The sequence below is a fragment of the Sphingomonas astaxanthinifaciens DSM 22298 genome, from assembly GCF_000711715.1.
Lineage (GTDB): Bacteria > Pseudomonadota > Alphaproteobacteria > Sphingomonadales > Sphingomonadaceae > Sphingomicrobium > Sphingomicrobium astaxanthinifaciens_A.
Window position 1 is genome coordinate 1,922,501 of record NZ_JONN01000001.1, and the last position, 221,984, is coordinate 2,144,484.

The window sequence follows — 221,984 nt, forward strand, 5'->3', positions numbered from 1 at the left end:
GGTTCTCCGCGAAAACTATTGAGGTAGTGCCTCGGATGTTTTCCTCAGGGGGTAGAGCACTGGATGGATGCGGGGGTCGCGAGATCTACCAACTCTAACCAAACTCCGAATACCTGAGAGTATAGTCCGGGAGACAGACGGCGGGTGCTAAGGTCCGTCGTCAAAAGGGAAACAGCCCTAACCTACAGCTAAGGTCCCCAAGTCACGTCTAAGTGGGAAAGCATGTGGGACTTCCAAAACAACCAGGAGGTTGGCTTAGAAGCAGCCATCCTTTAAAGAAAGCGTAACAGCTCACTGGTCTAAATAAGAGGTCCTGCGGCGAAGATGTAACGGGGCTCAAGACGTGCACCGAAGCTTAGGGTTCAGTCTTTGACTGAGCGGTAGCGGAGCGTTCCGTAGGCCGATGAAGCGGAAGGGTAACCGACCGTGGAGGTATCGGAAGTGCGAATGCAGACATGAGTAGCGATAAAGAGGGTGAGATGCCCTCTCGCCGAAAGCCCAAGGGTTCCTGCGCAAGGCTAATCCGCGCAGGGTGAGTCGGCCCCTAAGACGAGCCCGAAGGGGGTAGTCGATGGGAACACGGTTAATATTCCGTGACCTGGTGGTGTGTGACGGATCACGTAAGTTGTCTGGCCTTATCGGATTGGTCCAGGCTTCGAAGTGGTTCCAGGAAATAGCCCCACCGTATAGACCGTACCCGAAACCAACACAGGTGGGCAGGTAGAGTATACCAAGGCGCTTGAGAGAAGTCTCCTGAAGGAACTCGGCAAATTGCCTCCGTACCTTCGGAAGAAGGAGGCCCTCATCGCGGGCAACCGCTTTGAGGGGGCACAGGCCAGGGGGTAGCGACTGTTTAACAAAAACACAGGGCTCTGCTAAGTCGGCTTCAAGACGACGTATAGGGTCTGACGCCTGCCCGGTGCCTGAAGGTTAAGAGGAGGTGTGCAAGCACCGAATTGAAGCCCAGGTAAACGGCGGCCGTAACTATAACGGTCCTAAGGTAGCGAAATTCCTTGTCGGGTAAGTTCCGACCTGCACGAATGGCGTAACGACTTCCCCACTGTCTCCAGGAGATGCTCAGCGAAATTGAATTCTCCGTGAAGATGCGGAGTACCCGCGGTTAGACGGAAAGACCCCGTGCACCTTTACTGCAGCTTCAGAGTGGCTGTGGGAAACAATTGTGTAGAATAGGTGGGAGGCTTTGAGGCATGGGCGCCAGCTCGTGTGGAGCCACAATGTGAAATACCACCCTGTTGTTTTCTACAGTCTAACCTCGCACCGTTATCCGGTGCAGGGACCCTCTGTGGCGGGTAGTTTGACTGGGGCGGTCGCCTCCTAAAGAGTAACGGAGGCGCGCGATGGTAGGCTCAGGACGGTTGGAAACCGTCTGTTAGAGTGCAATGGCATAAGCCTGCCTGACTGCGAGACTGACAAGTCGAGCAGAGACGAAAGTCGGTCATAGTGATCCGGTGGTCCCTCGTGGAAGGGCCATCGCTCAACGGATAAAAGGTACGCCGGGGATAACAGGCTGATAACCCCCAAGAGCTCATATCGACGGGGTTGTTTGGCACCTCGATGTCGGCTCATCACATCCTGGGGCTGGAGCAGGTCCCAAGGGTTTGGCTGTTCGCCAATTAAAGTGGTACGTGAGCTGGGTTCAGAACGTCGCGAGACAGTTTGGTCCCTATCTGCCGTGGGCGTCGATACTTGAGAGGAGTTGCCCCTAGTACGAGAGGACCGGGGTGAACATGCCTCTGGTGCACCAGTCGTCGTGCCAACGGCGCAGCTGGGTAGCTATGCATGGACGGGATAACCGCTGAAAGCATCTAAGCGGGAAGCCTCCCTCAAGATAAGGTATCATCGAGCCGTGGAAGACCACCACGTTGATAGGCCGGGTGTGGAAGTGCAGTAATGCATGGAGCTAACCGGTCCTAATTGCTCTGTTCGCGCTTGAGAGTCCCACCATCATCGACAGTTCTGCTGATCGATGGGTGTGTCACTCAGCTAGATGACGCCAGAATTTGGTCCGCACCGATTTCTAGAACTCTCTCGTCCCGCCGGCTTCATAGCTTGGTGACCATAGCGTCTGTGACCCACCCGATCCCATCCCGAACTCGGCCGTGAAACCAGACAGCGCCGATGGTACTTCAGCTCAAGCTGCGGAAGAGTAGGTCGTCGCCAGGCTTTGCAGCCGGCGGGCACGAGAGAAACCCATTCACATGTCATGGATCGCCGCCACTTGCCCTCGGGCAGTGGCGGCGTTTCTGTCTTTCGGGCAAGGCCTTGAAGCGCTCGCGCTTCGCAAGGCCAAGCGGCCGCCCGGACCGCTCGCCAGAGCGGGAGGAAGCCAAGTCAGCGGATGCTGGCGCCGGCGCCTGAGGCCCAACCATAGCGTCGCGGGGTGGAGCAGCCCGGTAGCTCGTCAGGCTCATAACCTGAAGGTCGTAGGTTCAAATCCTACCCCCGCAACCAACACAAAGGCCGTCCTTCGGGGCGGCCTTTTGTCGTTTGGGAGCCTAATGCTGGTCCGCGTTGTTCAGTCCGCGTGCGGATCGCGACCTACAACGTTAACGGCGTCAACGGACGCTTGCCCGTGCTGCTCGAGTGGCTCGCCACCGCCAGGCCTGACGTGGTCTGCCTCCAGGAGCTGAAGGCGCCGGACGAGAAGTTTCCCGCCGCAGCCATCGCCGACGCCGGCTACGGCGCGATCTGGCACGGCCAGAAGAGCTGGAACGGGGTCGCCATCCTGGCGCGCGGCTCGGATCCGGTCGAGACCCGTCGGGGGCTCCCGAACGATCCGGATCCTTCCCAGAGCCGCTACCTCGAGGCGGCGGTGGGCGGCGTGCTCGTCGGCTGCCTCTATCTCCCCAACGGCAATCCGCGGCCGGGCCCCAAGTTCGACTACAAATTGCGCTGGATTGCCGCCTTCGAAGCCCTCGCGGCCGAACTTCGGCCCCTGACCGAGCCCGTGGTCATCGCCGGCGACTACAACATCATCCCGACCGAGGCCGACGTGTACAAGCCCGAGCGCTGGGTCGACGACGCGCTCTTCGCACCCGAAGTCCGCGACGCCTTTGCGCGCCTGACCGCCGCTGGCTGGACCGATGCGCTCCGTGCGCTTCATCCCGACGAGCGCATCTTCACCTTCTGGGACTATTTCCGGAATGCCTTCGCGCGCGACGCCGGGCTTCGCATCGACCATCAACTGCTCAACGCGGCCGCCGCCGCCCGGCTCGCCAGCGCGGGGGTCGACCGCTCCGTCCGGGCCCTGCCCAGGACCAGCGATCACGCGCCCATGTGGATCGAGCTCGGCTAGGCGTTGCTCGGTTTCCGGCGACTGCTGGGCAAAGTCCTTGCCACCCACCGGCAGTGGCCCCGCCAATGTTGCACAGCTTTTGTTAGCCACCCGACAATCAACCGCTTAAGAATGAAGGCTGAGGCCGTGTCGGAAGTCTCAGGGAAGATGCGCCATGCCCGAATTCGTGAGTGATTTCTTCAGCGGCAATTTCCAGCCGCATGGCTATTGCCTGTTGTGGCGACCCGAACTCGTCTGGACCCACGTCATTTCCGACGCGCTGATCGCCGGTGCCTATTTTTCGATCCCGATCGCCCTCGTCACCTTCCTGCGTCGCCGACCCGACGTCGAGTTCGGTGGCATGTTCTGGCTGTTCGCGCTCTTCATCCTGTCCTGCGGCCTCACCCACGTCATGGGCATCTGGAACCTGTGGCACGGCGATTATGCGCTCGAGGCGACGATCAAGGCGATCACCGCCGCCGCCAGTGTTCCGACCGCCATCCTGCTCTGGCCCCTCATCCCCCGGGCGCTCGCCATCCCGAGCCCGTCGATGCTCCAGCGCAAGAACGACGAGCTCGCCGCCGCCCTGGCCGAGCGCGATGCGGCGCTCGATCGGCTGCAGGCCGAAATCGCGCAGCGCGAGCGCGCCGAAGCGGCGCTGGTCCATGCCAACAAGATGGAAGCGGTCGGCCAGCTGACCGGCGGCATCGCCCATGACTTCAACAATCTCCTCCAGGCCATCTCCGGGAATCTCGAGCTCATCCAGATGGTGCCTGGCGACGAGGCCAAGGTCACCCGCTGGGCCGGCAATGCCGCGCAGGCGGCCGAGCGCGGCACCAAGCTGACGGGTCAGCTCCTGACCTTCTCGCGCCAGCAACGGCTCGAGGCGCGACCGGTGAACGTGGCGCCCCTGCTGACGGGGATGGAGGACCTGCTGCGCAATTCGGTCGGCCCGACGGTGGGGCTGAGGATCGAGGTCGACGGCGATGTCGGGGCAGTGAGCTCGGATCCGACCCAACTCGAGCTTGCGATCCTCAATTGCGCGATCAACGGCCGCGACGCCATGCCGTCGGGCGGCACGCTGATCATCCGGGCCGAGCATGAGGGCGAGCGCGTGGCCATTCGCGTCATCGACCACGGGGTCGGCATGTCCGCCGATGTTGCCCAGCGCGCGCTCGAACCCTTCTTCACGACCAAGGGGCCTGGCCAGGGAACCGGGCTTGGCCTGTCCATGGCCTATGGCGTCGCCTTGGCGGCGGGCGGCGAACTGTCGATCGACAGCCGCATCGGGGAGGGGACGGTGGTCACCTTCCTGCTCCCCAAGGTCGCCGAATCCGAGGACCGGAAGGATGAGACGTCAGGCCAATCAGGGGCGACGCAGCAGCGGACGGCGGAGATCCTGCTGGTCGACGACGACGCATCGGTTCGCTCGACCGTGGCCGACATGCTCCGGTCGCGGGGCCATTCGGTGATCGAGGTCAGCGACGGCCCGCAGGCGCTGCTCCAGCTCGAGCGGTCGGCGGTGGACGTCATGTTGCTCGACTTTGCCATGCCGGGGATGAACGGGGCGGAAGTGGCCTCGCACGCCCTCGGGCTCCGGCCCGGACTGCGCCTCCTGTTCCTCAGCGGCTTTTCCGACAGCGAAGCGATCGATCGTGCGGTGAAGGGCCGGGCGCGGGTCCTGCGCAAGCCGATCACCGCCGACGAGCTCGCCCGCGCGGTCAACGAACTGATCGACTAGCGGCGGCGCTCGACGCCAGCGATCGCCTCGGCCAGCCAGCGCCCGGCGGTCAGGGCGCTGAGGTCGGTGGGATCGAGCGGCGGATCCCATTCTGTCAGGTCGATCACTCGGACCCGGTCAAGCGCGGTAAGCCGCCGCGTCGCGGTGAAGAAGTCGTGCGCTCGGATGCCATCGGGGCGGGCCCCGGGCGCGGCCGGGAACTGGCTCCGGTCGATGACGTCGATGTCGCAGTCGACGAGGATCGCCTCCATCGCCTCGAGCCGGTCGAGGGCGCGGTCGATCGCCTCGTTCATGCCCTGCTCGCGCACCTGTCGCGCGGTGATGACCAGATGCCCGCCGGCCAGCGCGTCGTCGTGCATCGCCTTGCTGTTGGCAAAGGGAGCGAGGCCGATCTGGACGATGTTGGCGCCGGGCAGGCCGTCCGCCCGCAGTGCGCGCACCGGATTGCCGTTCGACAACCCGTCGTCCAGCCCGCGCAGGTCGAAATGCGCGTCGAGCGTGATCAGCCCGCAGCGCTCCAGCGGCAGGCCTAGTGCGTCGGCCATGCCCAGCAGTCCGGGCCGGGTAACCGCATTGTTGCCCCCGACGAGGACGGTCAGCGCATGCCGCCCGACGCTCGCCGCGACGGCCTCGCGAATGGGACCGGTCGCATTCTCGATCTCGTGATCGGCGATGTCGAGGTCGCCGATGTCGGCAATCTCCGCCGCCAGTTCGCGCCCGCTGTCGATGTCGTAGCGGCCGATCCGCCGCAGGACCGCTCGCAACGCCGCCGGCGCAAGGTCGCAGCGGCCGGGCGTGACGGAACCCTTGCCGAGCGGGGCCCCGACGAGGCCGATCGGCGCCTCGACACCGGCGGGAAGGAGGAGATCGGTGAGGTTGGGCCACGCGCTGGTCATTGCCAGTGAGCCTAGCAGCCGCTTACAGCCCTGTCCCATGTGGGATCGCCTGATCACCGACTGCCATGTGCTGACCATGGAGCCGATCGGCGACGATCCGCTCGGCCTCATCCGCAATGCCGCGATCGGCATCCACGAAGGCAGGGTCGTGCGGGTCGGTCGCCGGACCGACCTCGCCGGCACCCGCGCGGCCGAGGTCGTCCCGCTGGGCGGCGCCTTTGTCACGCCCGGCCTGGTCGACTGCCACACCCATCTCGTCTTCGGCGGCACGCGCGCGACCGAGCATGCGATGCGCCGGGCCGGAGCCAGCTACGAGGACATCGCGTCGGCCGGCGGGGGCATCGCCTCGACGGTCGCTGCCACCGCCGCGGCAAGTGTCACCGAGCTTCTCGAGCAGTCGCGCGCCCGCCTGCATGCGCTGATGCGCGGCGGCGTCACCACGGTCGAGATCAAGTCGGGCTACGGCATCGATCCCGCCTCCGAGCTTCGCCTGCTCAACGTGATCCGGACGCTCGCCCGGTCCGAGCCGGTGCGGGTCGCGCCGACCCTGCTCGCGCTCCATGCCCTGCCCAAGGGTGCCGATCGCGCGGCTTATGTCGAGCGGATGGTCGAGGACCTGCTGCCGACCGTCGCTCGGCTCGGGCTGGCGACCAGCGTCGACGCCTTCTGCGAAGGGATCGCCTTCACCCCGCAGGAGACCGAGCGACTGTTTGAAGCCGCGAGCGCGCACGGCCTGCCGGTCCGGCTGCACGCCGAGCAGCTTTCCAACAGCCACGGCGCCGCGCTCGCCGCCCGCCACCGCGCGCTCTCGGCCGATCATCTCGAGCATCTCGACGAGGCCGGGGCCGCCGCCATGGCCGCGTCAGGGACGGTCGCCGTCCTTCTCCCCGGCGCCTTCTACACGCTTGGCGAGACGAAGAGGCCGCCGGTCGATCTCCTGCGCAAGCATGGCGTCCCGATCGCCGTCGCGTCGGACTGCAATCCTGGCACCTCGCCGAGCCTCGTCCCCCAGTTGGCGATGAACATGGCCTGCAACCTGTTCGACCTGACGCCCGAGGAAGCGATTGCGGGCATGACGGTCAATGCCGCCGCCGCCCTCGGGCTCGCGCACGAGGTCGGGACCATCGCGCCCGGCAAGGCGGCCGACCTTGCTGTGTGGCGGATCGCGCAGCCTGCCGAACTCGGCTACTGGATGGGGCTCCAGCCCGAGCGCCGCATCTTTGGCGGGCAGGACAGTCCCACTCCCTGAAGCGACAAAGGCTGCCCGATGCCGACCGAATATGTGATGCTCGCCGTCCTGATCCTGCTGGCCCTGGTCAACATCCTCTGGGCGGGCGCGGCGCGGACCAGGCAATATGGGTCCGAATGGAACATGGGCGCGCGCGACGAGAAGATGCCGCCGCTCCATCCCTTTCCTGCGCGCCTGCTCCGCGCGCAGGCCAATCTGTTCGAGACGCTGCCGTTGTTCGTCGCGGCCCTGCTCGGCGCGGCCGCCGCCGGCCATTTCGGCCCGCTCACCCACTGGGGCTCGATCATCTATGTCGCCGCGCGGATCGTCTATCTGCCGCTCTATGCCGCGGGCGTGCCCAAGTTCCGCACGCTTATCTTCCTCGTGTCGCTGATCGGCCTGCTGATGGTCTGGGCGGCGTTGCTGTTCGGCTAGAAGCCGGCCGCGCGGCCCGCTAAGCCGCAGCCATGACCGACCTCAGCACCCGCCTCGACAACAGCCGCCGGATCAAGGCGCGCACCGGCTCCGAACGCGTCGCCAGAAGCTGGCAGACCGAGGCGGCGGTGCGGATGCTGATGAACAACCTCGACGACGAGGTGGCGGAAGATCCGCAGAGCCTCGTCGTCTATGGCGGGATCGGTCGCGCCGCGCGCAACTGGGAAGCGTTCGACCGCATCGTCGCGACGCTCGAGCGCCTCGAGGACGACCAGACTCTGCTCGTCCAGTCGGGCAAGCCGGTCGGTGTCTTCCGCACCCACGCCGACGCCCCGCGCGTGCTCCTCGCCAATTCGAACCTCGTCCCCAAATGGGCGACGTGGGAGCATTTCCACGCGCTCGATCGCGCCGGGCTCATGATGTACGGCCAGATGACCGCCGGCTCGTGGATCTACATCGGCACGCAGGGCATCGTTCAGGGCACCTACGAAACCTTCGCCGAAATGGGCCGCCAGCATTTCGGCGGCGACCTCAAGGGCAAGTGGATCCTGACCGCCGGTCTCGGGGGCATGGGCGGGGCGCAGCCGCTCGCCGCGGTCATGGCCGGCGCGCACTGCATCGCGATCGAATGCCAGGAGAGCCGGATCGAGAAGCGCCTCGAGACCCGCTACCTCGACCGCCGCGCATCGACCATCGACGAGGCGCTCGAGATCATCCGCGCGGCCACCGAGCCGACCTCGGTCGGCCTCCTCGGCAATGCCGCCGAGATCATCCCCGAGATGCTCGCTCGCGGCATCCGGCCCGACGCCATCACCGACCAGACCAGCGCCCACGATCCGGTCAACGGCTACCTGCCGATGGGCTGGACCGTCACCGAGTGGATCGCGCGCCGCGAGACCGACCCCGAGGGCACCGCGGCGGCGGCGCGCATCTCCATGGCCCGTCATGTCGAGGCGCTGCTGAGCTACAAGGCCCAAGGCATCCCCGTCTTCGACTACGGCAACAACATCCGCCAGGAAGCGCTCGACACCGGCGTGACGAACGCGTTCGATTTTCCCGGCTTCGTGCCCGCCTACATCCGCCCGCTCTTCTGCCGGGGTATCGGCCCGTTCCGCTGGGTCGCGCTGTCGGGCGATCCGGAGGACATCTACAAGACCGACCAGCGGGTGAAGGAACTGATCCCCGACGATCCCCATCTCCACCGCTGGCTCGACATGGCGCGCGAGCGGATCGCCTTTCAGGGCCTGCCCGCGCGCATCTGCTGGGTCGGCCTTGGCCAGCGTCACCGGCTTGGCCTCGCCTTCAACGAGATGGTCCGCAATGGCGAGGTCAGCGCGCCGATCGTGATCGGCCGCGACCATCTCGACAGCGGCAGCGTCGCCTCGCCCAATCGCGAGACCGAGGCGATGAAGGACGGCTCGGACGCGGTCAGCGACTGGCCGCTCCTCAACGCGCTCCTCAACACCGCTTCCGGCGCGACCTGGGTTTCGCTCCACCACGGCGGCGGGGTCGGCATGGGCTATTCGCAGCATGCCGGCATGGTGATCGTCGCCGACGGCACCGAGGACGCCGCCCGCCGGCTCGAGCGGGTGCTGTGGAACGACCCCGCGACCGGGGTCATGCGCCATGCCGACGCCGGCTATGACGAGGCGCTTCGCTGCGCCCGCGAGCAGGGGCTCGATCTCCCGGGCCTGTGATGGGCACCGACGGTCACACTCCTGCCACGGACCGCCGCTAGCGGGGCGCCCGAGACCGAGGGGGTCTCTGTCGAACGCCGCGTCCTTTCAACCGGGGGCGCGGGCATTTCCGGAGTAATGATGACTATCCACTATCTTCGCCGTGCGCTGCTCGGCGGTACGGCGCTGCTCGTCGCCAACAGCGGTGCCGCCTTTGCCCAGACCGCGCCCGCCCAGACCGGCGAGGCCGCGACGGCGGACGCGCCGGCCGACGACATCGTCGTCACCGCGCAGCGCCGCTCGGAGCGGCTTCAGGACGTTCCGATCTCGGTCACCGCGGTTCGCGGCGATGCGCTGCGCGACTTCCAGGTCGGCGGCGAGGACATTCTCGCGCTTTCGGGCCGCGTTCCCGGTCTCTACGCCGAGACCACCACTGGCCGCATCTTCCCGCGCTTCTACGTCCGCGGGCTCGGCAACATCGATTTCTATCTCGGTGCCTCGCAGCCCGTGTCGATCGTCCAGGACGAAGTCGTCATGGAGCATGTGGTGCTGAAGTCGAACCCCGTGTTCGACATCGGCCAGGTCGAGGTGCTGCGCGGTCCGCAGGGCTCGCTGTTCGGCCGCAACACCACCGCCGGGATCGTCAAGTTCGACACGCTGCGCCCGACCAGCAGCACCCAGGGCCGCTTCAACGCGAGCTATGGCAGCTTCAACACCGTCACCTTCGACGGCGGCCTCGGCGGCCCGATCGCCGGCGACGTGCTGACCGGCCGTGTCTCGGCTTTCTACCAGCACCGCGACGACTGGGTCTCGAATAGCTATCGCGGCCCGAGCGCCGACGGCACCGTCTCGCCCGCCAAGGACGTGATGGGCGGCTTCGACGACAAGGCCGCGCGGCTGCAGCTCCAGCTCAAGCCCGCCACCGGCCTGAGCTTCCTCCTCTCGGGCCATGTCCGCGACTACAAGGGCACGTCGACCCTGTTCCGCCGCGCCGCGCTCGTCCGCGGGTCCAACTCGGTCGAGCGGGTCGTTCGCGACGAGGTCGCCTATGACGAGGCGCGCAACAATCCGCAGGCTTATAAAATGCAGGGCGTGTCGCTGCGCTCGAGCGTCGATCTCGGCGGGATCAGCCTGACCTCGATCACCGCCTACGAGCATGCCTCGGGCAACAGCCGCGGCGACACTGACGGCGGCGCGGCGGCCGATTATCCGTTCAACGGCCTGCCCAACGGCTATGGCCAGAGCGAGGGCCGGCTGCGCGATCTCGACCAGCTGTCTCAGGAAGTTCGGCTGGCCGACGACAGCGGTCCGTTCAAGTGGCAGGTCGGCGGCATCTATTTCGATTCGCGCGACACGACCGAATTCTACCAGCGCGCCTTCTTCACCGGCACCAACCCCAACAACTGGGTGCGGCTGCGCAACGTCAACACCTCGTGGGGCGTGTTCGGCCAGCTGAGCTACGACCTCACCGACGCGCTCAGCCTCACCGTCGGCGCGCGCCAGAGCACCGACCGCAAGCACACCCGCCTGCTCAAGGCTTCGCTCAACGCCGCCGGGGTCGACACCTACACCGGCCGCCGCGACGTTCGCCTCAAGGACAATGAGCCGAGCTGGGACGTCAGTGCGCTCTACAAGGTCAATCCCGACTTCAGCCTCTACGCGCGGGTCGCCCGGGGCTTCCGCGGGCCGACCATCCAGGGCCGTTCGGCGGTGTTCAACGCCGACTTCACCACCGCCAATTCCGAGACCAACCTGTCGGGCGAGGGCGGCTTCAAGTCCAACCTGTTCGGGCGCACGCTGACCCTCAACGGCTCGCTGTTCGCCTATCGGGTGCGCGACATCCAGCTCAACGGCAATGACAGCAACGGCAACGGCGTGCTGTTCAACGCCGACAAGGCGACCGGCTATGGCGCCGAGCTCGAGGCCGACTGGCGCGCGACCCCGACCTTCCGCATCGGCGCGGGTCTCTCGCTGCTGCGGACCAAGATCCGGGACAAGCGCGTCTTCGCGCAGACCTGCAGCCTCAACGGCGTGCAGACCTGCACCGTGCTCGATCCCTTCTTCATCCGCGGGACGGGCACGGGGCGGACCTATTTCGCGTCGATCGACGGCAATCCGCTGCCGCAGGCGCCGAAGTACAACCTCGACTTCAACGCGCGCTACGACGTGCCGATGGAGGGCGGGCGGGCCTATGTCTCGACCGACTGGAACCTCCAGGGCAAGACCAGCTTCGTCCTTTACCGGACGGTCGAGTTCACGGTCAGCGACAATCTCGAGGGCGGGCTCAAGCTCGGTTACGAGAGCGACCGCGGCTATGACGTGGCGCTGTTCGCGCGCAACATCACCAACGAGAAGAACCTCAAGGGCGTGATCGAGAATTACAATGCGGCCGTGCTCAACGAGCCGCGGGTGATCGGCATCAGCCTCGGCGCGCGCTTCCGCTAGGAGCCGCCACGAGCAGGTCGGGAAGGGCGGGGGCGCAAGGCGTCTCCGCCCTTTCTTTTTGCGCTCGCGACCGCTGTCACCATGTGGTCACCGATCCTTCACGGCCGCGTCCATTTCGCGCAACGAAGCTGTCGCCTGCCCTCCCTAGAGCCTCGCGCCAGAAGCCGGCTCCAAACCAGGCCGGGGGGACAAGGAAAATCCATATGACCATCGTCGTTCGCGGCGGCCTCAGGGCCCTGACTGCCATCCTGCTCAGCACCGGCGCGGCCGTCCCGGCCTTCGCCCAGGCGGGCGCGACCGCCCCGGCTCCGGCCCAGGCGACCGACGCCCCGCGGGCCGATTCGGCGCTCGCCGACCAGACCCCGCGTGACGAGAGCCAGGCGGTCGCCGCCGACAACGGCAGCCAGGTCGCCGACATCGTCGTCACCGCGACCAAGCGCGAGACCAACCTCCAGAAGACCCCGATCTCGATCTCGGTCGTGGGCGCCGACACCATCCGCGAGCGCCGCGTCCAGAGCCTGCTCGACCTTGCCGACGGCGGCGTTCCCTCGCTCCGCATCGCGACCTTCGAGGCGCGCCAGTCGGCGCTGACCATCGGTATCCGCGGCATCGTTCCCCTCGACGCCAACCAGCCCGCGCGCGAGCAGGGCGTCGGCGTCTATGTCGACGGCGTCTATCTCGGTCGCCAGCACGGCCTCAACGCGGCGCTGTTCGACGTCGAGCGGATCGAAGTGCTCAAGGGCCCGCAGGGAACCCTGTTCGGCCGCAACACCGAAGGCGGCGCACTCTCGATCGTGACCAAGGCCCCGACCGGTCGGCTCGAAGGCAATGTCACGGCCGGGATCGGCAACCTCGGCGCCTACAACACCTACGCCCACCTCAACCTGCCCGAGTTCGCCGGCTTTAGCGTCAAGCTCGACGGCATCCTCCAGCACCAGGACGCGATCACCAAGAACCCGCTCCCGGGCCAGGCCGGCTGGGGTTATTTCGATCGCCAGGGTCTTCGCGCCACGGTCCGCTGGAAGCCGGTCGCCGGCCTCACCAACGATTTCTCCTATGACTATGGCATCGACAAGAACACGCCGTTCTACAGCCAGCTGCTGAACTACAATCCGAACGGCTGCCTGAGCGGCGGTTCGAACCTCTCGCCGCTGCCGCTTCCGGCGGGCAGCACCTGCGTCACCCCCGGCACCGCCTTCACCGGTACGCAGGGCACCGTCCGTCCGCTGCTTCCCGGCGTGGTCGTCAACGGCGACAGCCTGATGCGCACCGCCGACATCGGCGTCCCGCAGAAGAAGAGCCGCGACAAGACCTTCGGCTACACCAACACTTTGCGCTGGTCGGTCATGCCCGAGCTCGAGATCCGCTCGATCACCGCGTGGCGCGGGGTCGACGTCGAGCAGTGGGACAATAGCGGCGGCGCGCACCGCGTGCCGGTCGTCAACCTCACCGCCTCGTGCACCGCGGCCGCGCCCTGCGCGTTCAGCCGCTACAGCCTCGCCGACCTGACCCAGCGCCAGTTCAGCCAGGAGCTGCAGGCGGTCGGTACCGTCGGTTCGATCGACTATGTCGCCGGCCTCTTCTACTTCAACGAGCGCGTCAGCGACGACGCCGCGACCCCGAACTCGATGGGCGCGGTGGCCGTGCTCAACAGCTCGAATCAGGTGGTCGGCGCCAATTACGTGCAGATCCCCTTCTGCACCGCCAGCACCCCGCTGTTCCTCGGCAAGGCGGTCAACGGCTGCTCGATCGACCGCGCCTCGCGGGTCCGCTCGCGCAGCTATGCCGCCTACGGGCAGGTCACCTGGAATGCGACCGACGCGCTGCACCTGACGGTCGGCGGCCGCTACACCAAGGACAAGAAGGAAGGCGAGCTCCTCTTCTCGCGCAACATCAACTATCGCGCCGACCCGGTCCGCGCCGCGGCCAACGGCTACAAGCCGCTTGACGAGAGCTGGAGCCGCTTCAACCCGCTCGCGGTGGTCGCCTACGACTTCACCCCGCGCATCCACGGCTATCTGAAATATGCGACCGGCTACCGCGCCGGCGGCGCCAGCAGCCGCACCTCCGACTATCGCGCCTTCGATCCGGAGGACGTGAAGAGCTACGAGGCGGGCCTCAAGACCGAGCTGTTCGATCGCCGCGTGCGCTTCAACATCGCCGGCTATTTGATGGACCGCAAGGGCAGCCAGGTCGACCTCAGCACCATCCAGCCGACTGCGACCGGCAACTTCAACAACCTCGTCACCTTCAATGCCCCCGGCACGACCAAGATCCGCGGCATCGAGGCCGACATCACGGTCAATCCGATGGAAGGCCTGCAGCTCGGTGCGAGCTACGCCTACACCTACACCAAGATCCCGAAGGTGCCGGTGACCTACTCGGCCTTCTGCACCGGCGTCGGCACGCCCTCGACCGCCTGCACCGCGGCCGGCCAGGCGATCAACACCACCACCGTCCCGCAGCAGTTCTTCATCGTGTTCACGCCGCGCAACGCGGCCAGCGGGTCGATCGACTACAAGCTGCCGGTCGGCTTCCGTGACGCGTCGCTCAAGTTCCACTTCGACGCCAACTATGCGCAGGCCACTCAGGCCTTCGACCAGTTCGCGACCAAGGCGGACAGCTCGTTCATCGTCAACGGCCGGATCAGCCTCGCCGACATCGCGATCGCGCCGGGCAGCGACTTCACCCTCAGCGTCTGGGGCCGTAACCTGTTCAACGAACAATATGTCTATCGCCGCGACCCGTCGAACAGCATTCCGGCGGTTCAGACCACGCCCGTCACCGGCGTCCCGAACATCCTGCTGATCGGCAACAACGGCGGCATTCTCGGCGACTACGGCAACTTCAACACGCCGCGCACCTTCGGCCTTGAAGGCACGGTGAAGTTTTGAGCGCTCGGGCCGTGGTCGAGGAGGGGGGGCACCCGTTCGTTGACTGCGGCCCCCTCCGCCTCGATCTCCTCGCCTACCGCCTCCGTCGGGAATCCAGTTCGCAGGAGCTGACCCTGACGGAGGCACGCCTCCTCGAAACCCTGATGGGGCAGCCCGGGCGTGTCTTCACCCGCGCCGAGCTCGAGTCGTTGCTGCCCTGCGGCGGCACCGGCGAGCGCGCGCTGACCGCCGCCATCTCGCGGCTCCGCCGTCCGCTCCTCGCGCTTGGCTGCGAGGGCTGCCTCCAGGCCGTGCGGGGCCAGGGCTATACGTTCGTCTGCCCGACCGAAGACGATCCGGCGGACGACTGACGCGCAGGCTCCCGCTTTTGCGATTGTCGGGCTAGAGGGCGGGCTTATGCTCCTCCTCGACCCCACCTCGATCGATCTCGCCACTCTCCGCCAGCTGTGGACCGGAGCGCGAGCGCGCCTGTCCGACGCCGCGCTGGCCAGCGTCGCCACTGCGGCCGAGGCGGTGGCCCGGATCGTCGCCGGCGGCGAGACCGTCTACGGGATCAACACCGGCTTCGGGCTCCTCGCGCAGGAGCGCATTCCGCCCGAGCGCCTCGCCGAGCTGCAGCGCAACCTCATCCTGTCGCATAGCTGCGGCATCGGCGAGCCCGCCCCGCGCGAGGTCGTCCGGCTGATGATCCAGCTGAAGCTCCTCGGCCTCGGCCGCGGCCATTCGGGGGTCCGCCTGATCGTGATCGACGCCCTTCAGGCGCTGCTCGACCATGACGCCTTGCCGGTGATCCCGAGCCAGGGCAGCGTCGGCGCCTCGGGCGACCTCGCCCCGCTTGCCCACATGACCGCCGCGCTGATGGGCCACGGCCGGATCGACTATGGCGGCGAAGTCCTTCCCGCGTCCGAGGTGCTCGACCGCCTCAAGCTCGCCCCGCTCGAACTCGGTCCCAAGGAAGGCCTCGCGCTCATCAACGGGACGCAATATTCGACCGCCGCGACGCTCCATGCCCTGTTCCTCGCCGAGCGGATTTTCGGCGCCGCGCTCCGGGCCGGGGCGCTTGCGGTCGATGCCCTGAAGGGCAGCGCCAAGCCCTTCGATCCGCGCATCTCCGACCTGCGCGGCCAGCCCGGCCAGATCCGCGTCGCCAAGGTCCTGCGCGAGCTGCTCGCGGGCAGCGCGATCGTCGCCTCGCACCACCGCTGCGGCCGGGTCCAGGATCCCTACAGCTTCCGCTGCATGCCGCAGGTGCTCGGCGCCAGCCTCGACCTGCTCGAGACTGCCGCGCGCACCCTCGTCATCGAGGCCGGCGCCGTCACCGACAATCCCATCCTCTTCTTCGATACCGACGAGGCGATCTCGGGCGGCAATTTCCACGCCCAGCCGGTCGCCTTCGCCGCCGACCTCGTCACCATGGCGCTGTGCGAGGTGGGCTCGCTTGCCGAGCGTCGGATTTCGGTCCTCGTCGATCCCAAGATGAGCGGGCTACCCGCCTTCCTGATCGACGACGGCGGGGTCAATTCGGGGCTGATGATCCCGCAGGTCACCGCGGCCGCGCTGGTCGCCGAAAACCGGGCCCATGCCTTCCCCGCCTCGGTCGATTCGATCCCCACCTCGGCCGGGCAGGAGGATCATGTCTCCATGGCCCCGATCGCCGCGCACAAGGCGATCAGGGTGGCGCGCAATACCGCCGGGATTCTCGCGATCGAGCTGATCGCCGGGGCGCAGGGCATCGACTATCACGCCCCGCTCGCCACCTCCGAGGCGCTCGGCGAGGTCCATGCCGCCGTCCGTGAGATGAGCCCACACCTCGGCGCCGACCGGATGCTCGCCGACGAGATAGCCGCGCTCCAGTCGGCGGTGCTCGGCGGCAACTTCGCCGGCGACTTCCTTCTTCACTCCTGACCCCCTAGAGGCGGCCCCATGACCATCACCGTTCACAGCGCCTTCGATTCCGGCAACATCCGCCTCGTGAAGGCCGACGGCGCTACCCTCGACCTCGAGATCGTCGACGACGCCGGGGGCGAATTTCGCCAGTGGTTCCACTTCCGCCTCGCCGGGGTGCGCGGGCAGGAGCTGACCCTCCGCATCACCAATTGCGGCGACAGCGCCTATCCGATGGGCTGGCCGGGCTACCAGGCCCGCGTCTCGACCGACCGCGAGAATTGGCTGCTGGCCGACACCTCTTACGAGAACGGCGTCCTCACCATTCGCCATTCGGCCGACACCGACCTCCTGTGGGTCGCCTATTTCGCGCCTTATTCGATGGAGCGGCACCATGATCTGGTGGCTAGCCTCGCCGAGCTCGACGAGATCACCTACCGCAATCTCGGCGACAGCCTCGACGGCCAGCCGATCGACTGCCTGACCATCGGCGAGGGGCCGCTTACCGTCTGGCTCTACGCCCGCCAGCATCCCGGCGAGAGCATGGCCGAATGGTGGATGGAAGGCGCGCTCGAGAAGCTGGTCGACTATGACGATCCGGTCGCCCGCGCGCTCCGTAAGCGCTGCACCTTCCACGTCGTCCCCAACATGAACCCCGACGGCAGCCGCCGTGGCCACCTGCGCACCAACGCCGCCGGCGTGAACCTCAACCGCGAGTGGCACGCGCCCAGCGCGACCCGCAGCCCCGAGGTGCTCTGCGTCCGCAACGCGATGGACGAGGACAAGCCCGTCTTCGCGATGGACATCCACGGCGACGAGGCGATCGCCGCCAATTTCCTCGCCGGCTTCGAGGGCATCCCCAGCCTCAAGCCGCGGCAGGAGGAACTCTACCATCTGTTCGCCGCGACGCTCGAGCAGATCTGCCCCGACTTCCAGACCGAGCAGGGCTATGAACTGTCGCGCCCGGGCGAGGCCAATCTCTCGATGAGCACGACCCAGCTCGCCGAGCGCTACGGCTGCGTCTCGATGACGCTCGAAATGCCGTTCAAGGACCACGCCCCCATGGCCGACCCGGTCTACGGCTGGAGCCCCGAGCGATCGAAGGCGCTGGCCCGCTCGTGCCTCGACGCGCTCCACCAGATCCTGCCCGAACTCGAGAAGCGCTGACGAACGTGCCGACCCTCGTCCTCCTCCGCCACGGCCAGAGCCAGTGGAACCTCGAGAACCGCTTTACCGGCTGGTGGGACGTCGACCTGACCGCCCAGGGCGAGGCCGAGGCCAGTGCCGCCGGCCAGCTCCTCAAGGACAAGGGCCTCGACCTCGACCGGGTCTTCACCTCGGTCCAGAAGCGCGCGATCCGCACCGCCAACCTCGCGCTGGACGCGCTCGACCGCAGCTGGCTGCCCGTCACCAAGGACTGGCGGCTCAACGAGCGCCACTATGGCGGCCTCACCGGCCTCAACAAGGCCGAGACGGTGGCGAAGGTCGGCGAGGAGCAGGTCCGCATCTGGCGCCGCAGCTTCGACGTCCCCCCGCCGCCGCTCGACGCGTCCAGCCAGTATGCGAGCCTCCAGCAGGACCGCCGCTACGCCGGCATCCCCGTGCCCGCGACCGAGAGCCTCAAGGACACGATTGCCCGCGTCCTCCCCTATTTCGAGGCCGAGATCGCCCCCGCCCTGAAGCGCGGCGAACGCATCCTCGTCGCCGCCCACGGCAACAGCCTCCGCGCGCTCGAGAAGCACCTCAGCGGCATCTCCGACGCCGACATCATCGGCCTCGAGATCCCGACCGGCCAGCCGATCGTCTACGAACTCGACGACCAGCTCCGCAAGGTCGACCGCTACTACCTCGCAGAGCGCCAAGCCTGAGGCGAGCGAGCGAAGCGTAGCCGAATTGGGCGAGAGACGCGGCGCCGGTCGGCCAGCCTGCGCGAAGCGACAACTCTGACGTCACGGGATTCATTCGCGTGACGGCCGGTGCGAAAATCCGCTGTCCTACAGCTAACCAATAAGGTTAGCCTGAGGCCATGCAGAACCGCACGCCCGGCCGCCCCAACGGCGGCGAACCGCTCCCCGACTTCCAGCCGGTCGCCCGCCGCTTCCGCCACGACGGCTGGACCCCCGAGCGCCAGCGCGCCTTCATCGCCGCGCTCGCCGACACCGGCTCGGTCTCCCGCGCCGCGGCGCTGGTCAACATGAGTCCCGAGGGCGCCTATTATCTCCGCCGCCAGGCCGGCGCCGAAAGCTTCCGCCGCGCCTGGGAAGCCGCGCTCGACTTCGGCGTCCAGCGCCTCCGCGACATCGCGATGGAGCGCGCGCTCACCGGCGAGCTCGTCCCCGTCATGAGCTTCGGCAAGCTCGTCGGCTACCGCCGCAAGACCAACGACCGCCTCCTCATGTTCATCCTCCGCATGAACAGCGGCACGCTCCACCGCCCCGCCACCCCGCGCCCGCTTGGCCGAGAGGGAGGGAGCCGCCAGCGGCGACGGAAGGGTGAGGGCCTGTCGAAGCTCTCCCAGCCACTTCTCCCCACCCGGCTTGTCTCGGTTGGTTTGGATGGACAAGCCACCCAAACGGCGGCCGAGCGTCAGGACGACCAGGCCGCCCTCATCCGCCACTTCGACCCCGTCGATCTCAGCCTCGAGCAGATCGAGGCCCTCCAGCAGCTCCTGAGCGACGCCGCGGCCGAGCACCGCCACCGCGCCGCTCATCCCGAGACCGACCCCGCCATCCACTATCTCCCTGCCGACGACGTCACCCACGCCCTCGAAAGCGGCTTCACCGACGACGAGACCGGCGCCTACACGGCCGGCGGCGAGGCCGAGATCGACTGGCGCCGCCTCGACGAGGCCGGCCTCCACGACCAGGCCGCGATCGACGAGGCCGTCGCCCGCGCCGCTTGCCCCACCTTGGCTGAGCAGGCCGAGATCGACGCCCACCGCGCCGACTTCCTCGCCGACCTCCGCCGCACCGGCCAGCACGCCAACGCCGACCAGATGGAGCAGCGCTGGGCCCAGGAACGCGCCCGCCGAGAAGGGAAGGACGACCGATGAAGCAGCCGAGCGATTACGAAGAGAGCGGCCTGGGAATGCAGACGTTTTCGCTGAACAGCGACTACTGCCACTGGCTGACGCTCGCGGACCCGGAGCCCAGCATGCTGCCGCGGGTGGGGCGGATGGATAGCCTCAACGGGCGAATGTGGCGGCTGCCGCCGGGGTTGGAGGGAGAGGAAGGTTCAGAGTTGGGGCTTGGCGCTCCACGCAGGCCCCGCCGCAAACGCTGACCTCTTCGTCACCCCGGACTTGATCCGGGGTCCGCATTTCATCGGTCGCTTCTATAGCGAGGGTGAGGCCCTGCCAGGGAAGGCGGCGCTGCAGCGAAGCCTTATATTATTTCGGCGGCTTAAACTTTCGTAAGGTGGCCTCAGCCTCATCACTCCCTAGGCCATAAGTTGCATGCGCTAGGGCGCGGGCAGCTTCGCGCCGCTCGTTGGCCTCTTGGAAAAGGCGGTTCGCTTCTTCCAACTCGTGCGTGACTGCTTGGGCGATGTCCTCGCCAGGCACTGGAACAACGACATCTGCAATCGTCTCCCAATCAACGCGAGTCCGACCTACTCCACTAGCTCGCATAAGAAATTCAGCTCGAATTTCGGGCGAACGCAATATCGTCCAGAGAACCCAAGGGTCTACCCCATCAAGCGTGCGAAAGACCGAGTATTCCGAGGTGACAACGCAGCCATCAAGCTCAGGTGGTACAACGCAAGTTGAACCGTTAACCGCGTTGATATTGCTCATCGCGATGTCGCTTGCATGCACTCTACGTAACGTTCCACTGGTCATGATGTCACTTGTATTCACCGTGGCCCCGACCTTAGCAAACCCGTCGTAACCGACTACAAGGTAAGTCACCTCTTGTGCGACACCATCTAATTCTACGATGTCATCCTCGGCCGGGGCTACAGGCGCAATTAAGGCGCTAAGCACGTCTGTCCGCACGTTCTGACTTTGCCAAGTGGGCAGGAGTCGGTCGCGCACTCCGGTGCACGATTTAACATCGAGGCGATCTGTTATTTGGTCTGGTCTGACCAAGAACCCCTCTGGGATGGCTTGGCCAGCGGAGTACCTGCTATACAAGCCTACAACCTCATCTATCTCGGCGGTCGCACGTTCGCGATTGATCCGATCGATGGGAAGAGTGCGCTGTCGCGCCGGATCATCTATCCCAACATACTGGCAGGCGAACATGAAAACCGGACCTTGCGCGTCCGGGACGTTCTCCCTTTGTGTCCTCTTTTCCAGCACTATTAGGGATGTTTTCACTCGGGCCTGCGAACGCTGGAAAGCGTCGCCGGGCAACGAGATGATCGCTTTAATCAAAAAGTGCGAACGGAGGTAATCTCTAAAACCGCGATACTTGGAGCCTCCAAGCAAGCCGTCGTCAATCACCGAAACGAGGCGCCCGCCTGGCTTAAGCACATCGAAATAACGTTCGAAAAAAAGAAGGTTTGACTTAACCGCCTGTCGACCTCTTGAGAGTTCGTAATCGCTTAGTGTTCGACCTTGCGCGGGATTTGTGCGCTTATACTCTTTCGCGAAAGGGGGATTTGTAAGTACGACATCAAAAATACCGTTTTCGTCAGAAGCCAACATAGTACGGAACTGCTCCGCTTGGCGTCGGATTTCAGCACTGTCGGCCGGATTCGTTCGAACACGCTTGTCTAGAAAGTCAGCCTCGTAAATCGATGTGCCACCATCTCCGTGGAGGTACATGTTCATTCGAGCCAAACGAGCCTGATTAGGGTCTTTGCCAACGTCGACGCCGACTAGAGCATTGTTAGCTACGCTGTGGCGGAGCTGCCTTTTTTCTTGATCTGACAAGGTGGGATTATCGGCAATCGACTGCCACATGTACGCAAGCGCATCGATGAGGAAGCCGCCGGTACCGCAGCAACCATCAAGAACTTTCTCGACTCTATGAAGATCGACAGTGGGAGCTGCAATCCTCGTTCCCAGCTTAACAACGCTCCTCGGAGTAAAGAACTGCCCCAAATCTTTACCGCGCATGGTAGCGGATAGAAATGTCTCGAAAAGCCTTCCATTGAGATCAACATCAATGCCAAATAAGAAGGTACTCTCGAGACGGCGGACAACAGCTAAAATCGTCTCAGGAGTTAGCCGAATCTGTGAAGCGGGTTCAAAAATCCGCTTTCTAGTTCCGGCAGAAATCTGTTCTTCTAGCTGCTCTACGAGCTGCCTAAACTGCAAAGCATCGATAGGATTAGGCGCGTCCTCTTCACGAGCCTGTATCCACTGAGTCGAGAAGCGAACATCTTGAGCCGGAACATCAAAATGTTCCTGCCATATCAAATCGCCAAACTGATCTCGTATGTTTCGATCAGATATAAGTTTAAGAAATACAAGCTTTACAAATTCAGTAAAGCCTGCAGCCTGACTAATATTATCGGTTTTATATATGTGCTGATGGCACCAAGAGAAAACGGCATTCACCTCTGGGATGGAGCGTCTGTAGAATCGGTGCTGCTGAACTTGCTGGTCGGCCGCCTCCGCTGTCGCCGAAGGCCGAAGGAGCTCCTTGAGCCTGATGTACTTGGGGTGATCATCTCGCACCTCATCGAAGGACAGGTCCAGCAACGGCCTACCTTCATCCCACTCATAAAGAAGGGTGCGAATGCCGTTAGATAGAAGGAAGTATCTCGCCGGATTCTCGTTGCGGAACTGCCGGTTCAAGGTGATGCAATAAGAAGTTGCCTGGCCTACCCACTCAATAAGGTCTTCGTGAGCGGCCTTTGCGTCAACAACGACACGTGGTTTTGCGTCGTAGTTGAGAATGTAATCTGGACGATAGGGAGTGAGGCGTCGGCCGAGCGCTATCTCCACCCGCTCAATGGCATCTTTGAATCTAATCTGGTGGTCTGCATATCCTAGGTCTCGGATAAGCGGAGTCACAAACAAGTTTTCTACGGCGGCTTCATTCGTGAGGTTTGTACGATTGCAAAACTTAGTCACTCACATGCTCCCCGTGACCCGCGAACTTCGAGACTTCGTAGAGTTGGGAAAGAAAGCCGTCACGGAGTATTTCCGTGACGTCGGTCGTGTCGGGCAGCGCCGCTTCGGCCGCTCGCCCGCACACCGGCCGGGCCTCGCGCTCTCTTCGCCTAAGCTGCCGTCCGCCGCGCGGCGTGCTCACTTAGGCTCAGGCGCCTACCCCTCATCCCCCATCCGCAGCGCCGCAATGAACGCCTCCTGCGGGATGCTGACATTGCCATATTCCCGCATCCGCGCCTTGCCCTTCTTCTGCTTCTCCAAGAGCTTGCGCTTGCGCGTCGCGTCGCCGCCATAGCACTTGGCGGTCACGTCCTTGCGCAGTGCGCTGATCGTCTCGCGGGCGATGACCTTGCCGCCGATCGCGGCCTGGATCGGGATCTTGAACATGTGCCTCGGGATCAACTCCTTGAGGCGCTCGACCATCCCGCGGCCGCGCTGCTCGGCGGTGCCGCGGTGGACGATCATGCTCAGCGCATCGACCGGCTCCTCGTTGACGAGGATGCTCATCTTGACGAGGTCGCCCTCACGCGTCCCGATCTGGTGATAGTCGAAGCTCGCATAGCCCTTCGACATGCTCTTCAGGCGATCGTAGAAATCGAACACCACTTCGTTGAGCGGCAGCTCGTAGGTGAGCTGGGCGCGGCCGCCGACGTAGGTCAGGTTCTTCTGGATCCCCCTGCGGTCCTGGCAGAGCTTGAGGATCGGCCCCAGATATTCGTCGGGGACGTAGATGGTCGCCTCGATCCACGGCTCCTCGATGCTCTCGATCCGGTTGGGATCGGGCATGTCGGCCGGGTTGTGGAGATAGATGGTCTTGGCGTCCTCGTTCTTCGAATGCGTCAGGTGCATCGTGTAGACGACGCTCGGCGCGGTGGTGATGAGGTCGAGGTCATATTCCCGGCTCAGCCGCTCCTGGATGATCTCGAGGTGGAGGAGCCCGAGGAAGCCGCAGCGGAAGCCGAAGCCCAAAGCCGCGCTGCTCTCGGTCTCGAAGCTGAAGCTGGCGTCGTTGAGGCGGAGCTTGCTGATGCTTTCGCGCAGCTTCTCGAAGTCGGCGGCATCGACCGGGAAGAGGCCGCAGAAGACCACCGGCTGGACTTCCTTGAAGCCGGGGAGGGGGGCGTCGGCGCGGCGCTTGGCGTCGGTGATGGTGTCGCCGACGCGGGTCTGGGCGACTTCCTTGATCTGCGCGGTGATGATCCCGATTTCGCCCGGCCCCAGTTCGGGGAGCATCTCGAGCTTGGGACGCATGCAGCCGACGCGGTCGACGAGGTGGCGGGTGCCGGCCGCCATGAAGACGATTTCCTGCCCCTTGCGGATCGCGCCGTCGATCACGCGGATGAGGATGACGACGCCGAGATAGGGGTCGTACCAGCTGTCGACGAGCATCGCCTTGAGCGGCGCGTCACGGTCGCCCTTGGGCGGGGGGATGCGGGTGACGATGGCCTCGAGGACCTCGTCGATGCCGATCCCGCTCTTGGCGCTGGTGAGCACCGCGTCCGAGGCGTCGAGCCCGATCACTTCCTCGATCTCGGCCTTGACCTTGTCGGGCTCGGCGGCGGGGAGGTCGATCTTGTTGATGACCGGGACGATCTCGTGGTCGTGCTCGATCGACTGGTAGACGTTGGCCAGCGTCTGGGCCTCGACCCCCTGTGCGGCGTCGACCACGAGCAGCGCGCCCTCGCAGGCGGCGAGGCTGCGGCTGACCTCGTAGGCGAAGTCGACGTGGCCGGGCGTGTCCATCAGGTTGAGCGTGTAGCTCTCGCCGTCCTTGGCCTTGTATTCGAGGCGGACGGTCTGGGCCTTGATGGTGATCCCGCGCTCCTGCTCGATCTCCATGTTGTCGAGGACCTGGCCGTGGGTCATCTCGCGCTCGGTCAGGCCGCCCGTCTTGAGGATCAGCCGATCCGCCAGCGTCGACTTGCCATGGTCGATATGCGCGATGATGGAGAAATTGCGGATGTGGCTGAGGTCGGTCATGTCGCGCGCCCGCTAGCAGGCCGCGCGGCTGCTGTCAGCCGTCCCGAGGGTCCAGCCCTGCGCGAACGTCGGCCGGGCGACCTTCGCCAAGCGTTCCCGTCTTTCGTCGAAGCCGGGCCGCCGTTCGTCGACGCACCGCCGCAGGCGCGCGGGAAAGCCTTCAGGTCACCTCGCCATCCGTTTTTCCTTGGAGCTTCAGACTCATGCGCCATCCCGTCCGTCTGTCCCTGCTGCTCGGGAGCGCTTCGCTCGCCGCGCTCGCGCTTCCCTCGCTTGCCGCCGCGCAGTCGACCACGGCGCCGCTGCCCGCGCTGGTCAGCGAGGTCCGCATCCCGAACCAGATGTTCAAGCTCCAGAACGGCCTCACCGTCGTCGTCCACGAAGACCGCAAGGCGCCGGTCGTCGCTGTCAGCGTCTGGTACAATGTCGGCTCGAAGGACGAACCGCAGGGCAAGACCGGCTTCGCCCACCTGTTCGAGCATCTGATGTTCAACGGGTCGGAAAACCTTCCGGACGACTATTTCAAATACACCACCGAGATCGGCGCGACCGACCTCAACGGCACCACCAGCTTCGACCGCACCAACTATTTCCAGACGGTGCCCAAGGCGGCGCTCGAGCGGGCGCTGTTCATGGAATCGGACCGCATGGGATATCTGCTCGGCGCGGTCACCCAGCAGAAGCTCGATAACCAGCGCGGCGTCGTCCAGAACGAGAAGCGGCAGGGCGACAACCGTCCGGGCGGCCTGATCCAGTACGAGATCTTCGGCAACCTGTTCCCGGCCGGCCACCCCTATCACCACACCCCGATCGGCTCGATGGCCGACCTCGACGCCGCCAGCCTTGCCGACGTCCAGGCCTGGTTCCGCGACAATTACGGCCCGAACAATGCGGTGCTGGTGCTCGCCGGCGACATCAACGCCGCCGAGGCCCGCCCGCTGGTCCAGAAGTATTTCGGCGCGATCAAGCGTGGTCCGGTCAACGTCCCCGCGATGGCGGCGGTCCCGCCCGCGAACGGCAAGACCATCGTCATGAAGGACCGCGTGCCGGCAACCACGCTGACGCGCACCTGGGCGATCCCGGGCATGCTCGACAAGCAGACCCCGGCGCTCGAACTCGGCGGTTCGGTCCTTGGCGGCCTCGCCAGCTCGCGGCTCGACAATGCGCTGGTGCGCAACGAGAAGCTGGCGGTGTCGGTTTCGGCGAGCGCCTCGCCGCAGCACCGCGTCGGCCTCTTCTCGGTCCAGGCGACGGTCAAGCCCGGCGTCGATCCGGCGCAGGTCGAGAAGCGGCTCGACGAGCTGATGGCCGACTTCATCGCCAAGGGGCCGACCCGCGAGGAACTGAAGCGCGCCGCGACCCAGGAAGTCGCCGGCACGATCAAGGGTCTCGAGCAGGTCGGCGGCTTCGGCGGCAAGGCCGTGGCGCTGGCGCAGGGCCAGCTCTACGCGGGCGATTCCAACTGGTACAAGAAGCAGCTCGAGGAATATGCCCGGGTCACCCCGGCGCAGGTCCAGGCGGCGTTCCGCCAGTACCTCACCCGTCCGCCGCTCAAGATCCGGCTCGAGCCGGGTGAGCGACCGGCCTATCAGGAAGCCAAGGGCGGCACCGCGCCCAAGAATGTCGGCACCGTGCCGACCCCGACCAAGCGGGCGATCCCGCCGGTCGGCGAATTTGCGGCGCTCGACTTCCCGACGATCGAGCGGGCGACCCTCTCGAACGGCATCAAGGTGACCTACGCGCAGCGCAAGGCGGTGCCGGTGACCACGATGGCGCTGGCCTTCGACGCCGGCCAGGCAGCCGATGCGCCGAACCAGCGCGGCCTCCAGGGCATGACCCTCGGCCTGCTCGAAGAAGGTGCCGGCAACCTCACCAGCCAGCAGATCGCCGAGCGGCAGGAAGAGCTTGGGGCCGAGATCGGCACGGGCTCGAGCCTCGACCGCAGCACGGTCACCCTGTCGGCGCTGTCAGCCAACCTCGCCCCCAGCCTCGACCTCCTCGAGACGGTGGTCGAGCAGCCGGCCTTCGCCCCGGCCGAACTCGAGCGGGTGCGGACCCAGGCCCTGACCGGGATCGCCCAGCAGCAGCGCGACCCCAACGGCATCGTCACCCGCGTGGTCCCGTCGCTGATCTGGGGTGCCAACCACCCCTATGCGGTGGTCGGCTCGGGCGACGCCGCGGCGGTCAAGGGCTTCACCCGCGCCGACGTCGTCGGATTCCAGCAGAAGTGGCTGCGCCCCGACAACATGGAGATCTTCGTGGTCTCCAACCTGCCGCTGTCGCAGCTCACGCAGCAGCTCGAGCAGCGCTTCGGCAACTGGGCGGCGCCGGCCGGCATCGCCAAGGGCGTCAAGAACTTCACCGCCCCGCCGCCGCGTCCGGCCAGCCCGACGGTCTACCTCGTCAACGTTCCCAATGCCCCGCAGTCGGTGGTGGTGGCCGCGCAGGTGACCCCGCTCGATCCGCGTGGTGACGTGATCGCCACCCAGGCCGGTTCGGAAGTTCTCGGCGGCAACTTCCTGTCGCGCATCAACATGGACCTGCGCGAGGCCAAGGGCTGGTCGTACGGGGTTAACGGCAATTTCTCGCTCAACCGCAATGGCGTGCCCTACACCATCGCGGCCCCCGTCCAGGCCGATCGCACCGGCGATTCGCTGGTCGCGCTCAACGCCCAGGTCAGCGACATGCTGTCGGCCAAGGGCGTCACCGACGAGGAGCTGGCGCGGGTCATCAGCAACAACGTCAACACGCTGCCGGGTCGCTTCGAGACCTCGACCGCGGTGCTGAACGCGATGCTGTCGAACAGCCTGCTCGGCCGTCCCGACGATTACCAGAAGCAGCTTGCGGTCCGCTATCGCGCGCTGTCGAAGGCCGGCATCGACGGCTCGCTGCGCCAGGCGATCGATCCCAAGGGCTTCACCTGGGTGGTCGTCGGCGATGCGGCCAAGGTGAAGCCGCAGCTCGACAAGATCGGCTATCCGGTCCAGGTGATCGAGCCGAAGTAAGCTTTCTACCGACGCCAGAGGAAGGGCCCGGGGCAGCGATGCCTCGGGCCTTTTCGTGTCAGTCGCCGGCGAGCGTAAGAAGCTTGGGCGCGGTGTCGCTGGTGCGGAACAGCCCCGCGAAACTGGTGGCGCCGACGCGCGCGGTGCAGTCGAGCCGGCTGCGATCGACTGCGAACGGGGTGAGCAGGCACGAGCCCCTGGCCGGGCGGGTGTCGAACGTGCCGCCGCCGCGGGTGACGAGCGTGACCTGATCGACCTTGAGCCGGGTCTGGTCGCCGACCTGTTTGTCGACCCGGCCGCGGAAGCTGAGCAGGCGGCCGTCCCTGGTGGTGAAGACGAAGGAAACCGCGCCCGAGGCATAGACGAGATTGACGAGCTGCGGGCGGCACCCGCCCCTGCGCGCGCCGGGCATGGCGAGCCGGTCGCAGTCGCCTTTCATGAAGCGGAGCATGGCGCCGGGCGGGGGCGCGATCGGTGCCGCCGCGCCGGAAGCGGCGGACAGCGCCACGAGCGCGAACGGAAAGAGGCGGCGCACGAACGAAAGGCTCCTTGAGGCGGCGGCGATTGGCCGCTCGGCCAACGAGCGACGGGCGTTTGGTTTCCCGGCGGCTCAGGCGAGCCGGGTGACGTGACCCATCTTGCGGCCAGGACGGGGCGCCCCCTTGCCGTAGAGGTGGAGGTGGGCGGCCGGGTCGGCGACGAGTGCGGGCCAGCGCGCGACATCGTCGCCGATGAGATTGTCCATCGTGATCCGTGTCGCGCGGCGCTCGGGGTTGCCGAGGGGAAGGCCGCACACCGCGCGGACGTGCTGGGCGAATTGCGAGGTGACCGCGCCCTCGATCGTCCAGTGCCCGCTGTTGTGGACCCGCGGAGCGATCTCGTTGACCAGGGGGCCATCGGCGCAGGCGAAATATTCCACCGTCAGCACGCCGACATGGCCCAGCCGCTCGGCGATGGCGGCGGCCTGGGCGCGGGCGGCCGGGACCTGGCGCTCGATCAGGTCGCCGGCGGGAAGGACCGACTGGCGGAGGATCCCGTCGGCGTGGATGTTGCGGGTCGAATCGAAGAAGGCGACGGCGCCATCCAGGCCCCTTGCGAGCACGACCGAGAATTCGGCTTCGAACGAGATCGCCTGCTCGGCGACCAGCGGCTTGTGGCCGAGCGACGCGAGGACGTCGGCGGCATCGGCGGCGTCGCGGAGCCAGGCTTGCCCCTTGCCGTCATAGCCGTCGCGGCGGGTCTTGAGGACGAGCGGAAGGCCGAGCGCTTCGACCGCGGCGTCGAGGTCGGCGAGGCTGTCGACCGTGCGCCACGCCGCGGGCCGGCCGCCGGCGGCTTCGACGAAGGCCTTTTCGGCGGCGCGGTCCTGCGCGATCCGGAGGCTCTCGGTCCCGGGGCGGAGCTTGTGCGCGATGGTCGCGAGCGGGCCGACGGGGAGATTCTCGAACTCGTAGGTGACGATGTCGCAGGCGGCCGCGAAGGTTTCGAGCGCGGCGACGTCATCGAAGGAGGCACGAGTGAAGGCGGCGGCGACGTCGGCGGCGCAGGGGGCCTCGTGCGGGTCGAAGACGTGGCAGCGGATCCCGAGCGGCGCCGCGGCGAGGGCCACCATGCGGCCGAGCTGGCCGCCCCCGATGATCCCGATGGTTCCGCCCGGACCGATCACTCGGGGCTTTCGGCAACGTTGTCGGTCTGCGCCGCGCGCCACGCCTCCAGCCGGCCGGCGAGGGCGGGATCGCCGAGCGCGAGGATCGAGGCGGCGAGCAGGCCGGCATTGATCGCCCCGGCCTTGCCGATGGCGAGGGTGGCGACGGGCACGCCGCCCGGCATCTGGACGATGCTGAGCAGGCTATCGAGGCCCGACAGCGCCTTGCTTTCGACCGGCACGCCGAGGACGGGCAGGCTGGTCATCGAGGCGGCCATGCCGGGAAGATGCGCGGCGCCACCCGCGCCGGCGATGATCACCTTCAACCCGCGCTCCTTCGCGCCTGTCGCATAATCGTACAGTCGCTTCGGAGTGCGGTGCGCCGAGACGACCTTTGTTTCATGAGCGATGCCGAGTTCCGCGAGGATGAGCGAGGCATGCCGCATCGTCTCCCAGTCGGATTGGCTACCCATGATGATTCCGACGTCCATATGCACTCGTCGCCCCGCTGGAGAGGCCCTGCTGTCTAAAGGCAGCAGCAAGCGCTGTCACCCGCTCCCCAACGCTTCCATATTGGGTTATGAGGCGTCGCCCCGGCGGGAGTGGGGCGAGGCATGAACAGCGAGCGCGACATGGTGGACGACGATCCGCTTGTCCTTCGGGCCGAGATCGCCCGGCTGCGCGCCAAGGTCGCGAAGCTCGAAAGTCAGGTCGGCGAGCTCGACCGTCTGGCGCATCATGATGCGCTGGTGCCGCTGCCCAATCGGCGGGGCTTCGAGCGAAACCTCGCCGGGCTGATCGACCGCTGCGAGCGCTATGGCGATTCGGGTGCCTTGCTGTTCGTCGACGTCGACGGGCTGAAGATGGTCAACGACAGCTTCGGCCACGACGCGGGTGATGCCGCCCTCATCCATGTCGCCGAGCTGCTGACCGGCGGGGTCCGGCAGAGCGATTGCGTCGCGCGCTTCGGCGGCGACGAATTCGCGGTGCTGCTGGAACGCGTCGACCTTGCCCAGGCGATGGAGACGGCGGCGCGGTTGACCGACCGGATCGCGGACGCCGCCTTCACCTTTGCGGGCAAGGCCATCCCCCTGTCGGCGGCGATCGGGATCGCCGAGATCAAGCCCGGCGACCGGCCGAAGGACGTCCTCGCCCGGGCCGACGAGGCGATGTACGAGGTCAAGGCCGCGGCCTGATCAGGCCTTGGCGAGCGTCCGCTTGAACCAGCCCTTGCGGCCGGCCTTGCCGCTCAGCACCGACCGCCGGAACCAGGCCGCCGCGAGCTTGAGGATCAGCGCGACCCACAGCATCTGCCAGGCGAGCGCGGCGAGGTGGGGGAGGATCGCCGGGTCCATCGCCGCCCGCGCCATCATCGCGAAGGGCGAGGACAGGGGGAAAGCGGCGGCGGCGATTCCCGCCGGCCCGTGCGGCTCGCTGATCGCGAAATTGGCGAGTGCGAAAAGGGCGACCTGCGACATGGTGACCGGCATCGACAGCGTCTGCACTTCGCGGGCGCTATTGGCCTGCGCGCCGATGCCGAGGAAGGCAGCGCCGATCAGCAAATAGCTCATCGCGAAATAGGCGCAGCCGAGGAAGGCGTAAAAGCCCCATCCGACCGCGGGCGCGGGCAAGCTGGCGAGCTTGTCCGCCGGAACCTTTAGTAGGACGATCGACAGGCCCGTGGTGGTCCAGACGAGGATCCCGGTCAGGCTCACGGTGAGCATCGCGAAGAGCTTGCCGATGAAGACCGTCTCGACCGGGACGGCGGCGGCGAGCACCTCGATCACCTTGTTCGACTTCTCCTCGATGAACTGGCTGAGCAGCATGCCCGAGAGAAGCAGGGTGAGGAAGAAGAGCAGGGCCTGGCCGGCGCGGGCAGTGGTGGTTCGGGCGGATTCGACCGAGCCGCTGGTCGCGGCCACCCGGTCGACGCTGACGGCGGGCAAGGGCTGGCCGGTGCCGGAGGCGCGGGAGAGGAGCAGCTGGACCTGTCCGGTGAGGCCGTCCCGCTCGCCCACCGCGCCGGTCAGGCGGGGAGTCGTGAAAGGATCGGACAGGACGGCGACGACCGGGGCGTCCTTTCCGGCGAGGAGCGCGCGCGGATCGGCGCCGGGCGCGACTTCCACCAGGCGCGGGAAGTTGGCGATGCCCGGCAGGTTGTCGAGCTCGTCGCGGACCCGGCTCAGCCGGGCATAGTCGGCGGGCGAGGCGACCACCGCCAGCCGCGGCTGCTCGCGCTCGGAGACGTGCGCGCCGATCCCGGCGAACAGCCCGCCGATCAGCAGCGGGAAGAGGGGGCCGAGCAGGAAGAAGAGGAAGGTCCGGCTCAGCACGGTCGCGGTATAGTCGCGGCGGGCGATCACCAGCGCGGCCTGGAGCTTGTTCATGCGGCGGGTCATGCGGGTACTCCCTGGCCCATGGCCTCGGCGGCGGCGGCCCCGGCGATGGCGACGAAGGCATCGTGGAGTCCGGGCCGCTCGATCGACAAGGTCTCGATCCCCGCATCATGTTCGAGGAGCGCGCGCAGGAGGGGCTCGGGGCCTTCTGGCGGCAGTTCGAAGCGCCATTCGCGGCCGGTCCAGCGCGCTTCATGGGGAAGTGCCGAGCGCCACGGGCCTTCCTCGGCGCGGGTCTGGAGTCGGACGATCGGACGCAGCCGGTCGCGCGCGGCATCGACCGCGCCGGCGAAGGCGACCTTGCCCGCGGCGACGATCGCGATCCGCTCGCACAATCGCTCGGCGTGGGCGATGACGTGGGTCGAGAAGATGACGGTCGCGCCCGCCGCGGCTTCGGCGCGGATCAGCGCTTCGAGCTTTTCCTGATTGATCGCGTCGAGGCCCGAGAAGGGTTCGTCGAGCACGATCAGCCGGGGATGGTGGATGAGCGTTCCGAGCAATTGCACCGTCTGGGCCATGCCCTTGGACAGGGTGCGGATCGGCTTGTTCTCCCACTCCGACAGCCCGCGTTCGGCGAGCATCGCGACCGCGCGGCGGCGGCCCTCGCGGATGGGCAGTCCGCGCAGCGCGCCCATGAAGGCGATCGCCTCGCGCGCGACCATCGCGGGATAGAGGCCGCGCTCCTCGGGGAGGTAGCCGACCTCGCTTGCCGCATCGAGCGGATTGGTCCGTCCGAGCAGGCTGCGGGTCCCGCTGTCGGGGTCGATGATCCCGAGCAGCATGCGGAGCGTGGTGGTCTTGCCCGCGCCATTGGGGCCGAGCAGGCCGAAAATGCTTCCGGTCGGGACCGCCAGGCTGACCCCGTCGACGGCCAGCTTGTCGCCGAAGGTCTTGACGAGATCGCGGGCTTCGACCGCCGCGCCCTCCCCCGACACTTGCTGCAGCACTCGTCTGGCCTCCCCTGTCGCCGCTCTGTAGTGAGACCAAGTGCCTGAACCCGCAAGCCTTAAGGAAAGGATACGAGCCGAGGCCGAGCGCCTGGGATTCGTCGCCTGCGGCTTCGCCCGCGCCGACGCGGTGCCCGAGGCGGGCGAGCGCCTGCGCGCGTGGCTGGCCGAAGGGCGCCACGGAACCATGGGCTGGATGGAAGAACGCGCCGGACAGCGGGCGCATCCCCAGGCTTTGTGGCCCGAGGCGAAGAGCGTCATCGCGCTGGCGATGAGCTATGCCCCGGCGGGCGACCCGAGGGCGCTCGAAGCCGAGGCCGAACGGGGGCGGATCAGCGTCTATGCGCAGGGCGCCGACTATCACAAGACGGTCAAGAAGGCGCTGAAGGCGCTGGCCCGCTTCATCGTCGATGCCGTTCCATCCGAGCTCAAGGTCTTCGTCGACACCGCGCCAGTGATGGAGAAACCGCTCTCGGCCGCGGCGGGGATCGGCTGGCAGGGGAAGCACACCAATCTCCTCTCGCGGAGCCACGGCAACTGGCTGTTCCTGGGCGTCATCTTCACCGAGCTGGAATTGGAGCCCGACCCCCCGGGAAGTCAGCATTGCGGGAGCTGCACCGCCTGCATCGGGGCGTGTCCGACGGGAGCCATCGACGCGCCGGGCAAGCTCGATGCGCGGCGGTGCATCTCCTACCTGACGATCGAGCATGCCGGGCCGATCCCGCTCGAATTTCGCGAGGCGATGGGCAATCGCATCTACGGCTGCGACGACTGCCTCGCGGCCTGTCCGTGGAACCGGTTCGCCGCGCAGGCGCAGGCCAATCGCGCCTTCCTGCCGCGCGCCGAACTGGTCGCGCCGCGTCTCGCCGACCTGCTCGCCCTCGACGATGGCAGCTTCCGCGAGCTGTTCGCGGGGAGCCCGATCAAGCGGATCGGGGTCAAGCGCTTCCTCCGCAACTGCCTGGTCGCCGCGGGCAATAGCGGCGACGGCGCGCTCCTGCCGCGGGTCGAGGCACTAGCTGGTGATTCTGATCCCGTGGTGGCCGAAGCCGCCGACTGGGCGGCCGAGCGGCTCAGAGTCGCGGCGGCGCCAGGCTCGTGATGCAGCCCTCGACCGGCAGCGGGTCGCCCGAGCCGGGCCGGCGGGCATCGGCGTGGAGGACGGTCGCGACCCCGGATCCGCTCGTCGGCGGGTAGAGATAGGCGTCGAGCACGCAGGTCGCATTCTGCCACTGCAGCTTGAGGCCCGGCCCCTCGCGGACCTGGAAGGCCGGCACGCCGAAGCGCTGGACAAGCTCGGGCTGCGACAGGCCGCTGATTCCGCTCCGGACTTCGACGGGCTTTGGCGTGGGCTTGGGCGTCGGCGTGGGCGGCGGGGTCGAGGCGCAGGCCGCGAGCAGCAGCGCGGAAACGGGCAGGAGGCGACGCATCCGGGCCTGATGGCGGGGCGGGCTCCCGGTGGCAAGGTGCTGGACGCCCCGGCCCCGCACCGCTACCCGCCCCGGCCATTCTCCCAACCGACCCAGGACCGCAAATGACCCAGCCCCGCTACGACGTGCTCGCCATCGGCAATGCCATCGTCGACGTGATCGCCGATGCCGACGACGCCTTCCTCGCTGCCGAGGGGCTGGTGAAGGGCTCGATGCGGCTGGTCGACGAAGCGGAATCGGCCGGGCTCTACAGCCGGATGCGCCCGGGCCGCGAGATCAGCGGCGGTTCGGCGGGCAACACCGCGGCGGGGCTGGCGGCGCTCGGTTGCAAGGTCGCCTATGCCGGCCAGGTCGCGGACGACCAGCTTGGTGCCATCTACGCCCATGACATAAGCGCGCAGGGCATCGACTTCATCGTCGCGCCGCGCGGCGGGATCGGCGCGACCGCGACCAGCCTGATCCTCGTCACGCCCGACGCGCAGCGGACCATGAATACCTTCCTCGGCGCATGCCAGCGGCTCGAGCTCGGCCACTTCGAGCCGGAAATCGCCGCCGAGGCGGGCATCGTCTACCTCGAGGGCTATCTGTGGAGCGCCGACGCGCCCCGGGCGGCGATGCTGGAGGCGATCGCGATTGCGAAGGAGGCGGGCCGACGCGTCGCGCTGACCCTGTCGGACAGTTTCGTCGTCGATGCGCACCGGGCGGAGTTCCTGCAGCTGATCGAGGACGGCAAGCTCGACATCCTGTTCGGCAATGCCGCGGAGCTTGCGGCGATGGCCGGCGAGGAGGATTTCGATTCCGCCGTGGCCGCGCTGGCAGAACGCGTGCCGCTGCTCGTCGCCACGCATGGCGAGCATGGCGCGGTGGCGGTGCGCGGGGACGAGCGGGCGCGGGTCGCCGCCGAACCCATCAGCCAGCTGGTCGACACGACCGGGGCGGGCGACCTCTTCGCGGCGGGCTTTCTCGCCGGCGAAGTCCGCGGCCTGCCGCTCGAGCAGTCGCTTCGGCTGGGCGCGATCGCCGCGGCGGAGGTCATCCAGCATTATGGCGCGCGGCCCGAGGCCGACCTCAAGGTACTGGCCGGCGACCTCCTCGCCTGAGCGTTTCCACGGCACCAAAAAAAAGGGCCGGAGCATCGCTGCTCCGGCCCTTTCTGTTTGCGTGGTCGACGATCAGTCGCGGTGAACCGTGCCGCCGCCGGGATTGTCCTCGCGGTAGACGGGCATTTCGTCGTCGGCGAGAACGGTATGCCCCTTCGCCAGCTCCGAATTGCGCATCCCGTAGAGGAAGTAGAGCACGATCGCGCCGAGCATGAACCAGCCGAAGAAGATCAGCACCCGGGTCTCGACGGTGAAGATCAGCGCGAAGCAGCTGAGGATGCCCAGCGCCGGCAGCACCGGATAGAGCGGGACCTTGTAGCCGCGCGGCAGTTCCGGGTGGGTGGTGCGCAGCCAGATCACGGTCAGGCAGACGATCCCGAAGGCCGCCAGCGTTCCGACCGAGGTCATGTCGCCGAGCGTGTTGATGTCGAAGAAACCCGCCGCGCAGGCGACGATCACGCCGACCAGCAGCGTGTTGACCCACGGGGTCTGGTACTTCGGGTGCACCTTCGCGAAGACGCGCGGCAGCAGGCCGTCACGCGCCATGGTGTAGAAGATGCGGGTCTGGCCATACATCAGCACGAGGATGACGCTGGTCAGGCCGATGATCGCGCCGACCTTGATGGTCGAGGCGAGCCAGGCCCATTGCGGGCCGAAGGCATCGACCGCGACCGCGACCGGATCGGGCACGTTGAGCTGGTTGTAGGGCACGATCAGGGTCAGCACGATCGACACCAGGATGTAGATGACCGTGCAGGCGATGAGGCTGCCGATGATCCCGATCGGCATGTCCTTGGCCGGATCCTTGGCTTCCTGGCCGGCGGTCGAGACCGCTTCGAAGCCGATGTAGGCGAAGAAGACGATCGAGGCGGCGCGCAGGATGCCGTCCCAGCCGAACTTGCCGTCACCCTCGTTGGGCGGAATGAACGGGTGCCAGTTGGGGGTGAACTTGTCGAGGTTCGACAGGAGGATGAAGCCGCCAACGATGATGAAGGCGGCGAGCACCGTCACCTTGATCGCGACGATGATGTTGTTGACCTTGGCGCTCTCGCTGACGCCGAGCACGAGCAGCAGCGACAGGGTTATGCAGACGAGGAACGCCGGCAGGTTGAACAGGTAGTTGCCGCCGGTGGCGACCCCCGCTTCCATGATCGCATGCCCGGTCGGGCCGGTCAGCTCGCGCGGGATGACGAGGCCGATGTCGCCGAGCAGGCTGACGATATAGCCCGACCAGCCGACCGCAACGACCGAGGCGGCGAGGCCATATTCCAGCAGCAGCAGCGAGCCCATGATCCACGCCGCGAACTCGCCGAGCGTGGTGTAGCTGTAGGTATAGGCCGAGCCCGACACCGGCAGCGTCGAGGACAATTCGGCATAGCAAAGGCCGGCGAAGGCGCAGACGATGCCGGCGATGACGAAGCTGATCAGGACGGCGGGGCCGGCATGAAGCGCGGCGGCGTTGCCGGTCCGGACGAAGATGCCGGCGCCGATGATGCAGCCGATACCGAGAAGGACGAGGTTCCAGGCACCGAGCGAGCGCTTGAGCTCGCTGGTCTGGGTCTCGCGCTGAACCTGGGCGACGCTCTTGCGCATGGTCATGCGCCCGAGGAGGCCCGGCCGAGGAGCTGTGGAGGCCATGTTGATCTTGTTCCCCTTGTGGGTGTGCTTATCGCGGGCGGAGCCTAGCGGGTGATTCCCCTCGTGCAATCCTATTGTCACACGTGTCTTCGGGGTGTTGCGGCGCGGTCGCAGCGGGGCCCTCAGCGCGCGAGCATGCCCCCCAGTGGCTGGCCGCCGAAGATGTGGACGTGGAGATGCGCGACTTCCTGCCCGGCGCGCTTGCCGGTGTTGGCGAGGAGGCGATAGCCCTGCGGCTCGGCACCGACGATCCTTGCGGTCTCGCCTACCGCGCGGACAAAGTCGGCGATCTCGGCGTCGGAGGCATTGGCCGAGAAATCCTCCCAGCTGACGTAAGGGCCCTTGGGGATCACCAGCACGTGGATCGCCGCCAGCGGATTGATGTCGTGGAAGGCAAGGCTGTGCTCGGTCTCGAGCACCTTCTTGGAGGGGATTTCGCCCCGGACGATCCGCGCGAAGATGTTGTTCCCGTCGTACGTCTGCTTGTGATCAATTGGCATGGAGGCGTTTCCCGGTTGACGCTTATCGCCGCCTCGCTACCAGTTCGGCGCATGGCCGACGAGAGCGCAGAAAGCCTGATTCCCTACGACGAGATCGTGCAGGAGGCGCTGCGCGACGTGGTCGGGCGTGTGCTCACCACGGTCGAGAAGGGCGGCGGGCTCCCCGGCGGGCATCATTTCTACATCACTTTCCGCACCCGCATGGCGGGGGTCGAGATCCCCAAGCATCTCGCCCAGCGCTTCCCGGACGAGATGACGATCGTCATCCAGCACCGCTTCTGGGACCTCCATGTCGCGCCCGATTTCTTCACCGTGGGGCTGAGCTTCGGCGGGGTGCCCGCGACGCTCCGAGTGCCGTTCGCGGCAGTGACCGACTTCGTCGATCCGGCGGTCGACTTCAGCCTCAAGTTCCAGGCCAACGGTGCCGAGAATGACGGGCATGAAGATCATGACACGCCGGAGAACGACGCCCCCGCGGTCGTCCCGGTCGAGGACGGCTCGAACGTCGTCTCGGTCGATTTCACCCGCAAGAAATGACGCGAACGTCACCCCGGGCTTGACCCGGGGTCTGCCTTCCTTTTGACGCGCCTTGAAGAACAAGGCGGATCCCGGCTCGAGGCCGGGATGACGAAAAGGAAGACCATGAGCGAGACTACCCGCACCGAGACCGACAGCTTCGGGCCGATCGAGGTCCCGGCCGACAGCTACTGGGGCGCGCAGACCCAGCGCAGCCTCGGCAACTTCCCCTTCGGCGAGCGCGAGCGGATGCCGATCCGGCTGGTCCACGCCCAGGCGATCGTCAAGCAGGCGGCGGCGCGGGTCAATCGCAAGCACGGGCTCGGCGCCGAGCTCGCCGACGCGATGGAAAGCGCCGCCTCGGCGATCATCCGCGGCGATTTCGACGACCAGTTCCCGCTCACCATCTGGCAGACCGGCAGCGGCACCCAGACCAACATGAACGTCAACGAGGTGATCGCGGGCATCGCCAACGAGGCGCTGGCCGGCACCCGCGGCGGCAAGAGCCCGGTGCATCCCAACGATCACGTCAACAAGAGCCAGAGCTCGAACGACAGCTTCCCGACGGCGCTGCATGTCGCCGCGGTGCTGGCAGCGGAGCAGCAGCTCTACCCCGCGCTCGACCGGCTGACCCAGGCGCTCGAGGCCAAGGCCAGGGCGTGGGATCATATCGTCAAGATCGGCCGTACCCATACGCAGGACGCGACCCCGCTGACGCTGGGCCAGGAATTCAGCGGCTATGCGGCGCAGCTGGTCAGCTGCCGCAAGCGGATCGAGGGCGCGCTCGAGGGCAATCTCCGCAAGCTCGCGATCGGCGGGACCGCGGTCGGGACCGGGCTCAATGCGCCCGAGGGCTGGGCCGAGGACATGTGTGCGGCGATCAGCGACATTGCCGGCAGCCGGTTCGAGCCGGCGCCGAACAAGTTCGCCGAAATGGCGGCGCGCGACGGCCTCGTCTTCTTCCACGGCGCGCTGGCGACGCTGGCGGTGGCGCTCAACAAGATCGCCAACGACATCCGCTTCCTCGGAAGCGGGCCGCGCTCGGGGCTCGGCGAACTCAGCCTCCCCGAGAACGAGCCGGGCAGCTCGATCATGCCGGGCAAGGTCAATCCGACCCAGTGCGAGAGCCTGACGATGGTCTGCGCGCAGGTCATCGGCAACGGCCAGGCGCTGACTATCGGCGGGATGCAGGGCCATTTCGAGCTCAATGTCTTCATGCCGCTGATCGGATCGAACGTGCTGCGCTCGGTCGAACTGCTGTCGATCGGGATGGTCAGCTTCGCCGAGCGTTGCGTCGAGGGGATCGTCGCCAACGAGGATCATATCCGCGACCTCGTCGCGCGCAGCCTGATGCTGGTGACCGCGCTGGCGCCGGAGATCGGCTATGACAATGCCGCGGCGATCGCCAAGCATGCCCACAAGAAGGGGCAGAGCCTCAAGGAAGCCGGGCTCGAACTGGGCCTGGTCGATGCCGAGACCTTCGACCGGGTGGTCCGGCCCGAGGCGATGATCGGGCGGTGAGGTCCGCGCGCCTCCTCGCCCTCGTCGGCCTGGCCCTGCTCGCCGGCTGCGCGACCCGGCCTTCGGGTCCGGCGCCGGCGGAGCGGCCGGCCGGGGCGGGGACGGCGCTCCCCGCGCCCGAGGCAAGGGTGCCCGATGCGGCCACTTACGTCGCCCGGGCGGCTTCCTATGACCAGCTCGTGATCCGCGCGGGCGCGGTGGCCCTGACGGATGGCGATGCCGCGACCGAGGGCCTGCGCCGGACCCTGGCGGAAGAGCATCGCGGGCTTGCGGCGCAACTGTCATTCGCGGGGCGGCGGCTGAACCTGCTACCCTCGCCGGTGCTGCTGGCCAACCACCAGGCGTGGCTCGACGAATTCGCCGCGGCGCCCACGCGGGCGGCCTACCTCCGGCTGATGCGGCGGGTGCACCAGAACAGCTATTCGATGCACGCCGGCTTCGCCGACCGCGGTGCGAGCCCGACCCTGCGCCCGGTTGCGCGCAACGCCGCCGATACCGAACGCCGTCATTTCGCCGCGCTTCGCTAGGGGCTGAGTCGCCCGATTGACTCCGTTCGCGGACTCGCGCGAATAAGAACAAAAGCAGAACAAGAACGTTGCGAGTCGTGTGGATCGAGGTTTTCGCCTGGTCGCCGGCGGCGGGAGCCGTGCGGCTTCTTCAACCGCCCTGTCGCAAAGCGATCGGGAGGCGGACCGCTCGGCGCAGCCGGGTGGTGGAGGGGCCCTTGCGCCATCGGCCACTCCGTCCCCATTCCGCGTTGCGGAACAGGGAGGAAGCATCCTCTCCGAACTGTTCGCTTCCTCGCCGCGCGATGCCGGCTGGACGGGCTTCGTGCTCGGCCAGCTCGACCCCGTGCGGCCCTTGCTCTGGGTGCAGGAACGGATGGCGATCCGCGAGGGCGGGCGGGTCCATGCGGCCGGGCTCGGAGCGTTCGGCCATGGGCTCATCCATGTCGAGGCAAGGGATTCCAGGGCGGCGCTGTGGGCGATGGAGGAGGGCCTCCGATGTCCGGCTTTAGGCGGGGTGATCGGCGAATTGTGGGGCGATTCCCCCGCGCTCGACTTCACCGCGACGCGGCGGCTGGCGGTGGCGGCGGAGCGCCACGGGGTCGCCTGCTGGCTGGTCCGGTTGCAGGGGAACGCCAATCTGTCGGGCGCGCGCGAACGCTGGCGGCTGGGCAGCGCGCCGAGCCAAGCCCATCCGTTCGATCCGAAAGCGCCCGGAGCCGCGCGCTGGCAGGCCGAGCTGTTCCGCTCGCGCCGGCGGTTGCCGGGCACGTGGGTGGTCGGCGATGACGCGCCGGATCTGCTCGCTGTGGCTGCCGAACTTGGCGATCGAGCGCTGGGCCAATCTCACCGGCGCGCCTGACGAGGCGCTCGCCCGTCCGCTCGTCCTGACGATCGAGGGGCGGCACGGCCAGCTCATCCATGCGGCGACCCCGGCCGCGGCGGCGCGCGGCGCGCGGCCGGGCGGGCGGCTGGCCGATGCGCGCGCGCTCGATCCCGCGCTCGAGGCCGAGCCGGCGGATGTCGGCGGCGAAGCGGCTTGGCTGACGACCGCGGCGCGCTGGGCCCAACGCTGGTCGCCTTTGGTCGAGATCGACGGCGCGCATGGGCTTCGCCTCGACGTCGGCGGGGTCGCGCATCTGTTCGGCGGCGAGGAAGCCCTGCTCCGCGACATGGAGACGCGCTTCGCGGCGATGGGGATCGGCGCGCGGGCCGCGATCGCCCCGACGGCGGGCGCGTCCTGGGCACTGGCCCGCTACGGGCGGGACCGGCGGCTGGCGGCGGAGGCCGAGCTGGCGCGGGTGCTCGCGCCCTTGCCGGTCACGGCGCTGCGCCTGTCGCCGATTGCCAACCACATGCTGGTCCGCCTCGGCCTCAAGGAGATCGGCGACCTTGCCGGGGTCCCGCGCAAGGCGCTCGCGCGGCGTTTCGCCAAAGACGAGCATCCGCTCGACGCGCTCGACCGCGCGCTTGGCCGAAAACCCGAACCGCTTACCCCCTTGCCCGAGGATCCGCCGCCGCGCGCCTTGCTCCCGCTGAAGGAGCCGGTGGTCCATCCCGAGGCCGCGGCGCAGGCGCTCGGCCGGCTGGTCCCGCCGCTGGCGAAGGAGCTCGGGCGGCGCAAGCTTGGTGCCCGCCACCTCGTGCTCACCGCCTACCGGGTCGACGGCAGCCTCGGCGAAGTCCAGGTCGCGACCTCCATCCCCTCGCGCGATCCGGACCACCTCCACCGCCTGCTGTCGGGAATCCTCGAGCGGCAGGGGATCGACCCCGGCTTCGGGATCGACGCCTTCGCGCTCGAGGTGCGCTGGTGGGAGCGGCTCGACGCGGCGCAGGAGGCGCTGCTCGGCGAGCCCCCGGCGGAGCTGGCGGTGGCCGCGCTGATCGACCGGCTGAGCGTCCGGCTGGGACCCGCCAGGGTCCGCCGCCCGGTCGCGGTCGACAGCCACCTCCCCGAGCGGGCGGCGGGCTGGGTCGAGGGAGTGGACACCGCCGCGCACTCCCCGCTTTCGCTGTCGCGAGCGGAGGCGCTTCCCACCCGCCTCCTCGATACGCCCGAGGAAGTCGCGGTCATCTATGCCACGCCCGAAGGGCTGCCGCGCCGGTTCGTGTGGCGACGCAAGGTCCATGACATCGCCCGCGCGCAGGGGCCGCAGCGGATCTCGCCCGAATGGTGGCGCTCGCGTTCCACCGCCCGGCTGCGCGACTATTACAAGGTCGAGGATACGGCGGGGGTGCGCTTCTGGATCTTCCGAGAGGGCGTGGTCGGCGACGGCCGCGGCGGTCCGCCCCCGTGGTTCGTCCACGGGCTGTTCTCGTGAGTCGGGTGCATGCCTGAACAGGAAGGCCATGCCCGCAAGCGGCTCGAGCCCAGGGGTCCGCTCGCGCCCATTCCCCGTGCGCCGTTCGTCGAGCTCGGCATATCGACTCCCTTCTCGTTCCTGCGCGGGGTGTCCGACGCGCTGGAGCTGATCCCGGTCGCCCGCGAGCTCGGCATGGACGCAATCGGAGTCGCCGACCGCAACACGCTGGCCGGCGTGGTGCGGATCCATACCAACGCCAAGACGGCCGGGGTGAAGCCGCTGATCGGCTGCCGGCTGGTGGTGCGATGCACCCCCTCCCGCTTGCGAGAGGGGGCAGGGGGTGGGGACTCGCCACCCACGCTCAGGCTGGTGGAGACAAGCCCACCCCCGGCCCCTCCCGCGAGCGGGAGGGGAGAAGAGCAGGTCGAACTCCTCGCCTACCCCGTCGACCGCGAGGGCTATGCCCGCTTGTCCCGCCTGCTCAGCCTCGGCCAGGGACGCGCGATCAAGGGGGAGTGCGAGCTCAGCCTCGCCGATGTCGCCGACCATGCCGAGGGAATCGCCTTCATCGCCTGGCCGGGCGAGGACCTCGATTCGTTCGAGGCGCGGCTGCCGCACATTCTGGAGGCTTTGCCCGGTCTTCGCCACATCGCCGCCACCCATTGCTATCGCGGCGACGACCTCGCCCGGATCGAGCGGCTCGACCGGCTGGCCAAAAGCATCGGCGGCACCATCCTCGCCTCGAACGATGTCCATTATCACGCCCCCGAGAAGCGCCCGCTGCAGGACGTGGTGACCTGCATTCGCGAGAAGGTGACGCTGGCCGAGGCGGGCACTCGGCTCCACGCCAATGCCGAGCGGCATCTCAAGGGCCCCGAGGAGATGGCGCGGCTGTTTGCCCGCTGGCCCCATGCGATTTCCGCCACCCGCGAGTTCGCCGACGCGCTCGACTTCAGCCTCGACGAACTGCGCTACGAATATCCGCGCGAGAGCGTGCCCGCGGGGCGGACCCCGCAGGAGCAACTGATCCACCTGACGTGGGAGGGGGCGGCGTTCCGCTATCCGGACGGCGTGCCCGACAAGGTGGTCAAGCAGCTCAACCATGAGCTCGCCCTGATCGAGAAACTCGACTTCGCGCGCTACTTCCTGACGGTCCACTCGATCGTCGAATTCGCCCGCACCTGCGAACCCCCGATCCTTTGCCAGGGGCGCGGGTCGGCGGCCAACAGCGCGGTCTGCTACTGCCTCCAGGTCACCGCGGTCGACCCGGCCGACACCGACCTCCTGTTCGAGCGCTTCATCTCCGAGGAGCGCAAGGAGCCGCCCGACATCGACGTCGATTTCGAGCATGAGCGGCGCGAGGAGGTGATCCAGCACATCTACCAGAAGTATGGCCGCGACCGCGCCGGGCTGTGCGCCACCGTCATCCACTACCGCCCGCGCTCGGCGATCCGCGAGGTCGGCAAGGTGATGGGTCTCTCCGAGGACATTTGCGCCGCCATCGCCGGCAGCATCTGGGGCTGGGGCGAGGACGTGACCGAGACGCACGTCCAGGAAGCCGGGCTCGACCTTTCCGATCCCCACCTCGCGCGGACGATCAAGCTTGCCGAGCAGCTGATCGGCATGCCGCGCCACCTGTCGCAGCACGTCGGCGGCTTCATCCTCACCGAGCGGCCGCTGATCGAGACCGTCCCCGTCGGCAACGGTGCCATGCCCGACCGCACCTTCATTGAATGGGACAAGGACGACATCGAGGAATTGGGGATTCTCAAGATCGACGTGCTTGCGCTCGGCATGCTGACCTGCATCCGCAAATGCTTCGACCTCATCGCCGAGGTGCATGGGCAGCGCTTCGATCTCGCCACCGTCCCGCGCGAGGAGCCCCGCGTCTACGACATGCTGTGCAAGGGCGATTCGCTGGGCGTGTTCCAGATCGAAAGCCGGGCGCAGATGAACATGCTGCCGCGCCTGAAACCGCGCTGCTTCTACGACCTGGTGATCGAGGTCGCGATCGTCCGCCCGGGACCGATCCAGGGCGACATGGTCCATCCCTATCTCAAGCGCCGGCAGGGCAAGGAGCCGGTGATCTATCCGCGTCCGTCGATCGAACATGGCCCGCCCGACGAGCTGGAGCGGATCCTGAAGCGGACCCTGGGCGTGCCGGTGTTTCAGGAGCAGGCGATGAAGATCGCGCTCGATGCCGCCAGGTTCAGCTCGGCCGAAGCCAACCAGCTTCGAAAGGCGATGGCGACCTTCCGCAGCCGGGGCACGATCGACCTCCTCCAGGACAAGATGGTCGAGCGGATGGTGACCCGCGGCTACGAGCGCGAATTCGCCGAGCGCTGCTTCCACCAGATCCGCGGGTTCGGCGAATATGGCTTTCCCGAAAGCCACGCGGCGAGCTTCGCGCACCTCGTCTATGTCTCGAGCTGGCTCAGGTGGCGCTATCCCGCGGCCTTCGCGGCGGCGCTGCTCAATTCGCAGCCGATGGGCTTCTACGCACCCGCGCAGATCGTGAAGGACGCGCAGGCGCACGGGGTGACGGTGCTGCCGGTCGACGTCAACGAAAGCGGGTGGGACTGCAGTCTCGAGCAGCAGCGCCCTTCGACTGCGCTTCGCTCCGCTCAGGACCAACGAGGTTCGGAAAACAAGCCCGTTCGTCCTGAGCGAAGTCGAAGGACGTTGGACCAGCCTTCGCCGGTCGCCCTGCGGCTCGGCCTCCGCCAGGTCGAGGGGTTGCGGGCGATGGATGCGGCGAAGCTGGTGGCGTCCGTCCCCTATCGCACGGTCGAAGAGCTTCACCGCCGCGGCGGGGTGCCGCCGCATGCGATCGTCCGACTCGCCGAGGCCGACTGCTTCCGCTCGATCGGGCTCGACCGGCGCCAGGCCTTGTGGGACGCCCGCGCGCTCCGGCCGGTGCCCGAGCTTCCCCTGTTCGCCGCCGCCCGGGCGCGGGAGGAGGGCGAGGAGCGCGAGAAGGCGGTGCTGCCGCCCATGCCGCTGCCCGAGCATGTGGTGAGCGACTACCAGACCACCAGGCTCAGCCTGAAGGCGCATCCGATGCAGTTCCTGCGCGATCATTATGCAGGCCAGGGCTTCGTCCGTGCCGTCGACCTGCGCGACATCCGCTACGGCAAGCGCGTCAGCCTCGCGGGGCTGGTGCTGATCCGCCAGCGGCCGGGGAGCGCCAAGGGGGTCTGCTTCATCACGCTCGAGGACGAGACCGGCACCGCCAACCTCGTCGTCTGGCCCGATGCCTTCGCCGCCCAGCGCCGGGTGGTGATGGGCGCGCGGCTGATGGTGGTGCACGGGATCGTCCAGCATGACGAGGCGGTCTGCCACCTCATCGCCAGCCGGCTGGAGGATGAAAGCTGGCGGCTGCGCGGCCTCAGCGACAGCCAGTCCTTCGATCCGCAGGTCGGGCGCGGCGATGGTGCGGGCCCAAGCCGCCCGCCCATGGCGCGCCACCCGCGCGCGGTCGAGGTGATTCCCAAGGCGCGGGTCATCAACTGCCCAACACATTGAGGCCATGCCACAATCCTGCCACTCTTGAGCAAGCTTGGTGAAAGCCTGGCATGCTATGAGGACGCCATGAAAAGCCGAGCCTTCCTTGCCGTCCTGACCGCGCTCTTCGCCGCGACCCCGGCGCTGGCGCAGAGCCCGATCGAGGGTCTGTGGACCAATCCCAAGCGCTCGGTCGTGGTCCGAATCGCCCCCTGCGGCCCGGCCTGGTGCGGCCGCGTGGTCAAGGCCAGCGCGCACGAGGAGGAGAAGGCCGCCCGCCACGGGGTCGAGAATCTCGAGGGCGAGCAGATGCTGACCGGGCTCCGTCCCGCGGGGGCGGGCAAGTGGAAGGGGCAGGTCTATGTGCCCAAGATCCGCAGCAAGGTCGGCAGCACCGTCACCATGAAGTCGCCGGGCCGGATGAGTGTTTCGGGCTGCTTCGCCGGAATCATCTGCAAGACGCAGGTCTGGACCAAGGTCGGCTGACCCTTTCCTTCGCACCGGCGCATCGCTAGCGCCGGGGCATGAGCAAGCCTCCTGTCCTCGTCACCGGCGGCGCCGGCTATATCGGCAGCCACGCCGTCCTTGCCCTCCACGACGCGGGCTGGCCGGTGGTGGTGGTCGACAACCTTTCCAACGGAACCCGCGAGGCGGTCCCCGACGCGGTGCCGCTGATCGAGGCCGACATCGGCGATGCGGCGGCAATGGAGACGATCCTCCAGGAGCAGGGGGTCGCCGCGATCATGCATTTCGCGGGCTCGATCGTGGTCCCCGAAAGCGTCACCGACCCACATTTCTACTATCGCAACAACACGGTCGCGACCCATGCGCTGGTCGGCGCCGCCTTGAAGCAGGGGGTCAGGCACCTCCTCTTCTCCTCGACCGCCGCCACTTATGGCGCGCCCGAGACCGTGCCGATCGACGAGGACACGCCGACCCGGCCGATCAATCCCTACGGCTGGTCGAAGCTGATGAGCGAGCAGATGCTGCGCGACTGCGCGGCGGCCTATGACGTCAATTTCGGTGCGCTGCGCTATTTCAACGTCGCGGGCGCCGATCCCAAGGGCCGGTCGGGCCAGGTCGGCAAGGGCGCGACCCACTTGCTCAAGGTCGCCTGCGAGGCGGCGGTCGGCAAGCGCACCCATGTCGACGTCTTCGGGACCGACTATCCGACCCCCGACGGGACCTGCATCCGCGACTACATCCACGTCGCCGATCTGGCGAATGCCCACGTCCTCGCGCTCGAGGCGCTGATCGCCGAGCCGAAGGACAGCTTCACCCTCAATTGCGGCTACGGCCGCGGGACTTCGGTGCTCGAGATGCTCGATGCGCTCGACCGGGTGAACGGGACCCCGGTCAAGCGGGTGATGGGCCCGCGCCGCGCCGGCGATCCCCCGCAGTTGGTCGCCGCCAACCGACGCTTGGTCGAACGGCTGGGTTGGCAGCCGCGCTTCGCCGATACCGACGTGATCATCGAAAGCGCGCTCAGCTGGGAGCGCCGCCTTTATCAGAAAGAAGCCGCCACTTGCGCCTGACTCCGTTCGGTATCGCTCCGCTCGCCGCTGTCCTCATCGCCGCCGCGCCGGCCAAATCTCCCCCGCTCGCCCCGCTCTACCGCGCTCCGCAGGCGCAGGCCGACCGGGTCCATGCGACGGTGCAGTTCCTCGCCGACGACCTCCTCGAGGGCCGCGGCACCGGCAAGCGTGGCCATGAGGTCGCCGCCGCCTATGTCGCCAGCCGCTTCCGCGCCTTGGGTCTCCAGCCCGCGGGCGAGAATGGCAGCTGGTACCAGCGCGTGCCGTTCCGCCGCGCGACGATCGACGGCACCCCGAGTTTCACGCTGACCCTGAACGGCAAGAGCGAGGCGCTCACCGACAAGGAGATGGCGGTCCGCCCGAGCGTGACCGAGCAGGTCCGCAATCTCAGCGCGCCGCTGGTCTATGTCGGCTTCGGCCTGCGCGATCCCAAGCTCAAGCTCGACGATTATGCCGGGCTCGACGTTCGTGGGAAAATCGTGATCACGCTCGGCGGGACCCCGCCGGGGCTGCCGAGCGACATCGCCGCCCACCTCTCCTCGCGCAAGGCCGAGATGGCCGCCGCGGCCGGTGCGATCGGGATCCTCGACATCACCAACGGCAATGCCGGCACCCGGCCGGTGACCGACTGGATCGACAAGGAAGGCCGCGCCGGCTCGACCCCGCAGGGCCTGCGCGTCCGAGGGATCATCGCCCGTTCGCTCGCCGAGCGGCTGTTCGCCGCTTCGCCCCAGCCCCTTGCCGCCGTGATGGCGGCGCGCGCGGCGGGCAAGCCCTTGCCGGGCTTCGCGCTCGGCTCGTCGGTGGCGATGCAGGTCAAGTCGGCGTGGAGCGATTTCACCAGCCCCGAGGTCGTCGGCAAGATGGAAGGCAGCGACCCGCGCCTCAAGGCCGAGCATGTCGTCCTGATGGGCCATCTCGACCATCTCGGGATCAAGGAAGACGCCAAGCCCGGCGAGGACAATATCTACAACGGCGCGCTCGACAATGCGGCGGGCGTCGCGACCATGCTCGAGGCTGCCGAGCGGTTCGTCGCCTCGGGGCAGAAGCCCAAGCGCTCGCTCCTGTTCATCGCCAATACGGGCGAGGAACTGGGCCTGCTCGGCGCCTCCTACTGGGCGGCGCATCCGACCGTGCCCGTCGAGAGCGTCACCGCGGGCATCGATCTCGACATGCCGCTGCCGCTCTATGACTTCACCGACGTGACCGCCTTCGGCGCCGAGCACAGCACGATTGCCGACGCGGTCGCCAAGGCCGGCCGGACCATGGGCGTTTCGGTCGGGCCCGATCCCATGCCCGAGCAGGGCATCTTCGTCCGTTCCGACCATTATCCGCTGGTGCTGCGCGGGATCCCGGCGATCCTGATGTTCACCGGCCACGCCAATGGCGGCAAGCCCAAGTGGGACGCCTTCTTCGCGGGCGCCTATCACCGGCTCAACGACGACCTGAACCAGGACATCAACTGGGGGGCGCTCGCCCGCTATGGCGAGCTCAACTATCGGATCGCCCGCGAACTGGCCGATTCGCCCCAGCGGGCGACGTGGAAGAAGGGCGACTATTTCGCCAGGCCTTGAGCCACGACCGGTTGCGACCGTCGGGTCCGTTTCGGACCAACGGGTAAGGCGCCGGGCAGGCTCGCACCTTAGGGTCCGGCGGGCATGTCCCGTCAGGATCAACCGCGATCGATCGCACGGTCACGGCGTCGGCCGGCGCTCGGCGGCACGGTCACGCCCGGAAGGGGCGGCTTCGGCAGAGCGGGCGGCGGCGGGCGGCGAATGGGCGAGCGCCGGCCCGCGCCGCTCACCGTCGCGCTGTCGACGCTCAGCCGCAATCTCGTCGGCACCCTGCTCGACATTTCGCGCATGGGCGCCCGGGTGCGGCTCGCCGCGCCGCCGGCCGTCGGGCAGGAGGTTTACCTGACCCTGGGCGCGTTGCGGCTGTTTGGGAGCGTGTGCTGGGCGAGCGCGGATCAGTGCGGACTGGTCTTCGACGAGGCGATCAACGCGAACGAGCTTTCGCGGGTCATGATCGACGCGCTTCGGTCGCGCGACACCACCCCCGAAATCCTTGCCGCGCGCGAGGACTGGGAGCAGCGCCGCCTCTGACCTGCCCTGAGGGAAATGCGCTGCCGAAACTTGACTCGGGCGTCCGCCTCCCATAGTGGCACCGGCCGAAGCCCTCCGGGCGTCTACCGACAACCAGATACAAAAGAGACGGGCGTCCCGCCATGAAGATTCGCAATTCGCTGAAGAGCCTCAAGGACCGTCACCGGGACTGCCGCGTCATTCGCCGGCGTGGCCGCACTTACGTCATCAACAAGACGAACCGCCGGTTCAAGGCGCGCCAGGGCTAAACTGGCTGAACCGGCCCCGAACGGGCCGGCTCAATTCATCGCTGAAGCAGAGCGGCCTGCCGTCATCGACGGTTAAGGTCGCTTCGGCTATTTCAGGCTTCCATAAGGAGCCGATTCGATGAGCATGTTCGTCCGTACCACCATTGCCGCCGCCTTCGTTGCGGTCGGGCTTGGGTTTGCGGCCGTGCCGGATTCGGCTTCGGCTCAGGCCAATAGTCAGGGCTGCGTCTCGCCGCCGGGCCTCAACTACATGATCTGCAACGGCCAGCGCGTGCCGAAGCCGACCAACCGGATCACCAATCCGGACGGCAGCTGGCGCGAGGAAAGCAAGCAGGGCAATTGCATCGTCGTGCGCGAGAAGAGCGCTACCGGCGAATTCAAGGAAAGCCGTCGCTGCGACTGAGCGGGTCGGCCCGGTTGGTCCCGGGCCGGTTCGTCAGCTTTGCTTGGCGATTCCGCGCGCCGTCCGCCCGCTGGGATCGGCCGCGATCTTGCATTCGGGAAGCTTGAAGCGCGCCATGTCGGTGCACGGCCGGACCTGCGCGCTGCCGTCGCCGCCGACGAAGATCCCCCAGCTGCGCTTGTCGTCGCAGTCGGCCGCCCACATCGACAGGTTGTTATACTCGGCGACATAGCCCGAGCGCACCACCCGCTTGCAGCGCAATCCGCTGGCGAGAATCGCGCGTTTGAGGGCGATGTCGCGGTTCATGTCGCTCAGCTGATGGAGCGCGTCCTGTTCGGCGCTGCGGACCGCGATCGGCGCGTCCTTGGTCTTGGCGGCCTGGTCGCCGCCCGAACCGCAGGCGCTGATCGTGAGGGCGAGGGCGGGGAGCAGCAACAGACGCATCGTCATTCCTCTTCGTACTCGATGGCCACCGCGGCGGCGACCGCCTTGGCGAGATCGACCGCCTGGCCCATGCTGGCGGCGCGGGCGAGAGCGACCCCCATGCGGCGACCGGGCAGGGTCTCCGGCTTTCCAAACAGCCGAAGGTCGACCGGGGTTGCGGGCGATCCCTTCGCAAGCGCCTCGGCCACCCCGCGGAAGGCGAAGGCGCGGCTCGGCCGGTCGGCGAGGACGACCGCCGAGGCGCTGGGGCCGCGCTGGACGATCGGCGCGACCGGCAGGCCGAGGATCGCCCGCAGGTGGAGCTCGAACTCGTTGGGCTCCTGACTGACGAGCGTGACCATGCCCGTGTCATGCGGGCGCGGGCTCAGTTCGGAGAAGATCGCCCGATCGCCCGCAATGAAGAATTCGACCCCAAACAGCCCGCGACCCCCCAGTGCCGAGACGATGGTCGCGGCCTGCCGCTGTGCGCTCTCCAGCACAGGCGGGGCGAGGGCGGCGGGCTGCCAGCTCTCGCGATAGTCGCCCGCTTCCTGGCGGTGGCCGATGGGCGCGCAGAAATGCACACCGTCGGCCGCGGCGACCGTCAGCAGCGTGATCTCGCTGTCGAAGCGGATGAATTCCTCGACGATCACCCGCGGCCGGTCGCCACGCATCTTCTCGATCGCGTAGCGAAAGGCCGAGCGGACCTCGTCGGGAGTCGAGGCGGTACTCTGCCCCTTGCCCGAGGAGGACATGACCGGCTTGATGACGCAGGGCAGGCCGACATGCTCGGCGGCGGCGAGCGCTTCCTCCTCGCTTTCGGCGAAGCGATAGCGGCTGGTGGTGAGCCCAAGTTCCTCGGCAGCGAAACGGCGAATGCCGTCGCGGTTCATCGTCAGCTGCGCGGCTTTGGCCGAGGGGACGACATGCCATCCCTCGCTCTCGAGCGCGGCGAGGGTCGCGGTGTCAATCGCCTCGATCTCGGGCACGATGAAATCGGGGCGGTGCTTCTCGACCGCGGCCCGGAGCGATTCCCCGTCGAGCATCGAGAAGACTTCGGCCGCGTCGGCCACCTGCATTGCGGGGGCTCCCGCATAGCGGTCGCAGGCGACCACCGCGCAGCCGAGCCGCTTGGCGGCGATGGCAAATTCCCGTCCGAGCTCACCGGACCCGAGCAGCATCAGCTTCGCGAGGAACATGGGTGGGGTGCCTACCGCAACCGCGCGGGCCGCGATAGGGTGCGGTCATGATCCTGCTCCTCACCCTCGCCGCCGTTGCCGCTCCCGCGCCGGCCAAGCCTGTCACCCCCTCCGAGATCGTCGCCAAGGCGCCCGCCGCCGAGTGGGAGACGGTCAGGCCCGAGGACTTGCTGGTGATCGATTATGACGGCGGCGGGCGAACGATCATCGAGCTCGCCCCCGCCTTCGCGCCGGTCCATGTCGCCAACATCCGCGCGCTGGCGAACGGTGGCTATTGGACCGGCTCGAGCGTCTACCGGGTGCAGGACAATTATGTCGCGCAATGGGGGGTGAACGAGGGCGGCCCGGCGGTCCCCGCTTCGGTGGTGAAGCGGCCGCCCGCCGAATACAGCCGATCGGTGAAGGGGCTGGCGATCCGCCCGCTCGGCTTTTCCGATCCCTATGCGGCGCGCGTCGGCCATGCGCTCGGCTGGCCGGTCGCCTGGAACCCGAAGACGGGGCAGGCCAATCTCACGCATTGCTACGGCATGGTCGGGGTCGGCCGCGACATGGCGCCTGACACCGGGATGGGCGGCGAGCTCTATGCGGTGATCGGCCATGCGCCGCGCCACCTTGACCGCAACATCGCGCTGGTCGGCCGGGTGGTCGAGGGGATCGAAAATCTCTCGGCGCTGCCACGCGGCACCGAAGCCCTCGGCTTCTACAAGACGGGAACGGTCGCGCGGCTGATCCGGACGGTCCGCCTCGCCTCGGCGATGCCGGCGACCGAGCGGCCGAGCTTCCAGGTGATGAAGACGGGGAGCGCCAGTTTCGGTGCCTATGTCCGCGCGCGCGCCAACCGGCAGGACCAGTTCTTCAACGTGCCCGCGGGCGGGGTCGACCTATGCAATGCGCCGGTGCCCGTCAGACGGACACCGGCGCCATCGTCCTCGCGTTAGTCGTCCCCGTCCGACAGGCGAGCGATTACAACCGCTGCCCTTCCCTGACGCCGTGGGGACGTCTCGTTACGCCGCCCAGGCGTGTCCTTGATTCCGGTTTCGATGCTGGATGACCGCGGGCCCGTGATGATGCCGGGTGCTGGCCTCGGCCAACGGCAGGGCCGTGGCGCAGAAGGCGCATTCGGCGGACATCCGGCCGATCAGCCAATGCGTGCGGCCGCAGCCCGGGCAATGGTTGACCTCATGCTCGCGATACACTGCATGATAGCCGCGGCCCATGGGATCGTGCTTGAGGCCGAGTTCGCCGAGGGTCCGGAAATTCGTCATGACAGCGTTCATCCTTTCAGCCCCGCATAACGGCGTGGGCCGGATGAAGGTTCCGTGAAAGGCCAACGGCTTGGCGCATCGCCCTGGCCGCTCAGAGCGACCGGAATGCGGTCGCCGGGCGGGCACTGAGGGCGGGCCAGGCCGCGGCGAGGGCGGTGGCGACGGCGATCAGGACGCCCGCCGCGGGAAGCGCAAGCAGGCTCGGCCAGTCGGGGCGGAAGGGCAGTTCGAACAGGCGCGTCACGACCGCCCAGGCGGCGCTGGTCCCCGCCGCGAAGGCGAGCAGGACGATGCCCCCGCTCATGACCGAAAACTCGATCGCCTGCGCGCCCAGCACCTGTGCCCGGGTCGCGCCGACCAGCTTGAGGAGGACGCTTTCGCGCAGCCGCGTGCGGCGGGTGGCGGTGACCGACCCGGCCAGCACGGTGACCCCGATCAGGATCGCGATCGAGGTGGCGATCCGGATCGCGGCATCGAGCCCCTCGAGGATGGTGGTGACCCGCGCGACGACGTCGCTGACCCGGATCGTGCTGACCATCGGCAGTTCCCGGGCCAGCGCGCGCTCGAAGGCAATCGTCGAGCTTCCGGGGGTCGGGGCGGCGGTCGCCATCAACGTGTAGGGGGCCTGCTCGAGCGCGCCCGGCGCGAAGATGATCGCGAAGTTGAAGCCGAAGCTGCGCCAGTCGATCGTTCGGAAGCTGGCGATCCGCGCCTCGATCGGCACGCCGAGGACCGCGACGGTGATGGTGTCGCCGATCTTGAGGCCGAGCGCCTTTCCCGCCTCGACGTCGAGGCTGACCAGAGGCGGTCCCCGATAATTGGCGGGCCACCAGCGCCCGGCGACCACCTGGTTGCCCTCGGGGAGGTTCGCGGCGAAGGTCAGGCCGCGGTCGCCGCGCAGGATCCAGGCGCCTTCGGGGATCGCCGACATCGCGGACACCGGCCGGCCGTTGAGCGCCGTTACCGGTCCGCGCAGCGACGGCACGAGGCGGAGGTCGGCGTCCTTGAGTTCGCTCGCGGCGAGAGCACGGAAACGGGCTTCCTCGTTTGCCGGGATGTCGAGCATGAACAGGGCCGGAGCCTTGGCCGGGATCGACTGGCCGAGCTCGGCGCGGATGCTGCCGCCGATCCCCGCCAGCGCGACCAGCAGCGAGAGGCCGAGGCCAAGCGCGACGCTCAGCCGCACCGTCGCCGCGCCGGGCCGGTGGAGCGCGGCGAGTCCGAGCCGGGTCAGCGGACCGCCCCGGCCGCCGAGCGCGCGGGCGAGCCGGGCAAGGGCCCACCCGGCGGCGGCGAACAGCAGCGCAAGCACGAGACCACCCCCGATCGCCGAGGCGGTGACGACCGGCGCTGACGAAGTGGCGAGCGCCAGCGCGATCGCCGCCGCGGCCATGAGGAGGACGACGACGAGGTCGCGCGGCGCGCTCCTCTGTTCGCCGACATCGCCGCGAAGGACGGTTGCGGGCCGGGCCCGGGCGGCGCGCGCCAGCGGCGGCCAGGCGGCGGCGATCGTCACGAGCAGGCCGAACAGCGCCGACAGGCCGAGCGCTGCCCATTGCGGGGCGGGATCGGGCGCGACCGGCAGCAGGTCGCGAGCCGCCCAGCCCACCACCGCCGGCGTGAAGGCGCCCACCGCCAAGCCGAGAAGGATGGCGATGCCGGCGAGCATGGCAACGCTGGTTCCGAGCATGACGAGGAGGTCGCGCCCGCGCGCTCCGTGCACCTTGAGGATGGCGATGGTCGCGCGGCGCGAGGCGGCGAAGGCATTGGCGGCCGAGGCGATTCCGATGCTGCCGATGCCGAGCGCGCCGAGCGCGATCAGGAGGAGCATCTGGCCGGTACGCTCGGTAAAGCGGCGGGTCCCACCGGCCGCCTCGTTGCGGTCGGTCGCGCGCCAGCCGCCATCGGGGAAACGCTGCTGGAAGGCCTTGCCGACCGCGGCTTCCTCACTGCCCGAGGGAAGCGCGATCCGGTAGCTGCTGGTATAAAGGCTGCCGGGCTGGACCAGGCGGGTCGCCGCGAGGCCCGCGGGATCGACCAGTACCGGCGGCGACAAGGCGAAGCCCGAGGGGGAGGGCAGATCGGCGACGATCCCGCTGACGGTGAAATCGCCATAGCCGATCCGCAGTCGGCCGCCGACCGGAAGGTCGAACCGCTCGGCGAGCTCGCGCCCTACCGCCGCCTCGCCCGCGCCCGCCGGCATTCGACCCGACGCAAGGGTGACCTTGCCCGCCGCCGGCCAGCCGGGCTCGATCCCCGACAGGTCGACGAGGGCGGTCTGCGATCCGATCTGCGCGGTGCTTCGAAGGGTGGTACTGGCGCGCACGGTGCCGAGCTTCGCCAGCGCGGCCTGCTCGGCCGGGGTCGCGGCGCGCTGGGCGACGCTGAGGACCAGGTCGCCGCCGAGAAGCTCGCGGCTCTGCCCGTCGATCGCCGACTGGATCGCGCTCGACAGGCTGCTGACCCCGGCCAGGCCCGCGACGGCGATGGTCAGGCAGGCCAGCAGCAGCCACAGCCCGCCGATCCCCTGCTGGAGGTCGCGGCGGCCGAGCCGCAGCCCCGCGCTCATCCGGCGAGGCGCCCGTCGGCGATTCGGATCACCCGGCCCGCCCGCTCGGCGACCGCGGCATCGTGGGTGATGACGACGAGCCCCGCGCCCGCCGCCTCGACGCGGTCGAACAGGAGGTCGATGATCTTCGCGCCGGTCGCGGTGTCGAGATTGCCGGTCGGCTCGTCGGCGAGAAGCAGACGCGGCGCGGGCGCGGTCGCGCGGGCGATCGCCACCCGCTGCTGCTCGCCCCCCGACAGCTGCGCGGGATAATGGTCGGCGCGTTCGGCAAGCCCGACCGCGGCGAGCTCGGCCCGGGCCCGGGTCTCGGGATCGGCCGCGCCCGACAGCTCCATCGGAACCATGACGTTCTGGAGCGCGGTCATCGTCGGCAACAGGTGGAAGGCCTGGAGCACGACCCCGATGCTCTGCCCGCGCAATCGTGCCAGCGCGTCCTCGCCGAGCGCGCCCATGTCCTGTCCGAGCACTCGGGCGGTCCCCGAGGTCGCCTTCTCAAGCCCGGCGATGATCGCCATCAGCGAGCTTTTTCCCGAGCCCGAGGCGCCGAGCACCGCGACCGTCTCGCCCTCGCCCACCACCAGATCGATCCCGCGCAGGATCTCGGTCCGCGCGGCGCCGTCGCCGAGCGTCAGGCGGACATCGGCGAGCTGGATGAGGGGCGTGGTCATGACGGGGGGAGCTAGGAAGCTTGAAGGGTAACAGCAATGGCCTACATGGCCAGCTGTGCTCCGCTGGTTCCTGTTCCCCGCCCTCCTCGCCGCCACCCCCGTCGCCGCGCAGGCCCCGGCGCCCGCGGCCAAGGCCGACGGTCCGCTGATCCTCGCGTTCGGGGACAGCCTGACCGCGGGCTATGGGCTCGGAAGGGGACTTGGCTTCGCGCCGCAGCTCCAGGACACGCTTCGTCGCCACGGAGTGAAGGCGAGGGTTCATGATGCGGGGGTTTCGGGCGACACCACCGCGGGCGGGCGGGCGCGAATCGGCTGGACGCTCCAGCGCCTCGGCGAGAAGCCGACGCTCGCGATCGTCGAACTCGGCGCCAACGACATGCTGCGCGGGGTCGATCCGGCGGTGACCGAGGCCAATCTCGATGCGATTCTCGCCGAACTGAAGAAGCAGGGCATTCCGGTGCTGGTCGCGGGCATGCTCGCCGCGCCCAACCTCGGGCCCGACTATCGCCGCCGTTACGAGGCGATCTTCCCGTCGCTCGCGCGGAAATATGGCGCCGACCTCTACCCCTTCATGCTGCAGGGGGTGGTCGGCAATCGCGCGCTGCTCCTGAGCGATGGGGTGCACCCCAATTTCGAGGGGGTGAAGCGAATCGTGACAGGCATGCTGCCGACGGTGCAGCGCGCCCTCGCAAAAACCCGCGCCTAGCCCTCGATCTGGGCGAGCGCCTCGTTGCTGAGTGGCTCGGCGAATTGCGCGCCGAGTTTGCCGGCAGCGGTCCAGCGCACCACGGCGCTCGCCCGCTCACGGCCGGGGAGGATCAGCCAGATCCGCGCGCCGACCTCGTAATCGACATTGGTCTCGGCCATGAAACCGTCGGCCGAGATGTTGAGCACCCGCGCCTCGGTTCCGGTGGTGCCCATCTCGCGGACATGCGCCTCGAGGTCGACGGGCGCACGCGGCTGAAGACGGCGCTCACCGCTGGACGGGTCCTGGGCGATACGGGCGTCGATGACCAAGGCGAACGGACTCCTGCGAACTGCTGGGAACGCGCGGCCGTCTCGGACCTGCGCGAAGCGGCTGCCTATGGCGCAATCGGACAACAAAGGCCAGTGCAGGCTAAGCCGTGGTCCGCAAAGGCTTAAATCGCTTCCAACGCGGTAATGTGGCCTCGCGGACACTGGAGCGCGGCGTTCATCTCGGGTAACAATGATGGAAGGCAAGACGCTCGGACTGACTGGTTTGCGGGGAACGAAACATGCGTGGGTTGGCGGCAGGTGTTGTGGTTTTGGCGCTGGGCGCCGGGTCGGCGATGGCCCAGGTGAATGCGGCGAAGCCGGCGGCAACGCCCGTCCAGGCCGATCCGCTCGCGCCCAAGCCCGCGTCCCCGACCGAATCCGCGACCACCGCGGCCCCGGTGGCGCCGCCGGTCGTCCAGCTTCCGCCGCCGGTGTGGCAGCCCGCACAGGTGACCGAGCTGCTGACCTACATTCGCGGCGTCGGCAAGGACGGGCTCGATCCACGCGACTATGACCCCACGGTGCTCGAGGCGGGGCTGAGGGCCGGCGATCCGGTTGCCTTGTCGGCTGCGGCGACCGCGACCTTCGACAAGCTCGCGCGCGATCTCGCGCTCGGCCACGTCCGTGGCGCGGCGCGGGTCCAGTGGTTCGTGAAGGATCCGGACATGCCCGAGGGCCGGAGCCGCCAGCTGCTCGACCAGGCGCTGGCCGGGGCCGGCTTCGCAAGCGTGCTCGACGGGCTGCTTCCGACCCACCCGCAATATGGATCGCTCAAGGCGGCGCTGGTCAAGGCGTCGCCCAGCGACAGTGCGACGGTCGGCAAGATCCGCCTCAACATGGACCGCTGGCGCTGGCTGCCGCGCGACCTCGGCAACCGCTACATCATCGTCAACGTGCCCGGCGAGCATGCGACCCTGGTCGAGAATGGTGCGACCCGCTGGAAGAACAAGGCGATCGCCGGCGCGACCAAGACCCCGACCCCGCAGCTTGCGGTGCAGGCGACGGGCGTGATCCTCAATCCCTGGTGGGAAGTGCCGCCGAGCCTGTCGAGCGATGTCGCCGGCAAGAAGGGCTATGTCGCGGTCAAGGGCAAGGACGGCAAGGTCCAGCGCTGGCGCCAGCCGCCGGGTCCGGGCAACGCCTTGGGCAAGATGAAGTTCGTGATGTACAATCCGCAGAACATCTATCTGCACGACACGAACAATCGCGGGCTGTTCGACAGCCAGGCGCGCTTCTTCAGCCACGGCTGCATCCGCACCAAGGACATTCTCGACCTCGCCAGCCAGCTACTGGCCGACGATGGGGGCGAGTGGACGCCCGAGCGGGTCCAGTCGACGCTCGCGGCGAACAAGACCGTGCAGGCCAATTTCGTGAAGCCGGTGCCGGTCTACATCGTCTATTTCTCGATTGCGGCACTGACCGACGGCAGCATCGTCAAATATACCGACCTCTACAAGCGCGACGCCCCGGTGATGGCGGCGCTGATGGATCGCGACGGCGGGGCCAAGCCCGCGGTCAAGGCCGCCGCCAAATAAGGAAAGGGCCCCGGCGACAGCGCCGGGGCCCTTTTTCTTGACGGCTTCGCCTGCCTCGGTTCAGGCGATCTTGTCGGCGTAGATCAGGCGGCCGTCCGCCAGCTCGCGCATCACGTCGAAGTGGCTCCGCTGGCCGAAGGCGAAACAGCCTTCCGACCGGCCGAGCTTCCCGTGCAGCGGGATCATGTCGGCCTCGGCATACCAGGCCGAGTGGACCACGATCGCGCGGGCGAGCGCGTTGTTGTTGCTCCAGTCGAGGCCGTTGACCTTCATCGAGAGCCCGTACTTGCCCTGGTAAAAGTCCGCGGTCGAATAGGCACCGTTCGACGTCGCATTGCTGCCGAAGGCGTTGGAGAATTGCTCGAGGAACCCGGTGTGCCCGACGTCCGAGCCGCGGCCGTGCGCGACGAGGTGGCTGGTGACCTGGCCGCTGGCAAGGTCGACCACGTGGAAGCGCGGATCGTGACTGGCCTTGGAAAAGTCGACGATGCCGATCTTGTCGGTGTTGCGCAGCGACGCGCGATGCCGCTCGAGCGCCTGCTTGGCGCGAGCAAAGAGCGCGGGATCGACTCCAAGCGGCGCGGCCGGCACGACGGCCGGAGCTGCGGCGACGGGGGCCACCGGGCCAACCGGCACCAGGGGTTCGCCGGCGAATGGCTTGGGCACGCCGATCAGGCCGGGGAGGTCCGCCGCGAGCGCCGCGCCCGAGATGAGGGCAGCCGCGCCGCCAAGACCCACCTGACGAAGCATGTCACGACGATTGATGCTCACCCCCACTTGCCTCCCGAATCTGTTCGAATTGAGGAAACTCTATAGCTGGCAAAGAGTTAACCCTCGATAACCATGGTTGCGATTGCGGGTCCACCTGCCGCTCGGGCCGGTCGCTTCATCGCGTTAGAAGGGCGTGGGTTGTCGAATCGGGGCATCGCTGTTAGGGGCTGCCCCTTCCGGCGAGCGACACGCGCCCGCACGGACCGCTTTGGTCGCCCGTATCCCGGCTCCTGTCGAGGTCGGTGCGATGCCTAGCCATCCCCGTGGGGAAGGCGTGGGCGCAACCTTTAAGACATGGAGTGACGGACCTTTTATGCAAATCATCGTTCGCGACAATAATGTCGACCAGGCGCTGCGCGCGCTCAAGAAGAAGCTGCAGCGCGAGGGCGTCTACCGCGAGATGAAGCTGCGCCGTCACTACGAGAAGCCGTCGGAGAAGCGGGCGCGCGAGCGTGCCGCGGCGATCCGCCGGGCCCGCAAGCTCGAGCGCAAGCGCGCCGAGCGCGAGGGTGCGCGCTGAGGCGCCCGAGCGACTATCGCTTGACCCAGTGCAAGGCCGCCCCTTACCGGGCGGCCTTTCCTTTATAAGCTCTCCACGAGGAAGACCGTCCGATGAGCGTCACCCAGGTCCCCATCCAACCCGTGGCCCGCGCCACCAAGTTGCGGCTCGCCTTCGGGCTGGTGCTGCTGGTCCTCGCCGGGGCCGCGCTGGCCTGGGCCGGGGCCGGCCAGATGCGCGCGGTGGTCAAGCCGAGCGGCCTCGAGATCCGCACCATCAAGAAGGGCGAAGGGCCCGTGATCGGCGCGATGGACGGGGTGATCATCGACTATGTCGGAACGCTGCCCGACGGGACCAAGTTCGACGAGGCGCAGGACGCGCCGCTGCTGGTCGGGCAGGTCGTCCCGGGCTTCGCCGAGGCGCTCCAGAACATGCAGCCCAAGGGCCGCTACAAGGTCCGCATTCCGGGCGCGCTGGCCTATGGTGCCAATCCGCCCCCGGGCTCGCCGATCCCGCCGAACAGCCCGCTCGACTTCGACATCACGGTGAAGCGGGTGGTCCAGAATGCGGCGGCGCAGATGGGACCGCAGGGCGCCCAGGCGCTTCCCCCGGGCGCGGAACCGCAGGCGCTTCCGCCGGGTCAGTAAGCCCGGGTGACCGCTCCCTCGCCAGCTTCTCGAGCGTGACCTTGAGGGTCGCCATGATGGGGTCGGCGAGGAGCAGTCCGAGGAATCCGAACAGGGCGCCGAAGACGAGCTGCGCGGCGAGCACCATCGCCGGTGGCAGGTCGACCGTCTTGCGCGCGATGTAGGGCAGGATGAGATAGCCGTCGATGTTCTGGACGGCGAAGTAGGTGACGATCGCCCACACCCCCTCGTTGGTGCCGGCCGAGAAGCCGACCGCCACCATCAGCAGCCCCGAGACGATCGCGCCGATGTTGGGGATGAAGGCGAACAGGCCCGTCAGCAAGCCGAGCAGCGCCGCCATCGGCACCGGCTGGATCTCGGTCCCGATCATCCAGCCGACGAGCGGGCCGCCGAACGCCAGCATGAGGTAGGTGAAGAAGCCTTCGACGACCATTCCGACCAGCCGCCCGAAGAGCAGGCGGCGGAGCGTGAATCCGACGGCGGCGGCGGTATCGTAGTAACTGGCCCGGTGGCGGACCGGGAGCAGCCAGGCGACGCCGCGATCATAGACCTTGGGCTCGGTCGCGAAGAAGATGCCGATGATCAGGATCAGGAAGGCGCTGGTGAGCGCGCCGAAGATCCCGCCGATCGCGCTGGTGACCCGGCCGAAGCCGCTGGTTCCGGCCGAGACCGCGCCGTCGCCGAGCCCGCTCGCGAGGACCTTGAGGAGATCGGAAAGGTGCTCGACCCGGGCGGTCGGGAACAGGCCCATGCCCATGCCCCAGGCATAGAAGCGGATGAGCTGCGCCTCGACCGCGACCTGGAGCGCGGCGAACTGGGCCGCGAAGGTCGCGCCGGCAGTGTAGAAGACCCAGCCGATGAAGCCGAAGCCGGCGAGGGTGACGATGGCCAGCCGCCAGCCGCGCCCGATCGGGAGCCAGCGTCCGAGCAGCCGTGCGCCGCCGTCGAGAAGCACCGCGAAGACCAGCCCGCCGACGATCAGCAGCAGCGGCTGGGCGAGGAAGATGACGGCCGCGACCGCGAGGATCGAGCCGATCCAGACCCAGGCGCGCTTGAACTCCTGGCGCACGACCGGGTCCTGGAATTCGGCTGGCCCCGGCCGCTCCATGTGGTCGTGATTGCCCCCCGCGACCACGGCCTAGACCCCGGTTCGAAGACTGCTGCCGGCGCGTCCGCCGCGCAGGCTCTGGAACCAGCTGACGGGATTCCACCAGCTGGCCGAGCCGTCGAGGCTGAACGTAATGAATTCGGCGCGGCCGCCGATATTTTCCCACGGCACGGGGCCGCCGAGGCCGTTCTCGCCCGGCCCGAGGCCGAAGCGGCTGTCGGCGCTGCGGTCGCGATTGTCACCCATCAGGAAGACATGCTTGTCGGGAACGGTGACCGGACCGTAGTCGTCGCCGACCGACTGGCCGAGGTCGACCGTGTCGTAGGTTGCGCCATTGGGTAGGGTCTCGCGGACGATGGGCAGCGAGCAGGCGAAGCTGCCGTCCTTCTGCTGGACGAGGCGGCCGGCGAACTGCTCGACCCCGCAAGGGGCGTTGGCGTCGACCGGGACCATGCGCGGGGGAAGGATCTGGCGCTTCACCTCGACCCCGTTGAGGATGAGCCGACCGCCGCGAACCTCGACGGTATCGCCGGGCAGGCCGATGACGCGCTTGATATAGTCCTCGCGAAGATGCGGCGGGGTGACGATCACGATGTCGCCGCGCTCGGGCATCCGGCCGAACAGGCGGCCCTTCTGCTCGGGCCAGAGGTGGAAGCTCGGGGACACCCACGACCAGCCATAGGGATATTTGCTGACCACCAGCCGATCGCCCTTGAGCAGGGCGGGCATCATCGATTCGGACGGGATGTAGAAGGGCTTGGCGACGAGGCTGTGGAACACCAGCACCGCGACCAGGACCCAGAACAGGCCCTTGATCTCACGCCAGAGGGCCGATTCCTTCGGCTTGGTCTCGGTGGCGGCAGCCGGGGCCGGCGGCGGCGCCGCGGGCTCGACCTGGTTGACGAGGGTATCGCTCACTCAAGACTCCGGCAGGGGTACGGCTTCGAGGATGACGAAGGCCTGCGCCCACGGATGGTCGTCGGTCATCGTCAGATGCACACGCATGGCGTGGCCCGCAGGGGTGAGCGCGTCAAGCCGCTCGGCCGCCCCGCCGGTCAGTTGCAGAGTGGGCGCGCCACTTGGCAGATTGGCGACCCCGATGTCCTTCATGAAGACGCCGCGCTTGAAGCCGGTCCCGACCGCCTTGGAGAAGGCCTCCTTGGCGGCGAAGCGCTTGGCCAAGGTGCCGGCGGCGGTGAACGGGCGGCGGGCGGCCTTGGCGCGCTCGCGCTCGGTGAAGACGCGATGGAGGAAGCGGTCGCCGAAGCGGTCGAGCGACGCCTGGATCCGCTCGATGTTGCAGAGGTCGGAGCCGAGCCCGACGATCACCGCGCGCTGTCCATGAGGTCGCGCATCCGGCGGATGCTGGCTTCGAGGCCGACGAAGATCGCCTCGCCGATCAGGAAATGGCCGATGTTGAGCTCGGCGACCTGCGGGATGGCGGCGATCGGCACGACATTGGCGAAGGTCAGGCCGTGGCCGGCGTGGGGCTCGATCCCGTTCTTGGCGGCCAGCGCGGCGGCATCGGCAAGCCGCTTCAGCTCGGCTTCGCGGCCGCCCTCGGCGAGATGGGCGTAGCGGCCGGTGTGAAGCTCGACGACGGGCGCGCGCAGGGCGACCGCAGCCTCGATCTGCGCGGGCTCGGGCTCGATGAAGAGCGAGACGCGGATGCCCGCCGCGCCGAGCTCGTCGCAGAAGCGGGCGAGATGCTCGCGCTTGGCCGCCGCGTCGAGCCCGCCCTCGGTGGTCCGCTCCTCGCGCTTCTCGGGAACGATGCAGGCGGCGTGGGGCCGGGTCGCGAGCGCGATCCGCAGCATCTCGTCGGTCGCCGCCATCTCGAGGTTGAGGGGAAGCGCAATCTCGTTCTTGAGGCGGACGAGGTCGTCGTCGCGGATATGGCGACGATCTTCGCGAAGGTGCGCGGTGATCCCCTGCGCGCCCGCCGCCTCGGCCGCATGGGCGGCGCGGACAGGGTCAGGAAAGTCGCCCCCGCGCGCATTCCGGATGGTCGCGACATGGTCGATGTTGACGCCAAGGCGGAGCGGTGCGGCGGTGGCCATGAGCGGGGAGATGGCAGCGGGGAGCGGGTTGTTCAATCAGGCCGCGGCGCGGCTGCCGGGCTTGATCGCGGGAATCGCGGCAAGCTCGGGCGGAAGCGCGTCGGCGGCGTAGGTGGGTACGTCGAGACGGATCAGGGGCGTGAAGGGGACGCCGAGGTCGGCGGTGCCGTTCGAGCGGTCGACCAAAGCGGCGGCCGCGATCACCTCGCCGCCGGCCTCGGTGATGGCCCGGATCGCCTCGCGGCTGGAGAGGCCGGTGGTGACGACGTCCTCGACGAGCAGGACCTGCGTGCCGGGGTCGAGGCGGAAGCCGCGGCGAAGCTCGAAGGTGCCGGTCGGGCGCTCGACGAACATCGCGGGGAGGCCGAGGGCGCGGCCCATTTCATGGCCGATGATGACCCCGCCCATCGCTGGCGACACGACCGCCTGCAACCGCGCGCGGAGCGCGGGATCGATCTTGTCGGCCAGCGCACTGGCCAGCCGTCCGGCCCGGCGCGGGTCCATCAGCACCCTCGCACATTGGAGGTATCGCGGCGAGCGAAGCCCCGAGGAGAGGATGAAATGGCCTTCGAGAAGCGCTTCCGCGGCGCGAAACTCGTCGAGAATATCCTGTTCGGTCATTGCCTTGGCCCTCGCGCCCCACTATCCCGACGGGGCTTTTCTGAGGGCGCGTCTTACGCCGCGCCGACGGGCACAGACAAGCGCTTGAGACTGCGGGAACCCCTGCCTATAAGGCCGCCGATTTCAGGCGGCCCGGGAGGGGTCGTCCGATGGCTTGAACCTGTGACCGGGGTCGTGATGAACGTGAGAAATTGGCTGATCGCGCTTGCTGCAGCTGGCATGGTGCCGGCGGCGGCCCAAGGACAACAAGCGCCGACGGCCGCCCCGCAACAGGCGGCGGCGACGCCGGCCGGTCCGAACGCGGCGGCCGCCAACCCGTCGGCGACCCCGGCGGCGACCGATCCGACCCCGGGTGCCAGCGCGGTCGCGCCGGCCACGGGCGCCGCGCCGGCCTTCGATTATGCCAAGCCCACCCCCGGCATTGGCCAGCCCGACGGCCGCGCGGGTCTGCAGGACCAGTTCACCCCGGTCGGTCGCGAAGCCTCGGCCTTCCACAACAACTGGCTGCTGGTGCTGTGCGCCGCGATCAGCCTGCTCGTCCTCGCGCTCCTGGTGTGGACCATCCTGCGCTATCGCCGCGGGGCCAATCCGACCCCGAGCCGGACCAGCCACAACACTGCGGTCGAGGTCGCCTGGACCCTGCTTCCGGTGCTCGTCCTGGTCGCGATCGCGGTTCCCTCGATCCGCCTCATCCGCCACCAGTACAGCCCGCCGCCGGCGGACCTCACCATCAAGGTGGTCGGCAACCAGTGGTACTGGACCTACCAGTATCCGGACAATGGCGGCTTCGAGATCGTCTCGAACATGCTCAAGGAAAAGGGCGAGGCCGCGGCCGGCACCCGCTTCCGCACCGACGACGACGGCCCGCGCCTGCTCGCGGTCGACGAGCGGATGGTGATCCCGGCCGGCAAGGTCGTGAAGTTCATCGTCACCTCGAACGACGTCATCCACAGCTTCGCCATGCCCGCCTTCTGGACCAAGACCGACGCCAATCCGGGAATCCTCAACGAGACCTGGGTCAAGGTCGACCGTCCGGGCGTCTATTTCGGCCAGTGCAGCGAGCTGTGCGGCGCGCGCCACGGCTTCATGCCGATCGCGATCGAGGTGGTGTCGCCTGAGCGCTTCGCCCAGTGGGTCGCGCTGAAGGGTGGGACGATGCCGGGCGCTACCCCGGCCGCCGCTCCGGACAGCACCGCGGCGACCACCGTCAGCCCGGCCGCCGCGCCGACCGCCGCCGCCCCCGCCAATTCCTCGGCCCCCGCGGCCGGCGCTGCCAATTAAGACGAGAAGCGGAACATCATGGCCACCACCGCCGACACGCTGAAGCTGACCCCCACCGAGGGCGCCCACGCGCACGACCATGCCCATGACGCGGACCACAAGCCGGCGTTCTTCGCCCGCTGGTTCATGTCGACCAACCACAAGGACATCGGCACGCTCTACCTGATCTTCGCGATCATCGCGGGGATCGTCGGCGGCGCGCTGTCGGGCATCATGCGGGCCGAGCTCGCCGAGCCGGGCATCCAGATCCTGACCAAGGCCTGGCCGCTCGGTGCGGGCAGCGCCAATATCGACGAGGCCTATCACCACTGGAACGTGCTGATCACCGGCCACGGCCTGATCATGGTCTTCTTCATGGTCATGCCGGCGCTGATCGGCGGCTTCGCCAACTGGTTCGTGCCGATCATGATCGGTGCGCCCGACATGGCCTTCCCGCGGATGAACAACATCAGCTTCTGGCTGACCGTGGCGGGCTTCTGCAGCCTCATCCTCTCGACCTTCACCAGCGGCGGTACCGGCATCGGCGCGGGCACCGGCTGGACCGTCTACGCCCCGCTGTCGACCAGCGGCTCGGCCGGGCCGGCGGTCGACTTCGCCATCTTCGCGCTCCACCTCGCCGGTGCGGGCTCGATCCTCGGCGCGATCAACTTCATCACCACCATCTTCAACATGCGCGCGCCGGGCATGACCCTGCACAAGATGCCGCTGTTCGTGTGGTCGATCCTGGTCACCGCCTTCCTGCTGCTGCTGGCGCTGCCGGTGCTGGCGGGTGCGATCACCATGCTGCTGACCGACCGCAACTTCGGCACGGCCTTCTTCGACGCGTCGGGCGGCGGTGACCCGCTGCTCTACCAGCACCTGTTCTGGTTCTTCGGCCACCCCGAAGTCTACATCATGATCCTGCCGGCCTTCGGCATCGTCAGCCAGATCGTCGCGACCTTCAGCCGCAAGCCCGTCTTCGGCTATCTCGGCATGGCCTATGCCATGGTCGCGATCGGCGTGGTCGGGTTCGTCGTCTGGGCGCACCACATGTTCACCGTCGGCCTCGACGTGAACGTGAAGATGTACTTCACCGCCGCGACCATGATCATCGCGGTCCCGACCGGCGTGAAGATCTTCAGCTGGATCGCGACCATGTGGGGCGGGTCGATCACCTTCCCGACCCCGATGCTGTTCGCGATCGGCTTCATCTTCCTGTTCACCGTCGGCGGCGTAACCGGCGTCGTGCTCGCCAACGGCGGCGTCGACACCTACATGCACGACACCTATTACGTGGTGGCCCACTTCCACTACGTGCTGAGCCTCGGTGCCGTGTTCGGGATCTTCGCCGGCTTCTACTACTGGTTCCCGAAGATGAGCGGGAAGATGTACAACGAGCTGCTCGGCAAGGTGCACTTCTTCGTGATGTTCGCGGGCGTGAACCTGATCTTCTTCCCGCAGCACTTCCTCGGCCTCGACGGCATGCCGCGGCGCATTCCCGACTACACCGACCAGTTCGCTTACTGGAACTACGTCTCGACCGTCGGTTACATGGTGACCGTCGCGGCGATGGGCGTGTTCTTCGTGAACATCATCTGGTCGCTGATGGGCGGCAAGAAGGCGCCGGACAATCCGTGGGGCGAGGGCGCGACGACGCTCGAGTGGACCCTGCCGAGCCCGCCGCCCTTCCACCAGTTCGAGACCCTGCCCAAGATCGACTGATCCGCGGCAGCCTCTGACGAGACCAAGGCCCGTCCTGCAAAGCGCAGGGCGGGCCTTTCTCTTTTGAACCACGCGCAATCAGCGGGTTGCGCGCGCCGCTGCACCCGTCATCCTCGCGCGATGCGTAACCTCCTCCTCCCGCTCGCCGCCGTCGCCCTCGTCGCCGCCGGTCCGATCGACCCGGCGCGGATCAAGGCCGATGTGAAGATGCTCTCGTCCGATGCCTTCGACGGGCGCGGGCCGGGCGAAAAAGGTGAGGCGGCGACGATCGCCTATCTCGCCCGGCAGATGGCCGGGGCCGGGCTCGCGCCGGCGGGAGAGGACGGAGGCTGGTTTCAGAAGGTGCCGCTGGTGCGCCTCGACACACTCCCGGGCGGCACCGCGACAATTCGGTTGCGGGGCCAAGCCGCGGTGCTCCGCGACGGGCCCGACCTCGACATCAACCCGACCAACGCCGGCGTGACCGACGTGCGCGATGCGCCGCTGGTGTTCGCGGGCTGGGGGGCGCCGGATCCCAAGCGCGGGTGGGATGCCTTCGAGGGCGTCGATGTTCGCGGCAAGGTCGTGGTCATGCTGGCCGGCGACCCCGACCTCGAGGGCGGCAAGGATCTCGGCTTCGGGGGACGCGCGCTGGCCTTCGCCGGGCGGGGCGGGGTCAAGACCGCGGCGGCGCTCAAGGCCGGCGCGCTCGGCGTGCTCTTCATCCACGAGGAAGCGGCCTATTCTTGGCCCTATGCGCAGGTCGGGGGAAGCATCCGCGTGCCGTCGCTCACTTATGCGCCGCTCAAGCCCAATCCGCTGCAGTTCAGCGCGATCGTGCGGGGCGGGGCGGTCGTGCCGCTGCTGGCGCGGATGGGCTATGGCCTGCCGCGGCTGAAGACGCTGGCGCGGACCCCGGCCTTCCGCGCGTTCAAATTGCCCGGGTCGATCAGCGTTCGCGCGACCAACAGGGCCACGCCCGTCGTCAGCCACAATGTCGTCGGCATGCTCAAAGGCGCCGAACGGCCGAACGAATATGTGCTGTACGGCGCGCACTGGGATGCCAACGGCCACAACGGTCCCGACGCGCGCGGGGACAGCATCCGCAACGGCGCGGTCGACAATGCGACCGGCACGGCAGAGCTGCTCGAGGTGGCGCGCGCCTTCGCGGCAGGCAAGCGACCGGCCCGCTCGATCGTGTTCGCCGCCTGGACGAGCGAGGAAAAGGGCCTGCTCGGCGCCGAATGGTTCGCGCAGCATCCGCTGATTCCGCTCGCCCGGACCGCAGCGGTGATCAACCTCGATCCGCACGTGGTGCTGCCCGCCGCGCGCAACCTCGAGCTGATCGGTCCGGGCCAGTCGGGCCTTGAGGCGCTGCTCGGCCAGGCGGCGGCGGAGCAGGGACTTCGGGTCGATCCCGAGCCGAACCCCGAAGCAGGCTGGTACTTCCGCTCGGACCATTTGCCTTTCGCCCAGCGCGGGGTGCCGGCGCTGGCCTTTCGTGCGGGCCGCGACCTCAAGGTCGGAGGCCTCGCGGCGGGACAGCGGGTCGTCGGTGCGTATAACGCCCGCTGCTACCACCAGCCGTGCGACCAGTTCGATCCGCGCTGGACCTTCGCCGGCACCGCGCAGGAAGCGCTGGCCGCCTGGCGGGTTGGGCAGATGGTCGCCGACAGCCGGCAATGGCCGGGCTGGCTTCCGGGCGCACCCTGGGCGGCGGCGCAGGAGGCAAGCGCGGCCGAGCGCCGCTAGGCCAGGCTCGCCTTGAGGATCGCGAGGCAGTCGGGGTCGATCGCGGTGCCCGACGCCACCTCCATGGTCCGCAGCGCTTCCTCGACGGGCAGCGCGGGGCGGTAGGGCCGGTCGGACACCAGGGCGTCGTAGATGTCGCAGGTCGTGATGATACGCGTCTCGCGACCGATCGCGGCGGCGGGCAAGGCGAGCGGATAGCCGGTCCCGTCAAGGCGTTCGTGGTGTGCGGCGGCGACGTCGGCGAGGTCGGCCAGCGCGCCGATCCTGCCGAGAATGGCGCGGGTATGAGTGGTGTGGGTGCGCATCTCGGCCCATTCGCGCTCGTCGAGCTCGCCCGGCTTCTCGAGGATGGCGCTGGAAACGCCAAGCTTGCCGACGTCGTGAAGCACGGCCGCTCGCCGGAGCCAGCGGGCGCGTCCGGGCGACAGGCCGAGGCCCTGCGCCATGCGCGCGCTGAGGTCGCCGACGCGCCGTGAGTGGCCGGCGGTGAAGGGGCTCTTGGCGTCGATCACCTGCCCGAAGGCGTTGGCAATGGCGTCGAGATAGTCGTCGTCGAGCCGGTCGCCGTCCTCGGCGGGAGCCAGGCGGACGACGCGCGTCTCGATGGTGGGCGAGGCGAGCGCGGTCCAGAAACTGTGGTGGCGCGCTGCGCTCTCGAGCGCCCGGACGAGTTCGGGATCGAACCAGATGCCGCTCCGCCGCTGCGCTTCCTCGAGCGCCGCCGAGGCACCGGCGTGGCCGTGGAAGACGTCGACGACCTGGGCGAGGAGGGCGATGCGCGAGAAGAGCGGGATGGCGCCGGCCTCGAGGCGGCCCGGGCGGCCCGACCCGTTCCAGTGCTCGTCGAGATGGTAGATGCCGTCGCAGACCGCGTTCGAGAATCGCAGGGTGCGGGCGATGTCGGCGCCGCGGGTGCAGCGCGAGACGATCATTTCCTGTGCGATCGCGTCGCCGTTCCTGAGGATGTTTCCGATCGCCGAAACGCGGCGACCGAGCGGACGACCCCGCGCGGTCTTGCTGAAGACGAAGTGAAGCGTCGCGGCGAGGCTGGTGCCGACCGTCTTGTAGCCCTGCTTGAAGGCACGATCGTCGGCTTCGTAGAGTTCGCAGATCCGGGCCGCGTTGCTGCTGCAGCCGAGGTCCTTGAGGAGGAGGGTATAATAAAGGTCGCCGAGCTCGGCCGGGGACAGGCCGAGCTCGCGGCCCACCTGCATTCCGATCCAGCAGGCGCGGATGCAGTGGCCGGCGGGTTGTCCCTCGGTCAGGTCGAGCGCGTAGCTGAAGGCGGCGATCACGTCCGCGCGGGTGGCGGTGGGGATCGCGATATTCTGGTGCAGCATTGCCGCAGGTTAGTTTCCGCCGGTTAAGCGAAAGCTATGCGGACGTGGTTAAGGTCCTCAGGGCCCGACCCGGCGGACGGTGCGAATCGCCACCGGCGTGGCGAACATCTGGCCCTTCATCGCCCCCGCACCCTTGTTGGGATCGGTCGGCTCGGCGAAGATCGCCTTCACCACGTCCATGCCCTCGACGACATGGCCGAAGGGGGCAAAGTCGTCGCCGAAGGGGATCGGGCCAAGCGTGATGAAGAAGTCGGCGCGGGCGGTGCCGGGGCCGGCATTGGCCATGAGAATGGTGCCCGCTTCATGCGCGATTCCCGTTTTGCTCGACGGTTCGTGCGCGATCGGCGGGAAGAGCAGCTTCACGTCCTTGGTGATGCCGCCCTGGATGAGGCCGTTGTCGTCGCCATAGGGCATGGCCCGGTAGAAGCTGATCCCGTCGAAGCGCTTGGCGTCGATGTAGCGCAGGAAATTCCTGGTCGTCACCGGGGCCCGGCCGGCGTCGAGCGCGACCACGATCCGGCCCTTGGCGGTGTCGAGGACGACATTCACCTGGCCCTGGTGGACAACCATGTCGGCAACGGGTTTCTCGCCCGGCTTGGGCGGAACGGGCATCGCCGAGGCGGGCGCGGCGGCGAGGAACAAGCTGCTGATTGCAAGCGCGAATCGGATCGACATGGGGCTTTCTAACCGGTCCTTGGTGACCCGGATATGAAGACCCAAGACTCGGCTTTCGTTCCCGCGACTTAGCCCCTATATGCGCCCCATCCATGAGCACCGCTGTCCAGACCCACGAGCTTCCGGCCGACTGGCGCGACCTGTTCGCGCTGACCAAGCCGCGCGTGATGACGCTCGTCGTCTTCACCGGCCTGGCGGGTCTGCTCGCCGCGCCGACGACCATGCACCCGGTGCTGGCCTTCACTGCCGTCCTCTGCATCGCGCTCGGCGCGGGCGGGGCGGGGGCACTCAACATGTGGTACGAGGCCGACCTCGACGCCAAGATGAAGCGGACCGCCAAGCGCCCGCTTCCCGGTGGGCGGCTCGATCCGCAGACCGCCTTCCAGTTCGCGGTCGGCCTCTCGGCGGGCAGCGTGGTGCTGATGGACCTCGCGGCCAATCACCTCGCGGCGCTGATCCTCGCCTTCTCGATCTTCTTCTACGTCGGCATCTACACCGTCTGGCTGAAGCGCCGCACCCCGCAGAACATCGTCATCGGCGGGGCCGCCGGGGCCTTCCCGCCGCTGATCGGCTGGGTCGCGGCGACCGGCAAGGTCGAACTTCTGCCGGTGCTCCTGTTCCTCAACATCTTTCTGTGGACGCCGCCGCATTTCTGGGCGCTGTCGCTGTTCGTGAAGACCGATTACGCCAATGCCGGCGTGCCGATGCTGCCGGTGGTGGCGGGCTTCGAGAGCACCCGGCGGCAGATCGCGCTCTATAGCCTGCCGATGGCGGCGGTGGCGATCGCCCCCTGGCCGCTTGGCCTGACTGGGCCGATCTACGGCGTGGTGGCAAGCCTGCTCAGCGCCTATTTCGTCTTCCTCAGCCTGCGCGTCCTCGCCAACAAAGCGACCGAGCCGGCCGGCATGGGCCCCGAGAAGGCGCTGTTCAAATTCTCGATCCTCTACCAGTTCGCCATTTTCGGCGTGCTCGTCGTGGACCGCTTCCTGTGAGCCGGCCCGAGGACGAAGTGGTGCGCGCCCGGCAGCGCAAGGCGGCGCGGGTGACCGCGATGCTGCTGTTCGCCTTCATCGCGCTGACCTTCTTCGTCACTATCGCCAAGATGACGGTGAACCAGTGACCTCGGCGACGGCCGACCTCGCCCGGCGCAACCGCGTCGTCGCGGGGCGAGCCGTCCTGTTCGTGCTGTTCATGATCGGTCTCGCCTACGCGAGCGTGCCGCTCTACCGGATCTTCTGCCAGGCGACGGGTTTTGGCGGGACCCCGATGCGGGCGTCCGCCGCTCCGGGTGCGCAGGCGTCGCTGGCGCCGGTCGGGGTGCGCTTCGACGCCAATGTCAGCCCGGCGATGCCATGGGACTTCAAGCCCGAGACCCGGCTGACGCGGGTGGTCCCGGGGGCGCGGATCGTGACCTATTTCACCGCGCACAATCTCACCGCGCGCGAGACCACAGGCACGGCGAGCTTCAACGTCTCGCCCGCCCAGGCGGGCCAGTATTTCAGCAAGCTCGAATGCTTCTGCTTCACCGAGCAGACGCTGAAGCCCGGTCAGCGCGTGCAGATGCCGGTGGTGTTCTTCGTCGATCCGAAGATCCGCACCGACCCCGCCACGGCCTCGATCGACGAGATCACCTTGTCCTACACCTTTTATCCGGTGGAAAAGCGCGCCGAGGCTCGCTAGAGCGCGGGCCGCAAACTCACGAATTCTCAGTCCGAGGACCCATGGCCGCGACCCGCAACCATCCCTACCACATCCTTCCGCCGAGCCTGTGGCCGCTGATCGGTGCCTTTTCGGGCCTCGCGCTCACCGCCGGCGGCGTGCTCACCATGCACGACAATCCCTACGGCAAGTTCGTGCTTCTGGCGGGCGCGCTCGGTGTGCTGCTGACCATGTTCAGCTGGTGGCGCGACGTCGTCCACGAGAGCCACGCCGGTGATCACACCCCGATCGTGCAGCTTCACCTGCGCTACGGGATGATCCTGTTCATCGCCTCGGAAGTGATGTTCTTCCTCGCCTGGTTCTGGGCCTTCTTCGACAATGCCCTCTTCCCGAGCGCGGTCGATGCGATCGGCGGCGTGTGGCCGCCCAAGGACCAGCCGGTCATCAACCCGCTGGGCTTCCCGCTGCTCAACACGCTGATCCTGCTCTGCTCGGGCACAACCGTGACCTGGGCGCATCACAGCCTGATCAACAACGACCGCAAGGGCCTCGAGACCGGCCTCCTGCTGACGATCCTGCTCGGCATCCTGTTCAGCTCGATCCAGGCGTATGAATATGCCCATGCGCCGTTCGGTTTCACCACGACCAGCGGCGGCAACGTCTATGGCTCGACCTTCATGATGGCGACCGGCTTCCACGGCGCGCACGTGCTGATCGGGACCATCTTCCTGATCGTCTGCTACATCCGCGCCAAGCGCGGCGACTTCACCCCGCAGAAGCACTTCGGCTTCGAGGCGGCGGCCTGGTACTGGCACTTCGTCGACGTCGTCTGGCTGTTCCTGTTCGTCTCCATCTACCTGTGGGGCGGCTGGGGCGCCGAGTGGCACGGCTAAACGGGCTCGAGGGACCGGCGGGCGATGCGCTCGCCGGCCGCTGTCCTGCCTGTCACCAGGGCCGGCTGTTCGCCGGCCCTGTTCGTTTTGCCGCCCGCTGCGAGCGCTGCGGGACGGACTTCAGCCAGTATAATGTCGGTGACGGGCCGGCGGCCTTCCTGATCCTTGGGGTGGGCGCGATCCTGGTGGTGGCCGCACTGATGGTGGACATCGCCTTCGAGCCGCCCTGGTGGGTGCACCTCGTGTGGATCCCGCTCGGCCTCGCGCTGACCTTGGGCGGGCTCAGGGTCGCCAAGGCCTGGCTGCTGGGCGCCGAATATCGCCATGCCGCGCATGAAGGGCGGCTGGTCAAGTGAGGCGCGTCCCCCTCGTCGCGACGCTGGTCGTCCTCCTCGCGGTCGCCGCCATGGTCGGGCTCGGCCTGTGGCAGGTCGGACGGGCGAAGGAGAAGGAAGCCTTGCTGGCGCGATTCGAGCGCAATGTCGGGGCGCCGCGGACCGCGGTCACGCCCGGGCTCGACCTCTCCGGCAACCTGCTGCGCCCCGTTTCGCTCGACTGCGCTCGCGGGTCGGCGACGCGCCTCGCCGGGGCGGGCAAATATGGCTTTCGGGTGATCGCCGAGTGCACCAATGGGTCGCTCGGCCGCGCCATCGCCGTGCAATTGGGCACCACGGCGCGGCCGACCCCGACCCCGGCCTGGCCGGGCGGCAGGGTGGAAGGCTATCTTGGCCTCGCCCCCGACAGCCGCTCGCTGCTTCGCCTGCTGACCGATCATCGCCCGGCCGAGACGATGATCGTCGCCGATCCGCCGCTCGCGGGCCTTGCCGCCAATCCGGGCCCTGACCTGTCGTCCATCCCCAACAACCATCGCAGCTATGCGGTGCAGTGGTTCGCCTTCGCGGCCATCGCGCTCGTCATCTACGCGCTGGCGCTCCGGTCGCGGTGGCGGCGGGCATGAGCGCGGTCACCCACCTCGCCAACGGCCTGACGGTCATCACCCGGCCGATGCCCGGACTCGAGACCGCGAGCATCGCCCTGTTCGCCGACGTCGGCTCCCGCCACGAGGAGGCGCGGGTCAACGGCCTTGCGCATCTGTTCGAGCATATGGTGTTCAAGGGCGCCGGCGGGCGTTCGGCCCGGCAGATCAGCGAGGCGATCGAAGACGTCGGCGGCGAACTCAATGCCTGCACCGAGCGTGACCAGACGAGCTTCACCGCCGCGGTGCTGGGCGAGCACGTGCCCCTTGCCGTCGAATTGCTCGGCGACCTCGTCAGCCGTCCGCAGTTCGACGCCGCCGAGCTCGGGCGCGAGGCCGAGGTGGTGCTGCAGGAGCTGGCCGAGGCCGAGGACACGCCGTCGGACATCATCTTCGACCAGCTATGGAGCGCGGCCTTCGCCGATCAGCCGCTCGGCCGCTCGATCCTCGGCAGCCAGGAAAGCGTCCGCGCGATCACCGTCGAGGACCTCTTCGCCTGGCGCGACGCGCATTACCGGGGCGGCGCGATGGTCCTGTCGGCGGCCGGCGCGGTCCAGCATGAGCAAGTCGTCGCGCTCGCCGAGCGGCATCTCGGCGGGCTCGAGGCGGGCAGGGGTCCCGAGCCCGCAGCCGCGACTTTTACCGCGCGAGCGCGGCGCGGACGCGCCAAGGCCGACCAGGCGCAGCTCACGCTCGCGCACGAGGCGCCGGGGATCCGCTCGGAGGATTATCTGGCCGCGCGGCTGTTTGCCGATATCGCCGGAGGCGGCGCCTCGTCGCGCCTGTTCCAGGCGGTGCGCGAGGAACGCGGCCTGGCCTATACCGTCAGCGCCGGGCTTCATCCGCATGACGAAATCGGTCTGCTTCACGTCCATGCCGCGACGGCGCGCGACCGGGGCCATGCCGCAAGGGCACTCATCGCCGAGGTCCTCCGGGACACGGCAGCGACGCTCGACCAGCGCGAACTCGACCGCGCGCGGACGCAGGTCCGGGCGGGGCAGGCGATGAGCCTCGAGACGCCGTGGGGCCAGGCGGCGCAGGCCGCGCGGCAATGGCTGACCTATGGCCGGCTGATCCCGCGTTCGGAATTGCTTGCCCGCCTCGATGCGCTCGACGTCGCGCAGGTCCGCGCGGCCGGTGCGGCGATGCTGGCGAGCGCGCCGGCCGAGGCGACGCTGGGTCTCCCGGCGGCGAAGGCGGCATGACGGGTCTCGACGTCATCGTCGCCGAGCCGTGGGCGGACTGGGGCCTCGTCGACAGCGGCGGCGGCATGAAGCTCGAGCGCTTTGGCCGCTATACCGTCGCCCGGCCCGAGCCGCAGGCAATGTGGGACAAGGCGCAGGACGACTGGGACCCGGATGCGACCTTCGTTCCCGGCAGCGACGAGGATGGCGGCGGCCGCTGGGTCCTCCACCGCCAGATGCCGCGGGGCTGGAACCTGCAGCGCGACGGTGTGCGGTTCGAGGCGAGCCTGACCCCGTTCCGCCACCTCGCTTTCTTCCCTGACATGGCCCCGCAATGGGACTGGATGCGCGCGCGCGCCGACGGGGCCGAAGTGATGAACCTGTTCGGCTATACTGGGGTCGGGACCCTGCTGCTCAGCGAGGCGGGGGCGAAGCTGACCCATGTCGACGCCAGCAAGAAAAGCGTCGAGCAGGGCAAGGAGAATGCGATCCTGTCGGGACTCGCCGATCGCCCGATCCGCTGGCTGGTCGACGACGCCGCCAAATTCACCGCGCGCGAGGTAAGGCGCGGGCGGCGCTATGACGGCATCCTGCTCGATCCGCCCAAGTTCGGACGCGGGCCGACCGGGGAGACCTGGCGGCTGGAGGAGAATCTCGGGCCCCTGATCGAGGATTGCGGCCGGCTGCTGGACGAGAACAGCCGCTTCCTCGTGCTCACGGTCTATGCGGTCCGGATGAGCGCGCTCAGCCTCGGCGAACTGCTGCGGCAGAAGCTCGGCCATCTCGGCGGACGGGTTGAGGTCGGCGAGATGGCGATGCGCGAGGAACGGCGCGGACTGCTGCTGCCGACCGCTCTCTTCGCTCGCTGGGTCCGGGATTAGGTTCTCGCGGCGCGCATCGCCGCACCGGCGACGAAGGGTGCCCCCACCAGCAGGAACAGGCTGACCGCGGCCTCCAACTGGAGCGCGCCGGCCTTGGGATCGCCCGCGGCCGAGGCGGCGAAGATCAGCAGGGGAATGGCCAGTGGAAGCAGCAGCAGGCTGCCGAGCGCCGACGACTGGCGCAGGCCCGAGGTCAGGCTCGCCACCGCCACCGCCAGTGCGGCGAGGCCGGGAGTGCCGACCGCGAGGGTGACGAGGGTCCGCGTGATGGCTTCGGCGGGCAGGCCGAGCAGGACCGACCCGGGCACGGCCGCGACGAGCAGCGGCGGGCCGAAGCTCAGCCAGTGGGCGATGATCCGGGCGAGGGCGACTTCCTCCATCTTGAGGCCCGAGAGCGCGAGCTGGTCGAGGACACCGGCGGCGCGGTCGGGCTCGACCAGCCGCTCGACCGGGAGGAGCGCGGCGGTCAGCGCGGCAACCCACAGCAGGCCGGGGCCTACCCGCGCAAGAAGCTTCGCGTCGGGGCCGACGGCAAACGGCACGAGCGCGGCGACCAGCAGGAAGAAGAGCAAGGGCAGAAGCGCGCTCCCGCCGAGCGCGCGGCGAAGATCGCGGAGGATGAGGCGGCCCATCACGGCTGGAGCCCTCGCTCGGTCCAGGCGGCGCCCGGAAGGGGCTGGTGCGAGGCCGCCAAGACCCCCCCGCCGCCCTCGAGGTGCCGCGCGATCATGACTCCCAGCCGCTCCACGGCGGCGCTGTCGAGGCCGTTGGCCGGTTCGTCGAGCAGCCACAGGCGCGCCCCCGACACGGCCACGCGGGCCAGCGAGGCGCGGCGGAGTTGTCCGGTCGAGAGATAACGAACCGGGACCTCGCCCAGCTCTTCGAGCCCGACCTGCTCGAGGGCTTCGGCAACCACCGTCCCCGGAGCCGCCCAGAAGGCGAGCGCTTGGGCGAGGCTCCGCTCGGGATCGAGCGCGGGCCGCTCGTCGGCAAGGGCAAGCGGAGCCGCCGTCACCGTCCCGGCGAGCGGGGCGAGCAGGCCGGCCGCGACCCGAAGCAGGCTCGACTTGCCAGTCCCGTTGGGGCCGGTCACCAGCACCGCCTCGCCCGCCTCGATGGTCAGCGACAGGCCCTCGAACAGCAGCCGTCCGCCGCGCCAGCAGGCGATATCGTGGAGCGCGAGCAGGCTCATTCGTGCTCCGCGGCCTCCTCGAGCGCGTGCATGTCCTCGTCGCTGAGCCCGAAGTGGTGGCCGATCTCGTGGATCAGCACATGGGCAACGAGATGCTCGAGGCTGTCCTCGCCTTCCATCCACTCGAGCAGGATCGGCGCTCGGTAAAGGAAGACCTGGTCGGGGAAGCGGCCGCTCTCGTCGACGCTTCGCTCGGTCAGCGGGCGGCCCACGTAAAGGCCGGTGAGGTCGTAGGGATCCTCGATCCCCATCTCGGCCAGGATTTCCTCCTCGGCGAATTCCTCGATCCGCAGGACGATCTCGCGGGCGGTGGCGGCAAAGGGCTCGGGAAGACGATCGAGCGACTGGCGCGCGATCGCCTCGATCTCTTCGAAGGACGGGGCGGGACCGAAAGCGCGCATCGCGCAACGGTGTAGCGGCTGGCTCCAAGCTGCCAAGCGGGTTGTTCCCGCGCGCGCCAGCCCCTAAGAGCCCGCGCTTCCAGGCAATGGAAATTGCGGAGCGGTGGCCGAGTGGTCGAAGGCGCTCGCCTGGAAAGTGAGTATACGGCAAAACCGTATCGAGGGTTCGAATCCCTCCCGCTCCGCCACTTCCCTCCTTATCGGACGACCAGCTTGTCGAGCTCCTGCGTCACCAGCGGGTGATAGAGCGGACGTGCGCGCGGGTAGATGCGGAGCGCGATCGGCCGGCCCCAGGCTCTGTCGTCCATCAGCGTCTTGAACAGCGGACGCACGAACTTGCGACGGCCCTGCCCCTCGAGGAAGCGCTCGAGCGCCGGGACGGCGGGGTCGTAACGGTTGGCGACGGCGAGGGTCAGCCAGGCGAACAGCACTTCCTGGTTGCCGGTCTCGTCGAGGCGCCAGGCGCGCTCGAGCGCGTCGAGCCGCGGGCGCGCCTGCTGGCGGGGCAGCTTGTTGAGGAACCGCAGCCGCTCGTCGGTGGTCCAGCGCGACCAGGCCGCCGGCAAGGTCCCGGTGGCGGTGAAGGTGGCGACCGCGCCATCGACCTCGGCAAAGGCGCTGGGATCGGCCGGCACCGCATTGTCGGGAATGCCCGTGCCATAGACCCACCGGTCGAGCTCGAGCCGGCGCTCGAGGCGGGCGTCACCACGGACCAGTTCGCGGCGCAGGTCGGCGAGGAACATGGCGCTGGTCACCGGCTTGAAGGCATGGCGGTCGAACCAGCCGCGGAGGAAGGTGTCGAACCGTGCGCGGCCGAGGTTCGCCTCGAGCATCCGCAGGAACGCGGACCCCTTTTCATAAGCGATGTGGGTCAGGCCGTCGTCGGGGTGACGTCCCTTGAGGTCGATGTGGAGCCGCGTGTCGGGCCCCTGCGGACCGCCATTGTCGGTCACCGCGGCGTCGAGCGCGTCGATCCCGAGCGCGACCTGCTGGCGGGCGACCTTGGGGCCGTAAAGCTGCTCGACGATCCGCCGCTCGGCGTAAGTGGTGGTGCCCTCGTTGAGCCAGAAATCGGCCCAGGTGGCGTTGGTCGCGAGATTGCCCGACCAGCTGTGCGCAAGCTCGTGCGCGATCAGGCTGACCAGGCTCTTGTCCCCGGCGATAAAGGTCGGGGTGAGGAAGGTGAGGGTCGGATTCTCCATCCCGCCGAAGGGGAAGGAGGGCGGCAGCACGATCATGTCGTAGCGGCCCCAGCGATAGGGACCGAACAGGCGCTCGGCCGCGGTCACCATCTTTTCGGTGTCCTCGAGTTCGCGCGCCGCGGCCGGAAGGGTCGCGGGCTCGGCCCAGACCCCGGTGCGCGGGCCCAGCGGCTGGAACTTGAGGTCCCCGACCGCGATCGCGATGAGATAGGGCGCGACGGGCTTGTCCATCGCAAAGCGGAAGGTGCGCGTGCCATTGGCTGACGTCGCGGGCGAAGGGGCCGTGCGGACACCGCCGCCCGGTGCACTCATCACCGCGGTCAGGGGCGCCGGCACGCGGATCGTCGCCGACCAGCTCTGGCGGATGCCGGGCGAATCCTGGGTCGGGATCCAGCTGCGGTTGAGGATCGACTGGCCCTGGCTGAACAGGAACGGAGCCTTCTTGCCGGCGGTCTGCGCCGGGGTCAGCCACTGCAGTGCCTCGGCGTCGCGGGCGACATAGGCGATCCGCACCTTGCGGGTGCGGGGACCGAGCTGGATCGTCAGCGGACGGCCGAGCTCGGGCGTGCCTTGACCGAAAGCGAAGGCGAGCGGTCGGCCGGTCTCGGCATCGTTGACCTTGGTCACCCGATAGCCCTTGCTGTCGAGCACCAGCGCGCGCGCGCCGGGGCGGCGCTGGACGTCGAGCGTCGCGCTCCCCGCGACCGATCGGCGGGCGAAATCGACGTTGAGGTCGAGCGCGACATGGGTGACGCGCGCCTCGCGCGGGCGGGCGAAGCTGTGCGGATCGACGGCATCGGCGGTGGCGAGCACAGGCGCGACGGCCGGAGCGGCATGCGGCTGGGCCGAAGCCATGGCGGGAACGGTCATGGCGAGCGCCGAGGCGAGCAAAAGGGCGGTTCGGGTCATTCGGGCTCCTAGAAGGCAAGCCGCCCTAACTCCGAATGAACAAAGGGAAAAGCATGGTCGAGGCAGACACCAGACCGCGCGGGTCGGCGAACCGCTCGCATCGCGCGGCCTGCGGCCCTATATGTCGGGGGATGCGCAGCAATCGCACCGCCGATGGCAACCGATAGCGCCACGCTTGCCCCCGCCGAGCCGCGGGTCCGCCGACCGCGCGCGCTGACCCCGCGGCGAGGGCCGATCGCGCGCACGGTCGGGCTCGACGCGCCCTTTTTCGCCGACAAGAACCGCGCCTTCTGGATGCTCCAGTCGGCGGGCTGGACCGGCTATTTCGTGCTCCGGACGCTGTCGGGCATCGCCAATGCGGTGCCGGCGATGTTCGTCGTCCACACGCTGCTGCTGACCGCGACCGGCTATTCGCTGACCCTGCTGCTGGGCTCGCTCTACCGCCGGCTGATCGTGATGCGTGCGCTCTACACGGTGATCCTCAGCCTTGCGGCGGTGGTGGTCGCCTCGGCCGCCTTTTCGATCATCGAGACCTGGAGCCACGCGACCTTCGTCAAGCCCGGGGCGAGCCCGGTCGGGGTCCAGTGGTTCGGCGCGATCCTCCTCAATTTCGCGCTGCTCGCGGCCTGGTCGGCGCTCTATTACGGGATCAACTATTACCTGCTGCTGGAAGAGGAGATCGACCAGCGCGCCCGGCTCGAAAGCCAGGCCTCGATCGCCCAGCTGGCGATGCTGCGCTACCAGCTCAATCCGCATTTCCTGTTCAACACGCTGAACAGCATCTCGACCCTCGTCCTGCTGAAGCAGACCGAGCGGGCCAATGCGATGCTGGCGCGGTTGAGCAGCTTCCTGCGCTATACGCTCGCCAATGAGCCGACCGCGCAGGTCACGCTCGCGCAGGAGGTGGAGACACTGAAGCTCTATCTCGAGATCGAGAAGATGCGCTTCGAGGATCGCCTCCGGCCGCATTTCCGGATCGAGGCGCAGACCATCGGCGCGCGGCTGCCGAGCCTGCTGCTCCAGCCGCTGATCGAGAATGCGATCAAATATGCGGTGACCCCGAGCGAGACCGGGGCCGACATCTGGATCACCGCCATTCCGCACGGCGATTATGTGCGGATCGAAGTCGCCGACAACGGGGCCGGGGGGCAGGACGCGCTGGTCGCGACCCAGTCGACCGGAGTCGGTCTGGCGAACACCCGCGACCGTCTGGCGCAAGCCTATGGCGAGCGGCACCGCTTCGCGACAGGCAAGAACGAACATGGGGGGTTCAGCGTTACCGTGGAAATCCCGCTCGACGCCCGACCGCTGACGGGCTGAGGAGCGGCACGAAAATTGAAGGACCTGCATGACGATCCGAACCATCCTCGTCGATGACGAGCCCCTGGCGACCCAGGGCCTGCTGCTGCGCCTCGAGGCGCATGACGATGTCGAGGTGATCGCTACCGCCAACAATGGCCGCGAGGCGATCCGCGCGATCAAGACCCACAAGCCCGACCTCGTCTTCCTCGACATCCAGATGCCGGGCTTCGACGGCTTTTCGGTGATCCAGGGGCTGATGGACGTCGATCCGCCTCTCTTTGTCTTCGTGACGGCCTATTCGGAGCATGCCTTGCGCGCCTTCGAAGTGCAGGCGGTCGACTATCTCGAGAAGCCGGTGCTCGAAGACCGCCTCGCCAGCACCATGGAGCGGGTCCGCCAGCGACTCGCCGAGCGGCAGGCCGCGAGCCATGCCGAGCGGCTGGCCGAGGCCTTGGCCGAGCATGCCCCCGAAGCGGCCGAGGAACTAACCGACGGCGCACCCGCCGACCCGGCGCCGGGCCGCTTCGAGAAGATGATCAACATCAAGGACCAGGGGCAGATCTTCCGGGTCGATGTGGACACAATCGAGCGGATCGACGCCGCCGGCGACTACATGTGCATCCAGACCGGCGACAACACGCTGATCCTGCGCGAGACGATGAAGGACCTCGAGAAACGCCTCGACCCGCGCCGCTTCCAGCGGGTGCACCGCTCGACGATCGTCAACCTCGACCTCGTCCGGCAGGTGAAGCCGCACACCAATGGCGAATGCTTCCTGGTGTTGAACTCGGGCGCGCAGGTGAAGGTCAGCCGCTCCTACCGGGACGTGGTGGCGCGCTTCGTCCACTGATTCCGGCCCCGCCCGGGGTTTGGCGGGAACGGGGCTTGCGGTAGACTGCGCCCATGGACCGGGTCGATCAGCAGCGCGCGGCGGAGGGTTTCGACTTCAGCCGGGTGCTGTCGATCGCCGACGCGCTGCCGATGCCACTGGCGCTCGTCGACCACGACGAGCGCTATCTTTTCTGCAACCGGTCGCTCGCCGAATTCTTCGAGGTCTCGCGCAGCGCGATCCTCGGGAAGACGGTTCGCGAGCTCCTCGGCGAGGCGGCCTATCGGGTCCGCAAGGACCTGCTCAAGGCGGCGCTCGGCGGCGAGCGGCAATGGTTCGCGGCCTCCTTCGACCATCCCACGCGCGGCCCGATCGCGCTTCAGACCGAATATCTGCCGCAGTTCGTCGGTGGGGTGGTCACCGGCGTCGTCATCATCGTCCAGGACGTGACCGAGCAGCGGGTCGCCGAGCGCGCGATGCGCGAATCCGAGGCGCGCTTCCGGCGGATCGCCAATTCGGCGCCCGTGATCATGTGGGTGACCCGGCTCGACCGGCATCGCGAATTCGTCAACGACGCCTATCTCGACTTTACCGGGATTGGGCCTGACGAGGTCAACTCGCACCGGTGGGAGAGCTGGATCCATCCCGAGGATCTCGAGCGGATCGTCGCCGAGAGCCGGGCCGGCGAAGCGACCCGCAAGCCCTTCACGCTCGAGGCGCGCTATCGGCGGGCCGATGGCGAATATCGCTGGCTCCGCTCGGTCTCGAGCCCCCGTTTCGGTCCCGACGGGGAGCTGGTCGGTTTTATCGGTGCGGCCTTCGACGTCACGCCGGCCAAGCTCGGCGAGTTTCAGCTCAAGGCCGAGGTCGAGGCCCGGACCGCCGCGTTGTCGGCAAGCGAATCGCGCTTCCGTGCGGTCTTCGACACCGCGCTCGAGATGATCTCGCTGCTCACCGTCGAAGGCGACTATCTCGAGGTCAATCGCACCGCGCTCGAGGCGATGGGCTGCACCGCCGAGGAGATTGTCGGGCGCAAGGCCTGGGAGCTGCCGCCGGTCGCGGGCAATCCCGAGGCCGAGGCGACCATCCGCTCGCTGATCGCCGCGGGGGCGGCGGGGCTGACCAGCCAGGCCGAGGTCAATGTCACCATCGCCGGCACGACCCAGACCCATGTGACCTCGATCAAGCCGGTGCTCGGCGACGATGGAAAGCCCGTCTATCTCGTCGGCGAAGCGCGCGACGTGACCGAGCTGCGCGGCGCGCAGGAGCAGCTTCGCCAGAGCCAGAAGATGGAGGCGCTCGGCCAGCTGACCGGCGGGATCGCCCATGATTTCAACAATCTCCTGACGGTGGTGGTGGGCGGGCTCGACCTCATCACCAAGCGGACAACCGATCCCAAGCTCGAACGCTATGCCAGGAATGCGCTCGAAGCGGCCGAGCGGGGGGCCCGCCTGACCGCGCAACTGCTCGCCTTCAGCCGGGTCCAGCGGCTCGAGGTGCGGCCGACCTACGTCGCGCCGCTGATCGAGAACATGCGCCCGCTGCTGCGCAACGTGCTCGGCCCGGGGATTGAGAAGCGCTTCTCGCTCGACGAGGAGCGGATGCCGGTGCTGGCCGATCCGACCCAGCTCGAACTGGCGGTGCTCAACCTCGCGATCAATGCCCGCGACGCGATGCCTGGAGGGGGCCTGCTCACCTTCCGTACCCGTAAGGTCGTGATCGAGACCGACCCCGAACTCGAACCCGGCGACTATATCGAGCTCAGCATCGCCGACACCGGGACGGGAATGCCGCCAGAGGTCGTCGAACGCGCCTTCGAGCCCTTCTTCACAACCAAGGACGTCGGCCATGGGACCGGGCTCGGCCTGTCGATGGTCTATGGCGTCGCGCGGCAGTCGGGCGGCACCGCGCGGATCGAGAGCCGCCCCGGCGAAGGCACCACGGTACTGCTATATTTCCGCCGGTCCGAGGCCGGCACCGAGACCGCCGAGCCGGTGGCGCAGCGAACCGACGATCAGGGGCCCGCCGCGGCGAAAGGGCGGGTCCTCGTGGTCGACGACGATCCCGATGTGCGCGGTTTCATCGTCGCCAGCCTCGAGGACCAGGGTTATTCGGTGCGCGAAGCCGCAGATGGAGCCGCCGGGCTCGCCGAATACCGTGCCGGGGCCCCTGATCTCGTCATCCTCGATTATCTGATGCCGGGGATGTCGGGGGCGGACGTCGCGCTCAATATTCGCGCCAGCCGACCTGACCAGCCCATCCTGTTCGTCTCGGGCTACAGCGAGACCGACGCGATTCGCGCGGCCGCGCCCGATGCCCCCCTGCTCGCCAAACCGTTCCGCTCCGACGCGCTGGGCGCGGCGGTGCGCAAGCTCCTGGTCGGGGCCTAGCTCGCCATCTTGCGGGCGCCCAGGCCGACCACGAGCTGGTTGGCGCGCTCGTAGGAGAGCGGCTTGCCGAAGAGATAGCCCTGGATGGTGTCGCAGCCGAGTTCGCGCATGCGCTCGAAATCCTCGGCGGTCTCGACGCCCTCGGCGGTGACCGACATGCGGAAGTCCTTGGCGAGCTGCACGATCGACTTGATGATCGCGACATTGCCCGGACGGGTGCCGGCGTCGCGGACGAAGCTGCCGTCGATCTTCAGTTTGTGGAAGACCGCCTTGTTCAAGTATCCGATCGAGGAATAGCCGGTCCCGAAGTCGTCGAGCGCGATCCCGACGCCGAGCGCGCGCAGCCGCCCGAGGATGTCGAGGCTGCGGCTCGAGCTGTCGAGGAACACCCCTTCGGTCACCTCGAGCTCGATCCGGTTGCCGGGCAGCCGGTGGCGGGCCAGCGCCTGGCTGACCACGTTGGGCAGGTTGGGCAGGATGATCTGCTTGGGACTGACGTTCAGCGCGACCGTGATCGGCTCGGGCCAGCTGGCGGCGGCGCGGCAGGCCTCCTCGATGATGAATTCGCCAAGCGGGCCCATCAGGCCGCATTCCTCGGCCACGGGGATGAAGACGTTGGGCGGCACGAAACCGCGCCGCGGGTGATTCCACCGGACCAGCGCCTCGAAACCGATCAGCTTCTGGTTCTTGGCGCTGACCAGCGGCTGGAAAGCGAGGTGGAACTGGCGCGATTCGAGCGCGGCGCGCAGGTCGGCCTCGAGCCGGACCCGGTCCTCCTGCTCGCTCTGCAGCTCGGAGCTGAAATAGCGCACCACGCCGCGACCCGCGTCCTTCGCCTGGTAGAGCGCAAGGTCGGCCTTGAGGATGAGGTCGTCGACCGTCGCCCCGTCGATCGGGCCGAAGGCGCAGCCGACCGACACGCCGATTCGAATTTCGGTCCCGTCGATGAGGAAGGGCTCGCCGATGGCGACGATGATCCGGTCGGCCAGCTGCTCGATCTTCTTGCGGCTCTGCGCGTCGGGGATGACGATCGCGAATTCGTCGCCGCCGAGGCGCCCGACATGGCCGTCGCTCGCGACCTCGTCGCACAGCCGCTTGGCGACCGCCTGGAGGACGGCATCGCCCTTGGGGTGGCCAAAGGTGTCGTTGACCGGCTTGAACCCGTCGAGGTCGAGAAACATGATCGCGCAAGGCACGTTGCCGGCCGTCGCGGCGCGCAGCGCTTCGCCCAGGAGCTGGCGGACACGACCGCGATTGGGCAGCCCCGAGAGCACGTCGACATTCGCCAGGTGGGTCAGCCGCTCCTGCGTGTGGCGAACGTCGGTGATGTCGAGGCCGACCCCGCGGAAGCCCTCGAACCGCCCGGCGGTGTCGATGATCGGATCGCCCGACAGGGAGATCCAGCGATTGCCGCGCGCGGTCTTCAGCTCCATCTCGAGATTGGTGAAGGGCTGCTTGTCGAGCAGCACCCGGCCGAGATCGGCATGGCCGCCGAGGAGGGCAGGCAGCGAATGGCCGAGGATCTGGTTGGACGGGCGGCCGATCAGCGCGCCCATTCGGCTCGAGATGTAGGCGACGCGATTCTCGCCATCGACCTGCCACAGCCAGCCCACGCCGCGCTGCTCATATTCCTGCAGCAGCAGCGAGGCGCTCTCGGACTGCGAGCCCATGTCGGCATTGGTCTTGAGCTGCCCCGCCGCCCAGCGCGCGACGGTGAGCACGCCGACGATCGCCACGCCCAGCACGAACAGCATCGCCAGCAACTGCTGGAAGGAGACGGTCGACTGCATCAGCAGCAGCGCACCCGACAGGCCGGCGGTGAAGGCGCTCATCCAGGCGACCGCGCAGGCGAAGATCACGACGAGGCCGAGCCCCGCGATGCCGACACCGGCGATCAGCGTACCGGCGATGATCTGGCCGCCGCTGTCGAGCTGGGGGAAGAGATAGAGCGGAAGGCTGAGCCAGGCGGCCGCTCGGACCACCACGTCGGCGATCATCTGCCACTGAGGCACCGAATGGCCGGCGCGGCCGACGCAGGTGACGGCCTGGCTCTGGCTCCAGCGCATCGCGAGGACATTGAGGCCCGAGACCGCGACCAGCCAGCCGACCAGCCAGGTCGCCTGAGTCGCGCCCCACAGCGCCGCGCAGAAGAGCAAGGCGGCGGCGATGTTGGTCAAGGCGAGGAACGGCGCGAGCTGGCCGCGGGCAATCAGCTGCGCATCCTTGAGCGGCGAGCTTTCCGTCCCGCTGTCGCGGGCGAACCCTGCCGATTCGCCGTCCGGAAGGCGGGCGGCAATCATGCGCTTGTAGCGGTCGGGGGCCTCGTACATCGGTTCGGTCAGACTCCTGTCCGAGCCTGCTAGCCTCGCGAGGGTTTAGAGCGAGTTAAGAAGTCCCGCCCGAAAGCTGGTCGGGGTCGAGGCGCGGGCTTCCCGTCCCGGCCTGTTCCGCGGCCCTGATGGCCTCTGCGATCCTGATGTTCACGGGGGTCGGCACGCCGAGCGCCGCGCCCCTGCGGATGATCGCTCCCTGCAGTTCGTCGATCTCGGTCGGCCGGCGTTTCTCGAGGTCCTCCCACATCGAGGAGCGGGCGGTGCGGTCGATGCGGACCCCGCGCTTGCTCAGTTGGCGGAAGAGAAAGTTCGGCAGCCGGAGCATCCGCGGCATCCGCTGGACGGGCACCTTGCTCATGCTCCAGGGCGTGATCCCCGCGGCGCGAAAAACGGCGAGGGCTTCCTCTTGGGCGGCGGCGAACAAGCGACGCCAGCGCCGATCCCCGAGCTGCTCGGCCAGCGTCAGCCCGGACAAGGCATTGAGCGCATTGTTGAGATTGTAGAGGAGCTTGCCCGCCAGCACCGCGCCCATGTCGGGATGCTGGAGAAAATCGAGATGCGGCGCGGCGAGCGGCGGGGCGCCGGCCTCGACCACCACCGGCCCCGACGTCCCGCGATGAAACTGGCCGGGCCCGCGATGGAGCACGTTGAAGCTCACCATGCCTGCGAAGACCGGCCGGCCGGGAAGCGCCTTGCGCAGCAGTTCGGCGTTGGCGAGCCCGTTCTGCAGGCTGACGACCGCGGCCTCCGGCGGCGCATGCGCGGCGATCAGCGCGCCCATCTCGGCGGTCGCGCCGCTCTTCACGGTGACGAGGATGGTGCGAGCGCCAGCGAAGGCTAAGGCGGGGTCGGTGGCGAGGGTCACGACCGACGGGTCGACCCGTTCCGCCCAGCCCTCGAAGCTGGTGAGCGAAAGGCCTGCCGTCTCGACTTCCTCGGCGATCCGCGGGCGCGCAAGAAAGGTGACCTCGGCCCCGCCTTTCGCCAGCAAGCCGCCGACGAAACAGCCGATGCTCCCGGCGCCGGCGATGACGATCTTATGGCCCATTGGCCGTGTCGTGGCGGGGTCCCGGGCGGTTGACAAGTCGGGCTCCGGCCGGGATGAAGGCGCCCGTGAGCAAGCAGTGGCACCAGTGGTGGGGTCCCAAGGCGGCGGCGCGATGGCGCTGGCGGTGAACTGAACGCGTCACCACCAGTTTGAAGGCCAAGCGACCCGCCCCTCACGTGGCGGGTTTTTTCATGTCCCGGAAAGACCCATGAGCCCCACTGCCCAATATACCGCGATCATTCCCGCCGAGCCCCCGGTCGACACCGGCCCGGTCCCCAATCCGCTGCCGCGCCTGCTCGCAGGCGAGGACCTGAGCGCCGACGAGGCGCAGCATTTGTTCGAGCGGCTCGTGCTCGGCCGCCTCGAGCCGGGCGAGATCGGGGGCATGCTAATCGCGCTCCGGATGAAGGGCGAGACGCCCGAGGAGATGATCGGCGCCGCCCAGGCGCTGCTCGCCGCCGCTACCCCGTTCGAACGGCCGGGCGAACTGTTCGCCGATTGCTGCGGAACGGGCGGCGACGGGGCGGGGACGATCAACGTCTCGACCGCGGCCGGACTGGTCGCGGCCGCGGCGGGCCTTCCGATCGCCAAGCACGGCAATCGCTCGGTTTCGAGCCGGTGCGGTTCCGCCGATGTGCTGGAAGCCCTCGGGGCAAGGCTCGAGCTGACCCCCGACGAAGCGCGGCGCGTGCTCGACCAGACTGGCTTCACCTTCCTCTTCGCCCCCGCCTATCATCCAGGGATGAAGCATGCGGCGCTGGTCCGCCGGCAATTGAGCGTGCGGACGGTGATGAATCTCCTCGGCCCCTGCGTGAACCCGGCCAGGCCCCCGGTGCAATTGCTCGGCGTCGCCGATCCGCGGCTCCTCCGCCGGATCGCGCAGGTGCTCCAGGCCTTGGGAGTCAGCCAGGCCCTGGTCGTCCACGGCAGCGGGCTCGACGAGGTCGCACTCCACGCCGACACCCGCGCCATCCGGCTGGCGAACGGCGAACTCGAGGAGCTGGTCCTGACCCCCGAGGAAGTCGGATTCGAGCGGACCGCGCTCGTCGCGCTCGAAGGCGGCGATCCTGCGGTCAATGCCGCACGGTTGAAGGACCTGCTCGAGGGAAGCGGCTCACTCGCCGAGCAGCAGGCGGTGTCGCTCAATGCCGGCGCCCTGCTGTGGACCGCCGGCCTCGCCCCGGACTTCGCGGCGGGCTGCGTCAAGGCCTTGGACGTGCTTCGCTCGGGCGCGGCCGGCCGGACCCTCGCCGCCTTCGTCGAGGCCAGCCGTGGCTGACGTCCTCGCCGAGATTGTCGCGCACAAGCGGCAGGAAGTCGCAGCCCGGTTGCGCGGCTTCGACGCAAGCGGGATCGCGCCGACCACGCGCAGCCTTCGCGCCGCGCTGGCCCGGCCGGGCGCGCGCTTCATCATGGAAGTGAAGCGCGCCTCGCCCTCGGGCCATCGCTCGGTCCATTCGATCGAAACCGCAATTCGTGCTTATGCCGGGGTCGCCGACGGAGTCAGCGTGCTCACCGACGAGCGCTTCTTCGCGGGCTCCTTCGCCGCGCTGGAGACCGTCCGCGCGCGTTTCGACGGGCCGATCCTCGCCAAGGATTTCGTGGTCGTTCCCGCGCAGGTTGCCGAAGCCCGCCGGCACGGCGCCGACGCGGTGCTGTGCATGCTCTCGGTGCTCGGCGACGAGGAAGCGCAGGGCGTGATGGCCGAGGCGGCGAGGCTCGGCATGGACGTGCTGGTCGAGGTCCATGACGAGGCCGAGCTCGACCGCGCACTGGCGCTCGGTGCGACCCTTGTCGGGATCAACAACCGCGACCTCAAAACCCTCAAGACCGACCTTGCGGTGACCGAGCGGATGGCGGCGAAGGTGCCGGACTCGGTGACGCTGGTCAGCGAATCGGGGATTGCCGCGCGCGGCGACGTCGAGCGGCTGTCGCGCCATGCCGACGCCTTCCTGGTCGGCTCCTCGCTGATGGCCGCCGACGATCCCTTCGAGGCGGCGCGGGCGCTGGTGTTCGGGCGGGTCAAGGTCTGCGGGCTGACGCGAGTCGAGGACGTCGAGGCCGCCGCCGCATCGGGGGCGACTCATGCCGGGATCATCCTCGTTCGCGGCACGCCGCGCGCGGTGGACCGTGAGACGGCGCTTGCGCTCGCGGCGACCGCGCGGGACGCGGGCCTCAAGCCCGTCGGCGTGTTCCGCGACGACGAGCCGCGCGACGTCGCCCGCGCCGCGGCGACGGCGGGCTTGTTCGCGGTCCAGCTTCACGGCCATGAGGACGCCGCGCACGTCGCCATGCTGCGCAATGGTTTTTCGGGCGAAATCTGGACCGTCGGCTTCGAGGATCGCGGCGGCGACCGCCTCGTGTTCGACAGCCCCGGCGGCGGGACCGGGCGCCCCTGTGACTGGGGGGCGGTCGCCAAGCACCCCGCGAAGACGAGAGCCTTCCTCGCCGGCGGAATCGGGCCCGACAATGCCCGCGCCGCGCAAGACACGGGGGTCTATGGCCTCGACGCCAGCTCCCGGCTCGAAGCCGCGCCCGGAATCAAGGACCACGCCCAAATCGCCGCGCTGTTCGACGCGCTGCGCCTCCCCGACCGGAGACAGAATGATGAAGCATGACGGACGCTTTGGCCGCTTCGGCGGCTGCTTCGTGCCCGAGATCCTCGTACCCGCGCTCGAACAGCTCGAGGGCGCCTTCCTCGAGGCCGAGTCCGACCCCGCCTTTCGCGCCGAGCTCGACCAGCTCCTCGCCACCTACGCGGGCCGCCCGACCCCGCTGACCCGCTGCCGCAATCTGGCCGCCGACACGCCCGCGCGCATTTACCTAAAGCGCGAGGACCTGCTTCACGGCGGCGCGCACAAGACCAACCAGGTGCTCGGCCAGGCACTGCTGGCGAAGCGGATGGGCAAGCGCCGCCTGATCGCCGAGACCGGGGCGGGCCAGCACGGCGTCGCGACCGCGCTGGCCGGCGCGCTGTTCGGGCTCGAGACCGAGATCTACATGGGTGCCGACGACGTCGCGCGGCAGCAGCTGAACGTCTTCCGCATGGAGCTGATGGGGGCCAGGGTCATCCCCGTCACCGCCGGCGACCGGACCTTGAAGGACGCGGTCAACGAGGCATTGCGCGACTGGACTGCGAGCTTCGCCCACACCCACTATCTCCTCGGCACCGCGGCCGGCCCGCATCCCTTCCCGACCATGGTCCGCCAGTTCCAGCGGGTGATCGGCAAGGAAGCGCGCGCCCAGGTGCTGGAGGTCGAGGGCCGGCTTCCGGACGTGGTCGCGGCGTGCGTCGGCGGCGGTTCCAACGCCATCGGCATGTTCGCCGACTTCATCGAGGACGACGGCGTCCGCCTCGTCGGCTGCGAAGCGGCGGGCAAGGGGCTCCACGGTCACGAGCATGGCGCGACCATCCTCAAGGGCACGCCCGGCATCCTTCACGGGACCGAGACGCTGCTGCTGCAGGATCGCGACGGGCAGATTGCCGACACATGGTCGATGTCGGCCGGGCTCGATTATCCCGGAGTCGGCCCCGAGCATGCCTATCTCCGCGAGATCGGCCGTGCCGATTATGTCGGCGTGACCGACGCCGACGCGCTCGATGCCTTCCAGGCGCTGGCTCGCTCCGAGGGCATCATCCCCGCCTTCGAGAGCGCCCACGCCATCGCGCATGCGCTGAAGCTCGCCGCCGAGGCGACCCGCGAGACCGTCATTGTGGTCAACCTGTCGGGCCGCGGCGACAAGGACATGGCGAGCGCGGTCAAGCTGCTGAAAGGCGACCAGGCATGAGCCGCTACGACGAGATGTTCGCGCGGCTGAAGCAGCGCCATGAGGGCGCCTTCGGCGGCTTCCTGATGCTCGGCGATCCCGACAAGGCGACCAGCGCCCTGCTCCTCGACGCCCTGGTCGAAGGCGGTGCGGACATGATCGAGGTCGGCATCCCGTTCAGCGATCCGGTCGCCGACGGCCCGGTCATCCAGGCCGCGTCCGAGCGCGCGCTGCGCTCGGGGATGAAGGTCGACGACAGTTTCGACCTCATCCGTGACCTGCGCGCCCGGCACCCGGCAATTCCGATCGGGATCCTCACCTACGCCAACATCCTCCACGCCCGCGGACGCGAACGGTTCATGGCCGATGCGGCCGCGGCCGGCGCCGATTCGGTGCTGGTCGCCGACGTCCCCAGCCTCGAGGCCGTGCCCTACAGTGAGGCCGCCAGGGCCGCCGGGCTCGAACTCGTCATGATCGCCGCCCCCAATACCCCGCCGCCGGTGCTCGCGCGCATCTCCGCGCTGTCGGGCGGCTATACCTATTGCGTCGCCCGCGCGGGGGTGACGGGAACGAGCGACACACTCGCGCTCGACCATGAGGCGCTGTTCGCCGGTCTGGCGGAGGCGGGGGCCCCGCCGCCGATCCTCGGCTTCGGGATCTCGACCCCGGAACAGGTCGCCGATGCCCTCGCCAGCGGGGCGGCGGGCGTGATCGCCGGCTCGGCGCTGGTGAAGTGCGGCGCCGACCCGGCGGCCCTCGCCAGCCTTGTCAGCGGGCTCAAGCGCGCTACTGCCCTGCCCAACCAGGAGAGGTAGGAAGAATGGCCGTTTCGCTTGCAGGTCGCATCGCCATCGTCACCGGCGCCGGGGGCGGCCTCGGCCGGACCCATGCGCTGCTGCTGGCGCGGGCGGGGGCCAAGGTGTTCGTCAACGACATCCCCCAGTCGCTCGCCCAGGCCGAAGGCGTGGTCGAGGAGATCCGGGCCGCGGGCGGCGCGGCCGAGGCCTTCGGGGCCAGCGTCACCGACGAGGCCGCGGTCGCCGAGATGGCCGCGCGTGCGGGCACGGTCGACATCCTCGTCAACAATGCCGGCATCCTGCGCGACAAGAGCTTCGCCAAGATGAGCCTCGACGAATTCCGGCTCGTCATGGACGTTCACCTGATGGGCAGCGTCATCTGCACCAAGGCGGTGTGGAACGGAATGCGCGAGCGCAACTACGGCCGCATCGTCATGACCACGAGCTCGAGCGGGCTCTACGGCAATTTCGGCCAGAGCAATTACGCCGCCGCCAAGATGGCGCTGGTCGGCCTGATGCAGACGCTCTCGATCGAGGGCGCCAAGAACAACATCAAGGTCAATTGCCTCGCCCCGACGGCGCGCACGGCAATGACCGAGAACCTCCTTCCACCCCAGGCGCTCGAGCTGCTGAAGCCCGATTATGTCAGCCCGGCGCTGCTCGCGTTGGTCGCCGACAATGCGCCGAGCCGGACCATCCTTGCCGCCGGCGCGCAGGGGGTCGAGCAGGCGCATGTCACACTGACCAGGGGCATTTCGATCAAGGGCATGGACGACATCGAGGCCGCCTCGGCGATCCTCGACCGGATGGCCGAGATCGGCGATCCCGCCACCGCGACCATCCCCGCCTCGGGGCTCGAACAGGGCCAGGTCGAACTCGGCAAGGCGCTCGGCGCCTGACGATGGGTGAGACCTGGCATCCGGCGAGCTGGCGAACGCGCCCCGCGGCGCAGCAGCCTGTCTATGCCGATACCGCGCGTCTTGCCGAGGTCGAGGCCGAACTTGGCCGCGAAGCCCCGCTGGTCGCGCGCGAGGCGGTCGAGCGCTTGCGCCTGGCGCTGGCGGACTGTGCCGCCGGGCGCGCGCTGCTTCTCCAGGGCGGTGACTGCGCCGAGACCTTCGCCGAGGCCGATGTCTCGGGCCTCGCGGCATTGTTCGACGCGCTGGCCGCGCCGCTCCCGCTTCCTGCCGTTCGCCTCGCCCGCCTCGCCGGGCAATATGCCAAGCCGCGCACGGTCGAGGGCGAAGTGTGGCGCGGCGAGATCGTCAATAGCCGCGACGCGCTAGCCCCCGATGCCGAGCGGATGCGGCAGGCCCTCGCCCATGCGCGAGCAACGCTCGCGCGGGTGCCGGCGGCGCTCTTCGTGAGCCACGAGGCCCTGCTCCTGCCGTACGAACAGGCGCAGGTGCGGCACGGTGCGGACGGACGCTGGTGGAGCGGTTCGGGACACCTGCTGTGGGTCGGTGAGCGGACCCGGCAGATCGACGGCGCGCATGTCGAATTTGCCGCCGGCCTCGCCAATCCGATCGGCGTGAAGCTCGGCGCCATCGATGCTGATGCACTGCGCGCGCTGGTGGACCGGCTCGACCCCGATCACGAGCCGGGTCGCTTGACCCTGATCGCGCGCATGGGGCCCGACATCGCCAGCCGGCTTCCCGGACTGATGCGTGCCCTCCGGCAGGAGGGGCGGCAGCCGCTCTGGATCAGCGACCCACTCCACGGCAATACCGAGCGCGGCGGAGTCCGGAAGGTCCGCCAACTCTCAGCAATCCTGCGCGAGGTCGACGAATTCGTCGCCATTGCCCGCGCCGAAGGGGTGCATCCGGGCGGGCTCCATCTCGAAATGACTCCCGAGGATGTTGCCGAATGCAGCGGCGAGGACGAGGGCGAGGGCTGGACCAGCGCCTGCGATCCGCGGCTCAATCCGCGCCAGGCCGCGCGGGTAGTGCGCGCCTTCGTCACCGCGCTCGAACAGCGAGACGCGGCCTGAAACTGCGCGCGCTCCCCGGCGGTCCGCTCGGCGGCCGCTTCCCCGTGCCGGGCGACAAGAGCCTGTCGCACCGGGCGCTGATTGTCGGCGCGCTGGCGGCGGGCGAGACCGTCATTGCCGGCCTGCTCGAAAGCGCCGATGTCCTCGCGACCGCCACGGCGCTGCGTGCATTCGGGGCGCGGGTCGAGCATTTCGGGCCGGGCCGCTGGCGGGTGATCGGGGGCGCATGGCAAAGCCCGGCGGTGCCGATCGACTGCGGCAATAGCGGGACCTCGGTCCGGTTGCTGATGGGCGCGGCGGCGGGGCAGGGGGTGACCGCGACCTTCATCGGCGACGCCAGCCTGTCGAAGCGGCCGATGCGCCGGGTCAAGGCGCCGCTCGAGGCGATGGGGGCCGTGTTCGAAGGCGGCGACACGCTGCCGCTGACCGTCTCCGGCCCGGTCTGTCAGGGTATCGCACACGTCAACGTGCCGGCGAGCGCGCAGGTCAAGTCGGCGGTGCTGCTTGCGGGGCTCGGGACGGAGCAGCCGGTCGAGGTCGCCGAACCGGTGCCGAGCCGCGACCATAGCGAGATCATGCTCGCCGAATTCGGCGCCGAGGTTATTCGCGAGGGGAACGTCGTGCGGCTGGGCGCGAACAGGCGCCTGTCGGGTCGGCTGGTCACCATTGCCGGCGATCCGTCGTCCGCCGCTTTTGCGCTTGGTGCGGCGGCTATCGTGCCGGGCAGCGAGGTGACGGTCGAAAACGTGCTTCTCAATCCGCATCGCTCGGGCTTCGTCATGGCCTTGCAGCGGATGGGTGCCGACCTCGCGATGAGCAATATCCGCGGCCAGAATGGCGAGACGATCGGCGACGTCCGGGTCCGCTTCGGGCCGCTATTCGGGGCCGAATTCACGGCCGAGGAAATTCCCTCGATGGTCGACGAGATCCCGATCCTCGCGGTGGTCGCGGCCGGCGCGCGGGGAGAGACCCGGATCGAGGGATTGGACGAGCTTCGCCACAAGGAAAGCGACCGGCTGGCGCTGATGGCCGAGGGGCTTGCCGCCTGCGGTGTCGAGGCCTTCGCCGAGGGCGACGCGCTGGTGGTGCGCGGCGGTCCGATCCGCGGCGAGGCCGAGGTTCGCACCGAGGGCGACCACCGGATCGCGATGAGCCACCTCGTGCTGGGACTCGCGGCCGAGCAGCCAGTTACCGTCGACGAGGCCGAGATGATCGCCACCAGCTTTCCGACCTTCCGCGAGGCGATGCGAGGGATCGGTGCGAAAATCGAGGAAGTGGCATGAGCTGGAACAGCTTTGGACGGCTCTTCCGCTTCACCACCTGGGGCGAGAGCCATGGGCCCGCGATCGGGGTGGTGGTCGACGGCTGCCCGCCGGGCCTCGCGCTCGACGAAGGCCATGTGCAGGCCTTTCTCGACGCGCGGCGGCCGGGGACGGGCCGGAACGTCTCGCCGCGGCAGGAGCCCGACCGGGTGCGGATCCTGTCGGGGTTGTTCGAGGGACGTACGACCGGAACGCCGATCGCGATGATGATCGAGAATGTCGACGCGCGGTCGAAGGATTATGCCGGCCTGCCGCCGCGGCCCGGCCATGCCGATGCCGCCTATGACGCCAAATATGGCTTCCGCGATCCGCGCGGCGGCGGGCGGGCGAGTGCCCGGGAAACCGCGATGCGGGTCGCGGCGGGCGCGGTGGCGCGGCTGGTGATCCCCGAGGTGACGATCACGGCCCGCGTGACGGAGATCGGCGGGGAGGCGGACCCGGCCAAGTGGGACTCGCTGCTCGACGAAGCGCGGAGCAACCAGGATAGTCTCGGCGCGATCATCGAATGCGTCGCCGAGGGCGTGCCCGCGGGCTGGGGAGCGCCCATCTATGCCAAGCTCGATTCCGAGCTGGCCGCGGCCTGCATGGGGATCAATGCCGTCAAGGGCGTCGAGATCGGCGAGGGCTTCGCCGCTGGCCGGGCGCGGGGCCGGGAGAGCCTAGCCGCGATGCAGGCCAGCGGGATCGACGGCGGCATCTCGACCGGGCAGCCGATCCGGCTCCGGGTCGCGTTCAAGCCGACCAGCAGCATCGGCATCGGCGGCCGCCACGACCCTTGCGTAGGGATCCGCGGCGCGCCGGTGGTGGAGGCGATGGTGGCGCTGGTGCTGGCGGACCAGAAATTACTGCACCGCGGGCAGTGCGGCTGAGGCGAAGGGCGAAACTTCGCAAAGTTCGCGCCTGGAAGAGTCGGTGGGAGGCCGAAGGACTCGAATTGTCAAAGAACGGTAGAGAACCGTTCCGGTACAAAATCAGATGAAATCCTACTTTGCAAGTGGGCTCAGTGACACTTGAAGCGGTCGAAGGGCTCGAGGCAGTCGCGGCAGCGCCACTGGCTCTTGCAGGGGGTCGAGCCGAAGCGGCTGACTTCCTCGACCGCTGACGAGCCGCACTGCGGGCAGGCGACTTCGCCCGAAGGCAGCGGCGGGGCGATGCCGTAGCGGCGGAGCTTTTCGCGGCCTTCGGGCGTGATCCACTCGGTGGTCCACGGCGGGGCGATGACGGTCTCGATCGCAGTCGACCGATAGCCCGCGGCATCGAGCGCGGCGCGGATCGACTGTTCGATGAAGAGCGTCGCCGGGCAGCCCGAATAGGTCGGCGTGATGACGACCTTGTCGGGCGAGACGGCGCGGACGATGCCGAGTTCGACCACCGAGACAGCGGGGATCTCGGGATCGGGGACGTGCGCCAGAACGTCCCACAGGGCCTGTTCCGTTGTCATTGCGAGCCGGAGGCGAAGCAATCCATCGAGGACATATGGATTGCTTCGCTTCGCTCGCAATGACGGGACATCGTCACACCCGCTCGATCACCATGGCGATGCCCTGGCCGACGCCGATGCACATGGTGGCAAGCGCGTAGCGGCCGCCGGTCTCGCGCAGCTGGAGCGCGGCGGTGCCGGCGAGGCGCGCGCCGCTCATGCCCAAGGGGTGGCCGAGCGCGATCGCGCCGCCATTGGGGTTCACGCGGGGGTCGTCGTCGGCAAGGCCGAGCTCGCGCAGTACGGCGAGACCCTGGGCGGCGAAGGCCTCGTTCAGTTCGATGACGTCCATCTGGTCGAGGGTGAGGCCGAGGCGGGCGAGGAGCTTGGTGGTGGCGGGCGCGGGGCCGATGCCCATGATGCGCGGCGCCACGCCCGCGACCGCGGTGCCGAGAACGCGCGCGACGGGTGTGAGGCCGTGGCGCTTGGCGGCCTCTTCCGAGGCGATCAGCAAGGCAGCGGCGCCATCGTTGACGCCGCTCGCGTTGCCGGCGGTGACGGTGCCGTCCTTGCGCACGATCGGTTTCAGCGCCGCAAGCTTGTCGAGGCCGGTGAGGCGCGGGTGCTCGTCCTTGTCGACCGTCGTCACCTCACCCTTGCGGCCGGGGATGGCGACGGGGACGATTTCGGAAGCGAGGCGGCCATTGGCCTGCGCCGCGGCGGCCTTTTCCTGGCTGCGCTGGGCGAAGGCGTCCTGGTCCTCGCGATTGACCTTGAAATCGTCGGCGACGTTTTCGGCGGTGCTCGGCATGGTGTCGTCGCCATAAGCGTCGCGGAGCTTCGGGTTGACGAAGCGCCAGCCGATGGTGGTGTCGTAGATTTCGGCGTTGCGGTCGAAGGCCGATTGCGCCTTGGGCAGGACGAAGGGCGCGCGGCTCATGCTCTCGGAGCCGCCGGCGATGATGAGGTCGGCTTCGCCCGAGCGGATGGTGCGCGCGGCCATGGCGACCGCATCGAGGCCCGAACCGCACAGGCGATTGAGGGTGACGCCGCCGCTGTCCTGGGGGAGACCGGCGAGGAGCCCCGCCATGCGCGCGAGGTTGCGATTGTCCTCGCCCGCCTGGTTGGCGCAGCCGAGGATGATGTCGTCGAGCGCGGCCCAGTCGACGCCCTCGTTCCGCTCCTTGAGCGCGCGGACCGGAAGCGCGGCGAGATCGTCCGCGCGGACCGAGGAGAGCGCGCCGCCGTAGCGGCCGATCGGGGTGCGGATGTAGTCGCAGATGAAGGCGTCGGGCATGATCTCATTTTCTCGTTCGTGCTGAGCGAAGTCGAAGCACGCTTCGCATCCGTCCTTCGACTTCGCTCAGGACTAACGAAGCCTCTCCGTCCCTCGACTTCGCTCGGGACTAACGGGGTGGGGCGGCGATTAGTCCGCCGAAATCACCCCGCGGCGGATCTGGTCGAGTTCGATGCTCTCGAACAGGGCCTTGAAATTGCCCTCGCCGAAGCCCTCGTTCCCCTTGCGCTGGATGAGCTCGTAGAAGATCGGGCCGATGACGTTCTGGGTGAAGATCTGGAGCAGCAGGCCCTGGCCTTCGGTCGGCGCGCCGTCGACGAGGATCTTGCGCTTCTTCAGCTCGTCCAGCGGCTCGCCGTGACCCTTCACGCGCTCGTCGAGCAGGTCGTAATAAGTGTCGATCGTGTCCTGGAAGGGGATGCCGCGGGCCGAGAGGATGTCGACGCTGGCATAGATGTCGTCGGTGCCGAGCGCGATGTGCTGGATGCCCTCGCCCTTATATTCGCGGAGGAATTCCTCGATCTGGCTCTTGTCGTCCTGGCTCTCGTTCAAGGGGATGCGGATCTTGCCGCAAGGGCTCGTCATCGCCTTGGAGAAGAGGCCGGTGACCTTGCCCTCGATGTCGAAGTAGCGGATCTCGCGGAAGTTGAAGAGCTTCTCGTAGAAGTCGGCCCAGACGACCATCCGCCCGCGCTGGACGTTGTGGGTGAGGTGGTCGAGGTAGACGAGGTGGCTGGCCGCCTTGGCCATCGCGTCCTCGTAACCCGGCAGATAGTCGAAATTGGCGGCATAGGCGTCGCCACGGTCGCCATATTGGTCGACGAGATAGAGGAGCGAGCCGCCGATCCCCTCGATCGCGGGCCAGCCGAGGCCCTTGGCCGTCACGTCGGTGGCGCCGAGCGACAGGGCGCGCGCGTGGGCGGCGGCGGCGTCCTTGACCCGGAACGCCATGGCGACCGCGCTCGGACCATGCTCCTTCGAGAAGTCGGCGGCGTGGCTCTCGTCCTGGGCGTTGATCAGGAAGTTGATGTCACCCTGGCGGTGGAGGGTAATGTCCTGCGTCTTGTGGCGCGCGATCGCGGGGAAGCCCAATTTGTCGAACAGGTCGCGCAGCAGCTTGGGCTCGGGCGCGGCATATTCGACGAATTCGAATCCGTCGGTGCCCATCGGATTTTCGAGCCCGAGCGGACCCTTTTCGAGGGTGGCGGTGGTGGCCATCACATATCTCCTTGATTGCCTTGTCCCCTGCGCCGGGCGTAGCGGCATTTCAAGATGACGGAGGTCGAGTGATGGGCTGGGAAGAACGGGATGGCGCGCTGGTGAAGAGCTTCACCTTCGAGGATTTCGCCACGGCCTTCGCCTTCCTGACCCGGATCGCCTTCCATGCCGAAAAGGTCGACCACCATCCCGAGTTCACGAGCGTGTGGAACCGGGTCGACTTCCGCCTGACCAGCCACGATGCGGGCGGGGTGACCGACCGCGACCATGATTTGGCCGCGGTGATCGACGCCCTCGCCGCTCAGTAGGGCCGGCCGGTCAGCTTCTTGTTCTTGTTGGCGCCGATCACGGCCCCGACGATCCCGCCGATGATCGGGCCGACGATCGGCAGGGGAATGGCGATGACGGCGCCCACGGCGGCATATTTGGCGATGCGCTTGCCTTCGTCGGTCATGGAAGTGCGGTCCTTGGCTAGTGTGTTAGGCGACTAAGATGGTACGCAAGGGCCTGAATGGAAGGGCCAGCTTCCATTCAGGCGGTTCGTGCGTTAAGCCGTTCCCATGACCAACCGCGTCGCCAGCACTGCTTATTATTATCCCGCCACGGTGGGGATGAGCTGACGCGCGCTTAAAACGCACGGTTTCACCGCCCCGCCAGACCCACGGTCCGGCGGGGTTTTTTGTGTTCGGAGAGTTTCGATGTTCAATGCTTTCGAGGAAATTGGCGGCGGCGGCGGGAGCGGCTGGGCCGCGCATGTCGTCGACCAGAAGTGGGCCCACTTCACCGCCGAGGATCATGAGACCTGGGACATCCTGTACGCCCGGCAGACGGCGCTGCTCGACGGGCTGATCGTCGAGCGCTTCTTCGACGGACTGGCGGCGCTGGGCCTGGGCGACGGGGGGATCCCCGAACTCGGTGCGCTGAACGCCCGGCTGCTGCCGCTGACCGGATGGCGCTGCGTCGCGGTGGCGGGGCTGGTGCCCGACGACTCCTTTTTCGCGATGTTGGCGGCCCGGGTGTTTCCGATCGGCAATTTCATCCGGACCCGGGCGCAACTCGACTATCTCGAGGAGCCCGACTGCTTCCACGACATCTATGGCCATGTGCCGATGCTGGCGGACAAGGGCGTGGCCGACGCGATGCAGCGCTTCGGCGAGACCGGCGTCAGGGCGATCGCGCAAGGGCAGGGCGACAAGGTCGCGCGGCTTTACTGGCACACGATCGAGTTCGGGCTGGTGCGCGAGAATGGCGCGGTGCGGATCCTTGGCGCGGGGCTGGCGTCGAGCTTCGGCGAGGCGGCGAAGAGCCTCGACGATCCCGCGATCGAGCGGCGCCGGTTTACGCCGGAGAGCGCGGTCGCGACGGCTTACCGGCACGACGCGATGCAGCCGCTCTACCTCGTCGCGGACGACATGGGCGCCGTGGTCGCGGCGCTCCGGGGGCCGTTGCCCTGACCGGCGCGACTGCCTAACCCACGGCTCATGAGCATCTGGCACAGCGACGACTTCGATCCCGACGCGGCGAGCGCCTTCGGCGACAGCAGCATGCCCGGGCATCTCGGCATCCGCATCACCGCGCGGGGCGAGAATTGGCTCGAGGCGACGATGCCGGTCGACCGGCGGACGCACCAGCCGTTCGGGCGGCTGCACGGCGGGGCGAGCGTGGCCCTGGCCGAGACGGTGGCGTCGGTGGCGGGCTTCATGACGGTCGATCCGGCGGAAAAGGCGACGGTCGGGTTGGAGATCAACGCCAATCATATCCGCCCCGTGCGCGACGGGATCGTGACCGCGCGCGCCATCGCCGAGGCGATCGGACGGACCACACAGGTGTGGACCATCAGGATCACCGACGAGCGGGACAAGCTCGTCTGCCTGTCCCGGATCACGCTGGCGGTGATCCCGGTCAACCAGGCCTAGGGGCGAAGCCGGGGAAGGAGGCCGCGCTCGGCGAGGAAGGCGCTGGTGGCCTCCACCACCTGCGCGGCGCCGGGGCGGGTCACGACGAAGCCCAAATGATTGCAGTCGAGCTCGACCGCGGCGTCGCGCTCCTCCTCGAGCCCGTAGGCAGAGCGGGGAGCGACGATCCCGTCCTGGCTCGACCACAGGGCCAGCGTCGGCGCGGGCGGCTTGCCGACCGAGCGTGCGATCGGCGGCGCGTGGACCGAATGGCCCGCGACCTTCTCGTAGAGCTGCCAGGCATTGTTCCATGTCGGCTCGCCCGAGAAGGGGGAGCCGAGGGTGACCACCGCGCGAATGTCGTCCGGCCGGCGAAAGGCGAGCTCGCGGGCATAGACCCCGCCGAGGCTCCAGCCGACCAGAAGGACCGGCTTGCCCGTGCCCTTGCGGACCAGCTTGTCGAGGCGGCGTTCGAGGCGCTCGAGCGTGTCCTCGCGAGCACCGAGGTTGACCCCGGCCTTCCAGCCATGGACCCGCCAGCCGGCGGCGGCGAAGGCCTGGCGCAGCACGAGGGTCGAGCGGTCGTGGGCGAGGAAGCCAGGGACGACGAGGCAGCGCGGACCGTCGGGCGGACCAAGCGGGGTCGGTTTTACCAGCAGCCGCCACGTGCGCGGCAGCATGGTCGCGATTTCCCGGACCCGCAGCCGCGCGGGCGGCGGCTGGCAGTCGGGATCGGCCCGGGTCAGGTCAGAGGTATTCACCGCCCATCAACGGCTGAAGCGCCTTCGGGAGCCGCACGCGGCCGTCCTCGGTCTGGTGATTCTCGAGCAGGGGCACGAGAATCCGCGGGGAAGCGAGCGCGGTGTTGTTGAGCGTGTGGGCGAAGCGGACCTTGCCCTCGCTGTCGCGGTAGCGAAGGTTGGCGCGGCGGGCCTGCCAGTCGTGCAGGGTCGAGCAGCTGTGGGTCTCGCGATACTTGGCCAAGCTCGGCACCCAGCTCTCGATGTCGTTCATGCGATATTTGCCGAGCCCCATGTCGCCGGTCGAAGTCTCGATCACCTGATAGGGGATCTCGAGGTCGGTCAGCAGCTCTTCGGCGAGGGCGAGGAGCCTGGCGTGCCAGTCGGCCGAGACCGCCTCGTCGGCCTCGCAGATCACATATTGCTCGACCTTCACGAACTGGTGGACGCGCAGCAGGCCGCGGACGTCGCGGCCGGCGCTTCCGGCTTCGCGGCGGAAACAGGGAGAATAGCCGGCGTAGAGGATCGGGCCGTTCGAAAGATCGAGGATTTCGCCGGTGTGGAGCGAGGTCAGCGCGACCTCGGCGGTGCCTGCGAGCCACAGGTCGTCGTTGGGAAGCTGGTAGGTTTCCTCGCGGTGGCCTGGGAACTGGCCCTGGCGGACGAAGGCATCCTCGCGGACCAGCGCGGGAACGGTGATCGGCGTGAAGCCGGCGGCGGCGATCTTCTGCAGCGCCCAGCTCATCAGCACGGTCTCGAGGATCGCGAGCCGGCCCTTAAGGCAATATTGGCGGCTGCCGGCAACCTGGACGATCCGGCTGAGGTCGGCCCAGTCGTTCTTCTCGATGAGTTCGACATGGTCGCGCGGGGTGAAGCCGAAGTCGGGGAGCGCGCCCTCGGTCCGGACGACGACGTTGCTGTTTTCATCGGGGCCGACCGGCGCACCCGGATAGGGAATGTTGGGCAGTTTGAGGAGCATGTCGCGGAGCGCCTGCTCCTTGTCGGCCATGCCCGCCTCGAGTTCGGACGCCTGCGCGCCGGCTTCCTTGGCGCGGCGGCCCAGTTCGGCCTTTTCCTCTGGCGCAGCGGTCTTGAAGCCGGCCGAGATAGCGTTGCGCTCGGCCCGCAGGCGATCGATCTCGGCCTTCGCGCCCCGCACCTCGGCGTCGAGCGCGAGCAGCGTGTCGAGGTCGACGGCGACGTTCTTCTGTGTCGCGGCGAGGGCGACCGCGTCGCGGTTCTGGCGGATGAAGGCGAGGTCCAGCATGGGGGCGCGGGATGGGGGAAATCGCGCCTCTTCGCAACCTGCTTGGCCCCGAGGTCGGGCTTGACCCGGGCTCCCGCTTTCTTTCAGGCAAGGAGAAGAAGCGGGATCCCGGATCAGGTCCGGGATGACGATTGCAAAGGACCCGACACTTGCCCTCTGGACTGATCGCGCTGCTCGACGATGTCGCCACCCTGACCAAGCTGGCCGCCTCCAGCATGGACGATATCGGCGCCGCGGTCGGCAAGGCCGGGTCCAAGGCCGCGGGCGTGGTGATCGACGATACGGCGGTGACCCCGCGCTACGTCACCGGCCTCAGCCCCGACCGCGAGCTTCCGATCATCGGCAAGATCGCGCTCGGCAGCCTCAAGAACAAGCTGCTGATCATCCTGCCGGTGGCACTGCTGCTGTCGTGGCTGGGGCAGAAGATCGGCTTCGACCTCATCACCCCGCTGCTAATGGTCGGCGGTGCCTATCTCTGCTTCGAGGGCGCTGAGAAATTGTGGGAAAAGGTCGCGGGCGACCACCACGCCACCGACGAGCTGCTCGAATGCGACGATCCCGCCGAGCTCGAGAAGCGGCAGGTGGCGGGGGCGATCCGGACCGACTTCATTCTCTCGGCCGAGATCATGGTGATCGCGCTCGCGGCGCTCGAACTCGATGCGTTGTGGCTCGAGGCGGTGGTGCTGGCGGTGGTCGGGATCGCCATCACGGTGATGGTCTACGGGACCGTCGGGCTGATCGTGAAGCTTGACGACATCGGGCTCCACCTCTGCCGTCGGGGCGGGGCGAGCGCGGGTTTCGGCCGGGCGCTGGTGCGGGGCGTGCCCAAGCTCCTGGCGGCGCTGTCGGTGGTGGGCACGGCGGCGATGCTGTGGGTGGGCGGGCAGATCCTCCTCCACGGGATGGAAGTGCTTCATGTCGGCGAGGCGCTGCCGCACTTCACCCACGAGCTGGCGAAAAGCGTCGCGGCCTCAATCGGTTTCTTGGCCGGCGCGTGGGAATGGCTCCTCAATGCCTTGTTCGGGGCGATCGTCGGGATGATCGTCGGCGGAATCATCGTCGCGCTCCTCCATGCATTGCCCAAGCGCAAGCCCGCGGTCGAAGCCAAGGCATGACCGGCGCCGTCCTCGTCTTCCTCGGAGGCGGGATCGGGGCGGTGCTCCGCCATGGCGCCAACCGACTGGGAATGATGCTGTTCGGGACGGGCTTTCCGGTCGCAACGCTCGCGGTCAACGTCGTGGGATCATTGCTGATGGGGATGCTTGCAGCGAACCTTGCGGAGGGGCCGGCGGCGAGCCAGCAGTTGCGCCTGTTCCTCACCACCGGTGTGCTCGGCGGGTTCACGACCTTTTCGGCGTTCAGCCTCGACGCCCTGACCCTGTGGCAGCGAGGGCAGCCCGGGTTGGCGGCGGCTTATGTGGCGGGCTCGGTCTTCCTGTCGCTCGCGGCAGTGGGGGCCGGCTTCGTGCTCGGGCGCGCGCTCTAGGGCCGCCAGTTCAGGCGCATGCCGATATTGTCGATGCCGGGATTCTGGCGGCCGAAGATCTGCGCGTGGCTGAAATGCACCCAGCTTGCCTCGAGGCTGAGGCGGTCGGTGAGCGCGGCGCCGACCGCAAGCTCGGGCTCGAACAGGACGCGGCTGCCGAAGGCGAGACGGTCGGGCTGGCGTGTGTTGGCGGCCGAGCCGTCGTGGACCGCGATTCCGAGGCCGGGGCGGACGTAGATCTTGTCGCCGAAGCGGGCCGAAAGGCCGGCGGCGAGGAAATTGGTGTCGCCGGACGTGTTGAGCGAGCCGAACACATAAGGCTGGAGCGGGGTCTTGCCGATCCGATTGCCGCGGATGCCGAGGCTGAGGTCGGTCCCGCCCTCGCGATCGCTGTCGAGGCTGAGCGGCGTGTGGACGCCGTGGGCGTGGACGCCGGCGAAGATCTCGGTCGCCGGGGCGGGGGCCGGAAGGGCGGCGATCATGGCCGCGGAGACGAGAAGCAGGCGCATGGCATTCCAATCACTTGGGGACAGCTTGCGTTCCGTTGCGGCAAGCAGGCTGAAGGAGAGATGATCGTCAGGCGCCCGCCTGCCAGTGGCGGATGGCGTCGTTCGGCGCGACCAGCATCCAGATATTGAGGGTGAGGTTGTCGCGGATGATCGCGAGGGGCACGAGCTCGAGCACGAGCACGATCATCACGCTCGCCCAGACCGGCAGGCGTTTGGCGAGCAGGAAGCCGGCGATCATCAGCAGGATGTCGCTGACCGAGTTGAGGATGGAGTCGCCGCGATAGCCGAGTGCGATGGTCGCCTCGCGGTAGCGGTTGATGATGACGGGCGAATTCTCGACCAGCTCCCAGGCGGATTCGACGATGGTCGCGAGGAGCAGGCGCTGCTCGGGCTTCTTCGGTCGGCCGATCGTGTGGAGAATGGCATAGAAAAGGAAGCCATGGATGATGTGGCTGGCGCTGTACCAGTCGAAGATCATCTGGCTTTGCTTGGGACCGACCGGGCCCCACAGCTGGATGAGCCCGCCCTTGTAGAGCGGCGGGCGGCCCATCAGCCACAGGATCGCAGCGGTGCCGAGGACCACGCACAGGGCCGCGAGCAGCGGCCGGACATTCTTGTTCACTGACACTCCACGGTGAGATGGGCGATCCGGCGGTCGCTGCCGAGACGGCGGCGAATCTCGTCGGGGGTGGTGCCCGAAGCACAGACGATCGCGGCATAGCGATTGGGGCCGACGGTCCACAGGTGCCAGTCGTTGACCCTGACGTCGCCGGCGCCCTCGACCTTGCGGCGGAGCTCGGCCGAGAGCGCCTCGTCGGGAACCCGGTCGAGCAGGATGCGCGAGGTCTGGCCGAGGAGGATGACACTCCAGCGCATGATGATCAGGGCGCCGAGGATGCCGACCGCGGCGTCGGCCCAGCGCCAGCCGAGTTGCCAGGCGGCGAGCAGGGCGACGATCGCGGTGACGCTGGTGACCGCGTCGGCGATGACGTGCAAATAGGCCGAGCGGAGATTGAGGTCGGCGCCATGGTCGTGGGCGTGGTGGTCATGATCGTGGCCGTGGTCGGAGTGGCCATGGCCGTGACCAAGGATCAGCGCGCAGGCGAGGTTGATGACCAGACCGAGCGCGGCGACCAGCAGGGCTTCGGGATAGTCGACCTGCTCGGGGTGGAGCAGGCGAAGCACGCTTTCGCCGAGGATCCCCGCGCCGACGGCAAGCAGGACCAGCGCCGAGGCGAAGCCGGCGAGGGTCCCGACCTTGCCCGTGCCCCAGGCGAAGCGCGGGTCGTTGGCGCAGCGGCTGGCATAGGAATAAGCGAAGACCGAGATCGCCAGCGACAGGCTGTCGGTCGCCATGTGCCAACCATCGGCCACCAGCGCCATCGAGCCGGTGATGGTGCCGAAGGTGATTTCGGTGACGGTGGTGATCGCGGTCAGGCCGACCACCCAGCGGGTCCGCCGGGCGTTGCGCTCGTGCGAGGCGCCGAGGAAATCGTGGCTGTGGTCGTCCATCTTCCTGCTTGGCTAGGGGAGGCGTCCGGGCTTGCCAAGGCGCGAGCGAGGGGCAATCACCCGCGCCATGCTGCGTGCTTATGGTCCGAACTGCGACGGCTCCGTCATCATGACGACCGGCTCGATCCCGCCCGAGGCGACCTGGATCGACCTCGAGGAACCGACCCGCGAGGAGGAACGGATGGTCGAGCAATCGGTCGGCTTCGCCGTGCCGACCCGCGACGACATGGTCGAGATCGAGCCCTCGAGCCGGCTGATCGAGCGCGACGGCGGGCTGATGATGACGATGAGCGTGCTGTTCGGGGTCCAAGAAGGCGATCCGCAGAGCGAGCCGATCAGCTTCGTCCTCAAGGCCGGCAAGCTGGTGACCGTCCGCTACGTCTCGCCCAAGCCGTGGCTCGCCTTTTCCAACGAAGCGCGTCACATGCCCGTGCTCGTCCAGGACGCGGCGACCGCGCTGGTCCGGCTGCTCGATGCGATCATCAGCCGGCTTGCGGACGAGCTGGAGGCCAGCGGGGCGGCGATCGAGCGGATCTCGCGCGACACCTTCAGCGCCTCGCGGGTCGCCGAGCAGCGGATCCCGGCGCGCAGCCTCGAGGGATTGCTCAACGATATCGGCACGGTCCAGCAGCTGGTCGCGAAGATTCGCGAGACCGCGGTCAGCACCGCGCGGGCGCTGACCTTCCTCGCCGCGTCTGACCGGATGCATGCGCACGAATGCACCCGCCACCGCGAGCAGATCACCAGCCTGATGACCGACGTCGCGGCGCTCACCGACCACAGCGCCTACCAGAGCTCGCAGCTGACCTTCCTGCTCGACGCCAGCCTCGGCCTCATCAGCATCGAGCAGAATGCGGCGATGAAATTGTTCAGCTGGGCAGCGCTGGTGTTCCTGCCCCCGACGCTGATCGCGGGCATCTACGGCATGAATTTCAAGCACATGCCCGAGCTCGACTGGCTCTACGGCTATCCGATGGCGCTGACGCTGATCCTCTTGAGCGCGGTGCTGCCGCTGTGGATCCTGCGAAAGCGGGGCTGGATCTAGTCCTGGAGGAGAAAGGCCGAGCCGCGCGACATGCTGGCGGGGTCGGCAGGGGTCGCGGGCGCGGTACCGGCAATGCGGCGGGCGAAGGCGATACGTGCCATGCTGTCGTCGCCGAGCGGCCGGCCGAAGCGTCCGCGTTCGGCGCGCTCAAAGGCGGCGAGACGGCGATCGAAGGCTTGGCTGGTGAACGACATGACCGGCTTCCCCGCATACGGACGGTGCGCGGATGACGCGCGCCAGACTCGTCCCAACCCCCGGAAGGCCCGCGAGTTCCCGATCGAAGTGATTCTTTTCAACGGATTATCGCGCCGATCGGGGTCGCTGCGAAACTATGCCGGCGATGGATTGTTCAGCCGCCGTAATGGCTCGCGAAAAAAATCTTCTCGTCCGGCTCGGCGATCGCCTGTCCGACCTCGTGTCGCGGCTGTTTGCGCACCCGGCGATGCAGATTGGGGTCATCATTTTCTGCGTGGCCTGGTTCGGCCTCGGCTTCCACGTCGAGGGGCTGACCGCGGCGCTGTCCGTGCTGGCGATCACGCTTACCCAGATGGTGCTGAACGGCCAGTACGACCGCGAATCCGAGGCGCACCGCCGCGACGTCGCGATGCACGCCAAGCTCGACGAGCTGATCAAGGCGACTCATCGCGCCCGCGACGAGATGGTCGGGATCGAGGAGCAGCTCGACGAGGAGGAAATCCAGGAGCTTCGCGAGGAAGCCAAGCAGCTGGTCGAGGAAGCTGCCAGGCAGACCAACGAGGTGGCCGACGGGGAAAAGGCCAAGCGCGCGATCGAGCGCGTCGGGGACGGCCGAGCCGGCTGAGCCGATCGCCTTTGCCGGGCCGGGCAGAGCTTGCTAAGGGCCCGCGCAACCCCACCATCCAGCAGTGAGCACATCGATGATCCCGACCGGCCAGGACAGCCTCGGCACCCGTTCGACCCTTGAGGTCGGCGGCAAGAGCTACGCTTATTACGACCTCAACAAGGCCGGTAAGGTGCTCGGCGACGTGAGCCGCCTGCCCTTCTCGATGAAGGTGCTGCTCGAAAATCTCCTCCGCTTCGAGGACGGGGTCACCGTGACCCGCGACGACCTCCAGGCGATGGCCGACTGGCAGAAGGAGCGGCGGATCAACCGCGAGATCCAGTATCGCCCAGCGCGCGTCCTCATGCAGGACTTCACCGGCGTCCCCGCGGTGGTCGACCTCGCCGCGATGCGCGACGCGATGAAGAAGCTCGGCGGCGATCCGCAGAAGATCAATCCGCTGGTCCCGGTGCACCTGGTGATCGACCACAGCGTCATGGTCGACGAGTTCGGCACCCCCAAGGCCGCCGACGCCAACGTCGCTTACGAATATGCCCGCAATCGCGAGCGCTACGAATTCCTCAAGTGGGGCAGCCAGGCCTTCGACAATTTCAAGGTGGTGCCGCCGGGCACCGGCATCTGCCACCAGGTCAATCTCGAATATATCGCGCAGGCGGTGTGGACCTCGAAGGACCAGACCGGGGCCGAGATCGCCTATCCCGATACGCTCGTCGGGACCGACAGCCACACCACGATGGTCAACGGCCTCGGCGTGCTCGGCTGGGGCGTCGGCGGGATCGAGGCCGAGGCCGCGATGCTCGGCCAGCCGGTCTCGATGCTCATCCCCGAGGTGGTCGGCTTCCGCCTGACCGGCGAACTCAAGGAAGGCATCACCGCCACCGACCTCGTGCTGACCGTCACCCAGATGCTCCGCGCCAAGGGCGTGGTCGGCCGCTTCGTCGAATTCTACGGGCCGGGCCTCGATGCGATGACGCTCGCGGACCGCGCGACCATCGCCAACATGGCGCCCGAATATGGCGCGACCTGCGGCTTCTTCCCGATCGACGAGCGCACGCTCGACTATCTGCGTCTGTCGGGCCGCGACGACGACCGCATTGCGCTGGTCGAGGCTTATGCCCGCGCGCAGGGCATGTGGCGCGACGCCGATGCGCCCGAGCCGGTCTTCACCGACACGCTCGAACTCGACCTCGCCAGCGTCGAGCCGAGCCTCGCGGGCCCCAAGCGGCCGCAGGACCGGGTGCTGCTCAGCGAGGTCGACGACCAGTTCAACGCCGAGCTCGCCGAGACCTACAAGAAGGCGAACGATCCGCGCGTGCCGGTCGCCGGGGCCGATCATGACCTCGGCAATGGCGACGTCGTGATCGCCGCCATCACCAGCTGCACCAACACCTCGAACCCCAGCGTGCTGGTCGCTGCCGGCCTCGTTGCCCGCAAGGCGCGCGCGCTCGGCCTCGACCGCAAGCCGTGGGTCAAGACCAGCCTTGCGCCGGGCAGCCAGGTGGTCACCGACTATCTCGACAAGGCGGGCCTGAGCGAGGACCTGAACGCCATCGGCTTCGACCTCGTCGGCTATGGCTGCACCACCTGCATCGGCAATTCGGGCCCGCTGCCCGAGCCGATCAGCCAGGCGATCAACGAGAAGGACCTGGTCGCGGTCTCGGTCCTGTCGGGCAACCGCAATTTCGAGGGCCGTGTCAGCCCCGACTGCCGCGCCAATTATCTCGCCAGCCCGCCGCTGGTGGTGGCCTATGCGCTGGCCGGCACCGTCCGCAGCGACATCACCACCAGCCCGATCGGGACCGCCACCAACGGCGAGCCCGTCTACCTCAAGGACATTTGGCCGACCAATGCGGAGATCCGCGCACTGATCGACGCGCACGTCCACTCCGACCTGTTCCGCGCGCGCTATGCCGACGTCTATCACGGCGACGAGCGCTGGCAGGCGATCGGCGTGTCTGGCGGCGACACCTACCAGTGGCCCGCGGCTTCCACCTACATCGCCAACCCGCCCTATTTCGAGGGCATGAGCATGCAGGCCAAGGGCATCGAGGACATCGACGGCGCCCGCGCGCTGGCGGTGTTCGGCGATTCGATCACCACCGACCACATCTCGCCCGCCGGTTCGATCAAGGCCGAGAGCCCGGCCGGCAAGTGGCTGCTCGAGCGGCAGGTCCCGCGCCAGGAGTTCAACAGCTATGGCGCGCGCCGCGGCAACCATGACGTGATGATGCGCGGCACCTTCGCCAACATCCGCATCCGCAACAAGATGCTCCCGGGCGTCGAGGGCGGCTACACCCGCAACCTCCTCAACGGCGAGGAGCAGGCCATCTACGACGCCGCCATGGCCTACAAGGCCGAGGGCGTTCCGCTCGTGATCCTCGCGGGCAAGGAATATGGCACCGGCTCGTCGCGCGACTGGGCGGCCAAGGGCACGGTGCTGCTCGGCGTCCGCGCGGTCATCGCCGAGAGCTTCGAGCGCATCCACCGCTCGAACCTCGTCGGCATGGGCGTGCTCCCGCTGCAGTTCGCGGACGGCGAGACCGCGGCGAGCCTCGGGCTCGACGGGTCGGAGACCTTCACCATCCGCGACGTCGCCGGGATCAAGCCGCGCCAGGACGTCGAGGTCGAGGTGACCGAGACCGACGGCCACAAGCGCACGATCGTCGCGCGCTGCCGGATCGATACCTTCAACGAGCTCGAATATTTCCACGCCGGGGGCATCCTCCCCTACGTGCTGCGCAAGCTCGCCGCCTGATGGAGCGCCTGTTCGTGGATGTCGCAGGGTGGGCCGCCGCCCTGCTCATCCTTGGCGGCTATGCGCTGCTTACGGCGGGCAAGCTGACCGCGCGCTCGCCCGCCTACCAGTGGATGAACGTGCTCGGCGCGATCGGGTTCGTGATCAACTCGGGCTACTTCAAGGCCTGGCCGTCGGCGGTGCTGAACGTGATCTGGGCGGCAATCGGCATTGTCGCGCTGATCCGCATCGCCTCCACGCGGCGGCGCGAGGGGGTGGCCGCCTAGGCGATCGCTGCGGCGAGCCAGTCGGGGAGGGGCAGGCCGGCAAGGTCGTCCACCCGGCGATGCTCCACCGCAAGGCTGAGCTCGGGGTAGAAGGCTTTGGTGCGCGGGCCGGGCTCGGCTGCCGCGACCACGACGAGGCGGCGATTGACCTTCTGCCGCCAGTTCATCCGCGCGGTATTCTCCTGCCCGACGTAACAGCCCTTGGTGAAGCTGACGCCGTTCAGCTCGGCCGCATTGCATTCGAGCCAGAGGAGGTCGCCGAGCTCGGCCCGGCCCTCGCAGACGCCGTGGCGCAGGCGGTGGGCAAGCCAGCCGGACGCGGCCTCGTCGGCCGGGGCGAGCCAGCGCCGGCCAAGCGCGGGGAGGCGCGGATCGGGGACGCCCTGATCGCCGTCGGGCGCCCAATGGACGGCCAGCGCCCCGTCGCGCGCGATTTCAATGGGTCGGCGCAGGCGATACATGCGGAGGCGCTTCGCCAGCTCGTCGGCGGCTGCGGCTTTGCAATCGACCAGCAGATCGTCGCCGTCCGCCCAGACGAGGAAGTCGAACAGGCACTTGCCCTGCGCGCTCAACAGCCCTGCCCAGACCGGCAGCGCGCCGCTCACGTCGCTGGTGACGAGCCCCTGGAGGAAGCCGCGGACGTCCTCGCCCGAAAGGCGGATCAGGGCTCGGTCGGTGAGGGTGGTCGCGGGCATGGGGCTTAGCTAAGGACTGCCAACAGAAAGAAACAGACCCCGTTCGTGCCGAGCGAAGTCGAAGCACGGTGGCGCGAGCGCCCTTCGACGTCGCTCAGGGCGAACGGGAGTGGGGAGCAAAGTTGACCGACCGCATCACCATCCGCCGCCCCGACGACTGGCATCTCCACCTGCGCGACGGCGCGATGCTCGAGGCGGTGGCGCCCTACAGCGCGCGGCAGTTCGCGCGGGCGATCATCATGCCCAACCTCGTGCCCCCGGTGACGACGGTGACGGCAGCGAGCGCCTATCGGGAGCGGATCCGGGCGGCGGCAGGACCGGGCTTCGAGCCGCTGATGACCTGCTATCTGACCGACAGCATCGATCCCGACGAACTCGAGCGCGGCCATGCCGCGGGCGTGTGGGTCGCGGCCAAGCTCTATCCGGCGGGGGCGACGACCAACAGCCACAGCGGCGTCACGGACGTGCGCAACATCGCTCCCGCGCTCGAGCGGATGCAGCGGATCGGCATGGTGCTGTGCGTCCATGGCGAAGTGACCGATCCCGAGATCGACATCTTCGACCGCGAGGCGGTGTTCCTCGAGCGGGTGCTGACCCCGGTCATGCGCGACTTTCCGGGGCTGAAGATCGTGCTCGAGCATATCACCACCGCCGACAGTGCCGACTTCGTGGCGGCCGCCGGACCCAGGCTCGCCGCGACGATCACCCCGCAGCATCTCCACCTCAACCGCAACGCTTTGTTCGCCGGGGGGCTGCGGCCCCACGCTTATTGCCTGCCGGTGGTGAAGCGCGAGCGGCACCGGCTGGCGGTTCGGGCGGCGGCGGTGTCGGGCAGCCCCAAATTCTTCCTCGGCACCGATAGCGCGCCGCACCTCAGGGAAGCCAAGGAAAGCGGCTGCGGCTGCGCGGGCATCTTCAACGCGCCGCATGCGCTCGAAAGCTATCTGGCCGTGTTCGACGAGGAAGATGCGATCGACCGGTTCGAAGGCTTTGCCGCCGAGCATGGTCCGCGCTTCTACGGGCTGCCGCTGAACGAGGGGACGTTGACGCTCGAGCGGTCCGCAATCGAGGTCTCCGCCAGCGTGCCCGCGGCGGGATCGACGCTCACTCCCTTCCATGCCGGCGAAACGCTCGGCTGGCGGCTGGTCGGGGCCTAGGCCGGCGGGGTGCCCCGGCCATCGGGGCCAAGCACCGCGTGGAAATGATCCTCGACCGCGCGGTAGCAGTCGCAGCTGACGCGCAGGAGGCCGGCCCGGTCGATGACCTGGATGGCGCCGCGGCGATAGGCGATCAGCCCCTGCTCCTGGAGCACGCGCGCGACCGCATTGACGGTGGTGCGCTGGACCCCGAGCAGGCCGGCGAGGCTTTCCTGGGTCAACGCGAGCCGGTCGCTGGCGGCGCGGTCCTGGGCATGGAGCAGCCAGCGTGCGGCGCGGGCCTCGATCGGGTGGAAGGCGTTGCACGCGACCGACTGCATGACCTGCGACAGCAAGGCGTCCGAGTAGCGGCAGAAGAGGTTGCGCAGATGCGCGCTCTCCTGCTTCGCCTGTTCGAGCACGGCCATCGGGACCGCGACGGCGGGCCCGGGCAGCTGGACGAGCGCGCGGGTGAAGGCAGGAGCGTGGCCGCAGCTGATGATCCCGCCGACCGCCCCCTCGCGGCCGATGGCGGCGACCTCGACCGAGCGCCCGCCCGACAGCTCGCGCTGCATCGAGATCATCAGGCCGTCGAACGGAAACAGGCTGCGGCGGGTGACGTCGCCGGTCTCGAGCACGATGTCCCCGCCGTCAAAGCTGATCAGCTCGGCGTGCGGCTCGAGCAGGGCGCGCTCCTCGGCCGACAGCGCGGCGAGAAGCCGGTTGCCGGCAAAGGCTTGCTCGAGATTCGCCGCAGAATGGATGTCCATCGGAAGATCCAAGGCCCCGCACACTCCCACTGGGGACGGCGCCCCTGCGGCCGTCCCAACCCCCCGGCGGGAAGCATTACGCTAGTGTTCCGATATGAAGCAACAGCTTATTTTAGAAGCACTTAGGCCGAGTTTTGTGTCGGCTTGCCGACACACTTGAGCGGCGAACGCGCGGCTGCTGGTTGTGAAACGGCACCTTCTTCACGATGGTTTGCAATCTAGTTGAACCCTGCGAAGTCGTCGGCTAAGCGCTGGCCGGCCGATGCATCCGGAGACGTGGGTGAGTGGCTGAAACCAGCGGTTTGCTAAACCGCCGTACGGTGAATTACCGTACCGAGGGTTCGAATCCCTCCGTCTCCGCCAGTCCCGTTGCTGTTACCGGCCTGACCGGCCCGCTCACGCCGCGGGCTGGTCCTGGACCTGGAGCTTGGCGAAGAGCAGCTTCATGGTCATCTTCACCGTGGTTTCCTGAAGGTCGAGGCGACGCGCGATCTCGCGGCTCGACTGGCCGGCCTTGATCCCCTGCAGCACCTGCTCCTGGCGCGGGGTGAGCTGGACCGCCGGGGCCCCCGCCGCCTCGTTGCCGGGCACCCAGGTCGAGCCCCTGGCCGAGACTATGTTGGTGAGCTCGATCCGCAATTCCTCGACCGGCATGCTCTTCGACAGGAAGGCGGCCGCCCCGCACCGCAGCGCGGTCGAGGCGACGGTTGCGCTGGCGGTCCCCGAGAAGAGGGCGACCGGCTTGCCTTCGTTGGCCGCGATCACTTCGCGCAGCCCGTCGAGTCCGTCCATGCCGGGCAAGTGAAAATCGAGCAGGACGATGTCGAAGGGCCCGAGGTGGCGAATGGTGCGGAGCGCCGAGGGAACGTCCTCGGCCTCGTCGATCTCCCAGCTGGGGTCGCTGCGCAGGTAGGCGCACAGCGCGCCGCGCAGCATTTCGTGATCGTCGACGATCAACAGCTTCATTTCTGGTCTTCCCCATCCGGTCCGGGAAGCACCGACGCCACCGCACGCGGGAGGTGGAGGTGCAGGTTGGTCTTGGAGGTGATCGCCGCGAACATCTTGCGCGCGGCGGCCGAGATGACGAGGTCCTCCGCCACCGCGGAGCAGAGCACGATCGGGATTTCGGGGCGGAGCTGGCGGGCGGCGGTGGCGAATTCGACGCCATTCATCTGCGGCATGTCGAAGTCGACCACGATGGCGTCCCAGCGGGCGCCGCGGTCGCGCAGCACGTCGAGGCCGTCGGCCGGCGACAGGCAGGGGCAGACCTCGGCGCCGGCGCGCTCGAGGTGCAGGGCGATCAAGTCGAGCAAAGCAGGATTGTCGTCGATCGAGAGGATCGCGCGGCCGGCCAGCGAGATGTGGTCGACCGGAGCCTCGGGCTGCGCGTCGGGGGTGGAGCGGCGCTCGATCGGCCACGCGATGTCGAAGCAGCAGCCGGCGGTGGAGGAGCGGACGTAGATCGCCCCGCCGGCCTCGGTCACCAGCTTGGAGACGACGCTGAGGCCGAGACCGGTGCCGCTGTCCTTCTTGCGGCTGACGAAGGGGTCGAAGATCCGGTCGAGCACGTCGGGCGCGATTCCGCTGCCATCGTCCTCCACCCGGACCACCGCGAAGCGGCCGCTCGGCATCACTCCGACCGCCGGGGCGCCGTCGAAATCACCGCTGCTACCCTCGCGATAGCTGAGAAGGATCTGGCCGGGACCGTCGGGCGAAAGCGCGTCACGGGCATTGGTGCACAGGTTCATCAGCACCTGCATGAATTCGCTCTCGTCGGCATCGATGGCGATCGGCTCGTCCGGGAGCTCGACCGTGACCGAATGGCCCGGGCGCAGGCTGACCTCGATCAGCTCGGCGACTTCGCGGACGACGCGCGACAGGTCCACCGACTGGTGTTCGGAGACCCGCCGCTCGGGGCGAAGGATCTTGCGCAGGAGCTTGCCGGCAGCATTGGCCGCGCTCTGGATGCGGTGGACCTGGGCGTTGTCAGCGCCGCCATCCTGTTCGAGCGCGGCGGCCGAGGCGGTGATCACCGCCATCAGATTGTTGAAGTCGTGGGCCATGCCCGAGACGACCCGGCCGATCATTTCCTGGCGCTCGGCGATGAGCAATTGCTCGCGGGTGCGGATCCGCTCGCGCAGCGCGCGCTGCCGTTCGCCGATGTCGCGGGTGGTGCAGACGATGCCGCCATTGGCGCCGGCGGACAGCGTGACCTCCTGCTCGATCAGGTGGCCGTCGCGGTGGCGGCCAAAGGCGTGACCGCGCCACGAGCCCTGCGCGCCGACCGCGGGCATCGCCTCGGTCACGATCCGCTCGGCCTCATTCGCATCGTAAAGGCGGGACCAGTGCAATCCGATCGCGTCCTTGGCGCTGGCATAGCCGAACAGCCTGGCATGGGCCGTGTTCATGAAGATGAAGTGGCCCTCGGCATCGGTGATCGCGATCCCGTCGTTGGTCGCCTCGATCGCCTGCATCTGCTCCTCGAGCCGGAGGGCGTAAGCGTTGCGTTCGTCTTCGAGCGCCTTGCGGGCGGAGATGTCGCGCATGATCGCGGCGAACCCCGCCGGGATGTCGGTGCCGGGCTCGGTCCACATGGTCAGCGACAGCTCGACCGGGAGCGGCTCGCCCTCCTTGCGGAGCGCGGTCACCTCAACCGCCTTGCCGACCAGCCGCGGCTCGCCGCCCTTCATCACCCGGTCCATGCCCGCGACATGGGCCTCACGCATCGCCGGGGGGATGATGAGGTGCAGCGACTGGCCGATCGCCTCCGCACGGGTCCAGCCGAACATCGCCTCCGCGCCGTGGTTCCAGTAAGCGATCCGGTTCTCGCGATCGACGGCGACGAAGGCGTCGCGGGTCGTCTCGGCGATCAGGTGCGACAGCATTTCGGCGTCGAGCCCGACCAGCGCGATCGACGCGCCGTCGGTGAGGCTGCGCGCGCCGGGAAGGGAGATACGCTGTTGCAGGGTCACGGGCGGACTTGCTCGATCGGAGGACGGACAGCTCCATATTAGAGGATAATCGGGCAGGCCGGCCAATCGGCCGCCATTTTGTCGCGACCGGGCGGGGCGGTTCAGCCGAGGCTCAGTCGAAGGCGCCCAAGCGAAAGTTAAATCGTTGGAATCAAGAGGCTTGTTCCGGGCCCGGAACCGGTTGCGAATGACTCGCGTTGGGGGGTCGCTGGCCATGGCAGTTCGGCGTTTCAAGCGCGGTCGAACACCGCCCTCGATACGTTGCCGCATGGTCGCCGACATACCATCGGGAGAAAGCATATGAAGAAGACACTGATCGCACTTGCGGCTGCCAGCTCGCTGTCGCTCGGCGCTTGCGCCACCACGTCGAATGATACCCTTGCCGACGCCGCCACCGGCGCCGCCGTCGGTGCCGTGGGCGGTGCCGCCGTGGGCGCCGTGGTCCCGGGCGTAAGCACCATCACCGGTGCCGCCGTGGGCGCCGCCATCGGCGGTCTCGCCGGCGCGGTCTGGGCCGACAACAACAATGACGGCTATGCCGACGGCTATGTCCAGAACGGGCAATATTATGCCGGCCAGCCGAGCGGCTGGGATTCGACCCTCGGTCGGGTCGCCACCGGTGCGGCCGGCGGTGCGGTCCTCGGCGGCGTGGCCGGCGCGGTGATCCCGGGCGTCAGCGTCCTCGAGGGCGCGGTGGCCGGTGCGGTCGTCGGCGGTCTTGCCGGCGCGATCTGGGCCGACCAGGATCGTGACGGCCGGGTCGACGGTTACGTCCAGAACGGCCAGTATTACCCGGGTGCCCCGGCGCAGTCGAACACGGGCACCTACAGCCAGCCGACCTCGACTCCGACCCGGAGCGGCGAGCGCGGCTAAGGAGCCTTGATGAACCACTTGCGTAACCTGAGTGGCTTTCGTGCCGGGCGCTTCATGCGCCCGGCACTTGTTTGTGCGGCGCTGCTTGCCGCCACGACCCCGCTTGCCCCGGCCGCGGCCAGCGCGAGCATCGCCACGACCGCCGCCGCGCAAGGCGGCTCCCTGTTCTTCGGCGCGCGGAGCGGCGAGGCCGCGAACGAGCTGATCCGGCTGCTCGACTCCGCCAAGGTCGATGGCCTCAATCCCAAGCGCTACAAGAGCCGCGACCTGTCGAGATTCGCGCGCGCGGCCTTCGGCGGCGATGCGAACGCGGTCGCCCGTGCCGACCGGGCGCTGAGCGACGCCTTCGTCCGCTATGCGCAGGACCTTCGCCGCGCGCCCAATATCGGCGTCATCTACGTCGACAATGAGCTTCGCCCCCAGGCTCCCTCCGCGGCCGCGCTGCTGCAGGGAGCGGCCGCCGCGCCCGACCTTGCCGCCTACATGCGCAACATGGGCTGGATGCATCCTTATTACGCGCAGCTGCGGCGCCAGCTGACCGACAACCGCCTCGATCCGCGCACGCGCGGGCTGGTGCAGGTCAACCTCCAGCGCGTCCGCAGCCTGCCGGCAAGCGGTCGCTACGTGCTGGTCAATACCGCCGCGCAGCGCCTGTTCATGATCGACAACAACCAGACGGTCGACATGATGCGGGTGGTGGTCGGCAAGCCGATCTACCCGACCCCGATGATGGCGGCCTACATCCGCTACGCCTCGCTCCGCCCCTATTGGAACGTGCCGAGCGACCTCGCCGCCGAGCGCATCGCGCCCAATGTGGTGAAGGGCGGGCTGCCCTACCTCAAGGCCAAGGGCTACCAGGTCCTGTCCGACTGGTCCGACAAGGCGAAGATCGTCAATCCGGCGAGCGTCGACTGGGCGGCGGTGGCGGCGGGCAGGAAGGAAGTCCGCCTGCGCCAGCTGCCGGGACCCTCGAACAGCATGGGCGACATGAAGTTCATGTTCCCCAATGCGCAGGGCATCTATCTTCACGACACGCCGCAGGACGAATTGTTCGGCGAAGCCTCGCGGCTGTTCAGCGGCGGCTGCGTGCGATTGGAGGCCGCGAGCCGGCTCGGCGCCTGGCTCTATGGCAAGCCGCTTCGTCCCAAGGGCGCCGCGCCCGAGCAGAAGGTGCCCCTGGCGACCCCGGTCCCGGTCTACCTCACCTATCTGACGGCGGTGCCGAGCGGGAATGAGGTCGCCGTCTACGACGACATCTACAAGCGCGACACGATGCCGGGGCCGCGCGCCAAACTCGCCCGCGGCTAGTCGCGGTCCCAGGTCGCGACATAGCGCAGGGCGACCGCAACCGGCCGCCCGGCCGTGTCGCGCGCGGGCTCCCAGCGGGTGCGTGACAGGAGACGGCAAAGCTCGCCGTCGAGGGCGGGGGTGCCGGAGGTCGAATAAGGCTGACAGCGGCTGACCCGTCCGTCCGCGCCGACCTCGAGCGCGAGCACCGCCTGGCCGCGCGGCGCACCATAGCCCCGGATCCGGCGATAGTCGCCGCGGCTGAGATTGCCCGAGACGAGCCGGGCATTGCTGCCGAGGCCGCCGCCGGGGCCGCTGCCAGACCCGCCGTTGCCGCCGCCACCGGTGCCGTCGCCGCTGCCGTTCGCGCCGCGCCCGGGCCCCGCGACCTGGCCCGCGCCGGCATTGGACGCGCTGGCGGTGTCGGGCGCGCTTTCGCGGGCCGTGGGGAGCGGCGGGGGAACGGGAAGGCGGACGGGCGGGGGCGGGAGGACCACCGGGGCCGGCTTGGCCTCGAGATCGGGCGCCCCGGCCTCGCGCTTCGCCGCGCTGTCGTCGGCCGCGGCCGGTGGCGGCGGCGGCGGGGGTGGCGGCGCGACGTCGAAAGTCGTGATCGCCTCGCTCACCCGGCGGATGGGGTCGCCGGCGAGACCGAGGACCAGCCCGGCACCGAGCGCAAGATGCAGCCCCGCGACGAGCGCGATCGTCTTCTTGCGGTCGGTCCTCTGCGGCTGCCAGGGCATGCCGGCGGAACGCACGAACGTCCCGCCGGCTTCATGTCCCGACTAGAAGCGGGCGCCCAGCCGGATGCCCATGGTCCGCGGCGTGCCCGGGGTGATCACGGGGCGCAAACAGCTGCCGCAGTTCGAGCCCACCGACAGGTCATTCAATTTGTCGAACACATTGTTGACGAAGAATTCGGCCTCGAACTTGCGGAAGTCGAGCCCGGCGGTGAAGTCGACCAGGGTCGAGCCGCGGATCCGGCCGAGATAGTCGTTGGGATTGACGATGTCGCCCGTGCCGACGAGCTGGATCGCCTGGCGAAGCGTCGCCGCGGCCGAGCTCTGGTGCGCGACCCCGACCTGGACGTGCCCCTTGTAGGAGGCGACCGGGAAGGCATAGCGCGCCGTCGCCGAGGCCTTGAAACGCGGGGTGACCGGCAGGCGCGTGCCCTTGGGCGCCGAGACGAAGCTGGCATCGCAGGGGGCGACGTCGCCGACGCCCGAGCAGATGGTCTTCAGCGTCTTGGCGTCGGTATAGGCCGCCGCGGCATTGAGGGTCAGGCCGCCGCCGACATAGCTGATGTCGCTCTCGATGCCCTTGATCCGCGCGTCGGAGCCGTTGCGGATTTCGGTGAAGCTGTTCTCGCCGAGGAAGCTGTACTGGAACTTCTTCCACTTCTGCGTGAACACCGCGCCGTTCCAGCGCACCGCATTGTCGGCGAGGCTGACCTTCCAGCCCGCCTCGAAGTTGGTCAGGTAATCGGGATCGTAGGGCGGGACGGTGGCGCGGCGGTTGATGCCGCCCGGCCGGAAGCCGCGGGACCAGGTGCCGTAGAACATCAGCCCTTCGGAAGGCTTGTACTGGACGTTCAGGCGATGGGTGAAGCCGTCGCCCTTGTTCCGCTTGGGCACCAGCTTGCCGTTCTTGAAGTCGGCGAGGTTGGTGCAGAAGGTGCCGGGAATCCGCCCGTCGGTGATGATCGCCGCCGGATTGGGATTGTCGCGGAAGATCTGCCCCGTGGTGGTGTAGCAACCCGCGACACCGGTCCGGCTGCTGCCGGCGCCGTTGTAGGGCGGGCCGTTGAAGTCGCGGCCGAAGCCGAAGAAGCCGTAGAGCGAGTTGTCGAACTTGAAGAGGCGCCCACCGGCGGTGAGCGTGATCTTCGAGCCGATGTCCTGGCTGATCTCGCCGAACAGCGCGTAATCCTTGTCGATGCGCTCCTGGCGGGTCAGCCACAGGGTCTCCGGCCGGCCGTTGACCGACAGGTTCGGGGCGAGGCCGTCGATGATATAGTCCTGGAAGATCTGGTTCGACTGGCGCTGGAAGAAGGCGCCCGCGATGAACCGCGTCGAAGCCGTTGAGGGCGACGCGATCCGCAGCTCCTGGCTCATCTTCTTGAAGTGGTCGCTGGCCTCGATCCGCTGGCGCGGGTCGATGTAATTGCCGGCGCTGTCCTGGAAGTAGAAATAAGCGAGGCCGCCGAGACCCGCCTCGGAATAGAGGTCGTCATAGGTATCGGCATAATCGGTATAGTCGGTGAGGCTGGCTGTCTTCCGGTCGAGGTAGGCGCCGGCGTAGGTCAGGTCCCAGTTGCCGATCTTGCCCTCGACCGTCAGCGCGGCCTGGACGAACTCGTCGTTGCGGAATTCGTCGAAGAAGCGGTCGGTCTTGAGCTCGCCGAGGTCGGGATAATAGCCGAAATAGCCGTCCGACTTCATGTTCTGGTATAGGACGGTCGGCGTGACGGTCCAGTTGTCGTCGAGGTCGACCTTCAATGCCGCGCGGCCGCCATAGGTGGTGAGCTTGTTCAGGTCCTTGCCGACGTAAGGCGCATTGTCGGCGACCACGACCGGCACCGGCGAACCGAGCAGGTCGGCGGCATTCTCATAATAGGTGCGCGGGCGGCGGATGTTGTCGATGTAGCCCGCGTCATGCTGCCAGAAGCCGACGCCGCGGAAGGCGATGCGGTCGGTGACGGGGAGGTTGATCATGCCCTCGAGCTTGCCGCCCCAGTCGCCGTGCGCGACCTTGTTGACCTCGCCGTCGATGCGGCCGCTGGTCACGCCCAGCTGCGGCTTGTTGGTGATGATGCGGATGGTGCCGGCCTGGCTCGACGCGCCGTAGAGCGTGCCCTGCGGGCCGGCGAGGCTCTCGATCCGCGCGACGTCGTAGATGTGAACGTCGAGAGTGCCGCCAATGGTCGTGACCGGCTGCTCGTCGAGATAGGTGCCGACGCTCGGCAGCGAGCCCGAGTGGTTGCCGTCGCCGCCGGTCGCGACGCCGCGCATGTAGACCACGGTCACGCCCGGCTGCGCGGTCTGGAAGGAGACCGAGGGCAGCTGCTTGGTATATTCCTCGAAATTGGCGATGCCGAGCTGGTCGAGCCGGCGGGTGCCGATCGCCTGGATCGAGATCGGCACGTTCTGGAGATTCTCCTCGCGCTTCTGCGCGGTGACCACGATCTCGCTGGTGTCGGCCTCCTGCCCGTCGCTGGCGGCCTGCGCCTCGGGGGTGGGCGGCGTGTCATTGGGACCGCTCTGAGCGAAGGCCGGCTGACTGAGCGCGGTGCCGGCAAGCAGAGCAAGCGCCAGCCGAGCCGGCGCGCCGTGAAGCTTCATGATGTCCCCCCTATTCTCAACCGGCGTATTGCTGCCGCGACGGCGGGCAATGTCAACTGCGCTCCACAGTCTTTCCGGGTTGCTGTGGCGGCGGTGCGTCAGGATAATGGTCGATCACGGCCCCTAGCGCGTCGCGGAGCGGCTGCAGATGCGCGTCGTAGGCCCGCCATTCCTCGGCGGCGTCGCGATAGATCGGACGGCGGACCTGTTCGCTGCTGGGGGTGCGGACCGCGCGCTCGGTCTTGTGGAAGTCGAGGCAGGCGGGCTCGAACGGAAGGCCCGCGCGGTCGAGCAGGCGGCGAATGTTGGCCTCGGGGTCGGCGACCATTTCCTCGTAGACGACGCGGATCACCCGCCCGGGAAGCACGCGGTCGACATGCCCCATCAACCGGACATAGTCGGCGTAATAATGGCCCATGTCGGCGAGGTCGTAGGTGAAGGCCTGGCCGCGCGCGAAATGCTGGCGGAAGTTCGACAGGCAGCAGCCGAGCGGGTGGCGGCGGGCGTCGACGATCGTCGCGTTGGGCAGGATCAGGTGGATGAAGGGCGTGAACAGCCAGTTGTTCGGCAGCTTGTCGATGAAGCGCGGCTTCGCCGTCCGGCGCTGCACCGCGGTGCGCTCGAGATATTCCTGGCCGAGCGCAGCCAGCTCGTCCGCGGACCAGTCGGCGACCGAGCGCGGATAGCCGCGCTTCCTGCGCGCCAGCGCGGGGAGGTCGGGAAGCTCGGTGGTGCCCTCGACCTGGCTGTGGCTGGCGAGGATCTGCTCGAGCAGGGTCGAGCCGGAGCGCGGCATGCCGAGGATGAAGATGGGATCGGCGGCCGCGCAGCCGGCGCCGGTGCGCGCGGCGAAGAAATCGGCGGTGAAGGTCTCGATGCTGGCGTCGACGATCGTGCTGGTGTCGGCGGCGCGATAGGGCTGGTGCTCGCGGCGGCGGGCGTTGGCGGCGGCATAATAGCCGAAGGCGCGGTCATGTTGCCCGAGGTCGTGATGGGCCTTGCCGAGCGCGAACTCGAGGTGGAAGCGGTCCTCGGGCGTGATGTCCGCGGCCTCGAGCGCCGCGCCCATGGCGGCGAGGTCGTCGTCGTCGAAGCGGACGGTCTTGAGGTTGGCGAGGCTCCACCAGGCTTCGCCGAGGGTGGGGCGGAGGGCGATCGCCTCGCGATAGGCGGCGATGCCCTCGTCGAGCCGGCCGACGGTCTTGAGCATGTGGCCGAGGCTGAGCCAGACCTTGGGCTGCCCCGGAATTTCCTCGAGCACCTTGCGATAGGTGTCGATCGCCGTTTCGAAGTCGCCGAGCCGGCCGAGCGTCGCCGCCTTGAGGTTGAGGTGGTTCGGCGTCTCGGGCTCGTGGTCGAGGAGCTCGTCGAGCAGCGGCAAAGCTTCCTGCGGACGGCCGAGGCGGCCGAGCACGAGCGCGAGGTTGGCGCGGGCGGCCTGGAAACCGGGGGCGACGGCGAGCGCATGGCGGAGCAGTGCCTCGCTGTCGTGGAGGCGGCCGATCCGGCCTGCGACCTCGGCCAGCATCCTGAGCGCGCGCGGATCGTCGGAGTTGGTCCGCAGCCGGGCCTTGAGCAGCCGCTCGGCGATGTCGAGCCGGTTTCGGTTCATCGCCATCGCAGCCTCGATGAGGTCCTGCGGCCAATGGTTTGGAATGGATGCGGAAGTCACCCGGCGGACGATGGAGCGGCGCCGTCCGGCGTGCAAGCCGGTCCCCGAGTCGCGGCGGCATGGGGCAGAAAATCGCGGCTTCTTCCCGTTTCGGGACGCCACTCAAAAGATTCTTGGGATGGCCGCCCGAGTCAGTGGAACGACAACATCCGGATCGGGTGGCATTAAACAAAAATCCTTAACATACCGTAAATGTCCTGTCCGGCCGTGGGAGGCGCAGGAAATGGCCGGGTAATGACGATTCCAATCTGCACCGTTTACTCGCGTATCTCGGCCAATCAGGAAAGACTAGCCGCAATTAGCTTCGAATAATGCGATATGAAAAACGCTTTTTGATTGGCATGTCTCAAAACGTTAACCAAACAAGACTTGCCGCGAGGACCGTGAAAGGGGCGCCCCAGACTCGCGGATCGGAGCCGCTGACTTGCCAATGACATCAATGTCGTGGTTCTTTTCCTCGTTACACGCGAACTGGGGCTCCGTCGTTAACCTTGGCCATTCAACGGCATTCGGCAGACTCTCGGTAAACGCATGGGCACTGGGGACCGGTGGTGGGGACCATCGGCCAACCGATCGAAGGGTGAAAGATGCGCTACGAAGATGCTTCGCTGTCCGGGTCGTTTCAGGACCAAGGGCCGACCGCGCGGGACGATGCCGACCAGCTGGCCGCGGGTGACCGCGGGCCGGCCACAGGCAATGTGATCACCGGCGCCGGGACCGAGACGGGCGCGGCCGGGGCCGATACCGCGGCGGGTGCCAAGGTCACCGCCGTGGCCGGTGCCGCCGGCAGCGACAGCAGCTTCGCGGGCGGACGCCTCCAGGTCGAGGGCGAGCATGGGACGCTCACCCTCAACGCGCGGGGCGACTACAGCTACACCGCCAAGGCGAACACGCCCGAAAACAGCCGCGACACCTTCACCTACACCCTGGCCGACGCCTCGGGGGCGACCAGCCAGGCCCGGCTGACTATCGAGATCGGCAAGACCCAGGCGGTCGTGAAGGCCGATGCCCAGCGCATCATCCCCGGCCCCGACGGCGTCGTCGTCCTTCCCGCGGGCGTCGAGCTCAGCGACATCCGGATCGTCGGTCGCGACCTCCTCGTCATGCTGCCCGACGGCTCGCAGATGCTGATCGTCGACGGCGCGGTGTTCGTGCCGCAGCTCGTCATCAACGACGTCGAAGTGCCCTCGACCAACCTTGCGGCGCTGCTGATCGACCAGGAGCCGCGTCCGGCGAGCGGCGTGCCGCAGTCGAGCGGCGGCAACTTCATCGAGCCGGTCCGCCCGCTCGATCCGGGCAATCCGCTCGGCGATCTCCTCCCGCCGACCGACCTCGGCTATCGTCCGCCCGACTTTCAGGAAGTCTTCCAGCCGGTCGACCGCAATCCCGAGGTCGGCGCCAACCCGCTGATCCAGCTCGACGACGACGCCCTCCAGGGCGGCAATCCGGGCGGCACCGGGGACGATCCCGACAGCGTCAATGCCTCGGGCATCCTGTCGGGCTCGGGCGGCGACGGTCAGCTTACCTTCGCGCTGTCCACGGCGGGCGCCCCAGCGGGCTTCACCTACGTCTCGGGCCCGAACGGCTCGATCCTGGTGCAGCAGAACGGGGTCACCGTCCTCACCGTCACCGTCAACGCCCAGACCGGCGCCTATACGGTGACCGAGAATGCGCCGATCCTGCACGCGCCGGGCGACGCCGAGAACAATGTCGTCTTCACCTTCAGCTACACCGTCACCGACAGTGACGGCGACCAGGCGGCGGGCACCTTCCAGGTCAATGTCGACGACGACACGCCGACCATCGCGATCAACGCCGGCGCGGACGCCGGAGTGACGCTCACCACCGACGACTTCGACAGCCGCGGCGCGGGCACCGACAGCGCCCAGACCAGCGCCAATTTCGGCGGCGTCTTCTCGCTCAGCCAGTCGGCGGGCGCCGATGGCCTCGGCACTGCCGGGGTGATCAGCTACTCGCTCGGCACGCCGGGCGGCGCCTCGGGGCTGACCCAAGGCGGCGTGGCGATCAACCTCTACTCGATCGGCGGCAAGGTCGTCGCCTCGACCGCGACCACCCAGGCCGGCGTTTCCGCCGCCAACACCGTGTTCGACGTGTCGGTCAGCTCGACGGGCGTGGTGACCCTCACCCAGTACAGCCAGATCGACCACACCAACGCCGATCCGAGCGCGACGGCGGCACCGTTCAACGACCAGCTGATCAGCCTCGCCGACAATCTCGTCACGCTGAACGCGACCGCGACCATCACCGACAAGGACGGCGACAGCGCCACCAGCAGCCAGTCCGTCCAGATCGGCGCCAACCTGCGCTTCACCGACGACGGTCCGTCGCTCGGAGAAGTCAGCGTCGGCCGCGGGGTCGTGCTCGACGAGACCAGCGCGGGCAGCCCGGCGGGCTTCCCGATCACCGCCACCAGCGCGGGCGCCGTGATCAGCGGCTCGGCCCTGACCTTCGGTGCCGACGGCCCGGCGGCCTCGGGGTCGACCAGTTATTCGATCAGCATCGTCGGCGGCGGGGCGACCCCGCTCAAGACCGCGCAGGGCGATTATGCGATCACCCTGGTGCAGACCGCCTCGAACGTCATCACCGGCACCTACAATGACGGCAGCGGCGTCAAGACCGCCTTCACCGTCACGATCAACGCCAATGGCACCATCACCGTCACGGAGAATGTGCCGCTCGAGCACAATGTCGATGGCAGCACGGCGGCGGCCTATGACGATGCGCTCGACCTGTCCGGGCTGATCAACGCCACGGTCACGATCAAGGACTTCGACGGCGACACCGCCTCGGGTTCGGCGCCGATCGGCAATCTCATCGTCTTCCGCGACGACGGCCCCAACAGCAGCCTTGCCGACAAGGGCGCGCCGACCCTCATCCTCGACGAGACCCAGCCGGTCGGCAGCGACACGTCGGGTGCCGGCGCGCCGAACGGCCTCGCCACCGTCACCGCCAACTTCGCCGGCAACTTCGCCGCCGTGAGCTACGGTGCCGACGGCGCTGGCAGCACGGTCTATTCGCTCGTCCTCAACGGCACCAACGTTGCGAGCGGCATGTATGCGCTGCAGGGCGGCGACGTGTCGGATGCCGATGGCGACGGCATCGGCCAGGGGACGCAGATCGTCCTCAACCAGGCCGGCAACGTTATCACGGGTTCGGCTGGCGGGGTGGACTATTTCACCATCGCCATCGATCCGGCGACCGGCATCGTCACCTTCACCCAGCTCCAGCCGGTGTGGAACCCCACCCCGGGCGCGAGCTATGACGAAGCGGCGATCCTCAACGCGGTCGACGGCGCGCTGATCGTCCGCCAGACGGTCACCGACAGCGACGGCGACTTCGACTCGAGCGACGTGGACGTCAGCAAGGGCATCTTCCAGATCCAGGACGACGGCCCGATTGCCCGTAACGACACCGACGCCATCGCCGCCGGCACCTACGGGCCGGAGACGGGCAACGTCCTGACCGGCGCCGGCACCACCAGCGGCGCGGCAGGCGCCGACACGCAGGGCCGCGACGGCGCCAGCATCTCGTCGGTCACCGGTTTCGGCGGCAGCTCGGACTCAAGCTTCGACGGCGCCGGCAACCTCGTCGTCAACGGCCAGTATGGCGTGCTGACGCTCAAGGCCGACGGCAGCTACAGCTACGTCCGCAACGCCGGGACCCCCGGCGGCGTCAGCGACGTCTTCACCTACACGCTGCGCGACACCGACGGTGACACCAGCAATGCGACGCTGACCATCAGCATCGGCAACACCCCGCCGACCCTCGACGCGCCCGACCTCGGCGCGCCGGGCACGATCGTCTACGAGGCCGGTCTCCCGACCCGCAATGGCGGCGAGCCCGAAGGCTCGGGCGAGGAAGCCGCGGCCGGCGCCAATGGCGACCCGCGCGAGACCACCACCGGCACGATCAACTTCACCCAGGGCGACGGTCCGGCGACGATCACGATCAACGGCGTCACCGTCACCGCGGTGAACCAGGTGATCGACACCGGCGAGGGCCTGCTGACGATCACCAGCATCAATGCGGGCTCGATCGGCTACAGCTACACGCTCAAGGACAATCTGCTGGTTTCGGGCGTCAGCACGACCGATCCGATCCCGGTCACCATCACCGACCAGGATGGCCAGACCGCCAGCGACACGCTGACGATCACCATCGTCGACGACGCGCCCACCGCGCGCAACGACACCGACGCACTGGCCGCCGGGACCTACGGCCCCGAACTCGGCAACGTTATCAGCGGCGTCGGCACCACCTCGGGCGCGGCCGGCAAGGACACCGTCGGCGCCGACAATGCGGCGGTCGCCAGTGTCACCGGCTTTGGCGGCAGCACCGACGACAGCTTCGACGTCGGCGGCAACCTCGTCGTCAACGGCCAATATGGCGTGCTGACGCTCAAGGCCGACGGCAGCTACAGCTACGTGCGCAATCCCGGCACCCCCGGCGGCGTCAGCGACACCTTCACTTATGTGCTGAAGGACGGCGACGGCGACACGAGCACCGCCACGCTGACGATCAGCATCGGCAACACTCCGCCGACGATCAACGCGCCCGATCTCAATGCGCCGGGCACCATCGTCTACGAAGCCGGTCTCCCGACCCGCAACGGCGGCGAGCCCGAGGGCTCGGGCGAGGAAGCCGCGGCGGGCGCGAATGGCGATCCCAGCGAGACGACCACCGGCAGCATCAGCTTCACGCAGGGCGATGGCCCGGCGGTGATCACCATCAACGGCGTCACCGTCACCGCGGTGAACCAGGTGATCGACACCGGCGAGGGCCTGCTGACCATAACCAGCATCAACGCGGGCTCGATCGGCTACAGCTACACGCTGAAGGACAATCTGCTGGTCGCGGGGACCAGCACCACCGACCCGATCGCCGTCACCATCACCGACGTGGACGGTCAGACCGCCAGCGACACGCTGACGATCACCATCGTCGACGATGCGCCGACCGCGCGCAACGACACCGATGCCGTGGCCGCCGGGACCTACGGCCCCGAACTCGGCAACGTCATCAGCGGCGTCGGCACCACCTCGGGTGCGGCGGGCAAGGATACGGTCGGCGCCGACAATGCGACGCTGGTCAGCGTGACCGGCTTTGGCGGCAGCTCGGACTCGACCTTCGACGGCAGCGGCAACCTCGTCGTCAACGGCCAGTATGGCGTGCTGACGATCAAGGCCGACGGCAGCTACAGCTACGTCCGCAATACTGGCACCCCGGGCGGCGTCACCGACACCTTCAACTATCAGTTGCAGGACGGCGACGGCGACACCAGCAACGCCAATCTGGTGATCAGCATCGGCGATTCGCCGGTCACGCTCGACATCCCGCCGGCGGGTGGTGCCACCACCACTGTCTTCGAGAAGGGTCTCCCGATCCGCGGGTCGGAGCAGCCCGGTTCGGGCGAGATCGCCGACGGTAACGGCACCAACAACAGCGATGCTTCGGAAGCCGTCATCGGCACCATCGGCTTCGTCTCGAAGGACGGCGTCGCCTCGATCAGCCTCGGCGGCGTGACGCTGAGCGGCACCTATCCGCAGACCATCGTCAGCAACACCGGCCAGACGCTCGTCGTCACCGGCGTCAGCTACAATGCGGCGACCGGTGTCGGCTCGATCAGCTACACCTACACGCTGAACGACAACACGATCGGCAACCAGGCGGTCAACGGCGGCGATACCAATGCCAGCTTCCCGCTGGTGGTCACCGACCTCGACGGCGACAGCAGCAACGGCAACCTCGTCATCGTCATCAAGGACGATGCGCCGACCGCCTTCAACGACGTCGACTCGATCGCGGGCGGCAGCAACCTGCCGGCGACCGGCAACGTCATCACGGGCATCGACAAGGTCGGCGGCGACGCGAACGCAACCGATGGCGTCAAGGACGTCCAGGGAGCGGACGGCGCCGTCGTGGTCGGTATCGCCAGCAACAACGTGCCGGCCAACACCGACACCAGCGCCGACGGCAGCAACAACTACGTCGTCGTCGGCCAATATGGCACGCTGACGATCAACGCCGACGGCAGCTACAGCTACCTCCGCGCCGATGGCTCGCCGGGCAATGTCACCGACGTCTTCACCTACACGATCCGGGACGGCGACGGCGACCAGGCGACCGCGACGCTGACCATCAACATCGGCGATGCGGCTCCGGTCACGGGTCCGAACGCGGTGGTCCTGCTCGACGACGACGCCCTGGCGGGCGGCATCGCGGGCGGCACCGGCGACGTCAGCCCCGACACCGCCAACCTCACCGGGACCCTCGCGGGCTCGGGCGGCGACGGTGCGCTGACCTGGTCGCTCGCGCTGACCGGCGCGCCGGCAGGCTTCAGCTACGTCTCGAATGGCGCGGGCGGGATCCTGATCCAGCAGGGCGGAATCACCTATGTGACCGTCACGCTGAACAGCGCGACGGGCGCCTATACGGTGACCCAGAACCTGCCGCTTCCGCATGCGGCCGGCGGCAACGAGAACACCCAGCCCTTCACGCTGAACTACGTCGTCAGCGACGTCGACGGCGACACGGCGCCGGGCACCCTGACGATCAACGTCAACGACGACTCGCCCACGGCGATCGCCTCGGCAACCCAGCCGGACCTGACGGTCGACGAGACCAGCCTGGCCACCAATGCTTCGGTCAATTTCGCCGGGGTCTTCACCACGGCCTTCGGCGCCGACGGGCCCGGCACGCTGAGCTATGCGCTCGGGATCACCGGCGGCAACGGTGTCGCCAGCGGCCTTACCGATACGGCGACCGGTCAGTCGATCGTCCTGGTTCTCAATGGCAGCGTGGTCGAGGGCCATGTCGGCTCCGCCGCGGGGGCGCTTGCCTTCACGGTCAGCGTCGACAGCGCGGGTGTCGTCACGCTGGATCAGATCCGCGCGGTGGTGCACGCCAATGCCGCCAATCCGAATGATCCGGCGACGCTGTCCGCGGACAACCTCGTCACGCTGACCGCCACCATCACCGACAAGGACGGTGATTCGGCGGCGGCGACGGCCAACATCGGCCAGAACCTGATCTTCCTCGACGACGGCCCCTCGATCAACCTGGTCGGCAGTCCGCCGAGCCTGACGGTCGACGAGACCAATCTGGCGACCAATGCGACCGCGAATTTCGCGAGCCTCTTCACCAGCTCCTATGGTGCGGATGGGGCGGGCAACATCGTCTACCAGCTCAGCATCACCGGCGGGAACGGCACGGCGAGTGGGCTGGTCGACACCGCCACCGGCCAGTCGATCGTCCTCGTGCTCAACGGCAATGTGGTGGAAGGCCACGTCGGCACTGCAGCCGGCGCGCTCGCCTTCACCGTCGGGGTCGACTCCAGCGGTAACGTGACGCTCGACCAGATCCGCGCGGTGGTCCACCCGAACGCCGCCAATCCGGACGATCCGGTCACGCTGTCGGCCGCCAATCTCGTGGCACTGACCGCGACGATCACCGACAAGGACGGCGACTCGTCGTCGGCGGTGGTCAACATCGGCCAGAGCCTGGTGTTTAAGGATGACGGTCCCTCGATCAGCGCCTCGGCGACCCAGCCGACCCTGACGGTCGACGAGACCAATCTCGCGAACAATGCCACGGCGAGCTTCGCCAGCGTGTTCACCTCGGCGTTCGGTGCCGACGGCGCCGGCGCGGTGACCTACGCGCTTGGCATCACGGGCGGCAACGGCACGGCCAGCGGCCTCGTCGATACCGCGACCGGGCAGCCGATCGTCCTGGTCCTGAACGGCGGTGTCGTCGAAGGCCATGTCGGCACTGCCGCCGGTGCGCTGGCATTCACCGTGAGCGTCAATTCGAGCGGTGCGGTCACCCTCGACCAGATCCGCGCGGTGGTTCACCCCGACGCAACCAATCCGAACGACAGCAACACGCTGTCGGCCGACAATCTGGTCACGCTGGCCGCGACCGTCACCGACAAGGATGGCGACAGCGCCACGGCGGTGGCGAACATCGGCCAGAACCTCGTGTTCCAGGACGACGGCCCCTCGATCAGCGCCTCGGCGACCCAGCCGACCCTGACGGTCGACGAGACCAACCTCGCCAACAACGCGTCGGCCAGCTTCGCGGCGGTCTTCACCTCGGCCTTCGGTGCCGACGGCGCCGGCGCGGTGACCTACCAGCTCGGCGTCACCGGCGGTAACGGCACGGCCAGCGGCCTTGTCGACACGGCGACCGGGCAGGCGATCGTCCTGGTCCTGAACGGCGGTGTCGTCGAAGGTCATGTCGGCACTGCCGCCGGCGCGCTGGCCTTCACCGTCGCGGTCGACGCGAGCGGCAATGTGACGCTCGACCAGATCCGCGCGGTGGTCCACCCGGACGCGGCCAACGCCAATGACAGCACCACCCTGTCGGCCGACAACCTGGTCACGCTGACCGCGACGGTCACCGACAAGGACGGCGACAGCGCCACGGCCGTCGCCAATATCGGTCAGAACCTCGTGTTCCAGGACGATGGTCCGTCGGCCAGCATCGTGAAGACCGGCCAGGCGGTCATCCTCGACGAGAGCGCGGGCAACCAGGCCGGCTCCAACGACGTGACCGGTCCGCTGGCCGCGTTCGCAGGCATCCTCAACAAGGGGGTCGATCCCGACCTGCCCGGCGGCCAGTTCGCGACCAACGCCAATGCGATCGTCGCCTCGACCGGCACGAACCTGGGCGCCGATGGCGCTGGCTCGATCACCTACAGCCTCAGCCTCTCGAGCAGCGGCGTCGATTCCGGCCTCAAGACCACCGAGGGCCAGTCGATTTTCCTGTTCAAGGAAGGCGACGTGATCGTCGGCCGCGTCGGAAGCTCGGGAGGCGCCGCAGCTTTCGCGGTCGCCATCGATTCCACCGGTAAGGTAAGCACGGTCGAATATCTGTCGATCCAGCATTCGAACGCGGCGGACCCTAATGACACGGTGTCGATCGCCAACGGCGCGCTGCTTGCGACGGTGACCGCGACCGACAAGGACGGGGACACGAGCTCGGCTTCCGTCGGCATTGGCGGGCAAATTCAATTCGTCGATGACGCTCCGAGTTTCACCCAGGCAGCGCAGAATGCGACCGCCAACAACATTCCCGCCAGTGCGGTGTCGACCGGCACCCTCTACCTCCACTCGGGGGCCGACGGGTTCGCCAGCTCGACCATCACCGCCAACGTGACCGGCCTGACCTCGGGCGGTGTCCCACTGACGACCAAGCAGGCCGGCAATGTGCTGACCGCCTACACCGACGCCAACGCCAATGGTAACGTCGATGCGGGCGAGGCGGTGTTCACGATCACCATCGATCCGAACGCCGGCGCCTCGGGCCGGTACACCTTCGACCTCATCAAGCCGCTCGACGGAACGGTCGTGAACGTGGCGGTGGGCGGTTCGTCGTCCTTCGGCGCAGGCCCGACCGGCTTCCAGGTCCTCAGTGACGTGAGTGGCGCCGGCGGGCAGCCGCTGGCGGTGGTGTCGGGCTACCAGACGGGCGCCGGGTTCAATCTTGCTACCTGGCAGAGCACGGGCGCGGCCAGTGGTCTCACGAGCGCGGGCGTGAACGGCTCCACCGCCGGTTGGGGTATCGACAACAACAACTTCAACAACAGCGAATTTTTCAACTGGGACTTCAGCCAGGGCGCGCTCGACGACCCGGACGGTCCGGGCGGGTTCGTGCCGCCTGCAAATCCGGGTCTGCCGAACATCAGCACGGCAACTTACGAGTTCATCGGCTACAGTTCGTCCGCCGACATCCGCTACGTGGTCCACTTCACCGATGGGACTTTCGTGTCGGCAGCAGTGCCTTCCGCCAATGTGACCGGCCTGTGGACTTACACGGCACCGGCCGGGAAGATCATCGCGGACATCGAGATGTTTGCGGTGAGCGTCGGTGGCGGCGGCGGCAAGGTCGACCTCGTGTCGGTCGGCGTGCAGTCGAGCAACACCGACTTCACCATCCCGGTGACGGTGCAGGTCGCGGACGGTGACGGCGATACCGCCAGCACCAGCTTCACCATCAACGTCAAGGACGGCAACACGCCCTCGACGGCGGTGGCGCCGATCGCACTCGACCTCAATCACGACGGCCACATCAGCTACCTCTCGGCCGCCGCCGGCGTCGCTTACGACTATAATGGCGACGGCACGAAGGAAGCGACCGCCTGGGTCGGCGCGCAGGACGGCATCCTCGTCCGGGATGCCGACGGCAACGGCACCGTGAGCGGTTCGGGTGAGTTCGTGTTCGGCAACGGCGCGGTCACCGACCTGCAGGCGCTGCGGGCGCAATATGGCGACACGCTCGATGCGAGCGACGCCGACTTCGCCAAGTTCAGTGTCTGGCAGGACGCCAACAGCAACGGGGTCGCCGATGCCGGCGAAGTGAAGTCCCTTGCGGCACTCGGCATCACCTCGATCAGTCTGGTCGGTGACGGCGTCAGCGGATCGGCTGCCAATGGCGATGTCTCGATCGCAAGCTCGTCCAGCTTCGTCCGGAACGGCGTGACGGGTCTGGCCCAGGACGCGATCTTCCGGGTCGGCCAGAGCACCGAAGCGGCCAAGGTCAGCGAAGGCATCGGCGGGAATACGGCCGCGACCCTGATCGCCGCCTTCGCCGCTGCGGCTGCCCTCGGCGCGACCCAGGCTGCCGCCTCGCCGCTCAGCAATGCGGTGGTGGGCAAGGTTGCGGCAGATGGCATGATCGACGCGACCCAGACCCACGCCTCGGGGCTGGTGCATCTGCCGGCGGGCGAGCAGGCCTTCCACAGCCAGCTCTCGCTCCTGACGCACGAAGCCGAATGGTCGCTCGCCGGCAAGGTCAGCAGCAGCGGCACGCAGCACTTCGGTGCGGCCGAGCAGCACCAGGCCTTCCTCGATCTCGCCCAGCCGGCGAATCAGGGCAGCCCGGCCTTCGCGCTCGACCAGGGCACCGAGCTCAATGCAGCGATCCGCGACATGGCGCATCCGCTCCTGTCCGGCGGCGGCGAGCTCCACCTGCCGAGCGCGGACCAGCTGGCGTTGCTCGCCGGTCTGCAGGGCGGCGGCGCGGGCCCGATCCAGCAGAGTCCGGTCCTCGGCCAGGTGCTCGCCGATGCCCTTTCGGGCGGCGCGGCGCAGGGTCCGGACCTCAACCAGCTGATCGACGCGGCCATCAAGCTCGCCGATCCGGTCCAGCATCAGCCCGGCCAGGAAGCGGCCGTGTTCGCTGGCGGCGCGGGCGGCGGCGGCGGTCTGGCGGAGCTGGCAACCCAGCTCAACCACGCTGTTCCGTCGTGGGACGGTGGCCACTTCGGGGCTTCGTTCCCCGGACTTGCCGCGGCAATGGATGCGCCAGCGCTTCATCCTGACGCGGTTCAGCCGGTTGCCAACGGCTAAATGACCCGAGGCAGGGCAGGGCGCCAGTGGACGGGCGCTCTGCTCCGCTTTTTAGACCAGAAGGGGGAGTTATGACCTTGAAGAATTGGATGCTGATCGTTCCGGGCGCGCTGCTCGTGAGCGCCGCCCCGGCCTATGCGGTCGATCTCCGCTCGGCGGTCCAGGCCGCCCTCCAGAGCAATCCCGAAATCCGCCAGGCGGTGCACAACCGCGAAGCGACCATGGAAGAGCTGAACCAGGCCCGCGGCCTGTGGCATCCCCGGATCGACCTGCGCGCCTCGGCCGGCCTGCGCGAACTGCGCAATCCCAGCCGTCGCCGGATCGGCCTCGGCGACCAGCTGCTCAAGCCCGTCGAAGGCGAGCTCGTGCTCGACCAGCTGCTGGTCGATGCCGGCGGCCGCAACGCCGAGATCCGCCGCCAGGCGAGCCGCACCGACGCCGCCGCCGCCCGCATCGAGGAGCGCAGCGAGTTCGTCGCGCTGAACATCTCGCGCAACTACATCGACTATCTGCTCCAGCAGCGGCTGGTCGCGATCGCGGAAGACAATGTCGCCTTCCATGAGAAGCTCGCCGGCGATCTTCGCCAGGGCGTCCAGCAGGGCTCGATCTCGATCGCCGACCAGCAGCAGGCCGAAGAGCGCCTGCAGTCGGCCCGGGCCCGCGTGACCGAGGCCCGCGAGGACCTCGAGACCGCCGCCATCGCCTTCCAGACCCTGACCGGCATGCCGATCGACAGCGTCTCGGTGCCGCCCGACCTTTCTGCGCAGATGCCGGCGACCCTCGCCGACGCCGAGGCACTGGCCCGCGACAACAACCCGCGCGTCCAGGAGGCGATCGCCGATCTCTCGACCGCGCGTGAAGTCATCCGCTCGGCCCGCAGCGACGTCGGTCCCAAGCTCAATGCCGAGGCCCGCGCGCGGGTCGGCAACGACGTCGACGGCTTTGCCGGCAACACTCGCGACCTCCAGGCCAATCTGGTGCTCCGCTGGACGCTGACCAACGGCGGCATCAAGGAAGCCAATGTCCGCGAGCAGCAGCGCCGCGCCGACGAGGCCCACGCCCGCCTGTTCGAGACCCAGCGCCGCGCCGAAGAGGACGCCCGCTCGGCCTGGAGCCGCTTGCAGAACCAGCAGCGCCTGGTCGGCGAGCTCGAGAACCAGAGCCGGATCAGCGACGACCTGCTGCTCAGCTACCGCGAGCAGTTCAACGTCGGCCGCCGCTCGCTGCTCGACGTGCTCGACGCGCAGAACACCCGCCAGAACGTCCAGGCCCAGGCCGAGACCGCGCGGATGAGCCGCCTGTTCGCCCAGTATCGGGTGCTCGCCGCGGCCAACAAGCTGGTCGAGGCGCTGGGCGTCGACATGCCGCAGGGCGCCTACAGCGATCTTCGTGGCCGCTACAAGGTGCGCGCGGTCCCGGCGAGCGATCGCCAGGAGAACAGCCTGCGCTACCCGGTCATGGGTCCGCCTGCCGATCCGCGCGACGTCGGCGCGACCCCGCGTCCGGCCTCGGGCAATGCCGCTGCCGCGGCCGCTCCCGTCGAGCCTGCCGCGACCGGCCAGTAAGCGTAGCCGCGAGAGGATGGTAAGTTGAGTTTCGTCAATCTGGTGGAAGCCTCGTCCAACGAGGCGCTCGACCCCGTCCTAGAGTGTCTTGCCTATCTCGCGCGCGCAGCGGACCGGCCGTCGTCGCCCGTCCTGCTGCGCGCCGGGTTGGCGCTCAATTCAAGCGGCCTGCTGCCCTTCCACCAGGTGGAACCGGCGCTCGAGCAGGTCGGCATGCGCGGTCAGCCGCTGACCCGCAACCTAAAGGGCTGGCCGAGCAACCGCTTGCCGGCGATCCTCGAACTCGAGGACGACCGGGCCCTCGTCCTCAACGAGCTGAACGGCCGCGAGGCGCTGGTCTTCGTTCCCGGCGCGGCCGAGCCGATGTGGGTCAACACGGCTGAGGTCGAGCAATATTTCACCGGCCGGGCGGTCCACGTCGAGGCCGATCCCACGCAGGAGCGCGCCGGCGAGCGGCCGTGGGACCGCGCCAAGCGTGTCCACTGGTTCTGGAGCGAGGTGAACAAGATCCGCGGCGAGCTTCGGCCCGTCCTGCTGGCGGCGCTGGTGGTCAACCTCCTCGCCTTCGCCGTGCCGCTGTTCACCATGCACGTCTACGACCGGGTGATCCCCAACAAGGCGATCCCGACCCTGTGGGTGCTGGCGCTCGGCGTGCTGCTCGCCCTCGCGCTCGACTTCATGCTCAGGCTCGCCCGGGCGCAGCTGATCGACGAGGTCGGCCGCAAGCTCGATGCGAAGCTCAGCCAGAAACTGTTCGAGAAGATCATGAACATCCCCCTCGCCGAGCGGGCGGGGAGCACGGGCGCCATGGCCCGGCGGGTCAGCGAATATGAGATGGTCCGCGACTTCTTCGCCTCGACCACGGTCGTCCTCGCGGTCGACATCATGTTCCTGTTCGTGTTCCTGGTGCTGATCACCGTGCTGGCGGGCTGGCTGGTGCTGGTCCCGATCGTCGGGATCGGCGTGATGCTGCTGGCGGGCATGAGCCTCCAGCGCAGCATGAACCAGGCCGCGCTCGACAGCCAGGCGGACTCGAGCCTGCAGCACAGCGTGCTGGTCGAATCCATTTCCGGTCTCGAGACCCTCAAGGCGCAGCGCGCCGAGGGCCAGATGCTCGGCCGCTGGCGCCGTCTCGCCGACATGACCGCGGGCACCCAGGAGAAGATGCGGCGGCTGACCGCGGTGGCGGTCAATCTCGCCAGCCTGTCGCAGCAGATCATCTCGATCGGCCTGCTGATCGGCGGCTTCTACCTGTTCAATGCCGGCGAGATGAGCATGGGCGCGATCATCGCGATCGTCATGCTCGCCGGCCGCGCCCTCTCGCCGGTCGGCCAGTTCGCCTTCCTCATTACCCGCGGCAAGCAGGCCTTCACCACGCTCGCCAGCCTCCAGCGGATGATGGAAAGCGGCGATGAACGAGTCAGCGCGGCGCGCTCGATCGTGCCCGAGATCCGCAGCGGCGACATCGCGCTCGAGCATGTCGGCTTCCGCTATCCGACCGCGGCGCGCGACAGCCTCAGCGACGTCAATCTCGTCATCCGCCCGGGCGAGAAGATCGGCATCATCGGCCGGGTCGCTTCGGGCAAGTCGACGCTGGGCCGGCTGCTGTGCGGCCTTTATGCGCCGACCGACGGCGTGCTGACAGTCGATGGCCTCGACAGCCGCCAATATCACCCGCACCAGCTGCGCGACGCCTTCCGCTTCGTCGGCCAGGACAGCGAGCTCTTCTCGGGGTCGGTCCGCGACAACCTCCTGCTGGGCGGGGCGCGCGCCTCCGACGAGGAGCTGGTCGACGCGGTCCGTCGTTCGGGCGCGGACATCTTCCTGTCGCGCGACGCGGCCGGTTTCGATCTTCCGGTGGGTGAGCGCGGGGCCTTGCTGTCGGGCGGCCAGCGCGCTTTGCTGGTGCTCGCCAGGGCGCTGGTCAGCGACAGCAAGCTCCTCTTCCTCGACGAGCCGACCGGCGCGATGGACAGCCAGACCGAGGCCTATTTCATCGACAAGCTCAAGACCGCGCTCCGGCCCGAGCAGACCTTAGTCGTCGCCACCCACCGCCACCAGATGCTCAACATCGTCGACCGCCTGCTGGTGATCGATGGCGGCCGGATCATCGCCGACGGTCCCGTCAACGACGTGCTCGGCCGGCTCCGCGAAGCCGCCGCCGCTGCCGCCGCGGCGCCGAAGGAGGCCTGAGCCATGGCCACGATGATCCGTTTCCAGCGTCGTCTCGCCATCGCGGTCGCCGGCTTGCGCTGGGAAGTGCTCGCGATCGGTGCGGTCGGGATCGCCGCGCTTTTCGCGCTGTCGCTGACCTTCCTCGCCACCATGCGCTCGGCCGCCGAGGCCGCGCCGCCGGTGTCGCTGCCGATCCAGCCCGCCAAGGCTGCGGCGCTGATCGCGGCGACCAGCGGCGACCAGGCCCAGGCGGTCCGCGCGACCGGCGCCGAGGCCGAGGTGATCAATGCCGCGCTGCCCTTCAGCAAGGCCCCCGTCCAGGCCGCCGCGCCCTTTGCCGCGCCGACCGGCGGCACCGCCTACGACCGCGCGCTGACCTGCCTCACCCAGGCCGTCTATTACGAGGCGGGCTTCGAGCCGGTCGCGGGCCGCCGCGCGGTCGCGCAGGTGATCCTCAACCGGATGCGCCACCCGGCTTTCCCCAAGTCGGTCTGCGGCGTCGTCTACCAGCGCAATGCGACTCCCATCTGCCAGTTCACCTTCGTCTGCGACGGCTCGCTCAACCGCGCGCCGGCCGCCGCGGCCTGGGCCGAAGCGAAGCGCGTCGCCGCCGCCGCGCTGGCGGGCTATGTCGATGCCGAGGTCGGGCAGGCGACCCATTATCACGCCGATTATGTCGCGCCTTACTGGGCGCCGATGCTCGCCAAGATCACCAAGATCGGGGCGCACATCTTCTATCGCTGGCCGGGTGCCTGGGGCCAGCGCGGCGCCTTCACCGGCCGCTACATCGGCGAACCGAACGATCCGGCCTCGCTCCGGCCGGTCCTGCGGCCCGCGATCCTCGCCGGTGCCGACGGGATCGCCATCGCCGACATTCCGCCCGCGCAGCTCACCTACGAGCAGGACAAGACCATCCGCCGCGCCGCCAACGACGTCGGCGGGCTGCTCGACACCAGCAAGGGCTGGCGGCTGAGCATCCCGGATCCTGCGGATACCGGCGGGCGCTCGAAGGCGCTGGTCGCGGCGCAAGAACAACCGAGAAACCTTCCGCGTGACGCGACCGCCGTCGCGGCCGTCACCACCGCGAGCAGCGGCACCGCCGCGCTCGCCTCCAACTAGGACAGGCACGCGTCATCATGGCCTCGATCCCCTTCGCGCCCCCTTCCGGGACCACTCGCTCGCACCGCGCGCCGCTGACCGGCTCGCGCAGGATCATCCTCTACAGCTCGATCGGCTTCTTCCTGTTCCTGATCTGGTCGATGATCGCGCATGTCGACGAGGCGACGCACGGCCAGGGCAAGGTCATTCCGTCGAGCAAGGTTCAGCTGATCCAGTCGTCCGAGCCGGCCACCGTCCGCGAGATCCTCGTCCGCTCGGGCGAGCGGGTCCGCCAGGGCCAGCTCCTCGTCCGCCTCGACGACACCCAGTCGAGCTCGGAGCTTGGCCAGATCGAGGCCGAAACCCAGGCGCTGCAGCAACGGGCCTCGCGCCTCGGCGAAGAGGGTGGGGTCGGCTCGACCACGGTTACCGGCGATGAAGGCGCCCTGCTCGCCGCCCGCCGGAGCGCGCTGTCGGGTCGCCTCGGCGCGCTCAACGCCACTGCCGAGCAGCGCCGGCGCGAGGCCGCCGAGGCCGCCGCGACCATCAACTCGCTCTCGCGCAGCCTTCAGCTCGCGAACGAGAATGTGAACCGGCTGGCGCCGCTCGCGGCCAAGAACATCGTGCCGCAGACCGAACTTGCCACCGCCCAGCGCGAGGTGGTCGACCTCCAGGGCCGGATCGCCGCCGCACGCGAGCAGCAGGGCCGGGCGATGGCCGCGGTCAGCGAGGCGCGCGCCCAGGCCGCCGAGGCGAGCGCGCAATTCCGCCAGGACGCGCTCAACGAACGCAGCCAGGTCACCCAGAAGATCGCGATCAACGAGCAGACCCTGCGCGGCGCGCAGGGCCGCCTCAGCAAGACCGAGCTCCGCTCGCCGGTCGACGGCGTCGTCAACGACGTCCAGGCGACCACCCGCGGGGGCTTCGTCCAGGCCGGGCAGAAGATCATGGAAGTCGTTCCGCTCGGCGACAAATTGCTGGTCGAGACTCGGGTCAAGCCCAGCGACATTGCCTTCATCAAGGTCGGCGATCGCGCGCTGGTCAAGGTCACCGCCTATGACTTCTCCATCTACGGCGGGCTCGAGGGCAAGGTCGTCCAGATCAGCGCCGACTCGATCTACGACGAGGCCACGCGCGAGGCCTATTTCAACGTCATCGTCGAGACCGAGCGCAGCTACCTGACCATGGCGGGGCGGCGGCTTCCGATCACGCCCGGCATGATGACCGACACGCAGATCATCACCGGTCGCAAGTCGATCCTGACCTATCTGCTGAAGCCGGTCCTCAAGGCCAAGAGCGACGCGCTCACCGAGCGCTGAGACTCAAGTCAGCCGAGCAAGGCGGGCGAGAAGTCCGCGGCCGACACCTCGAAATGCGGCGCGTCGCCGATCGGGCTGGCCGGGGCCGCGGCCGGGACTGGCAGCGCGCTCGCGTCGCGATCGGCCGCGGCGAGGACCATCGGCGGCTCGGCCGAGCGGCGATAGCCATGGGTCCAGCGCTTGCCCGCGGCATAACTGAAGATCGGGCGATAGTCGGTGATGTCGGCCGAATCGACGATCCGGTCGGTCCCGTTGTCGAGCACCAGCAGGCGCCCGCCGCTCGCCACCGCCAGCACCGCATGGTCGCTGCGGCGAACGAGGTCCTTGAGGATGACGAGGTAGAGGTCGCGCTCGGCAAAGCCCGCCGCGCGGAGCAGCTGCAGCTTGGCGATCGCATAATCCTCGCAGTCGCCGCGCCCGCGCCGCAGCGATTCCGCGGCGCTCTGCCAGACGTCGGCGCGGCCGAACTGGCGGTCGTCGTCAACGAAGGCGAGACGGCTGTTGACGAAGCGGTTGACCGCGTCGAGCCGCTCGGCATCCGACCGGCCACGCAGGCTCGCCGCCCAATGGGCGCTGCTCGCGTCGAGCGAACGCGACTGAACCGCCTGCCACCGGCGATCGAGCGGGGTGGCGGTCACGGCGAGCGCGGTCGAGCCGAAGACGTCGGGACGGCTGGTCACCATCGCCGCGCGCTGGAGCCGGATCGGGGTCGCCGAATAAGGACTGCGAAGCACGGCCGGGGTCAGGGCGGCGGTAGCGTTAGTCGCGGCGGCGGCAGGCAGGGCCTGGCCACCCTGCTGCGACATCAGCTCGGCGAGCTTGCTGCCGGTGCCGAGCAGCGCCTCGCTCTTGCGGACGAAACTGGCGCTGACGGCATAAGGGGCGGCCGCGCTCTGTGCGACGGCGGGGGCCGGCGCGACCAGCGCGACGGCAGCAAACCCCAGGACTGCGGCGAGGCTCTTGTCCATGGCGCCGCTTGTCGCAGGCCAAGCCGAACATCCGCTTTCCGGCTTTGGTTAAAGCGCCGGTAAGACTAGGGTTTTTCCTCCACGCCGGAGAGAAACGATGCGAGAACGCGATTGAAGATGGCCGGCTGCTCGAGATTGGGAAGGTGGCCGGCACCGGTGATCTCCACCAGCGCGGCGTGGGGGATCAGGGTCTTCAATTCGTCCGACAGCGCGGCCGGGGTGATATGGTCCTCGCTGCCGTGGAGGATCAGGGTCGGGTGCGCGATGTCCGCGGCTTCGGCGCGCTGGTCGGCCAGCCAGACCGCCGCGGCGGCGAGCGCATAAGCGGCGGGGTCGATCCGGCTCATGGTCGCGACAACCTCGGCGCGGGTCGCGGAATCGGCGGGCTGGGCCAGCAGCGCATCGGCCCGGGCTTCGGCAAGCCCGGCCAAGCCCAGGCTGGCGGCGCCGGCCAGCGAGCGGTCGTATATCGCCCGTCCCTCGGGGTGCACCGCGAAGGTGTCGGCCAGCACCAGCGAAGCAATCCGGTCCGGCGCGTCGGCGGCCATGCGGAGTGCGATCACCCCGCCGAGGCTGAGCCCGCAGACATGCGCCCGCTCGATGCCGAGCGCGTCGAGCACTGCCAGCGCGGCCTCGGCGAAGGTGATCCGGGTAGCGTCGGCAATGAAGCCGCTGTCGCCATAGCCCGGCCAGTCGATCGCAATCGCCAGACGCTCGTCGCCGAACGCCGCCATTTGCGGCGCCCAGGCGTGACGGTCCGAGCCGACGCCGTGGAGGAAGAGCAGGGGCACGCCGCCCTCACCGCATCGTTCGATGCCGATCGGACCGAGGCTGGTGGAGAGGATCGCCATGCGCGCCTGCTTGGCAGCAACGTCACGCCACGGCTAGAGCAGGGCGATGGCGAAGATGCGGGTCAACGGGCAGGCGCTCGAATTTGCGATGGATCCCGCGACCCCCTTGCTGTGGGCGCTGCGCGACGCCGCCAACCTGACCGGGACCAAGCAGGGCTGCGGGGGGCTCGGCACCTGCGGGGCGTGCACGGTCATCGTCGACGGCGCGGCGATCCTCAGTTGCACCGTGCCGATCGGTTCGCTCGAGGGCGCCGATGTCACCACCATCGAGGGGCTGGCGAGCCATCCCGTGACGCTCGCGGTGGTCGCCGAGGAAGCGGTGCAGTGCGGCTTCTGCATTCCGGGCTTCGTCTGCGCGGCCGCGGCGCTGCTCCAGCAGAGCCCGCGGCCGAGCGCGGAGCAGGTCGACGCGCTCCTCAACCTCTGCGCGTGCGGCGCCCAGCCGCGGCTTCGCCGGGCGATCGCGCGGGCGGCAGGGACGATGGCCGCGGCGGCGCCGCCCGCCCCGCCCAAGCCGCCCGAAAAAGTCGTTTCGCCCCGTTAATCCTCGGCTCAGCCGACGGGGACGAAGTTCGGGTGAACTCACCTGGACTGGATTCTCGTCATGCGTTTCTCCCTCCTTGCGACCCTGCTGCTGAGTGCCGCTGCCCCGGCTGCCGCCGCGGCCGAACCCGACCCCGGCCAGCAGGTCGAATCCCGTGCCGCCGAGCGCGAAGCTCGGCGCGAGGAGCGCGCCCAGCGCTTCGAGCGTGCCGAGCCCGCCCGCGCCGAGCGCCAGCAGCCGCGGTTCGAACGCCCCGAGCCGCGCGAGCAGCCGCGCTTCGAGCGGCCCGAACCGCGCGAAATGCCTCAGCAGCGGATCGAGCGGCCTGCCATCGAGCGCCCGGCCATGCCGACCGCCATCGAGCGCGGCGAGGCGCCCCGTTCGATGCGCGAACGCCGCCGCGACTGGGCCTCGCCCGCCGAGCAGCCGACCGCGCCCCCGCCGCAGGCCCGCCAGGGCGACAGCGTCGCCAACTGGCGCTACCAGCAGCGCGAGGATGCGCGCCGCGACCGCCGTGATCGTGACGGCCGCCCGGTCGCTGACGCGGTCGTCCAGCCGCCGCTGGTTCCGCGCGTGGTCCCGCCGACCCAGCCCCAGCGCACCGAGCGCCGCCCGACCCTCGACGTCTTGAAGGACCGCATCGCCGCCGAGGGCTGGCGCAAGGACTGGCGCCGCGACCGCCGCTACGACTGGCGGCATCACCGCGACCGCGACCGCAATCGCTTCCGGCTTGGCATCTACATCGACCCGTTCGGATGGCGTTACCGGCCGTGGCAGCTCGGCTGGAACCTGCCCTCGCGCTACTATGGGAGCAGCTACTGGATCGACGATCCCTGGGCCTATCGCCTGCCGCCGGTCTACGGGCCCTATCGCTGGATCCGTTATTATGACGACGTGCTGCTGATCGACCTTCGGACCGGGCGCGTGGTCGACCGGATCCCCAACTTCTTCTGGTAGACAGCAGGGGTCCGTTGATCGAAGGGATGGTTGCGGGGCGGCAATGATGGCGCCTCGTGCCGTCAGCTTTTCCCTTTCGCAACGGACCCCGCCATGACCCATCGCCTGCTCTTCCTCGGTGCCAGCCTGTTCGCTCTGGGTGCCTGCGCCACCACCGCGCCGGTCGAGCCGGTCGCCGCACCGGCGGTGGTCGAGGCGCCCGCGCCGGCCGCGCCCAGCGCCGAGGAACTGGCCAAGGCCGAGCACGACAAGCTGTTCGCCCTGTTCGCCAGGAGCGATGAGGACAGCCTCAAGCGCAATCCGCTGAACGCGCTGTTCCGCGGCGACATGCGCTACGCCGATCGGCTCGGCGACAACATCACCGACGCTTATTTCGCGGGTGAGAAGGCGGCGGCCGAGGCCGACCTCGCGGGCCTCGCCGCGATCGACCGGGCGAAGCTCAGCGCGACCGACCAGATCGCCTACGACGTCTTCAAGTTCACCACCGCCGACACGCTGCGCAGCTATCAGCCCGACCTGCTCGCGCTGACCCGGGTGCGGCCGATGAACCACTTCTACGGCATCCACACCTTCTATCCGACCTTCGCCAGCGGCGAGGGTGCGGCGCCGTTCAAGACGCTCGAGGACTATGAGAACAACCTCAAGCGCCACAAGGAGTTCGTGACCTATCTCGACCGCGCGATCGCGCGCTGGCGCGAGGGTGAGGCGAGCGGGGTAGTCGACACCAAGCTCACCGTCCGCAACATGATCGAGCAGGTCGACAACCAGCTCAAGCAGAAGCCGTCCGAGAACAGCTATCTCGGGCCGATCCGCAAGTTCCCCGACTCGATCTCGGCGGCCGACCGCGCGCGTCTGACCAGCGAATATCAGGCGGCCTACAACGACGAGATCCGCCCCGCGCTGACCCGGGTGCGGGACTTCCTCAAGACCGAATATCTGCCCAAGGCGCGCGAGGGCGTGGGCCTCATGTACATGAAGGGCGGGCCCGAGCTGTACCGCTACCTCATCAAGTCGACCACCACGCTCGACATGACCCCCGAGCAGATCCACGACCTCGGCCTCAGCGAGGTCTCGCGGATCACGGCGGAGATGGAGAAGGTCCGCGCCGAGGTCGGCTTCAAAGGCGATCTCCAGGCCTTCTTCAACTATCTGCGGACCGACAAGAAGTTCAAGCCGAAGAGCCGCGAGGCGCTGACCCAGGGCTATTACGACATCGGCAAGAAGGTCGATGCCGAGCTTCCGCGCTTCTTCTCGGTGATGCCCAAGGCCAAGCTCGAAATCCGGCCCTACGAGCCGTTCCGCGAGAAGTTCGAGGCCGGCGGCTCCTACCAGAACGGCACCCCCGACGGCTCGCGGCCGGGCGTCTTCTATTTCAACGCCTACGACCTCCCCAGCCGGACGACGCCGGGGATGACCACCCTCTATCTCCACGAGGGCTCGCCGGGTCACCATTTCCAGATCAGCCTCGCGCAGGAGAATGAGGCGCTGCCGGCGTTCATGCGGTTCGGCGGGAATACCGCCTTCGTCGAGGGCTGGGCGCTCTATGCCGAGACGCTCGGCTACGACATGGGTTTCTACAAGGATCCCTATCAGCGGATGGGGACGCTCGACGACGAGATGCTGCGCGCGATGCGGCTGGTGGTCGACACCGGCATCCACTCCAAGGGTTGGACCCGCGACCAGTCGATCAAGTACATGCTCGACCATTCGAGCATGGGGAAGACCGACGCCACCGCCGAGGTCGAGCGCTACATCGCCATTCCCAGCCAGGCGACCGCCTACAAGATCGGTGCGCTGACCATCCAGCGGCTGCGCGCCAAGGCGCAGGCCGAGCTTGGCGACAAGTTCGACATCCGCACCTTCCACGAGCAGGTGCTGGGGACGGGCGCGCTGCCGCTCGCGGTGCTCGAGCAGAAGATCGACGCCTGGATCGCCGTCACCAAGGGGTGAGCGGCGGCGACGGCGGCGGCTGGCGTCAGGCGGCGCGGGTCAGCGCCCGGGCCGCGTCCTGCTGCAGGGCGTGAACGGGGTTGGCCGCGGCGTCGCCGCCCTCGGTCCGGAAGCTCGCGGCCTGGGCGGACAGCGCCGACGACTCGTTGAGCAGGTTGCGGGCGGCGGCACTGGTCTCCTCGACCATGGCCGCATTCTGCTGGGTTGATCGGTCCATGCTGGCGATGCTGGCATTGATCTCGGTGATGGCGCGGGCCTGCGCCTGATTGTCCTCGGCGATCTGGCCAATCAACGCATTGACCTGTCCGACGTCGCCCGAGATGTTGGCAAGGGCGTCGTCGACCTTCTCGACGGCGGACACCGCCGCCACCACTTCGGTCTGGGTAACGGTAAGCTGGTCGCGGGCGCGCTTGGCCTCTTCCTCGGCGCGCATGGCGAGCGCGCTGACGAGGTCGGCAACCACCGCGAAGCCGCGGCCCGCCTCGCCCGCCCGGCCGGCCTCGACCGCCGCGTTCATCGCCAGCACCCGCGTCTGGAAGGCGATCTTGTCGAGGCCCTCGATGACGCTGTCGATGCCCTTGGCGCTCTCGCTGACCCGGCCCATTGCCTGCACCGCTTCGTCGGCAACGCTGCGGCCCGAGCGCACTGTCGTCATGGTCTCATCGGCACGCGCCACCGTCTCGCTCGCCGATTGTGCCGTCTGCCGGATGCGCTCGTCCATCTGGACGATCGCGGCGACGGTTTCCTCGAGGGCGGCGGCATTGCTTTCGGTGCGGCGGGCAAGGTCCTCGCTCGCCTGGGCGATTTCCTGTGCGCCGCTGTGGACAGTGTCGGCGGTCGTCGCGACCGTCTCGAGCAGGCTGCTCAGCGCCGCCTCGCGGGCCCCGAGCTTGGTCATGGCCGCGTTGCGCTCGCTCTCGCTCTTCTCGAAATAGTTCGAGATGCACAGTTCCATGTCGATCAGCGCCGCCTTCACCACCGCCGCGATCAGCGGGAGATCGATGGACGGACCGCGACCGAAGGCAAAGCGCGACTTCTCGCGGTCCTCCTGACCAAGGTTGAGGATCAGCTCCTCGAGCACCAGCGCATAAGCGGCGACATACCATTGGGGCGAAAGACCGATCCGCGCATGGGTGTCGCCAATCCGGCGCGCGCTGGCGAAATATTCCTCGTCGAAGCGTCCCGAGGCGAGGCGCTGCCAGTGCTTCTGCTGGGCGCCCTTGGCACTGCCCATATGAGTCCGGTCGCGGAAGAAGGCCGCAGTATGCGGTGTCTTTTCGGCAGTGGCATAGAAGCGGTCGAGGGCCGGCGACAGGTGACGGGCGATCCGGTCCTGCGCGGACGCGAGCCGGGCGCGCTGCTCGGCCGTGAAGCCCGTGAAGAGAAGCCGTTCGTCGAGTTCCTTGACCATGACCTTGCCTGCACTCCTTTCCTCCTCGCCTCTTAGGAAGCGTTCGGGGAGGTAGGGCGCGGCGGCATACCGCCTTTGGGTCAGGGCCTGGCTATGGCTGGCGGTGTTGGTCGCAGGCGGAGGGCCTAGCGCCGGACGCGCCGCGGTGCTGGAACGGCGCCGATGAGATGGAAGGCGCTCTGGCGGCCGTCGAGGTAGGAGACGGACTGCCCGTCGAAATAGGCGTCCTCCTCGAGCCGGAACTCGACCTCCTGGCCGCCCCATTCGGGGACTACCGAGCGGGCATTGAGCTCGATCGACCAGGCCGTGTCGGGACGCACCGGATGCTCGCCCGACGGGCTCGGGCCCTGGTTGTCCCAATAGCCGATGCTGCTCCCCGCGCCGTGGCCGTGGAAGCCGATCGGGTGCGAGTAGATGGAGGGGACGAGCCCCGCGGCGATTGCCCTGGCGCGGGCGGTGGCGAGGAGCTGGTTGCCGGTCAGCCCGGTGCGGAAGCTCGCGGTCAGCGCGTCCTGCACCCGGTTGGCGGCGGCCATGCCGTCGCGCAGCCCCCTCGGCGCCTGGCGCTCGCCGGGTTTCAGCACGTAGCCGAGATGCTGGGTGTCGGTGTTGAGGTCGAGGTAGGTGATGCCGAAGTCGGTCCACAGCATGTCGCCCGGGCGAATGACCGTGTCGCCCTCAAGCATGCCTTTCTGACCCTGGCGGATGATCGCGACCGAGGGCTGGAACCAGACCGTGAGGCCGAGCCGGCTGACCTTTTCGCGCATCCACCAGACGACATCGTCGGCGGTGGTCTTGCCGGGCGTGATGACGCGATTGCTGAAGGCCTCGGCGATGATCGAATGGGCGAGCCGGACGATCCCGGGATAGATGTCGCGCTCGGCCGGGGTGCGGGTCTCGAGCCAGCCGACCGCAAGCGCGTCGGTCCGCACCACCCGGTCGCGCAACCCGGGCGACAGCGCCGCCATCAGTCCCTCATACTGGCTGAGGGTGAGCCCGTCGCCGAACTGGCTGAGCGCCGAGCTGTTGATGGCGATCCGCTTTGGGTCGCGCGCGGCGATGAGCGCCCCCAGCGCCGCCCACTGGTCGGGCTGCTGCTCGGGGTTCCAGGCGGGCTCGAACAGTCCGGCGAGGCCGTAGCGGCTGACGGTCAACCGCTCGACCGGCTTGCCGGCGCCGGGGTCGAAGAAGACGAGGATGGTGCGCCGCCGGGCGTGCATGTTCTCGGCGTCGAGCATGGTCATGACGACCGGGTCCTCGACATATTCGCGGGCGACCAGCACCCACATGTCGACCTTCTGCTCACGCATCAGCCGAGGCACGATGGTGTCGAGCCGTTCGGCGAGGATCCGGTCCTCGAGCTTCGCGCGCTCACGCAAGGGAAGCACGCGCGGCGCTTCGGGATTGACGGCTTCGGCGAGATTGCCGGCGGGCGGCGGCGTCTGGGCAAGGGCCGGGGCTGCGCCGAGCAAGGCAAGGCCGATGATGGCGCGTGAAAGGCTCATGTCCGACGTCCCCCGATGAAGCGCGCCCTTGGTGGAGCGGCGCGCGCGCGGGCGCAAGCGGGCGCGCTCAGCCTAGCCGGACGAAGGGCGCGAACTTCCAGCTCTTCTTGACGAAACTCGTCTCGTAGCGCCGGACCGCGGCGTCGCTCGCGAGCAGCGCTTCGGCCTCGGCGACGAAGGCGTCCATGCTGGTCGAATCGATCAGCAGCGCAAGATCGTGGCTGCCGCTCACCTCGAGCACGAACTGTACCGTCTCCGCTTTCTCGAGCCGGGCCAGGAGCAGGCGCTTGCCATGCTGGTCGGCATGTTCGTTCAACTGCACCAGCACGAGCGCGCGCAGCCGCCCCTCGGTCAGGCGCGGGGCGAGCAGGGCAATGGTTCGGGCGATCCAGCCCTCGCTCCGCAGTCGCCGCCGCCGGCGGGCGATGGCCGAGGGCGAGAGCGCGACATGGCTTGCGATCTCGTCCGCTGTCAGGCTGTCGTCGCGCTGGGCGAGATTGAGCAGGGCGTGATCGAAGGCGTCGAGCATCTCGGCGCCATTCGTGCCAAAAACTGGCACGACACGCACCCCTTTTGCGCAGCGCTGGCAAAGTCGCGTCGTCCGCCTTGCCATTCATCCGGCGGACAGCGAGCAGGCGGCTTCTTCTGGGCCACAGCGAAATGAAGGGGAAGATTTCGTGCGTATCGAGACCCGCCTGATGATCGGAGCCGCCCTGGGGCTGGCCGCCCTCGCACTCCCGGCCACCGCCGCCGTCCAGCCCGCGCCTGCGCCGGCAAAGGCCGAACCCGCGAGCGCCGCCTTGCCGCTCGAGCAGGGAGAGGGCCGGGCGGTCGCCGCGAAGCTGGCGGACGAGCTGGTGAAGTCGTTCGTCTTCAAGGACAAGGCCGAGGATTATGCGGCGATGCTCCGCCGCAACGCCGCGGCCGGCCGCTACGACCAGGGCACTCGCGGCGACCTCGCCAAGCTGATGACCGACGACCTGCTGGCGGTGCACAAGGACGGGCACCTCCATGTGATGCTCGCGCCCGAGGGGCCGCGGGGCGGGCCCGGCGGCGGCGGCGCGGACCGCGGTCCACCGAAGAACTGGCCGGCGCTGATCCAGTCGGCGAAGACCATCGCGCCGGGCATCGGCTACATCCGCTTCACCGCCTTCATGGGCCGCGACGAGGAGATGGCGGCGGTCCGCAAGTGGCTCACCGACAACCGCGACGCCAAGACCCTCATCTTCGACCTTCGCAACCATCATGGCGGCGGGCTCGACGAGCAGGACGCGATCTTCTCCTACCTGTTCGCCAAGCCGACCCCGCTGGTGAAGATGGCGATTGCGAAGGACGTCTACGACACGCGCGGGTCGCCGCTCGAGGCGTCGGCGACGCTCCAGTTCGCGGCCGAGGGCGACAAGATGGTCGGCACCCACCGCGCGCTGCCGGGCGCCGACACGCCGCTTCGGACCGCCAAGGTCTATCTCCTGACCTCGAACCGCAGCGCCTCGGCGGCCGAGCATTTCGCGCTGGCGCTCAAGACCACGGGCCGCGCGACCCTGATCGGCGAGGCGACCGCGGGAGCCAATCACTTCGGCGGGCCGGTGCCGCTCAACGACCATTTCGGCGTCTGGCTGCCGATCGGGCGGACCTACGACATCAAGACCGGCAAGGACTGGGAAGGCGACGGGATCGCGCCCGACATCGCGGTCGATCCGGCGCAGGCGTTGGTCGTCGCGCTCGAGAAGGCGGGGCTGAGCAAGGCCGAGGCCGAGCGATTGAACGCGACCGAGGTGCCGGCCGAACCCATCCACTCGGACAAGCTCCGGGCGCGGTAGAACAAGGAGGCGACGGCCATGACGAGGCGGAGGACGGCAGTGGCGACGCTGGGCGCGATCCTGCTCATCGTCACGCCCGCGGCGGCGGCGCTGCGCGGCCAGTGCTCCGAGGCACGGCCCGCGCCGCTGCCGGCCGCGACGGCAATGATGGTGACGCTGGGAACGATCGGCAGCGCGCTCGCCCCCTAGGCGGCTCAGGCCTCGGGCGAGGCGAAGGCGGCCATATGGTCGTAGTCGTGCGCGGTCTGGGCCGGATCCGACTTGTGCGCGAGGATCGGGAGCTGCGCGCCCTCTGCATGGGCGAGGCGCGAATAATCGTCGAAGGCGTAGCTCATCGTGTCGCTGTGCTGCCGGTGGTCGGCGGGCGAGACATAGCTGAAGCTGACATCCATGTAGCCGAGCGCCTTCATCCCGGCATAGGTCGGATTATGGAGCCGAAGGTCTTCGGCCTCGTCGCAGGGCATCTTGCCGGTGGTCGAGGTCGTCTTGGTGACGAGGCCGCGATCGACCTTCTTGAGATAGCAGAGCTCGGACTTGACCGAGGTGATGCTGGCCATGACCGGCACGTAGTTCATGCTGTGGTCGACTTTCTGGACCAGCATGGCAGTTCCGGCAAACAGGATCACCCCGCCGATCGCATAGACACGCAACATCTCTTCTCACCCCCCAAAGCCGAGCGGGGAAGGCAGTAAGGCGAACGGACTTAAGACCGATTTAATGCGGAATCAGGCGAGCGCCTCGGCGATCAGGCGGCGGCTGTTGTCGATCCCGTAGAGCGCGATGAAGCTGCCGAGGCGGGGGCCCTGGCTCGACCCGAGCAATGTCTCGTAGGCCGCCTGGAACCAGTCGCGTAAGCGCTCCTGCCCGTAATGCTGCTTGCCGACCGCGAAGACGCCGTTCTGGATCTCGTCCGCGGGCGCGTCGGGGGCGAGAGTGGCGAGGAAGGCGTCGAGGTCGCGGAGGGCGTCCGCCTCGGCCTCGGTCGGCGCGCGGCGCTGGAGGCCGGGCACCACGAAGTCGCGCGCATAGGTGACCGCGAGGCCGATCAGCTCGTCCAATTCGGGATTGGTCTGCGCCGAGGTCCCCGGCGCATAACGCTGGACGAAGCGCCAGGCGGTGTCCTTGTCCGCGACCCCGGGCAGCGAGGCGAGGTTGAGCAGCAGGCTGAAGCTCAGGGGCAAGGTCGCCGGCTCGGGCACTTGGCCCTCGTGGATGTGGTGGACCGGATTGCCGAGGCGCTGCTCGACCGGCTGTTCGGGCCAGCGGCCGCGGAACTGCCAGTAATCGTCGATCGCGCGCGGGATCAGGCCGAGGTGCAGGCTCTTGGCCTTCTTCGGCTCGCGCCAGAGGTAGAATTGCAGGCTGTTCTCGCTGCCGTAGCGGAGCCAGTCCTCGAGCCCGAGGCCATTCCCCTTCGACTTGGAGATCTTCTCGCCCTTTTCGTCGAGGAACATCTCGTAGTTGAAGCCCTCGGGCGGCCTGGCCCCCAGGATGCGGGCGATCTTGCCCGACTGGATGGTCGAATCGATCAGGTCCTTGCCGGCCATCTCATAATCGACGCCAAGCGCGACCCAGCGCATCGCCCAGTCGACCTTCCACTGGAGCTTGGCCATGCCGCCGAGCGCCGACTGGGTGACGTCGCTCCCGTCCTCGTCGGTGAAGGCGATGGTGCCGGCCTCGGCATCGACGACGCGGACGGGCACCTGCAGCACGCGACCGGTCGAGGGCGAGACGGGGAGGACGGGCGAATAGGTCTGGCGGCGCTCCTCGCGCAGGGTCGGGAGCATGACGCCCATGATGTCGTCGAAGTGGCGCAGGACCGAGCGAAGCGCCGCGTCGAAGCGGCCCGAGCTATAGGCGTCGGTCGCGCTCATGAATTCATAGTCGAAGCCGAAGCGGTCGAGGAACTGGCGGAGCAGCGCATTATTGTGGTGCGCGAAGCTGTCGTGGCAGCCGAAGGGGTCGGGGACTCGAGTCAGCGGCTTGCCGAGCGCGGCGGCGAGGACCTCGCCGTTGGGCACGTTGTCGGGGACCTTGCGCAGCCCGTCCATGTCGTCGCTGAAGGCGATCAGCCGGGTCGGCGCGCCGGTCAGCACCTCATAGGCGCGGCGGACCCAGGTCGTGCGCAGGACCTCGGTAAAGGTGCCGATGTGGGGGAGACCCGAGGGACCGTAGCCGGTCTCGAAGATGACGGGTTCGCCGTTGGGCTTGCCCTTCGGATAGCGCGCGACGAGCTTGCGGGCTTCCTCGAACGGCCAGGCCTTGGAGGTGAGGGCGGCGGAGCGGAGCGCGTCGTCGGTCATGATGGCACGCGAATGCACATGTTGCAGGTGCGAAGGCAAGGGGCGGGGCGGGTTGAGAAGGTCGTCAGGCGTTCGGACGGATGTCCGCTTTCGACCCATTGCGGACATTAGGATATGCAGACACAATGAGTTCCATGGCTCAGTGGACGCGCGTGATGCTGATCTTGGCGCTACCGATGATGGTGGCGACGGAGTGCCCGGCCCGAGCGAGCGTCCAAGTGGATGATCCTAAGGCAAGCATGACCCTTACTGGCTCAAGCGCCGCGCTCGACGCCTTCCTTCGCTCTGCCCAAAAACAGCGTCACGCGTGGGTGGTGGAGAAGCGATGGTCTAAAGCCGATGGCTCTCAATCCGTCCGATTGCGGTGGCCTGACCTTCCCTCATTGTCTGACGTCGCAAGCATCGTTTGGCTGGCGCAGGCCGCAAGGGCGAACGGCCTAGCCATCTCGAACACGCAAGTCGTCGAAACTCAGCCTTAGCCGTACGTCTGAAACCGACCCACTGCGGACATTCGATCGCCTGGTGGTTTGCAGATTAATGCGCCCACGATAGCGTACTCGGATGGCTTCTTTGACAATCCTCGCTGCGGCAATGGTAGCAACCCAGCCCGCCGCAGTGGCCCTCCTTCGCGTTGACGAAGGGCCTTCGATTTTCGACGTGACGGTAAGCCCGAAGCCCTCATCGGGATACGAAATACGATTTAGATGTGTGGTCGCTTGCTCTGCTGCTCAGGATCATCGTGAAATCGTTGGCGACAGCCCGCTGGGTTTGTTTCAGCGCGATGATGGACTGGTCTATTCGCTTTGGAGCGGTGGGTCTGCCTACCGTGTCCGGGTGTGGCACTTAGCAGGTCAACGCATACGTAAGGTAGCCGACTTATCGAGCCGGGGCAGGCCCGACTTCTTGAGCAACGAATCCGGCATGCCGGTGATCCGCACCTACGAAGGAGATAGTGGCGTTAGCCGCTGGCGCCCGGTCCTTTGGACCTACCGAGGCGATCAATTTGTCAGATGAGCGAACGTCCGCTTTCCACCCTTAGCGGACACTAGCGGCGCTTCCTCGTTGCCCTTTCGTTCTCGCCTCGCCAAATAGGCTTGAGTGGCGTCTTCCTTCATCCTTCCCGCGCTTCACGCGAGCCATGCCGGTATCTGGCTGGTCGGCCCGAACGGCGTGCGTCCGGTCGGGCGGGGGGAGGCGATCCGGGCGGTGTCGGACACGCCGCATGTCATCCTCAATGCGCCGCTGACCGGGCAACGGCTTGGTTATCCCGAGGTGAACGCGCTCGACCTCCTCGAGCTGTTCGCCTTCGTCCACCCGGCGCGCTTCGTGGTGCCGACGGTGGCAGGGCTGGCGGGCTGGTGCGGGATCGAGGCGCCCGCCGACGAAGCGGGGCAGGCGGCGCTGTTGCCCGACATCGCGAACAGGCTGCTGGCGGTGCTGGACGGCGACTGGGCCGAGCGCGAGGGGGCGTGGACCAGCAGCATGACCCTTCAGCGCCTCGGCTGGGGCTGGGCCGGGCTCGTCGGACAGCGCCTGGCCAAGCCCGAGCGGGGCGAACGGATGCTCTTCTCCCGGCTCGAGCAATGGGAGGAGGCGGCCGAGCGGCCGCCGGCGCGGATGATCCGGCTGGGCGACGGCGAGGCCGAGGCGCGCCTGCGGCAGCTGACGGGGGCGGGGGCCGAGAGCCGCGATGGCCAGCGCGCCTTCGCCGCCGCCGCGGCCCACGCCTTCGCCCCGCGCGACCGGCGCGATTCGCCCAATCTCCTCCTCGCCGAGGCGGGGACGGGGATCGGCAAGACGCTTGGCTATCTGGCGCCCGCCTCGCTGTGGGCGGAGAAGGCGGGCGGCACGGTGTGGGTCTCGACCTATACCAAGGCGCTCCAGCGCCAGCTCGATGCCGAGGGGCAGCGGATCATCCCCGATCCCGTCGAGCGAAAGAAACGGATCGTCATCCGCAAGGGGCGCGAGAATTACCTCTGTCTCCTGAACCTCGAGGACGCGCTGCAGGGGGCGTTTTCGGGCCGGGCGGCGGTGCTCGCGCAGCTGGTCGGACGCTGGGCGGCCTACAGCAAGGACGGCGACATGGTTGGCGGCGACCTGCCGGGCTGGCTGCCGAGCCTGTTCCGGCGGGCGGGCGCGACCGCGCTGACCGACCGGCGGGGGGAGTGCGTCTACGCCGGCTGCCCGCACTATCGGAAATGCTTCATCGAGAAGGCCGAGCGGGCGAGCCGCGGGGCCGATCTCGTCATCGCCAACCATGCGCTGGTGATGGTCTCGGCGGCGCGCGGGCGGCTCGGCGGCGGGCTTGAGCGGATCGTGTTCGACGAGGGCCACCACCTGTTCGACGCGGCCGATTCGACCTTCTCGGTCGCGCTGACGGGGGCCGAGACGATCGAGCTTCGGCGCTGGATCATGGGCCCGGAGCGCAGTTCGCGCGGGCGGCGGCGGGGGCTTGCGGCGCGGCTCATGGACGTCTGCTCCTATGATGACGAGGGCGCGGTCGCGCTCGATGCGGCGGTTCAGGCGGCGCAATTGCTCCCGGGCGACGGCTGGCTCGGCCGGGTCGTCGAAGGCGCACCCTTCGGACCCCTCGAATCCCTGTTCGCGGCGGTGCGCGGGACGGTGCTGGCGCGCGCCCGCGCGGAGGATGCGGGCTACGGGATAGAGACCGAACTGGCCGAACCCGACGGCCCGCTGGTCGAGGCGGCGGCCGCCGCGCTCGAGGCGCTGGAGACGCTGCAGCGACCGCTGTCGGCGTTGCGAATGCGACTCGAGGCCGTGCTCGAGGATTCGCCCGACTGGCTCGACGGGGCGGCGAGGGCGCGAGTCGAGGGCGCGATCAGCGGGCTGACCTGGCGCGGACAGGCGTTGGCGGCATGGGTCCAGCTGCTGGCGCGGGTCGGCGGCATTCCGGATCCCGACTTCGTCGACTGGCTGGCGGTCGACCGGGTCGAGGGCCGCGAACTCGATATCGGGCTGCAGCGGCGCTGGCTCGACCCGACCCGGCCGCTCGCCAAGGCGGTGCTCGAACCCGCGCAGGGGGTGCTCGTCACCTCCGCCACCCTGCGCGGCGGCGAGGAAGGCTGGGGCGTCGCCGAGGCGCGCACCGGCGCAACTCACCTTGCCGCCCCGGCCGAGCATTTCCACGCCGCCAGCCCGTTCGACTATGCCGCGAGCGCCGAAGTGCTGGTCGTCACCGACGTCAAGCAGGGGGACCTGGCGGCGCTCGCCAATGCCTATGCCCGGCTGATCGCGGCCGCCGAGGGGGGCACGCTCGGCCTGTTCACCGCGATCCAGCGGCTGAAGGCGGTGCAGGCGCGGATCGCCGACCGGCTGGCGCGCGACCGGCTGCCGCTCTTGGCCCAGCATGTCGATCCGATCGACACGGGGACGCTGGTCGACATGTTCCGCGCCGATCCGCGCGCGAGCCTGCTCGGCACCGATGCCTTGCGCGACGGGGTGGATGTTCCGGGTGAGAGCTTGCGGCTGGTGGTGATGGAGCGGGTGCCCTGGCCGCGCCCGACCGTGCTCCACGCGGCGCGGCGACTGGCGGGGGGCGGCTCGGCCTATGACGACCGGGTGGTCAAGGCGCGGCTGGCGCAGGCCTTCGGGCGGCTGATCCGGCGGCAGGGCGACAGGGGCACGTTCGTGATCCTCTCGGCCGCCTGCCCGTCGCGGTTGCTGACGGCCTTTCCCGAAGGGGTGAAGGTCAGCCGGGTGCCGCTCGACGAGGCGGTCGCGCGGGTGGCGTCGGCGCGCGTCGCCAAACCGGATTCGATCCGCGTCAGCGAAGTCGCAGGGCGCCGCTGAGGCGGTCGATCATCCGTCCTTCGACGGCGCTCAGGACGAACGAGGGTCTTGCGACCGGCTCAGGAAATCGCCGCTTCCAGCTCGGCCCGAACCCGCTTCAGGGCATCGACCAGCCCTTCCTCGACCAGCGCCGGCTCAGGTAGCGGCTCCTTGCTTCGCAGCAGCTGCTGAACCCCGCGAACGGTATAGCCCTGGCGATTGAGCAGGCTGTCGATCTGCCGGACCAGCGCGACGTCCTCGGGGCGATAGTAACGGCGATTGCCGGCGCGCTGGAGCGGCTTCAGCTGGGGAAAGCGCGTTTCCCAGTAACGCAGGATATGCTGGGCAATGCCGAGTTCGGCGGACACTTCGCCGATGGTCCGGAAGGCGTCGGGGTCCTTGCCGGCCGAAACGCCAGGCACGTCCTCAGCCGCGCGCGATACGGTCGCGCATCGTCTGACTGGCGCGGAAGGTCATGACGCGGCGCGGCGCGATCGGCACCTCGACCCCGGTCTTGGGATTGCGGCCGATCCGCTCGCCCTTGTCGCGCAGGATGAAGCTGCCGAAGCCCGAAATCTTGACGTTCTGACCGTCGGAGAGGGCGGCGCACATGTGGTGGAGGAGGCGCTCGACCATCGAGGCCGACTCGGCCCGGCTCAGCCCGAGCTTGCGGTGAACGACGTCACCGAGGTCCGCCCTGGTAAGGGTCCCCGCGTGCATTTCCGTCTTCTGCCCGCCACGCGGGACGCCTGCATCGGCCATCCGTCACTCCCGCCCCTGTTGCGGCGCGTCCCCTTGCGCCTTGCTGAGATGCATACTCAAATTGCGGACCGTCGGCAAACAGACAATCACGGAAAATTCCGTTCCGCGCCCGCTCGTTAAACGGAAAGTACCGCGGCGCCCCAGGTGAAGCCGCCGCCCATCGCCTCGAGGACGATGGTGTCGCCCCGCTTGATCCGCCCGTCCTTGACCGCGACGTCGAGCGCCAGGGGCACGGACGCGGCCGAGGTATTGGCGTGGCGATCGACCGTCAGCACCACCTTTTCGGCCGGAAGGCCGAGCTTGCGCGCGGTCGCGTCGATGATCCGGGCATTGGCCTGGTGCGGCACGACCCAGTCGACGTCGGCCGGGGTCAGGCCGGCCGCTTCGAGCACCTCGGAGAGGACGTCGGCGAGGTTGACCACGGCGTGGCGGAAGACCTCGCGCCCCCTCATCCGCAGCTTGCCGACGGTGCCCGTGGTCGAGGGCCCGCCGTCGACATAGAGCATTTCGTTGTAGCGCCCGTCGGCGTGGAGCCGGGTGGCGAGGATGCCACGTTCCTCGGTTTCCTCGGCGCGCAGCACGAGCGCGCCGGCGCCGTCGCCGAACAGGACGCAGGTCGTGCGGTCCTCCCAGTCGAGGATCCGGCTGAAGGTCTCGGCGCCGATCACCAGCGCGACCTTGGCATTGCCCCCGCGCAGCATCGCGTCGGCGGTGGTCAGCGCGTAGAGGAAGCCCGTGCAGACGGCGTGGACGTCGAAGGCGATGGCATCGGTAATGCCGAGCGCGTGCTGGACCTTGGTCGCCGAGCTCGGGAAGGTCTGGTCGGGCGTTGCGGTCGCAAGCACGATCAGGCCAACATCGGCGGGCTCGAGCCCGGCATCGGCCAGCGCCTTGCGGGCGGCCTCGGTGGCCAGCGTCGCGGTGGTCTCGCCCTCGCCGGCGATATAGCGCGAGCGGATTCCGGTCCGTTCGACGATCCACTCGTCCGAGGTGTCGACCTGGGCGGCCAGTTCGGCATTGTCGACCCGCCGGGCGGGCAGGGCCGAGCCCACGCCGAGGAAAACGCTACGCAGCGGCATGGGTCACTCACTGGCTCCGGCAAAGGCATGGGCGCGGAATTCGTCGAGGTCGGTGGTGACCTGGTTGACGATGTCGCCGCGGACCATCCGCGCGGCGACCGCAATGGCATTGGCGATGCCCTTGGCACTGGCGCCGCCGTGGCTCTTCACCACGAGGCCGTTCAGCCCGAGGAAGACCGCGCCATTGTGGTTGTTGGGGTCGAGATGGACCTTGAGCATGTGCAGCGCGGGCTTGGACAGCGCGAAACCGGCCTTGGAGCGCAGCGACGAGGTGAAGGCGCGGCGCAGGAGATCGGTGACGAAGCGTGCCGTCCCTTCCGCCGTTTTCAAGGCGATATTGCCCGAGAAGCCGTCGGTGACGACCACGTCGACATTGCCGCGCGACAGCTGGTCGCCCTCGGTGAAGCCGTCGAACTTCAGGGGCAGATAGTCGGCCTCGCGCAGGATCGCGGCGGCTTCCTTGATCTCGTCGGTGCCCTTCAGCTCCTCGGTCCCGATGTTGAGCAGCTTCACCCGTGGGCGCTTCAGCCCAAGCACGGTGCGGGCATAAGCGGCGCCCATGACGGCGAACTGGACGAGGTTCTGGGCGTCACTCTCGGTATTGGCGCCGAGGTCGAGCATGACGCAGTCGTGGCTGCCGAGCGTCGGCAGCAGCGCGGTCAGCGCGGGCCGGTCGATGCCCGGCATGGTGCGCAGCGCAAGCTTGCTCATCGCCATCAGCGCGCCGGTATTGCCGGCGGACAGGGCCGCGTCGGCCTGCCCTTCCTTCACCGCGTTGATCGCGAGGCCCATCGAGGTGGTGCGGGCGCGGCGCAGCGCCTGGCTCGGCTTTTCGTCGCCGGCGATGCTGTCGGGCGCGTGGAGGATGGTGGCGCTGCCCGCGGGGAGCGCCATCCGGTCGAGCTCGGGGGCGAGGATGGCCTCGTCGCCGACGACGATGAAGCGGAGCGAGGGGTCGGCCTTGAGGGCGCGCTCGATCCCGCCCAGCATCGCTGCCGGACCGCCGTCTCCCCCCATCGCATCCACTGCAATCCGCGGAGCGCTCATGGCTGAGGCGCTGGCGTTTCCGCGATTCACGTCAGGGTTGCTCTTAGGCCTCGGTCGAAACGATCTCGCGGCCGTTGTAGTGGCCGCAGGCCTGGCAGAGATTGTGCGGGAGCTTGAGCTCGCCGCAGTTCGGGCATTCCTGGAAGCTCGCCGGGGTCAGCGCGTGGTGGCTGCGGCGCATGTTGCGCTTCGAGGGCGAGGTCTTTCTCTTGGGGACGGCCATTGCGGCACCTGTTCTAAACGGTTGCGGTCAAAAAAGAAGGCGACGAACCTGTGCCGGGCTCACCGGGTGCTGACACCCGGGGCGGCGACAAGATCATCGCGAACGGATGGGGCCTATAGCGGAAAGTCGGCGGGAAGCAAGGGACCTAGGCCAGCACCGCATCGCCGACGAAGGGATTGCTCGCCCGTTCGCGCTCAAAACTGCTCATCGGGCCGTGGCCGGGAATGAAGATCGTCTCGCTGCCCAGCGGCCAGAGCTTGGTCCGGACCGAATCGAGCAGCGCCTGGTGGTCCGACAGCGGAAAGTCGGTGCGGCCGATCGATCCGGCGAACAGGACGTCGCCGACCAGCGCGAGGGCCGAGGGCGGATGGTGGAAGATGACGTGGCCCGGCGTGTGCCCGGGCGTGTGGTAGACGTCGAGGACGAGGTCACCCACCGTGACCTGCTCGCCGTCGGTCAGCCAGCGATTGGGCTCGAACGGCGAGGCGTCGATCCCATAGGCCGCGCCGTCGTCCGCCAGCCGGGCGATCCAGAAGAGGTCGTCGAGATGCGGACCCTCGATCGGCACCTTGAGCTCCGCCGCAAGCTGCCCCGCCTGCCCGCAATGGTCGATGTGGCCGTGGGTGAGGATGATCTTCTCGACCGTGACCCCGGCCTGCGCCACCGCGGCCTTGATCCGGGGCAGGTCGCCGCCCGGATCGCACAGCGCGGCCCGATTGGTCGCGGTGCACCACAGGAGGGTGCAGTTCTGCTGGAGCGGGGTCACCGGAATGACCGCCGCCTTGAGCGGGGGAACAGCGCTGTCGGTCACTTGAGCAGGGTCTGTTGCCAGAATTGCAGGGTCGACCAGAACAGATAGTCCTGGTTTTCCTTCTTGCCGAAGCCGTGGCCCTCGTTCTCGCCGACCATGTACCAGACGGGCGTGCCCTGCGCGCGGACCTTGGCGACCAGCTGGTCGGCCTCGGACTTGGGCACGCGCGGATCGTTGGCGCCCTGGACGACGAACAGCGGCTCCTTGATCTCGTTGATCCGGCGAAGCGGCGAGATCTCCTCGAGCTTGGCGCGCTGCGTGGGATCGCGCTCGTCGCCATACTCGACCCTGCGCAAGTCGCGGCGATAGCTTTGCGTATTCTCGAGGAAGGTCACGAAGTTGGAGATGGCGACGTTGCACAGCGCGCCCTTGAAGTCGGCGGCATAGCGGATCGCCGAGGCATAGCACATGTAACCGCCATAGCTTCCGCCGGTGACCGCCATGCGATTGGCGTCGATCGCCGGGTCGGCCTTCAGCGCGGTCAGGAAGGCGCCGATGTCCTTGACCGAATCCTCGCGCTTGAAGGGGCCGTTGTCGAGGCTGACGAAGCGCTTGCCGAAGCCGGTCGAGCCGCGGACGTTGGGCAGGAAGACCGCGATTCCGAGTTCGTTGATGAGATAATTGTCGCGGCCCATGAAGCCCGGGCGTTCCTGCCCCTCGGGCCCGCCGTGGATGTCGACGATGACCGGGCGCTTGCCGGGGAATTTTGCGGGGTCGGGGCGATAGAGGAAGCCCGAGACGCGCTCGCCGTCGAAGCTCTTCACCTCGAACAGCTGGGCTTCGGGATTGGCCGAGAAGTCGAGCCCGCCGGTCTCGCTCCTCGTCCAGCGGGTGAGCTTCGCGGTGGCCGGATTGTAGGACCAGGCGTCGGCCGTGCCCTTGGCCGAATTGAAGGTGAAGCCGAGCTCGCCCCACGGCGCCCATTCGATGCCGCCGGCAACCCCCACGGGCAGCGCCGCGACCCGGGTCGAGCGGCCGCTGGCGGTATCGAGGATGTAGAGGCGACTGATCCCGGCCTCGTTGGTCAGATAGGCGATCCGGCGGCCATCGTCGGAAATGTCGAACTCCTCGACGTCCCAGCGCCCGGCATTGGCGACGGGCGTGAAACGGCCGGTCGCGGGGTCGAGCGTGCCGAGGCGCTGGACGTCGCTGTCCTCGTCCGACAGCACCCACAATTTGCCGTTGGGGGCGAATTCCGCCCCGCCAATAGCGATGTCCTTCTTGAGATCGCCGATCGGGGTCAGCCGGCCGCTGGCGACGTCGAGCAGATAGGGGTCGCTATTGGTGACCTGCTGGTAGTTGAGCACCAGCGCACGGGCATTGCCGGGGGCGAAGGCCGCGATGCTCCAGCCGCCGCCCTTGACCTCGGCGACCCGGCGGTCGCTCGCGGGGTTGCGCGGATCGACGACATAGAGGTCGGTGTCGGTCCCGTTGCGGCGGGTGCTCGAATAGCCGAGCAGCTTGCCGTCCTTGCTCCAGGCGCCGCGCTCGTTCCGGCTCTTGCCGTCGGTGAGCAGGGTGAGGCGGCCGCCATCGAGGCGATAGAGCTGGAAGAATTCGTCGCCGCCGCGATCCTTCTGGACCGCGAGCACGTCGCCCGAGGGCGCCCAGCTGCCCGAGACGGGCTCGGCCTCGAAGCTGATCTGCTGGCGGTCCATCAGCGGCCCGGCGACGCGGTGCAGCTGGGGGACGTTGCCGAAGCGGGTGCGGATCAGCATCGAGCGATCGCGCTTGTTCCAGCCGGCAAAGGCCGCGCTGCGCAGCTCCTGATAGGGCCGGGTGCGGGCGGCGAGCGCGGCCGGGACCGGCGGGACCCCCTGAACCGTCAGCGCGGCGGGCTTGGGCACGGTGTCGGGGGCCTGCGCCGAAGCGACGCCGGCAAGGGCGGAGGTCGCGGCAAGCGCGAGGCTGAAACGGATGAGCATGGGCCGAGCCTATTGCGCCGCCGGCTTGACCTCAAGCGTGGCCATCGACGGGGGGATGTCCTTCATCGAACGGGCGGTCGCCTCGGCCCCGCGCAGCGCGCGCAGGATGTTGCCGCCGGCCAGCTTGGCGAGGTTGGCGTCGGACCAGCCGCGGCGGATCAGCTCGGCGAAGAGGAGCGGATAGGTCTCGACCCCCTCGAGCCCGGTCGGGGTGTAGGGAATGCCATCGAGATCGGCGCCGATCCCGACATGATCGTAGCCGGCGACCCGGACGACATGCTCGATATGGTCGGCCACTTCCCTGACTCCGGTCGCCGGGCGGGGGTGGGCTGCGTCCCAGGCCTTGAGGCCGGCGTCGACCGCGGCCTGGCTCGAACGGTGGATCGCCTTCAGCCGCGCTTCCTCGCCCGCGCGGTCGGCAGTCCACGTCCAGACGGGCTGGCTGATGAAGCCGGGCACCCAGTTCACCATCACCACACCGCCATTGGCGGGAAGCAGGCGAAGCACGTCGTCGGGGACGTTGCGCGGATGCCCGACCACGCCGGCGGCAGAGCTGTGCGAGAAGATGACGGGCGCCTTCGACAGGCCGATCGCTTGCCGCATGACGTCGGGCGAGACGTGGCTCAAGTCGACCAGCATGCCGAGCCGATTCATCTCGGCGACGACCTCGCGGCCGAACGGAGAGAGACCGTTCCACTTGGGCTGGTCGGTCGCACTGTCGGCCCATTCGGTGGTCTGATTGTGGGTCAGCGTCATGTAGCGCGCGCCGGCGTCGTAGAAGAGGCGCAGCGCGGCCAGGCTCCCGCCGATCTGCCGCCCGCCCTCGATCCCGATCAGGCTGGCGACCTTGCCGCTCTTGTGAATGCGGACGATGTCGTCGGCTGTCGAAGCAAAGGCGAGATCGTTGGGATAAGCGCGGACCAGGCGGTGGACGGTGTCGATCTGCTCGATCGTGTCGCGGATCGCCTCGTCACCGGTGATGGTGCCGTCGATATAGACCGACCAGAATTGTGCTCCGACCCGGCCTTGGCGAAGACGCGCCATGTCGGTCATCAGCGGGTTTGCACGCGCCGCCCCGCCGCTGGCGAGACCAGCGACATCGAGCTTGTAATTCTCGCGGAGCTGCTCTGGCAGGTCGTTGTGGCCGTCGATCAGCGGGGTCGCCTTGAGGATTCGGTCGATCCGCTTGGCGACGGCGGGATCGATGCCCTGGGCGCCGGCGGGGGCGGCGAGGAGGGCGGCGGCGAGGGCGATGGAAGCGGTGCGCATGAGCCCACTTTACGAAGCGGTTCGCGGGCAGGCAAACGGCAGCGTAATGACCACGCCTTTCCTCCTGTTCGACGATGCAAGGCCGGGCGGCCGCGCGCGCCGCTACGCCGATCCGGTCGGCGAGATCCGCGCGGACCGGATGGAGGAAGTGGTCCCGGCGCTCGAGCGGCTGCAGGCGGCGGTGCGCGGCGGGAAGCATGCGGCGGGCTATCTCGCCTATGAGGCGGGCTATGCGCTCGATCCGGCGCTGGCGGGAGCTGCGCGGCAGGGGCCGGGGCCGCTGCTCTGGTTCGGTCTGTTCGAGCGCTTCGAGGAGATCGCGGTGGAGCAGGTGCTGCCCGATCCGGCCGGCGCCTTCGCGTCGGCACCCGTACCGCGGATCTCGCGCTCCGACTATCTCGCCGCGGTCGCGCGGGTTCAGGAGCAGTTGCGCGCCGGTGACTATTATCAGGCGAACCTCACCTTCCCCTGCATCGTCAGGACCGCCGGCAGCCCGGCGGCGCTCTACGCGCGGTTGCGGGCGGCGTCGGGGGCGGGGTGGGGGGCGCTGATCCGGCATCCCGGCGGCTGGCTGGCGAGCCTCAGTCCCGAGCAGTTCTTCACCATCCGCGATCGGATGCTTGAGGCCAAGCCGATGAAGGGCACCGCCGGGCCGGAGGCGCAGGCGAGCGTGCTCACCGACGATCCCAAGAGCCGCGCCGAAAACCTCATGATCGTCGACCTCCTCCGGAACGACCTCGCGCGGGTGGCGGAGACGGGGAGCGTCGCGGTGCCCGAGCTGTTCGCGGTCGAGCGCTATCCCACCGTCAGCCAGATGGTCAGCCGGGTGACCGCGCGGCTGAAGGACGGGCTCGACGCGGTCGATGTCCTGCGTACCATCTTTCCCTGCGGATCGGTGACTGGCGCGCCCAAGGTCGCGGCGATGCTCGCGCTCAGCGAGCTCGAACCTTCCCCTCGCGGCGCCTATTGCGGAGCGGCCGGATGGATCGAGCCGGGCGGCGACGCGGCGTTCAGCGTGCTCATCCGGACGCTTGAATTCGAATGCGATGTCGACAAAGCGACTCTTGGCCTGGGGTCGGGGCTTGTGGTCGACTCCAAGGGCGGGGATGAGTGGGCCGAGTGCCTGTCCAAGGGAGCCTTCGTGACGCGTGATTTGCCCGCCATCGACCTCATCGAGACCATGCGGTTCGATCCGCACGAAGGGGTGGTGGAGCTCGACCGGCACCTCGACCGGCTGAAGAGTTCGGCCGAGGCCCTGGGCTTTCACTTCGACCGGCACGCGGCGCGCAACGAATTGCAGGCGGCGACCTTTGGCCGCAGGGTACCGGGTGCGGCGCGGCTGCTGCTGTCGCCGACGGGGATGATGGCGGTCGAAGTCCGCGCCTTGCCAACCCACCGGCGCGAGGAACTGCAGGTGAAGCTCGTGCCGCTGCCGGTCGCCGAAGAGGACTACCGGCTCCGCTTCAAGACCACCGACCGCGCCTTCTACGACGATGCGCGACTCGCCAGCGGGGTGGACGAGGTGGTGTTCGTGGACCGTGAAGGGAGGCTCACCGAAGGCAGCTTCACCTCGGTCTTCGTCGAGCGCGATGGCCGGCTCCTGACCCCGCCTTTGTCTCGCGGGCTGTTGCCCGGGGTGCTTCGCGACAAGCTCATCAGCGAAGGGCAGGCGGTCGAGCACGACCTCACCGAAGCCGACCTCGCCGGGGGCTTTGTTGTCGGCAACATGCTGCGCGGGCTGATGAAGGCGCGGCTCGCCTAGGCGGCGAGCGGAAAGCGCAGCAGGCGGTCCTTGACCGGGACCAGCGCCGCGGCGGGCGCGCCGACCTTCTTCATGATCTCGCGGTGACCGGCGTCGAGCCCGCCCGTCAGCGCCCCGAAGGCGGGGAAGATGAGCTTCGAACCGCTGGCGACGAAGCAGCGGCGGCTGACCGACTTGCCGCGCAGCTGGAGCCGCAGCTTGGGGTGGTAATGGCCCGACAATTCGGGCCGCGGATCGGCGGGATCGGCTTCGTGGCGAAGGACCAGGCCCTCGACCTCGACCTCTTCCCTCAGCACGCCGCCGCAATGGTCGGCGAAGCCGGGATCGTGATTGCCGAGGATCCAGGTCCAGTCGAGCCGGCCGGTCAGGGCGAGCAGCATCGCCCGGGCCGCTTCGGGCAGACGGTCGCAGCCATGCTTGTCGTGGAAACTGTCGCCGAGGCAGTAGAGCCGCTCCGCCCCGGTGCGATCGACCAATTCGGTCAGCGCCGCCAGCGTCGCCTGGCTATCGTAGGGCGGCAGGAACTGGCCGAGGCGCGCATACCAGCTCGCCTTCTCGAGATGGAGGTCGGCGACCAGCAACGCGCGCCGGGCCGGCCACCACAGGGCGCCCTGCGGATCGGCGAGAAAATCCTGTCCGGCGAACGAAAGGGGAACCATCAGAATCGCCAATGCCTTAGCGGGCGTCTCAATCCAAGGGGGAAATGACATGATCGCGCAGTGCCCGCGCGTCGTGCAGCGCGTTGTGCGGGACCTTGCTGTGCCGGTTGGCGGAGAAACCGGCGAGATTCATCAGCTGGAAGGTGAGGTGGGGCACGGTCACCATCTGGCCGGGCCCGGTCATCAGGACCCGGCAGAAATAGGCGATGTCGTCGGGCCAGTCGGCGACAATCTCGACGTGCGGCAGGCCCGACAGCCAGTCGGCCAGTTCGTGCGAGACCTGGCCGGCGGGCTGCGGGCGGCGCTTCAGATTGTCGGGGACCATGTCGAGGAAGGGCGCGACGTGCCGCTCGACCCAGTCGCACCAGGGCCGCGGCGTATCGAGGACGGCATAGAATTCCTCGCTGCCGTCTTCGGGGACCAGCGCGAGGCTGATCAGCGGACCGCCGAAGCCGTCGAACTCGCAATCGAGGAAATAGCGCATGGGGAGCGCTCTGGACGAGGAGCGGCGGCTGCGCCAGTCTCGCCGCATCTTTTGGTAACCTGAGGGGGCGAGTGATGCGATCGATCGGACTGGGCCTGGTGCTGGCACTGGCGGCGACAGGGGCAAATGCGCAGACTCCCGGACGCGAGGCGATGGCGAAGGTGATCGCCGGCCAGCACGACCAGAACGTCAAGTCGCTCCAGGACTGGATCGCGCTCCCCACCATCGCCGCCGAGAAGCGCAACGTCTCCGAGGGCGCCGCCTACATGCGCCAGCTCGCGCTGGACGCCGGCTTCCAGCAGGCGCGGATCGTCGAATCGGGCGGGGTCCCGGGCGTGTTCGCGACGCTCGACGCGGGCGCGCCGGTGACGCTCGGCGTCTATTTCATGTATGACGTCAAGCAGTTCGACCCCAAGGAATGGACCAGCCCGCCGCTCGCAGGCCAGCTCTATGACCGGCCGGGCGAGGGCCAGGCGATCCGCGGCCGCGGCGCGGTCAACCAGAAGGGGCCCGAGACCGCGTTCCTCGCGGCCTTGCGGGCCTTCAAGGCGAGCGGGCGCAAGCTTCCGGTCAACCTCGTGCTGGTGGCCGAGGGCGAGGAAGAGATCGCCAGCCCCAATTTCCCCCGCATCGTCGCCGACCCGCAAGTTGCCGCCGCGCTCCAGAAGACGGTCGGCGTGTTCATCCCCTCGGCCAGCCAGGACGAGAGCGGGCTCGGCGACATCCTGCTCGGCGCCAAGGGCGCGGTCGAGTTCCAGCTGATCGTCGGCGGGGAGACCAGCGACAAATATCCCAGGAAGGACGTCCACTCGAGCAACTATGCCCGGGTCGAGAGCCCGGCATGGCGGCTGGTCAAGGCGCTCGACACGCTCGTCGCCGACGACGGGCACACCCCCACCATCGATGGCTTCATGGACAATGTCGCGCCGCTCACCGCGCGCCAGAAGGAGCTGATCACCCAGCAGGTGAAGGCCTCGAACGAAGCCGAGGTGAAGAAGGGGCTGGGCATCGGCCGCTGGATCAACGACGAGGACTACCAGACCAGCTCGGAGCGCTTCCTCAGCCAGCCGACGGTCAACATCCAGGGCCTCGTCAGCGGCTACACCGGGGTCGGCGGCAAGACCGTGCTGCCCGGCCGGGCCGAGGCCAAGCTCGAGTTCCGGCTCGTCCCCAACATGACCAAGGACGAGGTCGTCACCAAGTTGAAGGCGCATCTGGCGAAGCGCGGGTTCGACGACGTGAAGGTGGTGGTGTCGGGCGGCTACGGCCCCAACCAGACCGACGAGAACAGCGCCTTCATCCAGGCCCAGAAGCGGGTGTTCGAGCGCAACAAGGTGCCCTTCACCATCACCCCGCGCAGCGCCGGCAGCTGGCCGGGCGTGGTCTTCAATGGTGCGCCGCTGAACCTGCCCACCGGCCAGTTCGGGATCGGCCGCGGCGAGGGCGCGCACGCGCCCGACGAATGGTTCATCGTCCGCTCGAGCAACCCCAGGGTCGCCGGGCTCGACGAAGCGGCGCTGTTCTTCGTCGACTATCTCTACGAAGTGGCGAAGCTCGGCCGGAAATAGCCCTCAGCGGGCCGGGCAGACGTCTTCGGGGCGGGCCCGGCCCTTGCGGCAGCGCTCCTCGAGCTCGCGGCGCTCACGGCCGAGCCGTTCCTCTTCCTTGCGCAGTTCGCGGCCGCGCTTCTCGTCGGCCTCGGACTGGCTGGTGATGGCAAGGTCGACGCCCTTGGACACGGCTTTCACCGGCAGGGTGACGACATTGACCGCGGTGCTGGCGACGGCGCAGCCGCCGATGGCGGTGGCGAGGAGGAGGACGGGCAGGAAGCGCATGGGGGGAGTGTAGCCCGCTCGACCTGAATGAACAGCGTCGTTCCTCAGTCCTCGCGCATCGCCAGTTCGGCGAGCACTTCCTCGGCTTCCATCAGCAGCGCGTCCTCGGCGCCCGATCCGGCGGGGAGCGCCTCGCGGCCGATGACGACCATCAGCGGCACCGCCATCGGGGTCACGCGGGGCAGGTCGACATGCACCATCTGCGCGGCGGCGCGCTCGACCAGCCGGGCAAGGCGGCCGAGCTCGGTCATCCGGGCGCGGGCATCGTCCCAGGCCGCGCGCATGAGCAGGTGCTCCGGCTCATATTTGCGCAGCACGTCGTAGATGAGGTCGGTCGAGAAGCTGACCTGCTTGCCGGTCTTGCGCTTGCCGGGGTGCTGGCGCTCGACCAGCCCGCCGATCACCGCCACCTCGCGGAAGGCGCGTTTCAACAGCATCGACTGCTCGACCCATTCGACGAACTCGTCCTCGAGGATGTCGGGGGAGAGCAGGGGCGCGGGGTCGGTGATCGGCTCGAGGCCGTAGACCGACAGCGCATAATCGTTGGCGACGAAGCCCAGGGGCTTCAGCCCCATCTTCTCCATCCGCTTGGTCACCAGCATGCCGAGGCTCTGGTGAGCGTTCCAGCCCTCGAAGCTGTAGATGACGAGGAAGTGGCGGCCTTCGTGGGGGAAGGTCTCGACCAGCAGCTCGTCGGGCTGCGGCAGCCGCGAGCGGCGCTGCTGCACCTCGAGCCACTCGCGCACGTCGGGGGGAAAGCGCGACCATTCGTCGGGATGTGCGAGAAAGCCTTTCACGCGGTCGGCGAGGTGCGTGCTCATGCTCATCCGCTGGCCACCGTAGGTGACCAGGCGCGCTTCCTTGGTCGCGGCGCGGACGATGATGTCGCTGTCCTTCATTCGCTCGACCTCGAGGCTGAGGCCGGCGAAAAAGATATGGTCGCCGATCGTGAGGGTCGAGGCAAAGCCTTCCTCGACCCGGCCGAGCATCCGCCCGTTCTTGAAGCGGACATCGAGCATCGGATTGTCGACGATGATCCCGGCGTTCATCCGGTGCTGGACCGCGACCGCGGGGCGGGTGATCCGCCAGTGGCCCGACCCTGCCGGTTCCTCGACCAGCCGGCGAAACTTGTCGTAGGCCCGAAGCGCGTAGCCACCGGTCGCGATATAGGCGAGCACGCGCTCGAAGACCTCGTCGGTCAGCCCGGCATAAGGCGCGGCCGAGCGGATCTCGGCCAGCAACGCTCCCTGCTCGAAGGGCGCGGCGCAGGCGCAGGCGAGGATGTGCTGGGCGAGCGTGTCGAGGGTGCCCGGCCGGAAGATTTCGGGGTCGAGCTCGCGCGCGTCGACCGCGTCCAGGGCCGCGCGGGCCTCGAGATATTCGAAGCGGTTGCCGGGCACGATCAGGCCTTGGCTCGGCTCGTCGAGGCGGTGGTTGGCGCGGCCGATCCGCTGCAGCAGGCGCGAGCTGCCCTTGGGCGCGCCCATCTGGATGACCAGCTCGACATCGCCCCAGTCGATCCCGAGGTCGAGCGAGCTGGTGCAGACCAGCGCGCGCAGCCGGCCCGCCGCCATCGCCGCCTCGACCTTGCGCCGCGCTTCGAGCGCAAGACTGCCGTGGTGGACCCCGATCGGCAGGCTCTGCTCGTTCACCTTCCACAGGTCCTGGAAGATGAGTTCGCACAGGCCGCGCGTGTTGCAGAAGACGAGCGTCGTCTTGTGCTGCTCGATCTGCGCCATGACCTGCCTGGCGGCATAGCGGCCCGAATGGCCCGACCAGGGGACGCGGTTTTCGGGGAGGAGGATGTCGAGCACCGGCTCTGCCCCGAGCTCGCCCAACACCACATCGACCTCGTCCATGTCCGCATCCGGCGCGAGCCAGCTGCGATAGGCGTCGGGGTCGGAGACGGTTGCGCTGAGGCCGACCCGGCGAAGGCCGGGGGCGATCCTCTGCAGCCGCGCCAGGGCGAGGGCGAGGAGGTCGCCGCGCTTGTCGCGGGCGAAAGCGTGGATCTCGTCGAGGACGATGGTCTTCAGCCCCGAGAACATCAGGAAGCTGTCTGGATAGGAGAGGAGTAGCGACAGGCTCTCTGGCGTGGTCAGCAGCACCTGCGGCGGCCTGGCGCGCTGGCGGGCCTTGCGGTCCGAGGGCGTGTCGCCGGTGCGGGTCTCGACCCGGATCGGCAGGCCCATCTCGCCGATCGGATCGAGGAGGTTGCGCTGGACGTCGACTGCCAGCGCCTTCAGCGGCGAGATGTAGAGCGTGTGCAGGCCCTCGGCCGGATTGTCCGCGAGCTCACAGATGGTCGGCAGGAACCCCGCCAGCGTCTTGCCCGCCCCCGTCCCCGCGACCAGCAGCGCGTGCCGCCCGGCGCGGGCGCGCTCGAGCATGTCGAGCTGGTGCCGGCGCGGCCGCCAGTCCCGGCGCTCGAACCAGTCGGCGACGACCGCGGGAAGGTCATGCTTGCTCAGAGGCCGCTGTTGCCGTCGCGCTCATGGGCGCGCTTTTCCTCGGCATAAAGTTCGCGGGTCGCGCGCTCGGTCACCTCCGGGGGAACGTCGCTCTTCCGGTTGCGGTTGAAGGCGTAGAACAGCACGCCGAGGAGCACGAAGGCCCCGACCAGCACCAGCCACCAATAATGAACGTCGCTACCTTCGGCCATGCTGCTTCACCTATCGTGTTTGTTAAGGCGGCGGAACCGCTCGCCCGTTCGCTAGCTATAAGCCCGCATGGCCCGCCTCGGTTCCTGGATCGAACCCCACCCTACCGGGATCTACGTGCGTCCCGCCGACGCCTGGGTCGACCCGTCGCAGCCGCAGGCGCGCGCGCTCGTCACCCACGGCCATGCCGACCATGCCCGCGGCGGGCACGGCACCGTCTGGGCGACGCCCGAGACATTGGCGATCATGGGCGTACGCTATGGCGAGCAGAACGGCTGCGAGGTCGCTTATGGCCAGAGCGTCACCGTCGGCGAAGTCGAGGTCACCTTCGTTCCCGCCGGGCACGTGCTTGGGTCGGCCCAGATCATCCTCGACTGGAAGGGCGAACGGGTAGTGGTCTCGGGCGACTACAAGCGCCGGCCGGACCCGACCTGCGAACCCTTCCTGCCGGTCAAGTGCGATATCTTCATCACCGAGGCGACCTTCGGGCTGCCGGTCTTCCACCATCCCGAGACGGGAAGCGAGATCGACAAGCTGCTCACCCGCCTCGCCGACAATCCCGATCGCTGCGTGCTGGTCGGCGCCTATGCGCTGGGCAAGGCGCAGCGGGTGATCGCCGAGGTCCGGCGGCGCGGCCACCATCAGCCCATCTACCTCCACGGCGCGCTCGAGCGATTGTGCACCCTCTACCAGGAGCAGGGAATCGACCTCGGCGAACTGCGGCTGGTCGCCGGCACCGAAAAGGCGGAGATGGCGGGCCATCTCGTCCTCTGCCCGCCGGGCGCGCTCAACGATCGCTGGAGCCGGCGGCTGCCCGACCCGATCACCTCGGCGGCGAGCGGTTGGATGCGGATCCGCCAGCGCGCGCGGCAGAAGAACGTCGAACTGCCGCTGATCATCTCGGACCATGCCGACTGGGGCGAACTCACCGACACCATCCTCGAGATCGCGCCGAAGGAAGTGTGGATCACCCACGGCCGCGAGGACGCGCTGATGCACTGGTGCATGACCCGCCAGATCAAGGCGCGCGAGCTGAACCTCGTCGGCTACGAGGACGACGACGAGGATTAGGCTCGCCGGCTCAGTGGGCCTGCTTCGGGCTTTCCATGATCTCGGTCAGCATGCCGCCCATGTCCTTCGGGTGCAGGAAGAAGATCGGCGTCCCGTGCGCGCCGATCCGGGTCGGCCCGAGGATGCGCGCGCCGAGCCTTTCGAAATGGGCGCGGGCGGTTTCGATGTCGGGGACCTCGAAACAGACGTGATGCTGCCCGCCCTGCGGGTTCTTCTCGAGGAACCTGGCAATCGGGCTGTCGGGACCGAGCGGCTCGATCAGCTCGATCTGGCTGTTGGGCGCGTCGACGAAGCATACCTTCACCCCCTGCGCGGGGAGGTCGAAGGCGGGCGACGATGGCTCGGCACCGAACAGGCGGCGGTACATGGCGAGGCTCTGCTCGATCGACGGGGTGGCGACCCCGACATGGTTCAGACGTCCGAGTTTCATTGCGCGATACCTACCAATAACATTCCGAAGGCTGTCAGCCCGGCGGCCAACCACGGCACAGCCCGAAGCAGCATCAGTTCATGTGCGAAGCGAACCGGATCATCCGACCGAAGAATGGTCTGCTCGCCGAAAAGCCCGCGGACATGGAAGCGAAGCTCCCCGCTAGCGTCGGCCTTCGCGGCAGCGTCGTGCGCACGAAGCGCAATGAGGGCGAGACAGGCAATGCCGCCGAGGACGATTCCGATGAGGGCTGTCACAGCGGGATGTTGTCGTGCTTCTTCCACGGGTTTTCGAGCTGCTTGTCGCGCAGCTTGCGGAGGCCCAGTGCGACTTTGCGGCGGGTTTCGCGCGGCTGGATGACGTCGTCGATGAAGCCCATGCTCGCCGCTACGAACGGGTTGGCGAAGCGCTCTTCATATTCCTTGGTGCGCTGGGCGATGGCGTCCGCGTCGCCGATGTCCTTGCGGAAGATGATCTCGACCGCGCCCTTGGCCCCCATCACCGCGATTTCGGCGGTCGGCCAAGCGTAGTTCAAGTCCCCGCGCAAGTGCTTGGACGCCATGACGTCATAGGCCCCGCCATAGGCCTTGCGGGTGATGACGGTGATCTTGGGCACGGTCGCCTCGGCATAAGCGAAGAGCAGTTTCGCACCGTGCTTGATGATGCCGTTATGCTCCTGGCCCACGCCGGGCAGGAAGCCCGGCACGTCGACGAAAGTCAGTAGCGGAATCTCGAAGGCGTCGCAAAAGCGGACGAAGCGCGCGGCTTTCTTTGACGAATTGATGTCGAGCACCCCCGCCAGCACCATCGGCTGGTTGGCGACGACCCCGACCGTGCGGCCCTCGATCCGGCAGAAGCCGATGATGATGTTGCCGGCGTGGGCGGGCTGGAGCTCGAAGAAGTCGCCCTCGTCGGCGACCTTCCGGATCAGCTCGTGCATGTCGTAGGGCTGGTTTGCGCTGGGCGGGATCAGCGTATCGAGGCTGTCCTCGGTCCGGTCCCACGCATCCTCGGTCGGGCGCTCGGGGACGGGCACCCGGTTCGACAGCGGAAGGAAGTCGAAGAACTCGCGTGCGCCCAGCAGCGCGTCGATGTCGTTCTCGAAGGCGAGGTCGGCGACGCTGCTCTTGGTCGTGTGGGTGATCGCGCCGCCCAGTTCCTCCTGGGTGACGACCTCGTTGGTGACGGTCTTCACCACGTCGGGGCCGGTGACGAACATGTAGCTCGAATCCTTCACCATGAAGATGAAGTCGGTCATCGCGGGCGAATAGACCGCGCCGCCCGCGCAGGGACCCATGATCAGGGAAAGCTGCGGCACGACGCCGCTGGCGAGCACGTTCCTTTGGAACACCTCGGCATAGCCCGCGAGGCTGGCGACGCCTTCCTGGATGCGCGCGCCGCCGCTGTCATTGAGCCCGATGACCGGCGCGCCGACCTTCATCGCCGCGTCCATGATCTTGCAGATCTTCTGCGCATGGCGCTCGGAGAGCGAGCCGCCGAACACGGTGAAGTCCTGCGCGAAGACATAGACCAGCCGGCCGTTGATCGTGCCCGAGCCGGTCACGACGCCGTCGCCCGGAAAGCGCTGCTCGGCCATGCCGAACTCGGTCGCATTATGTTCGACGAAAGCGTCGACTTCCTCGAAGCTGCCCTCGTCGAGCAGCACGGCGAGCCGCTCGCGCGCGGTCAGGCGGCCCTTGGCATGCTGGGCGTCGATGCGCTTGCTGCCCCCGCCCATCCGGGCGGCGTCGCGGCGGCGTTCGAGTTCGGCGATGGTGCTGCTCATGGGGTTCGCCTTTCGCGCCGCCCCGTCGGCGCGTCAACTCGCCGCCAATCCGCGAGGGTGAGATCATAACATAAGTTACAGGGCCGGAACCATCGCTTCGGGCGAACCGTTGAGCGTCATGAACTGCGGGGTGGGAGGAGATTTGCCAGCCCGCGGCCTCACCTGTGCCGGCGCGCCCGCCTGTGGCTGCGGACAAGCTCGGCACCCGTTGTCTGTCTGATTCAATTACTCTTTCGAGAGAGGTTCACCACGCATGTTCGAGAAAGTCGGCGTTCACGACCAGGGTCATCCCAATGCTCCGTCGTCCTCGAACAAGCCAACCACCCTTTTGTGCTTCTCGCACCTTCGCTGGGACTTCGTGTTCCAGCGCCCGCAGCACCTGATGTGCCGCTTCGCCAAGGACATGCCGGTGACGGTGTGGGAAGAGCCGGTCCCGGCCGCGGCGGGAGAAGGGCCTTCGCTCGACATCCGCGCGGCGAAGGATTGCGAGGGCGTCACGATCGTCACGCCGCATCTCCCCGAGGGCCTCGAAGTCGACGCGCAGCGCACCGTCTTGAAGGGCCTGCTCGACAATTATGCCGCGACGCTCGAGGGGCGGCTGATCCGCTGGTATTACACCCCGATGATGCTGCCGTTCTCGCGGCATCTCGACTCGGTCGCAACCGTCTATGACTGCATGGACGAGCTGTCGGCCTTCCGCTTCGCCCCGGCCGAGCTGCTCGATCTCGAGCGCGAACTGCTCGACGCGGCCGACGTCGTCTTCACCGGCGGCTATTCGCTCTACGAGGCGAAGAAGAAGCGGCACGGCAACGTCCATCCCTTCCCCTCGTCGGTCGACCGCGCGCATTTCGGCGCCGCCCGCGCCGGCATCGCCGACCCCGCCGACCAGGCCGGGATCGCCCGCCCGCGCTTCGGCTTCTACGGCGTGATCGACGAGCGGCTCGACATCGAGCTGCTCGACAAGGTCGCCGAGGCCCGTCCCGACTGGCAGCTCATCATGGTCGGCCCGGTGGTGAAGATCAGCCACGACGACCTGCCCAAGCGGCCCAACATCCATTATCTCGGCGGCAAGACCTACGACGAGCTCCCGGCCTATCTCGGCAACTGGGACGTGGCGATGATGCCCTTCGCCATCAACGACGCGACGCGCTTCATCTCGCCGACCAAGACCCCCGAATATCTCGCCGCCGCCAAGCCGGTGGTCTCGACCCCGATCCGCGACGTCAAGCGCCATTACGAGAAGCTCTCGGGCGTGATGATCGCCGGGACGGCCGAGCAATTCGTCGAGGCCTGCGAGCGCGCGCTGTCGCTCACCCGCGGCGACAATGAGTGGCTGGCCGAGGTCGACCTCGCGCTCGCCGACATGAGCTGGGACACCACCCAGGCGCGCATGGCGGCACTGCTCGCCGAGGTGACCGAGCAGGGCCAGAAGATCGAGCGCCCGGCCTTCGGCCAGGGCCACTACACCCACAGCAGGAACCGCAAGTACGACTATCTGGTGGTCGGCTGTGGCTTCGCCGGTTCGGTCCTCGCCGAGCGTCTCGCCAGCCAGCATGGCGCCCGCGTGCTGATGATCGACAAGCGCGATCACGTCGGCGGCAACGCCTATGACGAATATGACAAGAACGGCATCCTCTACCACAAGTACGGGCCGCACATCTTCCACGCGAACTCGGACGAGATCGTCAGCTATCTCTCGCAGTTCACCCAGTGGCGTCCCTACGAGCACCGGGTGCTGGCCAGCGTCCGCGACCAGTTGGTGCCGATTCCGATCAATCGCACCACGCTCAACAAGCTGTTCGACGCCAACCTCACCACCGACGAAGAGGCCGCCGCCTTCCTCGCCGCGCGGGCCGAGCCGGTGGCCGACATCCGCACCAGCGAGGACGTGGTCGTCAACGCCGTCGGTCGCGAGCTCTACGAGCTCTTCTTCCAGGGCTATACCCGCAAGCAGTGGGGCCTCGACCCGAGCGAGCTCGACAAGCTGGTGACGGCGCGGATCCCGACCCGGACCAACACCGACGACCGCTATTTCACCGACACCCACCAGATCATGCCGCTCGAGGGCTATACCCGGATGTTCGAGCGGATGCTCGACCACCCGCTGATCGACAAGTCGCTCGGCACCGACTTCCGCGAGGTGCGCAACGACATCGACGCGGCGCACATCATCTACACCGGCCCGATCGACGAATATTTCGACTGGAAGTTCGGCAAGCTGCCCTACCGGTCCTTGCGCTTCGTCCACTCGACGATCGACAAGGAGTGGTTCCAGGAAGTGGGAACGGTCAACTATCCCTCGACCGACATCCCCTACACCCGGATCAGCGAATACAAGCACCTCACCGGGCAGGAGCATCCGCAGACCTCGATCACGCTCGAATATCCGAGCGCCGAGGGCGATCCTTATTATCCGATCCCCCGGCCCGAGAACCAGGCCCTGTTCAAGCGCTACGAGGCGCTGGCGGACTCGACCCCCGGCGTGACCTTCGTCGGCCGGCTGGCGACCTACCGCTATTACAACATGGACCAGATCGTCGGGCAGGCGCTCGCGACCTTCCGGCGGATGGACGAGGCCCGCGCGCGTATCGGTGCGAGTAGCCAGGAACTGCGCCTGGCCATCTAGGCCGGGTGCAGCGCCTCTCGATGGCCAGGCCCATTTCTCCGCTTGAGCTGTGGGGCGGAGTCGAATGCTCGGTCGTGCGCGTGCACGACCAGCATCGCGACCAGCTGGTCGAAACGGGTCACCAGACGCGCCTGTCGGACATCGACGCGCTCGCCGACCTCGGCATTCGCGCGGTCCGCTACCCGATCCTGTGGGAGAAAGTGGCGGCGGCGGGTGCCGGCACGCTCGACTTCGCCTGGCACGACGAGCGGCTCCGCCGGCTGCGGGATCGCGGGGTCGAGGTCATCGCGGGCCTCCTCCATCACGGCACCGGCCCGGAGGGGGTCGAGCTCACCGATCCCGACTTTCCCGAGAAGTTCGCCGCCTTCGCCGGCGAGGTCGCCCGGCGCTACCCGTGGATCACCCGCTGGACCCCGGTCAACGAGCCCTTCACCACCGCCCGCTTCTCCTATCTGTACGGCATCTGGCATCCGCACCGCACCAGCTTCGACGAGGCGCTGCGGGTGCTGGTCGCCGAGATCGAGGCGACCGCGCTCGCCATGGCGGCGATCCGGGCGATCAATCCCGCCGCTCTGCTGGTCGCGACCGAGGACCTCGGCAAGACCTTCTCGACCGCCGAGCTCGCCTATCAGGCGGCCCATGAGAACCACCGCCGCTGGCTGACCTTCGATTTGATGACCGGACGGGTCGGTCCGAAGCACCCGTTTTACAACTGGCTGGTCAAGGCGGGAGTCGCGCCCGAGCGGCTGGCCGCGCTGCGTGAGGGCGGCGCGCGGCCCGACCTGCTGGCGATCGACCATTATCTAACCAGCGAGCGCTATCTCGACCACCGGATTGAGAAATATCCCGGCGTCGAACCCGGGGACAATGGCCGGCACCGCTATGTCGACGTCGAGGCGGTGCGGGTCCCGCATCTTCGGTCCCGGCTGGGTCCAAAACGCCGCCTGATGGAGGCGTGGCGCCGCTACCGCCTGCCGATGGTGGTCGGCGAGGTCCATCACGGCTGCAGCCGCGAGGAGCAGACCCGCTGGCTGGCGCAGGTCTGGCGCGAGACCGAGGAGGCGCGGGCCGAGGGGGCCGACGTTCGGGCGATCACCCTCTGGGCGTTGTTCGGCGCGGTCGACTGGCGTTCGCTCATGACCCGCCGCGAGGGCAACTACGACACCGGGGCCTTCGAGACCCGCGGGCCCGAGGCGCGGCCGACGCTCGTCGCCAAGGCTGCCGCGACCCTCGCCGAGACCGGCCATTTCGACCATCCGGCGCTCGACGGCGCCCCCTGGTGGCGGCGGCCGGGCCGGGTCTATCGTCCGGGCGCAGGACTAAGGGAGGGCCCCATTGCCGGGCGTCCCCTGCTCGTGACCGGTCGCGGCGGAACGCTTGGGCAGGCCTTCGCGCGCCTCTGTCATCATCGCGGCCTCGCGCATGTCCTGACCGACCGCCGCCGCCTCGACATCACCGATGCCACGCAGATCGAGCAGGTCCTCGACGCGGTCGCGCCCTGGGCGCTCATCAACACCGCCGGCTTCGTCCGCGTCCCCGAGGCCGAGCAACAGCCCGAGGATTGCTTCCGGATCAACGCCACCGGCCCCGAGCTGCTCGCCGCGGCCTGCCGCCGGCGGGGCATCCCCTTCGTGACCTTCTCGTCGGACCTCGTGTTCGACGGCCAGCTCGGCCGGGCCTATGTCGAGCCCGATCCGACCAGCCCCGCGACGGTCTACGGCCACAGCAAGGCGGCGGCCGAGGAGCGGGTGCTGGCACTCGACCCGGAGGCGCTGATCGTCCGCACCAGCGCCTTTTTCGGGCCGTGGGATCGCGCCAATTTCCTCGCCACCACGCTCGCCAGCCTCCACCGCGGCGAGGAAGTGGCGGCGAGCGACAACGCCTTTGTCACCCCGACCTACGTTCCCGACCTCGTCCATGCGACGCTCGACCTGCTGCTCGATGGCGAGCACGGACTGTGGCACCTCGCCAATGCCGGCAGCATCAGCTGGCACGGCCTCGCCCGCGAGATCGCCGACCGGCGGGGAATTGCGGCGCGGCGGATCGTCGACAGTGGGGGACCCCGGACCGACACGAGCCTCGCGACCAGCCGCGGCCAGATCCTCCGCCCGCTCGACCATGCCCTCGACGATTATGTCCGCTTCGCCGAGGCGGTGCTAGGCTGAGCCGCGTTGGACCCGCCGGGCGGCTCGTGCTTTGAACGAGCGCATGGAACGAGATTCGCCCGCCGCCGGCCGCTGGCCGCAGCGCCTCTACCTGGTCCGTCACGGGCAGAGCCAGGGCAACGTCGCGCGCGACAAATCGGAGGCGGCGGGCCTCGCCACCATCGGCATCGACATGCGCGATGTCGACGTGCCTTTGTCCGAGCTCGGCCATCGCCAGGCCGCCGCGACCGGCCGCTGGTTCGCGAGCCGGCCCGACGACGAACGGCCCGAGGTGATCCTTTCCTCGCCCTATCTGCGCGCGCGCCAGACCGCGCTCGCCATCTGCGAAGCCGGCGGACTGGCCGGCGGGCGGGCCCGGACCGTGGTCGACGAGCGATTGCGCGAGCGCGAATTCGGGGTGTTCGACGGCCTCACCACGCTCGGCATCCGCCAGCGTTTCCCCGAGGAAGCCGCGCATCGCGCCCGACTCGGCAAATTCTACCACCGCCCGCCGGGGGGCGAGAGCTGGGCCGACGTCATCCTGCGCCTGCGCTCGGCGATGAACTCGATCAACCTCCAGTATAGCGGCCGGCGGGTGCTGATCGTCTGCCACCAGGTCGTAGTGCTGTGCATGCGCTACATCCTCGAGGAGCTGGACGAGGCGCAGATCCTCGCGATCGACAAGTCGTCCGAGGTGCTGAACTGCGGCATCTGCGCGTTCGACTTCGACGGCAGCCAGCTCGAGGCCGCGCCACGGCTCGCCCTGTGGAACCAGGCCGCCCCGCTCGAGGAAGAGGGGGCTCCGGTCACCGCCGCTCCCGACCGGATGACCGGCAGCCGGTGAACGCGCCTGCTCCACTGGACGCGGAGCTCCTGGCCCGGCACCCGCTTCCCCCGGTCGGCGCGGGCGACAAGGACGAGCGCGGCAGCATTCTCGTGATCGCCGGCAGCCGCGAGGTCGCGGGCGCGGCGCTGCTCACCGCCCTGGGCGCGATGCGGGCCGGCGCAGGACGGCTCCAGATCGCCACCGTCACCAGCGCCGCCATGGGCCTGTCGGTGTCGATGCCCGAAGCGATGGTGCGCGGCGTCGACGAGGGCGAGGATGGCGGCTTCGCGCCGGCCTCGACCGAGGCGTTGACCGAGCTTGCCAAGAAGGCGAGCGTGGTGGTCGCCGGACCGGGCATCCGCGGCAACGGCTCGACCGCTGCGCTGGCCGCCGCGCTTGCCGAGCGCTGCCCGCGCCTCGTCCTCGACGCCGCCATGCTCCACGCGCTTCCCCAGCGCGAACGGCAACTGGCCGATAAGAAGGAGCCCGCGGTGCTCCTTCCCCATGCCGGCGAAATGGCCAGCCTCTTGGGTCGCGACGAAGTCGAGGTCGAGGCCGATCCCGTTGGTGCGGGCCGTCGCTGCGCCGAGCGCTACGGTGCGCTGACCCTCGTCAAGGGCGTCGCCAGCCATGTCGTCAGTCCCGAGGGCGACGTCTTCCGCTACCAAGGCGGCGGGCCCGGCCTCGGAGTCTCGGGATCGGGCGACACGCTGGCCGGGATTGTCGGCGGGCTGCTGGCGCGCGGCGGCGATCCGCTGTCGGCCCTGTTATGGGCGGTCTGGTGCCATGGCGAGGCCGGCCGCCGGCTGGGACAACGCGTCGGCACCCTCGGCTATCTCGCCCGCGAAATTCCGGACGAAGTGCCCGCCATCCTGCGCGACGGCGGCCAGCTCTAGCCTTTAGCTGACCCCGTAATCGTCGAGCTCGTCGCCGGCGACGCGGACGACGTGGAGCACGTTGGTCGAGCCCGACGTGCCGAACGGCACGCCCGCCAGCACGATGATCCGGTCGCCGCCATCGGCAAGCTTGTGGCGCAGGACCATCCGCTTGGCCTTGCCGACCATCTCCTCGAAGCTGGCGACGTCGCGGGTGTGGACCGCGTGGACGCCCCAAACGAGGCCCATCCGCCGGGCGACGGTCTTGCTCGCGGTCATCACCAAGAGCGGCACCGGCCCGCGCTCGCGGGCGATGCGGCGCGCGGTCGAGCCGGTCGAGGTGTAGCAGACCATCGCGGCGACACTGACCGTATTGGCGATCTTGCCCGCGCTCTCGGCGAGCGCGTCGGCGGTGGTCGGCTCGGCCGGAGTGGCGGTGAAATGTACCCGCGCGGCATAATTGGGATCGGCTTCGACCGAGCGTCCGATCCGGTCCATCATCGCCACCGCCTCGACCGGGAACTGGCCCGCGGCGCTCTCGGCCGAGAGCATCACCGCATCGGCGCCGTCGTAGATGGCATTGGCGACGTCGCTCACCTCGGCCCGGGTCGGGGTCGGCGAGGTAATCATGCTTTCGAGCATCTGGGTCGCGACCACCACCGGCTTGCCGAGCTCACGGGCGCGGGCGACGATCATCTTCTGCAAGGGCGGCACGGCTTCGGCGGGAAGCTCGACCCCGAGGTCGCCGCGCGCCACCATCACCGCATCGGCATGCTCGAGGATCCCCTCGAGCCGCTCGATCGCGGCGGGCTTCTCGATCTTGACCATCAGCGCGGCCTTGTCGCCGATCAGTTCGCGCGCCTCGATCACGTCCTCGGCCCGCTGGACGAACGACAAAGCGATGAAGTCGGCCTTCTGCGACAGCGCGAACTGGAGGTCGTCGCGATCCTTCTCGGTCAGCGCGGGGATCGGGACCAGCACGTCGGGGACGTTAACCCCCTTGTTGTTGCTGACCTTGCCGCCGACCTCGACGATGGTCTCGATCCGGCCCGGCGCGACCGCGGCGGCGCGCAGCCGGATCTTGCCGTCGTCGATCAGCAGCTGGTCGCCCTCGCGAACCGCGGCGAACAATTCGGGGTGGGGGAGCTCAACCCGCTCGGCGGTCCCCGGCTCGGCGCTGTCGTCGAGCTGGAAGCGCGCACCCGTCTCGAGCATCGCGGTGCCGCCGGCGAACTTGCCGACCCGGAGCTTGGGGCCCTGGAGGTCGAACAGGATCGTCGTCGGCCGCTTATATTCTTCCTCGAGGCTGCGGATGGTCTCGACCAGCTGCGCCTTCGCCGCCTGGTCGCCATGGCTCATGTTGATGCGGAAGGCGTCGGCCCCGCAATGCATCAGCTTGGCGATCATCTCCCGGGTGCCCGAGGCGGGCCCGAGGGTGGCGAGAATGCGGACCTTGCGTTCGCGGGGACCGACCGGCTTCGACACGTTCATCAACTCCTGTTGCCCCGCCGCCATAGCGGCCGACGCCCTTTCTTCAACCGCTTGGCGGGGTCGGCCCACTGGCCTAAGGCGCGCGCCGCATACCTATTCACCGGGAGAGGGAATCATGTCCGACGGCAACGTCGCCGCCGATCAGCTGCGTCTCTTCATCGAGCGCATCGAGCGGCTCGAGGAAGAAAAGAAGGGCGTCGCGGACGACATCAAGGATGTCTACGCCGAGGCCAAGGCCAATGGCTACGACACCAAGACGATGCGCAAGGTGGTGGGCCTTCGCAAGATGGAGAAGCATGCCCGCGACGAGGCCGACGCGCTCCTCGAAACCTATCGCAACGCGCTCGGTCTGCATTAAGATGGGCGGACCAGGCAGGGGGCATCCATGATCATCACCACCACCTCGACGCTCGAAAGCCGGCCGATCCGCGACTATCTCGGCCTCGTCGGGGGCGAGGTGATCGTCGGCGCGAACGTCTTCAAGGACATCTTCGCCTCGGTCAGCGACTTCTTCGGCGGCCGCTCGGGCGCCTACGAAAGCTCGATCCAGGAAGCCCGCGCGCAGGCGATGCACGAGATGGAGGGCTCGGCCCGCCGCCTCGGCGCCGACGCCATCGTCGCGGTCGACTTCGACTATGAGGTCATCGGCAAGAACGGCTCGATGCTGATGGTCTGCGTCTGCGGCACGGCGGTGAAGCTGGGCTGACGATGGCGGAGCCGGGCTCCCCTTCGGTCCTCGCCGAGCGGCTGCTCGACCGCTCGGACATCGACATCGGCGAGGAGGAACGGCGGGTCCTCGCGGCGATCGCGGCGGGCACCGCCAGCAGCCGCGACGTCAATGACGAGGCGACCGCGCAGGCGAGCTTCGGCGATCGCCTCTCCGACCGGGTCGCCGCGGTCGGGGGCAGCTGGAGCTTCATCATCGCCTTCGCGCTGGTGCTGTTCGGCTGGATGCTGCTCAACAGCGAAATCCTCAAGCGGGTCGGGCTCGCCTTCGACCCTTATCCCTACATCTTCCTCAATCTGATGCTCTCGACGCTCGCCGCCATCCAGGCGCCGATCATCATGATGAGCCAGAATCGGCAGGCGTCCAAGGACCGGCTGGCGGCGCAGCTCGACTATGAGACCAACCTCCGCGCCGAGCTCGAGCTGCTGCGCCTCCACCACAAGGTCGACGAACTGCTTGCCGCGCGGGCGCAGAGCGAGCTCAGGGAGCTTCACGACAAGATTGACCGCCTGCTCGCCGACAAGGGGCCCGATTGAGCCCGGGGCTCCAACTGGCTAGAGGCGCGGGCGAACCTTTCCAAGCGGGACACCCATGGCCGGCCATTCCAAATTCAAGAACATCATGCACCGCAAGGGCGCGCAGGACAAAAAGCGCTCGGGCATGTTCTCCAAGCTGAGCCGCGAAATCACCGTCGCGGCCAAGATGGGCCTGCCCGATCCCGACATGAACCCGCGCCTGCGCGCCGCGGTCAACGCCGCCAAGGCGCAGTCGATGCCCAAGGACAATATCCAGCGCGCGATCGATAAGGCGAGCAAGGGCGACGCGGAGAATTACGAGGAAGTCCGCTACGAGGGCTATGGCCCCAATGGCGTGGCGATCATCGTCGAGGCGCTGACCGACAACCGCAACCGCACCGCGACCAATGTCCGCACCGCTTTCTCCAAGAACGGCGGCAACCTCGGCGCCAGCGGCAGCGTCTCCCACGGCTTCGAGCGGCTCGGCCTGATCGAATATCCGGCCAGCGTCGGTGACGAGGACAAGGTCATGGAAGCCGCGATCGAGGCCGGCGCCGACGACGTGCAGAGCGACGAGGACGGCCACCAGATCTGGACCCAGACCGACGGCATGCACGATGTCGCGAAAGCGCTCGAGGCGGCGCTCGGCGAGGCCTCGGCGGTCAAGCTGGCGTGGAAGCCGACCCTCACCACCGAGGTCACCGGCGATGCGGTCGCCAGCCTGATGAAGCTGGTCGACGCGCTCGAGGACGATGACGACGTCCAGACCGTCTGGGGCAATTACGACATCTCGGACGACGAGCTGGCGAAGCTCGGCTGAGCGCCCAAGCAATGATCATCCTCGGCCTCGATCCGTCCCTGTCCTCCTGCGGCTGGGGCGTGATCCGGGCCGAGGGCAACCGGCTGACCCATGTCGCCAACGGGCAGGTCAAGACCAAGCCGAGCGCGCCGATGCCCGAGCGGCTGGCGGAAATCGCGCGGGCGATCGACGCGATCCTCGCCGAACATCGCCCCGTCGCGGCCGCGGCCGAGGAAGTGTTCGTCAACCAGAACCCCGCTTCTACCCTCAAGCTCGCGCAGGCGCGCGGGGTGGTGCTGATGTGCATGGGCCGCGCCGGGCTCGCGGTCGGCGAATATGCGCCGAGCCTCGTCAAGAAGGCGGTGGTCGGCACCGGCGGCGCGTCCAAGGACCAGGTTCACGCGATGGTGAAGATCCTGCTTCCCGGCACGAAGATCGCCGGCGAGGACGCCTCCGATGCCCTCGCCGTGGCGATCACGCATGCGCATCATCTGGCCACGGCGAGGCGCGTCGGCTGAGGCTCAGGCCTCGGCGTCGGCCAGCTGGGCGTGGCGCTCGCCCACCTCGCGGCCCTCGACAAAGGCGAGGAGGTCGGCGTTGATCACGTCGGCGTGGGTGGTCGCCATGCCGTGCGGGAAGCCCGGGTAGATCTTGATCCGGCCGTCCTTGAGCATCGTGATCGAACGCAGCGCCGAGATCCGGTAGGGCACGATCTGGTCGTCGTCGCCATGCATGACGAAGACCGGCACCTCGATCTTCCTGAGGTCGTCCGAGAAATCGGTCTCCGAAAAGGCCTTGATGCAGTCATACTGGGCCTTGATCCCGCCCATCATGCCCTGCCGCCACCAGTTGCGGATGACGCCTTCGATCGGCTGCACGCCCTCGCGGTTGAAGCCGTAGAACGGCCCCGAGGCGACATCGAGATAGGTCTGGGCGCGATTGGCCGCGACGCCCGCGCGATAGCCATCGAAGGCCTCCATCGGGACGCCCTCGGGATTGTCCTCGCCGACCAGCATCCGCGGCGGCACCGCGCCGAGGATCGCCGCCCTCGCGACCCGCCCCGGCTCGGCCCGAGCGACATAATGGACGACCTCGCCGCCGCCGGTCGAATGACCGACATGGACGGCGTTGCGAAGATCGAGATGCGCGGCCAGCTCGATCAGGTCGGCGGCATAGGTGTCCATCTCGTTGCCGTGGGACGTCTCGTCCGACCGGCCGTGCCCGCGACGGTCGTGGGCGATCACCCGGTAGCCCTTGTTCAGGAAGAACATGACCTGCGCGTCCCAGTCGTCGGCGCTGAGCGGCCAGCCGTGATGGAAGGCGATCGGCTGGGCGTCCTTGGGCCCCAGGTCCTTGAAGAAGATGCTCGTCCCGTCGCTGGTCGTGAACCTCGGCATGACATGCTCCTTTCGCTTGGGCCCCACCCCGGCGACTCGTCGCTCAAGCACCATAACATGTCGGGCACCGAACATTGTGACAGATGCCGTGGGGCCTCGACGACATGGGGGACAGCCCGCTACGAACCGCTGATGATCGCCCGCCTCGCCGGCAGCCTCGTCGAAACCCATGCCGACAGCGCCGTCATCGACGTGCGCGGGATCGGCTATCTCGTGCTCGCCAGCGGCAAGACGCTGTCCGCGCTTCCGGCGGTGGGCGGCGAGGTCGTCCTCCTCACCGAGCTCCAGGTGCGCGAGGATTCGATGACGCTGTTCGCCTTCGGCTCGGCGGGAGAGCGCGAGGCCTTCCGCCAGCTCACCAACGTCCAGGGCGTCGGCGGCAAGGTCGCGCTGGCGATCCTCTCGATTCTCGCCCCCGACGAGCTCGCCCGCGCGGTCTCGGCCGGCGACAAGGCGATGATCGCGCGCGCCAATGGGGTGGGTCCCAAGCTTGCCCAGCGGATCGCGCTCGAACTCCAGGGCAAGCTCGGCCTCCCCGCCGCGCTCGGCCCCGCGACCGGCGCCGCGGCGGGCAATCCGGCGACCAACGACGCCATGTCCGCGCTCGCCAATCTCGGCTTCAAGCCCGCCGAAGCCAGCGCCGCCGTCGCCGCCGCCGCCGAGGAACTCGGGCCATCGGCGACCCTCGACGCCCTCGTTCGCCTCGCCCTCCGAAAGGCCGCCAAATGACCGAGCATCGTGCCTCCTGCCGCTGCGGACAGCTCGTCGCGATCGCGTCGGGCGATCCGGTTAGGGTGTCCGTCTGCCATTGCCGCAACTGCCAGAAGCGGACGGGGAGCGCCTTCGCGGCGCAGGCCCGCTGGCCCGGCGACCGCGTGGCAATCAGCGGCTCGTCCGGCACGTTCGAGAAGGCCGGCGACAGCGGCAGTACGGCGACCTTCCACTTCTGTCCCGAGTGCGGGTCGGACGTCTATTTCGTGAACGGCGGTTCGTCGGTGCACGTCGCCGTCGCCGACAGCATCGCGATTCCGATCGGCGCCTTCGACGATCCGAGCTTCGCCACCCCGCAATTTTCGGTGTGGGAAAGCCGCAAGCACGAATGGGTTGAGATTCGCGGGCCCGGGATTGATCACGACTGATGGCCACCGACCCCGACCGCATCACCACGCCCGAACGGACCAGCGAGGACGTCGACGCCGCGCTTCGCCCGAAGCATCTCGACGAGTTCGTCGGCCAGCAGGGGGCGCGCGAGAACCTGCGCGTGTTTATCGCCGCCGCCAAGGCGCGCGGCGAGGCACTCGACCATGTCCTCTTCTTCGGGCCCCCGGGCCTCGGCAAGACCACGCTGGCGCAGATCGTCGCGCGCGAAATGGGGGTCGGCTTCCGCGCCACCTCGGGACCGGTGATCGCCAAGTCGGGCGACCTCGCCGCGCTTCTCACCAATCTCGAGGACGGCGACGTGCTCTTCATCGACGAAATCCATCGCCTCAATCCGGCGGTCGAGGAAGTCCTCTATCCGGCGATGGAGGACCGCGCGCTCGACCTCGTGATCGGCGAGGGTCCCTCGGCGCGCTCGGTCCGGATCGACCTGCCGCGCTTCACCCTCGTCGGCGCGACCACCCGCCAGGGGCTGCTGACCACCCCGCTGCGCGACCGCTTCGGCATTCCCGTCCGGCTCAACTTCTACACCGTCGACGAACTCGAACGGGTGGTCCGCCGCGCCGCCAGCCTGCTCGGCGCCCCGGTCAGCGAGGATGGCGCGCACGAGATCGCCCGCCGCAGCCGCGGCACCCCGCGAATCGCCGGCCGCCTGCTCCGCCGCGTCCGCGACTTCGCCCATGCCGCGGGGGCCGAGACGATCGACGCCGCCACCGCCGACCGCGCGCTCGGCCGGCTTGAGATCGACAGCCTCGGCCTCGACGCCATGGATCGCCGCTACCTCCACATGATCGCCGATCTCTACGGCGGCGGCCCGGTCGGGGTGGAGACGCTTGCCGCGGGCCTCAGCGAGCCGCGCGACACGATCGAGGACGTGATCGAGCCCTATCTCATTCAGCTCGGCCTCATCGCCCGCACCGCACGCGGGCGCTGCCTAAACGGCAAGGCCTGGACCCATCTCGGCCTGACTCCGCCCGCGGGGACCGCCAACGGCCTGTTCGACTAGGGAGAAAACCAGCTTGTCGCTTCTGTTCGCTCTTGCCCTTCAGGCTGCCACCCAGCCGGCCGCCGCAATCGCGCCCGACTACGCCAAGGACGCCGACTGGCTCTGCCTGCCCGGCCGCCGCGACGTCTGCTCGACCCCGCTGCCGACCACCGCGCTCAGCAAGTTCGGCTATGGCTCGACCGGGCTCAGCACGGTGGCCAAGAACCCGAAGGTCGACTGCTTCTACGTCTATCCGACGGTCAGCCAGGACCGGGCGATGAACAGCGACCTCAAGGTCGCCGAGGAGAATGGCGCGGCGATCACGCAGCTCGCCCGCTTCACGGGCGTGTGCCGGACCTTCGCCCCCATCTACCGGCAGATGACCACCGCCGCGATCGGCGCGGCGGCGCTCGGCCAGGACCCGAAGCCATGGTTCGAGCTCGCCTATGGCGACGTCCGCTCGGCCTTCCGCAACTTCCTCGCCACCCGCGCCAAGGGGCGGCCCTATGTCCTCATCGGCCACAGCCAGGGGAGCTGGCTGCTCCAGACGCTGATCGCGCGCGAGATCGAGGGCCAGCCGGCGGCGAAGCAGATGGCGCTGGCGATCATTCCCGGCTTCAACGTGCTGGTCCCCGAGGGCAAGTTCGTCGGCGGCACCTTCCAGTCGACCCCGCTCTGCACCCGGCTCGGGCAGAAGGGCTGCGTCGTCAGCTACGTCAGCTACCGCACCAACAATCCGCCGCCCGCCGGCGCCCTGTTCGGCATGGCCCCGGCCAAGGGCATGACCGTCGCCTGTACCAATCCCGCCGCGCTCGGCACCAAGGGCTGGGCGCCACTCGACAGCTACTGGTACACTCGCTCGCAGCTGCCGGTGCCGGGCGGGCCGATCCGCTGGTCGAGCGAGGGCAGCCCGCCGTCACCCTTCCTGCGCACCGAGGGCCTCGCCTCGGCCCGCTGCGTCAACGACGGCCAGCGCGGCTATCTCGAGATCCGCACCAACGTCACGCCGGGCGCGAAATGGACCGACCGGATCGGCGGCGAGGTCGGGATCGGCGGCATGTTTATCCCCGGCTGGGGGATGCACCTCTCAGACGTCCCCGCCGCGCAGGGCGACCTGATGCGGCTGGTCGAGGCGGTGGCGCGCTAGTCGGCCAGCCAGAACAATTCCTCCACCGGCCGCTCGAGCGCGGCGGCGAGCCGCAGCGCCAGCACGGTGGAGGGGACGAACACCCCGTTCTCGACCGTGTTGATCGTCTTGCGGCTGACCGCGCAGCGCTCGGCGAGCTCGGCCTGGGTCAGGCCAAGCTCGCTCCGCCGCTCCTTCAGCCGGTTGCCGAGCTTGTCGCTCATGCCTCGAGCCCGCGCTGCGCGGCGCGCTCCAGCATGAGGAAGTGGAGGAGGCCGATGCCGAGGCTGAGGCTGATCACCAGGTGCAGCGCGCCGCGCACGCTGATCGGGGCCACCGGCAGCATCGTGTAGACGAGCGCGCCCAGCCCGACCGCGGCGATGAACGCGCTGCGGATCGCGAGCAGCCGGTTCATCCGGGTCGCCTCGTCGTCGATCATGTCGCGAAGGGCCTTCGGCGAGAACCAGAAGCCGCGGGTGACGAGCAGCAGCATCATCAGCAGCGTCAGCACCGCCCAGGCCCCGATCTTGACGTGATCGACCGCCCGGTCGCCATCGGCCGCCGAGAAGTAGATCGCCTGCTGCGAAAGATAGATCACCAGCACCGCGGGCAGCATCCGCATCCGCCGCTGCGCATAATGCTCGGCCTGTTCGCTGAGGCTTCCCTTGGGCCGGCGACGGTCGCGCAGCTTGGCGATGAGAAGCAGCAACAGCCCGAACCCGACGCCGACCAGCAGCCCCCACGAATAATCACTCACGAACCGTCTCCTGTAACCTGTGAGTTACATGTAACCTTCACGTTACTTGCCTGTCAAGCAGGGTCCGCGTGGGGTTCCGTCGCGAGTCCGGCACGGCTAGAGGCTCGGACCATGGCGTCATCCTTCGACCAGCCCTATCGCGGCGGCTTCGTCGGGCCGGAGCATCGCTTCGCGCTCACCGTCTATTTCGAGGACACGGACACCGCCGGCATCGTCTATTACGCCAACTATCTGAAGTTCATGGAGCGCGCCCGCTCGGACATGCTGCGCGCGGCCGAGGTCGACCAGCGCGGCGCGCTCGAGGCCGGGACCGGGGTCTATGCCGTCGCCGAGGCCCATGTCCGCTACCTTCGCCCGGCCAAGCTCGGCGACGACCTTGTCATCGTCTCGACGCTCGAGGAAGTCCGCGCCGCCTCGGTCCGGATTCAGCAGCGAGTCATGCGCGGAGCCGAATGTTGCGCCGAGGGGCGCATCACCGCCGCCTTCCTGACCCCCGACGGCCGGCCGACCCGCCAGCCGCGGGAGTGGGTCGCGCGGTTCCAGCAGATCCAGTCCCAGACGAAGGAGCAGGCATGACGGCGCCGGAAGCCGCCAATCTGATGAGTCCACTCGCCCTCTTCCTCCACGCCGACGTGGTGGTGAAGGCGGTCATGATCGGCCTGCTGCTCGCCAGTGTCTGGACCTGGGGGATCATCCTCACCCACGGCGCCCGGCTGCGGCGGATCAACGCCGCGACCAATGCCTGGGAGCGCGATTTCTGGGCGGCCAAGGACATTGACGCCTTCCACGAAGCGCGCGGCAAGGACGACTTGCCCAGCGCCCGGATCGTCACCGCCGGGCTGACCGAATGGCGCCGTTCGGTCGGGCTCGGCAGCGCCGACCGGAGCGGCGCGCGCGAGCGGCTGACCACGGTGATGAGCGCCGAGGTCGAGCAGGAACTCGACCGCCTCTCGGACCGGCTCAACATCCTCGCCACCGTCGCCAGCGCCGCGCCCTTCATCGGCCTGTTCGGGACCGTCTGGGGGATCATGCGCAGCTTCACCGCCATTGCCGGCGCCAACAACACCAGCCTGGCGGTGGTCGCCCCGGGCATCGCCGAGGCGCTGTTCGCGACCGCGATTGGCCTGTTCGCCGCCATCCCCGCGCTGATCGCCTACAACCGCCTGACCCATGGGCTCGACCGGCTGGAGGCCAGGCTCAACCGCTTCGCCGACCGGTTTCACGCGACGCTGAGCCGCGAGCTCGAGCGGGACGGCTGATGGGCGCGTCGGTGGGCAAGCGCCGCCGCGGCGGGCGCCGGGCGCCGATGGCGGAGATCAACGTCACCCCGTTGGTGGACGTGATGCTGGTGCTGCTGATTATCTTCATGGTGACCGCACCCCTGCTGGTTGCGGGGGTTCCGGTCGACCTGCCGCAGAACCGCGCCGCGCCGCTCGACCAGCAGGCGCAGCCGGTCCAGGTCAGCCTCGACGGCACGGGCGCGATCTTCATCGACGACCAGCCGGTGGCCGAAGCCGCGCTACCCCAGAAGCTCGCCGCCATCGCCGCCCAGCCGGCTCCGCCCGAGGGTCGCCGCATCTACCTGCGCGCCGACCGGGGCCTCGACTATGGCAAGGTGATGCGGGTGATGGGTGAGCTCAACCGCGCCGGCCTCAACCGCGTCGCGCTGGTCAGTGTGGGCGAGGGCCAGTGAGGGTCGACCGGGGCGAAGCGCGGGGAACGGGGCTTGCCCTTGCCCTACATGTCGCCCTGGTGGCGCTCCTGACCACCAGCCTCGCGCGGATGCCCAAGCCGCCCGAGCCCGCCCCGGTCGAGGTCGAGTTCGTCGACAGCGACGAGGTGGCGCTGACCGCTGCCGCGCCGCAGCAGGCAACCCCGCCGCCCGCCGCTGAGGCTCCGGCCGAAAGCCCGCCGGCACCGACCCCGCCAGCGCCACAACCCGCTCCGGCCCCGCCGCTTCCGACGCCGATCGCGCCGCCGACCCCGTCGCCGCGCGTCGAGCAGGTCCGCGCGACGCCGCCGCGCCCCGCGCCGCCGCGTCCTGCGCCCCCAAAGCCCGCTCCGCCGCGCCAGAGCCGGATCGGCGACGATTTCCTCAAGGGCATTCCCAATCCCAATGCCGACCTTGCGCCCAAGCCCGCGCAGCAGGGTGCCGCGACCTTCAGCGCGGCGGCCAAGGCCAGCGTCGACGGGGCGATCAAGCGCCAGATCCAGCCCTGCGCCGACCGCCAGCCGACCCTCGGCCCCGACGCCGACGGAATCCGCGTGGTGGTCAACCTGCGGCTCGACCGCTCGGGCCGGCTGTCGCGCCCGCCGACCTTCGTCCGCTCCAATGCAAGCGGCGACAAGGCCCGCTTCGAAGACCTCGCCTTTGATCAGGCCGTGGCCGTTTTCCGCGCCTGTTCGCCCTTGCGCCTGCCGCCCGAACTGTACAGCACAGCGCAAGGTGGCTGGGGTAACATCAATCTTACCTATGCCGCGAAGTGAGGAACGGATGGTGCGTGTTTTCCTGATGGGTCTGACCGCGCTGGCAGCATCGCCGGCGCTCGCGCAGGAGAGCGACCCGCCGCCCGTCGACGTCGAGGTCACCAGCGGCGGCGTCAACCAGTCGATTAGCATCGCGGTCCCGCCGATGCCGGTCGAGGGCGCCGAGCTCGCACTCGGTCGCAACATCGCGGGCGTGATCGCCTCGGACCTTCGCGGCACCGGCCGCTTCGCGCCGCTGGGGCCGGGCGGCCTGCCCAATTACAGCCTTGCCCAGGCCGATGCGCCGGCATGGGGCGACTGGCGCGGGCTCGGCAGCCAGCAGCTCGTCACCGGCTTCGTCCGCGCGACCGGCCCCGGCCAGGTCACCGTCGGCTGCTACCTCTACGACGTCGGCGCCGGCCGCGAGCTCGTCCGCCAGGGCTTTGCGGTGACCACCGACAACTGGCGCCGGGCCGCGCACAAATGCGCCGATGCCATCTATGCCCGGCTCACGGGGGAGGGGGCCTTCCTCGACACCCGCGTCGTCTTCGTCGCCGAGACCGGGCCCAAGAACCAGCGCCAGAAGCGCATCGCGATCATGGATTCGGACGGCGCGAACCTTCGCTACCTGACCGAGGGCGAGGCGACCGTGGTCACCCCGCGCTTCTCGCCCGACGGTCGCCGGCTCGCTTATGTCAGCTACGCGGGCCGCCGCGCCCGAGTCTGGGTGCTCGACATCGCGAGCGGGCAGAAGCGCCTGCTCGTGCCCGGCCTTGCACTCACCAGCGCGCCGCGCTTCTCGCCCGACGGCAACCGCATCGCCTATGCGCTGTCGGCCAATGGCAATACCGACATCTGGATCGCCAATGCAGATGGCTCGGGCGCGCCCCAGCGGCTGACCAGTGCGCCCGGCATCGACACCGCGCCGAGCTTCTCCCCCGACGGCCGCCGGATCGTGTTCGAAAGCGATCGCTCAGGGTCGCAGCAGCTCTACGTGATGGACGCCGACGGTTCGAACCAGCGGCGGATCAGCTTCGGCGGCCCGGCCGGCTCGCCCTCGTGGAGCCCGCGCGGCGACAAGATCGCCTTCGTCCGCATCGGCGCCTTCCGCGTCGGCGTCATGAACGCCAATGGCGGCGGCGAGCAATTGCTGACCGACGGCTGGCAGGACGAATCCCCGAGTTGGGCCCCCAACGGCCAGTTCGTGATGTTCAACCGCTTCACCCGCGACGGCCGCTCGAGCCTCTATGCGGTCAACGTCAATGGCGGCGCCGCCCGCCGCCTACCCACCCCGCAGGACGGCTCGGACCCGAGCTGGTCGCCCCTGCAGCGCTGACAAGGAGAAGAAGATGCGCAAGTCAGTCACCGTTGCGGGCCTCGCCCTGGCGCTTGCCCTCAGCGCCTGCGGCCGCAAGCCCGCGCCCGAGAGCACCCCCACCGCGCCGGTCACCGGCACCGAGACCGGCTCCGAGGGCGCGAACAGCGACGATGTCGGGCTGGTCGAGCTGCCCGGCAGCCAGTCGGCGCTGGTCGCCGCGGCGGGCTCGGACACCATCTATTTCGGGACCGACCAGTCGGACATTTCGGCCGACGCGCAGGCGACGCTCCGGGCGCAGGCCAAGTGGCTGATCGCCAATCCCAATGTCCGTGCCTCGGTCGAGGGGCATGCCGACGAGCGCGGCACCCGCGAATATAATCAGGCGCTGGGCGAGAAGCGCGCCCAGGCCGCCAAGCAGTTCCTGATGGCGCAGGGGGTGCCGGAGAACCGGCTGCTGACGATCAGCTGGGGCAAGGAGCGCCCGGTCGCGACCGGCTCGGACGAAAGCGCCTGGGCGCAGAACCGCCGCGCGGTCACCGTGGTGGTCAAGTAAGGATCCGTCGCCCCGGCGAAGGCCGGAGCCTCATCGAGGGAAGTGCGGACGGCCCGAGGTCCCGGCCTGCGCCGGGACGACGGGATCAGGCCGCGTAGCGGACGCCGCTGTGGCCGGTCATGGCGAGCCAGGCGCGCGCCGACTTCTGCGCTTCGGCGATCTCGCGGGCGGTCATCTCGACGCTGATCTCGGCACGGCAGGCCTGCCCGCGGGTGCAGCCGTTCAAGGCCGCGAGGTTGAACCACTTGTGCGCCTCGACGAGATCGACGGTGACCCCGCCGCGGCCGGTCGAATAGGTCACGCCAAGCTCGAACAGCGCATTGACGTCGCCGCGCTCGGCGTCGGCGAGACGGCTGCGGATCAGGAATTCGGCACCTTGCTGGCTGATGGCCATGTCACTTACTCCCCTGTGTGTGGAAGCAGGTTCGTCCCCAGCAGGTCACCGAATGGTTAACGTGGTAATTACCAGCTTACCTGTTGCTCCGAAGTGACAGGTATATTGTCGATCAGGCGGACCGTCCCGAGCTTCGCCGCGACCAGCAGCCGCATGTTTTCGCCCACGGTTTCAAGCGGTTCGAGCGAAGCGCCGTCGACCAGGGCCAAATAATCCACTCCGGAGAATCCAGCGGCGAGCAGGCGCGCTTTTCCGTTGGCGAGGCTCGCCGCGACCGATTCGCCGGCAAGGATTTGCCGCGCAATCTCGCCGAGCACTTGCGGAATGGCGACCGCCTGTGCCCGCTCGTCCGTGCCGAGCAGCGCGTTGCGCGACGACATCGCCAGCCCATCGGCCTCGCGAACGGTGGGATGGCCGAGGATGCCGATGCCAAGCCCAAGGTCGGTCGCCATCCGTCGGATCACCGCCAGCTGCTGCCAGTCCTTCTCGCCGAAGATCGCAATATCGGGCCGCACCGCCAGCAGCAGCTTGGCGACCACCGTCGCGACGCCGTCGAAATGGCCGGGACGATGCTCGCCTTCCCAGCGCTCGCTCACCCCCCTGACCGAAATGCTGGTGGCGAAGCCGGCCGGATAGAGCTGGTCGGGGGTCGGCAGCCAGACGAGGTCGCAGCCCGCCGCCTCGAGCTTGGCGAGATCCGCCTCCTCGGTCCGCGGATATTTTTCCAGGTCCTTGGGATCGTTGAACTGCAGCGGATTGACGAAGATCGTCGCGGCCACCCGGTCGGCGACGCGCCGCGCCTCGGCGATCAGCGCGAGGTGCCCGTCGTGCAGCGCCCCCATCGTCGGGACCAGCGCCAGCGTGTTTCCGTGCTGGCGGACCATCGCCACACCCAGCTCCAGCCCGTCGAGCGCACGGATGATTTGCACCGTTGATTCCCTTTGGTTTACTGATGATCCCAACAGGAGGCGCTTAGGCGCGAGGCGGGGAAGAAACCAAGTGAGCCAGCCACATTTCATCGTCTTCGCCAACGAAAAGGGCGGGACGGGCAAGTCGACCACCGCGGTCCACACCGCCGTCGCGCTCGCCGCGGCCGGCCACCGGGTCGCCGCGCTCGACCTCGACCATCGCCAGCGGACCACCACCCGCTATCTCGAGAACCGCGCCGCCTTCCAGCGCCGGACCGAGACCGAGCTGCCCCAGCCGGGCTTCGCGGTGCTCGAGGACCAGCGCGAGGAAGCGCTCGAAGCGGCGATCGCCGCGCTCGGGCAAGAAGCCGACATCCTCGTCATCGACACGCCGGGCCGCGACGATGCCGTCGCCCGCGCCGCGATCCTCAAGGCCGACACGCTCGTCACCCCGATGAACGACAGCTTCGTCGACCTCGACCTCATCGGGCAGGTCAATCCCGACACCTTCAAGGTCACCCGCCCGAGCTTCTATGCCGAGCTCATCTGGAACAGCCGCACCGCGCGCGCCAAGACCGCGGGCAAGAGCGTCGACTGGGTGGTGCTGCGCAATCGCCTCCAGCATATCGGCAGCCACAACCAGCAGCGCGTCGGCGCGGCGATGGACGAGCTTGCCCGCCGGGTCGGCTTCCGGGTCATCCCCGGCCTGTCCGAACGCGTCATCTACCGCGAGCTCTTCCCCAAGGGACTGACCCTGCTCGACCTCAAGCAGATCGGCGAAGCCGGCATCGCCCACATCGCCGCTCGGCAGGAGTTGCGCGAAATGGTCGCTGGCCTGGGGCTTCCCGGCGCGGAAACCGCCAAAGCGGCGTGATCCCCCGCGCGATCTCGCAACCAACTGACGCTCCCTCCGTTCAGGCGCCGTAATGACTCATCGCTTCGATCCCACCATCCTCCGCGAATATGACATCCGCGGCATCGTCGGCCGCACCCTCCACGAACAGGACGCCTATGCGCTCGGGCGCACCTTCGCCGCCGAGGGCCGCGACCAGGGGGCGAAGCGCCTCGCAGTGGGGCGCGACGGGCGCGAGCACAGCCCGTTGCTCGAGGCGGCGCTGGTCCGCGGCCTGACCGAAGGCGGGATCGATGTCGTCCGGGTCGGGCAGGGGCCTTCGCCCATGCTCTACTGGGCGGTCGCCGAGCTCGACGTCGACGGCGGGATCCAGATTACCGGAAGCCACAATCCGGCCGACTATAACGGCTTCAAGATGCTGCTTCCGGGCGGCTCGGTATTCGGCGCTGCGATCCAGGCCCTCGGGGCCCGCGCCGCCGAGGGCCGCTGGAGCGAGGGCCAAGGCAGCGTCGAAGACGTCGACATCATCGACCGCTACGTCGATCGCCTCGTCAAGGACTATCGCGGCGGCGCGTTCAGGATCGGCTGGGACGCCGGCAACGGCGCGGCCGGCCCCGCGCTCGAGAAGCTGGTGGCCAAGCTCCCGGGCGAGCATCACACCATCTTCACCGACGTCGACGGCCGCTTCCCCAACCACCATCCCGACCCCACGGTCGAGAAGAACCTCGAACATCTGAAGGCGCTGGTTCGGGACAAGGGCCTCGACTTCGGGATCGCCTTCGACGGCGACGGCGACCGGATCGGCGCGGTCGACGGGCAGGGCCGCGTGATCTGGGGCGACCAGCTGCTGATGATCCTCGCCGGCCCGGTGCTCGAGGAGCAGCCGGGCGCGACCATCATCGCCGACGTCAAGGCCAGCCAGACCCTGTTCGACGGCATCGCCGCACTCGGTGGCAGCCCGCTGATGTGGAAGACCGGCCATAGCCTCATCAAGTCCAAGATGAAGGAGACGGGCGCGCCGCTCGCGGGCGAGATGAGCGGCCACATCTTCTTCAAGCACCGCTGGTACGGTTTCGACGACGCGCTCTACGCCGCGGTCCGGTTGATCGAGGCGGTGGCGGCATCGGGCAAGAGCCTGACCGAATTGCGCGATTCGATGCCCGAGAGCATCGCCACCCCCGAAATGCGCTTCCCGGTCGACGAGGCGCGCAAGTTCGCCGTGGTCGAGGAAGTCCGCGACCGCCTCACCGCCGAAGGGGCGAAGGTCGATGCGACCGACGGCGTCCGCGTCAGCACCGGCGACGGCTGGTGGCTGCTGCGCGCGTCCAACACCCAGGACGTGCTGGTCGGCCGCGCCGAGGCGAGGGACCCGGTGGGCCTCGAACGCCTGCTCGAGACCATCGACGCCCAGCTCGCCCAAAGCGGGATCGAGCGGACCGAGGCCGACCACTAGGCCCCCGCGGGGCTGGACCTCGGCTGTGCCCGGAGTAGAGGGGGCGCATGCCGAGCGACAACAAGGACGCCTGGAAGGCCCTCGCCGCCAAGGAAGCGCGCGGGGCCGACCTCAGCCGGACCACTCCGGAAGGAATCACCTTGAGGACCGTCTATGGTCCCGAGGATGCGGCGGGCATCGACCCCGGCTATCCCGGCATCGCGCCTTATACCCGCGGTCCCTATGCGACGATGTACGCGGGCCGGCCGTGGACCATCCGCCAATATGCGGGCTTCTCGACCGCCGAGGAATCGAACGCCTTCTACCGCCGCAACCTCGCCGCCGGGCAGAAGGGTCTCTCGGTCGCCTTCGACCTCGCCACCCACCGCGGCTACGACAGCGATCACCCGCGCGTGACCGGCGATGTCGGCAAGGCGGGCGTCGCGATCGACAGCGTCGAGGACATGAAGCTGCTGTTCGACGGCATTCCGCTGGGCGAAATGTCGGTCTCGATGACCATGAACGGCGCGGTGCTGCCGGTGCTCGCCTTCTACATCGTCGCGGGCGAGGAGCAGGGGGTCGACCGGGCCGCGCTCACGGGCACGATCCAGAACGACATCCTCAAGGAGTTCGCGGTCCGCAACACCTACATCTATCCGCCCGAACCCTCGATGCGGATCGTCTCGGACATCATCGCCTTCACGTCGCGCGAGATGCCGAAGTTCAACAGCATCTCCATCTCGGGCTATCACATGCACGAGGCCGGGGCGACGGCGGTGCAGGAGATGGCCTACACGCTCGCCGACGGCATGGAATATGTCCGCTCGGCGATGGCCGCGGGGCTCGACATCGACGCCTTCGCGCCGCGCCTGAGCTTCTTCTGGGGCATCGGCATGAACCTCTTCATGGAGGTCGCCAAGATGCGCGCCGCGCGCACCCTGTGGGCGAGGATCATGACCGACCTCGGGGCAAAATCCGAAAAGTCGAAGCTGCTCCGGACCCATTGCCAGACCAGCGGCGTCAGCCTCACTGAGCAGGACCCCTACAACAACATCGTCCGGACCACGATCGAGGCGCTCGCGGCGGTGCTCGGCGGCACCCAGTCGCTCCACACCAACAGCTTCGACGAGGCGATCGCGCTTCCGACCGACTTCTCGGCGCGCATCGCCCGCAACACCCAGCTGATCCTCGCCGAGGAAAGCGGGGTGACCGCGGTCGCCGATCCTCTGGGCGGCAGCTGGTATGTCGAAGCGCTGACCCGCGAGCTCGAGGAAAAGGCCTGGGCGCTGATCCAGGAAGTCGAAGCCATGGGCGGCATGACCAAGGCGGTAACCGCCGGGCTCCCGAAGCGCCGGATCGAGGAAGCCGCCGCGCAGCGCCAGGCCAAGGTCGACACGGGCGAGACCGTGATCGTCGGCGTCAACCGCTACCGCCTGCCCGAAGAGGCCGAGCTCGACATTCTCGAGGTCGACAACGCCAAGGTCCGCGCCGGCCAGATCGAGCGGCTCGAGAAGCTCCGCGCGACACGCGACGAAGGGCAGGTCCGGGCCGCGCTCGACGCGCTCGAACAGGGTGCGCGCGCCAACGCTAATTTGCTCGCGCTCAGCGTCGAGGCCGCCCGCGCCCGCGCCACGCTGGGCGAAATCTCCGACGCCCTCGAACGCGCCTTCGGCCGCTATGCGACCAAGCCCGAGCCCGTCAGCGGCATCTACGGCCAGCGCGCCGACCAGCGGTGGGAAGAGGCCAAGCAGGGCACGGTCGCCGTCGCCGGCCGCCTCGGCCGCGCACCGCGCATGCTGGTCGCCAAGATGGGGCAGGACGGCCACGACCGCGGTGCCAATCTCGTCAGCTCGGCCTTCGGCGATTTGGGCTTCGAGATCGTCGCCGGTCCGCTGTTCCAGACCCCGCGCGAAGCCGCCGAACTGGCCGTCACCAGCGACGTAGACGTGGTCGGCGCAAGCAGCCTGGCGGCGGGCCACAAGACCCTCATCCCCGAGCTGATCGGCCACCTCAAGGACTTGGGCCGCGCCGACATCAAGGTGATCGCCGGCGGCGTCATCCCCGCCCAGGACTATGCCGAACTCCGCGCGGCGGGCGTCCAGGCCATCTTCGGCCCCGGCACCAACCTCGCCGACGCCGCCGACGAGGTGCTGCGCCTCCTCGGCCACAATAAGCCTCCTTTGGACGAGGCGGCGGAGTGATTTGGCGGCGGGCGGCGATCTTTGCGCTTTGGGCAGTTGTATGTTTTTTCGGTTTCTTCGTTGCGGTCTTCTTGACGCAGATGGGCGATTGTTTCGACGTTGCCGAATGCAAGCAGTTCAAGAATAGCGCGATGCATTATATTCTGATCGGCGCGCCTTCGATCTGGATCGGCGGCTCATTGCTGATGACTTATCGGTGGAGCCGGAATGTTCAGTAAAATCCTGATCGCCAACCGCGGCGAAATCGCGTGCCGGGTCATCAAGACCGCGCGCCGAATGGGCATCAAGACCGTCGCGGTCTATTCCGATGCCGACGCCCGCGCGCCGTTCGTGAAGATGGCCGACGAAGCGGTGCACATCGGCCCTCCGCCCGCGGCACAGAGCTATCTCCTCGCCGACAGGATCATCGAGGCCTGCAAGGCGACCGGCGCCGAAGCCGTCCACCCGGGCTACGGCTTCCTGTCCGAGCGCACCAGCTTCGCCGAAGCGCTCGCCGCCGAGGGCATCGCCTTCATCGGACCGCCGGTGAAGGCCATCGCGGCGATGGGCGACAAGATCGAATCGAAGAAGCTCGCCAAGGCCGCCGGGGTCAACGTCGTCCCCGGCTTCGTCGGCGAGATCGAGGACACCGAGCATGCCGTCCGGATTGCCGGCGAGATCGGCTATCCGGTAATGATGAAGGCCTCGGCCGGCGGCGGCGGCAAGGGCATGCGCCTCGCCTATTCCGAGCAGGACGTCCGCGAAGGCTTCGAGGCGACCAAGCGCGAGGGGCTGAACAGCTTCGGCGACGACCGCGTCTTCATCGAGAAATTCATCGAGGACCCGCGCCACATCGAGATCCAGATCCTCGGCGACCAGCACGGCAACATCCTTTATCTGAACGAGCGCGAATGCTCGATCCAGCGCCGCCACCAGAAGGTGGTCGAGGAAGCGCCGTCGCCCTTCGTCACGCCCGAGATGCGCAAGGCGATGGGCGAGCAGTGCGTCGCGCTCGCCCGCGCGGTCGGCTATTATAGCGCGGGCACGGTCGAGCTGATCGTCTCGGGCAAGGACCCGACGGGCAAGAGCTTCTACTTCCTCGAGATGAACACCCGGCTCCAGGTCGAGCATCCGGTGACCGAGGCGATCACCGGCATCGACCTCGTCGAGCAGATGATCCGCGTCGCCGCCGGCGAGAAATTGCCTTTCACGCAAGGCGACATCGGCATCGACGGCTGGGCGATCGAGAACCGCGTCTATGCCGAGGACCCCTATCGCGGCTTCCTCCCCTCGACCGGGCGCCTCGTCCACTACCAGCCGCCCGTCCCCGGCTGGACCGACGACGGTAAGGCCAACGGCCGCCGAGGCCTCGATGGCGTGCGCGTCGACGATGGCGTGTTCGAGGGCGGCGAAGTGTCGATGTTCTACGACCCCATGATCGCCAAGCTCGTCACCTGGGCCCCGACCCGCGACGAGGCCGCCGACAAGCAGGTGGAAGCGCTCGACGCCTTCCGCATCGAAGGCCTCGGCCACAATGTCGATTTCCTGTCCGCCATCATGCAGCACCCGCGCTTTCGTGTCGGCGAGCTCACCACCGGCTTCATCGCCGAGGAATATCCCGAGGGCTTTCACGGCGCGCCGCTCGACGCGGCCCTCACCGCCGACCTGTCGGCGATCGCCGCCTTTGTCGCGACCGTGCACGAGGTTCGTGCCGGCCAGATCGACCAGCAGCTGAGCCGTCCGCCGGTCAGCCAACGCGACCATGTCGTCCGGCTCGACGGCGGCGCCGAGCACCGCGTCCGCTTCAGCGTCGACAAGGTCGTGGTCGATGAGGGCGAGGGGCTGGTGTTCGACGCCGACTACAGCCCCGGCCAGCGGCTCGTCCGCGCCCGCATCGGCCAGCGTCAGCGCACCGTACTGGTCGCCCGCGACGGCCGCAGCTGGAAAATGACCACCCGCGGCGCGACCCACCGGGTCACCGTCATGACCGCCGAGGTCGCCGCGCTCGCCCGCCACATGATCGAGAAGGTCCCGCCCGACCTATCGCGCCTGCTCCTCGCGCCGATGCCGGGGCTGCTCACCCGCCTCGACGTCAAGCCCGGCGACAAGGTCGAGGCCGGCCAGCCGATCGCGGTGATGGAGGCGATGAAGATGGAAAACATCCTCCGCGCCGAGAAGAGCGCGACCGTCAAGGCGACCCCCGTCGGCGCCGGCGAAAGCGTCGCCGTCGACCAGGTCATCGTCGAGTTCGAGTAAGTAAAACGGGAAGCGCGTCATCCCGGGCTTGACCCGGGATCCCGCTTCTTCGCTTCTTCACATGACCAAGCGGGACCCCGGATCACGTCCGGGGTGACGAAAGACCGTCAGGCGCTCGTGCCCCCGTCGATCGTCACGCAGGCCCCGTTGACTCCGCTGGCGTCGGGGTGGAGCAGCTGCACCACGCTGTAAGCCACTTCGTCCGCCGTGATCAGGCGGCCGTTGCCGTTGGTCTTGGCCAGCATCGCCCGCGCTTCCTCGACGCTGCGGCCGGTCGCGCCCGCGATCCGCTCGGCGCTCGCATCGACCATCGGCGTGTCGACGAAGCTCGGGCAGATGGCGTTCACCGTCAGGCCGGTGCGTGCGAATTCGAGCGCGAGGCTTCGCGCAAGCCCCACCGCGCCATGCTTGGAGGCGACATAGGGAGCCGCCATCGCGCCGCCCTTCAGCCCGGCGACCGAAGCGACGATCACCAGCCTCTTGCCCGGCGCCTGGAGGTCGGGGAGGGCGAGCTGCGCGCCGTCGAACAGGGCAGTGAGATTGGTCGCCAGAATCGCGTCCCAGGTTTCGCGCTTGGTCCGCAGGAACGGCCGGCTGTCGCCGATGCCCGCATTCAGCACCACATAGTCGAACGCCCCATGTGCCGCGCGCGCGGCGGTGAAGGCCCGGCTTTGCTGCTCGGGATCGGTGACGTCGGCGACAAAGGCCGAACCGCCCGTTTCCCGCGCCACCGCCTCGATCAGGTCGGCGCGCCGTCCGATCAGCGAGACGGTCGCGCCCGCCGCGGCGAGAGCCCGCGCGACGGCGGCACCGATGCCCGTGCCGCCGCCAGTGATGAGTGCATGCTTGCCAGTCGCCCAGGTCATGCTCGCGATCCTAACGGCGGCGCGGGCAAAGAGAAGGGCGACCCGGCCGCCCGGGCCGCCCTTCCTACCCCTGGCAGTTCTTAGTGAACGCCGAGACGACGCTGGAAAAATGGTGCTCGCCCCGTAGCCTACGGGTCGCTGACAATCTTGCAAGCACGTTTCGGGCGGCAAAATCGCACGGTTCACCGTTACCGGCGAGGGCTTTGCCAAGGGTCCCGTCCTGTGCCACGAGGCCGCTTCATAGGAGCAGCCCGAAACCATGAAGACCAGAGCCGCCGTCGCCTTTGCCCCCAAGCAGCCGCTCGAGATCGTCGAGCTCGACCTCGAGGGCCCCAAGGCCGGCGAGGTGCTGGTCGAGATCAAGGCGACCGGCATCTGCCACACCGACGCCTACACGCTCGACGGCCTCGACAGCGAGGGTCTCTTCCCCTCGGTCCTCGGGCACGAAGGCGCGGGCATCGTCCGCGAGGTCGGCGCCGGGGTCACCTCGGTCAAGCCCGGCGACCATGTCATCCCGCTGTACACGCCCGAGTGTCGCCAGTGTAAGTCGTGCCTCTCGGGCAAGACCAACCTCTGCACTGCCATCCGCGCGACGCAGGGCAAGGGGCTGATGCCCGACGGGACCAGCCGCTTCTCCTACAAGGGGCAGACCATCTTCCACTACATGGGCTGCTCGACCTTCTCGAACTTCACCGTCCTCCCCGAGATCGCGGTAGCGAAGATCCGCGAGGACGCGCCGTTCCAGACCAGCTGCTACATCGGCTGCGGGGTCACCACCGGGGTCGGCGCGGTGGTCAACACCGCCAAGGTCCAGGTTGGCGACAATGTCGTGGTGTTCGGTCTCGGCGGGATCGGCCTCAACGTTGTCCAGGGCGCGCGGCTGGCGGGCGCCAACCGGATCATCGGCATCGACCTCAATCCCGACCGCGAGGAATGGGGCCGCCAGTTCGGCATGACCCACTTCCTCAATACCAAGGGCATGAGCCGCGACGAGATCGTGGCGAAGGTGGTCGAGCTGACTGACGGCGGCGCCGACTACAGCTTCGACTGCACCGGCAACACCGAGGTCATGCGTACCGCGCTCGAATGCTGCCACCGCGGCTGGGGCACCAGCGTCATCATCGGCGTTGCCGAGGCCGGAAAGGAGATCGCCACGCGCCCCTTCCAGCTGGTCACCGGCCGCAACTGGCGCGGGACGGCCTTCGGCGGCGCCAAGGGCCGCACCGACGTGCCCAAGATCGTCGACTGGTACATGGACGGGAAGATCGCGATCGACCCGATGATCACGCACGTCCTCAGCCTCGAGGAGATCAACAAGGGCTTCGACCTCATGCACCGGGGCGAGAGCATCCGCGCCGTCGTCGTCTACTAGGAAAAGGGGAACCACCATGTTCAGTCACGTCATGATCGGCTCGAACGACATCGAGCGCTCGAAGAAATTCTACGATGCCCTGTTCACCGCCATCGGCGGCCGCGAGGGCCGGGTCGATCCCAAGGGCCGCGTCATGTATCTGAAGGACGGCGGCATCTTCATCATCACCAAGCCGATCGACGGCCAGCCCGCCACCCACGGCAACGGCTGCACCCTGGGCTTCAAGGTCGACAATCCCGAGCAGGCCCATGCCTGGCACGAGGCCGGCATTGCCGCCGGTGGCACCCCGATCGAGGACGCGCCCGGAGTCCGTTCGGGCATGGGGGTCGACCTCTACCTCGCCTATCTGCGCGACCCCGACGGCAACAAGATCTGCGCCATGCACCGGATGCCGCAGCCCGCCTGATGGTCGAAGTCGTCAGCGAAGCCCGAAGCCACGGCGGTCGCCAGCTCGTCCTACGGCACGACAGCCGGGCGACGGGCACGCCAATGACCTTCTCGCTCTTCCTGCCCCCGCAGGCGGAGCAGGGGCGGGTGCCGCTGGTGACCTATCTGTCGGGGCTGACCTGCACCCACGCCAATGTCACCGACAAGGGCGAATATCGCGCCGCCTGCGCCGAATTGGGCCTCGCCTTCCTCGCGCCCGACACGTCCCCACGCGGCGACGGGGTCGCGGACGAGGAGGGCTGGGACATCGGGCTTGGCGCGGGCTTCTACGTCGATGCGACCGAGGCCCCCTGGTCCGCTCATTACCGCATGTGGAGCTACGTCACCGAGGAGCTGCCGGCCCTCGTCGCGGCCGAGTATGCAGCGCTCGACATGTCGGCGCAGGCGATCACCGGGCACAGCATGGGCGGGCATGGCGCGCTGACCGTCGCGCTCCGCCATCCCGGCCGCTTCCACGCGGTCAGCGCCTTCGCGCCGATCGTCGCCCCGTCCGAGGTACCGTGGGGCGAGAAGGCCTTTTCGCGCTATCTCGGTCCCGACCGCGCCGCCTGGCGGGCCCACGATGCCGTTGCGCTGATCGAGGATGGTGCGCGGGTTCCGGCGATCCGCATCGACATCGGCGCCGCCGACCCGTTTCTCGAGCGGGAATTGCGTCCGGAACGGATCGAAGCCGCGGCCGCCGACGCCGGGATCGAGCTGATCCTCGAGCGCCGCTCAGGCTACGATCACAGCTACTTTTTTATCTCGACCTTCCTTGCCGAGCACCTCCGCTGGATGAAGTCGCGGCTCGGTTAATCGCGCGGTTTCTCTAAAACCGATCAATAAAATGTAGCGTAGCTGCAACACTCTCCTGCTTTGTCCGGACGCCTGGCAACCGTGCGCATTTCTCCTCGTTGAGGGGGCGCCGAATTGTCCGAGTAATGGGAAACGGCATGTGCGCATGCCTTCCCGAACAGGGGAGTAAAGAGTGATCACACGTACAAAGCTTGCGCTGCTTGGCAGCGCCTCCGTCGCCGCCTTCACCTTCCTCCTTCCTGCCAGCGCTTCGGCCCAGAGCAGCACCTGCACCCTCCAGGCCCTCAGCACGACGGTCTTCAACTGCGTCAACGGCGCGACGCCGGTCTCGACGGTCACCGTCACCGGGGGCACTTTCGTCGGCACCGACCCGCTGACCGTCAGCAGCCTCACCGGTGACATCACCGTCACCGCCGTTCCCGTCAGCGGCGGCGTGCTCCAGAATACGAGCAACGTGCCGGGCACCAACGCCCTCACCCTCACCAACGGCTTTCTTGGCGGGGCGATCACGCTCACCGCGCCGGGCCAGGCGATCAGCACCACCGGAACCGACGTCGACGCGCTCCAGTTCAGCGCGAACGGCGGACCCGTCTCGCTGACCGTCGGAAACCTCACCACCACCGGCGACAACAGCTATGGCGTGCTGGGCGGCGGCGGGACCACCACCACCATCACCACCGGCAATATCTCGACCCTCGGCAACGGCTCCTACGGCGCCTCGGTCGGCTCCGACGGCAACCTGTCGCTGACCACGGGCACGATCCAGAGCGGCGACGTGGGCGCCAGCCTCTTCAGCAACACCGGATCGGTCAGCCTCAACAGCGGTCAGATCACCACCGCCGGCAATTCGGTCAGCCTGTCGGGCGCGACCGGCGCCAGCCTGACCGCCGCGGGCATCACCAGCAACGGCGGCAATGCCGTCTCGATCGCCTCGCCCGCCGGCCCGATCACGCTCAGCACCGGCGCGGTCCTTGCCGCCGGCAGCGGGATCGACATCAGCGGCGGCACCGGCGCGGTGTCGGTCACCAATTGCCCGTCGGTCACGGCCAATGCCGGGACCGGCATCGGCGTGACCACCAGCTCGGGCGCGATCGCCGTCAATTGCGGCACCGTCACCGCAGAAGGTGGCGACGCGGTCAATCTCGCCAGCACCTCGGGCAATGTCTCGGCGACCCTCGGCAATGTCCTCGCGAACGGCGCGGACGCCGATGGCGTGATCATCGCCACCGATGGCACCGTCACCACCGCGTTTGGCACTGTCACCGCCACCGGCGCTGATTCGATCGGCCTCGGCATCACTGGCGGCGCGGGCAACGTCCAGGCCGGCTTCGGCAATGTCACCACCGCCGGCACCGGCGCCAGCTATCCGGTCAACATCACGACCACCACCGGGAACATTGCGGTTGCGGGCGGCAACGTGATCGCCAGCGGCGCCGGCCAGATCGGCGTCAACCTCGCCTCCACCTCGGGCAACATCAGCGGCACGGTCGGCACCATCAGCGCCAACGGCCTCGGCAGCCGCGGCCTCGTCGCCTCGACCGGCGGGACGATCGCCCTCACCGCGGGCGCCATCACCAGCAATTACGAAGGCGTCATCCTGACCGGCAACGGCGTGTCCTTCACCGGCAACGGCGTGACCTCGACCAACGAAGGCGCGGCCGTGGTACTCAATGGCGGGACCGGCAACGTCCTCGCCCGGACCGGCAACATCACCGCCAACAGCGGCAATGGCATCGAGGCCACCGCGCAAGGCTCGGTCGACATCGGCAACTGCGGTTCGGTGACGGCGCTGGGCCTCGTTCCCAGCGCGTCGGTCATCCCCGCCAGCGGGGTGCTCGCCAGCTCGACCGGCGGGGGTGACGTGACGGTCAGCTGCGGCGTCATCAACGTCGCCGGGACCGGCGTGTCGGCGACCTCCAACGGCGGCGACATTGCCGTCACGACGACATCGGTCACCTCGGGCGGCCGCGGCGTCGCGATCTCCACCAGCGGCACCGGCACGGTCACCACCAATCTCGGGCCGATCACCACGGCCTCGGCCAGCGGGATCGGCCTGTCGATCACCAACGGCACGGGTGCGGTCGATGCGGGCTACGGCAACATCACGACCAATGCCTTCGCTGATATCGGCGGGACGCCTTACGCCCTGCAGATCAATTCGGGCGGGACCGTGAACCTGCGCGGGACGGGCGCCACGCTGCGCACCAACGGCGCCGGGGTCACCGCCGCCATCGTCAACGGCGCTGGGATCACCGGCAACCTCGGCAACGTCACCACCACCGGCGCGGGCTCGGCGGGCGCGGTCATCACCTCGACCGCCCCGGTCAACCTCACCGTCGGCACGGTCAACACCACCGGCAATGCGCTGACGGTCAATGCCGGCGCCAACAACGTCACCCTCACCACCGGCGCGGTCACCGCGACGGAAGCGGGGGCGACCGGCACGGTCATCAATTCGACCGGCGCGGTGACCTTCACCGGCGGTCTCCAGCGCGCCAATGCGGCCGACGCGCTGCAGATCAACGGCGGGGCAGGGGCGATCAACGCCACCGTCGCGGGAGCCACCACCACCGGGGCGGGCGCCAACGGCGTCCAGATCACCGGCAGCGGAGCGGTGACCTTCAACAACACTGGCACGATCAGCACCTCGGGCGCAGGTTCGGCCGGTGTCACCATCACCGGCGTCACCACCGCGGCGGTGACCTGCGGCAACATCTCGACCACCGGCGCCAACTCGCCGGCGTTCGACCTTGCGGCCAATGGCAACACCAGCGTCACCTGCGGCACGATCAGCACCACCGGTGCGGCGTCCGACGGGATCAACATCACCAACGCCAGCGGCACCACCACGGTGACCGGCGGCACGACGACCGTCTCGGGCGCCGACTCGATCGCGATCGACGTCGCCACCCAAGGCACGGGTGCGGTCACGGTGAACACCGGCGTGGTCACCTCGACCGCGGCCAATGCCGCCGCGGTGCCGAGCTTCGCCGCGGTTCGGGTGGTCGGTGCGGGCGCGGCCCCGGTCACGGTCAATGCCACGGGCAATGTCTCGGCGACGGCCGGCTCGGCGATCTGGGCCCAGTCGGCGGGGACCGCGACGGTCAACGTCAACTCGGGCGTCACCGTCCAGGGCCCGACCGCGGTCACCCTCGGCGGCGCCACCGGCAACACCCTAGTCATCAACGGCACCATCCGCAGCACGACCTCGGCCACCACGCCGGCCTATGTCCTCGCCGGGGCCGGTCCCCTCACCCTGACGCTTGGGTCGACCGGGTCGATCCAGGGTCCGCTGACCTTCACCGCGGGCAATGACATCTTCAACAATGCCGCGGTCTACACCCAGTCGGGGACGATCGACTTCCTCGCCGGCAACGACACCTTCAACAACAGCGGCACCTTCAACCACGCCGGCATCGTCCAGTTCGGGGCGGGCGCCGACGTGCTCAACAACAGTGGCCGCCTCAACCTCAGCTCGGCCGCGGCGTTCGAATTCGGCGCCGATGCCGACGTCTTCAACAACACGGGGACGCTGGCGCTGGTGAACGGGGCGCAGAGCCTCGCCAATCTCGAGCTGTTCAACAACAATGGCGGTCTGATCGACCTGCGCGACGGCGCCGCCAATGACGTGCTGACCATCCCCGGCAACTACGCCGCGACCGGCACGGCGCGCTTCGGCATCGACGTGGTCGGCGCCGGGCTCGTCAACACCGCCGACCGGCTGGTCATCGGTGGCACCACCAGCGGGACCACCACGGTGCTCGCCAATTACGTCAACCCGGTGGTCGATCCGACCGGCGCGCTGATCGTCGATTCGACCGGCAACAACATCGCTTCGGGCGCCTTCGTCCTTGGCGGTGCGACCAGCGCCGGGCTGATCAACTTCGGGCTCGAGACCCGCGGCGGCGACGTCTACCTGGTCTCCAACCTGAACGCCATCGGCTTCGACCAGCTGTTCGTGAACCGCATGGGCAGCGACATCTGGTACCAGTCGGCCGAGGCCTACCAGGCCTATGCCATGAGCCGCCGGGTCGACTACGGGAACGAGCGCAAGCATCCGCTCGGCATCTGGGGTCAGCTCTACGGCTCGCGTGACCGCTACGGCGATCGCAACCGGCAGGTGACCGCCTTCGGGACCAGCTTCACCACCAACAACCGCTTCGAGGCGCATCGCCGCGGGGCGCAGGTCGGGCTCGACGTCGGCTTCTCCAACTTCATCGTCGGCGCGACCGCCGGCTATGAACATGCCAAGGGCGATTCCGACCTCGGTACCGACATCGACGTCGAGGGCTACAACTACGGTGCCTATGCCCAGTTCGGGGCCAAGCAGGGCCTCTACGCCGGCCTGCTGTTCAAGCGCGACAATTACGACGTCCGCATCGTCAACAGCAGCGTCGGGGCCGGGCTCGTCCGTCCCGAAGGCAAGAGCACCGGTCTCGACGGCGAGGTCGGCTTCCGCTTCGGCAATCCGGGCGGGCTGAACTTCGATCTCGGTGCGGGCCTCAGCTACGTCCGCAGCAAGATCGACGACTACAGCTTCGGCAACGTGCTGTTCGACAACGACCGCTACAAGAGCACCCGTGGCCGCCTCCAGGCGCGGGCGACCTTCGCGGGCACGATCGCACCGTTCGTCGACGCCAAGCTCTTCCACGAGTTCGGCAAGGCCAATGACCTGACCCTCGTCTCGGGCAGGTCGGTCACCACGCTCGACGACGCCAAGCGCGGCACCTGGGCGCGGCTTGAGGCCGGCATCGGCGGCGGCGTTGGCGGCGGCCCGCTGCTGTCGGGCTGGGTCGACCTCGGCGACACCCGTGGCTGGGGCATCCGCGGCGGCTTCCGCTTCTAAGCGGGACCGTCCGGTCCAAACGAAGAAGGGCGCCAGGAGCAATCCTGGCGCCCTTTCTCGTGGCCGCTCGGTCGGATGCCCGGGCTCAGGGGGCCCAGTGAATGTCGATCGGCTGCTCGGCCTCGGCCAGCAGGCGCCCGATCGGAAGCCGGCTCGACTGGCCGTCGGAGATCGCCTGCTCGAGCAATTCCTTCTTTTCCTCGCCCTGGATCGTGATGATCAGTGTGCGCGCCGACAGCAGGGCGGCGCGGGTCAGCGTCACGCGCGCGACCGGTGCTTCGGCCGGGAGCGGATCGGGGCGCACGCCGACGGCGCGGCGGGCATTGGGGGCGTCGAGCGCCTTCTGCATGTCGGGGCCGGCGAAGATCGAGGCGGTATGCCCGTCCGCACCCATTCCCAGCCAGACGAGATCGGGCGGCCACGGCAGGTCCTGCAGCCGCGCATCGGCGATATTCCCGGCCGCGTCGACATCGTCATTCTCGCCGCCGATCGGGATCACCCGGGCGCCCGCGCGCATGAAGCGCTGCGCCAGCATTCGCGCGTTGCTGAGCTCGTGGTCGACCGCCACCAGCCGCTCGTCGGTCGGGATGATGGTGACCTTCTTCCACGGCCGCTTGGCTGCGACCAGCTTGTCGAAGATCGGCAGCGGGGTCTTGCCGCCGGGCAGCGCCAGCAGCGAAGCGTCGCGCGCGTCGATCGCGCTGTCGATGATGAAGCCCACGTCCCCGGCGACGGCCTCGGCCATCTCCTCGACGCTGTCATATTCCCACCATTCGGCTTCGATCATCACACACTCCCGGAGTTGCGGCCCGCAATCCACTTCCCGCCGAAGCGGGTCAAGCGCCCTTATCCCGCGAAGCGGGGGGTGCGCGACCAGATTGGAAGATGGTGACCCCTACGGGACTCGAACCCGTGTTTCAGCCGTGAAAGGGCCGCGTCCTAACCACTAGACGAAGGGGCCATGCTTGAAGCCGGGCGCTGCCTAGGCGAGGCGAGCGGAACGGTCAAGCGAGTGCGGCATCCTCGAGATGCAGTTCGGCCTTGTCGCCCCCGTTCCACGTGTCGCGGTGGACCGTTCCGGCCAGCCACAGTTTCTGGTCACCCGACATCGACAGCAAGGCCGCGCCCAGCGGGGTGTCGGCCGCGCGGAAGGCGATCCACTTGAACCGCGCCCCGTCGGCCCCGAGCGCGAGCCCGCGGACATGACCGTTCCCGACCACGCCGACCCCCATCAGCCGCGCCTCGCCCGCCGCCACCCGCGGCTGCGGCCAGCCGACGCCATAGGGTCCGGCCGCGTCGAGCGCGTCGCACAGGCCCCCCGCGACCCCGCGCGGCGCGCAGAGGGTATCAAGCAGCAGCGCCCGGTTGGCGGTCGCTGCGGCGACGTCCTCGGCGAGCCGGTCGGAGAGATAGCGGCGTAAGGGCTCGACCCCGCCGGGCGCGACGGTGACGCCCGCTGCCATCGCATGGCCGCCGCCGCCCACCAGCAGGCCTTCGTCCTTGGCCGCGAGCACCGCCGCGCCGAGGTCGACTCCAGTGATCGACCGGCCCGAGCCCTTGCCGATCCCGTCGTCGCCGACCGCGATCACCAGCGACGGCCGGCCATATTGTTCCTTGAGCCGCCCGGCGACGATCCCGATCACGCCGGGATGCCAGCCCTCGGCCGCGACCGTCACCACCGGCTCACCCGCCTCGGCCCGCGCCGCCTCGAGCGCCTGGTCGAGCACCGCCTGCTCGATTGCCCGCCGCTCCTCGTTCAGCCGGTCGAGCTCCTGGGCGATTTGCCGCGCTTCCTCGGGATCGGTGGTGGTCAGCAGCCGGACGCCGAGATCGGCGCGCCCGACCCGGCCGCCGGCGTTGATCCGGGGGCCGAGCGCGAAGCCGAGGTCACGGCAGGTCGGCGCGGCCGTCAGCCGGGCCGCCTCGGCCAGCGCCTTGAGGCCGACATTCTGCCCGTGCGCCATCACCTTCAGCCCTTGGGCGACGAAGGCGCGGTTGAGGCCGTGGAGCTTGGCCACGTCCGCCACCGTCCCCAGCGCGACGAGGTCGAGCAGCTCGATCATCCTCGGCTCGGGCCGGCCGGCGAAGAAGCCGCGCTGGCGCAGCGTCCGGACCAGCGCAACGCCCAGCAGGAATGCCATGCCGACCGCCGCGAGATGGCCGTGGGCGAGCCCGATCTCGCCCTCGTCGAGGCGGTTGGGATTGACCAAAGCGTGGACCAGCGGAAGCGCCGCCGCGCACTGGTGGTGGTCGACCACCACCACGTCGAGCCCGACCGCCCGCGCCCCGGCCAGTGGCTCGAACGCCTGCGCCCCGCAGTCCACGGTGACGATCAGCCCCGCGCCCCGTTCCTTGAGCGCGAGGAGGGCGGGGAGGTTGGGCCCATAACCCTCGGCCTGGCGGTCGGGGATATGGATGAACGGCTCGGACCCGAGCTGGCGCAGCAACAGCGTCAGCAGCGCGCTGCTGGTCGCGCCGTCGACGTCATAGTCACCGAAAATGGCGATCCGCTCGCCCGCCATGATCGCCGCGGCGACGCGCTCGGCGGCCGCGTCCATGTCGCGAAAGGCGCTCGGATCGGGCAGCAGGTCGCGGATCGTGGGCGCGCGGTAGCGGTCGAGCTCGTGCGGCGCGACCCCCCGGCCGAGCAGCAGCTCGTCGACCAGGGTCGTCCCCATCTTCTCTTCCGATTGCGGCCGCCGCCAGCGCCATGGCTGTCCGGACAGCGACCGTTCCACCCCAAGCGCCGCACTCATCGCTGCGACGATAGCAGCTCCGCCTGCAAAAGACTCGCCTCTTTTCGCGGCAGCGAGGGGAGGCGATGCCCGCCCGATCCGCTGCCCGCGACGTCGATCAGCAGGCTGGCGATGCCGAACCGGCGCGACAGTCCATTTTCGGTCAGGTCGATGCTCTGGATGTTGGCGAGCGGGATGATCACCGTCCGCCGCCGCCACCAGCCGGTGCGGATCAGCAGCCGGTCGCCTTCGCGGACAAAGGCCGTGCCCCGCCACTCGAGCCAGCGCAGCGGCCCAAGCACCAGCAGCAGCGGAAAGACCGGCAGCAGGGCGAGGCAGAAGAGCGTGACATGCGCCCTGTCCACCCGCTGCCAGGCCGTGGCCTCGGACGGAAGCGACCAGCCGAGCTCGCCCGCCACCGGCGCCAGCTCGTCCCAAGTCGCCAGCGGCGCCAGCACATGGTCCCTGGCGTCCTTTCCCTCGCTGGTGTCGCTCGCCAGGCTCTCGACCGCGAACCGGTAATAGCCCAGCCGCTGGCGGATCGGCCCGGTCGCGATGACCCCGGCCTGGATCCGCCGGAGCGGCAGCGAGACGTCGGTCCTGGTCAATAGCCCGCGCCGCCGCCGGAGCGCGCGGCCGCTGCGGGTCAGGGTGAAGCCCCATTCGCGCGGCAAGGTCCGGACCACCCCCGTCGCGATCCCGACCAGCACCAGCACCAGCAGGCCCCAGGTCGCCACGCCGAAGCGATGCGACAGCACCCACGTGCCAAGCCCGCCGTCGGACAGGATCGGACGCCAGAACCTGCGGCTGAAGGGGTCGACATCGAGGACATTGCCGAGCGTCTGGCTGGCACCGAACAGCGCCGCGAACAGCGCCAGGCTGAAGCTCAGGAAGCCAAGCGTCACCACCCGCCGCACGTCCATCGCGAACAGGGGCGCGGGCTCGGCCTCGGCCTCGCCTTCCGCGACGGCCGAGGGCACGGCCCCGCCGCTGCGCCGCGCCCGGACCAATGCGCGCAAGGCCTCGGCACGGGCCAGCGACACCGCCTCGAGCACGCCTTCCTCCTTGCCCGCGGTCGAGCTTCCGGTCTCGAGCGTCACCCGCGCGACCCCGAGCAGCCGTTGCAACAGGGGCTGGGCGATGCTGACGTCCTGCACCCGGTCGAAGGGGATGGTGCGGTGGTTGCGGTGGAGGATCCCGCTGTCGATCCGGATCGCGTCCTCGCCCACCCGGAAGGAGAAGCGCCACCAGTGGAGCAGCACGGCCGCCAGCGTCACCGCCACGATCCCGCCCAGCATCACAAACGCGACGAAGGTCTGGCCCTTGAAGGCGAAATAGCCGCCCGCGGCGATCCCGCCGAACAGGTTGCGCGCCGCCGCCCCCAATCCGCTCAGGAGCGCGACCGGGTGGAGATGTTCGGCCGGTGCCTGGTCGGCGGTCACGCGGCGTCCGGATCGGCCTGGATGTGACCGCGGATCACGCCCGCCAGTTCGGCGGCGCGGGCAGGGCTGAGGCCGGGGAGGGTGACCGTGCTGTTCTGCGTGCCCGCCGTGTGGACCACCAGGCTCGCAGTCCCGAACATCTTGTCGAGCGGCCCGCGGGCGATGTCGAGATGCTGGACCCTCGTCAGCGGCACCAGCGTGTCGGTGTGGAACATCCAGCCGCGCACCACCCGCAGCAGCGCGGGCTCGAGCGCATAGCCCAGCCGCCGCCACACCCGCTGGGGCGCAATCACCACCGTCATCAGTGCGAGCAGCGGGACCAGCACCATCAGCAGTCCCCCGAACGGGGTCTCGGCCAGGACCAGCCGGTCGAGCACCACCGAGCCGACGACCAGCGGCAGCCAGATCAGCAGGTTGTGGATCCGCAGCACCTGCCGGTAGCCGGGCTCGACCCGCTCCAGACCCGGGGTCGTCTCGCCATCGTCATCGACTGTCATAGACGCATAATACAGCGCGCCTGACCGGCGTCAAACGTCCTTGCGATGCTCGCCGGAAATCCGCCGCACCGTGCCCGAGCTCGCCCGCATGACGATGCTCTCGGTGGTGATCATGCTCTTGCGGCGCTTGACGCCCTTGAGCAGCGACCCGTCGGTGACGCCGGTCGCAGCGAAGATGCAGTCGCCCTTGGCCATGTCGTCGAGCTTGTAGATCCGGTCGAGGTCCTCGATCCCCCAGCGATGCGCGCGGGCGCGCTCGTCGTCGTTGCGGAACAGCAGCTTGCCCTCGATCTGCCCGCCGACGCAGCGCAGCGCCGCGGCCGCCAGCACGCCCTCGGGCGCGCCGCCCGAACCCATGTAGATGTCGACCGTGGTCTCGGGATCGGTGGTCGCGATCACGCCCGCGACGTCGCCGTCGGGGATGAGCATGATGCCGCAGCCGAGCGCGCGCAGTTCGGCGATGATCTCGGCATGGCGCGGCCGGTCGAGGACGCAGGCGATGATCTCGTGCGGTTCCACGCCTTTGGCCGCGGCGAGGCTGCGGACATTCTCGGTCGGCGAACGTTCGAGGCTGACCGTGCCCGGCGCATAGCCCGGCCCGATCGCCAGCTTCTGCATGTAGACGTCGGGTGCGTTCAAGAGGCACCCGGCCTCCGCGATCGCCAGCACGGCGAGCGAATTGGGCCCGGCCTTGGCGGTGATGGTGGTGCCTTCCAGCGGATCGAGCGCGATGTCGATCTTGGGGCCGGTGCCCTGCTCGGAGCCGACCTTTTCACCGATGTAAAGCATCGGCGCCTCGTCGCGCTCGCCCTCGCCGATCACCACGGTGCCGTCCATCGGCAGCTCGTTCAGCGCCGCGCGCATCGCCTCGACCGCCGCCGCATCGGCCGCCTTCTCGTCGCCGCGCCCGACCAGCGCGGAAGCGGCGATCGCCGCGGCCTCGGTCACCCGGACCATCTCGAGGACGAGTACTCGGTCGAGCACATGGGACGCGTTGATCACGGGCTGGATATCCTCCTGTTGGCGCCTCGGCTCCTAGGCGCGGCAGGCCCGGTGGGCAACATGGCGCCGATGTCGCCGATCCGGCGTTGGGGGACCATGCGCTTCGCCATTTGCCTGCTCCCGCTCTGCCTCGCCGCCTGCGGCGGGTCCGACAATGTCGCCGATAACGTCGTCGGGCCCCCGATCTCGGTCACCAGCGAGACCCCCGGCGACTGGTCTGCGCTTGCCGGCATGATCGGCCGCCGCCCGTCCGAAAGCGGGCTGATCGAAAACAGTCCGATCAGTGTCGATCTCGCTGCCCGCCTCGGACCCGATTCCGCCGCCTATCGTGACGCGATGATGCGCGCGGGACCGCTGGTGCGCGACGGCGCGCTGATGGTCTCGCGCGGACCCGATGCCTGGCTCGTCATCCAGCCCGCCGAGCACGCCTTCCGCGCCGGCCTCCTTCGCAACGGACGCTGGCAGGACTGGCAGACCCCGGGCGCCAGCGTGCCGCGCCCCGCCGCCTGATCATTCGTCGCCGGCGGCCTCGTCGACCTCGACCTCGTGCGCGAGCAGGGTCTTGCGGACGCGAATCGCCCTTGCCGCCACCCGGGTCTCGATCAGGAAGATGCTGAGACCGGCCGCCAGCGTCACCATCGAGCCGATGAACAGCAGTGCGATGGCGGTTCCGACGTGAAGATTGGTGAGCGATGCGGCGAACAGCAGCACCACGACCGCGCAGACCAGCACCGCCGAGGCGACGGTCGCGGTGATCGCGGTGCTGACCAGCCGCATCCGCCGGTCGACGATCCTGAGTTCGCGGATCAGCCGGTCGTGCTCGTCGCCCCGGCTGGCGAGGATCATTGGCTCGAGCGCGCGCCCGCGATCGACGATCCGCGCCAGCCTCGAGGCGCAGACGTTGAGGAAGGCGCCGACCCCGGCGAGCAGGAACACCGGCGCTACCGCCAGCTGGATGATCCGTGCGATCGCGGTCGCGCTGTCGGTCGTGTCGATCACGTGGCCGTCCCGGCCGAGCGGCACCGGTCCGAGCAATATTTCACATTGTCCCAGTCGCGCTCCCACTTCTTGCGCCAGGCGAAGGAGAGGCCGCAGGCCGCGCAGGTCTTTGTCGGGAGGTCGGCCTTCTTGCGCATCCGGGGCATGGAACAGGTCATGCGAAACGCGGGCCCCCTAGTCAAACCGCGCCCTTGTCATTCCGGCCCCGCCACCCCTAGTCGGACCCATGTCTTCCGCAACCGCCCGGGCCAGCGACGCCGCGCCCATCGTCGCGGCGCTGGTCGTCGCCCTGCAGTTCGCCGGCCTCTCCTGGTGGGGCCTGTCGGCGCTGGTCCTTGGCGCGACCGTGCTCGCCGCGGTCCATCATGCCGAGGTGGTGGCCGAGCGGGTGGGGGAGCCGTTCGGGACGCTCATCCTCGCGCTCGCGGTAACCGTGATCGAGACCGGGCTGATCGTCAGCCTGATGCTCGCCGCGCCCGAGGGCGCCTCCGCGCTTGCCCGCGACACGGTGATCGCGGCGAGCATGATCATCCTCAACCTGCTGCTCGGCCTGTGCCTGATCGCCGCCGGCCGCCGCGCCGACCAGCAGCGCTTCATCCGCACCGGGGCCAATGCCGCCTTGAGCACCATCGCCGCCTTGCTGGTGCTCAGCCTCGTCCTGCCGAACTTCACGACAAGCGCGCCCGGGCCCGTCTACAACAACGCCCAGCTCGCCTTCGTCGCGGGCTTCGCGCTGATCCTATACCTGACCTTCGTCTTCGCCCAGACCGTCCGCCACCGCGACTATTTCGTCCGGCCCGAGAGCGGCACCGACGACGGCCACGGCCCCAGCCGCAATGCCGCGCGGCGCTCGATGGCGCTGCTGGTCGTCTGCCTGTTCGCGGTGGTCCTGCTCGCCAAGGGCCTGTCCAAGCCGCTCGAGACCGCGATCGCCGCCGCCGGCCTGCCGCGCAGCCTGGTCGGCATCGTCATCGCGGGAATTGTCCTCCTCCCTGAGGGACTCGCCGCGGTGAAGGCGGCGCGGATCGGCCGGCTTCAGACCAGCCTCAACCTCGCTTTGGGCTCGGCGCTCGCGACCATCGGCCTGACCATTCCCGCGGTCGCCATGGTCTCGTTCCTGCTCGGCCTGCCCCTGGCGCTCGGGCTCGACCCCAAGGGCATCGTGCTCCTTGCGCTGACCCTGTTCGTCGCCAGCCTGAGCCTCGCGCGCGGCCGGGTCACCGTGCTTCACGGCGCCGTCCACCTCGCGATCTTCGCCGCCTACATCCTGGTGACGATCGTCCCCTAAGCCCCCTTGAGGAGCTTCTTCACGCCGCGTGCGGCCTGGCGCAGGCGCTGCTCGTTCTCGACCATCGCGATCCGGACGAAGCCCTCGCCCTCCTCGCCGAAGCCGACGCCCGGCGCCACCGCCACGCCCGCCTCGACCAGCATCTTCTTGGCGAATTCCATGCTGCCCATGTGCCGGAAGGGCTCGGGGATCGGCGCCCAGGCGAACATCGACGCCTGCGGCACCGGAATGTCCCAGCCCGCCCGGCCGAAGCTCTCGACCAGCACGTCGCGCCTTTTCTTGTAGAGCGCGCGGGTCTCCGCAACGCAGTCCTGCGGCCCGTTCAGCGCCGCCACCGCCGCCGCCTGGATCGGCGTGAAGGCGCCATAATCGAGATAGGACTTCACCCGCGTCAGCGCGGCGATCAGCTTGGCGTTGCCGACCGCGAAGCCGATCCGCCACCCCGCCATCGAATAGGTCTTGCTCATGGACGTGAACTCGACCGCCACCTCCTTCGCGCCGTCCACCGCGAGGATCGAGGGCGTCGGCTCCTCGCCGAAATAGATTTCCGCATAAGCGAGGTCGGAGATGATCCAGATCTCATGCTCGCGCGCGAAGGCGACCAGCTGCTCGTAAAAGGCCTTGTCCGCGACATAGGCAGTCGGGTTCGACGGATAGCCGATCACCAGCGCCTTGGGCCTGGGCACGGTGTAGCGCATCGCGAGCCGCAGCCGCTCGAAGAAGTCGGGCCCGGGCGCCGCGGGGATCGAGCGGATCGCCGCGCCCGCGATGATGAAGCCGAAGCTGTGGATCGGATAGCTGGGATTGGGGGCGAGGATGACGTCGCCCGGCGCGGTGATGGCCTGCGCGAGGTTCGCCAGCCCCTCCTTCGAGCCCAGGGTCACGATCACCTCGCTCTCGGGGTCGAGTTCCACCCCGAAGCGCCGCTGGTAATAAGCCGCCTGCGCCTTCCGGAGGCCCGCAATGCCCTTGGACGCCGAATAGCCATGCGCGTCGGGCTTGGCCGCGACTTCCGCCAGCTTGGCGATGACGTGCGGCGGCGGCGGGCTGTCGGGATTGCCCATGCCGAGGTCGATCACGTCGCGCCCTTCTGCCCGCATCGCCGCGCGCATCCCGTTCACTTCGGCGAAGACGTAAGGCGGCAGCCGCTCGATGCGGTAGAAGTCGGTGTGCATGGGCCCGTTGTGACGCCCCTGCTGCACTGCGGCAAGGGTCAGAGCAGGCGAGTGGGCGAGGGGTCGCCACGCTCCGCCACCAATTGCCGCCGCGCCTCGGCGCGACATGCGGTGTAGCGCTCCTGAAGGTCTTCTCCGTGCCGCTCCGCGAGGGCCGCCAGCACCCCCGCATCGTCGCGCCGGGCGACCAGCGCCGCCACCGCGTCCGGCTCCTCGCCGAGCGCCGCCGCCAGCAGGCGAAAGGTCCGCACCCGCAGGCGAAACTCGAAATCGGCCAGCCGCGCCGATTCCGTCTCGCCCTTCTT

198 protein-coding genes, 4 tRNA genes and 2 rRNA genes (1 of these 204 cut by a window edge) are annotated in these 221,984 nt (G+C 68.5%); 116 read left to right on the forward strand and 88 right to left on the reverse strand.

Features of this window, described 5'->3' with window-relative positions:
* From BS69_RS0110000 to BS69_RS0110020, 5 genes are all read left to right on the forward strand, one after another.
* Positions 1 to 1,955 (forward strand): 23S ribosomal RNA (locus tag BS69_RS0110000); it begins 839 nt to the left of the window's first position.
* A 114-nt stretch (positions 1,956 to 2,069) separates the two neighbouring features.
* Positions 2,070 to 2,184, forward strand: a 5S ribosomal RNA gene (rrf, locus tag BS69_RS0110005).
* A gap of 211 nt (positions 2,185 to 2,395) precedes the next feature.
* A tRNA-Met gene (locus BS69_RS0110010) sits at positions 2,396 to 2,472 on the forward strand.
* A gap of 73 nt (positions 2,473 to 2,545) precedes the next feature.
* Positions 2,546 to 3,316 (forward strand): exodeoxyribonuclease III, encoded by a 771-nt coding sequence (locus BS69_RS0110015; protein WP_029941809.1) that lies wholly within the window; start codon positions 2,546 to 2,548, stop codon positions 3,314 to 3,316.
* Positions 3,317 to 3,470: 154 nt separating this feature from the next.
* The gene (locus BS69_RS0110020) at positions 3,471 to 5,036 is read left to right on the forward strand and encodes a response regulator (protein WP_029941810.1); all 1,566 of its coding nucleotides are present in this window, start codon (positions 3,471 to 3,473) and stop codon (positions 5,034 to 5,036) included.
* On the opposite strand, the gene BS69_RS0110025 is transcribed toward BS69_RS0110020, so the two are convergent.
* Positions 5,033 to 5,932 (reverse strand): arginase family protein, encoded by a 900-nt coding sequence (locus BS69_RS0110025; RefSeq protein WP_029941811.1) that lies wholly within the window; start codon positions 5,930 to 5,932, stop codon positions 5,033 to 5,035. The two genes, BS69_RS0110020 and BS69_RS0110025, sit on opposite strands and share 4 nt — an antisense overlap.
* Before the next feature lie 37 nt (positions 5,933 to 5,969).
* On the opposite strand from BS69_RS0110025, the gene hutI reads away from it, so the two are divergent.
* The 11 genes from hutI to BS69_RS0110080 all read left to right on the forward strand — a co-directional run bounded on the left by hutI (position 5,970) and on the right by BS69_RS0110080 (position 19,776).
* The gene (hutI, locus tag BS69_RS0110030; RefSeq protein ID WP_029941812.1) at positions 5,970 to 7,181 is read left to right on the forward strand and encodes an imidazolonepropionase; all 1,212 of its coding nucleotides are present in this window, start codon (positions 5,970 to 5,972) and stop codon (positions 7,179 to 7,181) included.
* Positions 7,182 to 7,199: 18 nt separating this feature from the next.
* Entirely contained in the window at positions 7,200 to 7,595 is a 396-nt protein-coding gene (locus BS69_RS0110035) for an MAPEG family protein (protein WP_029941813.1), read from the forward strand.
* A 32-nt stretch (positions 7,596 to 7,627) separates the two neighbouring features.
* On the forward strand, positions 7,628 to 9,292 hold the full coding sequence (hutU, locus tag BS69_RS0110040; protein WP_029941814.1) for a urocanate hydratase: 1,665 nt from the start codon (positions 7,628 to 7,630) through the stop codon (positions 9,290 to 9,292).
* A 117-nt stretch (positions 9,293 to 9,409) separates the two neighbouring features.
* Positions 9,410 to 11,716, forward strand: coding sequence for a TonB-dependent receptor (locus BS69_RS0110045; RefSeq protein WP_029941815.1), 2,307 nt, complete (start codon positions 9,410 to 9,412; stop codon positions 11,714 to 11,716).
* A gap of 203 nt (positions 11,717 to 11,919) precedes the next feature.
* Complete coding sequence (locus BS69_RS0110050) at positions 11,920 to 14,610, forward strand: TonB-dependent receptor (RefSeq protein ID WP_084184446.1); 2,691 nt, start codon at positions 11,920 to 11,922, stop codon at positions 14,608 to 14,610.
* 11 nt (positions 14,611 to 14,621) lie between these two features.
* Positions 14,622 to 14,960, forward strand: a complete 339-nt coding sequence (locus tag BS69_RS14665) for a winged helix-turn-helix domain-containing protein (RefSeq protein ID WP_051676681.1) — start codon at positions 14,622 to 14,624, stop codon at positions 14,958 to 14,960.
* A gap of 46 nt (positions 14,961 to 15,006) precedes the next feature.
* Positions 15,007 to 16,515: a histidine ammonia-lyase gene (gene hutH, locus BS69_RS0110060; RefSeq protein ID WP_029941818.1), complete on the forward strand. Its 1,509-nt coding sequence runs from the start codon at positions 15,007 to 15,009 to the stop codon at positions 16,513 to 16,515.
* Positions 16,516 to 16,533: 18 nt separating this feature from the next.
* On the forward strand, positions 16,534 to 17,661 hold the full coding sequence (locus tag BS69_RS0110065) for a M14 family metallopeptidase (RefSeq protein ID WP_029941819.1): 1,128 nt from the start codon (positions 16,534 to 16,536) through the stop codon (positions 17,659 to 17,661).
* A 5-nt stretch (positions 17,662 to 17,666) separates the two neighbouring features.
* Positions 17,667 to 18,362 carry a 2,3-diphosphoglycerate-dependent phosphoglycerate mutase gene (gene gpmA, locus BS69_RS0110070; RefSeq protein WP_029941820.1) on the forward strand — a complete coding sequence of 232 codons (696 nt, stop codon included), beginning with the start codon at positions 17,667 to 17,669 and terminating at the stop codon, positions 18,360 to 18,362.
* Positions 18,363 to 18,520: 158 nt separating this feature from the next.
* Complete coding sequence (locus BS69_RS14580) at positions 18,521 to 19,546, forward strand: hypothetical protein (RefSeq protein WP_051676682.1); 1,026 nt, start codon at positions 18,521 to 18,523, stop codon at positions 19,544 to 19,546.
* Positions 19,543 to 19,776 (forward strand): hypothetical protein, encoded by a 234-nt coding sequence (locus BS69_RS0110080; RefSeq protein WP_156956995.1) that lies wholly within the window; start codon positions 19,543 to 19,545, stop codon positions 19,774 to 19,776. The genes BS69_RS14580 and BS69_RS0110080 overlap by 4 nt, the downstream gene beginning before the upstream one ends.
* Positions 19,777 to 19,882: 106 nt before the next feature.
* Here the strand turns inward: BS69_RS0110080 and BS69_RS14010 are convergent, their stop codons facing one another.
* Positions 19,883 to 22,519, reverse strand: a complete 2,637-nt coding sequence (locus BS69_RS14010) for an N-6 DNA methylase (protein WP_084184448.1) — start codon at positions 22,517 to 22,519, stop codon at positions 19,883 to 19,885.
* Positions 22,520 to 22,714: 195 nt separating this feature from the next.
* Positions 22,715 to 24,538, reverse strand: a complete 1,824-nt coding sequence (gene lepA, locus BS69_RS0110085; protein WP_029941823.1) for a translation elongation factor 4 — start codon at positions 24,536 to 24,538, stop codon at positions 22,715 to 22,717.
* 203 nt (positions 24,539 to 24,741) lie between these two features.
* Between lepA and BS69_RS0110090 the strand changes: the two genes are divergently transcribed.
* Positions 24,742 to 27,543: a M16 family metallopeptidase gene (locus BS69_RS0110090; RefSeq protein ID WP_029941824.1), complete on the forward strand. Its 2,802-nt coding sequence runs from the start codon at positions 24,742 to 24,744 to the stop codon at positions 27,541 to 27,543.
* 58 nt (positions 27,544 to 27,601) lie between these two features.
* On the opposite strand, the gene BS69_RS0110095 is transcribed toward BS69_RS0110090, so the two are convergent.
* From BS69_RS0110095 to purE, 3 genes are all read right to left on the reverse strand, one after another.
* The gene (locus BS69_RS0110095; protein WP_029941825.1) at positions 27,602 to 28,078 is read right to left on the reverse strand and encodes a hypothetical protein; all 477 of its coding nucleotides are present in this window, start codon (positions 28,076 to 28,078) and stop codon (positions 27,602 to 27,604) included.
* Between the two features lie 75 nt (positions 28,079 to 28,153).
* Positions 28,154 to 29,209: a 5-(carboxyamino)imidazole ribonucleotide synthase gene (locus BS69_RS0110100; RefSeq protein WP_029941826.1), complete on the reverse strand. Its 1,056-nt coding sequence runs from the start codon at positions 29,207 to 29,209 to the stop codon at positions 28,154 to 28,156.
* On the reverse strand, positions 29,206 to 29,661 hold the full coding sequence (gene purE / locus BS69_RS0110105) for a 5-(carboxyamino)imidazole ribonucleotide mutase (RefSeq protein ID WP_211248110.1): 456 nt from the start codon (positions 29,659 to 29,661) through the stop codon (positions 29,206 to 29,208). The genes BS69_RS0110100 and purE overlap by 4 nt, the downstream gene beginning before the upstream one ends.
* Before the next feature lie 141 nt (positions 29,662 to 29,802).
* On the opposite strand from purE, the gene BS69_RS13305 reads away from it, so the two are divergent.
* Positions 29,803 to 30,384 carry a GGDEF domain-containing protein gene (locus tag BS69_RS13305; RefSeq protein WP_051676683.1) on the forward strand — a complete coding sequence of 194 codons (582 nt, stop codon included), beginning with the start codon at positions 29,803 to 29,805 and terminating at the stop codon, positions 30,382 to 30,384.
* On the opposite strand, the gene BS69_RS0110115 is transcribed toward BS69_RS13305, so the two are convergent.
* Together BS69_RS0110115 and BS69_RS0110120 are read right to left on the reverse strand one after the other, a co-directional pair.
* Positions 30,385 to 31,587, reverse strand: coding sequence for an ABC transporter permease (locus BS69_RS0110115; protein ID WP_084184450.1), 1,203 nt, complete (start codon positions 31,585 to 31,587; stop codon positions 30,385 to 30,387).
* Complete coding sequence (locus BS69_RS0110120) at positions 31,584 to 32,528, reverse strand: ABC transporter ATP-binding protein (protein ID WP_029941830.1); 945 nt, start codon at positions 32,526 to 32,528, stop codon at positions 31,584 to 31,586. Before BS69_RS0110120 ends, BS69_RS0110115 begins: the two co-directional genes overlap by 4 nt.
* Positions 32,529 to 32,571: 43 nt before the next feature.
* On the opposite strand from BS69_RS0110120, the gene queG reads away from it, so the two are divergent.
* Positions 32,572 to 33,633, forward strand: coding sequence for a tRNA epoxyqueuosine(34) reductase QueG (gene queG / locus BS69_RS0110125; protein WP_029941831.1), 1,062 nt, complete (start codon positions 32,572 to 32,574; stop codon positions 33,631 to 33,633).
* Here queG and BS69_RS0110130 read toward each other — a convergent pair.
* Positions 33,605 to 33,961 (reverse strand): hypothetical protein, encoded by a 357-nt coding sequence (locus tag BS69_RS0110130; RefSeq protein ID WP_029941832.1) that lies wholly within the window; start codon positions 33,959 to 33,961, stop codon positions 33,605 to 33,607. The two genes, queG and BS69_RS0110130, sit on opposite strands and share 29 nt — an antisense overlap.
* A 104-nt stretch (positions 33,962 to 34,065) precedes the next feature.
* Between BS69_RS0110130 and BS69_RS0110135 the strand changes: the two genes are divergently transcribed.
* Complete coding sequence (locus BS69_RS0110135) at positions 34,066 to 35,061, forward strand: adenosine kinase (RefSeq protein WP_029941833.1); 996 nt, start codon at positions 34,066 to 34,068, stop codon at positions 35,059 to 35,061.
* A gap of 72 nt (positions 35,062 to 35,133) precedes the next feature.
* Here BS69_RS0110135 and BS69_RS0110140 read toward each other — a convergent pair whose 3' ends face one another.
* Both BS69_RS0110140 and BS69_RS0110145 read right to left on the reverse strand, forming a co-directional pair.
* Complete coding sequence (locus BS69_RS0110140) at positions 35,134 to 36,660, reverse strand: amino acid permease (protein WP_156956996.1); 1,527 nt, start codon at positions 36,658 to 36,660, stop codon at positions 35,134 to 35,136.
* A gap of 161 nt (positions 36,661 to 36,821) precedes the next feature.
* On the reverse strand, positions 36,822 to 37,199 hold the full coding sequence (locus BS69_RS0110145; RefSeq protein WP_029941835.1) for an HIT domain-containing protein: 378 nt from the start codon (positions 37,197 to 37,199) through the stop codon (positions 36,822 to 36,824).
* 51 nt (positions 37,200 to 37,250) lie between these two features.
* Between BS69_RS0110145 and BS69_RS0110150 the strand changes: the two genes are divergently transcribed.
* The 12 genes from BS69_RS0110150 to BS69_RS0110205 all read left to right on the forward strand — a co-directional run bounded on the left by BS69_RS0110150 (position 37,251) and on the right by BS69_RS0110205 (position 49,840).
* Positions 37,251 to 37,736, forward strand: a complete 486-nt coding sequence (locus tag BS69_RS0110150; RefSeq protein ID WP_029941836.1) for an SspB family protein — start codon at positions 37,251 to 37,253, stop codon at positions 37,734 to 37,736.
* A 105-nt stretch (positions 37,737 to 37,841) separates the two neighbouring features.
* Positions 37,842 to 39,236 carry a class II fumarate hydratase gene (fumC, locus tag BS69_RS0110155; RefSeq protein WP_029941837.1) on the forward strand — a complete coding sequence of 465 codons (1,395 nt, stop codon included), beginning with the start codon at positions 37,842 to 37,844 and terminating at the stop codon, positions 39,234 to 39,236.
* The gene (locus tag BS69_RS0110160) at positions 39,233 to 39,763 is read left to right on the forward strand and encodes a DUF305 domain-containing protein (protein ID WP_029941838.1); all 531 of its coding nucleotides are present in this window, start codon (positions 39,233 to 39,235) and stop codon (positions 39,761 to 39,763) included. Before fumC ends, BS69_RS0110160 begins: the two co-directional genes overlap by 4 nt.
* Positions 39,764 to 40,067: 304 nt before the next feature.
* The gene (locus BS69_RS0110165) at positions 40,068 to 40,604 is read left to right on the forward strand and encodes an ImuA family protein (protein ID WP_051676685.1); all 537 of its coding nucleotides are present in this window, start codon (positions 40,068 to 40,070) and stop codon (positions 40,602 to 40,604) included.
* Complete coding sequence (locus BS69_RS0110170) at positions 40,528 to 42,063, forward strand: Y-family DNA polymerase (RefSeq protein WP_029941840.1); 1,536 nt, start codon at positions 40,528 to 40,530, stop codon at positions 42,061 to 42,063. The genes BS69_RS0110165 and BS69_RS0110170 overlap by 77 nt, the downstream gene beginning before the upstream one ends.
* A 9-nt stretch (positions 42,064 to 42,072) precedes the next feature.
* A complete protein-coding gene (locus BS69_RS0110175) occupies positions 42,073 to 45,570 on the forward strand; it encodes an error-prone DNA polymerase (protein WP_029941841.1) in 3,498 nt (1,165 codons plus the stop codon).
* A gap of 66 nt (positions 45,571 to 45,636) precedes the next feature.
* Positions 45,637 to 46,035 carry a DUF2147 domain-containing protein gene (locus BS69_RS0110180; RefSeq protein WP_029941842.1) on the forward strand — a complete coding sequence of 133 codons (399 nt, stop codon included), beginning with the start codon at positions 45,637 to 45,639 and terminating at the stop codon, positions 46,033 to 46,035.
* A gap of 38 nt (positions 46,036 to 46,073) precedes the next feature.
* On the forward strand, positions 46,074 to 47,084 hold the full coding sequence (gene galE / locus BS69_RS0110185; RefSeq protein WP_029941843.1) for a UDP-glucose 4-epimerase GalE: 1,011 nt from the start codon (positions 46,074 to 46,076) through the stop codon (positions 47,082 to 47,084).
* Positions 47,075 to 48,658, forward strand: a complete 1,584-nt coding sequence (locus BS69_RS0110190) for a M20/M25/M40 family metallo-hydrolase (RefSeq protein ID WP_029941844.1) — start codon at positions 47,075 to 47,077, stop codon at positions 48,656 to 48,658. Before galE ends, BS69_RS0110190 begins: the two co-directional genes overlap by 10 nt.
* Before the next feature lie 201 nt (positions 48,659 to 48,859).
* On the forward strand, positions 48,860 to 49,189 hold the full coding sequence (locus tag BS69_RS0110195) for a PilZ domain-containing protein (protein WP_029941845.1): 330 nt from the start codon (positions 48,860 to 48,862) through the stop codon (positions 49,187 to 49,189).
* A gap of 122 nt (positions 49,190 to 49,311) precedes the next feature.
* A complete protein-coding gene (gene ykgO, locus BS69_RS0110200; RefSeq protein WP_029941846.1) occupies positions 49,312 to 49,437 on the forward strand; it encodes a type B 50S ribosomal protein L36 in 126 nt (41 codons plus the stop codon).
* A gap of 118 nt (positions 49,438 to 49,555) precedes the next feature.
* The gene (locus BS69_RS0110205) at positions 49,556 to 49,840 is read left to right on the forward strand and encodes a hypothetical protein (RefSeq protein WP_029941847.1); all 285 of its coding nucleotides are present in this window, start codon (positions 49,556 to 49,558) and stop codon (positions 49,838 to 49,840) included.
* Positions 49,841 to 49,873: 33 nt separating this feature from the next.
* On the opposite strand, the gene BS69_RS0110210 is transcribed toward BS69_RS0110205, so the two are convergent.
* Complete coding sequence (locus tag BS69_RS0110210; protein WP_051676687.1) at positions 49,874 to 50,284, reverse strand: hypothetical protein; 411 nt, start codon at positions 50,282 to 50,284, stop codon at positions 49,874 to 49,876.
* A 2-nt stretch (positions 50,285 to 50,286) separates the two neighbouring features.
* Positions 50,287 to 51,462: a formate-dependent phosphoribosylglycinamide formyltransferase gene (gene purT, locus BS69_RS0110215; protein ID WP_029941849.1), complete on the reverse strand. Its 1,176-nt coding sequence runs from the start codon at positions 51,460 to 51,462 to the stop codon at positions 50,287 to 50,289.
* A gap of 47 nt (positions 51,463 to 51,509) precedes the next feature.
* Here purT and BS69_RS0110220 point away from each other — a divergent pair, with 47 nt between their 5' ends.
* Positions 51,510 to 52,400, forward strand: a complete 891-nt coding sequence (locus BS69_RS0110220; RefSeq protein WP_029941850.1) for a peptidylprolyl isomerase — start codon at positions 51,510 to 51,512, stop codon at positions 52,398 to 52,400.
* A 66-nt stretch (positions 52,401 to 52,466) separates the two neighbouring features.
* Here the strand turns inward: BS69_RS0110220 and BS69_RS13310 are convergent, their stop codons facing one another.
* The 3 genes from BS69_RS13310 to BS69_RS0110235 all read right to left on the reverse strand — a co-directional run bounded on the left by BS69_RS13310 (position 52,467) and on the right by BS69_RS0110235 (position 55,964).
* Positions 52,467 to 52,727 (reverse strand): hypothetical protein, encoded by a 261-nt coding sequence (locus tag BS69_RS13310; RefSeq protein ID WP_169738034.1) that lies wholly within the window; start codon positions 52,725 to 52,727, stop codon positions 52,467 to 52,469.
* A gap of 91 nt (positions 52,728 to 52,818) precedes the next feature.
* A complete protein-coding gene (locus BS69_RS0110230; protein WP_029941851.1) occupies positions 52,819 to 55,296 on the reverse strand; it encodes an ABC transporter permease in 2,478 nt (825 codons plus the stop codon).
* Positions 55,293 to 55,964, reverse strand: coding sequence for an ABC transporter ATP-binding protein (locus tag BS69_RS0110235; RefSeq protein WP_029941852.1), 672 nt, complete (start codon positions 55,962 to 55,964; stop codon positions 55,293 to 55,295). Before BS69_RS0110235 ends, BS69_RS0110230 begins: the two co-directional genes overlap by 4 nt.
* A gap of 55 nt (positions 55,965 to 56,019) precedes the next feature.
* On the opposite strand from BS69_RS0110235, the gene BS69_RS0110240 reads away from it, so the two are divergent.
* Complete coding sequence (locus tag BS69_RS0110240) at positions 56,020 to 56,670, forward strand: arylesterase (protein WP_029941853.1); 651 nt, start codon at positions 56,020 to 56,022, stop codon at positions 56,668 to 56,670.
* On the opposite strand, the gene BS69_RS0110245 is transcribed toward BS69_RS0110240, so the two are convergent.
* Entirely contained in the window at positions 56,667 to 56,981 is a 315-nt protein-coding gene (locus BS69_RS0110245) for a PilZ domain-containing protein (RefSeq protein ID WP_051676688.1), read from the reverse strand. The two genes, BS69_RS0110240 and BS69_RS0110245, sit on opposite strands and share 4 nt — an antisense overlap.
* A gap of 293 nt (positions 56,982 to 57,274) precedes the next feature.
* Between BS69_RS0110245 and BS69_RS0110250 the strand changes: the two genes are divergently transcribed.
* Positions 57,275 to 58,516, forward strand: a complete 1,242-nt coding sequence (locus BS69_RS0110250; RefSeq protein WP_169738081.1) for a L,D-transpeptidase family protein — start codon at positions 57,275 to 57,277, stop codon at positions 58,514 to 58,516.
* A gap of 60 nt (positions 58,517 to 58,576) precedes the next feature.
* Here BS69_RS0110250 and BS69_RS0110255 read toward each other — a convergent pair whose 3' ends face one another.
* The gene (locus BS69_RS0110255) at positions 58,577 to 59,287 is read right to left on the reverse strand and encodes a murein L,D-transpeptidase catalytic domain family protein (RefSeq protein WP_029941856.1); all 711 of its coding nucleotides are present in this window, start codon (positions 59,285 to 59,287) and stop codon (positions 58,577 to 58,579) included.
* Positions 59,288 to 59,600: 313 nt separating this feature from the next.
* Between BS69_RS0110255 and rpsU the strand changes: the two genes are divergently transcribed.
* A complete protein-coding gene (gene rpsU / locus BS69_RS0110260; RefSeq protein WP_029941857.1) occupies positions 59,601 to 59,807 on the forward strand; it encodes a 30S ribosomal protein S21 in 207 nt (68 codons plus the stop codon).
* A 92-nt stretch (positions 59,808 to 59,899) separates the two neighbouring features.
* Positions 59,900 to 60,433 carry an FKBP-type peptidyl-prolyl cis-trans isomerase gene (locus BS69_RS0110265; protein WP_051676690.1) on the forward strand — a complete coding sequence of 178 codons (534 nt, stop codon included), beginning with the start codon at positions 59,900 to 59,902 and terminating at the stop codon, positions 60,431 to 60,433.
* On the opposite strand, the gene BS69_RS0110270 is transcribed toward BS69_RS0110265, so the two are convergent.
* The 5 genes from BS69_RS0110270 to pyrE are packed head-to-tail and all read right to left on the reverse strand — an operon-like array spanning position 60,327 to position 64,222.
* Positions 60,327 to 61,568, reverse strand: a complete 1,242-nt coding sequence (locus BS69_RS0110270) for an AI-2E family transporter (RefSeq protein ID WP_245605138.1) — start codon at positions 61,566 to 61,568, stop codon at positions 60,327 to 60,329. The two genes, BS69_RS0110265 and BS69_RS0110270, sit on opposite strands and share 107 nt — an antisense overlap.
* Before the next feature lie 3 nt (positions 61,569 to 61,571).
* A complete protein-coding gene (lepB, locus tag BS69_RS0110275; RefSeq protein ID WP_029941860.1) occupies positions 61,572 to 62,459 on the reverse strand; it encodes a signal peptidase I in 888 nt (295 codons plus the stop codon).
* Positions 62,460 to 62,870: a holo-ACP synthase gene (acpS, locus tag BS69_RS0110280; RefSeq protein ID WP_029941861.1), complete on the reverse strand. Its 411-nt coding sequence runs from the start codon at positions 62,868 to 62,870 to the stop codon at positions 62,460 to 62,462.
* Positions 62,867 to 63,601, reverse strand: coding sequence for a pyridoxine 5'-phosphate synthase (locus tag BS69_RS0110285; protein ID WP_029941862.1), 735 nt, complete (start codon positions 63,599 to 63,601; stop codon positions 62,867 to 62,869). The genes acpS and BS69_RS0110285 overlap by 4 nt, the downstream gene beginning before the upstream one ends.
* Before the next feature lie 36 nt (positions 63,602 to 63,637).
* Positions 63,638 to 64,222, reverse strand: a complete 585-nt coding sequence (gene pyrE, locus BS69_RS0110290; RefSeq protein WP_029941863.1) for an orotate phosphoribosyltransferase — start codon at positions 64,220 to 64,222, stop codon at positions 63,638 to 63,640.
* A 177-nt stretch (positions 64,223 to 64,399) separates the two neighbouring features.
* Between pyrE and coxB the strand changes: the two genes are divergently transcribed.
* The 3 genes from coxB to BS69_RS0110305 all read left to right on the forward strand — a co-directional run bounded on the left by coxB (position 64,400) and on the right by BS69_RS0110305 (position 68,935).
* On the forward strand, positions 64,400 to 65,503 hold the full coding sequence (gene coxB / locus BS69_RS0110295) for a cytochrome c oxidase subunit II (RefSeq protein ID WP_029941864.1): 1,104 nt from the start codon (positions 64,400 to 64,402) through the stop codon (positions 65,501 to 65,503).
* 18 nt (positions 65,504 to 65,521) lie between these two features.
* A complete protein-coding gene (ctaD, locus tag BS69_RS0110300; RefSeq protein ID WP_051676692.1) occupies positions 65,522 to 67,204 on the forward strand; it encodes a cytochrome c oxidase subunit I in 1,683 nt (560 codons plus the stop codon).
* Positions 67,205 to 67,324: 120 nt separating this feature from the next.
* Positions 67,325 to 68,935, forward strand: a complete 1,611-nt coding sequence (locus tag BS69_RS0110305) for a M28 family peptidase (protein WP_029941866.1) — start codon at positions 67,325 to 67,327, stop codon at positions 68,933 to 68,935.
* On the opposite strand, the gene BS69_RS0110310 is transcribed toward BS69_RS0110305, so the two are convergent.
* Both BS69_RS0110310 and BS69_RS0110315 read right to left on the reverse strand, forming a co-directional pair.
* The gene (locus tag BS69_RS0110310) at positions 68,932 to 70,275 is read right to left on the reverse strand and encodes an HD-GYP domain-containing protein (RefSeq protein WP_051676693.1); all 1,344 of its coding nucleotides are present in this window, start codon (positions 70,273 to 70,275) and stop codon (positions 68,932 to 68,934) included. The two genes, BS69_RS0110305 and BS69_RS0110310, sit on opposite strands and share 4 nt — an antisense overlap.
* 57 nt (positions 70,276 to 70,332) lie before the next feature.
* Positions 70,333 to 70,950 carry a peptidylprolyl isomerase gene (locus BS69_RS0110315; protein ID WP_029941868.1) on the reverse strand — a complete coding sequence of 206 codons (618 nt, stop codon included), beginning with the start codon at positions 70,948 to 70,950 and terminating at the stop codon, positions 70,333 to 70,335.
* A gap of 92 nt (positions 70,951 to 71,042) precedes the next feature.
* Between BS69_RS0110315 and BS69_RS0110320 the strand changes: the two genes are divergently transcribed.
* The 8 genes from BS69_RS0110320 to BS69_RS0110355 are packed head-to-tail and all read left to right on the forward strand — an operon-like array spanning position 71,043 to position 76,543.
* Positions 71,043 to 71,942, forward strand: coding sequence for a heme o synthase (locus BS69_RS0110320; protein WP_029941869.1), 900 nt, complete (start codon positions 71,043 to 71,045; stop codon positions 71,940 to 71,942).
* On the forward strand, positions 71,939 to 72,070 hold the full coding sequence (locus tag BS69_RS14670) for a hypothetical protein (protein ID WP_281169705.1): 132 nt from the start codon (positions 71,939 to 71,941) through the stop codon (positions 72,068 to 72,070). The genes BS69_RS0110320 and BS69_RS14670 overlap by 4 nt, the downstream gene beginning before the upstream one ends.
* On the forward strand, positions 72,067 to 72,630 hold the full coding sequence (locus tag BS69_RS0110330; RefSeq protein ID WP_029941870.1) for a cytochrome c oxidase assembly protein: 564 nt from the start codon (positions 72,067 to 72,069) through the stop codon (positions 72,628 to 72,630). The genes BS69_RS14670 and BS69_RS0110330 overlap by 4 nt, the downstream gene beginning before the upstream one ends.
* 41 nt (positions 72,631 to 72,671) lie before the next feature.
* Entirely contained in the window at positions 72,672 to 73,502 is an 831-nt protein-coding gene (locus BS69_RS0110335) for a cytochrome c oxidase subunit 3 (RefSeq protein WP_029941871.1), read from the forward strand.
* Positions 73,490 to 73,858 (forward strand): DUF983 domain-containing protein, encoded by a 369-nt coding sequence (locus BS69_RS0110340; protein WP_029941872.1) that lies wholly within the window; start codon positions 73,490 to 73,492, stop codon positions 73,856 to 73,858. The genes BS69_RS0110335 and BS69_RS0110340 overlap by 13 nt, the downstream gene beginning before the upstream one ends.
* Complete coding sequence (locus BS69_RS0110345; protein ID WP_029941873.1) at positions 73,855 to 74,460, forward strand: SURF1 family protein; 606 nt, start codon at positions 73,855 to 73,857, stop codon at positions 74,458 to 74,460. The genes BS69_RS0110340 and BS69_RS0110345 overlap by 4 nt, the downstream gene beginning before the upstream one ends.
* Positions 74,457 to 75,683: a M16 family metallopeptidase gene (locus BS69_RS0110350; RefSeq protein WP_051676763.1), complete on the forward strand. Its 1,227-nt coding sequence runs from the start codon at positions 74,457 to 74,459 to the stop codon at positions 75,681 to 75,683. The genes BS69_RS0110345 and BS69_RS0110350 overlap by 4 nt, the downstream gene beginning before the upstream one ends.
* Positions 75,680 to 76,543, forward strand: coding sequence for a class I SAM-dependent methyltransferase (locus tag BS69_RS0110355; protein ID WP_029941875.1), 864 nt, complete (start codon positions 75,680 to 75,682; stop codon positions 76,541 to 76,543). The genes BS69_RS0110350 and BS69_RS0110355 overlap by 4 nt, the downstream gene beginning before the upstream one ends.
* On the opposite strand, the gene BS69_RS0110360 is transcribed toward BS69_RS0110355, so the two are convergent.
* Genes BS69_RS0110360 through BS69_RS0110370 form a run of 3 tightly spaced genes read right to left on the reverse strand, consistent with a single transcriptional unit; the run spans position 76,540 to position 78,136 of the window.
* Positions 76,540 to 77,175, reverse strand: coding sequence for a heme exporter protein CcmB (locus BS69_RS0110360; RefSeq protein WP_029941876.1), 636 nt, complete (start codon positions 77,173 to 77,175; stop codon positions 76,540 to 76,542). The two genes, BS69_RS0110355 and BS69_RS0110360, sit on opposite strands and share 4 nt — an antisense overlap.
* On the reverse strand, positions 77,175 to 77,729 hold the full coding sequence (gene ccmA / locus BS69_RS0110365; RefSeq protein ID WP_425423536.1) for a heme ABC exporter ATP-binding protein CcmA: 555 nt from the start codon (positions 77,727 to 77,729) through the stop codon (positions 77,175 to 77,177). Before ccmA ends, BS69_RS0110360 begins: the two co-directional genes overlap by 1 nt.
* A 2-nt stretch (positions 77,730 to 77,731) precedes the next feature.
* Entirely contained in the window at positions 77,732 to 78,136 is a 405-nt protein-coding gene (locus tag BS69_RS0110370; RefSeq protein WP_029941878.1) for a metallopeptidase family protein, read from the reverse strand.
* A gap of 97 nt (positions 78,137 to 78,233) precedes the next feature.
* Here BS69_RS0110370 and BS69_RS0110375 point away from each other — a divergent pair.
* Positions 78,234 to 78,324, forward strand: a tRNA-Ser gene (locus BS69_RS0110375).
* A gap of 9 nt (positions 78,325 to 78,333) precedes the next feature.
* Here the strand turns inward: BS69_RS0110375 and BS69_RS0110380 are convergent.
* Complete coding sequence (locus BS69_RS0110380) at positions 78,334 to 80,247, reverse strand: M1 family metallopeptidase (RefSeq protein WP_029941879.1); 1,914 nt, start codon at positions 80,245 to 80,247, stop codon at positions 78,334 to 78,336.
* A 294-nt stretch (positions 80,248 to 80,541) separates the two neighbouring features.
* On the opposite strand from BS69_RS0110380, the gene BS69_RS0110385 reads away from it, so the two are divergent.
* From BS69_RS0110385 to BS69_RS0110395, 3 genes are read left to right on the forward strand one after another with little or no spacing between them, the layout of a single operon-like run.
* Positions 80,542 to 81,567 carry a sensor histidine kinase gene (locus BS69_RS0110385; RefSeq protein ID WP_051676764.1) on the forward strand — a complete coding sequence of 342 codons (1,026 nt, stop codon included), beginning with the start codon at positions 80,542 to 80,544 and terminating at the stop codon, positions 81,565 to 81,567.
* A gap of 28 nt (positions 81,568 to 81,595) precedes the next feature.
* On the forward strand, positions 81,596 to 82,399 hold the full coding sequence (locus BS69_RS0110390; RefSeq protein WP_029941881.1) for a LytR/AlgR family response regulator transcription factor: 804 nt from the start codon (positions 81,596 to 81,598) through the stop codon (positions 82,397 to 82,399).
* Positions 82,400 to 82,452: 53 nt separating this feature from the next.
* A complete protein-coding gene (locus BS69_RS0110395) occupies positions 82,453 to 84,768 on the forward strand; it encodes a PAS domain-containing hybrid sensor histidine kinase/response regulator (RefSeq protein ID WP_051676694.1) in 2,316 nt (771 codons plus the stop codon).
* Here the strand turns inward: BS69_RS0110395 and BS69_RS0110400 are convergent.
* Together BS69_RS0110400 and BS69_RS0110405 are read right to left on the reverse strand one after the other, a co-directional pair.
* Entirely contained in the window at positions 84,765 to 87,098 is a 2,334-nt protein-coding gene (locus tag BS69_RS0110400) for a putative bifunctional diguanylate cyclase/phosphodiesterase (protein WP_051676695.1), read from the reverse strand. The genes BS69_RS0110395 and BS69_RS0110400 overlap by 4 nt on opposite strands.
* Before the next feature lie 55 nt (positions 87,099 to 87,153).
* Positions 87,154 to 88,149 (reverse strand): 2-dehydropantoate 2-reductase, encoded by a 996-nt coding sequence (locus BS69_RS0110405; RefSeq protein ID WP_029941884.1) that lies wholly within the window; start codon positions 88,147 to 88,149, stop codon positions 87,154 to 87,156.
* A 208-nt stretch (positions 88,150 to 88,357) separates the two neighbouring features.
* On the opposite strand from BS69_RS0110405, the gene trpD reads away from it, so the two are divergent.
* From trpD to BS69_RS0110445, 8 genes are read left to right on the forward strand one after another with little or no spacing between them, the layout of a single operon-like run.
* Positions 88,358 to 89,428, forward strand: a complete 1,071-nt coding sequence (gene trpD / locus BS69_RS0110410) for an anthranilate phosphoribosyltransferase (RefSeq protein WP_084184460.1) — start codon at positions 88,358 to 88,360, stop codon at positions 89,426 to 89,428.
* Positions 89,421 to 90,767 (forward strand): bifunctional indole-3-glycerol-phosphate synthase TrpC/phosphoribosylanthranilate isomerase TrpF, encoded by a 1,347-nt coding sequence (gene trpCF, locus BS69_RS0110415; RefSeq protein ID WP_029941886.1) that lies wholly within the window; start codon positions 89,421 to 89,423, stop codon positions 90,765 to 90,767. The genes trpD and trpCF overlap by 8 nt, the downstream gene beginning before the upstream one ends.
* The gene (trpB, locus tag BS69_RS0110420; RefSeq protein WP_211248111.1) at positions 90,754 to 91,938 is read left to right on the forward strand and encodes a tryptophan synthase subunit beta; all 1,185 of its coding nucleotides are present in this window, start codon (positions 90,754 to 90,756) and stop codon (positions 91,936 to 91,938) included. Before trpCF ends, trpB begins: the two co-directional genes overlap by 14 nt.
* Positions 91,935 to 92,732, forward strand: coding sequence for a tryptophan synthase subunit alpha (gene trpA, locus BS69_RS0110425; protein WP_037504475.1), 798 nt, complete (start codon positions 91,935 to 91,937; stop codon positions 92,730 to 92,732). The genes trpB and trpA overlap by 4 nt, the downstream gene beginning before the upstream one ends.
* Before the next feature lie 5 nt (positions 92,733 to 92,737).
* The gene (locus BS69_RS0110430) at positions 92,738 to 93,613 is read left to right on the forward strand and encodes an SDR family NAD(P)-dependent oxidoreductase (RefSeq protein WP_029941889.1); all 876 of its coding nucleotides are present in this window, start codon (positions 92,738 to 92,740) and stop codon (positions 93,611 to 93,613) included.
* Positions 93,614 to 93,615: 2 nt separating this feature from the next.
* Positions 93,616 to 94,704, forward strand: coding sequence for a 3-deoxy-7-phosphoheptulonate synthase (locus BS69_RS14015; RefSeq protein WP_029942008.1), 1,089 nt, complete (start codon positions 93,616 to 93,618; stop codon positions 94,702 to 94,704).
* A gap of 2 nt (positions 94,705 to 94,706) precedes the next feature.
* Positions 94,707 to 95,987 (forward strand): 3-phosphoshikimate 1-carboxyvinyltransferase, encoded by a 1,281-nt coding sequence (gene aroA, locus BS69_RS0110440; protein ID WP_342665818.1) that lies wholly within the window; start codon positions 94,707 to 94,709, stop codon positions 95,985 to 95,987.
* On the forward strand, positions 95,984 to 96,895 hold the full coding sequence (locus tag BS69_RS0110445; protein ID WP_029941891.1) for a chorismate synthase: 912 nt from the start codon (positions 95,984 to 95,986) through the stop codon (positions 96,893 to 96,895). Before aroA ends, BS69_RS0110445 begins: the two co-directional genes overlap by 4 nt.
* Positions 96,896 to 97,026: 131 nt before the next feature.
* Here the strand turns inward: BS69_RS0110445 and paaD are convergent, their stop codons facing one another.
* From paaD to hppD, 3 genes are all read right to left on the reverse strand, one after another.
* A complete protein-coding gene (gene paaD, locus BS69_RS0110450) occupies positions 97,027 to 97,467 on the reverse strand; it encodes a 1,2-phenylacetyl-CoA epoxidase subunit PaaD (RefSeq protein WP_029941892.1) in 441 nt (146 codons plus the stop codon).
* 73 nt (positions 97,468 to 97,540) lie between these two features.
* Positions 97,541 to 98,743 carry a 3-oxoadipyl-CoA thiolase gene (gene pcaF, locus BS69_RS0110455; RefSeq protein ID WP_029941893.1) on the reverse strand — a complete coding sequence of 401 codons (1,203 nt, stop codon included), beginning with the start codon at positions 98,741 to 98,743 and terminating at the stop codon, positions 97,541 to 97,543.
* A 129-nt stretch (positions 98,744 to 98,872) separates the two neighbouring features.
* Positions 98,873 to 99,961: a 4-hydroxyphenylpyruvate dioxygenase gene (gene hppD, locus BS69_RS0110460; RefSeq protein ID WP_029941894.1), complete on the reverse strand. Its 1,089-nt coding sequence runs from the start codon at positions 99,959 to 99,961 to the stop codon at positions 98,873 to 98,875.
* A 71-nt stretch (positions 99,962 to 100,032) separates the two neighbouring features.
* Between hppD and BS69_RS0110465 the strand changes: the two genes are divergently transcribed.
* Positions 100,033 to 100,269, forward strand: coding sequence for a 4a-hydroxytetrahydrobiopterin dehydratase (locus BS69_RS0110465; RefSeq protein WP_037504478.1), 237 nt, complete (start codon positions 100,033 to 100,035; stop codon positions 100,267 to 100,269).
* Here BS69_RS0110465 and BS69_RS14440 read toward each other — a convergent pair.
* Positions 100,263 to 100,415, reverse strand: a complete 153-nt coding sequence (locus tag BS69_RS14440) for a hypothetical protein (RefSeq protein ID WP_169738082.1) — start codon at positions 100,413 to 100,415, stop codon at positions 100,263 to 100,265. The genes BS69_RS0110465 and BS69_RS14440 overlap by 7 nt on opposite strands.
* 244 nt (positions 100,416 to 100,659) lie before the next feature.
* Here BS69_RS14440 and BS69_RS0110475 point away from each other — a divergent pair, with 244 nt between their 5' ends.
* Together BS69_RS0110475 and BS69_RS0110480 are read left to right on the forward strand one after the other, a co-directional pair.
* Positions 100,660 to 101,415, forward strand: coding sequence for a hypothetical protein (locus BS69_RS0110475; protein WP_051676697.1), 756 nt, complete (start codon positions 100,660 to 100,662; stop codon positions 101,413 to 101,415).
* A gap of 27 nt (positions 101,416 to 101,442) precedes the next feature.
* Positions 101,443 to 101,877, forward strand: coding sequence for a hotdog fold thioesterase (locus tag BS69_RS0110480; RefSeq protein WP_029941897.1), 435 nt, complete (start codon positions 101,443 to 101,445; stop codon positions 101,875 to 101,877).
* On the opposite strand, the gene BS69_RS13315 is transcribed toward BS69_RS0110480, so the two are convergent.
* Both BS69_RS13315 and serS read right to left on the reverse strand, forming a co-directional pair.
* Positions 101,874 to 102,617: a lipase family alpha/beta hydrolase gene (locus tag BS69_RS13315; protein ID WP_051676698.1), complete on the reverse strand. Its 744-nt coding sequence runs from the start codon at positions 102,615 to 102,617 to the stop codon at positions 101,874 to 101,876. The genes BS69_RS0110480 and BS69_RS13315 overlap by 4 nt on opposite strands.
* Positions 102,604 to 103,863: a serine--tRNA ligase gene (serS, locus tag BS69_RS0110490; RefSeq protein ID WP_029941899.1), complete on the reverse strand. Its 1,260-nt coding sequence runs from the start codon at positions 103,861 to 103,863 to the stop codon at positions 102,604 to 102,606. The genes BS69_RS13315 and serS overlap by 14 nt, the downstream gene beginning before the upstream one ends.
* 149 nt (positions 103,864 to 104,012) lie before the next feature.
* On the opposite strand from serS, the gene BS69_RS0110495 reads away from it, so the two are divergent.
* Entirely contained in the window at positions 104,013 to 104,978 is a 966-nt protein-coding gene (locus BS69_RS0110495; RefSeq protein WP_029941900.1) for a DUF808 domain-containing protein, read from the forward strand.
* Positions 104,975 to 105,349, forward strand: coding sequence for a fluoride efflux transporter CrcB (gene crcB, locus BS69_RS0110500; protein ID WP_029941901.1), 375 nt, complete (start codon positions 104,975 to 104,977; stop codon positions 105,347 to 105,349). The genes BS69_RS0110495 and crcB overlap by 4 nt, the downstream gene beginning before the upstream one ends.
* On the opposite strand, the gene BS69_RS0110505 is transcribed toward crcB, so the two are convergent.
* From BS69_RS0110505 to dmeF, 3 genes are all read right to left on the reverse strand, one after another.
* Entirely contained in the window at positions 105,346 to 105,858 is a 513-nt protein-coding gene (locus BS69_RS0110505; RefSeq protein WP_029941902.1) for an acyloxyacyl hydrolase, read from the reverse strand. The two genes, crcB and BS69_RS0110505, sit on opposite strands and share 4 nt — an antisense overlap.
* A 67-nt stretch (positions 105,859 to 105,925) precedes the next feature.
* On the reverse strand, positions 105,926 to 106,408 hold the full coding sequence (locus BS69_RS0110510) for a DUF2585 family protein (protein WP_084184580.1): 483 nt from the start codon (positions 106,406 to 106,408) through the stop codon (positions 105,926 to 105,928).
* 68 nt (positions 106,409 to 106,476) lie between these two features.
* Complete coding sequence (gene dmeF / locus BS69_RS0110515) at positions 106,477 to 107,370, reverse strand: CDF family Co(II)/Ni(II) efflux transporter DmeF (RefSeq protein ID WP_029941904.1); 894 nt, start codon at positions 107,368 to 107,370, stop codon at positions 106,477 to 106,479.
* Positions 107,371 to 107,437: 67 nt separating this feature from the next.
* Here dmeF and BS69_RS0110520 point away from each other — a divergent pair, with 67 nt between their 5' ends.
* Complete coding sequence (locus BS69_RS0110520; RefSeq protein WP_029941905.1) at positions 107,438 to 108,415, forward strand: magnesium transporter CorA family protein; 978 nt, start codon at positions 107,438 to 107,440, stop codon at positions 108,413 to 108,415.
* On the opposite strand, the gene BS69_RS0110525 is transcribed toward BS69_RS0110520, so the two are convergent.
* Positions 108,412 to 108,609 carry a hypothetical protein gene (locus tag BS69_RS0110525; protein ID WP_029941906.1) on the reverse strand — a complete coding sequence of 66 codons (198 nt, stop codon included), beginning with the start codon at positions 108,607 to 108,609 and terminating at the stop codon, positions 108,412 to 108,414. The genes BS69_RS0110520 and BS69_RS0110525 overlap by 4 nt on opposite strands.
* A gap of 167 nt (positions 108,610 to 108,776) precedes the next feature.
* Between BS69_RS0110525 and BS69_RS0110530 the strand changes: the two genes are divergently transcribed.
* The 3 genes from BS69_RS0110530 to BS69_RS0110540 all read left to right on the forward strand — a co-directional run bounded on the left by BS69_RS0110530 (position 108,777) and on the right by BS69_RS0110540 (position 112,256).
* A complete protein-coding gene (locus BS69_RS0110530; protein ID WP_029941907.1) occupies positions 108,777 to 109,235 on the forward strand; it encodes a low affinity iron permease family protein in 459 nt (152 codons plus the stop codon).
* 76 nt (positions 109,236 to 109,311) lie between these two features.
* A complete protein-coding gene (gene acnA / locus BS69_RS0110535; RefSeq protein WP_029941908.1) occupies positions 109,312 to 111,990 on the forward strand; it encodes an aconitate hydratase AcnA in 2,679 nt (892 codons plus the stop codon).
* On the forward strand, positions 111,990 to 112,256 hold the full coding sequence (locus BS69_RS0110540) for a CBU_0592 family membrane protein (protein ID WP_029941909.1): 267 nt from the start codon (positions 111,990 to 111,992) through the stop codon (positions 112,254 to 112,256). Before acnA ends, BS69_RS0110540 begins: the two co-directional genes overlap by 1 nt.
* Here the strand turns inward: BS69_RS0110540 and ygfZ are convergent.
* The gene (gene ygfZ / locus BS69_RS0110545) at positions 112,253 to 112,951 is read right to left on the reverse strand and encodes a CAF17-like 4Fe-4S cluster assembly/insertion protein YgfZ (protein WP_029941910.1); all 699 of its coding nucleotides are present in this window, start codon (positions 112,949 to 112,951) and stop codon (positions 112,253 to 112,255) included. The genes BS69_RS0110540 and ygfZ overlap by 4 nt on opposite strands.
* A 122-nt stretch (positions 112,952 to 113,073) precedes the next feature.
* Here ygfZ and pyrC point away from each other — a divergent pair, with 122 nt between their 5' ends.
* Entirely contained in the window at positions 113,074 to 114,108 is a 1,035-nt protein-coding gene (pyrC, locus tag BS69_RS0110550) for a dihydroorotase (RefSeq protein ID WP_029941911.1), read from the forward strand.
* Here pyrC and BS69_RS0110555 read toward each other — a convergent pair.
* Entirely contained in the window at positions 114,105 to 114,857 is a 753-nt protein-coding gene (locus tag BS69_RS0110555) for a Crp/Fnr family transcriptional regulator (RefSeq protein ID WP_029941912.1), read from the reverse strand. The two genes, pyrC and BS69_RS0110555, sit on opposite strands and share 4 nt — an antisense overlap.
* Before the next feature lie 270 nt (positions 114,858 to 115,127).
* Between BS69_RS0110555 and BS69_RS0110560 the strand changes: the two genes are divergently transcribed.
* Positions 115,128 to 115,220 (forward strand) — tRNA-Ser (locus BS69_RS0110560).
* Positions 115,221 to 115,253: 33 nt separating this feature from the next.
* Here the strand turns inward: BS69_RS0110560 and BS69_RS0110565 are convergent.
* Positions 115,254 to 115,823 carry a response regulator gene (locus BS69_RS0110565; RefSeq protein WP_029941913.1) on the reverse strand — a complete coding sequence of 190 codons (570 nt, stop codon included), beginning with the start codon at positions 115,821 to 115,823 and terminating at the stop codon, positions 115,254 to 115,256.
* Positions 115,820 to 117,829, reverse strand: a complete 2,010-nt coding sequence (locus tag BS69_RS0110570) for a PAS domain-containing hybrid sensor histidine kinase/response regulator (protein ID WP_029941914.1) — start codon at positions 117,827 to 117,829, stop codon at positions 115,820 to 115,822. Before BS69_RS0110570 ends, BS69_RS0110565 begins: the two co-directional genes overlap by 4 nt.
* A 300-nt stretch (positions 117,830 to 118,129) precedes the next feature.
* Between BS69_RS0110570 and BS69_RS14485 the strand changes: the two genes are divergently transcribed.
* Positions 118,130 to 118,702: a YMGG-like glycine zipper-containing protein gene (locus BS69_RS14485; RefSeq protein ID WP_051676699.1), complete on the forward strand. Its 573-nt coding sequence runs from the start codon at positions 118,130 to 118,132 to the stop codon at positions 118,700 to 118,702.
* A gap of 54 nt (positions 118,703 to 118,756) precedes the next feature.
* The gene (locus BS69_RS0110580) at positions 118,757 to 120,010 is read left to right on the forward strand and encodes a L,D-transpeptidase family protein (RefSeq protein ID WP_051676700.1); all 1,254 of its coding nucleotides are present in this window, start codon (positions 118,757 to 118,759) and stop codon (positions 120,008 to 120,010) included.
* Here BS69_RS0110580 and BS69_RS0110585 read toward each other — a convergent pair.
* Genes BS69_RS0110585 through BS69_RS0110595 form a run of 3 tightly spaced genes read right to left on the reverse strand, consistent with a single transcriptional unit; the run spans position 120,007 to position 125,002 of the window.
* Positions 120,007 to 120,732, reverse strand: a complete 726-nt coding sequence (locus BS69_RS0110585) for an energy transducer TonB (RefSeq protein ID WP_051676701.1) — start codon at positions 120,730 to 120,732, stop codon at positions 120,007 to 120,009. The genes BS69_RS0110580 and BS69_RS0110585 overlap by 4 nt on opposite strands.
* Before the next feature lie 42 nt (positions 120,733 to 120,774).
* Positions 120,775 to 123,330, reverse strand: a complete 2,556-nt coding sequence (locus BS69_RS0110590) for a TonB-dependent receptor (protein ID WP_029941918.1) — start codon at positions 123,328 to 123,330, stop codon at positions 120,775 to 120,777.
* A gap of 52 nt (positions 123,331 to 123,382) precedes the next feature.
* A complete protein-coding gene (locus BS69_RS0110595; protein ID WP_245605139.1) occupies positions 123,383 to 125,002 on the reverse strand; it encodes a tetratricopeptide repeat-containing sulfotransferase family protein in 1,620 nt (539 codons plus the stop codon).
* A 587-nt stretch (positions 125,003 to 125,589) separates the two neighbouring features.
* On the opposite strand from BS69_RS0110595, the gene BS69_RS13325 reads away from it, so the two are divergent.
* From BS69_RS13325 to BS69_RS0110620, 5 genes are all read left to right on the forward strand, one after another.
* A complete protein-coding gene (locus BS69_RS13325) occupies positions 125,590 to 136,371 on the forward strand; it encodes a DUF5801 repeats-in-toxin domain-containing protein (RefSeq protein WP_037504481.1) in 10,782 nt (3,593 codons plus the stop codon).
* 71 nt (positions 136,372 to 136,442) lie between these two features.
* The gene (locus BS69_RS0110605; protein WP_084184470.1) at positions 136,443 to 137,936 is read left to right on the forward strand and encodes a TolC family protein; all 1,494 of its coding nucleotides are present in this window, start codon (positions 136,443 to 136,445) and stop codon (positions 137,934 to 137,936) included.
* Positions 137,937 to 137,960: 24 nt separating this feature from the next.
* Positions 137,961 to 140,129, forward strand: coding sequence for a type I secretion system permease/ATPase (locus BS69_RS0110610; RefSeq protein ID WP_084184472.1), 2,169 nt, complete (start codon positions 137,961 to 137,963; stop codon positions 140,127 to 140,129).
* Positions 140,130 to 140,132: 3 nt separating this feature from the next.
* Positions 140,133 to 141,230: a cell wall hydrolase gene (locus BS69_RS13330; protein WP_051676702.1), complete on the forward strand. Its 1,098-nt coding sequence runs from the start codon at positions 140,133 to 140,135 to the stop codon at positions 141,228 to 141,230.
* A gap of 17 nt (positions 141,231 to 141,247) precedes the next feature.
* Positions 141,248 to 142,528 (forward strand): HlyD family type I secretion periplasmic adaptor subunit, encoded by a 1,281-nt coding sequence (locus BS69_RS0110620; RefSeq protein WP_084184473.1) that lies wholly within the window; start codon positions 141,248 to 141,250, stop codon positions 142,526 to 142,528.
* A gap of 8 nt (positions 142,529 to 142,536) precedes the next feature.
* Here BS69_RS0110620 and BS69_RS13770 read toward each other — a convergent pair whose 3' ends face one another.
* Both BS69_RS13770 and BS69_RS0110630 read right to left on the reverse strand, forming a co-directional pair.
* A complete protein-coding gene (locus tag BS69_RS13770) occupies positions 142,537 to 143,496 on the reverse strand; it encodes a transglutaminase-like cysteine peptidase (protein WP_051676703.1) in 960 nt (319 codons plus the stop codon).
* 65 nt (positions 143,497 to 143,561) lie between these two features.
* The gene (locus tag BS69_RS0110630) at positions 143,562 to 144,347 is read right to left on the reverse strand and encodes an alpha/beta fold hydrolase (RefSeq protein ID WP_051676704.1); all 786 of its coding nucleotides are present in this window, start codon (positions 144,345 to 144,347) and stop codon (positions 143,562 to 143,564) included.
* A 46-nt stretch (positions 144,348 to 144,393) separates the two neighbouring features.
* Here BS69_RS0110630 and BS69_RS0110635 point away from each other — a divergent pair, with 46 nt between their 5' ends.
* The 3 genes from BS69_RS0110635 to BS69_RS0110645 all read left to right on the forward strand — a co-directional run bounded on the left by BS69_RS0110635 (position 144,394) and on the right by BS69_RS0110645 (position 147,798).
* On the forward strand, positions 144,394 to 144,891 hold the full coding sequence (locus BS69_RS0110635; protein WP_037504482.1) for a (2Fe-2S)-binding protein: 498 nt from the start codon (positions 144,394 to 144,396) through the stop codon (positions 144,889 to 144,891).
* 60 nt (positions 144,892 to 144,951) lie between these two features.
* The gene (locus tag BS69_RS14585; RefSeq protein WP_245605140.1) at positions 144,952 to 145,848 is read left to right on the forward strand and encodes an RcnB family protein; all 897 of its coding nucleotides are present in this window, start codon (positions 144,952 to 144,954) and stop codon (positions 145,846 to 145,848) included.
* Between the two features lie 93 nt (positions 145,849 to 145,941).
* The gene (locus BS69_RS0110645) at positions 145,942 to 147,798 is read left to right on the forward strand and encodes a DUF885 domain-containing protein (RefSeq protein WP_029941928.1); all 1,857 of its coding nucleotides are present in this window, start codon (positions 145,942 to 145,944) and stop codon (positions 147,796 to 147,798) included.
* 25 nt (positions 147,799 to 147,823) lie between these two features.
* Here BS69_RS0110645 and BS69_RS13340 read toward each other — a convergent pair whose 3' ends face one another.
* The 3 genes from BS69_RS13340 to BS69_RS0110660 form a co-directional block, all read right to left on the reverse strand.
* A complete protein-coding gene (locus BS69_RS13340) occupies positions 147,824 to 149,209 on the reverse strand; it encodes a globin-coupled sensor protein (protein ID WP_037504483.1) in 1,386 nt (461 codons plus the stop codon).
* A gap of 125 nt (positions 149,210 to 149,334) precedes the next feature.
* The gene (locus BS69_RS0110655; RefSeq protein WP_029941930.1) at positions 149,335 to 150,714 is read right to left on the reverse strand and encodes a M24 family metallopeptidase; all 1,380 of its coding nucleotides are present in this window, start codon (positions 150,712 to 150,714) and stop codon (positions 149,335 to 149,337) included.
* A 67-nt stretch (positions 150,715 to 150,781) separates the two neighbouring features.
* Entirely contained in the window at positions 150,782 to 151,273 is a 492-nt protein-coding gene (locus BS69_RS0110660; RefSeq protein WP_169738083.1) for an Lrp/AsnC family transcriptional regulator, read from the reverse strand.
* Positions 151,274 to 151,391: 118 nt separating this feature from the next.
* Between BS69_RS0110660 and BS69_RS0110665 the strand changes: the two genes are divergently transcribed.
* A complete protein-coding gene (locus BS69_RS0110665) occupies positions 151,392 to 152,534 on the forward strand; it encodes a S41 family peptidase (RefSeq protein WP_029941932.1) in 1,143 nt (380 codons plus the stop codon).
* A gap of 18 nt (positions 152,535 to 152,552) precedes the next feature.
* On the forward strand, positions 152,553 to 152,723 hold the full coding sequence (locus tag BS69_RS14310) for a hypothetical protein (RefSeq protein WP_156956997.1): 171 nt from the start codon (positions 152,553 to 152,555) through the stop codon (positions 152,721 to 152,723).
* 5 nt (positions 152,724 to 152,728) lie between these two features.
* Here BS69_RS14310 and BS69_RS0110675 read toward each other — a convergent pair whose 3' ends face one another.
* Positions 152,729 to 153,187: a hypothetical protein gene (locus BS69_RS0110675; protein ID WP_029941933.1), complete on the reverse strand. Its 459-nt coding sequence runs from the start codon at positions 153,185 to 153,187 to the stop codon at positions 152,729 to 152,731.
* A gap of 72 nt (positions 153,188 to 153,259) precedes the next feature.
* A complete protein-coding gene (locus BS69_RS0110680; protein WP_029941934.1) occupies positions 153,260 to 154,837 on the reverse strand; it encodes a lysine--tRNA ligase in 1,578 nt (525 codons plus the stop codon).
* Between the two features lie 1,098 nt (positions 154,838 to 155,935).
* On the opposite strand from BS69_RS0110680, the gene BS69_RS0110690 reads away from it, so the two are divergent.
* The gene (locus BS69_RS0110690) at positions 155,936 to 158,647 is read left to right on the forward strand and encodes an ATP-dependent DNA helicase (RefSeq protein ID WP_037504484.1); all 2,712 of its coding nucleotides are present in this window, start codon (positions 155,936 to 155,938) and stop codon (positions 158,645 to 158,647) included.
* A 59-nt stretch (positions 158,648 to 158,706) separates the two neighbouring features.
* On the opposite strand, the gene BS69_RS0110695 is transcribed toward BS69_RS0110690, so the two are convergent.
* From BS69_RS0110695 to BS69_RS0110730, 8 genes are all read right to left on the reverse strand, one after another.
* Positions 158,707 to 159,048 (reverse strand): MerR family transcriptional regulator, encoded by a 342-nt coding sequence (locus tag BS69_RS0110695; RefSeq protein WP_029941937.1) that lies wholly within the window; start codon positions 159,046 to 159,048, stop codon positions 158,707 to 158,709.
* Positions 159,049 to 159,052: 4 nt separating this feature from the next.
* Positions 159,053 to 159,346: an integration host factor subunit alpha gene (locus BS69_RS0110700; RefSeq protein ID WP_029941938.1), complete on the reverse strand. Its 294-nt coding sequence runs from the start codon at positions 159,344 to 159,346 to the stop codon at positions 159,053 to 159,055.
* A 158-nt stretch (positions 159,347 to 159,504) separates the two neighbouring features.
* Positions 159,505 to 160,467, reverse strand: a complete 963-nt coding sequence (locus BS69_RS0110705; RefSeq protein WP_029941939.1) for a beta-ketoacyl-ACP synthase III — start codon at positions 160,465 to 160,467, stop codon at positions 159,505 to 159,507.
* A 3-nt stretch (positions 160,468 to 160,470) separates the two neighbouring features.
* Positions 160,471 to 161,514: a phosphate acyltransferase PlsX gene (gene plsX, locus BS69_RS0110710; protein WP_029941940.1), complete on the reverse strand. Its 1,044-nt coding sequence runs from the start codon at positions 161,512 to 161,514 to the stop codon at positions 160,471 to 160,473.
* Positions 161,515 to 161,557: 43 nt separating this feature from the next.
* The gene (rpmF, locus tag BS69_RS0110715) at positions 161,558 to 161,737 is read right to left on the reverse strand and encodes a 50S ribosomal protein L32 (RefSeq protein ID WP_029941941.1); all 180 of its coding nucleotides are present in this window, start codon (positions 161,735 to 161,737) and stop codon (positions 161,558 to 161,560) included.
* Between the two features lie 145 nt (positions 161,738 to 161,882).
* The gene (locus BS69_RS0110720) at positions 161,883 to 162,548 is read right to left on the reverse strand and encodes an MBL fold metallo-hydrolase (RefSeq protein WP_029941942.1); all 666 of its coding nucleotides are present in this window, start codon (positions 162,546 to 162,548) and stop codon (positions 161,883 to 161,885) included.
* Positions 162,545 to 164,473, reverse strand: a complete 1,929-nt coding sequence (locus BS69_RS0110725; protein ID WP_029941943.1) for a S9 family peptidase — start codon at positions 164,471 to 164,473, stop codon at positions 162,545 to 162,547. Before BS69_RS0110725 ends, BS69_RS0110720 begins: the two co-directional genes overlap by 4 nt.
* Before the next feature lie 9 nt (positions 164,474 to 164,482).
* A complete protein-coding gene (locus BS69_RS0110730; RefSeq protein ID WP_029941944.1) occupies positions 164,483 to 165,742 on the reverse strand; it encodes a dipeptidase in 1,260 nt (419 codons plus the stop codon).
* Between the two features lie 46 nt (positions 165,743 to 165,788).
* Here BS69_RS0110730 and pabB point away from each other — a divergent pair, with 46 nt between their 5' ends.
* Complete coding sequence (pabB, locus tag BS69_RS0110735) at positions 165,789 to 167,504, forward strand: aminodeoxychorismate synthase component I (RefSeq protein WP_029941945.1); 1,716 nt, start codon at positions 165,789 to 165,791, stop codon at positions 167,502 to 167,504.
* Here the strand turns inward: pabB and pdeM are convergent.
* Both pdeM and BS69_RS0110745 read right to left on the reverse strand, forming a co-directional pair.
* Entirely contained in the window at positions 167,501 to 168,163 is a 663-nt protein-coding gene (pdeM, locus tag BS69_RS0110740) for a ligase-associated DNA damage response endonuclease PdeM (protein ID WP_029941946.1), read from the reverse strand. The two genes, pabB and pdeM, sit on opposite strands and share 4 nt — an antisense overlap.
* A gap of 28 nt (positions 168,164 to 168,191) precedes the next feature.
* Complete coding sequence (locus tag BS69_RS0110745) at positions 168,192 to 168,647, reverse strand: 3'-5' exoribonuclease (RefSeq protein ID WP_029941947.1); 456 nt, start codon at positions 168,645 to 168,647, stop codon at positions 168,192 to 168,194.
* A 74-nt stretch (positions 168,648 to 168,721) separates the two neighbouring features.
* Here BS69_RS0110745 and BS69_RS0110750 point away from each other — a divergent pair, with 74 nt between their 5' ends.
* Positions 168,722 to 170,215 (forward strand): M20/M25/M40 family metallo-hydrolase, encoded by a 1,494-nt coding sequence (locus BS69_RS0110750; protein ID WP_037504485.1) that lies wholly within the window; start codon positions 168,722 to 168,724, stop codon positions 170,213 to 170,215.
* Positions 170,216 to 170,218: 3 nt separating this feature from the next.
* Here BS69_RS0110750 and BS69_RS0110755 read toward each other — a convergent pair whose 3' ends face one another.
* From BS69_RS0110755 to BS69_RS0110765, 3 genes are read right to left on the reverse strand one after another with little or no spacing between them, the layout of a single operon-like run.
* Positions 170,219 to 170,482, reverse strand: a complete 264-nt coding sequence (locus BS69_RS0110755) for a hypothetical protein (protein ID WP_029941949.1) — start codon at positions 170,480 to 170,482, stop codon at positions 170,219 to 170,221.
* A 44-nt stretch (positions 170,483 to 170,526) separates the two neighbouring features.
* On the reverse strand, positions 170,527 to 172,953 hold the full coding sequence (locus BS69_RS0110760) for a ligase-associated DNA damage response DEXH box helicase (RefSeq protein WP_029941950.1): 2,427 nt from the start codon (positions 172,951 to 172,953) through the stop codon (positions 170,527 to 170,529).
* The gene (locus BS69_RS0110765) at positions 172,950 to 173,144 is read right to left on the reverse strand and encodes a hypothetical protein (protein ID WP_029941951.1); all 195 of its coding nucleotides are present in this window, start codon (positions 173,142 to 173,144) and stop codon (positions 172,950 to 172,952) included. Before BS69_RS0110765 ends, BS69_RS0110760 begins: the two co-directional genes overlap by 4 nt.
* A 67-nt stretch (positions 173,145 to 173,211) precedes the next feature.
* On the opposite strand from BS69_RS0110765, the gene BS69_RS0110770 reads away from it, so the two are divergent.
* Entirely contained in the window at positions 173,212 to 174,213 is a 1,002-nt protein-coding gene (locus BS69_RS0110770; protein ID WP_029941952.1) for a ligase-associated DNA damage response exonuclease, read from the forward strand.
* Between the two features lie 10 nt (positions 174,214 to 174,223).
* Here BS69_RS0110770 and mce read toward each other — a convergent pair whose 3' ends face one another.
* From mce to BS69_RS0110785, 3 genes are read right to left on the reverse strand one after another with little or no spacing between them, the layout of a single operon-like run.
* Positions 174,224 to 174,643 carry a methylmalonyl-CoA epimerase gene (gene mce, locus BS69_RS0110775; protein WP_029941953.1) on the reverse strand — a complete coding sequence of 140 codons (420 nt, stop codon included), beginning with the start codon at positions 174,641 to 174,643 and terminating at the stop codon, positions 174,224 to 174,226.
* A complete protein-coding gene (locus BS69_RS0110780) occupies positions 174,640 to 174,900 on the reverse strand; it encodes a hypothetical protein (protein ID WP_029941954.1) in 261 nt (86 codons plus the stop codon). Before BS69_RS0110780 ends, mce begins: the two co-directional genes overlap by 4 nt.
* Positions 174,897 to 176,429 carry an acyl-CoA carboxylase subunit beta gene (locus BS69_RS0110785; protein ID WP_029941955.1) on the reverse strand — a complete coding sequence of 511 codons (1,533 nt, stop codon included), beginning with the start codon at positions 176,427 to 176,429 and terminating at the stop codon, positions 174,897 to 174,899. Before BS69_RS0110785 ends, BS69_RS0110780 begins: the two co-directional genes overlap by 4 nt.
* 253 nt (positions 176,430 to 176,682) lie before the next feature.
* Here BS69_RS0110785 and glf point away from each other — a divergent pair, with 253 nt between their 5' ends.
* The 4 genes from glf to BS69_RS0110805 all read left to right on the forward strand — a co-directional run bounded on the left by glf (position 176,683) and on the right by BS69_RS0110805 (position 182,921).
* Positions 176,683 to 179,055 (forward strand): UDP-galactopyranose mutase, encoded by a 2,373-nt coding sequence (glf, locus tag BS69_RS0110790; RefSeq protein ID WP_051676706.1) that lies wholly within the window; start codon positions 176,683 to 176,685, stop codon positions 179,053 to 179,055.
* Between the two features lie 80 nt (positions 179,056 to 179,135).
* Positions 179,136 to 181,220, forward strand: coding sequence for a family 1 glycosylhydrolase (locus BS69_RS0110795; protein ID WP_211248112.1), 2,085 nt, complete (start codon positions 179,136 to 179,138; stop codon positions 181,218 to 181,220).
* Between the two features lie 43 nt (positions 181,221 to 181,263).
* Positions 181,264 to 182,043: a histidine phosphatase family protein gene (locus BS69_RS0110800; RefSeq protein ID WP_029941958.1), complete on the forward strand. Its 780-nt coding sequence runs from the start codon at positions 181,264 to 181,266 to the stop codon at positions 182,041 to 182,043.
* Entirely contained in the window at positions 182,040 to 182,921 is an 882-nt protein-coding gene (locus BS69_RS0110805; RefSeq protein ID WP_037504487.1) for an NAD(P)H-hydrate dehydratase, read from the forward strand. Before BS69_RS0110800 ends, BS69_RS0110805 begins: the two co-directional genes overlap by 4 nt.
* A gap of 3 nt (positions 182,922 to 182,924) precedes the next feature.
* On the opposite strand, the gene pyk is transcribed toward BS69_RS0110805, so the two are convergent.
* Positions 182,925 to 184,391, reverse strand: coding sequence for a pyruvate kinase (pyk, locus tag BS69_RS0110810; RefSeq protein WP_029941960.1), 1,467 nt, complete (start codon positions 184,389 to 184,391; stop codon positions 182,925 to 182,927).
* Between the two features lie 115 nt (positions 184,392 to 184,506).
* Between pyk and BS69_RS0110815 the strand changes: the two genes are divergently transcribed.
* The 5 genes from BS69_RS0110815 to ruvC are packed head-to-tail and all read left to right on the forward strand — an operon-like array spanning position 184,507 to position 186,950.
* Positions 184,507 to 184,749, forward strand: a complete 243-nt coding sequence (locus tag BS69_RS0110815) for a DUF2312 domain-containing protein (RefSeq protein ID WP_029941961.1) — start codon at positions 184,507 to 184,509, stop codon at positions 184,747 to 184,749.
* A gap of 27 nt (positions 184,750 to 184,776) precedes the next feature.
* Positions 184,777 to 185,097 carry a YbjQ family protein gene (locus BS69_RS0110820; protein ID WP_029941962.1) on the forward strand — a complete coding sequence of 107 codons (321 nt, stop codon included), beginning with the start codon at positions 184,777 to 184,779 and terminating at the stop codon, positions 185,095 to 185,097.
* A 2-nt stretch (positions 185,098 to 185,099) separates the two neighbouring features.
* Positions 185,100 to 185,654, forward strand: a complete 555-nt coding sequence (locus BS69_RS0110825; protein WP_029941963.1) for a DUF1003 domain-containing protein — start codon at positions 185,100 to 185,102, stop codon at positions 185,652 to 185,654.
* A gap of 55 nt (positions 185,655 to 185,709) precedes the next feature.
* Entirely contained in the window at positions 185,710 to 186,453 is a 744-nt protein-coding gene (locus BS69_RS0110830; RefSeq protein ID WP_029941964.1) for a YebC/PmpR family DNA-binding transcriptional regulator, read from the forward strand.
* Positions 186,454 to 186,464: 11 nt separating this feature from the next.
* Entirely contained in the window at positions 186,465 to 186,950 is a 486-nt protein-coding gene (gene ruvC, locus BS69_RS0110835; protein ID WP_029941965.1) for a crossover junction endodeoxyribonuclease RuvC, read from the forward strand.
* Positions 186,951 to 186,953: 3 nt separating this feature from the next.
* On the opposite strand, the gene BS69_RS0110840 is transcribed toward ruvC, so the two are convergent.
* Positions 186,954 to 187,829 carry an alpha/beta fold hydrolase gene (locus BS69_RS0110840; protein WP_051676707.1) on the reverse strand — a complete coding sequence of 292 codons (876 nt, stop codon included), beginning with the start codon at positions 187,827 to 187,829 and terminating at the stop codon, positions 186,954 to 186,956.
* Between the two features lie 132 nt (positions 187,830 to 187,961).
* On the opposite strand from BS69_RS0110840, the gene ruvA reads away from it, so the two are divergent.
* The 4 genes from ruvA to BS69_RS0110860 are packed head-to-tail and all read left to right on the forward strand — an operon-like array spanning position 187,962 to position 191,119.
* Entirely contained in the window at positions 187,962 to 188,558 is a 597-nt protein-coding gene (gene ruvA, locus BS69_RS0110845; protein ID WP_029941967.1) for a Holliday junction branch migration protein RuvA, read from the forward strand.
* Positions 188,555 to 188,968: a GFA family protein gene (locus tag BS69_RS0110850; RefSeq protein ID WP_029941968.1), complete on the forward strand. Its 414-nt coding sequence runs from the start codon at positions 188,555 to 188,557 to the stop codon at positions 188,966 to 188,968. Before ruvA ends, BS69_RS0110850 begins: the two co-directional genes overlap by 4 nt.
* Positions 188,968 to 189,993, forward strand: a complete 1,026-nt coding sequence (ruvB, locus tag BS69_RS0110855) for a Holliday junction branch migration DNA helicase RuvB (RefSeq protein ID WP_029941969.1) — start codon at positions 188,968 to 188,970, stop codon at positions 189,991 to 189,993. The genes BS69_RS0110850 and ruvB overlap by 1 nt, the downstream gene beginning before the upstream one ends.
* A 13-nt stretch (positions 189,994 to 190,006) precedes the next feature.
* Positions 190,007 to 191,119 (forward strand): DUF3089 domain-containing protein, encoded by a 1,113-nt coding sequence (locus BS69_RS0110860; protein ID WP_029941970.1) that lies wholly within the window; start codon positions 190,007 to 190,009, stop codon positions 191,117 to 191,119.
* On the opposite strand, the gene BS69_RS0110865 is transcribed toward BS69_RS0110860, so the two are convergent.
* Together BS69_RS0110865 and BS69_RS0110870 are read right to left on the reverse strand one after the other, a co-directional pair.
* Entirely contained in the window at positions 191,116 to 191,322 is a 207-nt protein-coding gene (locus BS69_RS0110865) for a helix-turn-helix transcriptional regulator (protein ID WP_029941971.1), read from the reverse strand. The two genes, BS69_RS0110860 and BS69_RS0110865, sit on opposite strands and share 4 nt — an antisense overlap.
* The gene (locus BS69_RS0110870; RefSeq protein WP_029941972.1) at positions 191,319 to 191,855 is read right to left on the reverse strand and encodes a hypothetical protein; all 537 of its coding nucleotides are present in this window, start codon (positions 191,853 to 191,855) and stop codon (positions 191,319 to 191,321) included. The genes BS69_RS0110865 and BS69_RS0110870 overlap by 4 nt, the downstream gene beginning before the upstream one ends.
* A 111-nt stretch (positions 191,856 to 191,966) precedes the next feature.
* On the opposite strand from BS69_RS0110870, the gene BS69_RS0110875 reads away from it, so the two are divergent.
* From BS69_RS0110875 to pal, 6 genes are read left to right on the forward strand one after another with little or no spacing between them, the layout of a single operon-like run.
* Positions 191,967 to 192,431, forward strand: a complete 465-nt coding sequence (locus BS69_RS0110875) for a YbgC/FadM family acyl-CoA thioesterase (protein ID WP_029941973.1) — start codon at positions 191,967 to 191,969, stop codon at positions 192,429 to 192,431.
* Positions 192,428 to 193,114, forward strand: a complete 687-nt coding sequence (gene tolQ / locus BS69_RS0110880; RefSeq protein ID WP_029941974.1) for a protein TolQ — start codon at positions 192,428 to 192,430, stop codon at positions 193,112 to 193,114. The genes BS69_RS0110875 and tolQ overlap by 4 nt, the downstream gene beginning before the upstream one ends.
* Complete coding sequence (gene tolR, locus BS69_RS0110885; RefSeq protein WP_029941975.1) at positions 193,114 to 193,548, forward strand: protein TolR; 435 nt, start codon at positions 193,114 to 193,116, stop codon at positions 193,546 to 193,548. Before tolQ ends, tolR begins: the two co-directional genes overlap by 1 nt.
* Positions 193,549 to 193,607: 59 nt before the next feature.
* Positions 193,608 to 194,342, forward strand: coding sequence for a hypothetical protein (locus BS69_RS0110890; RefSeq protein ID WP_029941976.1), 735 nt, complete (start codon positions 193,608 to 193,610; stop codon positions 194,340 to 194,342).
* Between the two features lie 7 nt (positions 194,343 to 194,349).
* Positions 194,350 to 195,657 (forward strand): Tol-Pal system beta propeller repeat protein TolB, encoded by a 1,308-nt coding sequence (gene tolB / locus BS69_RS0110895; protein ID WP_029941977.1) that lies wholly within the window; start codon positions 194,350 to 194,352, stop codon positions 195,655 to 195,657.
* A gap of 13 nt (positions 195,658 to 195,670) precedes the next feature.
* A complete protein-coding gene (gene pal / locus BS69_RS0110900) occupies positions 195,671 to 196,192 on the forward strand; it encodes a peptidoglycan-associated lipoprotein Pal (RefSeq protein WP_029941978.1) in 522 nt (173 codons plus the stop codon).
* A gap of 85 nt (positions 196,193 to 196,277) precedes the next feature.
* Here pal and BS69_RS0110905 read toward each other — a convergent pair whose 3' ends face one another.
* Together BS69_RS0110905 and panC are read right to left on the reverse strand one after the other, a co-directional pair.
* Positions 196,278 to 196,586, reverse strand: a complete 309-nt coding sequence (locus tag BS69_RS0110905; protein ID WP_029941979.1) for an SEL1-like repeat protein — start codon at positions 196,584 to 196,586, stop codon at positions 196,278 to 196,280.
* Positions 196,587 to 196,654: 68 nt separating this feature from the next.
* A complete protein-coding gene (gene panC, locus BS69_RS0110910) occupies positions 196,655 to 197,515 on the reverse strand; it encodes a pantoate--beta-alanine ligase (protein ID WP_029941980.1) in 861 nt (286 codons plus the stop codon).
* Positions 197,516 to 197,585: 70 nt separating this feature from the next.
* On the opposite strand from panC, the gene BS69_RS0110915 reads away from it, so the two are divergent.
* The 4 genes from BS69_RS0110915 (at position 197,586) to BS69_RS0110935 (ending at position 204,215) form a co-directional block, all read left to right on the forward strand.
* Positions 197,586 to 198,368 (forward strand): division plane positioning ATPase MipZ, encoded by a 783-nt coding sequence (locus tag BS69_RS0110915; RefSeq protein ID WP_029941981.1) that lies wholly within the window; start codon positions 197,586 to 197,588, stop codon positions 198,366 to 198,368.
* 52 nt (positions 198,369 to 198,420) lie between these two features.
* Positions 198,421 to 199,800, forward strand: a complete 1,380-nt coding sequence (gene pgmG, locus BS69_RS0110920; protein ID WP_029941982.1) for a phosphoglucomutase/phosphomannomutase PgmG — start codon at positions 198,421 to 198,423, stop codon at positions 199,798 to 199,800.
* A 47-nt stretch (positions 199,801 to 199,847) separates the two neighbouring features.
* Positions 199,848 to 201,980, forward strand: a complete 2,133-nt coding sequence (gene scpA / locus BS69_RS0110925; RefSeq protein WP_029941983.1) for a methylmalonyl-CoA mutase — start codon at positions 199,848 to 199,850, stop codon at positions 201,978 to 201,980.
* A gap of 207 nt (positions 201,981 to 202,187) precedes the next feature.
* Complete coding sequence (locus BS69_RS0110935; RefSeq protein ID WP_029941984.1) at positions 202,188 to 204,215, forward strand: acetyl-CoA carboxylase biotin carboxylase subunit; 2,028 nt, start codon at positions 202,188 to 202,190, stop codon at positions 204,213 to 204,215.
* A 107-nt stretch (positions 204,216 to 204,322) separates the two neighbouring features.
* Here BS69_RS0110935 and BS69_RS0110940 read toward each other — a convergent pair whose 3' ends face one another.
* Positions 204,323 to 205,081: an SDR family NAD(P)-dependent oxidoreductase gene (locus tag BS69_RS0110940; RefSeq protein WP_029941985.1), complete on the reverse strand. Its 759-nt coding sequence runs from the start codon at positions 205,079 to 205,081 to the stop codon at positions 204,323 to 204,325.
* A gap of 259 nt (positions 205,082 to 205,340) precedes the next feature.
* On the opposite strand from BS69_RS0110940, the gene BS69_RS0110945 reads away from it, so the two are divergent.
* From BS69_RS0110945 to BS69_RS0110960, 4 genes are all read left to right on the forward strand, one after another.
* Positions 205,341 to 206,453 carry an S-(hydroxymethyl)glutathione dehydrogenase/class III alcohol dehydrogenase gene (locus BS69_RS0110945; protein ID WP_029941986.1) on the forward strand — a complete coding sequence of 371 codons (1,113 nt, stop codon included), beginning with the start codon at positions 205,341 to 205,343 and terminating at the stop codon, positions 206,451 to 206,453.
* A 16-nt stretch (positions 206,454 to 206,469) separates the two neighbouring features.
* Positions 206,470 to 206,859 carry a VOC family protein gene (locus tag BS69_RS0110950; protein ID WP_029941987.1) on the forward strand — a complete coding sequence of 130 codons (390 nt, stop codon included), beginning with the start codon at positions 206,470 to 206,472 and terminating at the stop codon, positions 206,857 to 206,859.
* A complete protein-coding gene (fghA, locus tag BS69_RS0110955; RefSeq protein WP_029941988.1) occupies positions 206,859 to 207,695 on the forward strand; it encodes an S-formylglutathione hydrolase in 837 nt (278 codons plus the stop codon). The genes BS69_RS0110950 and fghA overlap by 1 nt, the downstream gene beginning before the upstream one ends.
* 172 nt (positions 207,696 to 207,867) lie before the next feature.
* Complete coding sequence (locus BS69_RS0110960) at positions 207,868 to 212,541, forward strand: hypothetical protein (protein ID WP_029941989.1); 4,674 nt, start codon at positions 207,868 to 207,870, stop codon at positions 212,539 to 212,541.
* An 85-nt stretch (positions 212,542 to 212,626) separates the two neighbouring features.
* Here BS69_RS0110960 and pgl read toward each other — a convergent pair whose 3' ends face one another.
* From pgl to glpX, 6 genes are all read right to left on the reverse strand, one after another.
* Positions 212,627 to 213,328 (reverse strand): 6-phosphogluconolactonase, encoded by a 702-nt coding sequence (gene pgl, locus BS69_RS0110965; protein WP_029941990.1) that lies wholly within the window; start codon positions 213,326 to 213,328, stop codon positions 212,627 to 212,629.
* A 99-nt stretch (positions 213,329 to 213,427) separates the two neighbouring features.
* Positions 213,428 to 213,502: transfer RNA gene (locus BS69_RS0110970), tRNA-Glu, on the reverse strand.
* Between the two features lie 43 nt (positions 213,503 to 213,545).
* The gene (gene recJ / locus BS69_RS0110975; RefSeq protein WP_029941991.1) at positions 213,546 to 215,297 is read right to left on the reverse strand and encodes a single-stranded-DNA-specific exonuclease RecJ; all 1,752 of its coding nucleotides are present in this window, start codon (positions 215,295 to 215,297) and stop codon (positions 213,546 to 213,548) included.
* The gene (locus tag BS69_RS13775; RefSeq protein WP_051676708.1) at positions 215,294 to 216,718 is read right to left on the reverse strand and encodes a PH domain-containing protein; all 1,425 of its coding nucleotides are present in this window, start codon (positions 216,716 to 216,718) and stop codon (positions 215,294 to 215,296) included. Before BS69_RS13775 ends, recJ begins: the two co-directional genes overlap by 4 nt.
* Positions 216,715 to 217,215: a PH domain-containing protein gene (locus tag BS69_RS0110985; protein ID WP_029941993.1), complete on the reverse strand. Its 501-nt coding sequence runs from the start codon at positions 217,213 to 217,215 to the stop codon at positions 216,715 to 216,717. Before BS69_RS0110985 ends, BS69_RS13775 begins: the two co-directional genes overlap by 4 nt.
* 30 nt (positions 217,216 to 217,245) lie before the next feature.
* Complete coding sequence (gene glpX, locus BS69_RS0110990; protein ID WP_029941994.1) at positions 217,246 to 218,217, reverse strand: class II fructose-bisphosphatase; 972 nt, start codon at positions 218,215 to 218,217, stop codon at positions 217,246 to 217,248.
* A 96-nt stretch (positions 218,218 to 218,313) separates the two neighbouring features.
* Between glpX and BS69_RS0110995 the strand changes: the two genes are divergently transcribed.
* A complete protein-coding gene (locus tag BS69_RS0110995; RefSeq protein WP_156957000.1) occupies positions 218,314 to 218,727 on the forward strand; it encodes a hypothetical protein in 414 nt (137 codons plus the stop codon).
* On the opposite strand, the gene BS69_RS0111000 is transcribed toward BS69_RS0110995, so the two are convergent.
* Positions 218,728 to 219,216, reverse strand: a complete 489-nt coding sequence (locus BS69_RS0111000; RefSeq protein ID WP_037504797.1) for a DUF2721 domain-containing protein — start codon at positions 219,214 to 219,216, stop codon at positions 218,728 to 218,730.
* Positions 219,213 to 219,362 carry a DUF2256 domain-containing protein gene (locus BS69_RS14030; RefSeq protein ID WP_084184481.1) on the reverse strand — a complete coding sequence of 50 codons (150 nt, stop codon included), beginning with the start codon at positions 219,360 to 219,362 and terminating at the stop codon, positions 219,213 to 219,215. The genes BS69_RS0111000 and BS69_RS14030 overlap by 4 nt, the downstream gene beginning before the upstream one ends.
* Positions 219,363 to 219,442: 80 nt before the next feature.
* Between BS69_RS14030 and BS69_RS0111010 the strand changes: the two genes are divergently transcribed.
* A complete protein-coding gene (locus BS69_RS0111010; protein ID WP_029941997.1) occupies positions 219,443 to 220,504 on the forward strand; it encodes a calcium:cation antiporter in 1,062 nt (353 codons plus the stop codon).
* Here BS69_RS0111010 and BS69_RS0111015 read toward each other — a convergent pair.
* Positions 220,501 to 221,679 carry an LL-diaminopimelate aminotransferase gene (locus tag BS69_RS0111015; protein WP_029941998.1) on the reverse strand — a complete coding sequence of 393 codons (1,179 nt, stop codon included), beginning with the start codon at positions 221,677 to 221,679 and terminating at the stop codon, positions 220,501 to 220,503. The genes BS69_RS0111010 and BS69_RS0111015 overlap by 4 nt on opposite strands.
* A gap of 38 nt (positions 221,680 to 221,717) precedes the next feature.
* Positions 221,718 to 221,984 (reverse strand): hypothetical protein (locus tag BS69_RS14445; protein ID WP_029941999.1); only part of this gene is annotated, 267 nt, incomplete at its 5' end.

Coding starts and splice junctions, on each gene's coding strand:
- BS69_RS0110020 (WP_029941810.1), top strand. CDS start 3,471: ATGCCCGAATTCGTGAGTGATTTCTTCAGCGGCAATTTCCAGCCGCAT.
- BS69_RS0110025 (WP_029941811.1), bottom strand. CDS start 5,932: ATGACCAGCGCGTGGCCCAACCTCACCGATCTCCTCCTTCCCGCCGGT.
- hutI (WP_029941812.1), top strand. CDS start 5,970: ATGTGGGATCGCCTGATCACCGACTGCCATGTGCTGACCATGGAGCCG.
- BS69_RS0110035 (WP_029941813.1), top strand. CDS start 7,200: ATGCCGACCGAATATGTGATGCTCGCCGTCCTGATCCTGCTGGCCCTG.
- hutU (WP_029941814.1), top strand. CDS start 7,628: ATGACCGACCTCAGCACCCGCCTCGACAACAGCCGCCGGATCAAGGCG.
- BS69_RS0110045 (WP_029941815.1), top strand. CDS start 9,410: ATGATGACTATCCACTATCTTCGCCGTGCGCTGCTCGGCGGTACGGCG.
- BS69_RS0110050 (WP_084184446.1), top strand. CDS start 11,920: ATGACCATCGTCGTTCGCGGCGGCCTCAGGGCCCTGACTGCCATCCTG.
- hutH (WP_029941818.1), top strand. CDS start 15,007: ATGCTCCTCCTCGACCCCACCTCGATCGATCTCGCCACTCTCCGCCAG.
- BS69_RS0110065 (WP_029941819.1), top strand. CDS start 16,534: ATGACCATCACCGTTCACAGCGCCTTCGATTCCGGCAACATCCGCCTC.
- BS69_RS14580 (WP_051676682.1), top strand. CDS start 18,521: ATGCAGAACCGCACGCCCGGCCGCCCCAACGGCGGCGAACCGCTCCCC.
- BS69_RS0110080 (WP_156956995.1), top strand. CDS start 19,543: ATGAAGCAGCCGAGCGATTACGAAGAGAGCGGCCTGGGAATGCAGACG.
- lepA (WP_029941823.1), bottom strand. CDS start 24,538: ATGACCGACCTCAGCCACATCCGCAATTTCTCCATCATCGCGCATATC.
- BS69_RS0110090 (WP_029941824.1), top strand. CDS start 24,742: ATGCGCCATCCCGTCCGTCTGTCCCTGCTGCTCGGGAGCGCTTCGCTC.
- purE (WP_211248110.1), bottom strand. CDS start 29,661: ATGGGTAGCCAATCCGACTGGGAGACGATGCGGCATGCCTCGCTCATC.
- BS69_RS13305 (WP_051676683.1), top strand. CDS start 29,803: ATGAACAGCGAGCGCGACATGGTGGACGACGATCCGCTTGTCCTTCGG.
- BS69_RS0110115 (WP_084184450.1), bottom strand. CDS start 31,587: ATGACCCGCCGCATGAACAAGCTCCAGGCCGCGCTGGTGATCGCCCGC.
- BS69_RS0110130 (WP_029941832.1), bottom strand. CDS start 33,961: ATGCGTCGCCTCCTGCCCGTTTCCGCGCTGCTGCTCGCGGCCTGCGCC.
- BS69_RS0110135 (WP_029941833.1), top strand. CDS start 34,066: ATGACCCAGCCCCGCTACGACGTGCTCGCCATCGGCAATGCCATCGTC.
- BS69_RS0110140 (WP_156956996.1), bottom strand. CDS start 36,660: ATGACCATGCGCAAGAGCGTCGCCCAGGTTCAGCGCGAGACCCAGACC.
- BS69_RS0110145 (WP_029941835.1), bottom strand. CDS start 37,199: ATGCCAATTGATCACAAGCAGACGTACGACGGGAACAACATCTTCGCG.
- BS69_RS0110150 (WP_029941836.1), top strand. CDS start 37,251: ATGGCCGACGAGAGCGCAGAAAGCCTGATTCCCTACGACGAGATCGTG.
- fumC (WP_029941837.1), top strand. CDS start 37,842: ATGAGCGAGACTACCCGCACCGAGACCGACAGCTTCGGGCCGATCGAG.
- BS69_RS0110170 (WP_029941840.1), top strand. CDS start 40,528: ATGACGCGCCGGATCTGCTCGCTGTGGCTGCCGAACTTGGCGATCGAG.
- BS69_RS0110175 (WP_029941841.1), top strand. CDS start 42,073: ATGCCTGAACAGGAAGGCCATGCCCGCAAGCGGCTCGAGCCCAGGGGT.
- BS69_RS0110180 (WP_029941842.1), top strand. CDS start 45,637: ATGAAAAGCCGAGCCTTCCTTGCCGTCCTGACCGCGCTCTTCGCCGCG.
- galE (WP_029941843.1), top strand. CDS start 46,074: ATGAGCAAGCCTCCTGTCCTCGTCACCGGCGGCGCCGGCTATATCGGC.
- BS69_RS0110195 (WP_029941845.1), top strand. CDS start 48,860: ATGGGCGAGCGCCGGCCCGCGCCGCTCACCGTCGCGCTGTCGACGCTC.
- ykgO (WP_029941846.1), top strand. CDS start 49,312: ATGAAGATTCGCAATTCGCTGAAGAGCCTCAAGGACCGTCACCGGGAC.
- BS69_RS0110205 (WP_029941847.1), top strand. CDS start 49,556: ATGAGCATGTTCGTCCGTACCACCATTGCCGCCGCCTTCGTTGCGGTC.
- BS69_RS0110210 (WP_051676687.1), bottom strand. CDS start 50,284: ATGCGTCTGTTGCTGCTCCCCGCCCTCGCCCTCACGATCAGCGCCTGC.
- purT (WP_029941849.1), bottom strand. CDS start 51,462: ATGTTCCTCGCGAAGCTGATGCTGCTCGGGTCCGGTGAGCTCGGACGG.
- BS69_RS0110220 (WP_029941850.1), top strand. CDS start 51,510: ATGATCCTGCTCCTCACCCTCGCCGCCGTTGCCGCTCCCGCGCCGGCC.
- BS69_RS13310 (WP_169738034.1), bottom strand. CDS start 52,727: ATGACGAATTTCCGGACCCTCGGCGAACTCGGCCTCAAGCACGATCCC.
- BS69_RS0110230 (WP_029941851.1), bottom strand. CDS start 55,296: ATGAGCGCGGGGCTGCGGCTCGGCCGCCGCGACCTCCAGCAGGGGATC.
- BS69_RS0110235 (WP_029941852.1), bottom strand. CDS start 55,964: ATGACCACGCCCCTCATCCAGCTCGCCGATGTCCGCCTGACGCTCGGC.
- BS69_RS0110250 (WP_169738081.1), top strand. CDS start 57,275: ATGGCCCAGGTGAATGCGGCGAAGCCGGCGGCAACGCCCGTCCAGGCC.
- rpsU (WP_029941857.1), top strand. CDS start 59,601: ATGCAAATCATCGTTCGCGACAATAATGTCGACCAGGCGCTGCGCGCG.
- BS69_RS0110265 (WP_051676690.1), top strand. CDS start 59,900: ATGAGCGTCACCCAGGTCCCCATCCAACCCGTGGCCCGCGCCACCAAG.
- BS69_RS0110285 (WP_029941862.1), bottom strand. CDS start 63,601: ATGGCCACCGCCGCACCGCTCCGCCTTGGCGTCAACATCGACCATGTC.
- pyrE (WP_029941863.1), bottom strand. CDS start 64,222: ATGACCGAACAGGATATTCTCGACGAGTTTCGCGCCGCGGAAGCGCTT.
- coxB (WP_029941864.1), top strand. CDS start 64,400: ATGAACGTGAGAAATTGGCTGATCGCGCTTGCTGCAGCTGGCATGGTG.
- ctaD (WP_051676692.1), top strand. CDS start 65,522: ATGGCCACCACCGCCGACACGCTGAAGCTGACCCCCACCGAGGGCGCC.
- BS69_RS0110305 (WP_029941866.1), top strand. CDS start 67,325: ATGCGTAACCTCCTCCTCCCGCTCGCCGCCGTCGCCCTCGTCGCCGCC.
- BS69_RS0110310 (WP_051676693.1), bottom strand. CDS start 70,275: ATGCTGCACCAGAATATCGCGATCCCCACCGCCACCCGCGCGGACGTG.
- BS69_RS0110315 (WP_029941868.1), bottom strand. CDS start 70,950: ATGTCGATCCGATTCGCGCTTGCAATCAGCAGCTTGTTCCTCGCCGCC.
- BS69_RS0110320 (WP_029941869.1), top strand. CDS start 71,043: ATGAGCACCGCTGTCCAGACCCACGAGCTTCCGGCCGACTGGCGCGAC.
- BS69_RS0110335 (WP_029941871.1), top strand. CDS start 72,672: ATGGCCGCGACCCGCAACCATCCCTACCACATCCTTCCGCCGAGCCTG.
- BS69_RS0110350 (WP_051676763.1), top strand. CDS start 74,457: ATGAGCGCGGTCACCCACCTCGCCAACGGCCTGACGGTCATCACCCGG.
- BS69_RS0110355 (WP_029941875.1), top strand. CDS start 75,680: ATGACGGGTCTCGACGTCATCGTCGCCGAGCCGTGGGCGGACTGGGGC.
- BS69_RS0110360 (WP_029941876.1), bottom strand. CDS start 77,175: ATGGGCCGCCTCATCCTCCGCGATCTTCGCCGCGCGCTCGGCGGGAGC.
- BS69_RS0110370 (WP_029941878.1), bottom strand. CDS start 78,136: ATGCGCGCTTTCGGTCCCGCCCCGTCCTTCGAAGAGATCGAGGCGATC.
- BS69_RS0110380 (WP_029941879.1), bottom strand. CDS start 80,247: ATGACCCGAACCGCCCTTTTGCTCGCCTCGGCGCTCGCCATGACCGTT.
- BS69_RS0110385 (WP_051676764.1), top strand. CDS start 80,542: ATGCTCCAGTCGGCGGGCTGGACCGGCTATTTCGTGCTCCGGACGCTG.
- BS69_RS0110390 (WP_029941881.1), top strand. CDS start 81,596: ATGACGATCCGAACCATCCTCGTCGATGACGAGCCCCTGGCGACCCAG.
- BS69_RS0110395 (WP_051676694.1), top strand. CDS start 82,453: ATGGACCGGGTCGATCAGCAGCGCGCGGCGGAGGGTTTCGACTTCAGC.
- BS69_RS0110400 (WP_051676695.1), bottom strand. CDS start 87,098: ATGTACGAGGCCCCCGACCGCTACAAGCGCATGATTGCCGCCCGCCTT.
- BS69_RS0110405 (WP_029941884.1), bottom strand. CDS start 88,149: ATGGGCCATAAGATCGTCATCGCCGGCGCCGGGAGCATCGGCTGTTTC.
- trpD (WP_084184460.1), top strand. CDS start 88,358: ATGAGCCCCACTGCCCAATATACCGCGATCATTCCCGCCGAGCCCCCG.
- trpB (WP_211248111.1), top strand. CDS start 90,754: ATGATGAAGCATGACGGACGCTTTGGCCGCTTCGGCGGCTGCTTCGTG.
- trpA (WP_037504475.1), top strand. CDS start 91,935: ATGAGCCGCTACGACGAGATGTTCGCGCGGCTGAAGCAGCGCCATGAG.
- BS69_RS0110430 (WP_029941889.1), top strand. CDS start 92,738: ATGGCCGTTTCGCTTGCAGGTCGCATCGCCATCGTCACCGGCGCCGGG.
- BS69_RS14015 (WP_029942008.1), top strand. CDS start 93,616: ATGGGTGAGACCTGGCATCCGGCGAGCTGGCGAACGCGCCCCGCGGCG.
- BS69_RS0110445 (WP_029941891.1), top strand. CDS start 95,984: ATGAGCTGGAACAGCTTTGGACGGCTCTTCCGCTTCACCACCTGGGGC.
- paaD (WP_029941892.1), bottom strand. CDS start 97,467: ATGACAACGGAACAGGCCCTGTGGGACGTTCTGGCGCACGTCCCCGAT.
- pcaF (WP_029941893.1), bottom strand. CDS start 98,743: ATGCCCGACGCCTTCATCTGCGACTACATCCGCACCCCGATCGGCCGC.
- hppD (WP_029941894.1), bottom strand. CDS start 99,961: ATGGCCACCACCGCCACCCTCGAAAAGGGTCCGCTCGGGCTCGAAAAT.
- BS69_RS0110465 (WP_037504478.1), top strand. CDS start 100,033: ATGGGCTGGGAAGAACGGGATGGCGCGCTGGTGAAGAGCTTCACCTTC.
- BS69_RS14440 (WP_169738082.1), bottom strand. CDS start 100,415: ATGACCGACGAAGGCAAGCGCATCGCCAAATATGCCGCCGTGGGCGCC.
- BS69_RS0110475 (WP_051676697.1), top strand. CDS start 100,660: ATGTTCAATGCTTTCGAGGAAATTGGCGGCGGCGGCGGGAGCGGCTGG.
- BS69_RS0110480 (WP_029941897.1), top strand. CDS start 101,443: ATGAGCATCTGGCACAGCGACGACTTCGATCCCGACGCGGCGAGCGCC.
- serS (WP_029941899.1), bottom strand. CDS start 103,863: ATGCTGGACCTCGCCTTCATCCGCCAGAACCGCGACGCGGTCGCCCTC.
- crcB (WP_029941901.1), top strand. CDS start 104,975: ATGACCGGCGCCGTCCTCGTCTTCCTCGGAGGCGGGATCGGGGCGGTG.
- BS69_RS0110505 (WP_029941902.1), bottom strand. CDS start 105,858: ATGCGCCTGCTTCTCGTCTCCGCGGCCATGATCGCCGCCCTTCCGGCC.
- BS69_RS0110510 (WP_084184580.1), bottom strand. CDS start 106,408: ATGGGCCGCCCGCCGCTCTACAAGGGCGGGCTCATCCAGCTGTGGGGC.
- dmeF (WP_029941904.1), bottom strand. CDS start 107,370: ATGGACGACCACAGCCACGATTTCCTCGGCGCCTCGCACGAGCGCAAC.
- BS69_RS0110520 (WP_029941905.1), top strand. CDS start 107,438: ATGCTGCGTGCTTATGGTCCGAACTGCGACGGCTCCGTCATCATGACG.
- BS69_RS0110525 (WP_029941906.1), bottom strand. CDS start 108,609: ATGTCGTTCACCAGCCAAGCCTTCGATCGCCGTCTCGCCGCCTTTGAG.
- BS69_RS0110530 (WP_029941907.1), top strand. CDS start 108,777: ATGGCTCGCGAAAAAAATCTTCTCGTCCGGCTCGGCGATCGCCTGTCC.
- acnA (WP_029941908.1), top strand. CDS start 109,312: ATGATCCCGACCGGCCAGGACAGCCTCGGCACCCGTTCGACCCTTGAG.
- BS69_RS0110540 (WP_029941909.1), top strand. CDS start 111,990: ATGGAGCGCCTGTTCGTGGATGTCGCAGGGTGGGCCGCCGCCCTGCTC.
- ygfZ (WP_029941910.1), bottom strand. CDS start 112,951: ATGCCCGCGACCACCCTCACCGACCGAGCCCTGATCCGCCTTTCGGGC.
- BS69_RS0110555 (WP_029941912.1), bottom strand. CDS start 114,857: ATGGACATCCATTCTGCGGCGAATCTCGAGCAAGCCTTTGCCGGCAAC.
- BS69_RS0110565 (WP_029941913.1), bottom strand. CDS start 115,823: ATGAAGCTGTTGATCGTCGACGATCACGAAATGCTGCGCGGCGCGCTG.
- BS69_RS14485 (WP_051676699.1), top strand. CDS start 118,130: ATGAAGAAGACACTGATCGCACTTGCGGCTGCCAGCTCGCTGTCGCTC.
- BS69_RS0110580 (WP_051676700.1), top strand. CDS start 118,757: ATGCGCCCGGCACTTGTTTGTGCGGCGCTGCTTGCCGCCACGACCCCG.
- BS69_RS0110585 (WP_051676701.1), bottom strand. CDS start 120,732: ATGCCCTGGCAGCCGCAGAGGACCGACCGCAAGAAGACGATCGCGCTC.
- BS69_RS0110590 (WP_029941918.1), bottom strand. CDS start 123,330: ATGAAGCTTCACGGCGCGCCGGCTCGGCTGGCGCTTGCTCTGCTTGCC.
- BS69_RS13325 (WP_037504481.1), top strand. CDS start 125,590: ATGCGCTACGAAGATGCTTCGCTGTCCGGGTCGTTTCAGGACCAAGGG.
- BS69_RS0110605 (WP_084184470.1), top strand. CDS start 136,443: ATGACCTTGAAGAATTGGATGCTGATCGTTCCGGGCGCGCTGCTCGTG.
- BS69_RS13330 (WP_051676702.1), top strand. CDS start 140,133: ATGGCCACGATGATCCGTTTCCAGCGTCGTCTCGCCATCGCGGTCGCC.
- BS69_RS0110620 (WP_084184473.1), top strand. CDS start 141,248: ATGGCCTCGATCCCCTTCGCGCCCCCTTCCGGGACCACTCGCTCGCAC.
- BS69_RS13770 (WP_051676703.1), bottom strand. CDS start 143,496: ATGGACAAGAGCCTCGCCGCAGTCCTGGGGTTTGCTGCCGTCGCGCTG.
- BS69_RS0110630 (WP_051676704.1), bottom strand. CDS start 144,347: ATGGCGATCCTCTCCACCAGCCTCGGTCCGATCGGCATCGAACGATGC.
- BS69_RS0110635 (WP_037504482.1), top strand. CDS start 144,394: ATGGCGAAGATGCGGGTCAACGGGCAGGCGCTCGAATTTGCGATGGAT.
- BS69_RS14585 (WP_245605140.1), top strand. CDS start 144,952: ATGCGTTTCTCCCTCCTTGCGACCCTGCTGCTGAGTGCCGCTGCCCCG.
- BS69_RS0110645 (WP_029941928.1), top strand. CDS start 145,942: ATGACCCATCGCCTGCTCTTCCTCGGTGCCAGCCTGTTCGCTCTGGGT.
- BS69_RS13340 (WP_037504483.1), bottom strand. CDS start 149,209: ATGGTCAAGGAACTCGACGAACGGCTTCTCTTCACGGGCTTCACGGCC.
- BS69_RS0110655 (WP_029941930.1), bottom strand. CDS start 150,714: ATGAGCCTTTCACGCGCCATCATCGGCCTTGCCTTGCTCGGCGCAGCC.
- BS69_RS14310 (WP_156956997.1), top strand. CDS start 152,553: ATGACGAGGCGGAGGACGGCAGTGGCGACGCTGGGCGCGATCCTGCTC.
- BS69_RS0110675 (WP_029941933.1), bottom strand. CDS start 153,187: ATGTTGCGTGTCTATGCGATCGGCGGGGTGATCCTGTTTGCCGGAACT.
- BS69_RS0110680 (WP_029941934.1), bottom strand. CDS start 154,837: ATGACCGACGACGCGCTCCGCTCCGCCGCCCTCACCTCCAAGGCCTGG.
- BS69_RS0110700 (WP_029941938.1), bottom strand. CDS start 159,346: ATGCACGCGGGGACCCTTACCAGGGCGGACCTCGGTGACGTCGTTCAC.
- BS69_RS0110705 (WP_029941939.1), bottom strand. CDS start 160,467: ATGCCGCTGCGTAGCGTTTTCCTCGGCGTGGGCTCGGCCCTGCCCGCC.
- plsX (WP_029941940.1), bottom strand. CDS start 161,514: ATGAGCGCTCCGCGGATTGCAGTGGATGCGATGGGGGGAGACGGCGGT.
- rpmF (WP_029941941.1), bottom strand. CDS start 161,737: ATGGCCGTCCCCAAGAGAAAGACCTCGCCCTCGAAGCGCAACATGCGC.
- BS69_RS0110725 (WP_029941943.1), bottom strand. CDS start 164,473: ATGCTCATCCGTTTCAGCCTCGCGCTTGCCGCGACCTCCGCCCTTGCC.
- BS69_RS0110730 (WP_029941944.1), bottom strand. CDS start 165,742: ATGCGCACCGCTTCCATCGCCCTCGCCGCCGCCCTCCTCGCCGCCCCC.
- pabB (WP_029941945.1), top strand. CDS start 165,789: ATGACCACGCCTTTCCTCCTGTTCGACGATGCAAGGCCGGGCGGCCGC.
- pdeM (WP_029941946.1), bottom strand. CDS start 168,163: ATGGTTCCCCTTTCGTTCGCCGGACAGGATTTTCTCGCCGATCCGCAG.
- BS69_RS0110745 (WP_029941947.1), bottom strand. CDS start 168,647: ATGCGCTATTTCCTCGATTGCGAGTTCGACGGCTTCGGCGGTCCGCTG.
- BS69_RS0110750 (WP_037504485.1), top strand. CDS start 168,722: ATGCGATCGATCGGACTGGGCCTGGTGCTGGCACTGGCGGCGACAGGG.
- BS69_RS0110755 (WP_029941949.1), bottom strand. CDS start 170,482: ATGCGCTTCCTGCCCGTCCTCCTCCTCGCCACCGCCATCGGCGGCTGC.
- BS69_RS0110765 (WP_029941951.1), bottom strand. CDS start 173,144: ATGGCCGAAGGTAGCGACGTTCATTATTGGTGGCTGGTGCTGGTCGGG.
- BS69_RS0110770 (WP_029941952.1), top strand. CDS start 173,212: ATGGCCCGCCTCGGTTCCTGGATCGAACCCCACCCTACCGGGATCTAC.
- mce (WP_029941953.1), bottom strand. CDS start 174,643: ATGAAACTCGGACGTCTGAACCATGTCGGGGTCGCCACCCCGTCGATC.
- BS69_RS0110785 (WP_029941955.1), bottom strand. CDS start 176,429: ATGAGCAGCACCATCGCCGAACTCGAACGCCGCCGCGACGCCGCCCGG.
- glf (WP_051676706.1), top strand. CDS start 176,683: ATGTTCGAGAAAGTCGGCGTTCACGACCAGGGTCATCCCAATGCTCCG.
- BS69_RS0110800 (WP_029941958.1), top strand. CDS start 181,264: ATGGAACGAGATTCGCCCGCCGCCGGCCGCTGGCCGCAGCGCCTCTAC.
- pyk (WP_029941960.1), bottom strand. CDS start 184,391: ATGAACGTGTCGAAGCCGGTCGGTCCCCGCGAACGCAAGGTCCGCATT.
- BS69_RS0110815 (WP_029941961.1), top strand. CDS start 184,507: ATGTCCGACGGCAACGTCGCCGCCGATCAGCTGCGTCTCTTCATCGAG.
- BS69_RS0110820 (WP_029941962.1), top strand. CDS start 184,777: ATGATCATCACCACCACCTCGACGCTCGAAAGCCGGCCGATCCGCGAC.
- BS69_RS0110825 (WP_029941963.1), top strand. CDS start 185,100: ATGGCGGAGCCGGGCTCCCCTTCGGTCCTCGCCGAGCGGCTGCTCGAC.
- BS69_RS0110830 (WP_029941964.1), top strand. CDS start 185,710: ATGGCCGGCCATTCCAAATTCAAGAACATCATGCACCGCAAGGGCGCG.
- ruvC (WP_029941965.1), top strand. CDS start 186,465: ATGATCATCCTCGGCCTCGATCCGTCCCTGTCCTCCTGCGGCTGGGGC.
- BS69_RS0110840 (WP_051676707.1), bottom strand. CDS start 187,829: ATGCCGAGGTTCACGACCAGCGACGGGACGAGCATCTTCTTCAAGGAC.
- ruvA (WP_029941967.1), top strand. CDS start 187,962: ATGATCGCCCGCCTCGCCGGCAGCCTCGTCGAAACCCATGCCGACAGC.
- BS69_RS0110850 (WP_029941968.1), top strand. CDS start 188,555: ATGACCGAGCATCGTGCCTCCTGCCGCTGCGGACAGCTCGTCGCGATC.
- ruvB (WP_029941969.1), top strand. CDS start 188,968: ATGGCCACCGACCCCGACCGCATCACCACGCCCGAACGGACCAGCGAG.
- BS69_RS0110865 (WP_029941971.1), bottom strand. CDS start 191,322: ATGAGCGACAAGCTCGGCAACCGGCTGAAGGAGCGGCGGAGCGAGCTT.
- BS69_RS0110875 (WP_029941973.1), top strand. CDS start 191,967: ATGGCGTCATCCTTCGACCAGCCCTATCGCGGCGGCTTCGTCGGGCCG.
- tolQ (WP_029941974.1), top strand. CDS start 192,428: ATGACGGCGCCGGAAGCCGCCAATCTGATGAGTCCACTCGCCCTCTTC.
- tolR (WP_029941975.1), top strand. CDS start 193,114: ATGGGCGCGTCGGTGGGCAAGCGCCGCCGCGGCGGGCGCCGGGCGCCG.
- tolB (WP_029941977.1), top strand. CDS start 194,350: ATGGTGCGTGTTTTCCTGATGGGTCTGACCGCGCTGGCAGCATCGCCG.
- pal (WP_029941978.1), top strand. CDS start 195,671: ATGCGCAAGTCAGTCACCGTTGCGGGCCTCGCCCTGGCGCTTGCCCTC.
- BS69_RS0110905 (WP_029941979.1), bottom strand. CDS start 196,586: ATGGCCATCAGCCAGCAAGGTGCCGAATTCCTGATCCGCAGCCGTCTC.
- pgmG (WP_029941982.1), top strand. CDS start 198,421: ATGACTCATCGCTTCGATCCCACCATCCTCCGCGAATATGACATCCGC.
- scpA (WP_029941983.1), top strand. CDS start 199,848: ATGCCGAGCGACAACAAGGACGCCTGGAAGGCCCTCGCCGCCAAGGAA.
- BS69_RS0110935 (WP_029941984.1), top strand. CDS start 202,188: ATGTTCAGTAAAATCCTGATCGCCAACCGCGGCGAAATCGCGTGCCGG.
- BS69_RS0110940 (WP_029941985.1), bottom strand. CDS start 205,081: ATGACCTGGGCGACTGGCAAGCATGCACTCATCACTGGCGGCGGCACG.
- BS69_RS0110945 (WP_029941986.1), top strand. CDS start 205,341: ATGAAGACCAGAGCCGCCGTCGCCTTTGCCCCCAAGCAGCCGCTCGAG.
- BS69_RS0110950 (WP_029941987.1), top strand. CDS start 206,470: ATGTTCAGTCACGTCATGATCGGCTCGAACGACATCGAGCGCTCGAAG.
- fghA (WP_029941988.1), top strand. CDS start 206,859: ATGGTCGAAGTCGTCAGCGAAGCCCGAAGCCACGGCGGTCGCCAGCTC.
- pgl (WP_029941990.1), bottom strand. CDS start 213,328: ATGATCGAAGCCGAATGGTGGGAATATGACAGCGTCGAGGAGATGGCC.
- recJ (WP_029941991.1), bottom strand. CDS start 215,297: ATGAGTGCGGCGCTTGGGGTGGAACGGTCGCTGTCCGGACAGCCATGG.
- BS69_RS0110985 (WP_029941993.1), bottom strand. CDS start 217,215: ATGACAGTCGATGACGATGGCGAGACGACCCCGGGTCTGGAGCGGGTC.
- BS69_RS0110995 (WP_156957000.1), top strand. CDS start 218,314: ATGCGCTTCGCCATTTGCCTGCTCCCGCTCTGCCTCGCCGCCTGCGGC.
- BS69_RS14030 (WP_084184481.1), bottom strand. CDS start 219,362: ATGCCCCGGATGCGCAAGAAGGCCGACCTCCCGACAAAGACCTGCGCG.
- BS69_RS0111010 (WP_029941997.1), top strand. CDS start 219,443: ATGTCTTCCGCAACCGCCCGGGCCAGCGACGCCGCGCCCATCGTCGCG.
- BS69_RS0111015 (WP_029941998.1), bottom strand. CDS start 221,679: ATGCACACCGACTTCTACCGCATCGAGCGGCTGCCGCCTTACGTCTTC.